The organism is Chitinophagales bacterium, from assembly GCA_041392475.1.
Classification (GTDB): Bacteria; Bacteroidota; Bacteroidia; order Chitinophagales; family UBA2359; genus JAUHXA01.
The window spans coordinates 2479875-2710560 of record JAWKLZ010000001.1 but is presented as its reverse complement, the minus strand read 5'-3'; the positions used below and the strand labels follow the sequence as shown (position 1 = coordinate 2710560).

At 38.9% G+C, this 230686-nt stretch carries 181 protein-coding genes and 3 tRNA genes (2 of these 184 only partly in view); 107 read left to right on the top strand and 77 right to left on the bottom strand.

Going from position 1 to position 230686, the window contains the following annotated elements:
- From R3E32_10060 to R3E32_10050, 3 genes are all read left to right on the top strand, one after another.
- Nucleotides 1-1204 carry the 3' portion of a TlpA disulfide reductase family protein gene (locus R3E32_10060; protein ID MEZ4885057.1) on the top strand. It extends 155 nt beyond the left edge of the window, so only the last 1204 of its 1359 coding nucleotides appear in the window; the start codon falls outside the window, past its left edge; it ends in the stop codon at nucleotides 1202-1204.
- A 46-nt stretch (nucleotides 1205-1250) separates the two neighbouring features.
- Complete coding sequence (gene argE, locus R3E32_10055; protein ID MEZ4885056.1) at nucleotides 1251-2414, top strand: acetylornithine deacetylase; 1164 nt, start codon at nucleotides 1251-1253, stop codon at nucleotides 2412-2414.
- Between the two features lie 189 nt (nucleotides 2415-2603).
- Nucleotides 2604-3695, top strand: coding sequence for an acyltransferase (locus tag R3E32_10050; protein MEZ4885055.1), 1092 nt, complete (start codon nucleotides 2604-2606; stop codon nucleotides 3693-3695).
- Nucleotides 3696-3811: 116 nt separating this feature from the next.
- Here R3E32_10050 and R3E32_10045 read toward each other — a convergent pair whose 3' ends face one another.
- From R3E32_10045 to R3E32_10030, 4 genes are all read right to left on the bottom strand, one after another.
- Nucleotides 3812-4672: a hypothetical protein gene (locus tag R3E32_10045; GenBank protein MEZ4885054.1), complete on the bottom strand. Its 861-nt coding sequence runs from the start codon at nucleotides 4670-4672 to the stop codon at nucleotides 3812-3814.
- A gap of 70 nt (nucleotides 4673-4742) precedes the next feature.
- Nucleotides 4743-6065, bottom strand: a complete 1323-nt coding sequence (locus R3E32_10040) for an ABC transporter permease (protein MEZ4885053.1) — start codon at nucleotides 6063-6065, stop codon at nucleotides 4743-4745.
- A gap of 156 nt (nucleotides 6066-6221) precedes the next feature.
- Nucleotides 6222-7661: an ABC transporter permease gene (locus R3E32_10035; protein MEZ4885052.1), complete on the bottom strand. Its 1440-nt coding sequence runs from the start codon at nucleotides 7659-7661 to the stop codon at nucleotides 6222-6224.
- 164 nt (nucleotides 7662-7825) lie between these two features.
- The gene (locus R3E32_10030) at nucleotides 7826-9637 is read right to left on the bottom strand and encodes an ABC transporter substrate-binding protein (GenBank protein ID MEZ4885051.1); all 1812 of its coding nucleotides are present in this window, start codon (nucleotides 9635-9637) and stop codon (nucleotides 7826-7828) included.
- Nucleotides 9638-9809: 172 nt separating this feature from the next.
- On the opposite strand from R3E32_10030, the gene R3E32_10025 reads away from it, so the two are divergent.
- The gene (locus R3E32_10025) at nucleotides 9810-10721 is read left to right on the top strand and encodes a TIGR01777 family oxidoreductase (protein ID MEZ4885050.1); all 912 of its coding nucleotides are present in this window, start codon (nucleotides 9810-9812) and stop codon (nucleotides 10719-10721) included.
- Between the two features lie 4 nt (nucleotides 10722-10725).
- On the opposite strand, the gene R3E32_10020 is transcribed toward R3E32_10025, so the two are convergent.
- From R3E32_10020 to R3E32_10005, 4 genes are all read right to left on the bottom strand, one after another.
- Nucleotides 10726-11499: a hypothetical protein gene (locus tag R3E32_10020; protein ID MEZ4885049.1), complete on the bottom strand. Its 774-nt coding sequence runs from the start codon at nucleotides 11497-11499 to the stop codon at nucleotides 10726-10728.
- Nucleotides 11500-11512: 13 nt separating this feature from the next.
- Nucleotides 11513-12400 carry a T9SS type A sorting domain-containing protein gene (locus tag R3E32_10015; protein MEZ4885048.1) on the bottom strand — a complete coding sequence of 296 codons (888 nt, stop codon included), beginning with the start codon at nucleotides 12398-12400 and terminating at the stop codon, nucleotides 11513-11515.
- 236 nt (nucleotides 12401-12636) lie between these two features.
- Nucleotides 12637-14244, bottom strand: coding sequence for a PKD domain-containing protein (locus tag R3E32_10010; GenBank protein MEZ4885047.1), 1608 nt, complete (start codon nucleotides 14242-14244; stop codon nucleotides 12637-12639).
- A 254-nt stretch (nucleotides 14245-14498) separates the two neighbouring features.
- Nucleotides 14499-15092, bottom strand: a complete 594-nt coding sequence (locus R3E32_10005) for a hypothetical protein (GenBank protein MEZ4885046.1) — start codon at nucleotides 15090-15092, stop codon at nucleotides 14499-14501.
- A 125-nt stretch (nucleotides 15093-15217) separates the two neighbouring features.
- On the opposite strand from R3E32_10005, the gene R3E32_10000 reads away from it, so the two are divergent.
- The 6 genes from R3E32_10000 to R3E32_09975 all read left to right on the top strand — a co-directional run bounded on the left by R3E32_10000 (nucleotide 15218) and on the right by R3E32_09975 (nucleotide 20058).
- Nucleotides 15218-15478: a hypothetical protein gene (locus R3E32_10000; protein MEZ4885045.1), complete on the top strand. Its 261-nt coding sequence runs from the start codon at nucleotides 15218-15220 to the stop codon at nucleotides 15476-15478.
- Nucleotides 15479-15510: 32 nt separating this feature from the next.
- Nucleotides 15511-16278, top strand: a complete 768-nt coding sequence (locus tag R3E32_09995) for an MBL fold metallo-hydrolase (protein MEZ4885044.1) — start codon at nucleotides 15511-15513, stop codon at nucleotides 16276-16278.
- A 104-nt stretch (nucleotides 16279-16382) separates the two neighbouring features.
- A complete protein-coding gene (rlmB, locus tag R3E32_09990) occupies nucleotides 16383-17129 on the top strand; it encodes a 23S rRNA (guanosine(2251)-2'-O)-methyltransferase RlmB (GenBank protein ID MEZ4885043.1) in 747 nt (248 codons plus the stop codon).
- Between the two features lie 305 nt (nucleotides 17130-17434).
- Nucleotides 17435-18394: a hypothetical protein gene (locus R3E32_09985; protein MEZ4885042.1), complete on the top strand. Its 960-nt coding sequence runs from the start codon at nucleotides 17435-17437 to the stop codon at nucleotides 18392-18394.
- An 18-nt stretch (nucleotides 18395-18412) separates the two neighbouring features.
- Nucleotides 18413-19468 (top strand): ABC transporter permease, encoded by a 1056-nt coding sequence (locus tag R3E32_09980; protein ID MEZ4885041.1) that lies wholly within the window; start codon nucleotides 18413-18415, stop codon nucleotides 19466-19468.
- Between the two features lie 2 nt (nucleotides 19469-19470).
- Nucleotides 19471-20058, top strand: coding sequence for a TetR/AcrR family transcriptional regulator (locus R3E32_09975; GenBank protein MEZ4885040.1), 588 nt, complete (start codon nucleotides 19471-19473; stop codon nucleotides 20056-20058).
- A gap of 4 nt (nucleotides 20059-20062) precedes the next feature.
- Here R3E32_09975 and R3E32_09970 read toward each other — a convergent pair whose 3' ends face one another.
- The 7 genes from R3E32_09970 to R3E32_09940 form a co-directional block, all read right to left on the bottom strand.
- A complete protein-coding gene (locus tag R3E32_09970) occupies nucleotides 20063-20701 on the bottom strand; it encodes a TrmH family RNA methyltransferase (protein ID MEZ4885039.1) in 639 nt (212 codons plus the stop codon).
- Nucleotides 20698-21726, bottom strand: coding sequence for an NAD-dependent epimerase/dehydratase family protein (locus R3E32_09965; GenBank protein MEZ4885038.1), 1029 nt, complete (start codon nucleotides 21724-21726; stop codon nucleotides 20698-20700). The genes R3E32_09970 and R3E32_09965 overlap by 4 nt, the downstream gene beginning before the upstream one ends.
- An 84-nt stretch (nucleotides 21727-21810) precedes the next feature.
- Nucleotides 21811-22995, bottom strand: coding sequence for an ATP-grasp domain-containing protein (locus R3E32_09960; protein ID MEZ4885037.1), 1185 nt, complete (start codon nucleotides 22993-22995; stop codon nucleotides 21811-21813).
- Between the two features lie 102 nt (nucleotides 22996-23097).
- Nucleotides 23098-23823 (bottom strand): UPF0158 family protein, encoded by a 726-nt coding sequence (locus R3E32_09955; GenBank protein MEZ4885036.1) that lies wholly within the window; start codon nucleotides 23821-23823, stop codon nucleotides 23098-23100.
- A gap of 81 nt (nucleotides 23824-23904) precedes the next feature.
- Nucleotides 23905-24714 carry an FKBP-type peptidyl-prolyl cis-trans isomerase gene (locus R3E32_09950; GenBank protein MEZ4885035.1) on the bottom strand — a complete coding sequence of 270 codons (810 nt, stop codon included), beginning with the start codon at nucleotides 24712-24714 and terminating at the stop codon, nucleotides 23905-23907.
- 44 nt (nucleotides 24715-24758) lie between these two features.
- Nucleotides 24759-25283 carry an FKBP-type peptidyl-prolyl cis-trans isomerase gene (locus tag R3E32_09945; GenBank protein MEZ4885034.1) on the bottom strand — a complete coding sequence of 175 codons (525 nt, stop codon included), beginning with the start codon at nucleotides 25281-25283 and terminating at the stop codon, nucleotides 24759-24761.
- Nucleotides 25284-25381: 98 nt separating this feature from the next.
- A complete protein-coding gene (locus R3E32_09940; protein MEZ4885033.1) occupies nucleotides 25382-26389 on the bottom strand; it encodes a bifunctional oligoribonuclease/PAP phosphatase NrnA in 1008 nt (335 codons plus the stop codon).
- 357 nt (nucleotides 26390-26746) lie between these two features.
- On the opposite strand from R3E32_09940, the gene R3E32_09935 reads away from it, so the two are divergent.
- The 3 genes from R3E32_09935 to R3E32_09925 all read left to right on the top strand — a co-directional run bounded on the left by R3E32_09935 (nucleotide 26747) and on the right by R3E32_09925 (nucleotide 30139).
- Nucleotides 26747-27166, top strand: coding sequence for a nucleoside-diphosphate kinase (locus R3E32_09935; GenBank protein ID MEZ4885032.1), 420 nt, complete (start codon nucleotides 26747-26749; stop codon nucleotides 27164-27166).
- A 480-nt stretch (nucleotides 27167-27646) separates the two neighbouring features.
- Nucleotides 27647-29182: an ATP-binding protein gene (locus R3E32_09930; GenBank protein ID MEZ4885031.1), complete on the top strand. Its 1536-nt coding sequence runs from the start codon at nucleotides 27647-27649 to the stop codon at nucleotides 29180-29182.
- Nucleotides 29183-29527: 345 nt separating this feature from the next.
- On the top strand, nucleotides 29528-30139 hold the full coding sequence (locus R3E32_09925) for a hypothetical protein (GenBank protein ID MEZ4885030.1): 612 nt from the start codon (nucleotides 29528-29530) through the stop codon (nucleotides 30137-30139).
- Between the two features lie 46 nt (nucleotides 30140-30185).
- On the opposite strand, the gene R3E32_09920 is transcribed toward R3E32_09925, so the two are convergent.
- Nucleotides 30186-31004, bottom strand: a complete 819-nt coding sequence (locus R3E32_09920) for a site-specific DNA-methyltransferase (GenBank protein MEZ4885029.1) — start codon at nucleotides 31002-31004, stop codon at nucleotides 30186-30188.
- 94 nt (nucleotides 31005-31098) lie between these two features.
- Between R3E32_09920 and R3E32_09915 the strand changes: the two genes are divergently transcribed.
- Nucleotides 31099-31353 carry a T9SS type A sorting domain-containing protein gene (locus tag R3E32_09915; GenBank protein MEZ4885028.1) on the top strand — a complete coding sequence of 85 codons (255 nt, stop codon included), beginning with the start codon at nucleotides 31099-31101 and terminating at the stop codon, nucleotides 31351-31353.
- 174 nt (nucleotides 31354-31527) lie between these two features.
- Here R3E32_09915 and R3E32_09910 read toward each other — a convergent pair whose 3' ends face one another.
- Together R3E32_09910 and R3E32_09905 are read right to left on the bottom strand one after the other, a co-directional pair.
- A complete protein-coding gene (locus R3E32_09910; protein MEZ4885027.1) occupies nucleotides 31528-32955 on the bottom strand; it encodes a DUF839 domain-containing protein in 1428 nt (475 codons plus the stop codon).
- A gap of 298 nt (nucleotides 32956-33253) precedes the next feature.
- Complete coding sequence (locus R3E32_09905; GenBank protein ID MEZ4885026.1) at nucleotides 33254-37012, bottom strand: gliding motility-associated C-terminal domain-containing protein; 3759 nt, start codon at nucleotides 37010-37012, stop codon at nucleotides 33254-33256.
- A gap of 66 nt (nucleotides 37013-37078) precedes the next feature.
- Between R3E32_09905 and R3E32_09900 the strand changes: the two genes are divergently transcribed.
- Nucleotides 37079-37954 carry a hypothetical protein gene (locus tag R3E32_09900; protein MEZ4885025.1) on the top strand — a complete coding sequence of 292 codons (876 nt, stop codon included), beginning with the start codon at nucleotides 37079-37081 and terminating at the stop codon, nucleotides 37952-37954.
- A gap of 139 nt (nucleotides 37955-38093) precedes the next feature.
- On the opposite strand, the gene R3E32_09895 is transcribed toward R3E32_09900, so the two are convergent.
- Nucleotides 38094-38753 (bottom strand): CARDB domain-containing protein, encoded by a 660-nt coding sequence (locus R3E32_09895; protein ID MEZ4885024.1) that lies wholly within the window; start codon nucleotides 38751-38753, stop codon nucleotides 38094-38096.
- Between the two features lie 178 nt (nucleotides 38754-38931).
- Between R3E32_09895 and R3E32_09890 the strand changes: the two genes are divergently transcribed.
- The 3 genes from R3E32_09890 (at nucleotide 38932) to R3E32_09880 (ending at nucleotide 42793) form a co-directional block, all read left to right on the top strand.
- A complete protein-coding gene (locus R3E32_09890) occupies nucleotides 38932-40443 on the top strand; it encodes an aminotransferase class V-fold PLP-dependent enzyme (protein ID MEZ4885023.1) in 1512 nt (503 codons plus the stop codon).
- 140 nt (nucleotides 40444-40583) lie between these two features.
- On the top strand, nucleotides 40584-41570 hold the full coding sequence (locus R3E32_09885; protein MEZ4885022.1) for a cation diffusion facilitator family transporter: 987 nt from the start codon (nucleotides 40584-40586) through the stop codon (nucleotides 41568-41570).
- 8 nt (nucleotides 41571-41578) lie between these two features.
- Entirely contained in the window at nucleotides 41579-42793 is a 1215-nt protein-coding gene (locus R3E32_09880; protein ID MEZ4885021.1) for a pyridoxal-phosphate dependent enzyme, read from the top strand.
- Nucleotides 42794-42872: 79 nt separating this feature from the next.
- Here the strand turns inward: R3E32_09880 and pcaF are convergent, their stop codons facing one another.
- Nucleotides 42873-44087 (bottom strand): 3-oxoadipyl-CoA thiolase, encoded by a 1215-nt coding sequence (gene pcaF / locus R3E32_09875; protein MEZ4885020.1) that lies wholly within the window; start codon nucleotides 44085-44087, stop codon nucleotides 42873-42875.
- 178 nt (nucleotides 44088-44265) lie between these two features.
- On the opposite strand from pcaF, the gene R3E32_09870 reads away from it, so the two are divergent.
- Together R3E32_09870 and R3E32_09865 are read left to right on the top strand one after the other, a co-directional pair.
- On the top strand, nucleotides 44266-45432 hold the full coding sequence (locus tag R3E32_09870; GenBank protein MEZ4885019.1) for a homogentisate 1,2-dioxygenase: 1167 nt from the start codon (nucleotides 44266-44268) through the stop codon (nucleotides 45430-45432).
- A 23-nt stretch (nucleotides 45433-45455) separates the two neighbouring features.
- Nucleotides 45456-45947: a DinB family protein gene (locus R3E32_09865; protein MEZ4885018.1), complete on the top strand. Its 492-nt coding sequence runs from the start codon at nucleotides 45456-45458 to the stop codon at nucleotides 45945-45947.
- 53 nt (nucleotides 45948-46000) lie between these two features.
- On the opposite strand, the gene R3E32_09860 is transcribed toward R3E32_09865, so the two are convergent.
- Nucleotides 46001-46660: an RNA pseudouridine synthase gene (locus R3E32_09860; protein MEZ4885017.1), complete on the bottom strand. Its 660-nt coding sequence runs from the start codon at nucleotides 46658-46660 to the stop codon at nucleotides 46001-46003.
- Between the two features lie 294 nt (nucleotides 46661-46954).
- Nucleotides 46955-49078: a helix-hairpin-helix domain-containing protein gene (locus tag R3E32_09855; protein MEZ4885016.1), complete on the bottom strand. Its 2124-nt coding sequence runs from the start codon at nucleotides 49076-49078 to the stop codon at nucleotides 46955-46957.
- On the opposite strand from R3E32_09855, the gene R3E32_09850 reads away from it, so the two are divergent.
- From R3E32_09850 to R3E32_09785, 14 genes are all read left to right on the top strand, one after another.
- The gene (locus tag R3E32_09850) at nucleotides 49064-50356 is read left to right on the top strand and encodes a DUF4350 domain-containing protein (protein ID MEZ4885015.1); all 1293 of its coding nucleotides are present in this window, start codon (nucleotides 49064-49066) and stop codon (nucleotides 50354-50356) included. The two genes, R3E32_09855 and R3E32_09850, sit on opposite strands and share 15 nt — an antisense overlap.
- Nucleotides 50349-51344 (top strand): MoxR family ATPase, encoded by a 996-nt coding sequence (locus tag R3E32_09845; GenBank protein MEZ4885014.1) that lies wholly within the window; start codon nucleotides 50349-50351, stop codon nucleotides 51342-51344. The genes R3E32_09850 and R3E32_09845 overlap by 8 nt, the downstream gene beginning before the upstream one ends.
- Nucleotides 51345-51468: 124 nt before the next feature.
- On the top strand, nucleotides 51469-52032 hold the full coding sequence (locus R3E32_09840; GenBank protein ID MEZ4885013.1) for an anti-sigma factor: 564 nt from the start codon (nucleotides 51469-51471) through the stop codon (nucleotides 52030-52032).
- A 212-nt stretch (nucleotides 52033-52244) separates the two neighbouring features.
- Nucleotides 52245-53618, top strand: coding sequence for a Na(+)-translocating NADH-quinone reductase subunit A (locus R3E32_09835; protein ID MEZ4885012.1), 1374 nt, complete (start codon nucleotides 52245-52247; stop codon nucleotides 53616-53618).
- Between the two features lie 105 nt (nucleotides 53619-53723).
- Complete coding sequence (locus R3E32_09830) at nucleotides 53724-54944, top strand: NADH:ubiquinone reductase (Na(+)-transporting) subunit B (protein MEZ4885011.1); 1221 nt, start codon at nucleotides 53724-53726, stop codon at nucleotides 54942-54944.
- Nucleotides 54937-55638 (top strand): NADH:ubiquinone reductase (Na(+)-transporting) subunit C, encoded by a 702-nt coding sequence (gene nqrC / locus R3E32_09825; protein MEZ4885010.1) that lies wholly within the window; start codon nucleotides 54937-54939, stop codon nucleotides 55636-55638. The genes R3E32_09830 and nqrC overlap by 8 nt, the downstream gene beginning before the upstream one ends.
- Before the next feature lie 18 nt (nucleotides 55639-55656).
- A complete protein-coding gene (locus R3E32_09820; protein ID MEZ4885009.1) occupies nucleotides 55657-56334 on the top strand; it encodes an NADH:ubiquinone reductase (Na(+)-transporting) subunit D in 678 nt (225 codons plus the stop codon).
- A 45-nt stretch (nucleotides 56335-56379) separates the two neighbouring features.
- Nucleotides 56380-56991 carry an NADH:ubiquinone reductase (Na(+)-transporting) subunit E gene (gene nqrE, locus R3E32_09815; protein ID MEZ4885008.1) on the top strand — a complete coding sequence of 204 codons (612 nt, stop codon included), beginning with the start codon at nucleotides 56380-56382 and terminating at the stop codon, nucleotides 56989-56991.
- 103 nt (nucleotides 56992-57094) lie between these two features.
- Nucleotides 57095-58336 (top strand): NADH:ubiquinone reductase (Na(+)-transporting) subunit F, encoded by a 1242-nt coding sequence (nqrF, locus tag R3E32_09810; GenBank protein MEZ4885007.1) that lies wholly within the window; start codon nucleotides 57095-57097, stop codon nucleotides 58334-58336.
- A gap of 197 nt (nucleotides 58337-58533) precedes the next feature.
- The gene (locus R3E32_09805; GenBank protein ID MEZ4885006.1) at nucleotides 58534-59970 is read left to right on the top strand and encodes a nicotinate phosphoribosyltransferase; all 1437 of its coding nucleotides are present in this window, start codon (nucleotides 58534-58536) and stop codon (nucleotides 59968-59970) included.
- Between the two features lie 325 nt (nucleotides 59971-60295).
- Nucleotides 60296-61396, top strand: a complete 1101-nt coding sequence (locus R3E32_09800) for a PLAT/LH2 domain-containing protein (GenBank protein ID MEZ4885005.1) — start codon at nucleotides 60296-60298, stop codon at nucleotides 61394-61396.
- Between the two features lie 253 nt (nucleotides 61397-61649).
- Nucleotides 61650-62171, top strand: coding sequence for a hypothetical protein (locus R3E32_09795; protein ID MEZ4885004.1), 522 nt, complete (start codon nucleotides 61650-61652; stop codon nucleotides 62169-62171).
- A 192-nt stretch (nucleotides 62172-62363) separates the two neighbouring features.
- Nucleotides 62364-64691 carry an MMPL family transporter gene (locus tag R3E32_09790; GenBank protein ID MEZ4885003.1) on the top strand — a complete coding sequence of 776 codons (2328 nt, stop codon included), beginning with the start codon at nucleotides 62364-62366 and terminating at the stop codon, nucleotides 64689-64691.
- Between the two features lie 87 nt (nucleotides 64692-64778).
- Nucleotides 64779-65759 (top strand): pyridoxal-phosphate dependent enzyme, encoded by a 981-nt coding sequence (locus tag R3E32_09785; protein MEZ4885002.1) that lies wholly within the window; start codon nucleotides 64779-64781, stop codon nucleotides 65757-65759.
- Here the strand turns inward: R3E32_09785 and R3E32_09780 are convergent.
- Entirely contained in the window at nucleotides 65754-66461 is a 708-nt protein-coding gene (locus R3E32_09780; protein MEZ4885001.1) for a transglycosylase SLT domain-containing protein, read from the bottom strand. The genes R3E32_09785 and R3E32_09780 overlap by 6 nt on opposite strands.
- A 346-nt stretch (nucleotides 66462-66807) precedes the next feature.
- On the opposite strand from R3E32_09780, the gene R3E32_09775 reads away from it, so the two are divergent.
- Complete coding sequence (locus R3E32_09775; protein MEZ4885000.1) at nucleotides 66808-69417, top strand: CHAT domain-containing tetratricopeptide repeat protein; 2610 nt, start codon at nucleotides 66808-66810, stop codon at nucleotides 69415-69417.
- A gap of 260 nt (nucleotides 69418-69677) precedes the next feature.
- On the opposite strand, the gene R3E32_09770 is transcribed toward R3E32_09775, so the two are convergent.
- Nucleotides 69678-70748 carry a M42 family metallopeptidase gene (locus R3E32_09770; GenBank protein ID MEZ4884999.1) on the bottom strand — a complete coding sequence of 357 codons (1071 nt, stop codon included), beginning with the start codon at nucleotides 70746-70748 and terminating at the stop codon, nucleotides 69678-69680.
- Between the two features lie 91 nt (nucleotides 70749-70839).
- The gene (locus R3E32_09765) at nucleotides 70840-71736 is read right to left on the bottom strand and encodes a mechanosensitive ion channel family protein (GenBank protein ID MEZ4884998.1); all 897 of its coding nucleotides are present in this window, start codon (nucleotides 71734-71736) and stop codon (nucleotides 70840-70842) included.
- Nucleotides 71737-72197: 461 nt separating this feature from the next.
- Between R3E32_09765 and hisS the strand changes: the two genes are divergently transcribed.
- Together hisS and R3E32_09755 are read left to right on the top strand one after the other, a co-directional pair.
- Entirely contained in the window at nucleotides 72198-73568 is a 1371-nt protein-coding gene (gene hisS, locus R3E32_09760; protein MEZ4884997.1) for a histidine--tRNA ligase, read from the top strand.
- A gap of 4 nt (nucleotides 73569-73572) precedes the next feature.
- Nucleotides 73573-74793 carry a class I SAM-dependent rRNA methyltransferase gene (locus R3E32_09755; GenBank protein MEZ4884996.1) on the top strand — a complete coding sequence of 407 codons (1221 nt, stop codon included), beginning with the start codon at nucleotides 73573-73575 and terminating at the stop codon, nucleotides 74791-74793.
- A 15-nt stretch (nucleotides 74794-74808) separates the two neighbouring features.
- Here the strand turns inward: R3E32_09755 and R3E32_09750 are convergent, their stop codons facing one another.
- The 4 genes from R3E32_09750 to R3E32_09735 form a co-directional block, all read right to left on the bottom strand.
- Nucleotides 74809-75171, bottom strand: a complete 363-nt coding sequence (locus R3E32_09750) for a hypothetical protein (GenBank protein ID MEZ4884995.1) — start codon at nucleotides 75169-75171, stop codon at nucleotides 74809-74811.
- A gap of 414 nt (nucleotides 75172-75585) precedes the next feature.
- Nucleotides 75586-77040 (bottom strand): TlpA disulfide reductase family protein, encoded by a 1455-nt coding sequence (locus R3E32_09745; protein ID MEZ4884994.1) that lies wholly within the window; start codon nucleotides 77038-77040, stop codon nucleotides 75586-75588.
- Nucleotides 77041-77398: 358 nt separating this feature from the next.
- Entirely contained in the window at nucleotides 77399-78616 is a 1218-nt protein-coding gene (locus R3E32_09740; protein ID MEZ4884993.1) for a thioredoxin family protein, read from the bottom strand.
- Between the two features lie 302 nt (nucleotides 78617-78918).
- A complete protein-coding gene (locus R3E32_09735) occupies nucleotides 78919-79863 on the bottom strand; it encodes a dienelactone hydrolase family protein (GenBank protein MEZ4884992.1) in 945 nt (314 codons plus the stop codon).
- Between the two features lie 326 nt (nucleotides 79864-80189).
- On the opposite strand from R3E32_09735, the gene R3E32_09730 reads away from it, so the two are divergent.
- Complete coding sequence (locus R3E32_09730) at nucleotides 80190-81227, top strand: quinone-dependent dihydroorotate dehydrogenase (protein MEZ4884991.1); 1038 nt, start codon at nucleotides 80190-80192, stop codon at nucleotides 81225-81227.
- On the opposite strand, the gene R3E32_09725 is transcribed toward R3E32_09730, so the two are convergent.
- The 13 genes from R3E32_09725 to R3E32_09665 form a co-directional block, all read right to left on the bottom strand.
- Nucleotides 81222-81893, bottom strand: a complete 672-nt coding sequence (locus R3E32_09725; protein ID MEZ4884990.1) for a hypothetical protein — start codon at nucleotides 81891-81893, stop codon at nucleotides 81222-81224. The genes R3E32_09730 and R3E32_09725 overlap by 6 nt on opposite strands.
- Before the next feature lie 131 nt (nucleotides 81894-82024).
- On the bottom strand, nucleotides 82025-84427 hold the full coding sequence (locus tag R3E32_09720; GenBank protein MEZ4884989.1) for a PKD domain-containing protein: 2403 nt from the start codon (nucleotides 84425-84427) through the stop codon (nucleotides 82025-82027).
- A 48-nt stretch (nucleotides 84428-84475) separates the two neighbouring features.
- Nucleotides 84476-88063 (bottom strand): FG-GAP-like repeat-containing protein, encoded by a 3588-nt coding sequence (locus R3E32_09715; GenBank protein ID MEZ4884988.1) that lies wholly within the window; start codon nucleotides 88061-88063, stop codon nucleotides 84476-84478.
- Nucleotides 88064-88136: 73 nt separating this feature from the next.
- The gene (locus R3E32_09710) at nucleotides 88137-90617 is read right to left on the bottom strand and encodes an FG-GAP-like repeat-containing protein (protein MEZ4884987.1); all 2481 of its coding nucleotides are present in this window, start codon (nucleotides 90615-90617) and stop codon (nucleotides 88137-88139) included.
- Nucleotides 90618-90759: 142 nt separating this feature from the next.
- Complete coding sequence (locus R3E32_09705) at nucleotides 90760-94284, bottom strand: FG-GAP-like repeat-containing protein (GenBank protein ID MEZ4884986.1); 3525 nt, start codon at nucleotides 94282-94284, stop codon at nucleotides 90760-90762.
- Between the two features lie 93 nt (nucleotides 94285-94377).
- Nucleotides 94378-96855, bottom strand: coding sequence for an FG-GAP-like repeat-containing protein (locus R3E32_09700; protein ID MEZ4884985.1), 2478 nt, complete (start codon nucleotides 96853-96855; stop codon nucleotides 94378-94380).
- A 206-nt stretch (nucleotides 96856-97061) separates the two neighbouring features.
- Nucleotides 97062-97316 (bottom strand): T9SS type A sorting domain-containing protein, encoded by a 255-nt coding sequence (locus tag R3E32_09695; GenBank protein ID MEZ4884984.1) that lies wholly within the window; start codon nucleotides 97314-97316, stop codon nucleotides 97062-97064.
- Nucleotides 97261-99543: an FG-GAP-like repeat-containing protein gene (locus R3E32_09690; GenBank protein ID MEZ4884983.1), complete on the bottom strand. Its 2283-nt coding sequence runs from the start codon at nucleotides 99541-99543 to the stop codon at nucleotides 97261-97263. The genes R3E32_09695 and R3E32_09690 overlap by 56 nt, the downstream gene beginning before the upstream one ends.
- Nucleotides 99544-99646: 103 nt before the next feature.
- Nucleotides 99647-102139, bottom strand: coding sequence for an FG-GAP-like repeat-containing protein (locus tag R3E32_09685; protein ID MEZ4884982.1), 2493 nt, complete (start codon nucleotides 102137-102139; stop codon nucleotides 99647-99649).
- 234 nt (nucleotides 102140-102373) lie between these two features.
- Complete coding sequence (locus R3E32_09680; GenBank protein ID MEZ4884981.1) at nucleotides 102374-105958, bottom strand: FG-GAP-like repeat-containing protein; 3585 nt, start codon at nucleotides 105956-105958, stop codon at nucleotides 102374-102376.
- A 69-nt stretch (nucleotides 105959-106027) separates the two neighbouring features.
- Nucleotides 106028-109558: an FG-GAP-like repeat-containing protein gene (locus R3E32_09675; protein MEZ4884980.1), complete on the bottom strand. Its 3531-nt coding sequence runs from the start codon at nucleotides 109556-109558 to the stop codon at nucleotides 106028-106030.
- A gap of 134 nt (nucleotides 109559-109692) precedes the next feature.
- On the bottom strand, nucleotides 109693-111837 hold the full coding sequence (locus tag R3E32_09670; GenBank protein ID MEZ4884979.1) for a choice-of-anchor L domain-containing protein: 2145 nt from the start codon (nucleotides 111835-111837) through the stop codon (nucleotides 109693-109695).
- Between the two features lie 238 nt (nucleotides 111838-112075).
- Nucleotides 112076-113416 carry a KilA-N domain-containing protein gene (locus R3E32_09665; protein ID MEZ4884978.1) on the bottom strand — a complete coding sequence of 447 codons (1341 nt, stop codon included), beginning with the start codon at nucleotides 113414-113416 and terminating at the stop codon, nucleotides 112076-112078.
- A 175-nt stretch (nucleotides 113417-113591) separates the two neighbouring features.
- Here R3E32_09665 and R3E32_09660 point away from each other — a divergent pair, with 175 nt between their 5' ends.
- Nucleotides 113592-113753, top strand: coding sequence for a hypothetical protein (locus R3E32_09660; GenBank protein ID MEZ4884977.1), 162 nt, complete (start codon nucleotides 113592-113594; stop codon nucleotides 113751-113753).
- 84 nt (nucleotides 113754-113837) lie between these two features.
- Nucleotides 113838-114221, top strand: a complete 384-nt coding sequence (locus R3E32_09655) for a hypothetical protein (protein MEZ4884976.1) — start codon at nucleotides 113838-113840, stop codon at nucleotides 114219-114221.
- A gap of 323 nt (nucleotides 114222-114544) precedes the next feature.
- Here the strand turns inward: R3E32_09655 and R3E32_09650 are convergent, their stop codons facing one another.
- The gene (locus tag R3E32_09650; GenBank protein ID MEZ4884975.1) at nucleotides 114545-115861 is read right to left on the bottom strand and encodes a KilA-N domain-containing protein; all 1317 of its coding nucleotides are present in this window, start codon (nucleotides 115859-115861) and stop codon (nucleotides 114545-114547) included.
- A 124-nt stretch (nucleotides 115862-115985) separates the two neighbouring features.
- On the opposite strand from R3E32_09650, the gene R3E32_09645 reads away from it, so the two are divergent.
- Entirely contained in the window at nucleotides 115986-116210 is a 225-nt protein-coding gene (locus tag R3E32_09645; protein MEZ4884974.1) for a hypothetical protein, read from the top strand.
- Nucleotides 116211-116360: 150 nt separating this feature from the next.
- On the opposite strand, the gene mnmA is transcribed toward R3E32_09645, so the two are convergent.
- Nucleotides 116361-117470, bottom strand: coding sequence for a tRNA 2-thiouridine(34) synthase MnmA (gene mnmA / locus R3E32_09640; protein ID MEZ4884973.1), 1110 nt, complete (start codon nucleotides 117468-117470; stop codon nucleotides 116361-116363).
- A gap of 271 nt (nucleotides 117471-117741) precedes the next feature.
- On the opposite strand from mnmA, the gene R3E32_09635 reads away from it, so the two are divergent.
- The 6 genes from R3E32_09635 to R3E32_09610 all read left to right on the top strand — a co-directional run bounded on the left by R3E32_09635 (nucleotide 117742) and on the right by R3E32_09610 (nucleotide 123245).
- A complete protein-coding gene (locus tag R3E32_09635; GenBank protein ID MEZ4884972.1) occupies nucleotides 117742-119388 on the top strand; it encodes a hypothetical protein in 1647 nt (548 codons plus the stop codon).
- A gap of 193 nt (nucleotides 119389-119581) precedes the next feature.
- A tRNA-Gly gene (locus R3E32_09630) sits at nucleotides 119582-119654 on the top strand.
- Nucleotides 119655-119686: 32 nt separating this feature from the next.
- Nucleotides 119687-119772, top strand: a tRNA-Leu gene (locus R3E32_09625).
- A 22-nt stretch (nucleotides 119773-119794) separates the two neighbouring features.
- Nucleotides 119795-119867, top strand: a tRNA-Gly gene (locus R3E32_09620).
- Between the two features lie 260 nt (nucleotides 119868-120127).
- A complete protein-coding gene (locus R3E32_09615) occupies nucleotides 120128-121270 on the top strand; it encodes a phosphatase domain-containing protein (GenBank protein MEZ4884971.1) in 1143 nt (380 codons plus the stop codon).
- A gap of 37 nt (nucleotides 121271-121307) precedes the next feature.
- The gene (locus R3E32_09610) at nucleotides 121308-123245 is read left to right on the top strand and encodes a tetratricopeptide repeat protein (protein ID MEZ4884970.1); all 1938 of its coding nucleotides are present in this window, start codon (nucleotides 121308-121310) and stop codon (nucleotides 123243-123245) included.
- 5 nt (nucleotides 123246-123250) lie between these two features.
- On the opposite strand, the gene R3E32_09605 is transcribed toward R3E32_09610, so the two are convergent.
- Nucleotides 123251-123919 carry a hypothetical protein gene (locus R3E32_09605; protein ID MEZ4884969.1) on the bottom strand — a complete coding sequence of 223 codons (669 nt, stop codon included), beginning with the start codon at nucleotides 123917-123919 and terminating at the stop codon, nucleotides 123251-123253.
- Between the two features lie 126 nt (nucleotides 123920-124045).
- Here R3E32_09605 and R3E32_09600 point away from each other — a divergent pair, with 126 nt between their 5' ends.
- Both R3E32_09600 and R3E32_09595 read left to right on the top strand, forming a co-directional pair.
- Complete coding sequence (locus R3E32_09600; protein ID MEZ4884968.1) at nucleotides 124046-125575, top strand: NAD(P)H-hydrate dehydratase; 1530 nt, start codon at nucleotides 124046-124048, stop codon at nucleotides 125573-125575.
- A gap of 3 nt (nucleotides 125576-125578) precedes the next feature.
- Complete coding sequence (locus tag R3E32_09595) at nucleotides 125579-125956, top strand: diacylglycerol kinase family protein (GenBank protein MEZ4884967.1); 378 nt, start codon at nucleotides 125579-125581, stop codon at nucleotides 125954-125956.
- 150 nt (nucleotides 125957-126106) lie between these two features.
- On the opposite strand, the gene R3E32_09590 is transcribed toward R3E32_09595, so the two are convergent.
- Complete coding sequence (locus R3E32_09590) at nucleotides 126107-127498, bottom strand: hypothetical protein (protein ID MEZ4884966.1); 1392 nt, start codon at nucleotides 127496-127498, stop codon at nucleotides 126107-126109.
- A 22-nt stretch (nucleotides 127499-127520) separates the two neighbouring features.
- Nucleotides 127521-129437, bottom strand: a complete 1917-nt coding sequence (gene dnaG, locus R3E32_09585; GenBank protein ID MEZ4884965.1) for a DNA primase — start codon at nucleotides 129435-129437, stop codon at nucleotides 127521-127523.
- 360 nt (nucleotides 129438-129797) lie between these two features.
- Between dnaG and R3E32_09580 the strand changes: the two genes are divergently transcribed.
- Nucleotides 129798-131738: an AAA domain-containing protein gene (locus R3E32_09580; GenBank protein ID MEZ4884964.1), complete on the top strand. Its 1941-nt coding sequence runs from the start codon at nucleotides 129798-129800 to the stop codon at nucleotides 131736-131738.
- A 174-nt stretch (nucleotides 131739-131912) separates the two neighbouring features.
- On the opposite strand, the gene R3E32_09575 is transcribed toward R3E32_09580, so the two are convergent.
- On the bottom strand, nucleotides 131913-132653 hold the full coding sequence (locus R3E32_09575; protein ID MEZ4884963.1) for a hypothetical protein: 741 nt from the start codon (nucleotides 132651-132653) through the stop codon (nucleotides 131913-131915).
- A 281-nt stretch (nucleotides 132654-132934) separates the two neighbouring features.
- Here R3E32_09575 and R3E32_09570 point away from each other — a divergent pair, with 281 nt between their 5' ends.
- Nucleotides 132935-133372, top strand: a complete 438-nt coding sequence (locus R3E32_09570; protein ID MEZ4884962.1) for an Hsp20/alpha crystallin family protein — start codon at nucleotides 132935-132937, stop codon at nucleotides 133370-133372.
- A gap of 98 nt (nucleotides 133373-133470) precedes the next feature.
- On the opposite strand, the gene R3E32_09565 is transcribed toward R3E32_09570, so the two are convergent.
- A complete protein-coding gene (locus R3E32_09565; GenBank protein MEZ4884961.1) occupies nucleotides 133471-135516 on the bottom strand; it encodes a tetratricopeptide repeat protein in 2046 nt (681 codons plus the stop codon).
- Between the two features lie 330 nt (nucleotides 135517-135846).
- Between R3E32_09565 and atpD the strand changes: the two genes are divergently transcribed.
- Both atpD and atpC read left to right on the top strand, forming a co-directional pair.
- Nucleotides 135847-137361 (top strand): F0F1 ATP synthase subunit beta, encoded by a 1515-nt coding sequence (gene atpD / locus R3E32_09560; GenBank protein ID MEZ4884960.1) that lies wholly within the window; start codon nucleotides 135847-135849, stop codon nucleotides 137359-137361.
- A gap of 107 nt (nucleotides 137362-137468) precedes the next feature.
- Nucleotides 137469-137738 (top strand): ATP synthase F1 subunit epsilon, encoded by a 270-nt coding sequence (atpC, locus tag R3E32_09555; GenBank protein MEZ4884959.1) that lies wholly within the window; start codon nucleotides 137469-137471, stop codon nucleotides 137736-137738.
- A 96-nt stretch (nucleotides 137739-137834) separates the two neighbouring features.
- Here atpC and R3E32_09550 read toward each other — a convergent pair whose 3' ends face one another.
- The 5 genes from R3E32_09550 to R3E32_09530 all read right to left on the bottom strand — a co-directional run bounded on the left by R3E32_09550 (nucleotide 137835) and on the right by R3E32_09530 (nucleotide 142674).
- Nucleotides 137835-139007 (bottom strand): choice-of-anchor D domain-containing protein, encoded by a 1173-nt coding sequence (locus R3E32_09550; GenBank protein MEZ4884958.1) that lies wholly within the window; start codon nucleotides 139005-139007, stop codon nucleotides 137835-137837.
- Between the two features lie 347 nt (nucleotides 139008-139354).
- Nucleotides 139355-140500 (bottom strand): ABC transporter substrate-binding protein, encoded by a 1146-nt coding sequence (locus tag R3E32_09545; GenBank protein MEZ4884957.1) that lies wholly within the window; start codon nucleotides 140498-140500, stop codon nucleotides 139355-139357.
- A gap of 393 nt (nucleotides 140501-140893) precedes the next feature.
- A complete protein-coding gene (locus tag R3E32_09540; protein ID MEZ4884956.1) occupies nucleotides 140894-141415 on the bottom strand; it encodes a tail fiber protein in 522 nt (173 codons plus the stop codon).
- A 117-nt stretch (nucleotides 141416-141532) separates the two neighbouring features.
- On the bottom strand, nucleotides 141533-142054 hold the full coding sequence (locus R3E32_09535; protein MEZ4884955.1) for a tail fiber protein: 522 nt from the start codon (nucleotides 142052-142054) through the stop codon (nucleotides 141533-141535).
- Between the two features lie 101 nt (nucleotides 142055-142155).
- Complete coding sequence (locus R3E32_09530) at nucleotides 142156-142674, bottom strand: tail fiber protein (protein MEZ4884954.1); 519 nt, start codon at nucleotides 142672-142674, stop codon at nucleotides 142156-142158.
- 662 nt (nucleotides 142675-143336) lie between these two features.
- Between R3E32_09530 and R3E32_09525 the strand changes: the two genes are divergently transcribed.
- Complete coding sequence (locus R3E32_09525; protein MEZ4884953.1) at nucleotides 143337-143666, top strand: hypothetical protein; 330 nt, start codon at nucleotides 143337-143339, stop codon at nucleotides 143664-143666.
- A 119-nt stretch (nucleotides 143667-143785) separates the two neighbouring features.
- On the opposite strand, the gene R3E32_09520 is transcribed toward R3E32_09525, so the two are convergent.
- Nucleotides 143786-145666: a DUF3421 domain-containing protein gene (locus R3E32_09520; protein MEZ4884952.1), complete on the bottom strand. Its 1881-nt coding sequence runs from the start codon at nucleotides 145664-145666 to the stop codon at nucleotides 143786-143788.
- 355 nt (nucleotides 145667-146021) lie between these two features.
- On the opposite strand from R3E32_09520, the gene R3E32_09515 reads away from it, so the two are divergent.
- Together R3E32_09515 and R3E32_09510 are read left to right on the top strand one after the other, a co-directional pair.
- Entirely contained in the window at nucleotides 146022-146579 is a 558-nt protein-coding gene (locus tag R3E32_09515) for a hypothetical protein (protein MEZ4884951.1), read from the top strand.
- Nucleotides 146580-146610: 31 nt separating this feature from the next.
- The gene (locus R3E32_09510) at nucleotides 146611-147396 is read left to right on the top strand and encodes a class I SAM-dependent methyltransferase (GenBank protein MEZ4884950.1); all 786 of its coding nucleotides are present in this window, start codon (nucleotides 146611-146613) and stop codon (nucleotides 147394-147396) included.
- Here the strand turns inward: R3E32_09510 and R3E32_09505 are convergent.
- From R3E32_09505 to R3E32_09485, 5 genes are all read right to left on the bottom strand, one after another.
- Nucleotides 147393-150326, bottom strand: a complete 2934-nt coding sequence (locus tag R3E32_09505; GenBank protein MEZ4884949.1) for a CHAT domain-containing tetratricopeptide repeat protein — start codon at nucleotides 150324-150326, stop codon at nucleotides 147393-147395. The two genes, R3E32_09510 and R3E32_09505, sit on opposite strands and share 4 nt — an antisense overlap.
- A 68-nt stretch (nucleotides 150327-150394) precedes the next feature.
- The gene (locus R3E32_09500; protein MEZ4884948.1) at nucleotides 150395-150856 is read right to left on the bottom strand and encodes a hypothetical protein; all 462 of its coding nucleotides are present in this window, start codon (nucleotides 150854-150856) and stop codon (nucleotides 150395-150397) included.
- 139 nt (nucleotides 150857-150995) lie between these two features.
- A complete protein-coding gene (locus R3E32_09495; GenBank protein MEZ4884947.1) occupies nucleotides 150996-151217 on the bottom strand; it encodes a hypothetical protein in 222 nt (73 codons plus the stop codon).
- Nucleotides 151218-151294: 77 nt separating this feature from the next.
- Nucleotides 151295-151978: a carboxypeptidase-like regulatory domain-containing protein gene (locus tag R3E32_09490; protein MEZ4884946.1), complete on the bottom strand. Its 684-nt coding sequence runs from the start codon at nucleotides 151976-151978 to the stop codon at nucleotides 151295-151297.
- A 186-nt stretch (nucleotides 151979-152164) separates the two neighbouring features.
- The gene (locus R3E32_09485) at nucleotides 152165-152728 is read right to left on the bottom strand and encodes a thymidine kinase (GenBank protein MEZ4884945.1); all 564 of its coding nucleotides are present in this window, start codon (nucleotides 152726-152728) and stop codon (nucleotides 152165-152167) included.
- Nucleotides 152729-152894: 166 nt separating this feature from the next.
- Here R3E32_09485 and R3E32_09480 point away from each other — a divergent pair, with 166 nt between their 5' ends.
- The 3 genes from R3E32_09480 to R3E32_09470 all read left to right on the top strand — a co-directional run bounded on the left by R3E32_09480 (nucleotide 152895) and on the right by R3E32_09470 (nucleotide 158464).
- Nucleotides 152895-154286 (top strand): hypothetical protein, encoded by a 1392-nt coding sequence (locus R3E32_09480; GenBank protein ID MEZ4884944.1) that lies wholly within the window; start codon nucleotides 152895-152897, stop codon nucleotides 154284-154286.
- A 349-nt stretch (nucleotides 154287-154635) separates the two neighbouring features.
- Nucleotides 154636-156459 (top strand): ABC transporter ATP-binding protein, encoded by a 1824-nt coding sequence (locus R3E32_09475; GenBank protein ID MEZ4884943.1) that lies wholly within the window; start codon nucleotides 154636-154638, stop codon nucleotides 156457-156459.
- 157 nt (nucleotides 156460-156616) lie between these two features.
- Nucleotides 156617-158464, top strand: coding sequence for an ABC transporter ATP-binding protein (locus R3E32_09470; protein MEZ4884942.1), 1848 nt, complete (start codon nucleotides 156617-156619; stop codon nucleotides 158462-158464).
- A 458-nt stretch (nucleotides 158465-158922) separates the two neighbouring features.
- On the opposite strand, the gene R3E32_09465 is transcribed toward R3E32_09470, so the two are convergent.
- Together R3E32_09465 and R3E32_09460 are read right to left on the bottom strand one after the other, a co-directional pair.
- A complete protein-coding gene (locus tag R3E32_09465; GenBank protein MEZ4884941.1) occupies nucleotides 158923-159126 on the bottom strand; it encodes a hypothetical protein in 204 nt (67 codons plus the stop codon).
- 274 nt (nucleotides 159127-159400) lie between these two features.
- On the bottom strand, nucleotides 159401-159922 hold the full coding sequence (locus tag R3E32_09460; protein MEZ4884940.1) for a hypothetical protein: 522 nt from the start codon (nucleotides 159920-159922) through the stop codon (nucleotides 159401-159403).
- Between the two features lie 713 nt (nucleotides 159923-160635).
- Between R3E32_09460 and R3E32_09455 the strand changes: the two genes are divergently transcribed.
- Entirely contained in the window at nucleotides 160636-161172 is a 537-nt protein-coding gene (locus R3E32_09455; GenBank protein MEZ4884939.1) for a GNAT family N-acetyltransferase, read from the top strand.
- On the top strand, nucleotides 161172-161618 hold the full coding sequence (locus R3E32_09450) for a hypothetical protein (GenBank protein MEZ4884938.1): 447 nt from the start codon (nucleotides 161172-161174) through the stop codon (nucleotides 161616-161618). The genes R3E32_09455 and R3E32_09450 overlap by 1 nt, the downstream gene beginning before the upstream one ends.
- A 473-nt stretch (nucleotides 161619-162091) precedes the next feature.
- On the opposite strand, the gene R3E32_09445 is transcribed toward R3E32_09450, so the two are convergent.
- The 4 genes from R3E32_09445 to R3E32_09430 form a co-directional block, all read right to left on the bottom strand.
- The gene (locus R3E32_09445; GenBank protein ID MEZ4884937.1) at nucleotides 162092-162691 is read right to left on the bottom strand and encodes a hypothetical protein; all 600 of its coding nucleotides are present in this window, start codon (nucleotides 162689-162691) and stop codon (nucleotides 162092-162094) included.
- A gap of 149 nt (nucleotides 162692-162840) precedes the next feature.
- The gene (htpG, locus tag R3E32_09440; GenBank protein ID MEZ4884936.1) at nucleotides 162841-164811 is read right to left on the bottom strand and encodes a molecular chaperone HtpG; all 1971 of its coding nucleotides are present in this window, start codon (nucleotides 164809-164811) and stop codon (nucleotides 162841-162843) included.
- A 288-nt stretch (nucleotides 164812-165099) separates the two neighbouring features.
- A complete protein-coding gene (locus tag R3E32_09435) occupies nucleotides 165100-165714 on the bottom strand; it encodes a hypothetical protein (protein MEZ4884935.1) in 615 nt (204 codons plus the stop codon).
- 124 nt (nucleotides 165715-165838) lie between these two features.
- A complete protein-coding gene (locus R3E32_09430; protein MEZ4884934.1) occupies nucleotides 165839-166036 on the bottom strand; it encodes a hypothetical protein in 198 nt (65 codons plus the stop codon).
- Nucleotides 166037-166076: 40 nt separating this feature from the next.
- Here R3E32_09430 and R3E32_09425 point away from each other — a divergent pair, with 40 nt between their 5' ends.
- Nucleotides 166077-166229: a hypothetical protein gene (locus R3E32_09425; GenBank protein ID MEZ4884933.1), complete on the top strand. Its 153-nt coding sequence runs from the start codon at nucleotides 166077-166079 to the stop codon at nucleotides 166227-166229.
- Between the two features lie 28 nt (nucleotides 166230-166257).
- Here the strand turns inward: R3E32_09425 and R3E32_09420 are convergent, their stop codons facing one another.
- The 4 genes from R3E32_09420 to R3E32_09405 all read right to left on the bottom strand — a co-directional run bounded on the left by R3E32_09420 (nucleotide 166258) and on the right by R3E32_09405 (nucleotide 172885).
- Nucleotides 166258-166767: a hypothetical protein gene (locus R3E32_09420; GenBank protein ID MEZ4884932.1), complete on the bottom strand. Its 510-nt coding sequence runs from the start codon at nucleotides 166765-166767 to the stop codon at nucleotides 166258-166260.
- A gap of 106 nt (nucleotides 166768-166873) precedes the next feature.
- Complete coding sequence (locus R3E32_09415; GenBank protein MEZ4884931.1) at nucleotides 166874-167809, bottom strand: prolyl oligopeptidase family serine peptidase; 936 nt, start codon at nucleotides 167807-167809, stop codon at nucleotides 166874-166876.
- 127 nt (nucleotides 167810-167936) lie between these two features.
- The gene (locus R3E32_09410; protein ID MEZ4884930.1) at nucleotides 167937-168803 is read right to left on the bottom strand and encodes a type II CAAX endopeptidase family protein; all 867 of its coding nucleotides are present in this window, start codon (nucleotides 168801-168803) and stop codon (nucleotides 167937-167939) included.
- A 170-nt stretch (nucleotides 168804-168973) separates the two neighbouring features.
- A complete protein-coding gene (locus tag R3E32_09405; GenBank protein ID MEZ4884929.1) occupies nucleotides 168974-172885 on the bottom strand; it encodes a PKD domain-containing protein in 3912 nt (1303 codons plus the stop codon).
- Nucleotides 172886-172951: 66 nt separating this feature from the next.
- Between R3E32_09405 and R3E32_09400 the strand changes: the two genes are divergently transcribed.
- A complete protein-coding gene (locus R3E32_09400) occupies nucleotides 172952-173173 on the top strand; it encodes a hypothetical protein (protein MEZ4884928.1) in 222 nt (73 codons plus the stop codon).
- Nucleotides 173174-173226: 53 nt separating this feature from the next.
- Here the strand turns inward: R3E32_09400 and R3E32_09395 are convergent, their stop codons facing one another.
- Nucleotides 173227-173838 (bottom strand): hypothetical protein, encoded by a 612-nt coding sequence (locus tag R3E32_09395; protein ID MEZ4884927.1) that lies wholly within the window; start codon nucleotides 173836-173838, stop codon nucleotides 173227-173229.
- Between the two features lie 410 nt (nucleotides 173839-174248).
- On the opposite strand from R3E32_09395, the gene R3E32_09390 reads away from it, so the two are divergent.
- Nucleotides 174249-175097 (top strand): hypothetical protein, encoded by an 849-nt coding sequence (locus R3E32_09390; GenBank protein MEZ4884926.1) that lies wholly within the window; start codon nucleotides 174249-174251, stop codon nucleotides 175095-175097.
- A 75-nt stretch (nucleotides 175098-175172) separates the two neighbouring features.
- Here the strand turns inward: R3E32_09390 and R3E32_09385 are convergent, their stop codons facing one another.
- Nucleotides 175173-176375 carry a BamA/TamA family outer membrane protein gene (locus R3E32_09385; GenBank protein ID MEZ4884925.1) on the bottom strand — a complete coding sequence of 401 codons (1203 nt, stop codon included), beginning with the start codon at nucleotides 176373-176375 and terminating at the stop codon, nucleotides 175173-175175.
- Nucleotides 176376-176584: 209 nt separating this feature from the next.
- On the opposite strand from R3E32_09385, the gene R3E32_09380 reads away from it, so the two are divergent.
- From R3E32_09380 to R3E32_09365, 4 genes are all read left to right on the top strand, one after another.
- Nucleotides 176585-177028, top strand: a complete 444-nt coding sequence (locus R3E32_09380; protein MEZ4884924.1) for a hypothetical protein — start codon at nucleotides 176585-176587, stop codon at nucleotides 177026-177028.
- A gap of 72 nt (nucleotides 177029-177100) precedes the next feature.
- A complete protein-coding gene (locus R3E32_09375; GenBank protein MEZ4884923.1) occupies nucleotides 177101-179143 on the top strand; it encodes a S9 family peptidase in 2043 nt (680 codons plus the stop codon).
- A gap of 529 nt (nucleotides 179144-179672) precedes the next feature.
- The gene (locus tag R3E32_09370; GenBank protein ID MEZ4884922.1) at nucleotides 179673-179891 is read left to right on the top strand and encodes a hypothetical protein; all 219 of its coding nucleotides are present in this window, start codon (nucleotides 179673-179675) and stop codon (nucleotides 179889-179891) included.
- Nucleotides 179892-180225: 334 nt separating this feature from the next.
- Nucleotides 180226-182304: a tetratricopeptide repeat protein gene (locus tag R3E32_09365; GenBank protein MEZ4884921.1), complete on the top strand. Its 2079-nt coding sequence runs from the start codon at nucleotides 180226-180228 to the stop codon at nucleotides 182302-182304.
- A 146-nt stretch (nucleotides 182305-182450) separates the two neighbouring features.
- Here R3E32_09365 and R3E32_09360 read toward each other — a convergent pair whose 3' ends face one another.
- Together R3E32_09360 and R3E32_09355 are read right to left on the bottom strand one after the other, a co-directional pair.
- The gene (locus R3E32_09360) at nucleotides 182451-184148 is read right to left on the bottom strand and encodes a hypothetical protein (protein MEZ4884920.1); all 1698 of its coding nucleotides are present in this window, start codon (nucleotides 184146-184148) and stop codon (nucleotides 182451-182453) included.
- 219 nt (nucleotides 184149-184367) lie between these two features.
- Nucleotides 184368-184520, bottom strand: a complete 153-nt coding sequence (locus R3E32_09355; GenBank protein ID MEZ4884919.1) for a hypothetical protein — start codon at nucleotides 184518-184520, stop codon at nucleotides 184368-184370.
- A gap of 245 nt (nucleotides 184521-184765) precedes the next feature.
- On the opposite strand from R3E32_09355, the gene R3E32_09350 reads away from it, so the two are divergent.
- From R3E32_09350 to nrfD, 32 genes are all read left to right on the top strand, one after another.
- Complete coding sequence (locus tag R3E32_09350) at nucleotides 184766-186118, top strand: Mur ligase family protein (protein ID MEZ4884918.1); 1353 nt, start codon at nucleotides 184766-184768, stop codon at nucleotides 186116-186118.
- Nucleotides 186119-186199: 81 nt separating this feature from the next.
- The gene (locus R3E32_09345) at nucleotides 186200-187033 is read left to right on the top strand and encodes an exonuclease domain-containing protein (GenBank protein ID MEZ4884917.1); all 834 of its coding nucleotides are present in this window, start codon (nucleotides 186200-186202) and stop codon (nucleotides 187031-187033) included.
- Between the two features lie 18 nt (nucleotides 187034-187051).
- Nucleotides 187052-187783, top strand: coding sequence for a polyprenol monophosphomannose synthase (locus tag R3E32_09340; GenBank protein ID MEZ4884916.1), 732 nt, complete (start codon nucleotides 187052-187054; stop codon nucleotides 187781-187783).
- Between the two features lie 182 nt (nucleotides 187784-187965).
- Entirely contained in the window at nucleotides 187966-188535 is a 570-nt protein-coding gene (locus R3E32_09335) for a hypothetical protein (protein MEZ4884915.1), read from the top strand.
- Between the two features lie 115 nt (nucleotides 188536-188650).
- Nucleotides 188651-188887 carry an RHS repeat-associated core domain-containing protein gene (locus R3E32_09330; GenBank protein MEZ4884914.1) on the top strand — a complete coding sequence of 79 codons (237 nt, stop codon included), beginning with the start codon at nucleotides 188651-188653 and terminating at the stop codon, nucleotides 188885-188887.
- Nucleotides 188836-189360, top strand: a complete 525-nt coding sequence (locus R3E32_09325) for a hypothetical protein (protein ID MEZ4884913.1) — start codon at nucleotides 188836-188838, stop codon at nucleotides 189358-189360. Before R3E32_09330 ends, R3E32_09325 begins: the two co-directional genes overlap by 52 nt.
- Before the next feature lie 119 nt (nucleotides 189361-189479).
- Complete coding sequence (locus tag R3E32_09320) at nucleotides 189480-189848, top strand: hypothetical protein (protein MEZ4884912.1); 369 nt, start codon at nucleotides 189480-189482, stop codon at nucleotides 189846-189848.
- A gap of 187 nt (nucleotides 189849-190035) precedes the next feature.
- A complete protein-coding gene (locus R3E32_09315; GenBank protein MEZ4884911.1) occupies nucleotides 190036-190350 on the top strand; it encodes a hypothetical protein in 315 nt (104 codons plus the stop codon).
- Between the two features lie 62 nt (nucleotides 190351-190412).
- Entirely contained in the window at nucleotides 190413-191120 is a 708-nt protein-coding gene (locus tag R3E32_09310) for a hypothetical protein (protein MEZ4884910.1), read from the top strand.
- Between the two features lie 91 nt (nucleotides 191121-191211).
- Nucleotides 191212-191481 (top strand): RHS repeat-associated core domain-containing protein, encoded by a 270-nt coding sequence (locus tag R3E32_09305; GenBank protein ID MEZ4884909.1) that lies wholly within the window; start codon nucleotides 191212-191214, stop codon nucleotides 191479-191481.
- Nucleotides 191469-192080, top strand: a complete 612-nt coding sequence (locus R3E32_09300) for a polymorphic toxin-type HINT domain-containing protein (GenBank protein ID MEZ4884908.1) — start codon at nucleotides 191469-191471, stop codon at nucleotides 192078-192080. Before R3E32_09305 ends, R3E32_09300 begins: the two co-directional genes overlap by 13 nt.
- Complete coding sequence (locus R3E32_09295; protein MEZ4884907.1) at nucleotides 192077-192697, top strand: hypothetical protein; 621 nt, start codon at nucleotides 192077-192079, stop codon at nucleotides 192695-192697. Before R3E32_09300 ends, R3E32_09295 begins: the two co-directional genes overlap by 4 nt.
- A 282-nt stretch (nucleotides 192698-192979) precedes the next feature.
- A complete protein-coding gene (locus R3E32_09290; protein ID MEZ4884906.1) occupies nucleotides 192980-194428 on the top strand; it encodes an RHS repeat-associated core domain-containing protein in 1449 nt (482 codons plus the stop codon).
- Between the two features lie 6 nt (nucleotides 194429-194434).
- On the top strand, nucleotides 194435-195274 hold the full coding sequence (locus R3E32_09285; GenBank protein MEZ4884905.1) for a hypothetical protein: 840 nt from the start codon (nucleotides 194435-194437) through the stop codon (nucleotides 195272-195274).
- A 123-nt stretch (nucleotides 195275-195397) separates the two neighbouring features.
- Nucleotides 195398-196282, top strand: coding sequence for an RHS repeat-associated core domain-containing protein (locus R3E32_09280; protein ID MEZ4884904.1), 885 nt, complete (start codon nucleotides 195398-195400; stop codon nucleotides 196280-196282).
- 9 nt (nucleotides 196283-196291) lie between these two features.
- Nucleotides 196292-196744, top strand: coding sequence for a hypothetical protein (locus tag R3E32_09275; GenBank protein MEZ4884903.1), 453 nt, complete (start codon nucleotides 196292-196294; stop codon nucleotides 196742-196744).
- A gap of 55 nt (nucleotides 196745-196799) precedes the next feature.
- A complete protein-coding gene (locus R3E32_09270) occupies nucleotides 196800-196940 on the top strand; it encodes a hypothetical protein (GenBank protein ID MEZ4884902.1) in 141 nt (46 codons plus the stop codon).
- 44 nt (nucleotides 196941-196984) lie between these two features.
- A complete protein-coding gene (locus tag R3E32_09265; protein MEZ4884901.1) occupies nucleotides 196985-197941 on the top strand; it encodes an RHS repeat-associated core domain-containing protein in 957 nt (318 codons plus the stop codon).
- Between the two features lie 6 nt (nucleotides 197942-197947).
- Nucleotides 197948-198355, top strand: coding sequence for a hypothetical protein (locus R3E32_09260; GenBank protein MEZ4884900.1), 408 nt, complete (start codon nucleotides 197948-197950; stop codon nucleotides 198353-198355).
- Nucleotides 198356-198511: 156 nt separating this feature from the next.
- Entirely contained in the window at nucleotides 198512-199654 is a 1143-nt protein-coding gene (locus tag R3E32_09255) for an RHS repeat-associated core domain-containing protein (GenBank protein MEZ4884899.1), read from the top strand.
- Nucleotides 199654-200208 carry a hypothetical protein gene (locus R3E32_09250; GenBank protein ID MEZ4884898.1) on the top strand — a complete coding sequence of 185 codons (555 nt, stop codon included), beginning with the start codon at nucleotides 199654-199656 and terminating at the stop codon, nucleotides 200206-200208. The genes R3E32_09255 and R3E32_09250 overlap by 1 nt, the downstream gene beginning before the upstream one ends.
- Before the next feature lie 318 nt (nucleotides 200209-200526).
- Nucleotides 200527-200919, top strand: a complete 393-nt coding sequence (locus R3E32_09245; protein ID MEZ4884897.1) for a hypothetical protein — start codon at nucleotides 200527-200529, stop codon at nucleotides 200917-200919.
- A 131-nt stretch (nucleotides 200920-201050) separates the two neighbouring features.
- Entirely contained in the window at nucleotides 201051-202007 is a 957-nt protein-coding gene (locus R3E32_09240; GenBank protein MEZ4884896.1) for an RHS repeat-associated core domain-containing protein, read from the top strand.
- An 8-nt stretch (nucleotides 202008-202015) separates the two neighbouring features.
- Entirely contained in the window at nucleotides 202016-202657 is a 642-nt protein-coding gene (locus tag R3E32_09235) for a hypothetical protein (GenBank protein MEZ4884895.1), read from the top strand.
- Complete coding sequence (locus R3E32_09230) at nucleotides 202639-202953, top strand: hypothetical protein (GenBank protein MEZ4884894.1); 315 nt, start codon at nucleotides 202639-202641, stop codon at nucleotides 202951-202953. The genes R3E32_09235 and R3E32_09230 overlap by 19 nt, the downstream gene beginning before the upstream one ends.
- A 40-nt stretch (nucleotides 202954-202993) precedes the next feature.
- Entirely contained in the window at nucleotides 202994-203311 is a 318-nt protein-coding gene (locus tag R3E32_09225; protein ID MEZ4884893.1) for a PD-(D/E)XK nuclease family transposase, read from the top strand.
- Nucleotides 203312-203387: 76 nt separating this feature from the next.
- Complete coding sequence (ribD, locus tag R3E32_09220) at nucleotides 203388-204461, top strand: bifunctional diaminohydroxyphosphoribosylaminopyrimidine deaminase/5-amino-6-(5-phosphoribosylamino)uracil reductase RibD (GenBank protein MEZ4884892.1); 1074 nt, start codon at nucleotides 203388-203390, stop codon at nucleotides 204459-204461.
- A gap of 291 nt (nucleotides 204462-204752) precedes the next feature.
- A complete protein-coding gene (locus R3E32_09215; protein MEZ4884891.1) occupies nucleotides 204753-208955 on the top strand; it encodes a choice-of-anchor L domain-containing protein in 4203 nt (1400 codons plus the stop codon).
- 181 nt (nucleotides 208956-209136) lie between these two features.
- On the top strand, nucleotides 209137-209718 hold the full coding sequence (locus R3E32_09210) for a LemA family protein (protein MEZ4884890.1): 582 nt from the start codon (nucleotides 209137-209139) through the stop codon (nucleotides 209716-209718).
- Between the two features lie 225 nt (nucleotides 209719-209943).
- Nucleotides 209944-210516, top strand: coding sequence for a hypothetical protein (locus R3E32_09205; protein ID MEZ4884889.1), 573 nt, complete (start codon nucleotides 209944-209946; stop codon nucleotides 210514-210516).
- Nucleotides 210517-210768: 252 nt separating this feature from the next.
- The gene (rhuM, locus tag R3E32_09200; GenBank protein MEZ4884888.1) at nucleotides 210769-211755 is read left to right on the top strand and encodes a RhuM family protein; all 987 of its coding nucleotides are present in this window, start codon (nucleotides 210769-210771) and stop codon (nucleotides 211753-211755) included.
- 124 nt (nucleotides 211756-211879) lie between these two features.
- Entirely contained in the window at nucleotides 211880-213517 is a 1638-nt protein-coding gene (gene nrfD / locus R3E32_09195; GenBank protein ID MEZ4884887.1) for an NrfD/PsrC family molybdoenzyme membrane anchor subunit, read from the top strand.
- Between the two features lie 89 nt (nucleotides 213518-213606).
- Here the strand turns inward: nrfD and R3E32_09190 are convergent, their stop codons facing one another.
- Nucleotides 213607-216807 carry a SprB repeat-containing protein gene (locus tag R3E32_09190; protein MEZ4884886.1) on the bottom strand — a complete coding sequence of 1067 codons (3201 nt, stop codon included), beginning with the start codon at nucleotides 216805-216807 and terminating at the stop codon, nucleotides 213607-213609.
- Between the two features lie 482 nt (nucleotides 216808-217289).
- On the opposite strand from R3E32_09190, the gene R3E32_09185 reads away from it, so the two are divergent.
- The 5 genes from R3E32_09185 to R3E32_09165 all read left to right on the top strand — a co-directional run bounded on the left by R3E32_09185 (nucleotide 217290) and on the right by R3E32_09165 (nucleotide 223877).
- A complete protein-coding gene (locus R3E32_09185) occupies nucleotides 217290-220148 on the top strand; it encodes a molybdopterin-dependent oxidoreductase (protein MEZ4884885.1) in 2859 nt (952 codons plus the stop codon).
- 49 nt (nucleotides 220149-220197) lie between these two features.
- On the top strand, nucleotides 220198-220749 hold the full coding sequence (locus R3E32_09180; protein ID MEZ4884884.1) for a hypothetical protein: 552 nt from the start codon (nucleotides 220198-220200) through the stop codon (nucleotides 220747-220749).
- Complete coding sequence (locus R3E32_09175) at nucleotides 220727-221581, top strand: DUF1641 domain-containing protein (GenBank protein MEZ4884883.1); 855 nt, start codon at nucleotides 220727-220729, stop codon at nucleotides 221579-221581. The genes R3E32_09180 and R3E32_09175 overlap by 23 nt, the downstream gene beginning before the upstream one ends.
- Before the next feature lie 219 nt (nucleotides 221582-221800).
- Nucleotides 221801-222994, top strand: a complete 1194-nt coding sequence (locus R3E32_09170) for an FAD/NAD(P)-binding oxidoreductase (protein ID MEZ4884882.1) — start codon at nucleotides 221801-221803, stop codon at nucleotides 222992-222994.
- A 379-nt stretch (nucleotides 222995-223373) separates the two neighbouring features.
- Entirely contained in the window at nucleotides 223374-223877 is a 504-nt protein-coding gene (locus R3E32_09165) for a hypothetical protein (GenBank protein MEZ4884881.1), read from the top strand.
- Between the two features lie 32 nt (nucleotides 223878-223909).
- On the opposite strand, the gene R3E32_09160 is transcribed toward R3E32_09165, so the two are convergent.
- Entirely contained in the window at nucleotides 223910-224614 is a 705-nt protein-coding gene (locus tag R3E32_09160; protein ID MEZ4884880.1) for a hypothetical protein, read from the bottom strand.
- Nucleotides 224615-224994: 380 nt separating this feature from the next.
- Between R3E32_09160 and R3E32_09155 the strand changes: the two genes are divergently transcribed.
- Together R3E32_09155 and R3E32_09150 are read left to right on the top strand one after the other, a co-directional pair.
- Nucleotides 224995-225327, top strand: a complete 333-nt coding sequence (locus R3E32_09155; GenBank protein MEZ4884879.1) for a TraR/DksA C4-type zinc finger protein — start codon at nucleotides 224995-224997, stop codon at nucleotides 225325-225327.
- 147 nt (nucleotides 225328-225474) lie between these two features.
- The gene (locus R3E32_09150) at nucleotides 225475-226269 is read left to right on the top strand and encodes a hypothetical protein (GenBank protein ID MEZ4884878.1); all 795 of its coding nucleotides are present in this window, start codon (nucleotides 225475-225477) and stop codon (nucleotides 226267-226269) included.
- A gap of 99 nt (nucleotides 226270-226368) precedes the next feature.
- On the opposite strand, the gene R3E32_09145 is transcribed toward R3E32_09150, so the two are convergent.
- Nucleotides 226369-230686, bottom strand: the 3' end of a protein-coding gene (locus R3E32_09145) for a T9SS type A sorting domain-containing protein (GenBank protein MEZ4884877.1). The gene runs 5561 nt beyond the window's last position; the window shows 4318 of its 9879 coding nt (coding positions 5562-9879); the start codon falls outside the window, past its right edge; the stop codon is at nucleotides 226369-226371.

Genomic DNA, 230686 nt, shown 5'->3' with positions numbered 1-230686 from the left:
AGATGGGCAAATTATTACCAAAGACAATGCACCCACCAATTTATTGGAAGGACGTTGGAGAGGCTCAATCGGGTTGGGTTCAGAAGAGTTGAACTTCAATTTTGATATCACCGAACAGCAAGATGGTAAACTGAAAATGACCATCCTCAACGCCGATGAACGCATTGATGTAGAAGATATTACCTTCACCGAAGATTCTGTTTTTATCAAACTACCTGTCTTTGACTCTGAACTGAAAGGCAAATGGCATCCCATGCGGATCATGGGCGAATGGCACGACTATGCAAGAGGCGATGATTACCAACTCCCTTTTTATGCCCGCTACAATGACAGTACTCGATTTGATACGAAAACGGTCAATGATCCTGATGTCAACATTGAAGGACGTTGGCAGGGAATGTTCATCGCCAAAGACCGTTCTGGAAAAGACGATGCGATTGGCGAATTCAAGCAAAATGGCCCAATCATATCAGGTACTTTTATGACTCCTACAGGTGACTACCGCTACCTCGAAGGCTTGGCGAATGGCAAAGAGATAAGCCTGTCGGCTTTTGATGGCGCCCACGCTTTTTTGTTCAAAGCAGAAATGGGTGAAGGGGGCGATTTGGTCGGAACGTTTTGGTCAGGAACTCACTATGAGGCGGATATGTATTTTTACCGCAGCGATACCGCAACACTCGCAGACCCCAACAAAATGACCCTACTCAAAAAAGGCTATGATAAGTTGGCCTTCAGTTTTCCCAATTTGAAGGGCAAAAAGGTAACACTTGATGACCCCAAATACAAAGGTAAAGTGGTGTTGGTTCAAATCATGGGTACTTGGTGTCCGAACTGTATGGACGAAACGGTTTTTTATAGCGATGTCTATAAAACCTATAAAGACCAGGGCTTAGAGGTCATCGCACTCGCCTACGAAAAAGCCAACAACCTGCAAAGTGCCAAACCTCAATTGGAGCGATACCAAGAACGATTTGACATTCAGTATGATATGCTCTATGCGGGCAAAGCGACCAAAGAAGGTGCTTCCGAGAGTTTGCCGATGCTGGATGAGGTGAAATCTTTTCCGACCACCATTTTTATTGACCGAAACGGAGAGGTTCGGCGGATTCATACAGGATTCACAGGCCCTGCAACGAGTGAATATGACAATTTTGTGGAGGATTTTAAGGGATTTTTGGAGGGATTGCTGCAAGAGGCGACCTAAAAACTCAAATGCAAGATTCAAATTCAAAAACAAAAAATAACCCCCAATGCCCCCCACACAAACCATCCTCCAAAACCTCATTTCCTACCCCATCTTAGGCGGACAAAGCAACCTCGAAATCATCGAATACATCAAGAGGTATTTGACCGATTTAGGCGTGGAATACCACTTAGCCTACAATGACGAAAAAACGAAAGTTGCCTTGCATTGCAGAATTGGGCCTGCTGTGGACGGCGGAGTGATTTTGTCGGCACATACCGATGTCGTGCCTGTTGAAGGTCAAAAGTGGGATACAAATCCTTTTGAATTGGTTGAAAAAGAGGGGAAATTGTATGCAAGGGGCTCGGCAGATATGAAGGGATTTTTGGCGTGTTGTTTGGCGGTAGTTCCTGAGATGTTGGTGGCAGATCTTCAAAAACCCATTTACCTCGCCTTTTCCTTTGACGAAGAGGTAGGGTGTTTGGGTGGACCAATGTTGGTGGAAGCCATCAAAAATACCTATGCTGAAAAACCCAAATATGCGATTATTGGTGAACCCACTTTGTTGCAGCCTGTGGTGGGGCAAAAGGGGATTGCCGTTTTTCAAACAACTGTCAATGGTTCGGCGGGGCATAGCAGCCGCATCAAACAGGAAGTGAGTGCGATACACGAAGCAGCTCGACTGATTTTGTGGCTCGAAAACAAAATGGAGGAATTGATTGCAGTAGGGCATATAGACAACCGATTTGAACCCAATCATAGTTCGATTCACATTGGAATGGTTGAAGGAGGTGTAGCACACAATATTGTAGCGGATAAATGTAGTTTTTGTTGGGATTTGCGGACGATTCCACAAGACAAGGTGGAGGATATTTTGGCAGATTTTGAAGCCTTTTGCAGTGAAAGAGAGCAAATTCTTCAACAGCGTTTTGCCGATTTTGGCATTACCACTGAAGCCCATCATCCACCTGTTCCACCTTTAGATACGCCTGAGCATCTATCGGTTGTGGGTTTGATTCGAGAGTTGACGGGTGTAGAAGAATTGCAGACGGTTGCTTTTGCAGCGGAGGCGGGGCAATTTTCGGAAGGCGGTTTTGAGGCGGTGATTTGTGGGCCTGGTTCTATCGCTCAAGCGCATCGGGCAAATGAGTTTATCAGTTGTGAGCAATTGGAGAAAGGAACAGAATTTATTAGGCGATTGGTAGGGATGATGGGGTTGGGTAGTGATTAGTAGATTGGTGATAAGTGATTGGATTTTGAGTGTTTTGATTTCTAATGAGTTACAATAAAATAGGTATTCATAGTTTGATAGGCACTCCAATAGTTCTCAAACAATCCGTATTTTTGAGGACAACTATTTCTCACCCCTAATTCCTTATTTACCATCAAAAAACAAATTTACTTCGAGAACCTCGATGGCTTGCGTTTCTTCGCTTTCTTTGGCGTATTTATGCATCATTCTTTTCACACCGAATTGGCGTGGATAAAAGAAAGTAGCATCTATCAAGTCGCCGATTTTCTGTTCAAAAACGGAGATATGGGGGTGAATTTCTTTTTTGTCTTATCGGGTTTCCTCATTACCTACCTTCTCATCAACGAAAAAGAAACTTACCAAAAAATCAACATTCCTTACTTCTATGTCCGTAGAATCTTGCGAATTTGGCCCTTGTACTATGCAGTCTTATTGATTGGTTTTGTGGGATTTCCGATATTGAAGCAGGTAATGGGAACGGCTGCAAACGAAACTGCAAGCCCTTTTTTGTACGCTTTTTTCCTCGGCAATTTCAGTGATTTGTGGAACGGATTACCCGATGCTACGATTCTGGGTGTATTGTGGTCGGTTTCGATTGAAGAGCAGTTCTATTTGTTTTGGCCTTTGCTGCTGAGTATTCTCCCCAAAAAGCACTATCTCAAAGCTTTCGTTATTTTAATATTTGGCTCATTGGTGTTTCGGAGTGTTCACTACTATGATTATATGGTGATGTATTACCACACTTTCAGCGTTATTTCGGATATGTGTGTGGGAGGAGTGATGGCCTATTGCAGTTATTATTTACCTGCGTTTCGGGCTTATTTTGAAGGGTTAAACCGAAAAACAATTATTGGAATTTACCTAATTGGTTTCGTTTTGATTCTGTTTGAGAAAAGTATTTTCCCTTTCCCTTTCCTTCAAATTACTTCAAGACTCATTTACTCCTTCTTTTTTGCCTTTATTCTTTTGGAGCAAAATTACAGTCATCACTCCTTCTTCAAAATGAAAAACTGGCAACGTCTCACCCGTTGGGGACAAATGACTTATGGTTTGTACTGCCTACATTTTGTGGGTATTTTGGCTGCACTCATCCTCTCCAAAAAAATGGGTTGGAATGACAGTATTGCAGGGGTTTTGGTGATCGAAACGGCAATGGCTTTTGGCATCAGTTGGGCGATTGCTTGGATAAGCTATCAGTTTTTTGAAAAGCCTTTTTTAAAGTTGAAGGGAAAGTTTGCGTTTTTTCACAAAGTTGAATGATTTGAAGTGTTTATTTTTTTATCTTGGTTGAATAAAAAAGCCTTTATGGATGTTCATAAAGGCTTTTTGGATAGCAATTTGTTCAGAATAATTTCATGAAATCATTTTTTGCTTTTCTACTTCTTTTTGCCTCTCTTTTCCTTCTTTTCTTGATGATTATCCATTGCTCTCACTGCATCCATTGAAATGACAGTCAAGGTATTGGTTTCGCAATTCCAAATATTCAAGTATTTTTCCGACACAACATTATGCGATTTCCATTGTGCATACTTTGCATAAAGCATGAGTGTACAAATGTCTGTTGCGGTGATAAATTCTCCTGTTTCAGGTAAGTGTGAATGAACAGCTCCTACTACGATTTGTCCATCTTCTCTTTCCTCTCCATATTCTATCGGTATCAGATTTTTATGCAATTGTTTCTTATCTACAATTTCATTTTCCTCATCGAAAGTAATCAGATAATCATTGCCAAAAATTACCACCCCACTTACTGAGGGACCTGTCAATATATATACTTTCTTTTCTTTGTTATGTATGATGGGGATTAAATTAAAATTTGTGTTTTCATATAATTTAAATAATGTATCCGACTGTATTAAATTCAATGCCTTATTGCGAATTTCATACAAACCTTCTTCTATTTTTGAAAATTTTCTCTCCTTGATATCAATTATTGCTGTTTCGGTGTTGAAAGTAGAATCAAAGGCAATAGTTCCGATTATTTTTGGAATATCTTCTTTTGAAAAAAAAACACATTTTGAAGTGTCCTCTTCCGAGTAGGAAAAATATCCTCCAATATTCTCTTGATTTGTATATTGCTCAAGAAATAAATCTGTTCCGTGCCAAGAAGCCATTTCAGATTTGTAGAGTCTTTTCCCTTCTTCAACAATGGGTTGAGCCTGTTCGGTTGGATTTTGCTGTGCAAATGAATTTGCTCCCATTAGTATGGTCAAGAGAATAATGATTAGCTCTTTCATAAGACCTTGTTTGTGTTGTTTTACTAAAGTATGTTGAATTTGTACTTGAATTTTGAATTTGAATTTCCTCTCACTGCTTCAACCTCGGGTCTAGCGCATCCGTCAATCCCTCTCCCAACAAATTAAAAATCGTCACTGTAATAAAAATCGCAAAACCAGGGAAAATCGCCAACCACCAAGCCGCAAACTTTCCACGAGCCAAATTCAGCAGCGAACCCCAAGTCACATCCTCTGCCGCCAAGCCAATACCCAAAAAGGACAAAAAGGCTTCAATCAAAATCGCAGAAGCCACTCCAAAAGCAATCGCAATCAACACAGGAGTCAGCGCATTCGGAATCGCATGTCGCCAAATAATGCGTTTTTCACTAAAACCCAAAGCCTGAGCAGCTTCAATATACTCCAAGTTACGCACTCGCAAAAGTTCCGCCCGAATAAAACGAGCAATTCCTGTCCACGAAATCAAGCCAATAATCACCATCACATTCACGACCGAAGGTTCGGTAATCGCTACAATGGACAAAATTAGCAGCAATCTCGGAATCGAATTGAGGACTTCAATCGCACGCATCACCAAAATATCCACTGCAATCGTCACCTTTTCACCCAACCAACTAATTTGCTTCAAAAAGGACGATAGCAAGTTGGCAATACCCATGACCCCTACAAAAATGAAGAGGCTAATCACAAACTGTTGCAGCAAACCTCCCTCCTCATCGGCATTCGAGAAGTAATAAGAACGAGCAATGAAGGCATAAAAAACCGCAATGATTAAACCAACAATATTTAAAAACAAACGAATACGGGACATTTTCAAGCGGTTATCCCCAAAATAACCCGCCAATGCGCCAATCAGAATACCAATAATCGTAGAAATTGACATCGCTATCACCCCCACTGCAATTGCTACCCTTGCGCCATAAATCATTCCAGCTGCCGTATCTCGACCCAATTCGTCTGTCCCCATCCAATGTTTCCAACGCAGCGACTTTACCTCCTGTTTGTCGAAAGGCCCTACATAATCGGTATTGAAAACATCAATTGTCGTCGGAGAGTAAGGAATCGGAGGAAAAATCACAAAATCGTAGTTGTGTTCATCCCATCGTTTGGTCACAAACTGATCTTCCCAACTACTCAGTCCCAAATTGACCGCATAGCCATTCATGACAGGAAAATACACTTCCCCATCCAATTTGGCGACAATCGGTTTTTCGTTCGCCAAAAAATCGGCAAACACAGCGAGAAAAAATATGATATAAAATATTCGCAAAGACCACACCGCCAAACGGTTCTTGTAGAATTGCCGCTTCACCATAGCCCAATAACTTTGGTCACGATTTTCGTTTTGAAGGATGTGTTCCTCTATCTGTTTTTCTTTCTTGTTACTAAATAACATCTGTAAGAATTGTTAAACTGTTATATTGTTGAATTGTTGAATTGCTGAATGGTTGAATGGTTGAATTGCTGAATGGTTGAATTGCTGAATTTTATAAGTACCAATAAAACAGTTTAGCAATACAACCATAGAACAATGCATCCATCAAACCATTTATCAAGCCTTCTCATTAAATGTCACCCTCGGATCTGCCACTGCATACAGCATATCTGCAATCAGATTTCCCACCATTGTCAAGATTGCAGCCAACATCAAAATGGTATAAACCACAGGCCAATCCCTTGAAATAATCGAATCAAAAAGGAGTTTACCCATCCCAGGAATGCTGAAAATCACTTCAATCACCACTGACCCTGCAATCGCTAATGGAAATACAGAGGCAAACAAGGTGATAATCGGAAAGAGTGAATTTCGGAAAGCGTGTTTCCAGATGATTTGTTTCTCCTCCAATCCTTTCGCCCTTGCAGTACGGATAAAATCTTGGCGAATAACCGTCAACATACCACCCCGCATTTGTCGAGAGATGAACGCCAACGAACCATAAGTGATACAGAACACAGGTAAAATCAAGTGATGCGCCAAGTCCCAAAATCTATCCATAAACGGCGCACTAGGAGGAAGGTCAGTGATGCCCCCCGTCGGAAATAGATTGAAGAAACTGCCGTATTCTGGCGTGGTAAAAAAGACAATCAATAGCGTTCCTGTCCAGAAAACGGGTAGAGAATAGAGCAAAAACAAAATTGTTGTTACCACCCTATCATAAGTCGAATCTTTTCGGATAGCCGTATTCACCCCAATCGGAATTGAAAGAATGTATGCCAATAAGATGGATATAAAGTTGATAATCAGAGTCCAGCGCATAGCATCCCACATCTTGCTCGAAATTGGGCGATTGTCTTGATACGAATAACCGAAATCACCCACAAAAAATCCTGTTATCCACTTATGGTACTGATTGTCAAATCCGTAGAACTTCAAAGAGGGAATGTAATTCTTTGAAGGAGTAGCCTCACTTTTCACCTTTTCATAACTACTGAGCAAGTTTTGAGCGGGTGTTTGAAGCACGAACATGGAACTATCCGTTTTCGTTGCGGCATTGATGTCCTCCAACAAACGGGTAATCTTGTTGTCTTTGTGTTCCATAAACAAGTCGACAACAGCTCTTCTTGCTTTTCGACGGGGATTGTAATTGGCACTATCGGGAGCGACTTTGTAAATCTCCCTTTCCATCGTCCGCAAACTCTTGTAATAATCCGAAATTTGCTGCCAATTGCCATACTGCCCCGTCAAATTCTTCAACATCGTTTGATGTCCTTGTTTTATCACCTTGTAGAGTGTATCAGATTGTGAAATAGGCGACAAGGAAAGGTAGAAAACTGGATTGTGTAAGCCCAAGCGTTCGGCTGTTTGCAGGTAAGTTTGCTCGGTTGCCAACATATCCGCCAATTGTCCGCCATCGCCCGCACTCAATCCCCCTCTATTGATGAGTTCTACAGGGTCACCAGGAGCCATTTTACTCAATCCAAACGCCATCAGAGAGATGATGAACAAGGTTGGAATGAAAATGATGAGACGTTTTATAATGTATTGAAACATGGTTTCTTTGTTTTCTTATGGTTTTGTAGCCCCCAAATTTATTTGAGAGGTTTTTTTGAAGACCTTATTGTAGTGATTGGTTATCGGTAACTGGTGACTCGTTACTGATAAACCCCTGTTCAATTAATCACTATTTACTAATCACCAATTCACCAATCACTACCCTACTGCTTATCCGCCACTTGTGTAGCAGGTCGAAGTACAAAGGCATTTTGGTCATACCCAGGACGGTTCACCGAAGGTTCGGCATTGTCGAAGCGACTGTGAATAATGATGCGTTCTTTGGGCGAAACCAAAAATACATAAGGCTGTTCTTCATAGATAATTTCCTGAATGCGGTAGTACAAATCTTTTTGTTTGGCAGGATCTAAAGTCACACGAATTTCATCAATCACCTTATCAGATTCTGCATTGCCAAAACCCACACGGTTGTCACCATCGGGATGATCCGATTCAGTGTGCCAAATTTGAGTCAAATCGTCTGGAATTGGCGACTGTACCCATCCAGCACAGAAAAGTTCAAAATCTCGTTTTTTGGTATCTTCCAAGAAAACCGTCCATTCACGAGTCACTACATCTATTTCGATACCAGCCCGTTTGGCGTTTTCCTTCAATAAAATCCCCGTATTTTTTCGGCGGTCGTTACCCGAATTGTATTTGTACTCCAATTTCATTTCTACCAACTCCCCGTCAATTTCTTTATCAACGATTCCATTGCCATTTGTATCTGTCCAGCCTGCATCCGCCAAGAGTGCTTTGGCTTTATCTACATTGTATTCGATGTTTTTGAGGTCTTTGTTGTAGTAAGGTTTGGTTGGGTGAATAGGCCCTATAACAGGTTCGCCCAATCCTTTCAACAATACCTTGATGATTTGGTCTTTGTCCACCAAATGAGCAATCGCACGTCGTACTCGTTTGTCCGCCAATTTTGGGTTTTTCATATTGAAGCCAATGTAATCATAAGACAATTGGGTTGGAGTGTGCATGTTGTAGAGTTGTGTAAAGCGTTCATTGCTTTGTAAATCCACAAAGTCACCCGAACGTACACCTCTCGCTACATCCATACCTTCATCTTTCATATCTGTTACGGCAGTCGTCCAGTCGTTTTGAATTTTATAGATTAACTTATCAGGATTTGCAGCCAATTGAGGTGCGTTTTTTACCTTATCACCCCACCAATCTTTTTTGCGGTTCAATGTAATGCGTTGCCCTGTTTCCCAACCTGCAAATTCATAAGGGCCAGAACCTTGCACAAAACCTACTTCACGAGCATATTTAGAAGAGTTGAACATATCTGCAAATTCCTGCAATTCGGGGTAAGCAGTGTCGTCAAATTTAGGGTCACTCATTTGTTTGAGCGTGAATTTACCCATCAAATTGTTCGGGTCATATACCTTTGGAGGATAGATATAATAACCACTGAATACCTCCGCCAAGATATAGCGTTCCTTGGAGTAAATGGTAAATTTTTTGGGGTTTTCTGGGTCGACTACTATGTCATTGATGAACTTCATATAAGGGCGAAGTGAACCTGCATTCACTTTGGGGTTTTTCACCACTTTCACCGAAAAAATATAATCATCTGCAATGATAGGCGTACCATCATCCCAGGTTGCCTCGGGTCGAATCTCATACACCAAAGACATTCCACCAGCATATTCTCCCTCTTCAATTTCTTTGATTTCGGGGCGACCCACTGCCAAAGACCCCACCAATTCAAGGGTTTTGAAGTCTATAGCCAACAATTGTTGGATCATATTCAACTCAATGTAAGTAGAGTTTGCAGAAGTAGATACAAAAGGATTCAAAAAGTCGGGGTCAGATAACTCGTGCAATACCACAGTATTGTCGCCTTCTTTTTTGCTTACTACTTTTCCACCATCTCCACCACTATTGGAGGAACAGCCCGAAAATAAAATAAATATACTCGCCAACACAAAAGCCAACGATTGTCTGCTGAGGAATTTGCTTATCATAAAATGATTATTTTTAATTTGAAAGATATGGTTTCGAGGTTTGTGTTTTACTATATCGGAGGGAAAGGTAGTTTTATTCCGACCGATAGTTAAAGTTCCAAAAATAAGAAATAATTAGCAACCTATTGGACATATTGATGTTATTAACCTTCAAAACACAAATTAACAATAGATGCAAAAGGTATTGATTACAGGCGGTTCGGGATTGATTGGTACACGATTGAGTCAATTATTGCTGCAAAAAGGTTTTGCGGTAGCTCACCTAAGCCGTTCAAATAGAACTCAAAAGGACATTGAAGTGTATCAATGGGACCTCAAAAAAAAGACAATTGATGAGGCTGCAATCGCTACTGCGGATTACATCGTACACTTGGCAGGGGCAGGGGTTGCAGATAAAAGGTGGTCGGACAGCCGCAAAAAAGAAATCATTGACAGCCGTATTCAAAGTGCTAATTTACTGTATGAATCCCTCCAAAAAGTACCGAATCAGGTAAAGGCTTTTATTGGCTCGTCTGGAATCAGTTATTATGGTGACAGCGGCAAAGAAGTGAAAAGAGAAACAGCTGCAAAAGGAACAGGTTTTTTGAGTGATGTGACCGAAGTTTGGGAAGAAGCTACCTTCAAAATGAGCGAGTTGAACTTGCGAACCGTAGCTATCCGCACAGGTTTGGTGCTTTCGACAAAAGGTGGCGCATTGGCTAAAATTGCCTTGCCCGTCAAATTTGGGGTGGGAACGTATTTTGGTGATGGTCAGCATTATTACTCATGGATTCACATTGACGACCTCTGCAACATCTACATCAAAGCCATTGAAGATGAAAGCATGGACGGAATTTACAACGGAGTTGCCCCAAATCCTGTAACCAATAAAGACTTTGTTTTGACCATCGCCAAAGCCTTGCATCGTCCCAAAATCGCAGTACCTGTTCCCGAATTTGGGCTTCGATTGGGTTTGGGTGAAATGGCAGATGCAGTATTGGAGGGCATCAACGTTTCTTCCGAAAAAATTGAAGGTGAGGGATTTGTGTTTGACTCCCCTACTTTGTTGAGGGCATTGAAGGATGTGTATGAGAGGGAGGTGTGAGTATTTAGTTTTTTTCTTTCCCAAACCCGAACATATACCCAACTTCAAAAGACAACATCGAGCCATTGCTGTAAAAATTGACAGTTTCCGCTCGTTCGTCATTCTCAAAATAATAGATTTCCCCTCCAACAGGCGTTACCTTTCCTCCTCCTTTGCGGTAATTCAAACCCAATCGCAAAGTTCTATTGGCGTTTTTGCCAATTGTTTTTTCGTAAAAAGCTCCAAAAGTGAGGAAGTGATTATTGGCTTCTTCAAAGTCAAAGTTTACTATTACACCACCATCTTCACAGTCTTTGGGAAAGACAGAACCCTCAAAATCATTGCAAGTACCCGTACTCGGACGATCAGCGTAATACCATATTCTACTGTACCCAATTAGACCACCTATAAAATGCTTAGAAGATGTTCCAATAGATTTTCGATACAATAGATTGACACCGATATGTGGACTACTTCTGTTCTGTCCAAACCCATATCCAATAGTAGGTGCATTGGCGTTTTGAAAAAACTTATCAGGTGAAACTTGATAGGTTTTATTGTGAAATCCTCCTGTAAGTTGAACAGCAAAAGAGTTATTCAACCGATACCCCAACAAAACTTCAACGGGTAATGGATAATTTATCCCTACAAGTTGAACCTTTCCTACATTTTCGTCTAAGTGTGTAAAAGTTCCTCCTACTCCAAGAGAAATTCCTGCGTAAAAAGGTTGGTTTTGGGCTTCAATGTTTGGGGATTGAAGGAAAAGGGAAACGAGGAAGAAAGTAAGTATTGTTTTCATAGTTGATATGATTTTAAGGTTTTATAAAACGAAATATCTGATTCCATTCTTGGTTTCTTACCTTCAAAAGGTACAGACCTTTTGGCAAATCCGCAACATCAATGTTTTCATTGGAGGTGTTTGAACTTTGAGTTTTCAATAATTCACCTTCAATAGTATAAACTTCAATATTGTATTCTTGAACAATTGGCTTGCTGAAAGTTAAGGTCAAGTTGTTATCTGCAATTGTGGGATAAAGTTTTAACTGTGAAGCAAAATCGTTTTCTTCTTCAATGTCAACAGAAGTAGGCTTGAATTGATAAACCATATTTTTGTTGGGGGCATTGTCAATTGTTTTTATTCCAAGTGCCACAAATTCTTCAGTAGTGACAAACTGATGGTTAGGGTTGTTTTCATCCCCTGTTATTAGAAGCATATCAGGCTCATCTGCGGTTAATTCACAATCGGTATAGTAAATCCAAGCCATAAGAGGACCATCAAAATAAAACCATGTATCTTCATCATTTGTATTGGTAATAAAACTAGCTCCGAAATGAATCTCTATACTATTGTCTGACTCATACAACCATACTTGAAAATTCACAAAATCGTCACCTTCTCCAATAGAATCAAAAAAGCCCACATTTTTCCATTCTATTTTGAAAATTCTATTACCTTCTTCCCCTTCTGTGAGGTAGTGTATGGTAGTCATTGGGGTCTCTCCATCTCCAAACCACCATCCTCTATCATCAAAAGCTGAGAAATAAGCATACAATATAGGAGGAACAACGTCTCCAAATTGATTAGCATTGCAGTTTTGGAAGAAATTCACGAATCCTTGAGGAGAAATAAAAATAGAATCATTTTGAGATTCTTCTATTTCAAATATAAAGCCGATAGGAGCATAATATTGACTGTTCAATGGTGACCAGCTCCAATTTATTGATTTTAATATAATAGTGGATTTATTTGAATCTATAGGTATGTAAGATTCTGAAAAAAAATCAAACTCATAAGATTGAGCATGAATACATATTGAAGCAAAACAAGAGTAAAATATAAAAACGAGTATCTTTTTTTTCATAAGAAAACATTTAAATAAAGGTGGCTCCTTCAATTTTTTATCTAATTGAAAGAACCATCTTTAGATTGTTATATTTAGAAAGGACAACTATTGGGTAAAGGGAAAATTTCTGGGGGGAAAGTAAAACCATCATCCTCTAACTGATGCCCACCTAGAACTATTCCTACTTCTTTTATTCTTATCGGTCCTGTTGGAACACGATGCCATATAGCCCTAGCTTTTGATCTGTTGTATCTAGGGTTGAAAGCCTCAATAGATACTTTAGGACCACAGGTAGGGATAATCTGTACACTTGGAGATGTATAAACCTGTCCTGACAGTTCAGCAGCAATAAAATCAGCTCTTTTTTTCCACCATAGATTTGCAGTTCCTCGTTTTCTGAATCGTGTTTTTGATATAACATGAGAAATTCCAATTGTGGGTAAACTTTCGATTCCTATTGTCTTTTTCATTCTTCTATCACCTATAGTAACATTATCATATTGCCATCGGCTTGGAAAACATACACATAAACCATTATCTAATAATCCCACTTCGATTTCTTGACATTCAGTATCGGAACATTGATTATTAACATCTGTAACAGTTAAGCAAACATTATATGAGCCTTGAGTAGAAAAAGTATGAGACGGATTTTGTTGAGTAGAGGTTGAATTCCCATCGTCAAAATTCCAACTATAAGTAAGTCCTGATGAAGATGTACTATAAGAAGAGTTAAAAAAACTAGCATTAGTGAAAGCAGCATTACTAAATTCAAATGTCCAATTTGCAAAACAAGTAGCAGAAACATTTCCCACAGTTATATTCTGACAATACTGTTCTACACAATCACCTGTCATTCTTAAGCACACTGTATATGTACCTGCTTGTGCATAGGTGTGATCGGGAACAGTCCATGTATTTGGAGAGGTATAGGTATTTCCATCTCCAAAGTCCCATGTAAGTGTTGGGTTAATACCTAAACCATGTATAGAATTATTGTAAAAACTTACATTTAAGCCATTTGTATTGCTAACATAATATGAAAAATAAGGAATACAATGTTCATTTTCAAATTTACCAATTTTAAAACATACGCTATGATTAACAAGGTTAGGCTCAAAAATAGGATTCGTAGTTCCATTATTAAAACGTTGCAATGCCGCTTCATCTTCATTATGAATAAATAATCTTTGGCATTCGTTTAATATTTTGTATATTGTTGTTCCAATTTGTAGTTCTCCGTCTTCATTTAGAACTGTTGCAAGAATATCATCTTCAGTTAATGGTTGAGTATCATATTCGTTTCCTGCATTCATTGTATTTATCTCATCTGTTTCTATTTTTCGATGATAAGAAGTGAAATTAGAAAATGCGTCTTCAAAGTCATCTAAAACAGGATTCTCTCCTAAAATATTATTGCCATTAGCATCAACTAAATCAGGTTCGGGATTTGTAGCAAAAAAGATGGAATCATTTCTTTCCAATGAGTCTAACACAATATGAAAAGCATCTAAATCATCAAAAACCAATCTGCCATTTTGCTCTACGACACCAGTGTAAGTGTAATTCATAGAAGTTGTTTTATTGGCAGAAAAACCTTGTAAGGTAGGAGCAACAGAGCTATTGTCATCTTTTGTGCAACTATAAATCACACACACACACACAGTTACGACAAATAGTAAAATTATTCTTTTTTTCATTTTAAATACATTTAATGGTTAATAAAAATTACTGATTGCAATTTAATTAAAAAAAAGGAATAAACAAATTTATAATCAAAATTCAAGGTTTATTTTCTACATTTCATTTTTTTTACTTACCTACTCCTTCAAAACAAATACTTACTTTATTCATATCCATAGAAACACCAAAACAACAAAGGCCTTGTAAGTTCTATCTTACAAAGCCTTTGTTGCTTAAAATGTAATTGAAGTAGTTATACACCTCACCTCCATTACTTGATTATCGGTATTTCTTCCTGTTTTGAAGTAATGGCAATCATCATATTAGCAGATTTTTCAAAACCATTGATGATGCCTTTGGTGACAGTGGTATCGAAGGTTTTGCTGCCCCACAATTGAAGGCTGACCACACCTGTTGTAGCGTTGATGCTGATTTGTGCTTTGTCCAAACGATTGGGATCGAAGGGGTATTGAGGAAAATAAATTCCGCCCGAATTATTGCAGTTGGGGAAGGCATAAAGACGGTCGCTGAATCTAAAGTCAATTGTTCCAACAAAACTGCAAGTGCTGGCATTGTAAGTGAGCCTTCCTGCGGCTTGACCTGTGAAGTGATTCCACAAAGAAACCAAGGTCACATTGACAGCCATCACATTGTAATTGGGTGATTTTTGGGCGAAGGTTACATAAGGTGCATAAAAACTATTCGGTTTGCAGACCAAAACTTTACTCAAATCAATCTTGTTGGATATTCGTGCATTTGTAGTGGTTGATTTACTGATGGTTCTTTGTGCAAATGCAGCATTTGATTGAAGGAAAAAAGAAAAGAAAGCAAACAATAGGATTCCGAAAAATTTTGAAGTTTTCATGGTATTTAATTTTTAAAAGGTTAAAAGGTTAAAATGATTTGTTTGCCTCTTTATGAACTTCAATGGGAGGATGTTACCGTTGGGTTCATTTTTTTTATTTTACTTTGCATTTTAATTTTCATTTCATGCTCAAATACACCAAACATACTTTGCAGAAAATGGAGGATTTGCTCCAAGAGATTGGCTACGAAGTGCGAACAGGAAAGGGTAGTTTTAGTACAGGCTATTGTATTTTGGAAAGCAAAAAGGTGGTGGTTATCAATAGATACCACTCTACTGAAGCACGGATATTGTCGCTAATAGAGATTTTGAGGCAAATTGAAGTGGACGTTGAAGAATTGGAAGACAAATCAAAAATCTATTACAAACAGTTGGTCGAAGAATAGAATCCATCAAATCAAAACGCATCCCGAAACAGATGAAAATAACTTTTTTAGGAACAGGAACTTCAATGGGAGTGCCAGTCATTGGCTGCCTTTGTGAGGTGTGTTTGTCTATCAACAGCAAGGACAAAAGGCTGCGAACTTCGATTGCAGTGGAAATAGAGGGGCAGAACTGGGTGATTGACACAGGACCTGATTTTCGCCAACAGATGTTGAGGGCAGGTATTGTTCGGTTAGATGCGGTGTTGTTCACCCACGAACACAAAGACCACACAGCGGGCTTAGACGATGTGCGTGCATACAACCATCTCACCGACAAGGACTTGCCGATTTATGCCAACACCGCCACCCAACACGCCTTGAAAATGTCGTTTCCTTATGCTTTTCCTACCGAAAACAGGTATCCTGGCGCACCGAGCATTGTAGCACACACGATTTATGCCGATACACCTTTTGAAGTAAATGGCGTGAAAGTAATTCCCATTGAAGTGATACACGGAAAAATGCCTGTATTGGGGTTTCGATTGGGTGATTTTACCTATATTACCGATGCCAAGTACATTGCCCCACAAGAGTTGGACAAAATAAGAGGCAGTAAAATTGTGGTCTTCAATACCTTGAAGAAAACCGAACATTGGTCACACCTTACCTTAGAAGAGGCAATTGTATTGGTGGAAGAATTGAAGCCCGAAAAAGCGTATTTTACCCACCTAAGCCACCGAATGGGTTTACACGATGTGGTTCAGAGCGAACTATCCGAAAATGTGTTTTTGGCTTATGATGGATTGGTATTGGAGGTATGAAAATAAAAATAGCCTACTCGGAAAAAATGAAAACGTTGTTTGCTGATATTCAAAATTTTAAAATTATTTTTGAACCATTCCTATGGGTTTAAAAAACAAAAAACATGATCAAAAAAGAAAAAAACCTAATATACGGCAGAAATCCCATCTTTGAAGCATTGGAGTCTGCCAAATCTATAGATAAGTTATTCGTTCAGAGGGGCTTGAAAAGTGACAGCATCAAAGAAATCGTGTCATTGGCTGCAAAAGCGGATACGGTTATCCAAAAAGTGCCTATCGAAAAACTCAATAGATTGACCCGCAATGCCGCCCATCAAGGTGTAGCAGGCTATTTATCACTCATTCGGTATTATTCGCTCGAAGACATTCTCAGTCATGTCTATGATAGGGGAGAAGTACCCTTATTTCTGGTATGTGATGGCATTACCGATGTTCGCAACTTTGGCGCAATCGCTCGAACTGCTTTAGGCTCTGGCGTTCATGCTGTGGTCATTCCTTCGCAAGGAGCAGCAAGCATCAACGCAGAAGCCTTAAAAACATCAGCAGGTGCATTGAATAAAATTCCTGTATGTAAGGTCAATGACTTAGAAAATTCGGTCAAATACTTACAAAAAAACGGACTACAGATATTGGCGACTTCCCTGCAAACGGACACCATGCTTTACCAAGCAGACTTGACCATTCCGACTGCAATAGTGGTAGGGGCAGAAGATAGCGGTATCAATGCCAGTTTATTGCGAATGATTGATAAATGGGTAAAAATTCCGATGGCAGGCGATTTTGATTCCTTCAATGTGTCTGTTGCTACTGCAATGAGTTTGTATGAGGTAATGCGACAACGAATTGTATGACATATTGCAACTATTTTACTACTTTTGCTAATACAATTTCTCACTATTATAATATTCTATAGGCTATGTTCAGTCGCATTACAGCCCAATGTATTTTTTTGCTTTTGTTTTTTATTGTCTGGGGGTGTGAAAATAAAAATTCAAGCAGTACCACGAACGACTCCAATGACAAAAGTGCTGATATATCTATAAGCCCAAATTTTTTAAAACAAAATTTTCCAGTTTTGGATAGCATCAGTCATCAAAAAAGTGACTTGCTCCAAGAACTGAATGTATACGCGTACAAGCTTACAAATGCTTCAAAAATGGTCAAAAGCGATGAAGATTTGCAGGATTTGTTTGATATGCGTGACAAAGATGTTATTACCGCTTTGCACAAAGAAGTATTGGATCCTATTGCGATCAATGATGGCGTTTTTTACCATAGTACAGCAGGCGCAAAATTGGATAAGGAATTGAAAACATTGGGAATGCAGGTCATTTATGCCGAGGGCATGTACCTCGATTTAGGACCAAGTGAAATGCTGGAAAAAGAAATGGAGCAATATGCTTCTGAGGTATTCAAATGGTATATGGAGTTTCAAAGTGCCAAAACCATCTCAATGATGGGGGAATATCCTTTTCTGGATTTAGAAGGACAAGGAAAAATGGTGGCATTTGGAGAACAAATGCGTGCCAAATATCCCAATCACGCTTTCACCCAAAAAATTGAGAAAGATTTTAGAACAGCATTGATTCCTTTGACAGATGTGCATGTAGTCAAAAGCGAATTTGACAAGAGCTATATGGTCAATGGATTGGCAACCGAGTTTTATCCCAATGCGACGAATATAGATGCACTCAAAAAATTTGTGGAACAATATCCTGATTTGCATTATAGCAAAGTAGCCAATGACATTATCGAAAGTATGTCGGAAATGGAATCTGTTGAAAGGCAATGGAAAGATTTGTATTTGGTAGTCGTCAGCTGGATACCTTCAACAGAGGAAAAAATCACCGATGAAGAAGGGAATGAGACAGTAGTTAATACCTGTATGAATGCCCGAAAAATAAGCAACGATTTTCTTGATAAAGGTATCGCTATCCCACATGTACTGCAATTGACACACAACGGCATCGAGGAATGTGCAGTAGTGTATCGCTTCTATGCGGACAAAAGCAAAGCAGACGCAGCACTAAAAACCATCAAATCCAAAGTTTCGTCCGTAGTAGGAATTGTTCAATTGAAGTACGACCCACTCAAAAGAATTTGGAGTGTCAAATGATTTTAAATCTGTAAGGTTATGATTGCTTATATTATCAAACGACTTCTATATGGTATCCTTGTCCTTTTTGGAGTGACGGTGATTGTATTTGTCCTCTTCAATGGTTTGGGCGATCCTGCAAGGTTGACGCTCGGACAGCGAGCAGATGTAGCTACTGTTGAAGCAATCAACAAAGAATTGGGTTTGGACAAGTCTCTTCCCGAACAATTTGCGATGTATATACGAGACATATCCCCCGTTTCGATACACGAAGACACCCCCGCCAATCAACAAAAATACGAATATACCAAACGTATGTCTTTCGGTAGCACTGTGTTGGTCACGAAAACTCCCTACTTGCGGCGATCCTATCAAACCAAACGAAAGGTATGGGATATTCTCATGGTCGCACTTCCAAAAACCATCATTTTGGGTTTGGCAGCCATCACTTGGGCCACCATCATAGGCATTTTCCTAGGCATTATTGCAGCCGTTCGACAATTTTCAGGATTGGACAATACCATTTTGGTCGGATCTATTTTGGGTATATCCCAACCGTCCTATTTTTCAGGAATATTGTTGGCGATGATATTTGGTTACTACCTCTCCGATTGGACAGGGCTGAGTCACACAGGACAACTGTATGAAATGAACAACTATGGTGAAGATGTATTGGTACTCAAAAACTTGATACTACCTGCCATTGCTTTGGGAATTCGCCCAATTGCCATTATTGTCCAATTGACACGCTCCGCCATGATCGAAACCTTGTCACAAGACTACATTCGCACTGCCTACGCCAAAGGCTTATCGAGATACACCGTGATAGCAAAACACGCTTTGCGAAATGCCATGAATCCCGTTGTCACCGTTATTTCAGGTTGGTTGGCATCCGTATTGGCAGGTGCTTACTTCATCGAAATCATCTTTGACTACAAGGGTTTGGGCTACGAAACGGTCAATGCACTCAACAATCTCGACTTTCCCGTAGCAATGGGAGCCATTTTGTTTGCAGCCGTATTGTTTGTGTTCATCACCATTTTTGTAGATGTCATTTATGGCATATTAGATCCAAGAGTTTCCTTCAAAAAATAATCATGAATTCCAATACTGCCAATACAGATAGAAAAACCCATATCCGCAATATTGCTCAAAACTTGTTTCGTAAACAAGGTTATGCTGCTACCTCAATGCGTAACATTGCAGATGAGGTAGGCATCAAAGCTGCAAGCCTTTACAATCACTTCAAAAATGGGAAAGAAGAAATACTGGCAGATATATGCTTTGACATTGCCAGTCAATTTTTTGAAGCCATTGAAGAGGTAAAGAAAATGGAAGTTTCGCCAACAGTGATGCTTGGTGAAGCCCTCAAAGCGCATGTGAAGGTGATTATGAAGAACTTAGATGCCTCTGCTGTATTTTTGCACGAATGGCGTTCTTTGGATGCAGAAAACCTCCAAAAATTTAAGGCTCAACGCAAACGATACGAACGAGATTTTCACCAAATTGTAGAAAAAGGCATTGAAGGAAAAGAGTTCAAAAACGTAGATGTTCATTTTTTCTGTCTCGGTCTTTTTTCTGCAATGAATTGGCTCTACGATTGGTACCGCCCTGATGGCAAACTTTCACCCGATGACATTGCAGACCAGCTTTTTCACTTGCTGCTGGATGGGTTGAAGGCATAAAGAATCACCTACCTTTACGTTTCGCATCAAAATCTCTTTGTACCCAAGCCTCCAAAGTTGCCTGTTTTTCGGCAGCATCCAAACTCATTGTATCATACATTTCCGCTTTGTTTCGTTGGCGGTATGCCTCATAAAGAGTCACTGCACAAGCCACTGAAATATTGAGGCTTTTGATCATACCCACTTGTGGAATACAAAAATTGCCATCTGCATGACTCAGGGCTTCATCAGAAAGTCCATCCCGTTCATTACCAAATAGTAAGGCGACCGATTGGGTCAAATCCAATTCGTACAAATCTTTCGCATCATCGGATAAGTGTGTGCTATAAATCAAATCGTATTTCGCTCTAACGGCTGCCATACATTCTTCAATGGATTGAAACAGATGTATGTGTATCCATTTATTGGCACTTGCCGAAATTTTTCTGCCTTTCCAAGATTGAAGGGGAGTTTCTGGACGGATTTTGCAATATTTTAGTTTGTCGCTAGTGATAATATACACTTCACCAATGCCCACTGAGTCGCAGCTTCTCAACACTGCCGAAATATTGTGTTGGTCAATGATATCTTCCAAAATAATGGTGAGGCTTGCCTGCCGTTTGTCCAATATTTCTGCAAAACGTGCTTTTCTTTCAGGGGTCATTTGATTGGATGTTTTTCTTTCCACCAAGATACAAATTCTTCAATAGCTTCCAAATTACTTTGGCGAGGGCGATACCCCAATAGGTTTTTCGCTTTGTGTATGTTGAGTGTCATGGATTTGGAGAGAACCCCTACGCTGTATCGGGTTAGTTTAGGTTCTTGTTGACTTCGAGTAATCGTTGCCACCCATTCTTGCAGTCGGGCAATATTGAAGGCGACAAAATAGGGAACTTTGCGTTGGGAAAGTCTGAGATTGAGTTGGTTAAATATTTCTTCAATCATTTCCCACATCGCAATTGGAGCATCATTGGTGATATTAAACGCATGACCCAACGCTTGTTTAGGCGCAAAAATACTCAAATCAATGGCATCAACCACATTGGATACACTCGTCAAGTCTACCTTATTTTTACCATCCCCAATGATGAACAAACTTCCTGCTTTTTGCGCATCAATGATTCGGGGTAAAATGTTGGTATCGCCTCTTCCAATAATTGCTCGTGGACGCAGAATAACCGTCTCTAGCCCCCTATGAAAAGCATCTTTGAGCAATTCTTCTGCTACCAATTTGGTGGCGGCATAGTGGTTAATCATTTTCTTAGGGAGAATATCTAATTCGCTGATATTTACCTGGTCGACATGGTGGGTTTGGTAAATGCTGGGTGTTGATAGGTAAACTATGCGTTTCACCTTGTTGATTTTGCAGGCATTTATCAGGTTTTGGGTAGTCACCACATTTGCATTGTGAAATTCTTGATAATTTCCCCACGGTGCTGCAAGTGCTGCACAATGCACAATGACATCTCTATTCTTTGTAATAGTGTTGACAAATTTTGGGTCGGTTAAGTCTCCTGGTTGGAAATCAACTTTTTGTGATGCCAATTTTTTGCCGATTTGTTCATTTCTTCCAGTTGCCAATATGCTCAAAAAACGGTTGTCGTCTGCCATTCGTTCTATCAAACGGCTACCTACAAATCCCGTAGCACCCGTTACCAATAAGTGTAGTTTCTTTTTTTCTTCAGACATAAGTAAACGCTACGCTATTTTACATTCAGTATGTAAATAGTTATCAAATAAATATTCTTCAATAAAATTAAAAGGGTGAAAGCATTAAATATTTATTCCATTCCACTCTATATCATAAGTCGATGCTTCGAGTATTGATATATTTTGTTGCTTAGATAAATGATAAAAATAATACAAAGCGGAAAATTGTTTTGTAAACGGCTTCAAATCCGCCCACGAAAATACAACATCTTTTGCGGTTTTTATATCTAAAAACAAATTCTTTATTTCCTTTATGGATTTTACATTTGGAGCAGCATAAAGCAATAGCCCAAAAAATATCATCCAGTTATTATTGGGATTTCCATACAAAGTTTTATGAAATTCAGCTTTATTTTGAGATGGAAATACATTTTTTAATTTATCTATGTTTTCAAATAAATGAATTCCGCTTATCAATCGAGGATTACATTCGATGGGGTAATACAAACCATCAGCCTCAGATTGAATAAAATCAAAAGCGAGATGCCCCGTATAGTTGAGTTCTTTAGAAATTCGGCTTACAGTTGCTTCAATTGTGGGAATATCAACATGCCTAAAATACAAAGCTGCACCCTGTTTGACCCGATAAGAAACAGGATATACCGTATGTGCCAATAATTTACCTTCTTTTACCATGCTATAAGAGCAAAAGTGATTCCCTTCAATGTAAGATTGGACTACCCATTTTTTTGCAACATTTACTTCAATGTTAATCTCTTGCTTCAATAAATCACCTTTGCTATCAATGATTACTTGGTCTGCAAATCGGCTATACTCTGGCTTCAATACATATTGCTTCAGGTGTTGACGGTGCTGTTCCAAAGTGTCTTTATTTGCAGCAAGAAAAGTTTGTGGAAAAGGGAGTTGCCATTTTTTCAACAGTTCGATGAAGTGGTATTTGCTGTGCAGCAACTTCAATGTTTGTATGGAACTGGTGAAAACTGTGGTATGTTGCTGCAATTCTTCCTTCAACATGGCAAAGTAATATACTTCTTCGCAGGTAGGAATAATCAAGTCAATTTGATGACCAATGATTATGGATATAATTTTTGTGCGGAAAGCGGCAAAATTATGTGTAGGGGAGGGGAAGATGAGGTTTTTTACCACTACATTGGAGTGACCTGCTGCATGTTGTAAAAAAGTATCCGCTACAAAAATTTTACACCCCGCTTTGTTGAGCAATCGGGCGAGGTGTAAAGTTGCAGGAGCACGTCCGCCTGTGAGTAAGATATTGAAGTAATTGGACATTTGGTGATTAGTTGTTGGTAATTAGTGACTTGAAACTGGTCATGTTTTGATTCGTATTGTTGTTAATCCACTAATCCACTAATCCACTAATCCACTAATCCACTAGCTTGCTGGTTTCTTCTTGGCATCTGTTGCTTTGTTTTTCTCTTCAAAGCGTTTGATGATTTCTTCTGGGCTAATTCCTAAGTTATCCAAAGAAAATTTGACATCATCTGCCAATTCATGTTCAGGATATTTTTCCAAAAACTGCTCATACAATGCTTTTGCCTTTGCATCATCTTTTAGGTCATTTTCGTAAATAAAGCCTAATAAGAACATACTATGAGGGGTTTTTTCATAGTCAGGATACTTGGTTTGAATGGTTTGGTAGTTCTCAATTGCCTTTTTGTAGTTTTTCAAAGAGCGTTCAATTTCAGCAGCTTTAAACAAGTACTCGGGAGTTTTTGCATCGTCTGCTCTTGTTTTAGCAAAGCTTTCGTAAGCTCTTACGGTACCCATTGCAGCCTTCACATCAAAGTTGCTGTCTTTACCTTTGTCGTAGAGAATTTTTTCGTAGGTTTCAATCGTTTTGTCTAAATCATCTGCTTTTTGGTAGGTTTCAGCGATGCGATATTGATAACTGGTACTTATGGAATCTTCAGGGAACTTGGTCATATATTCTTCATAAGCAGTGACTAAAGGAGTTATCATTGCTTTTTGAAAAGTGCCATTGGAATTGATTTCTTTTTCCAAATCTGCTATTTTTAGCTGCATCTCTTCCTGTGGAGTTTGTGTTTGACAAGCCGCCATGAGAACGATTATGAGAAGTGTAATTATTTTTCTGGTCATTTTTTGAGCAGTTAGTTAATGTTTGAGAAATTGTGTTTTAAAAAATGTAAATTTCTACTTTATTTTTCTAAATGTCAAGAACTATTTGGATTCTTCAAAATCAAGTAACTCGACTTCATATTTAAGCACTGAATTTGCAGGAATTCTACCTCTTTGATGGTTTTGATACGCCAATGAAGAAGGAATAATTGCTTGGGCTTTGCCGCCTTTGCCCAACAACATGATTATTTCTCTCATGCCTTTGGGTAATCGGTTTAAATTAATCTCCTTACCGCCATTTTCTGAAAATTCCAGAGATACATCCTCTCCCAACAGTTTAATGTTGTAGTCAATATGTACCTTATTTTTTAGTGTAGGAGGATTTCCTTCTCCTTGCTCCTTGATGATGTAATAAACCCCAGATCTTGACTTTTTCAATTCCATATTTTTTTGCGCCATGTAATTGGTTATCAAGGAATCATCTGTTACCATCTGTTGATTCCTCTCAGTCATGCGTGTTGCCTTATAAGCTTCCTCCGTTTTTACATCGTACAGCTTGAGAATGAGGTTAATTTGGGCGGCTTTTTTGGTAAGCGGATTGTTTTCTCCTAACAATGTTTTGGCATCAACAAAGAATGTATTACTGTCACCTGGACACATCCTTTGAAGCTCTTCGTTCAACAAGCCTTTGAAGAAACTTTCTTGAAATCTAATCTCCAAACTTTGTTTCTTGAAGGTACTAAATAACACAGAATCATCAGGGGAACGGTATTCCAAATCAAAATTGATGTAATCACCGAATGAAGGATGAACACAAGGTTTTTGAGGAGAAGAGGGGCTGTTGTCTGTTTGACAAGCCCATAGGCAAAAAGCAATAGAAATATTAAAAATAATCAATAAATAGAACTTCATATTGTTGGTATAATTAACGAATGAATGGTAGATATATGTTTTTATCAATTGACTTCAATGAGCTCAATGTTGTAAATCAATACCGCATTTGCAGGAAATTTATTGGATGAACGTTTGCCATAGGCCAATCCCGAGGGAATGATAAATGTGCCTTTACCACCTTCTTTGAGGAGCATGATAGCCTCTTTCCATCCTTTGATAAATTGCTCGTTTATGCCAAAAGTCACAATACCGTCTTTTTGAAAATCTTTAGAGTCCTCAAAAGTAGTGCCATCTAATAAACTGGTTTGAAATGTAATCTTGACCGTACTTTCTTCGGAGGGACTCATTCCATTTCCTTCAATTTCAATTATATAGTGAATGCCAGAAGAGGTGGTTTGTGCCTTATCCAGCAAAAAAAGGTCTTCCAAGTATTTCTCAATTTTTTCCTTATCAATGGCAGCTTGTGTCTTTTGTTCGTTTAGGTTAGTAGGAGGCGTTTGTACGTTTTTTTTGTTGACATTCTGCCAGTTATCACAGTTGGTTAACAAGAATAAAGATAAACTGAGGAGAAATATAAGCTTTTTCATATGCAGATATTTTTTGGTGTAGTACAAAGTTGTTTATTGAAATCTTTCAAACAAATTAGATGGAAATAAATGAAAATCAATTTGTTGTTGATTTATACTTAACTAGTCAATTCTTTTTCATACTTGGGCAATAGGTCAATAAACTTATCTATGGTTGCTTCGAGCGAAAGTCGAGATAAGCCTCCTGAAGCATTTTTATGACCTCCTCCCTCAAAATGATTGCGGGCAAAGTCATTTACAGAAAAGTTACCTTTAGAACGAAAAGATAGCTTTATCATTTCATCGTTTTCTGTAATAAGTGCTGCAAAACGAAAACCTGCCAAACTTAGTGGATAATTGACCAAACCTTCTTTGTCGCCTTCTTGATAGTTGAAGCTTCGAAAATCACGTTCCGTAACATAAATAAAAGCAGTGTTGTATTCTGGGAAGACCATCATTCGTTTGGTCAAACAAAAACCCAAAAATCGAAGACGGTCTTCCGAAAAAGTATCAAATACTTGCGTATGTATTTTATTGATATTGATTCCTTTTCGCAATAAATCGGCAACTATTTCAAATAGTCGTGGAGTGACACTGAATTTGAATCTACCTGTATCAGTACAAATTCCTGTATATAAACAAGTTGCAATTTTTTTATCAATGGATTCTGTACTCCCGATTTGTGAAATAAATTCATAGACCAACTCACAAGTCGAGCTTGCTGCAACACTCCAAAAAGCGTATGCTGCAAAGCCTTCTTCGGGTTCAAGGTGATGGTCAATCATAATCTTGGTTGCTTTAGTTTTTTGGATGGCCCTATCCATAGGTTTTGCTCGTTTGGGAGCATTGTAGTCCAATACAAAAAGCAAATCAGCAGCTTCAACTAGTTTATTGCATCGTTTTTGGTGATTTTCATAAATAATTACTTCGTGATCTCCAGGAAGAAAATGAAGAAATACTGAATAATTAGTAGGAGTAATCACTGAAACATCATGTCCTTGTTGCTTCAAATAATGATACAATGCCAAGGAAGATCCCATTGCATCACCATCCGGTCGAGTATGAGTAGTCAATACAATTCGCTTAGGTTCTTCTAATAATAACTTAACAGATTCAATATCACTCATCATATATTTATTTGGCTTTATGTTAAAACACGAATGTCCTGTTTTTTAAGGACATGACAAAAATAAAAGTAAAAGTTCAAAACAAAAAAAATAGAATTTATTTGTTATAATAAATTGAAAATCAGGTATATTTACGTCTAATCTGCGTCTCACTTTCTAAATAAATATGAAAAAATAAATGAATGATTTTGATTTTTTAGACTTCATATCGCACAAGTTTTACAAATGAAACCTTCAAGATTCTTATTATTTATTTCTCTTCTCCAATCAATTATCCAAGTGCTTGGAGAAGATTGAATTTTTATTGCTAATTTTGCAGCCATTTTTCACAAAATTCATTAAAATTTTTATCATAACATGGCAAGCAATCGAACTTTTACAATGGTTAAGCCAGATGCAATGCGAAACAATCATGGTGGTGCTATTTTGGCACAAATCGAGAAGGCGGGTTTTCGTATTGTAGCAATGAAATTAACCAAACTATCTGCTGAAAAAGCAGGTGGATTTTATGCAGTGCACAAAGAACGTCCTTTTTACGGAGAATTGGTCGAATTTATGTCTTCTGGTCCTATCATTGCCGCAATTTTAGAGAAAAACAATGCCGTAGTAGATTTTCGTACCCTCATTGGTGCAACAAACCCTGCTGAAGCTGCTGAAGGCACTATCAGAAAACTGTATGCCACCAGCATTGGTGAAAATGCAGTACATGGTTCTGATTCCGATGAAAATGCAAAAATTGAAGGTGATTTCTTTTTTAGCAAATTAGAGCAATTTTAATTTCTACTCGTTTTACTTTCTTTGAATGGTTAAATTGTGAATCGTTACCGAATTGTAAATGCATATTTTATTACAATTGTTTAAAGGTAATAAGCAATTTAACCATTCTCTTTTTATTACCAAAGTAATTGTGTAAATTTAGGAACACTTTTTGATTCATATAAAACCAATCACCACCCCTAATTTTTAGATTGCTAATAGGATAAACTCAAACGAATGTAATGCCCGCATGTATCAATGTAAGGTTACAGTGTTTTGATTCCAGCATCCAAACCCATCTCATTGCAAAAGTTGTGTCCACTTTGAGAATATGCAAAAAACATATCAAAAAAGACATAAGTATGACATACTTTTGAATACATTTGTTATTTTAATCGTATAATCAATAAATTCAACTATTCTCAATGTTCTTTATCTCGACACAAACCATGAATCCCAATAGGATGTTGCCATCATCCATCAAACAAAACCATAAGCTGTATGCTTAGTTCGATGAATATAAAAAATAAACTGATAGTTATTCAGTTACTTACAGCCGTTGTAGCAATTATATTATGCGGTGTGTTTTTTGGATTAAGTTATTTCAATGAATTGAAAGACAATGAAATAAAGAATTTATACTTTAGTAGTCGAGTCACAGGCGAGCTGACCAATGTACATTTGGACTTTTTGAATCAAGGACTGAATGTTGAAGACGGAACAACCGAAATCAACAAAGTTTTAGCCAATTTTTCTACACAACCCGAAGTCGTGAGTGCCACAGTATTTGATGCAAAAGGAAATGAAGTAACGAGATATACCAAAAAAGGAGAAAAATACTACAATAACTATGATACCATAGACTCTCACAAAGATCTTTGGCATGAAGTCGATGGTAATTACTACAATGTTTACAACAATATTTTCTTCAATGCAGAATTTGAAGGGCGACTCTGTATTAGATACAAATCAAAAGCCGATCAAATACTTCAAGATATTTTCAAAATTTCTGCAATTGTTCTTTTCATCGGTTTCATTGTAGCCTTTGGCTTATCCTCAATTCTCCAAAAATCTATCTCCGATCCCATTTTGAAACTGGTATCAAGTATGCGTCAAGTATCAGAATCAAAAAACTACGACATACGAGTAGCCCAAAGCGGCTCGGATGAAATTGCAGAATTGTCTAGCGGCTTCAATGAAATGCTCTATCAAATCAAACTCAGGGACGACGAGGTTCAGACGGCAAGAAACAGCTTGGAACAACGAGTAGCAGAAAGAACAAAAGAACTGCACGAAAAAGCTCGAGCCTTGGAAATCTCCAACAAAGAACTCGAACAATTTGCCTACATAGCGTCCCATGACCTGCAAGAACCTCTTAGGATGATTGGTAGTTTTGCACAGTTGATTGCCCGCCGATACAAAGGAAAAATCAATGGAGAAATCAATGACTACATTGACTTTATCGTAGAGGGTGTGTCGAGAATGCAAAACCTCATTGAAGATTTGCTCCTATTTTCAAGAGTCAATACCCGCAAAACCAATTTTGAGCAAGGCGACTTCAAAAATATCATTGAAAAGTGTAAATCCAATCTTCGGTATGCCATCGAAACCAATGAGGCACAAATTACCTACACCGAAATGCCTACCCTCATCATAGATGAATTGAAGATTTTGCAGCTTTTCCAAAACTTGGTTAGCAATGCCATTAAATTTCGGTCGGATATTCCTCCAATTATACACATTGCAGCGGAAGAACAGGAAGACCAATGGCTTTTTGCAGTGAAAGATAACGGTATCGGAATTGAAAAAGAATACGGCAAAAAAGTATTCATGATTTTCCAAAGATTACACAAAAACACCTATCCAGGAACAGGCATCGGTTTATCTATCTGCAAACGTATTGTGGAATTGCATCGAGGAAACATCTGGTTTGAGTCCGAAGTTGGGCATGGAACCACCTTCTTTTTTACCATTTACAAACACATCCAACCTGCTAAATCCGAAGAAGTTGCTGTTGCCAAGACTTCTACCTATTGAGTTTGAGTAGAATCAATGAAAGCATATATTTAAATGAATCTTTCAAAATAATTCTATCTGTGCCTTTAAGTTTTTGACAAGTTCTTGGAGTATGAAAGAGGGATTTGACCCTTCTTGATTGTAGTAAAAAAAGGCAAAAGTACCTACGCCAATACAAGAAATAGTATTTATTTTTTAAAGGCACACCTCGAAATAATTCAGACCAACTTGGATTATTAACCAATTCTAAATCAAGTGATTTTTGAGTATTCAATTGTAATTTCAATTTGAGTTTTCACTAAGTGTAGGCTTTTTACTAAAAAAGTAGTATTTTTAGCGAACAACTAAACTTACTACGTCAATATTTTGCTAAAAGTAATTGTACACTGGTCAAAAGACATTCCTGTAGAAAAATTAAAAACCCATCAAGAACGCACCAATGAACACCTCTACTTGGTGCTACGAAAACGCCCTTATACACTTTTGGGAATCTACAAGCCTTTGTATATTGGGATGGCTTATCGGCAGAGTGTGTACCGCCGCCTCAAATCTCACCATAAACTCAATAAAATCATCTCACAACAGTATGGACTGGGAAAAATAGTCGTTCGTATCGGCAAAATAGAACTCTCTACAAATAATCGCATTTCACAAGATTTGGTAGATGATATTGAGTCCGTTTTGATTATCAATGAACAAACCCGCTACAATGTGATTAGTAAAAAGATTTACAACGGTAGAACTTTAGAAATCACTAATAAAGGTACTTACCGTCCCTTGCACCGCCGAGTAAACTCCGTAAACTTGATTAAAAAGCGTTTGGTGTCGGGTTTTGGCTTGGTTTTCACGCTGTTATTAGCCATTGCTATGTTGTACTTTTCGTTCAGCGAAACAGGCTATCAGATACTTGTGCAATGGGTAGATAGAGCATTGGGGAATGTAGATTATTTCTGGAATGCCTTGATTTCGCAGTGGTAAAACCAAAAACTGATGATTCTATCGAAACAAAAATTTACCCTCCTTTCTAAAAAGTAATTGACCCGGTGGTCTTTTGAATTCGATTTTTAGCCAACTCACAATATTCCGCATCAATTTCTATCCCGACTCCAATGCGGTTGTTGTCTTTCGCTTCAATAAGTGTCGTTGCGCTCCCGCAAAAAGGATCAAACACTACATCCTCCAAATAACTGAACAACTTGATGGCCCGATAAGGCAAAGTCCTCGGAAAAGGCGTAGGATGTCCAATTCGTTTTTTGCTCTCCCCATTGAAGGTCCATAAGCCATTTGTCCAGTCCATAAACTCCTGTTTGGTGATGTCCGATTTTTTCGAGCCAGTAGTTTTTTTCCAGTCTTCTCTGTACAAAACAACGATGAGTTCGACAGGCGCAATCACATAAGGTGCAGAGGCCGAAAGCCATGAGCCCCAAGCTGTTCGGCGTGAAATATTGCCTTCGTTCCACACAATAGTCGAGTGGTATTTCCAGCCCACTTTTTGTGCCAACTGTGTCAAATCCGCTCCTACACTTCGCTGTCCGCCCTTGTTTTTGTCCAACGGAATGTTCAACAGAAACCGTCCTTGAGGTTTTGTCCAATTGTAACAGTTTTGCATCCATTTCTCGGAAAAGTTGAGGTAATCTTGATAGGTAAGTGTGTCGTCATTCGATTTGTAATCAATGCCCACATTGTAGGGAGGAGAGGTGACAATCAGATTGATAAACGGTTCTTTGAACAAATCAGCCTGCAAACTATCTGCTTTCAATAGCAACAACTTTTCTTCTTGGTAATAAACGGATGCTTTTTCTAATGCTTGTTTTTCAATAAGTTGTCCGATTGGATTGTTCATCTGTTGAAGAGAGTCTTGTTTTGGGAAATAGATAAGAAGATGGCAAAAATAGTAAAACTAATGGGGATTTGGGGTCGAATCTGAAAGTGGTGCAATTTTTAGGATAGGACACTCCCCACACATTTTCCCCAATCCCACCCAAGACCAAGTACAATTGGCTTGGAATACTCCCGCCACACAACTTTCGGTTTACAATCTGACAGGACAATTGGTAGCTCAAATTCACTTGAATTTGGGGCAGAAAGCACTGCAATTGGAAGTGGTGGATTGGCGGAGTGCGGTGTATTTGGTGGTGTTGGAGGATGAAAAAGGAAGGGTTTTGGGGAGGGAGAAGATGGTGGTACGGTAGTCACTCCAACTGTTGCCAAAATTGGAAATTGTTGGCAAAGTTTTCGTTTATTGGTAAACCTTGTCAACGGCTGCAAGCCTTGACAACGGTTGAACGAAATCACGAGACAACGAAACAAGTTGTGCATTTGAAAATTTTCAATAATCTGATTTAGAAGCGGTTGTTCGTTACTCACTAAGCCCCTCCTTTCCAATCCCCCGTAATTGCCAAGGTCAAACCCTCATGTTGAATATTCACAAACAAGGTGTTGCCGTCAGGAGAAAACGTCACTCCTGCCAACTCTGAATTATAACCCACATTCATTCCCAACACATAAAACTCCCCCTGAGGAGTAATGCCAATAATACGAGGAGGATCGTCAGTATCTTCACATGTAATAACATCGCCCCATGGCGCAATCGTCAGGTTGTCACAGTTTTGTAGAAGAGAAATATTGTTGGGTTCGGCAAACAATTCAATCGTGCCAGGATGGGCCTTTTCGGTATCCGTACCTTCATCCACGCTCGGTTTGTAGCGAAAAATCTGCCCTTTTTTGATTTGACCACCATTCGTACATGCGATATACGCCTCCCCATTGCCCCAAGTAATCCCTTCCCCACGAGCAAAACGGGTAGCCCCCCGCTTAAAACCCTCATAACGAAGCTCATCATAAGGAGAATCCACATCCTTCATGTCTATCCAAGTCACTTCCATTGGCTGCCCAATCGGAAATTTATCTCCTGTCAATTCGGACCAGTTGCGGGTATCGGTGCTTTTATTGTCTATAATCGCCAATGCTTGTAAACGGCCTCCTTTTTCCAATTCACCAGGCACATTTGGAATAAAGCGGTAAAAGAGTCCATCCCATCGGTCTTCGGTCAGATAAACAATGCTTGTTTTGGGATCTACTGCAATCGCTTCATGGTTGAACCGCCCCATATCTTTCAACGGAACAGCTTTGACCAAACCCACAGTTTCGCTTGCAGGTACTTCAAAACAATAACCGTGATTTTTGCCCACCATGCCACCAACTTCGCCAGCCTTCACCACCGTTTCTTCGCAGGTAATCCAACTGCCCCACGGTGTTGGTCCACCCGCACAGTTGCGGTAGGTGCCACCCAAACTCAGGTATTGGGTTTCCACTTTTTGGGTTTCGGGATTGTAAACCATCGTAGTCGTGCCGCCCAATCCAGGAAAATCATCCTTGCCAATATCGTAGAGTTTGCTGCGGTCAATTTTCGCCATCAACTCATTTTTCTTGCCAAAAGCCGTATTACCCAACTTGATTTCGTCTTTCTCAATGTTGATTTCATGGTTTCGCACGATGATCACCCGCCCATCTTTACCTTCAAAAGTCGCCATTCCATCACACCTACCAGGCACCAGCAATCCATCGTCCATTTTATCCCCTTTTTTCGAGATAATCTTGTAAGAGAAACCTTTAGGCAGGTTGAAAATTCCCAAAGGGTCTTCCCTCAATGCGCCATATTTCATTTTAGAAAGGTTGGTCGTCATGGCATTCGTACACGTAGATTGCAGCAAAAAACTCTGCAAACCCATGAATCCTAAACCTGTCATTCCCAACCGTTTGACGAATTGTCGTCTATTTTGTGTTCTTTTCATGCGATTTATTTCAGTGTCATAAATTGTATTAGACGTGAGACAAAAAACTATTGCCAGTAAATGATTTGGGTCTTTGACAAAATCTGTGATTTGAGACTTCGGAAGTTTGCCGCTTACAAAATCAAAAAACTATTTCGCTAAAAATTAACCTCTTATAAAATGAAACTTCCGAAGTCTTTATTACTTACACAAAAATTGTCACAGAACCAATGATTTAAATAAAATCATATTGAAAATTCAATTTTCTGATAAACAAGCATTCACGTCTTACATCTTGTGTCTTACGTCTTACCTCCTTTTACCGTATCAACACCACCCACCCCTGTTTCCGCAAAGTCTTTTCTCCACAAACCGCTTCAATAATATAGGCATACGCCCCCACATCTTGCAGTTCATTGTCCAACACCCCGTCCCAACCTTCACCTGCAGTCGTAGTAGTATAGACTTCCTTACCCCAACGATTGTAAACAGAGAATTGCAACAATTCGTCAAAACTTTGGGGAGCAGGGAAAAAACGGTCATTCACTCCATCTCCATTTGGACTAAAAGCGTTGGTAATCAAAATTTCCGTACAAAGCTCAGGTTCAGGCGCGTCCAAAGCTTCAATGCTGACCATTGCCGTAGTCGTACAACCCATTTCATTCGATACCGTAACCATAAAAACCACATTTTCTTGGACGGTAAATATAGGGTTTGTCACCGTAAAATCAACCATTCCTTCAACCGAAGACCATTCTACCGTGCTAAAATCACCCACTACCTCCAATTGCAGATTTTCCCCACGAACCGCACTTTGATTTGGGCTAATGAACGTTATTGCAGGGTAATCGCTCACTTCAACAGTCGTTTCCAAAACTGCACTACAACCCGATTCATCCGAAATCAAGACTTGGTAAGTTGTCGTTGTTGTCAGATTTGCTTCTGGTTCAGCACAATCTTTGCAAGACAAACCCGCAGAAGGTGACCATTCATACATACTACCACCTGTTGCAGACAATGAAAATGTATCTCCTTGGCAAATTGTTCCACCTTCAACAATACCCACATTTTCCAGCCCATTCACTTCAATAGCAGTCGTCAATATAGCACTGCAACCCGAATCGTCGCTTACAACAACTTGGTAAACTGTTGAAGTCGCAGGATTTGCAGTAGGGTTGGGGCAGTCCGTACACGTCAAACTTTCGGAAGGCAACCATTCGAAAGTCGCACCACCTTCTACCAACAAATCTGCCGTTTCTCCAACACAAATTGCTTCCTCAGAAGCCGTAAGTGTGGCCGCCAAACTGCCAACTTCAATGTTCACTTCCTGCGTGATTTGGCTATCGCAAGCATCGTTGAGCGAAATAGTAACTTGATAAACAATGCTTTCGGTGACATCTGCAATAGGATTCGCACTATTCGGATTGTCCAAACCCAAGGTCGGCAGCCAAGCAAACGTTGCAGTAGGAGGGAGGGTGCCTTCAATGTATAATGGCACGTTTTGAGGCTCACAAATACTGGTATCTGATCGAATCGAAAAGTCGACAGCACTGGGTACATTGATGGTAATTTGCTCTGAACCCGAACAGCCATTGTCGTTAAAAGTAACGGTATAGGTTGTTGTTTCTGTTGGACTTGCTATGGGATTCGCAATGTTCGGATTGTCGAGGCTTTCGGCAGGTTGCCAAGAAATCGTGGGCAGTGTTTGAGGCGTTGGGGGGCAAACGGTGAATTGAATATCGAGGCGTTTGAAGCCATTGTTGATATTGGGGCCTAAGCCCAAATTGCAGCCGCCTCCCGAAGAACTGAAGGCTCGAAAAACACAAGCATAATCCACAGTCGTATAGGCTATTTGGTCAAATAGCGCACTGCCACTCGCAACCGTAGCATCGTTGTAACAAATTTCAATCAAGAGGTTCGACATGCCATCCCATTTGTAAGACCTAAAAAAGTCGTGCCTGTTCCACCCTGCAATGGTATTGAAGGTATTGGCGAAATACACCTCTTGCAGTCCCAACTGAAAATCGTTGATGAGTTCAACGTCCGTGCAGCCCATTTTGATGCTCATTTCGTGGTAGGTGACATTGCCGCCAGAGAGCAAATTGGTGATATTGAAGGCAATGGCATTGATATAACCGCTTTTCATACCCATTGCAGCTAAGTCGTCACGCTTATACAAAATTTGCAATCTGTTTCCCTTTTTATCGCCATGATAAGGCGTATAGGTCACTTCTGAGCCTTCCATTTCACCCAATTCATAGATTGTCGATTCGCCACCGCATTGTTGAAGATCCGTTTCTATACCACAATTCAAGATTTCATTAAAAATACCTGTGGCGGACAATTGAGTGCTTTCGCCCAAACAAAGTTCGGTGTCCTCCGCGTTCACTGTCACCTCACCCGTAAATGACGAAACGCCAATGTTGAAGTCATGCGTCACGATGCAGCCCGATTCATTGGAGCGCACACTGACGGAGTAGGTCGAGTTTTCGGTGGGAGTCGCTATAACTGCCGCCGCCGTAGGATTGTCGACCTCGTTGGCAGGCGACCACTGATAGGTATAAAAAGAAGGTTCTCCACTGATTGGCAGTGCATACATTGCTGCAAAATTACCCTGACAAACAGTAACATCATCGCTGAAATCCAGCAAAAGATCTTGTACCACAGTCACCTTCAATTCGTCCGAAAGGTTGCAACTGTTGGTAATGGTGTAAACCAATTCTGTGTTTTCGGTTTCGGTTGGGAGAATTTCAACCAAACTGTTGTCGGCGTTTAAAAAGGTAAGATTCGTGGTTGGACTCCATATAAATTGTCCGCCTCCTTCAATCGCTACCTGCAATGCTCCACCTGAATTACAGTAACTTAAATCAGGTCCAGCAAGTGGTTCTCCTACCACTTCAATGGTGTAGGTATAAACCAATCTTGATGAAATGGGGCATCTGTTGTCATTCACTTCGATTTCGAGAACGTGTAGCCCTACATCTGCAACGGAAGGAAACCAATCAAAATTGGCGATTCCAGGGTTATTAGGATCGGGGATCTGACTGAAATTAGCCCCGTTGAAGTCGGCAATGTTTCGAGCCGTCACCGTAATTTCGGCATCGGCATCGGCATCTGCAAATTCAAAGTCTAAATGTACATTTTGACCAGCACAGACCACAAAGCTGCTTTGGTCGGGCGGTATTTGTGGTAATGTAATGGGAGTAACTCCTTGATTTTCACAATCCAACACGACAAACTGCATATCTCTAATTACCGAACCAATCAACTTTCCATTGCGGTATTCTTCTACCAAAACGGCTACAACTGGGAACTGTGCCAAATTGGTTTCAAACTGAATCTCGCCTGTTGCATCGTCAAACGTGAAAGAATTGGTCAGAAAAGGATTGTCGGGTGTACCTCCATTGGTATAGGGAATGGGATTGTTTAGGCCGCTAAGTGGTTGAATAAGTGTAAACTGCAAATCGTCACCATCCGTTTCGATGACTCCGTGTGTAAAAGTGGAAGTTTGGGTGCAGTAATAGCCAACTGGAATACCCGCAAAACTCGGGGCTGAATTGCAGCCCTCTGTATTGTCTAAAGTAGCTTGTACATAAATTTTCTGCAATTCGGGTGACACGAGGTTGGTAATTGTGGCACTCCTAAACTCCAATTCTGTCAGGCGGTAACTGAATATCCAATCGGTGCATTTTTTGGGTAGTTTGACTGTTCCTTCAAAAATGTATTTTTTTACCCCAGGGAAATTTCCATTCTCGCAATTGCTCTGACCATTGTTGAGAATGTCTTCACAAAGTTGCGACACTTCCTCTCCTTCAATGTTAAGGTCTCGGGTCAATTCTATATTTAGGGCTTCCCCACAACTATTCGAAAAAACATTGACCAAAACGCTGGCAGCGGGTTGCTGAATGATAACACTGCCACAATCGAAGTAGAAATCGAGTGTAACCGTATAGGTTTGCTCAGTTTCGTCCAAGCAAGCATAGGTCAAATCTACTGCCATGGCATGGTTGGCAGATAGTTGTTTGGGAAATATAAAGAAGCTAAAAAGAAAGATAAAAAGTGTACGAATTGACTTCATGTATTTTCGGAAACTTTGGTTATTTTTGAAACGCCCAAAGTTAACGTTTTTAAAAACAAAGAGATTATGCGATTGACGACAAAAGAATATGAACAGTTTCTAGAGATTTACCCACGATTGGTGTTTTTTGTAGGTAAACGCAAAGAAATGCTTGGAAAAAAGGTTCAATTTGAGGACTTTACACAACTTCCTGTGGAGGAAAGAATAGCGATTAGAGATGAATTGTTCAAGTACCCTAAATGGATAGATGAATATGTAAGACTTCACAAGGAAGAATTGTCAGAAGAAACGATAGAAATTGTATTGGGGTTCAAGAATTTTGTAGAAGGGGAGTTTGTTTTGTTGAAATTTTTGAAGGACTATACGATTTTTTTGCAGGATAAAGTGGCTTATGGAGTATTGAGTTTGGGAGATGAATTTGAGGATTATTTAGGAAGAGATATTCCCATTTATGTCAAAGCCGTATTGTTGCCTTTCAAAGGAAAAATCATTTTTGATGGTTTTATGCAATCGCATATGGTGCGTTTTGGTCGAGTATACAAAGCCTCCTTTAACGAAAGTTATAAGGTGGCGAAGGCAACTTATGGGATTGTCACTACTTTACCTTTTGACAATCAGCCTGCTTATAAAAAACTGTCGGTGATAGAACAGATGAGGTATTTCTTAAAAAATGCAGACCATAGAGAGCAATTTGAAGAGGATATTGAAGATCTTTTGGAGACTCGTTCCGAGGTAGTGCCTGTTTATCATGAAGAATGGGGTAAAATACATGCGCTTAGGTTTAAAAAACAACTCAAGCCGTTGGGATTGCACAAAGCGTATTATGCTATTTTGGAAGGAGTTTTGATTTGTAGTGCCGTGGATAAGGAAAAATTGGAGGAGGAATTGAGGAATATAGTGCCAACATCAAAGTGGGAGTGGGTGTATATTTTTCGGGCTTAACCAGAATACAATGTATCATTTAGGTTCTAACATCAACTCAAAAGATATTTTCAATAGGGCAGAAACTGTTTTCTCATAGTGAAAATATCTTTTGAGTTGATAGCAACAAATGTAATGTTTTGCGGGATGTTTGAAAAACCTACTTACAATACACCCGAAAAACTTGAAATCCAGTATTGTTTGCCTCATTCATTTCTGCAATTTTCTGCCCCGAATCCGCTACTGCTCCCACATACATATAGCCATTGGCACAAATGCGACGGTCAACAGTTGGCACACGGGTAGTCAGTTTGTAGGTCGCACTTTCACCAGGCAATAAAGTGCTGGTGTTGCTGATGCGTCCACCAATTGCCAACATATCTTCTTGGAAATTATACGGTTGTGGTAAAATGGCATATTGGACGGGGGCAGATTGGTCAGTGGAAAAAATGATGTCAATCATGTAGCCTTCTTGTGGTTCGTCATTGGTGCCGAGTGCTTTGGACGTGCGGCTTCTGTTGCGGATGGTCACTTCAATGTTCAAAGGTTCGGGGTTGGTGGTAGCGTAACAAACAAGAGGATTGATGGTGATTTTTTCGATGACCAAATCGGGTCTGGAGTTTTGAACGGGCGGTTTGATTGTGCCTTTATTGGAGGGGATTTTGAGTTTGTACTTATCTTTTTCAAACACGTTTTTGTAGGGCGGAATTTGCGGTTTGCCTATTTCGTCTTGTGCAAACGTGGATAAACTGGCAAATATCAAACTGAACAATACGATGATTGTGAAAGAATTGCGGATAAAAGCTGCGAATGTTTTCATGATAAAAGGTTTTAAAAAATGATTCAATTTTTTTGTCACCTTTTAATGGGATTTTTTGAAGGGATGTTACCGATGCAATGCAAAATTATTGTCGTTCTGATTAAAAATTCGCAACAATGTGCAAGAAAATGTCCGTAAAAGGATAATTTTGATTTTTAGTAAAAATACACCTAGGTTTATGAAAAATTCCCGTCAAACTGCTGCTGCTTTAGCCCCAAAAAATAATGTTTCTTTAGAAAAATACTTTCAAGTTTTTCGTGAGAACATCATCGGATATGACCAAACTTTTCCAACTCCTTACGGCGAAAAGAAATTAATTTATGCCGATTGGACTGCAAGCGGACGGCTGTATGGACCGATTGAAGCCAAACTTTCGCAGGAGATGGGGGCTTTTGTGGCGAATACACACACCGAAACAACGGTGACTGGAACGGCTATGACCCTGGCTTACAACCGATCTAAAAAAATCATCAAAAAACACGTTGGAGCTGATGAAGACGATGTGATTATTATGGTGGGTTCGGGTATGACAGGGGCGGTCAATAAATTTCAGCGTATTTTGGGCTTGAAGGTTTGTGAAAAACTGCAAAAATATACTAATGTTCCTGATAGTGAGCGACCTGTGGTTTTTGTGACTCACAAAGAACACCACTCGAATCATACCTCTTGGCTCGAAACCATCGCACAAGTAGAGCGCATAGAACCTACGGAGGACGGTTGTGTGGACTTGAATTGTTTGCGGGATTTGTTGGAGCAATACAAAGACCGTAGAGTCAAAATTGCAGCGATTACCTCTTGTTCCAATGTGACAGGATTGCAGACTCCTTATCACCAAATCGCCAAAATAATGCACCAACACAATGGATGGTGTTTTGTAGATTTTGCTTGTTCTGGCCCTTATATTGACATCAACATGCACCCCGAAGACAAGGAGGAAAAACTGGATGCGATTTACTTTTCGCCCCACAAATTTTTGGGAGGTCCAGGTACGTCTGGCGTATTGATTTTTGACAAACAATTGTACTCCAATAAAATACCCGATCATCCAGGTGGCGGAACAGTGGCTTGGACGAATCCTTGGGGCGAGCGTCAATATTTTGAGGACATTGAAGCCCGTGAAGATGGCGGAACGCCTCCTTTTATGCAAACCATCAAAGCGGCTTTGTGTGTGCAGTTGAAGGAGCAGATGGGTGTGGAAAATATTTTGCAGCGAGAGCATGAACTCCTTCAACGAATTTTTACTGCATTGAAGCCCATTGAAAATTTGCACATTCTTGCCGAACAACACGAAGACCGCTTGGGTGTGGTTTCGTTTTATATTGACGGTTTGCACTACAATTTGGGTGTAAAACTGCTCAACGATCATTTTGGGGTACAAACAAGGGGCGGTTGTGCGTGTGCGGGAACGTATGGACATTACCTGCTTCACATTGACCGTCAAACATCTAAGTCTATTACTGATGTGATTGATACGGGAGATTTGTCTGTGAAACCAGGTTGGATTCGTTTATCCATTCACCCTACAATGACCAATGCCGAAGTTGATCATGCGCTGTCTGCCATCCAATACGTTGCCGCCAATCATCTCAAAATGGCGACAGATTACGATTATTGTTCACACCACAATGAGTTTAAGCATCGTTTGGGGAGTGATTTTGAAAAGGACTTGGTGGAAGAATGGTTTAGCTAAGAGGATAGATCTAAAAGTGAGAAATGAGGCTTCAATACTTTGATTGTAAGTATGTTGAAATATATCTTCACTTAGATTAGTTTTGTCAAACTACTTAACTGAAAAAAGCTAACTTTGCGCTTCATCAGTTCGTCAATAACTTGAAAACCAATCTCAATATTCGCATTCAATGGTTGGCAGTCCTTGTTGGTTTACTGCTCTTGGGCGTGAAGTTTGTGGCCTATTTTTGGACGAATTCCAATGCGATTCTGACCGATGCCTTAGAATCCATTGTCAATGTACTGGCGGGTGTGTTTACCTTGGCCAGCCTCTATTTTGCGGCACGTCCCAAAGACCGCAATCATCCTTATGGACACGGAAAAATTGAATTTTTGTCGGCAGCTTTTGAAGGTGGTTTGATTGTCTTGGCAGGTGTTTCGATGATGGTCAAGGCAGCTTACAATCTTTTCAACCCTATTGAAATCAAGGGTTTGGATATTGGAATTGGACTGATTGCTGTGGCAGGTTTGGTAAATTACGGCATGGGTTGGCTGCTGATTCGGCAAGGCGAACAGGGCAATTCGTTGGCATTGAAGGCAGGAGGACAACATCTTCAATCGGATGCATATTCGACGGTGGGGCTGTTGGTGGGTTTGGCTTTGATGTATTTCACGCAGGTTTATTGGTTGGATCACCTGATGGCGATTGTTTTTGGAGGTATTATTGGCGCAACAGGTTTTCAGATTTTGCGGAAAGCTTTGGCGGGTATTATGGATGAATATGACAAGGATTTGCTGCAATCGTTGGTGAAGTTTTTGAATAAAAATCGAAAGGATAACTGGATTGATGTTCACAATCTGAGAATTATACAATATGGTGAAGCGATTCACATAGATTGTCACTTGACTTTGCCGTGGTATTTTGATTTGAGGATGGTGCATGATGAGGTTGAAGCTTTTGAGGATTTAGTGAGGAGTGATACGCCCAGAAGTGTGGAATTGTTTGTGCATACCGACCCTTGTGAGTCACCAGCGGCTTGTGGGATTTGCTCTAAACAGGATTGTAAGGTGCGTCAAATGGAATTTCAACAGAGGGTAGATTGGACACTGGATAATGTGTTGGAGAATCGTCGGCATGGGGTTGATTGAAGCCAAATTTGAAAAAAAAAGTCGCTGTTTACCCCCCAAAACCTACTCTTTACACCAGCGATTTGTTTTTTATTGAGAGAGCAAGTATTTTGCGGAAAGCAAATTTCATTTTTTCGTTTTCTTACAAAATCTACTGTATGTATCTCAACAGCATTTTAGAAACAATTGGCAATACTCCTCTTATTAAACTCAACCGAGTTCCTCAACTACACGGTATCAAAGCAACAGTATTGGCAAAAGTAGAATACTTCAATCCCGGCAATTCGGTGAAAGATCGTATTGCGCTACGAATTGTCGAAAATGCAGAACAAAAAGGATGGCTCAAGCCTGGCGGAGTAATCATTGAAGGTACGTCTGGAAATACAGGTACGGGCTTGGCATTGGTAGCAGCGGTAAAAGGGTATCGTTGTATTTTCACGACAAGTAAACCTGCTTCAAACATCAAAATTAGACTTCTCAAAGCATTGGGCGCACAGGTAGTTCACTGTCCGTCAGTGCCTGCAGATGACCCCCGTTCGTATTATTCGATTGCAGCAGCTTTGAAAAAAGCTATTCCCAATTCTTATCATGTCAATCAATACGAAAACCCGATGAATCCCCAAGTTCATTATGAAACAACGGGCCCTGAGATTTGGGAGCAGTCGGGCGGTAATGTGAGCTATGTGATTACTGGTACTGGTACAGGCGGAACACTTTCGGGAACAGCAAGGTATCTGAAGGAGCAAAATCCAGATTTGAAGGTCATTGGCGTAGATGCTTATGGTTCTACTTTGAAGAAGTTTCACGAAACGAAAGTAGTGCCGAAAAATGAAGACATTTTCGGAACAAAGATTGAAGGAGTGGGAAAAGACATGATTCCTTCAACGATTGCTTTCGATTTGATTGACAAATTTGTATATGTGACAGAAAAAGAAAGCGCATTAAGAACCAGAGAATTGGCAAGTTTGGAAGGCATGATTTTGGGTTATTCTTGTGGTGCTGCTTTTCAAGGAATTGTAGAATTGAAGGACGAACTAACCGAAGATGATGTAGTTGTGGTGATTTTCCACGATCATGGTAGTCGGTATGTCAATAAAATGTACAGTGATGAATGGATGGAAGAAGAGGGATTTAATGAAGTATATGAAGATGAAGTAACTCAACAACTCAGAACATCTATTGAACGGGTTTGTACTGCAGCAGAAGCGATTACAATGGTAGGTATGAGGGTAGCGCAGAGTTGAGTTGTAAGAAGAGTAAAATTTTAAGCTATCTAATAATTTTGGACGAAAGGTTCATATTCCTTTCGTCCAAAATTCACTTTTATATTCTCTCCAAAATCACCGCATACCCTTGCCCCACTCCCACGCACATGGTAGCTAAAGCATAACGCTTGTTTTGTTCCTGCAATTCCAAAGCGGCAGAATGTAAAATCCTTGCGCCTGAAACGCCCAGAGGATGCCCAATCGCAATCGCACCACCATTGGGATTGATGCGAGGATCATTGTCCTGCAATCCCAAGGCACGGGTACACGCCAAACTTTGTGCTGCAAAAGCTTCATTAAGTTCAATCACATCCATGTCATCAAGCGTCAAACCTGCTTTTTGAAGTGCTTTTCGAGAAGCACCCACAGGCCCAATGCCCATGATTCTGGGTTCAACGCCCACGATTGCAGAACTTACAATCCTCGCCAAAGGCTTCAATCCGTATTGTTTTACCGCATCTTCTGAAGCAACCAAAACTGCCGCTGCACCATCATTCAAACCCGAAGCATTTCCCGCCGTTACTGTACCGCCCGCCTCTTTGGCTTTGAAAGCAGGGCGCAATTTGGCCAAAACCTCCAATGAAGTACTGGGTTTGATGAACTCGTCTTGGTCAAAAACGATGGGACTCTTTTTGCGTTGTGGAATCAAAACAGGAGTAATTTCTTTCGCCAATCTGCCCGATGTTTGTGCTTTTGCAGCTTTCATCTGCGACCAATAAGCAAATTGATCTTGGTCTTCTCGGCTGATGTCATACATTTCTGCTAAATTTTCGGCCGTTGTACCCATACCATCAGTGCCATATAAATCCTTCATTTTCTGATTCACAAACCGCCATCCAAAACTGCTGTCGTGCATTTCAGCATCTCGACCAAAAGGCTTTGATACTTTTGAAATGACCCACGGCCCTCGTGTCATGTGTTCGACTCCACCCGAAATGAACAAATTTCCATCACCTGCTTTGATGGCTCTATTGGCATGGATGATAGCCGACATTCCCGACGAACACAAACGATTGACCGTTTCGCCTGGCACTGACCACGGTAAACCTGCCAACAACAGACACATCCTTGCCACATTTCGATTGTCTTCACCCGCTTGATTGGCGCAGCCCAAAATCACCTCATCGTAGGCTTCCTTGGGTATTTCTGGATGTTTTTCGACCAGTGCTTTGATGGGGATTGCTCCCAAATCGTCGGTTCGGATGGTCGACAAAGTACCTGTGAAATTGCCGAATGCGGTTCTGATTCCATCAATGATGTATGATTCTTTCATCTATATTTGTTTTATTTTGAAGTCTGTTATCGCTTTAGTTTTCCCAAAATACAACTCATTGGTATAGTAAGTTTACTTGCCTTTTAGCAGAAAACAAACATACATTTGTTTTTTGAATTATCAAATTGTTTAAATTTGCCAACTTACTTTATTTGAATGATTTTCAATTATTATCTCTATGCCTATTTACCACAAACTTGGAAAGATACCCCAAAAAAGACATACCCAATTTCGAAAAGCCAATGGCGAACTGTATTACGAGCAGTTGTTTGGCACGATTGGTTTTGATGGAATGTCATCGCTACTCTATCAGGTTCACCGTCCTACAATGGTGAAAGAAATTCTGGAAAGCGTGGATGTTTCTCCAAAAATTGCCGTACAAAAAAACATTACTGCCCGAAAACTTGTGGGCTTCAATATTGCTCCAAAAGATGATTTTTTGGAATCGAGAGAACCACTTTTGGTCAATAGTGATGTTCATATTGGTTTGGCTGCTCCCCGAAAATCATTGAAGGAATACTTTTATAAAAATGCAGATGCCGATGAAATGTTGTTTATCCACAAAGGAACAGGAACGTTGCGGACACTTTTGGGAAATATCCCTTTTCAATATGGTGATTATCTGATTATTCCCCGTGGCATGATTTACCAAATTGACTTCGATACAGAGGACAACCGTATTTTGTATGCCGAATCTTTTGATCCCATTTACACCCCCAAACGCTACCGAAATTGGTTTGGTCAGATGCTCGAACATTCTCCGTTTTGTGAGCGAGATTACATCTTGCCCGAAAACTTGGAAACGCATGATGAAACGGGAGATTTTGTGATGAAAATCAAGAAGCAAGGAACGCTCCATACTTTGCTGTATGCAAGTCATCCATTTGATGTAGTAGGTTGGGATGGTTACAATTATCCCTATGGTTTTTCGATTCACAATTTTGAGCCAATTACGGGACGGGTGCATCAGCCGCCACCAGTTCACCAAACATTTGAAACCAAAGCTTTTGTGATTTGCTCTTTTTGTCCTCGCCTCTACGACTACCATCCTCAATCCATTCCTGCACCCTACAATCACTCCAATATTGATTCGGATGAGATGCTGTATTATGTGGACGGTGATTTTATGAGCCGAAACAACATTGGGCCTGGCTACATCACTCTGCATCCTGGTGGCATTCCACATGGTCCACATCCTGGAGCGTATGAGCGCAGCATTGGACAAACCAAAACGGAGGAGTTGGCAGTGATGATTGACACCTTTAAACCCTTGAATGTCACCGAAAATGCTTTGAAGATTGATGATGGGGAATATTACCAATCTTGGTTGGAAGGAGCGCATTGATTTCACCATAAAAAAAATACATGATGAATCCATTGTTTAAAGAATCCTTGTGGCAGCAGTTTGGAGCTTCAATTGATATGCTTGAAAATGCTATAATCGCTTGTCCTGATGAACTTTGGGATACAGACTCCAATTTTTGGTACATTGCTTACCACACCTTATTTTTTTTGGATTATTATTTGACGGACGAACCCGATTCTTTTCATCCACCCAAACCCTATACTTTGTCCGAATTTGACCCAAGCGGTGTTATGCCAGAACGGGTTTACAGCAAAGAGGAACTGTTGCAGTATTTGGCGTTTTGCCGTCAAAAATGTAACGATGTTATTTCAAATTTGACGGCTGAAGGTGCAGAAAAACGTTTTGTGACTGAATACAAAAATTACAGTGTTTTTGAGATACTTCTGTACAATATGCGCCATGTTCAACACCATGCAGCACAGTTGAATTTGTTGTTGCGGCAAGGAATGGACAATGCTCCTAGTTGGGTATCTCGTGCGGAGTTGAATTTTTGAAAAACAATCATGCAAAGCAGCTATTAATGAAAGAGTTATTAAAAATCTAATGCTTACTGCAAAAATGTTGATTGGGCTTCAATCTCCTCCCATTCTCCGCTTACCGTATCTCGAAATTTCAATTTTGAAGCATGTAAAGCAATCGAATTTACGCCAAAATCACTGCTTGCACCATATTTTTGATCCCCTACAATTGGACAACCGATTGCAGCCAATTGTGCTCTAATTTGGTGAAATTTTCCTGTATGTGGTTGTATTTCTAATAGATAGCCCTTTTCAGTTTTTTGCAGTAGTTGATAGTGAAGGCGACATTCCGAAGCATTTTTTATTGGAGTTTTAGAGAGAAGGGCTTTTTTGTTTTTCAGGTCTTTTTGTAGCCAATGTATGAGCGTATCTTGTGGTTTTGAAGGGGGATTTTCTACCAAAGCGAGATAGGTTTTGCGGACTTGACGGCGACTGAACTGCTCATTGAAGGCTTTGAGTGTGCTTTTTTTCTTTGCCAATAACAATACGCCACTTGTCACTCGGTCTAAACGGTGTACAATTCCGAGATAAGCATTAGGTTTGGTGTTTTGTAGGTACTGCAATGCCATTTCTTCAATGGTAGGGCTTTCGTAGGGATTTTTTTCAACGATGAGTCCCGCAGGTTTGTTGATAACAAGGTATTGAGGTGTTTCTTTGAGAATGATGGTTTTGAAGGGGATTTTGGTCATGAGTTTTTTGGTTTTTTTGAACGCTACAAGCAAAACATTCAGCAGTATCACTGTGACTTTATTTGCAGAAGAAGGCTGCAAAATCATAATCTAAGGGGCTTAGCAACGACACCACCGAAACCATTAACGTGCCGAAGCTACACTCCTATTGGATTAAATTCGAGCTATTTTCCTACAAATAGGAACAGGGCTATGCCCTTTTTGATGTTGTCAAAAATTGAAATATATTGTTTTAATCCTAACACCTCAACACAAAATCATAGAATCGCAAGCAAAACATTAACACACCAAAGACTACCATTTTAACCGTACCATTGCTTTGATTTCTGACTGCACATTGCCATTGATTAGATTATTGCCCGAACTAATTGTTTCTTGATTAGCGGTGTAAGTTTGGGCAAAACGGAGCCAGCAATGGACATAGCGGCTAAATTCATATTTGGCCATCATGTAAAAACGACTGCCTCTGTCTGCAAAAAATGGGATGCTAAAATCATATAAAACCGAACTTTCATAGGCATAAATGCGAGTGTCAAAAGATTGGGTATCAAACAAAGCAAAACGGGCGGTCAAATCCAAAGGCATTTTTGCCAAAGTATATTTGACATCTTGACTGAGGAAAAAGCCTCGTTGTTTGGCAGTCACACCGTTGTCGAACCAAGACCATTGCAGGCGGCTTTTGAAGCGGAGGCGGTAACTTGCTCGGTAATCTATGTTGTATCGAAAATCTGATTTTTGGCGGTGACTCAATACGTTGATACTGTTTTCACTGTTTGCAGGAGCATTTTGCAGTTTGTTTTCATTGCGGTAGCGGGCATACATTTCCACATTTCGGTTCAAACTGTAATTGAGTTGTGCAAAGTATTCTACGCCCCGTGAAGGGCCATCTACTCGAAATTTTAGGAAAGGATGCTGGAATACATCTGCATATACTTGTAAACGAAATTGGGGAACAGGCAGGATTTCTGCACCTATATAAAAACCTTCTTCATTTTGAGGGCGAGAGGATTCTCCAAAGGCATTGGCGTTGAGGCTTTGGTATTTTTTGCTATAATTTCGGTACAACATTCCTACCGATATTTGGTCTGCAACCTCCACCAATGCACCGTGTAAGGTAGCCATTGCGCCATTATCGCTTACGGCTGTTTCGCCCCAAAGTGCCAGTCTTGACAAGAGCCAACGGTAATCCACGCTTAGATTGAGGAGTTGGTCGCCATTGAACCGAAAGCGGTTGTAGGCATCGTTTGAAGGTTGAAGTGGTGCATTGAACTTGCTGAAAAAGGCATTTCCACCAAGCGAAAAATCTTTGTTTTTGTAGTGAATACTTGCCCCTGTATCAAATCGTTGGATGGCTTTTCTGTCTGCCAATTCTGCGTCAGTTCGGTGCAATCCTGCTACTTGAATGGAGGTAAACTGCAATACTTCTTCGTCCAATACGTCTAAAGTATCTCTTACACCTAGCAATACATTGCCGTCAATGGCTTTGTAGGAAACAAAAGCAGTGGCTTCCCATTTTTCACCTCCAACGGTCGCTGCTGCTCCTCTAAAAAAGCTGGTTTCATTGACTGATGTGTATTTTTTGAGTGGAAATTCTTGTCGAAAAAGGTTCAATACATCTTCTCCTTTTCGAGTTCCAAAACCCGACCAAACTGCCAAGCCTTGCCCAAATTTTACTTCAAAATCTCCCAAGGCAAGATGCTTGAATGGGCCGACATCCCGCATATATACGTGACCTGAATAGAAATCGAAACCCCGTTTTTGCGAACCTTTGAAGAATTCTTCCCCTGCATCTTTTTCGGCAGTGAAGCCATAACTCAGGCGTGTGCCGTAGTTGTAGCGGTAGCGCAGGGTGAGTTTTGCAGGACTTCCTTTAAATTTGCTGACAGCCGTTCCATCCTCTAAGGTGTCCAACTTCAAATAGCCTTGTTGATTCTCCAAAGTTTGTTGATACTGCAAAAACAGTTGATTTTTCCCTTCTAATAAAAGTTCTTTAATCGGTATTTTTTCTCTCGGTTCGTCCACCACTACAAAATTGGCTAAGAGTTTGGCGGTAATCAAATCAAATCCATTGACGACTTGAAGTTCATAAACCGTTACAAATTTTTCTAAGGTTTCTCGATAGGCTAAAAGCGCAATAATTTGTTGGGAAGACAAAAATTGTAGTTCTGAAAGTTCTTCAAAAGAAGCCGTATTGAGGTTGAGGGGATTCAAACGGTAATCCTCCAAACTCTCCAAAATGGTGTTGAAATCGGTGGATCGGTCATCTTCTGCATCCTCCGCCAAGCGTTCTAACAACTGCTCTATGGTCTCTAAATCGCTGGTAGGAATCTGGGCATAGACCGATTGCCACTGATTGACTATCAGTGCAAGTAAGACTACAAAGAGATGTATGGTAGGCGAAAAATGATATTTGAACATGACTGCAATTTACTAATATTTGGGAATAATTCGGAAATATCGGATATTGCAAGCATGAAAGAAAATCGAAAACTGAATTTTCTGGTTTTTTCGCTGCTTTTGTTGCTGATACTCATGGAGGTAATGCGTCCAAAACCTATTGATTGGAGTACGACTTTCTCCAAAGAAGACAAAATACCTTACGGAAATTTCATCTTATTCGATTTACTTGACAAAATATTGCCCCAACAAATAATTGAAACTACGTATCAGCCTATTTACAACCAACTGCAAGACACTACTTTGCTTGCTTCAAAGCATAATTATTTATTCATCAATTGGAATTTTGGATTGGAGGAATTGGATCAAGAAAAGTTACTGGAGTTTGTCGCCAAAGGGAATCATGTTTTTCTGGCAACTCAAAATTTTCCTCAAAAATTGACTGATACACTCAATTTGGAGATTGACAACACGGGGTATTATGGTTTTTTGGAAGATAAAAATGCTCCTGATACAATGGCTTTCAATTTTGTGCATCCCGATTTGAAGGTAGATAGTGCATATTATTTGAAGAGATACATTGCAGATGATTATTTTGAAAGGTTTGATACCTTGAATACCATTGTTTTGGGAGTAAATGGAGAAGATGAAGCGAATTTTATTCGGACTACTTTTGGTGAAGGCTCGTTTTTTTTACACACCAATCCTATTGTCTTTTCCAACTACAATATGACACACGCCAACAATGCGGAATATGTCGAAAAGGCATTGTCACATTTGCCGCTATTGCCTACTTATTGGGACGAATACTACAATGTGGGGCGGAAAGAATTGCAGACTCCTTTGCGGTATTTGCTGAACAACGAGGCATTGAAGTGGGCTTTGTATATTAGTTTGGTGGGGCTGTTGTTTTTTATTGTTTTTGAAGCCAAACGAAAACAGCGAATCATTCCAATTATTCCACCTGTGAGCAATACAACGCTTGATTTTACGAAAACAGTAGGTTTGCTGTATTACCAACATGGCGACCACAAAAATTTGGCTGATAAAAAAATTACCTATTTTTTTGATTATCTGAGAAATCATTATTTTATTCGCAATATTGAGTATGACCTTGAATTTTATCAAAAGGTAGCCAGTAAATCGGGGGTAGATTTGGTTTTGGTGAAGTTGTTGTTCCAAAAAATCATAGACATTCGTACCAAAGCAGATGTTTTACAAGAAGACTTGTTGGAATTGAACAAGGCGATGGATAATTTTTATGCAAGGGTAAAAACTATAGACAAAACAAATGGATAGTAATTTTGAACATTTAGGAGAGAGTTTTGAGCATCGGACTGATTTGAGTGCTTTGCAAGAGTCTGTGGCTGCAATTAAGGCAGAAATAGGAAAAATCATTGTGGGGCAGCAAAAATTTGTTGACCTGTTGATTGCAGCAGTTTTGGCAGATGGGCATGTGCTGATTGAAGGGGTGCCAGGTATTGCCAAGACATTGACGGCTAAATTGTTGGCTCGAACTATTTCGACAGACTTCAATAGAATTCAGTTTACACCTGATTTGATGCCTTCGGATGTGTTGGGTACTTCGGTTTACAACTTCAAAACATCGGAATTTGAATTCAAAAAAGGTCCTATTTTTTCCAATTTGGTGCTGATTGACGAAATCAACCGTGCGCCAGCAAAGACACAGTCTGCTTTGTTTGAGGTGATGGAAGAACGCCAAATTACCATTGAAGGGCATGAATACGAGATGACACCACCGTTTTTGGTTTTAGCGACTCAAAACCCTATTGAGCAGGAGGGTACGTATCGTTTGCCAGAGGCTCAGTTAGACCGTTTTCTGTTCAAAATAGAAGTGACTTATCCAAGTTTGGAGGAGGAGGTACATATTTTGGAAGGGTTTCATACCCGCAAGAATAGCCATGACATTAGCGTGGTACAAGCGGTATTGAGTGCTGATGCTTTGGCAAGGTATCGGGAGCAGGTTCGTGAGATTCATGTTGAGCAAAAATTGATGGAATACATTGCCAAAATCGTGCATACTACTCGCAATCACCAAGACTTGTATTTAGGGGCTTCTCCTCGCGCATCATTGGCTATCTTGATGACCTCTAAGGCTTTTGCTGCAATGCAAGGACGTGATTTTGTAACGCCAGAAGACATCGCTCAGGTGGTCAAACCTACGATGCGACATAGGATTATGTTGAGTCCAGAGAAAGAGATGGAAGGTAGAGTGGCAGATGATATTTTAGAGTTGATAGTGAGTCAGATTGAAGTGCCTAGATAAAATGCCTACTCATACCTTAATTGTCATAGTTCATGCAAATATATTTGCTTTATTTCTACCTTAATTTTATTTTTGTTGAATAATTTGTTCCATTCTATAATCGAAACAAAATAGCCTATTCAATATGTCCTCAATAACGCTTAAAAACGAGGCAAAAAAATACAAGTTTATTCTTGGTATTGCCATTATACTTATCATTATCAGTAAGTGCTTATTGTTTTATTATTATACTCAATATAAAAATATAACACAAGCACTAATTAGTGAAAAGCAAGCAAATTTAAAGTTGGTTCAACAATTTAATGATTCACAACGACTGAATCAAGATGGAACAGTTGAACAACTGGTTGTATTAAGGGATTCTAACAGTAAAGTAATTCGTATGGTTGCTTTTAATGATGCACAAGAAGGAGTTGCCTCTATTTATTGGGATACAGAAACACAAAAGGTGTTTTTGGATGTATTGAATTTACCCGCTCCCCCAAATGACAAAGATTATCACTTGTGGGCTATCAAAGAAGGTCAATCTATGGATGTGGGAATAGTAAAGATAGACGAAGGTATGCAACAATTGAAAGATGTGGCTGATGCAGACTCCTTTGTTGTTACTCTTGAAGAAGGAGAAAATGTTCAACAGCCTAATAAACAATATTATTTTTTGAAGGCAGTAGTCGATAAGAATTCTTGATTGATTCAATAAAAATAAAAATCAAAGTGTAGATAATTTTCTGTATAAAAAATTGATTTGCTTTTTAATAGATTGATTGTTGTTTTTTATTTCTTAGTAGAAAAAATAAGTCAATCATTCTCTACACACATCTCTCTCGAAAAATTGAATAAATCTTTCTATTTCTAAATCTACTTGCTACCTTTGCAGCCTATTTTAGAAAAACAGTTAAAATGGGCAAAACAATTAAACTAAAAAGAGGCTACGATATAAAAATCGTAGGTGAACCAAAGCAAGAAACTGTAAACAACCTTCAATCTCGGACTTATTCGATTAAGCCACCAAATTTTGAAGGGATGTATCCTATTCCTAAGTTATTGGTTCAAGTAGGGGACGAAGTAAAAGCTGGTGACGGCTTGTTTTTTGATAAATCCAATCCAGATATTATCTATGCTTCTCCTGTGAGTGGTGAGGTAGTTGAAGTGAGGAGAGGTCTAAAGCGTGCTATTGTTGAAGTAATTATTTTAGCAGATAACAGCATTGCTTTCAAGCAGTTTGACAAGATTAATCTTGCCTCCACTACTAAGGAAGCTATCATTCCTTTATTGCTTCAGTCAGGTTGCTGGGCGTTTTTGCGTCAAAGACCTTACAATGTTGTCGCTTCTCCTAATGATACTCCCAAAAATATTTTTATCTCTGGATTTGATACTGCACCTTTGGCTCCAGATTACAACTATGTAATGCAAGGGCAGGGAAAGTATTTTCAAGCAGGAGTGGATGTATTGAAGTATTTGACATCAGGTAAGGTTCATTTGAGTGTTAATGGTGGGGCAACACTAGCAGATGCTTACAAAAATGTGAAAGGAATTGAGATACACCAAGTAAGTGGGCCACATCCATCAGGTACAGTGGGAACTCAAATTCACCACATTGCTCCATTGGCAAAAGGAGAGGTTGTTTGGACTATCAATCCACAAGATGTGTTGGTTCTAGGACGTTTGGCTTTAGAGGGTGTTTTCAATACAGAACGTTTGGTTTCATTGGGCGGACCTGTAGTGAAAGAGCCAAAATACTACAAAACGTATTTGGGGGCAAATGTCGAAAACATGGTGAAAGGTAATCTCACAACTGATCACGTTCGATATATTAGCGGTAATCCATTGACTGGTAGTATTGTTGAGTCTAATGGACATCTTGATTTTTGGCACCACCAATTGACGGTTCTCAAAGAAGGAGATCAATATGAAATGTTTGGTTGGATATTGCCTGGTTTAGGGTGGATTCTTCCTGCAAATCGTCCAAGTGCTTCTAAAACTTTTCCCGCTTTCTTAAAACCGAATAAGAAATATGATGTTACTACGAACACCCATGGCGAACACCGTGCTTTTGTGGTGACAGGTTTGTATGAGAAAGTAACTCCAATGGATATTTATCCGATGCAATTGTTGAAATCCATCATGTATGGAGATTTCGACCAAATGGAAGGTTTGGGTATTTATGAGGTCGTAGAAGAGGATTTGGCTTTATGTGGTTTTGTATGTCCTTCAAAAACAGAAGTACAAGAAATTTTGCGTCAAGGATTGGACATGATGCGAGAGCAGGGGTAATGAAAGCTCAATCTCAAAACACAAATTCAAGTTTAAAATGCTTGACATTGTATGTTTTGAAAAATTAATAAGCAATAAAACAATTTAGCAATCTAATAGATAGATATGAGCAAGTTAGCAAAGAAACTTGAAGAATACGGTAAATCTATAAAGGACAAGAAGGTATTGCATACTGTCTTTGATGGATTTTTTACCTTCCTCTTTGCCCCAAAATCGGTAACATCTGGTCATGGGGTACACATCCGAGATGGGATGGATTTGAAGCGAACAATGGTGCATGTGGTTTTAGCCTTGCAATTTTGTTTGCTTTTTGGCATGTACAATATTGGACATCAGCACTATGTTGCCTTTGGTATGTATCCAGGTATATTTGAGGCATTTTTTACCAAATTTTTCTATGGACTTTTTCAGTTATTGCCTATAATCGTTGTGGCTCATGTAGTGGGCTTGGGAATCGAGTTTTTCTTTGCTGCAAAGAAAGGCCATGCGATTGAAGAGGGGTTTTTGGTAACAGGAATGTTGATTCCATTGATTATGCCTCCAGGTATTCCGTTGTGGATGGTAGCGATTGCTACTGCATTTGCAGTGATTTTAGGTAAGGAAGCTTTTGGAGGTACAGGTATGAATATTCTGAACATCGCCTTATTAACAAGGGTATTTATTTTCTTTGCCTATCCATCGGATATATCTGGTGATACTTGTTGGGTGGCTTATGATTACAATTTTTTACACGATATGTTTGGTTTGAGTTCTGCTACTACAGCGGGTTATGCCAATGTAGTGGATGGATTTTCAGGAGCTACACCTCTGGCACTTGCTGCTAAAGGAGGCTGGGAAGCAGTCGTTGCAAAGTATAGTGTGTCGGAGATGTTCTGGGGATGGATTCCTGGTTCAGTTGGAGAAATGAGTAAACCTGCTGTTTTGTTGGGTGCTGGAATGTTGATTGCAATGGGCGTGGCAAGTTGGAGAATCATGTTGTCTATGGTTTTGGGCGCAGCCTTTATGGGGATTATCCTTAATTTCATAGCTACTGATCCAAACTCATTTATTGCTGTACCTTTTTATTACCACTTTGTAATGGGCAGTTTCTTTTTTGCCATGGCATTTATGGCAACGGACCCTGTTACCGCAGCACAAACGAATACTGGAAAATTGGTATATGGCTTTATGATTGGAGTAATTGGTATCATTGTCAGGGTGTTGAATCCTGCCTATCCTGAGGGATGGATGTTGGCGATACTGTTTATGAATGTATTTGCTCCATTGATTGACCATTATATTTATCAAGCAAACATTAAACGCAGATTAGCAAGAAATCATGGCTGATATTAATAGTAACAATTATACCGTTGGTTATGTGGCTTTGATGACCCTTATCGTAGCTGTTGTATTGGCATTTTTGGCTACGGAACTCAAACCACGACAGGATGCAGAAGAAGCATTGGAGAAAAAGAAACAAATTCTCAATTCTGTATCTGATATTGCAGACAAGTCGATTGTTGAAGGCGAATACTCTAAGCGTATCAAGGAAGTAGTAGTTGATGCTCAAGGGAAACCTGTTGAAGGAGTTAACGCTTTTGATATTGACATCAAAAAAGAGTACCGAAAACCTATGAGTGATCGTCAATTACCTGTGTATATCTATTCAGGAGACAACAATGCTAAAAGCTATATTATACCTTTATATGGTAATGGTCTATGGGATGAAATATGGGGTTTTCTGGCATTAAAAGAAGACTTCAATACCATTGCAGGTACATCTTTTGACCACAAAGGAGAAACGCCTGGCCTTGGTGCAGAAATCACAAAAGACTGGTTTCAAGATCAATTTGTAGGCAAACAGTTGCAAACCAATGGTACTTATGCCTTCGATATTTTGAAGGGAAGAGGCAATGCTATTGAGGGGAAAGCCAACTTAGTAGATGGTATGTCTGGTGCAACTATTACAGGCAATGGTGTGGAAGATATGCTTCAAAAAGGCTACAGTAGTTATCAAGCCTATTTTAAAAATGTAAATTAATTAAACAGAAATAATATAATGAGTGAAGTAGCAGAAAAAAAAGCAGTTGTTGCCGCACCCAGTGAGCCTCTGTTTTCGGCAAAAAACAGAAGACTGCTAACCGATCCTTTTGACGATAATAATCCAATCACGGTTCAGGTATTGGGTATTTGTTCTGCTTTGGCAGTAACAACACAAGTATATCCTGCATTGGTAATGGCTATTAGTGTAACGATGGTTTGTGCTTTTTCTAATTTTGCTATCGCATTGATGCGAAATGGTATACCTCCACGTATTCGGATGATTGTCCAATTGGTAGTAATTGCTACCTTGGTAACGATTGTGGATCAATTGTTAAAGGCATTTGCTTATGATGTGAGCAAAGAGTTATCGGTTTTTGTGGGTTTGATTATCACCAATTGTATCGTAATGGGGCGTTTAGAAGCCTTTGCGATGAATAGTAAGCCATGGCCTGCTTTCTTAGATGGTATTGGCAATGGTTTGGGTTATGGTGCTATTTTGATTATAGTGGCAGTTTTGAGAGAATTTTTTGGTGCAGGCAGCATTTTGGGTTGGAAGTTGATTCCTGAAGGTGTGTATGCTGCTGGTTATGCTGACAATGGTATCATGTTGACTCCTGCTGCTGCCATGTTTGTTATTGGTATTCTTATTTGGATTCAGCGTTCTAAAAATACCAAATTGGTGGATATTTCCTAATCTAATGAAAAGCGAATTTTCATTGTCATTTTAATTATTCAAACAATGGATTTATTAAATATATTTGTCAAATCGGCTTTTGTAGAGAACATGGTGCTTTCTTATTTTTTGGGAATGTGTTCTTTTTTGGCAGTTTCAAAAACGGTCAAAACGGCTTTTGGGCTAGGGCTATCCGTTATTTTTGTATTGGCGATTACCGTTCCTATTAACTTTCTGATTAGAAAATTTTTCTTGGCAGAAGGTTCTTTGGCATGGATTCACCCTTCTTTTGCGTCGGTTGACCTCACTTTTCTGCAACTAATTATCTTCATTGCTGTTATTGCATCAATGGTACAGTTGGTAGAAATGGTGATTGAAAAAGTATCTCCTGCATTGTACAATTCATTGGGTATTTTCTTGCCTTTGATTACTGTAAACTGCTCTATTCTTGGAGGTTCTCTTTTTATGGTTCAAAAAGAGTATGATTTTATTCAATCAAGTGTGTTTGGAGTAGGAGCGGGGTTTGGTTTTTTTCTCGCCATTGTCGCTATTGCTGCTATTCGTGAAAAAATACGCTATTCACATGTTCCTGCACCTTTGCGTGGCTTAGGAATTGCGTTTATTATCACTGGCTTGATGGGGATTGCGTTCATGAGTTTCATGGGTATCAAATTGTAAGAAATCAAACTTAGAATGAAAATGAAAATCAAAAAATGATTGATGATAAATCATTTTAGATTTTCTTAAAATCATTAAATATTTCAATTAAAAAATCAATAATATGCTTCCTGTAATTATTGGTAGTTCTGCTGCTTTTTTATTCATCATTTTATTTCTGACTGGCATATTATTGTATGCCAAAGCCAAATTGATTCCTTCTGGTGATGTCAATATTTTGGTGAATGGCGAAGAAACACTAGTGGTATCTCCTGGTCCAACTTTGCTAACAGCTCTTTCTCAGAAAAATTTGTTTTTGCCTTCTGCTTGTGGTGGAGGTGGTACCTGTGCTATGTGCAAATGTCAGGTAATAGAAGGTGGTGGCGATGTGTTGCCTACCGAAATGAATCACCTTACACGAAAAGAGGCACAAAATCACTGGCGTTTGGCTTGTCAAGTGAAAGTGCGAGGGGATATGACCGTAGAAGTTCCAGAAGAGGTATTTGGTATCAAAAAGTGGGAATGTGAGGTTGTTTCTAATGGGAATGTGGCCACTTTTATCAAAGAGTTTGTGGTAAAACTTCCTCCTGGTGAATTTTTGGAATTTGAATCTGGTGGCTATGTCCAGATAGATGTTCCTAAATGTGAGGTAGAATACAAGGATATTGAAGTGGAAACAGAATACCGTGAAGATTGGGATAAATTTAATATGTGGAATTTAAAAATGAAAAATCCTGAACCTATCTTCCGTGCCTATTCTATGGCGAATCACCCAGCCGAAGGAAACATTGTGATGCTCAACATCCGTATTGCTTCTCCACCTTGGGACAGAGCCAAAAACCAATTCATGGACGTGAATCCAGGTATTTGTTCTTCTTACGTATTTTCTCGCAAACCAGGTGATAAGGTGACTATCTCGGGGCCTTATGGTGAGTTTTTCATCAAACCGACCAAGAAAGAAATGGTTTACATTGGTGGTGGTGCAGGTATGGCACCTCTACGCTCTCACCTTTTCCACTTGTTTCACACAGAAAAGACCCGTGACCGTAAGATTTCTTATTGGTATGGTGGACGTTCTGTAAGAGAGTTATTTTATGTAGATCAATTCGAAGATATTGAAAAGGAGTACGATAATTTCTCTTTTCACATCGCACTTTCTGATCCTCTTCCAGAAGATAATTGGACTGGACTCAAAGGGTTTATACACCAAGTATTGTTGGATAGCTACTTGAAAAACCATGAGGAACCAGAAGAAATCGAATATTATATCTGTGGTCCTCCTGCGATGTTGGCAGCAGTATTGAAAATGTTGGACGATTTAGGTGTTCCAAGTGAAAATATTGCTTTTGACGATTTTGGAGGATAATTTGTAAACTTCAAAATCAATATAAAATTGAAAGCCATCAAAATCAGATTGATTTTGATGGCTTTTTTAGTTAACAGAATAGGACTAAATTATCAATCAAAAAAAGTGAAGGAGGTAAAAAAAAATCCTTCAAATGGAACAAAATCCACCTACACTGCGTTAATACTCCAAAATTAACTTAGTGTAAAAAAAACACCATGAAATTATCCAATATTTACAGCACCTCTTTGAGCCTCCTCACAGATCTCTACCAATTGACAATGGTGTATGGTTATTGGAAAAACGGAATAGCGGAACAAGAAGCCGTTTTTCACCTCTTTTTCAGAAAGTTACCCTTCAATGGCAACTATGCAGTTTGTTGTGGCTTGGAAACTGCAATTTCTTATATAGAGGAGTTTCGATTTGAAGAAGATGATCTTCACTATTTGCAGACTTTGGAAGGAAACGATGGCAAACCATTGTTTGAAAAAGGTTTCATAGATTTTCTACGAACATCTGAATTGACATTGGACATTGACGCAATTGCAGAAGGAACACTGGTTTATCCGCATGAACCTTTAATGCGGGTGAAGGGTCCTTTGTGGCAGTGTCAAATGTTGGAAACAGCATTGTTGAACATTGTAAATTTTCAAACATTGATAGCCACCAAATCTGCACGGGTTTGTCGGGCGGCAAAGGGAGAAGCGGTGTTGGAGTTTGGACTGCGGAGGGCGCAGGGAATGGATGGCGGCATCAGTGCATCGAGAGCGGCATACATTGGCGGTTGTGTGGCGACTTCTAATGTATTGGCTGGCAAGTTGTTTGACATTCCTGTGAAAGGTACTCATGCCCATAGTTGGGTAATGTGTTTTGACGAAGAATTGGAAGCTTTTGAAGCCTATGCTGCTGCTATGCCGAACAATTGTATTTTTTTGGTGGACACTTACGATACGATTGAAGGGGTAAAAAATGCGATTGAAGTGGGAAAAAAATTGCGGAAACGGGGGTATGAAATGGTCGGTATTCGTTTGGATTCTGGCGACATGGCGGCTTTGAGCATTGCTGCAAGAAAACTGCTGGATGAGGGTGGTTTTGAAGGGGCTGCAATTGTGGCAAGCAGTGATTTGGACGAGTACAAAATCGAGGAATTGAAGGCTCAAGGTGCAAAAATCACCGTTTGGGGAGTCGGCACTAAACTGGCGACGGCTTATGATCAAGCGGCTTTGGGCGGAGTGTATAAATTGGCGGCTATCCGAGATAAAGGCTCGAATGAATGGGAATACCGCATCAAACTTTCAAATACGCCTATCAAAACGTCTAATCCTGGGATATTGAAGGTGAAACGGTTTTTTGAAGGGGAAAAACCTGTGGCGGATGTGGTTTACAACGAGTTGTACGGAGAAAGGATTGAAGGTTTTGTTAATTTTGATTCTGAATTGAAGGTGGCTATTTCATCGCATTTGAAGGGGGTTGATTTACTACAAGCTATTTTTAGGAAAGGAAAATTGGTACATCAATTTCCTACTATTCACCAAATTAGGGTGTTTTGTATAAACCAATTGAAGGAGATGGGTGAAATGAAAAATTATGGAGTGGGTTTGGAGAGGTCGCTATATGAATTGAAGAAACGCATGTTGGGGAATGAAAATAAATAAATAGTTCAGGTAATTTCTACTAGATACAGAAGCACAGAGGTACAGGGTTTTGATTATCAAAACACCACGAAATATTGATAAATCAGCCTACAAAAGTTTTAAAAACTTTTGTAGGCTTTCTGTTGATGATTTTAAATTAAAATTCTGATTGTTAATATTTTGCGGTTTTTTTGGGGTCAATAAGCTCATAAAATCACCGTTACAGTAGAAAAGAATTTCCGATTTTTTCCAAATCCATTCCGCCATTTCATCCAATGAAGGTGACAGTTCAAGGGAACACAATTGCAACCTTGAACCTTTTTAACTCCTTTAAAACCTTTTTAAGATGAAACGATTAACTATTCTTTTTGTATGTTTTTTGGCTCTTCAATTTGCTAGTTTCAATCACTTATTTGCTCAGCCAAGAAGAACTACCGTTGATCACCGAAAGTCAACGACTTTACCTACCTTTAAAGCGACTAGAGCGATTAAAACTGCTCCTGTTGCTACTACACCGACTCCAAGTAATTCAGGTGTTAGCTACAAAACAAGCAGTGGGACATCCGATTTTTTACCTTCTCGACCAGCTAATTTTGAAGATGTGGCAGTTTGGCGATTGCAGGTGAAAATCACAACAGATGGACGGGACGATGCTGATACGGACGATACTGCATATATTCAGATTGGAAACAGCACCCAAAATCGTTTTTACCTCGACAAAGGAGGAGATGATAGGGAGCGAAATCATACAGATGTGTATGACCTTGTGAATGTGGGAGTCAACAAAATTGGCGACATTCGCTTTTTGAAGATAGCCAAAATAGGTACGGATGGTTGGTGCATCAAAAATATAGATATCATGGTAAACAATGTTGCGACACCTTTGTACAGAAAATCTTTTGGTTCTTGCCAATGGATTGATGGAAACGATGGGCATCCTTCCTCTATTACTATATCCAGCAGTGAGTTGCGTCAATATGGGGGTTGGAAATATACGAGCCAAAATCAGGGAAGCATCTGGTTGCCACCTTTGGGAATTTTACCTCGTGATATGTTTGAAAATATTGTGGAGAGTTTGTTTGGGCATCTTCGACATGTACAAAGTAACTTGAAAGGTATTTATTGGGGACACTATTATGGTAATGGATGGGTAGAAGCTGCGTATAAAGCGGGCGATAATCCTACGCTTCACTTCGATTTGGACTTGGCAAAGGATGTAAACAATTTCTTTGACCCTGAGATAGATGTGGATTTTGATTTGGTGTTTATTTGTGCAAATGGCAAAATTAGCTTGGAGCTTCAAAACCCAGTTGTAGAGGCATTTTATTGGGGCAGCATTAGCATTTTTACGACCAATTTAGATGACTACAATTTGGGTAACTTCAATACGCCTTTTTGTCCAAGTATCAAAGTAAATGGGGATGGAAGTGTGAGAGTGGGATTGTAAATGTGAGATTTGTAAATTGCACAATATTATAGAACGATGAAAAATAAGCTGCTTTTTTTTACAAAAAATAAGCAGCTTATTTTGTTTTAATGAAACTTTTTGGGAACAATTATTGTAATATTGGATGGTTACTATTCAAATAGTTTTAGTCTAAAGAATACTTTTCAAAAAGTAATCTTCTAAACACACTAAAAAACTTGTTTTTTAGTTTTAGTAGTAGGAAATTATTTAACAATACTTTAATCAATCGTGTATGAAATCTCTTAATTTATTAACCCTCTTATTATTAGGTACTTTGTTGTTTGTCGGCTATAACAACGATGCTGCTGCTCAAACTACCAAAGACAACTCTCTTTTGGACAAAGTGTACAATTATTTTGCAGGGGAGTCAGAAACGGCATCATTTTATAACAACCGCACTCGTAAAAATGTAAGTGTGAGTATTGGAGATTTGAGTTGGACTGACAAATCAAGTCTTTCAAACAGTATTTTTAGTGCATTCAGAGGCAACGAAAGCCTTGAAGTAGATGAATTGACTTTTGCTCCTGACTTTGAAGACGGCTATTTCTATCTTTCTTTTAATAGCGAAGAGGAAGAACCATTGAAGGTGATGATTTTGGATGTTGCAGGACGTGAAGTTCACAACGAGTCTTTGAGTGATTTTTCAGGAACTTATGAAGCGATGGTACATGTACCCGCAGATGAAAAAGGTACTTACTTTTTGAAGGTGATTCAAGGTTTTGAATTGATGAATAAAAAATTGGTAATAGAATAAAAAATATATTTTATAATTCAATATAATATAAGGCGAGTATTCAATACTCGCCTTTTTTATTGCCTCTACCCAACATTTTTTTAACTATATTTGCCGACATTTTTTGATAAATAGTCTATTCAATTTCTACAATCATCTTACTAATAAACTGTTTGTCATTTATTTAAAAATTTCTCTGAGGCATAGACATTTATGTGGCGATATATAGCAAACTTCATTATTCAATACAAGTTTCCTTTGCTGTTTTTAGTATTGGTACTCACTACTTTTATGGCATACAAGGGGCGTAATGTGGAAATAGACTATCAGTTTGCGCCCATTATTCCTAAAGAAGATTCTCGATATATAGAAAACAAAGAGTTTCGAGAGCGATTTGGTGAAGATGCCAACCTTATGATTGTAGGGCTGCAAAGTGATGTCTTTTTTGAGCAGGAAATGTTTGGAGATTGGTATGAAATGGGCAATCGAATGAAGGAAATTGAAGGAGTAGCCGCCATTATTTCTCCTGCTCATACCTCAATTTTGGTGAAAGATACAGTAAACAAACGTTTTGAAGTTAAATCAATTTTGACAAAAAGACCTGATAATCAACAGGTGGTTGATAGCCTTCGAAAGCTAATTTTCAGTATGCCCTTTTATGAAGGTTTGCTTTACACCTCCTCCAAAGATTTCTTTTTGATGGGTATTACCATTGATGATAAATTTCTGAATAACAAAAGTAGGGATGAATTGATAGCGAAGGTCTTAGTCCAAGCGAAAACTTTTGAAGATAAACACCAAGCGAAGTTGCGCTATTCTGGACTACCTTATATGCGAAGTTTTACGACTACGGTTGTGCAAAAGGAATTGAAGGTATTTCTAATTTTTTCTGTTCTCATCGCTGTGTTGATTATCTGGGTATTGTTTCGTTCCTTCAAAATTGTCTGTATTTCGTTGTTCTTGATGTTGAGTGGAATTGTGTGGGTAGTTGGATGGATTGGATTTTTCGGATTGAAAATCAATATTTTAACTGGACTTATTCCACCACTTATTGTGGTTATCAGTGTACCTAATTGTGTGTACATGATGAATCGGTTTTTTTGGGAACTGGAAGAACACGGTGACAAAAATCGTGCACTTAGAAGTACAACTAGACGAATTGGAGAGGTAATATTTTATGCCAATCTGACTACTGCCATTGGTTTTTCGGTATTCTCTTTCATCAAAAGTGCAATGCTTCGAGAATTTGGGTTAATTGCAGGTTTGAGTATTTCTGTTTTATTTATTATGACCATGATTCTGATTCCCACCTTCTTGAGTTTGGTTTCTTTAACCAAAAAGAAATATACTGAAAACAAGGGGAATGAATTGGCTCGTAAGTTTTTGGCGAAACTTAGTGATTGGGTGTATTACCGTCGGAAAGCGATACGCTGGTCTGGTTTTCTCATCTTTTTGTTTTCTTTGGTGATGGTTACACAATTAGAAGAAAAAAGCTACATATTTGATGTTCTTTCAGAGGATAGTCAAGAATTTAAGGATTACAAATTTTTTGAGCAAAATCTGGGAGGTGTTTTGCCTTTAGAATTGGTGGTAGATGCTAAAAAGAAAAATTCGATAACAAAATCTACAACGCTCAAAAAATTGGAGCAGGTTGAAGCTATTTTCACAAAAGACAGCATTTTTTCGAAGCCACTTTCGGTAGTTGATGGCTTCAAAATGGTGACACAGGCGTTTTACAACGGCAACCCTAATTATTACCGTTTGCCTTCCAACCTCGACAAAAATTTTGTGTTTTCTTATTTGGCAAAAACCGAAAGAGGCGAAGGGCGAAACTTGATTGAATCGGTGACGGATTCAACAGGACAATATGCTCGTATCAGTGTGCAAATGGTTGATGTAGGTTCTCATAAAATGCAAGCGGTGATTGACAGCCTAAAAAGTAAGATTGAAAAAATATTGCCGATTGACAAATATAGAGTCAGTTATACAGGAACTAGTGTGGTGGCTTTGGCGGGCTATGACTATCTTATCAAAGGATTGATTAATAGTGTTTTGATTGCCTTTTTATTGATTTCATTGGTAATTGCTTTTTTGTTTCGCTCCACCAAAATGTTGATAATCGCCTTGATTCCCAATATTATTCCTTTGCTGTTTACGGCTGCAATGATGGCCATGTTGGGTATTTCGCTCAATCCTTCTACGGTCTTGATATTCAGCGTAGCGTTTGGTATATCGGTTGACTTCACCATTCATTTTTTGGTAAAATACCGCTTGGAAATGGAGTATTTTGAAGAGGATGTGGTGAAAGCAGTCAGTGCTTCTATTCAAGAAACAGGCTTGAGTATGCTTTATACTGCCTTTATTCTGTTTTTTGGTTTTGTCATTTTCACAGGTTCAGAGTTCAAAGGCACATTTTATTTGGGTTTGCTCACTTCAATGACGATTGTGGTAGCGATTTTTGCCAACTTGGTGTTGTTGCCTACCATTTTGATTTATTTTAGAGATAAGAACACAGATTTACCAGATGGCACTGACAAATGAGTTCTCCTATTTTATGATAGCATAAAATTCTTGAAATTTGAAGAGGATTTTTTTCATCATCATTATTGCTTTTCGTAATTTTGCCAAATGTATTACAACAATATTTTAGAAACAATTGGCAATACTCCGTTAGTTCGTCTGAACAAAGTTCCCCAAAAATATGGGGTGCGAGCAACCGTATTGGGAAAAGTAGAATTTTTCAATCCTGGAAATTCTATCAAAGATCGTATGGCTCTCAAAATGGTGGAAGATGCAGAAGCTTCTGGTGCATTGAAACCTGGCGGGACTATCATTGAAGGTACATCAGGCAATACTGGTATGGGTTTGGCGATTGCAGCGGCGGTGAAAGGCTACAAATGTATTTTTACGACAACAGATAAGCAGTCACAAGAAAAGGTAGATATCCTGAAAGCAATGGGTGCAGAAGTGATTATTTGCCCTACCAACGTAGCACCTGAAGATCCGCGCTCCTACTACTCTGTCGCAAAAAGGCTACATGAAGAAACGCCTAACTCCTTTTATGCCAATCAGTACGATAATCTTTCCAACCGACAAGCCCACTACAATACTACGGGACCAGAGATTTGGAAACAAACCGAGGGAAAAATCACCCATTTGGTTGTTGGTGTAGGAACAGGCGGAACGATTTCGGGTACGGGTAAGTATCTTAAAGAACAAAACCCTGATATTAAAATCATTGGAGTGGATACGTATGGTTCTACATTGAAGGCGTATCACGAAACGGGTGAAATCGACAATGATGAAATTTATTCTTACATCACCGAAGGTATTGGTGAAGATATTATTCCTGAAAATATTGATTTTGGCATCATTGACCAATTTGTGAAAGTAACGGACAAGGACGGCGCAGTGTTGGCAAGGGAATTGGCAACTGGCGAGGGTTTGTTTTTGGGTTATTCCTGTGGATCGGCTGTGCAAGGAATAGTAGAAATCAAAGACCAATTGACAGAAGATGATCTGGTAGTGGTGATTTTTCACGATCACGGAAGTCGTTATGTAGGAAAGGTTTACAACGATGACTGGATGAAATCGCAAAAGTTTTTATAGTTTTCGAGGCAGGCGCAGTTGTATTTCATGTCGAAGTTTTTGGTATGTATGAATCACTTCATACCGTATTCGCTGCAATGGAATTTTTTTGCGGAAAATCAGTAAAACTCCTGCAAAAAGAAAGCAATAAAAAGTAAAACTAAACTGCAAAAAACTATTGACAGTTGATTGATAAGCAATAGGATACAATCGCTGCATACGCAAATCAATATCACTAATACTTATTTCTCCATCCCGATTTTCATCCAAACCACTGTTTGCTTGATACTTTTCGCTGGGTTTTCGGTACAATACAAATTCCACATCTTTGCCAATTGCAGCTGGATATAAAATAGCTAAATATAGATCAGTAATATTGTTGTAATTTACCTTTCTTGTTTCCTTCACACCTTTTAAATAAGTATGTACATAATCAAGTTGTTGAACATGATTGAGGTTTCTCATTTGTTCTACGGTGATGTCCATATCAATGGCAGTAGTGGGTAAAAATTGAATCAAACCTGCTGCACCGCTGCCTTTCAAATTGACGACCGAAGCATCTAATTTGGATTCGGAGTGCATAATTGCCATTAACCAATTGGGATGTATGTCTAATTTATTGCTAATATTTCTCACTTTTTTTTCAAAGTCGTCAATGTCTCTAACATAGACTCTCGCTTTGTCCTTCAAATAAAGTTCTTTGGTTTGAAAAAATTTAGTCAAAGAACTTAGTGAATTCAGATATGGATAAAGTAGTAGCATAACAATTATGATTACCAATCCCTTGATAAATGATTTGTCCTTTAAATAGTTTGTCATCTATTTAATTGTATGTGATTAAAAAAAGGTGAAGATTGACTAAAGGTTGTAAATTGAGAAGGTTCACGCTGATACACAACCTTATTAACCCCAAAAACCTCAAAAAAGTTCCTTATTGTCATAAAATTGTTTGCTTGCAAATATTTAATAGTTAAATACTTGTGAAACTTTTTGACCTTTATACCTATTTTCCCTAATTTTACTTTTTAGGTCATTTATACGGTAATTTATTTTGGATGTGATTTAATACATGGACAATAAAGAAAATATACATATTATAGGCGATGGCTATTGGGAAGCTGTAAAAAACATTCATAATCAAGGAAATGAGTGTTTTGACGAAGGTAATTATGATATTGCTTTGGCTTGTTTTGAACAAGCTTTAGATCTTCGTATACGTGGATTGGGTAAAACACATCTTGATGTTGCAGATTCATACAATAATATTGGCAATACTTATTACTACAAAGGTCTGTACAACAAAGCCTTGCGATACCATTTGGAATCAAAAAATATCAAAACAAATTTATTGGGAGAGGATAATATTGCTTTGGCTGTCACGTACAATGGCATAGGTATTTGTTATGATGCACAAGGATTTTACAACAAAGCATTGGCATATTACAATAAATCATTGGATTTGCGAATCCGTTATTTGGGAAGCGAACATTCTTCGGTGGCACAAAGCCTGAATAATTTAGGACTTTGTTATCATAGCAAAGGAACTTATGATACAGCACTTGTTTACTTACAAAAAGCCTTAAAGATTAGACAACAACATTTTGGGGAAGACCATTGGAGTGTGGCGCAAACACTTCTAAATATGGGGGCTTGTTATTTTAGCAAAGATAAGCACGATGAGGCTTTGCATTTTTACAACAAGTCATTGAAGATAAAACAAGCGATTTATGGCGATCACCATCCAAATATTGCAAGTGTTTTGGATAATATTGGATTTTGTTATCGGCAGAAAGGTATGTTTGATGTAGCTTTAAATCACCACAATATGGTTTTGACTATCCGCCAAAAGACATTGGCGAGCGACCATCCAAGTTTGGCGATTACATACAATAATATAGCAAATTGTTTGCAGGAAAAAGGGTTTTTTGTAGAAGCATTGTCTTATTGTCAAAATGCATTGCAAATTGTTATTCCACAGTTTTCGCCCGAAAATATCCTCGAAAATCCATCCATTCACCAATATATGGATGCTCATATTTTATTGGAGATACTGCAATCCAAGGCGATATGTTTCCAAAGTATGCACCTATCAAAAACGGAAAATAAAAATACAGATTATGGTCGATTGGCATTGAAGACTTATCAGTTGGCGGCAAAATTGATGACACAACTAAGACGAGGCTACAAAGCAGAGAGTACTCATTTGACCTTGGCAGAAAAAGCACATCAAATGTATGAGGCTGCTATAGAGACAGCTATTAAAAATGATGCAACGAATTTGGCTTTTACTTTTGCGGAACAAGGAAAAGGGATGGTCCTGTTGGGGTCATTGAAAGATATTGATGCACGCTTGGCATCTGATATTCCCGAAAAATGGCTCAATGAGGCCTACGATTTGCGAATTTCACTTACGGAGTTGGACAATGCGATTAATCGAGAGCGGTGTAAGGTGGAGATTGAGCGAAATTTGGAGCAGTTGCGGCAATGGCAAAATCAACACTTTGATTATCAGCGTGACTATGAATCACTGATTGAGAAGTTGGAAAAAGAATATCCCAATTATTTTCAACTCAAATATAAAGTACATAACATTGTTGTTCAGGAGCTTCAAAAATCACTGGATAACCAAACGGCAATTGTGGAGTTTTTTGTAGGGAGACATCAAACGTATCTTTTTGTAATAGGCAGAGCATTTGTACTCACTAAGTGTATTGTTATTTCGGAATCTACACTGAATGAACAAATTGCAGATTTCATTGAAGCTATTTATGCTGAAAACGCCAAAGAATATCAGCAATTGGCTTATGCTCTTTACGAAACTTTGCTGAAGCAGAGTTTGCAAAATGAGTTGTTCGATACTATTCAATATTTACACATAATCCCTGACGGTGATTTGGGTTTTTTACCTTTTGAAACACTGCTTACCCAAAAACCATCTTCTCTAAGATATGCAGAAATGCCGTATTTGGTGAATAATTATGCCATTAGTTATCATTATTCGGCTACTTTGTGGCATTATGGAAAGAACAAGCAAAAGAGTGAACTTTCCTCCAGTTTTAGTTTTGTAGGATTTGCACCTGTTTATCAAGACATTGGGCTTAATTATAAAACACTCTATCACTCTGCTGCCGAAATTGAAGGAATAAAAACTGCTTTTGAAGAAAAAGGATATGAAGCAGCTATATTCTTACACTCGGCAGCCTCCAAAGAACATTTTAAACAACATGTCATTGATTACAAATATGTGCATATTGCAGCACATGCCTTTGGTCAGCCTTATTTTGAACAGGAAGAGGCTTATTCTTCGGATGGTATTGTTTTTTCTTTCCAGAAAGATGATTTAGAAGGTATTTTGACTATGGCTGAAATTTACAATCTTTCACTAAATGCCGATTTAGTTGTTGTGAGTTGTTGTGATAGTGGTGTTGGAAAAGTAGCCAAAGGAGAAGGTGTGATGGCGATTAATCGAGGGTTTTTGTATGCTGGCGCAAGGAATGTAATTTATACACTCTTCAAGGTTTATGACCGACATAGCGCAGAATTGATGCAGTATTTGTACCAAGATATTCTTGCCCAAAAAGCCTATGGTTCATCTCTTCAAGCTTCTAAAATAAAAATGATAACACAAGGTTATGCTCCAAAATATTGGTCGGGTTTTGTGCATATTGGTAGTCAGTAAGCAGCTAATCAAATGATAAACAGATGGCTGCAAAACCTCCATTTTTGAAATTGAGGTTCATTGAAGATTTTGGTAAGAAACTTTTGAAGTTTATTCTCAAAGGCGTAAGATATTTAGATTTTGGACAAAGGAGTAAAGAAGTGAGAATTTAATTAATTGATAACAAATTATTTGCACCTAATCACATTAATGGTTTAAGATTTTGATTAGCAATCTTTTATATCTTGCTTCCTACTTCTTTCGTCCAAAGTCTAAAGAAGTCAATACCTTCTTTTGTGCGCCCAATCGTACTGATCCACATTCTTGATGCATACCTTCAACAATTCAATTGTTGCTCTAATATCCTCTTTGTGTGCCATTTCGATAACCTGATGAATGTGTCGAGTAGGGATAGAAACTGCTCCAACAATGGCACCGCCAGCGGTCATGCGTTGCATTCCTGCTGAATCTGTACCTCCAGCTGTCAAAATTTCGGGCTGCCATTTGATGCTATGGTTTTGTGCCAGTTGTTTCATGTAGGCAACCATTCGGTAATCACAAACTACCGAAGAATCCATAATTTTGATACCAACGCCACTACCCAAAGCTGTCACCTGTTCAGATGCACTTGAACCTGGGACATCAAAGGCAATCGTGGTGTCAATACAAAAACCAAAATCGGGTTGAATCGCCAAACTTGAAACATTAGCACCTCTAATGCCAATTTCTTCTTGCACAGTAAAAACTGCATAGACATCATAAGGTGGAATTTCTTTCATTTCTCTAAGCATCTCAATCTGAATGAAAACCGATACCCGATTGTCAATAGATTTGCAGTTTACACAATCCCCCATTTCAATCAGTTCACGTTCACGGGTAATTGGATCACCGATAGTGATGTATTTTTCAACTTCTTCTTTACCCATGCCCATATCAATAAAATAATCATCAATGCGTGGGTTTTTGTTGCGCTCTTCGGGAGTCATCAGGTGAATAGGTTTAGAACCCATCACTCCAATTAAATTCTTCGAACCATGTACTTTCACCCTTTGAGCGGTCAAGGTTTTTGGATCGAAACCACCCAATGTGTGAAACTTAATAAACCCCTTATCATCAATGTATTTGACGATAAATCCAATCTCATCCATGTGAGCAGTCAACATGATTTTTTTATCACTACTACGTCCTTTTTTAATGGCCGTCACATTACCCATATTATCCACCTCCACTTTATCTACAAGTGGCGTCACCTCACGAAGGATTACTTCACGTATGGGCTGCTCAAAACCTGGTGCACCTTCCACCTCACAGATTTCTTTTAGAAGAGCTACATTGATATTCTTGTTCGACATACTACAATTTTTATTAGTGTTGGATGCAAATATAGAAAAATAACAGGATAAGTTATTTGACAATTAATGCTAAAACAAAACATCAAGCCTGTTAAGTTTTTGGCGTTGAATTTGAATCTAATAAAGTATTTTTGTGAATGATTACCTGATGAGGATAAGGAATTTCGATATTGGCTATTCTGAATTGTTCTATCAAAACTTTATTCATGTCGCAGGTCATATCAAAACCATCACCATTATTTGCTGTCCAACACCAAGCACGAAGCCGAATCCCATATTCTTCAAGTTTCAATACTCTGACCTTTACTTTTGGCTCCCCTTCCTGTTTCTGCAATTCGGTTCGAGTATCTATACAAAGAGGATGGTTCTCAATGTGTTCTCGCATAACCTCCATTGCTAAATCCATATCGGAGTCATACGCAATGCTAACTTCAATAAACTTACACACACGAGGATCATTGAGATGGGCATTGAGAATAATTTTTTCACTCATTACTGAGTTGGGAATCACAATTCGGCGATTTTCAGGGCTTTTCAGAATTGTATGTCGTAAGGTAACATCTTCCACAACACCAAAAGTAGTTTGGTCAATAATCAAATGGTCATTTACTCGAAATGGTCTAAAAACGATGATAAACAGACCACTAATTATATTAGAAAACGCACTTTGAGATGCAAAACCTACAATGGCTGCCAAAATCCCTGCACCTGCTAACAAAGAGGTCGAAACACTGCGAAGCGAAGGAATGGCATAAACGGCTACACTAAATCCCAAAATATAGATAAAGGCTCTACCTAAATGTTTGATAAATTGATAACTTGTTGGGTCATTGTTGATTAAAGCTGTAGAACGAAGGATGTAGCGGTCAAAAATACGGGCAAACAATTTGGCAAACAGCCAAGTTACAAATAATATCACCAACACATAGCCGATTAACCACGGCATTTCTAAGAACAACTTATCCTCAAAAAATTTTTTAAAAGTCATAATAAATAAATTAAAAAAATAATGAAAAAAAAACTTATAATCAGTTTGTTTAAAAAATCAACTTGACATTTATATTGGACTTTGGACGAAAGAAATAGGAAGCAAGATGCGAGATATAAAGAATTGATAATCAAAATTTAATCCATTGATTCGATTAGGCGTGAATAATTGATTATCAATCAATTGAATTTTTACTTCTTGCATCTTTGCTCCTTCGTCCAAAGTCTAAATTTAAAGGAGACTTCCATTGCCAAAGTTTTACAATGCAAGGAACTAAAAATAAGTGAACACAGTTGAAGTATTCAATTGCAAAATTACAACCATTAGTAGGAATGAAAATCAAAATTGAAATAAAAATGTAAAAGGATATTTGAAGTGATTTCATTTTAATTTTCACTTTCATTTTTATTGGGTATTTATCTTGTCTATTTTTGCAACGAAAATTTAACAATTAAAAAACTATGAAACCAAGTTTACCTCAAGGAACACGAGATTTTGGAGCAGAAGAACTGCAAAAGCGGTATTTCATAATGGATACAATAAGAGCAGTGTATGAAAAATATGGTTTTCAGCCGCTCGAAACGCCTACCATGGAAAACCTTTCTACACTTACTGGAAAATATGGTGATGAAGGAGATCAGTTGTTGTTTAGAATCATGAATCAAGGTAGAAAAGTAGAAAAGGCGAATGTCAAAGCTTTTGAAGAAAAGGATTATGGAAAATTTGTTGCCTCTTTGTGTGAGAGAGGCTTACGCTATGATTTAACTGTTCCTTTTGCTCGGTATGTGGTTATGAATCAACACAATTTGGCTTTTCCCTACAAACGCTATCAGATTCAACCAGTTTGGAGGGGGGATAGGCCTCAAAAAGGGCGGTATAGAGAATTTTACCAATGTGATGCAGATGTTATCGGCTCAGAATCTTTGCTCAATGAAGTAGAACTTACCCAGATACTGGATGAGGTCTATACCAAACTTGGCGTGAACGTAGAGATTAGACTCAATAATCGGAAGGTGCTGATTGGGATTGCAGAAGTGATTGGGGCAGCAGACAAATTTATGGACATTACGATTGCGATAGACAAGCTCGATAAAATTGGTATTGAAGGTGTAGCTAAAGAATTGTTGAGTAGAGGAATTTCACAGGAAGCTATTGACAAAATCAAAATCTTTTTAGATACCACGGGTTCAAACGCTGATAAGATGGCTGTTTTGGAGCAAGGCTTGGCCGATTCTCCCGTTGGCTGCAAAGGTGTCGAAGAGTTGAAAACGGTACTTGGATATTTAAACAAACTTGATTTTCAACAAGAAGTAGTATTAGATATTACTTTGGCTCGTGGATTAAATTACTACACAGGTACGATTTATGAAGTGAAGGCCAAAGATGCACAAATGGGTAGCATCAGTGGCGGAGGTCGTTACGATGATTTGACGGGTAATTTTGGATTGAAGGGAATGTCGGGAGTAGGTATTTCTTTTGGTTTGGATAGGATTTACGATGTGATGGAAGAGTTGGGTCTGTTTGAAAACCTCGCTACAAACACGACCAAAGTTTTGTTTATCAATTTTGGTGGAACCTCCGAAGAATATGCTTTCCAATTGCTGCAAAAGTTTAGACAGGCAAATATTGCATCTGAGCTTTTTCCAGATGATGTTAAAATGGTGAAACAGATGAAATATGCCAATGCCAAGAATATTCCTTTTGTGGTATTTGTTGGTGAGGAGGAAATGGAAGCGAGTTCGTTGAAATTGAAGAATATGGAAAGTGGAGAACAGAATAGCATGAGCCTAAATGAGGCGATTGCAATCATAAGAGGTCAAAATTTAAAATAAGCAAGTGCAACAAATATACCCAAAAATAAGCCTCAAGGCTTCAAAAGTAGCTGCTGTTCATCGCCGACATCCGTGGATTTTTTCGGGAGCCATCCAAACAATTGAAGGGCAACCAAAAGAAGGGGAGATAGTCAGTGTATTTACTCCGCAAAATCGGCACATTGCCACAGGTTACTACTCCAAACAGGGTAGTATTTCAGTGCGTGTATTGACCTTTGAAGAAGAAGCCATTGATCTTCAATTTTGGAAACGAAAACTGCAACAGGCTTATGACTATCGAAAAGCCATTGGATTGATTGATAGCGAACAGACCAATGTCTTTCGGTTGGTGAATGCAGAGGGGGATGGACTTTCGGGTTTGATTATAGATTATTACAACGGCACTGCCGTATTGCAAGCCCACTCAGTAGGAATTTTTCAGCAAAGGCATGAGATTACTGCTGCATTGAAGGAAGTGATGGGTGCCAAACTAAAAGCTGTGTATGATAAATCACTGACATTTAATAAGAATGAGCAAAAAAATACTATTGACGAAGCATCTATTTCTTCCTTCAATCCTTATCTCCTCGGCAATTTGGAGCAAAAAAATGTTTCTGAAAATGGCCATTTATTCAAAGTAGATTGGGAAAAGGGGCAAAAAACAGGTTTTTTTATTGACCAACGTGACAATCGACAACTGCTCGCCCAATATGTAGCCGACAAATCGGTTTTGAATACATTTTGTTATTCAGGCGGTTTTTCGGTCTATGCACTAAAGGCTGGTGCTTCGTTGGTACATTCAGTCGACAGTTCTCAAAAAGCAATAGATTGGACTGATGAAAATGTACTTATAAATAATCTTCAATCGGAGCAAAATAAACATCAATCATTTACAGCTGATGTGATGACTTTTTTGAGTGAGCCACCTCAACAATATGATGTAATCGTATTAGACCCACCTGCGTTCGCCAAAAGTCTCAAAGCCAGACACAGAGCAATGAAAGCCTATAGACGCTTGAACGCAAAGGCATTGAAGCAAATCAAGTCTGGAGGTATTTTGTTTACTTTTTCTTGTTCGGGAGTTGTCGAAAGACAATTGTTTGAAGATACGGTTCGTTCTGCTGCAATTGAAGTAGGGCGCACAGTCCGAATATTGCACTACCTAAGCCAACCTGCAGATCATCCGATTAATATTTTTCATCCAGAAGGGCATTATTTGAAGGGATTGGTCTTGTATGTCAATTGACTTTAATAGGAGTTCTTATCTTCCTATTATCAACAAACAAGCTGCAATCAATACGATTTTTGAAAGAATGGCTTGAAAACGGTAATTATTGGGGTATAAAGTGAATGGCTCGCCCTGCAAATCAATCATCAGCACTTCAAACATAATAAGTCCGATAGCAAAGGCTGCGGTGTATTGTGCATAAAAATCAATGACAAAAAACAACCCAATCACACTATAAAGCATGACCTGTAGCCATCTTATAGGCAGGTAAGCCTTGTGATTTTCCAAGCGTTTTTTTTGATCCTCTAATCTGAGCAGAAAGGAAGCAAATTGAAGAAAAAAATACAATCCCACCAAAATGCGGCCAATAACCTTTACATAATAATCGTATCCCATAAAAATATATGCTTGTTGCACACTATGAAAATGTACATGAATATAATTTCAATGCATTGCAAAAGATTATTGGGTTGAGTTTAACAAAAAGAGCTACAAATATACAAAAAATGTGGGATGCTAAAGGTTGCCAACAAAATAAACACCATATTTGAGGTGGAGACTTTTGAAGTGTACTCTTTGAAGAATATTGATTTTCATTGCAATAGAGAACCTTTGATGCAAAACCTCAAGAGTCTAAATTGGGTTTTTTTTTTATTGACGTTCCTATATTAAAATAGTCTGCAGTGCTTTTTTAATAAATTGATAGTCAGGTGATTAGAAAACAGAGCGAATTTTTGTAACTATTTGATAATCAAATTTCTGCACCTCTCTGTCTCTGCGTTTAATAAAAATTATTCGAACTATTGTATATTATTCTTTCTCTAATAATCGGTTTATATCGTACTTGAGCGACCCGTTGCTTGGACGTTTGGCATCGCCATCTGCAATCTCTCCTTCTTTATCAATCAATGCATAACGGGGTAATCCTGTGACCAATAGACGGGTATAAGCAGAATCTTTTAGGTCTTCATCCATCAAGTAATGATCCCCTCCAACCTGTAGTTGGGCAATATTTTTTCGCCATTGACCATCCGAATCATCCGAAGATAAATAAACGAATACAACTTCTTTGTTGTGGAAATACTCTTTCAGTTGAGGGCTATACGTCATTTCTTCCATGCAGGGTTTGCACCAACTTGCCCAAAAATCTAAGTACACTACCTTACCTCGATACTGCGATAATAACTGATCGAAAGTAAGCGGAGATTCTTGATTGACAATGAACAAGCGTGCATCAATAGGAGGCTTGACATTGCTCATTTCAGTGCTGTATTTATTGAAGCGTTTGCTCAGGAGTTCTTTCAAAACAGGGTCTTTGCCTGTTCTCTTATATTCTTCGTACAAACTATTGGCATAACTCGACTCTGCATCAATAAGCACTAGTGTCAAATAGGCTTGTACATAGTCTAAAACCTTGCCATTGAAAGCCTTTGGAGCAATCTCGAAAGCTCTAACAAGCCAAGGTTCACCACGTTTTTCGCGCTGTTCCTGCATTTGAAGTGGGTCACGCATACACAAATGCCGAAGATGGTTTTCTAAAAATTTCAGATATTCACTTGCAACCAACGCTTCTGGATTGCTGAGACTAAACTGAAGGGCGAAGTCAATATAACCGTCGTGGAATTTATCTGAGGTTTTATAAAAATAACTTGTTGTTCGATTGGCCGTTCGGTATTCAATGGCAGATTGTGCCCAAGTCTTGAAGGATAGAGAAGTGCCTTCATTTTGCGCTAAATAGTTTCTCAAAAAAGCGCTTTCCTTCAATCTAAGATTTTGACAGTAACTGCTAAAAGTTGGAGCACTCATCACACTGCGCCTCTGGGATAGATCGTAATCAATATTATCATTGTTAAATCTTTTTCTGAATTCAGCGCAATAGGTGTTGTGTATTTCTCCTCCTCCTTCAAACTTCAAAGTGCTGTCGAACAAACTATTAGAAAAACTCATTTGAACAATTTCCCCCGGACTCAAAAACATCTGTGCTTTTTTGCCATTGTATTCAAAGTAAGCAGGAGTGGGTTGGGTAACCGGGATTTGTACTTGAAAATTACCCAATTTGTCGGGAGTTATTTCGTATTTTTCATTTCTCAACAAATCATCTAAATAAAAAACAATGGGTAATTGACGAAATTCGTCATTTTCCTTGATACTGACAGGTTCTTCAATCTTGCCTGATATTTGGACAGTTTGTGCTTGTGTAGGAGTCTGAAAACAAGCATTGCAGACACTCATAATCAACAACAACAGTAGAAAAAATTGCTTCATTGGATAAGGAATTGTAAAGAAGAATATTAATTACAGAAGTGAGGAGTATATTCTTTAGCTATTTATTGTAAAAATACTAATTTTTACGCTATTCTGTGTTTTTTCGAGATTTGTTGGTAAAATTTGGATAAAACGAAAAAAGGTTTCCATATGATTTATGGAAACCTTCAACGTTTTTTTCATGGACTATCCTATAGTGATGTAGTGAAATTTCAAGGGGTCGAGACAATTCAATTTCAAATATATGGGTAACAGACAAATATTTGAGAATCAAGTAACAGTTTGTCTAAATATGAATTTTCGTTTTCTTTTGTAGGAAAGTCAAAATAACAGCCTAATGTCTATTGTGTTGTTCTGATTACATTGCTGATTTCATTTCAATTTTCAGCAACATTTTCTTTGCACCTTTTGCACTCATGCCTTTTGCTTCTGCAATGTTTACCGCATTTTGTGCAGCCTCTTTTGCTTCGTCGTATTTTCCTAATTTGTAGTACAAAGAAGCCAAGGTATCATTGTTGTAGTAAGTGCTTTCTAATTCGATGGATTGTTTTGTCCAAACAACCGCTTTTTCCAACATTGAGTCATTGCTTGCATTTTCATATACATTCCAAGCGATGTTGTTGATATAAGCAGATTCTGATTTGTCCATTTCTGTGATAGACAACATTTGATCCGCTACTACTGTGTATTTGTCCCACTCACCAACTCCTTCATAGAATTTCAAAGAAGCTCTGTAAGTATATGTACTTGTTTTGTCGCTTCCAGATAATTGAATAGTGCTGATGATTTGGTCAAATAAAGTATAGTCTTTGCTGTCAATTGCATGGTCTAAACTGTTGAAAGCTGCAACTACCATTTTATCTGCCACACTTTTCTCGCCATACATCTCTACAAATAAAGGGCTGTTGTTTGCAAATACTTCAAAACCTTTCAAGGTGATGTCATTTGCCAAAGCATAAACCAATTTCAAATTGCTTTCATTGTTCAAATCTGCTGTGCTCAAAGTATTGAAGTAATTCATGGCAACTTGTTCGTATTCTGCTGCATCTGCTATCCATAATTGTTGCATATAAGTAGCTAAAAATGCTTGGTCGCTTCTTCCTTCTAAATATTCAACAGCCATTGCAGCCATTTTTTCTTCATCAATTAAGGCCTCTCTCGCTTCTGCAACAAATTTGTTGGGCTGACTTGCACCAATTGCTCTTCTTTTCTCTTCTCCTTTTGCGTTCAAGTATAAGTAAGTAGGATAAACATTTACATCGTGTTGTTTCGCAAATTCTACTCCTTCGCTGCTTTCCATGTTGAGTTTGTAGCTGATGTAGAAATTATTGTAAAAGTCACTTACTTCTGGCAAAATGAATACTTTCTTTTCCATTACCTTGCAAGGGCCACACCAAGGAGTGTAAGCATCAATAAAAATGGCTTTATCTGTTTGTTTGGCATGAGCTAATAATTCTTCCAAAGAACCTTCAAAAAATTCGATACCTTTCTCAGTTTTCATAGATTGAGCATTTGCTGTCACAACAAAAGTCATCGTGATAATTAAGCTCAATATGTTTAGAATTATATTTTTCATCTTGTTGGGTCTTGCTTTTATTCTGGTGTATTGTATGTTTTTCAATTTCGCAATCAACCCATCTAAGACAAAAAAGATGCCTACTACTGATTGTTTCAAAAAAAGTTTCGTTTCTTGACCACTATTTTTTTCTGAGAAACCATAATTGTGTTGATAATCAGAATAATAACCCTCTATATTCTTTTTGTTTTTTTTTTTGAAGAAAAATACAACGACTTTTCAAGCTGTTTTTTTAGAAAAATTAGAATATGTATTTTACATAGACTTCTACGCAAAATGCGTAGAAGTAGTTTTGATTTTTACTATTTTGAATACTGTTTGAAAAATTCCCAGAATATTCTCGCACCTTTCAAAGGATGGTTTTTCCCATTCGGATAATTGTGTTTCAAGCCTTGTACCATAGAAAAAACAAATAGATTATCGTTTGTAGTATTGGTATTCTCTTCAAATTTGAGAATTATCTGGTGTTTGCGTTCTATAGTAGTATGTTGTTCGCTCAGTTCAAATTTGTTGAGAAAACGACCAATGAAGTCACGAATAAGCGGATCTTGTTCTAAATCTGCGGGTTGGTAGGGGAGAGGCTGCCCGCCATGTGCTGCAATAAAACGGTCGTCTTGATTTCCTACCATCAAACAAATCGGAATAAATGCCTTTGGAGTAGCGGTAATTTGTGTTTGCAATCCTCCTGCTACGGCTGCAACTGCCGCCAATTCATCTGACAATTCTACCGCCAACCGACTCACAAAACCTGCTCCATTGGAGAATCCAGAAGCATAAATACGACTGTCATCAATGTTCAAGTGTGAACGCATTTGCACCAAAATCTTTCTAACAAACAATACATCATCCTTCAAGGTCACGCCTGAACAAACGTAGGTTTCTAACTTCCCATCATTCCATTTTGTGTTGTTTTTTTGCTGTCCTTCATCTATATAGCAGTATTTCAGGGCAGTAGGAAAAACGGTAATGATACCTTCTTCTTCTCCTTTTTCTTTCCATCCCGAAATGTTGTAGAATTTTTCGCCTGTGCCACTTGTGCCGTGAAACATCAATACAACGGGGAAAGCTTGTTTACCAGTGTAGTTTTGTGGAATGGATACAATGAAATGACGGCTCGCATTTTCTACTTCAATGCGAACATCGTTTCGGCCTGCTTTCCATATTGGAGAAGGTGAAACGGTTTGACTTTGAAGTGCTTGTGTGAAGATTGCGAAGCTGAGGATAAGAATAAGATTCAATGTTTTCATTTTGTTGAAGTTTTAAGGTGTTTTGGACTTTGGACGAAAGAAGTGAGAAGTAGGAAGCAAGATGTCAAGATTTGGTAATCAATGATTTACTTGTTTTTGTCGTTTAATCGTAAATCATTTATTATCAACTGATTAATATCTAACTTCTCGCATCTCTGCTCCCTCGTCCAAAGTCTAAAAGGTGTTATTGTTTTGAGGTTATTGACGAGTGAGAAAGTGCTTTATTGAGGGGCTTACAAGCATATTAGACGCACGGAAAAACAGTATTTGAAAATTCCCTCCACAAAAAAATAGTATTTTTGCGATCCTAACATTTCTAAGTAATTATGCTATACAAATCGTTTCTCCGACCTTTGTTATTTCTCCTCTCTCCTGAAAAAGCCCATGCTTTCACCCTTTTTTCCTTTGAAGTACTGCTAAAAATTCCCTTCCTTCAATATTTCCTCAAATCCTATTATACCGTTCAGCATCCCAAATTGCAGCAGAAACTCTTTGGATTGACCTTTCCCAATCCAGTAGGTTTGGCAGCAGGTTTTGACAAGGACGGAAAGCATCTTGAAGCAATGGAATGTTTGGGATTTGGTTTCATTGAAGTAGGCACTACAACGCCTTTACCGCAATCGGGAAACCCAAAACCCCGCTTGTTTCGCTTATCCAAAGACAAGGGCTTGATCAATCGAATGGGCTTCAACAATGAAGGTGTTTTGGCATTGAAGGAACGATTGTCAAAAAGAAAATCGAAGCTTATTATTGGTGGCAACATCGGCAAAAACAAAATCACGCCCAATGAGGAGGCTGTTTCTGATTACGAAAAATGTTTTGAAGCTCTTTTTGAAGTAGTGGATTATTTTGTGGTCAATGTCAGTTCACCCAACACACCCAATCTTCGGGCATTGCAGGACAAAGAACCTCTGACAGCTCTTTTGCAGCACCTTCAAAATTTGAACAGTCAAAAACCAAATCGCAAGCCTATTTTATTGAAGATTGCCCCCGATTTGACCAATGAACAACTGGACGATATCATCGCAATTGTGGCAGGTACCCAAATTGACGGAGTGATTGCGACGAATACAACGATTGATAGGGAAGGATTGAAGGAAAACAAAGATAAAATTGCCGCAATTGGAAGTGGTGGACTGAGTGGGCAGCCTTTGGCGAAGCGTTCTACGGAGGTCATCCGCTATTTGTCCGAAAAATCGAATCGTGCTTTTCCGATTATTGCGGTTGGAGGTATTTATACTCCGCAAGATGCAGCAGAGAAATTGGACGCAGGAGCAAGTTTATTGCAGGTTTACACGGGATTGATATATGAAGGGCCTGGTATGATTCGGGCTATTAACAAGGGAATTATGGATAGGTTATAGAAGATAGGTTTCAACTTTTTCTCTTTTCAACCATTTGACCATCATCTCATCCGATAGAGCCCGCCCCACAATCCGATATTTAGAACGCTTCAAAACCTTCGACTTCAAAGGGTTTTCTGCACGAACACCACCACGCAAGGATTGAGCAGAGTGAACAAACTGAGCTTTCCCATTTTCGACCAACATTATGCCGACATGCGTATCCAAACCAACGATGTACAAACCGTCTCCCATCGCAATGATCGAGTTTACAAAACTTTGAATCGGTTTGTTGCGAAATCGCTGAATATCGGTTTCCTCTGCAAAAGTTTTCACGATTTTCTCCGAAGCCTGTTGTGCCAATTTTACCCGATCTACTTCAAAACCTGCATCTCTTAAAATGGTACTCACAAAATATCCGCAAGCGATTTTCCCCTTTCGAGGCGTTTCGGTTGTGCCACTGTATGCCCAACCTGTGCCTTTCCAGTAGGGATAGAGTTGATGTTGAATCTTTTCAAAAATGTGTTTGCGAGCAGAATTAATCACTTCTTTTTGAATAATTTCATTGTTGGCTCTCCCATAAGCTCGCTGAAAATCTTCTTGCTGTAATTGCAGTTCCCACAATGTTTGTTGGTATTCACTCGCAATAACATTTGTATTGGAAATGTGTAGTAAATAGAAAAGCATAATTGGAAACAGTGCTATAAACAACAAACGCCACAATAATCTGAAAATCATAGATGTAAAAACTAAACTTGAGAATAGGGGAATTATTAATTGAAAGCACAAAAATAGCACAAAAATTTGGTGTGGTAAACTTACTCCACCAATACCTTCTCACTTCCCAAAATTTTCCCATTCTCTTTCTCCAAAACCCGAATCAAATACAATCCACTTTCCAATTTTCCTCGTTCCAATATTGCTTTTCCGTTCTCCAAATCTAATTCCTTCAATTTTCTGCCGAGAATATCCATCACCTCCAATTGGTAATTGTCCTGAGAAAGCCCTTCTATTTCAATCGCAGTAAAATCCGAAAAAGGATTGGGGAAAACTCGAATAGAAGCTTTTTTTTCAAAACTTTCAATAGAAGTAGTCGTGCTATCCACCACTATTTTCTGACAAAGTACGTGGCAATCCGTCACCCAATTATAATGTGCACAAACTTCAACGGTATCAAACACAAAGTCAAAATCATCATGCTCACTGTATTCATTTACCAAAAAAGTACCCTGCATTTGTTTCGTACTTCCTACAAAATGATTGTTGATTCGCCACTCTATTCTATCCTCATCAATGTGGCTTCGGGATTGATACTCAATCAACAATTGGTCGCTCTCTTTTAGATATTCGCCCTCCAATTGCAGCTCGCATCCATAGAAAATATCTTCGCAGTATTGCTGAACACATCCTTGTGGTTTAGAAACCGTTAGGCAAATCTTAAAAGTATCGGAATAAGTAAACAGGTGATGTGGTTCAAATTCGGTAGAAGTTGTGCCATCTCCAAAATCCCAAAACCAAGTTGCATCAGATTGAAGGTAGGAAAGATTGTAAAACTTTATTTCACCATCCATTTCCAAAGTATAGTCTCCTATTTCGGGAATCGCAATAAATTTTGCAGCACAAGTATCTATTTCTCCAATGTTTAACCAATCGCAAAAGGTTTCTGACATCATTTTGTTTTGTAGGGTATCTTCTTTTGAAGCAGTCAAACAAACTTCATAAAAGCCCGATTGTGTATAGCTATGTTCGGGCTGCAAAAGGGTACTTATCGTTTCATCCCCAAAGTCCCAAACATAGGATGCGGCATCGGGTGTGTGGTTATTGAAGTGATAGCTTAGGGAGTTTGAAGTAGGTTCAATGGTAAAACAAGGGGCAGGAACAAAGCGGTTGTTGTCTTTGATTTTTTTGAAGTAGATGTTTTCTTGGTAAGTTGCATAGCAGCCGTCCTCGGCAGTGCTGCGAAGGGTGATTTGCCTATTGCCTTCACTATCTATAGCATAAACAAAGGGAGAACCTTCGCCAATTTCAAAACTATATCCACGAACCCATTCTGAATCTGCCTTGTCTGCTTGGTAAACAGAGTAATCTTCAAATAAAAAATGTGTTCCTTTTCCAATAGGACGCGCTCTGTATTTTGCCTCACAAAAAGTAGGTTGGAGGAAATCCAAAGTTTGGCAGATTGTATCTGCACATTCCGCACCAAGTTCCCAAAAACAAGCCGTAATGAACTGCTGTGTGTTGTCATAGACATGCGAAAAACGACCACTGTTCAGTTCTGTTGTTGTTCCATCTCCAAAATCGAAATAGACTTGATGCTCCATTCCTGTGGAAGGAATATAAAAATTCACCACATTGGAGTAGTCTTCATCTATTTCATAAGAAAAAGAATCTCTACATTTTATCTCAACCATTTGACAAATGGTGTCTTTTTGATTCAGAAGAGGTTCGGTAGAAAACAGACACACTTCGTATTCACCCGTTTGAGGATACCCATAATTGGCATGGATTGTACTATCTCGAATGACACCATTCCCAAAATCCCATGAGTTGATGTGCATGTTTCCCCAAGAGGTATTCCGAAATCGTAGATGACGAAACTGAGGTATTATTTCGAAATTGGCTTTGAAGTCCACCTCAAAATCTAAGTTCAAAGTATCTCGGCAAAAAATATAGTTCTCACTATTGGCAGCAGATAGAAGTAAAGGACAGTCCTCTGGGTAACGTATGTCAAAAAAAGCAGGATTTCCTTGCTGATGCCAATAGCCTTTCCACCAATTTACGCTTCCTTCAAAGGGTTGTTTGAGAGACAATTGAAGTTGATGCAATTCATCATCATTGGGGGAGGAAGCAATCGTATAGTCATACTCTCCTTCACATTTGGGGATAGGGTCATTGTCTTTGGTAAGCCACAAATTATAGTAGCGTTTTTCCGAAGCTCCTTCACATTCTATCTCGAAAGACACGATGTAACGCCCATAATTGGGAAATTGATGCATCATTTCGTGGTAATGAGTAGCCTCCTCGTATTCAATGGAATCTTGAGTGCCATCTCCAAAATCCCAATATGCATAGGTAGAGCCTTGCCAAGAGCTTTGTTGGACATCAAAATAGACATCAAAACTCGTGCTATCTACATACACTTGAAAAGAAATCTCGCATTTGGCAAATCCTAAATGTGTGCCAATCAACCAAAGAGCAAAAAAATAGATTTTTGGATTCATCTTCCATTATTTTTAAAAAAATGACTGTGCCGACTGAGATTTGAGTTTTTACTCCACCAACACTTTCCCTCTCCCCAAAACAGCCTGATTCCCTTCCTCCAATATCCTCCAAAAATACACGCCACTCTCCAATTTCCCTCTTTCAATCTTCCACTTTCCATTTTCAATAGACTTCAACTCTCGAACCTTCCGCCCCAAAATATCCATCACCTCCAATCGGTAATTTCCCTGCGGCAATCCTTCCACTTCAATGGTCGTAAAATCCGAAAAAGGATTCGGAAATACACGAATCGAGTATCTATTATCCAATACTTCAATTCCCGTTTCCACCTGTTGCAGCAAAGTCAAAACAGCCGTATTGGTGATAATAGGTGGATTGAAGTCAAAGAAGATGGAAGCCGTATTTTCGACTTCTGTTTTATCCTCTATTCCTTCCAAAGAGGCAATTCCAAAGGTCACAAAACCATGACTTTCAATTTCGTTGGTCGTGCTGTCGGGTAGTAGGATGTCATTGAAGTAGAAAGTCGCCAAACCCGTTTCTCGGTTCAGTTCTGTTCGGTAGTCGTGGCTTGCAGTGATGGGGTGAAAGGTTGTCCAATCCAGTTTTTTGTCCAAAACGTCTTCAATGCGGATATTGAAGGCGGTGTCGTTTCCTGTGTTTTGAAAGCGGACGGTGTAGAGGATGGTGTCGGAGATGTAGGCAAATTCGGACTGACCGAGGAGATTGGAGCGAGCGAGTTTGTCGTTGGGGTCGTAGGAGCATCGGACTTCACTGAGATGGTTGGTATTATCAGAATAAAGAAGCTCTTCCACTTCATTTAAGATTTGAATGGTAGTTTGAGTTTCAACGAATGCTCCAATAGATTCTTCATTCGGCATTTTAAGTTGAAGGCGAATTTGTTGTACTTGATAGGGATAAAAATTTCCAATATTCCAATACAGGATTCCATCTTCAATGTAGTTAGGTTCAATATTCGCAGATTCATAGGTCATTAACTCATCTATTTTAAGACTTACAACCCCTTTTTCGATGACAGTAGTTCCTGTATTGACATAAGACAACCAATAGTTGCCCACTGAATTACAACGAGTTGGACTACTATTGAGATGGGCTTCAATACGTGGAAGTATTCGAGTGGGCTTAAAACCAAATAGGTATGGACCTTTTTCTTCTCCATTTTCTATTAGAATCTCATAAAACGGATTTTGGGTGCTGATTTCCCACAAAGAGTTGGAAGTGGCTGTTAGTTGATAATCTCCTGTGTTCACCAAAAAGGAAAAATTTCCTTCTTTATTGGAGTAGGTAGAAAAGGGGGATGGTTCTAAGGACAAAATTTGGTTTTGGAAACCCCGTTCATTTTCATTGTATTCCCCATCTTCGTTTTCATCAAAAAATGCAAGTCCATCAATTCTTCCTATTTTTTCAAAATCGGAAAATATGCTAAGTGTTCCCGTAGTTCCATACAATAGCTCAGATGTAAAGTCATTGTCTAAATCTGCAGCTTCAAGTAGAGAAACGTAAGAATAGTCATATTTTGGGCTTAGAATCAAAGGGGGGGAAATTCCTTCTCCATGGTTTTGATAAATGTAAATACTGTCAAGTATTCCAAAGAGATGAGAACCGATTGTTATTAAATCATTGTCACCATCTGCATCTATATCTGCCAGCACCATCTTGGTAGTGTAAGGAACATGCAATGGAGATTCAATGTTGGTTTCCACATTGAAGTTTCCATTGTTGTTGTTTCTACGCCATTCAAGAGAAGAACCGACGGTGACACCATTAGTGACTGCAAAACTTATAATGAGATCTTCATAACCGTCCATATCTAAATCTGCTACCTCTAATGCTTGAATTTTTGTCTCTTTTGAAGCCACAATACGCCGTGAAAAAGCATCACCTCCATTGTTTTCAAATAAGTTTACGACTCCCTGTCCATTAGGAGCATAAAAAATATCCATATCTCCATCTTTGTCGGTATCTACAAGATGTATTTTTCCTGTTCCCTCTAAGTTTTCACCCAAGATTTTGCGAGTTGTGAATGTAGCGTCTTCCTTGTTTTTGTACCAAAGTAATTTTTTGGTAATAGGATAATTGGCTATAATGTCTGGAAACCCATCTGAGTTTAAATCTCCTACTTGCAAGTCATTGCAGGCTTGTCCTAAGTAATCTATTTGCTCTTGTACTTCAAATTCTCCCAAGCCATTGTTTTTCCACCAAACGATAGTACCATCAGTAAAGGCACTTACTATATCTACATCTCCATCCAAATCAAAATCTCCTCCATTTACGTCTGTGATGCCTTCTCCCCCTTTCGATAAGACAAATTCTACTTCAAAACCATTGTTTCCATCATTAGGAAACCACCTCAATCTATTCGCTCTGTTTTCTGCTGCAACCATATCTAAATATCCGTCTCCATTCAAATCTGCTGTAAAAATAGCTGTTAGTCCATTTGCATATTTCCCTACTTTGATTGCCTCACCGAATAAATTATCTGTTTGATATTCGTGCCAATCTACGCTACTATATGCACGATTGGGGTAAACGAGGTCTAACCGTGTATCGTTGTTCAAATCACCTAAAGTGATATTTTCAATTTGTATTCCATTTGTTGATAGTATCTGTTTGGATTGAAAAGTAGTGTTTTTATTGAGGAAGTAATGCAATTCATCGTATGTATCTGATGAACTATTCAATCTGTGAGATGCTACAATATCCAACCAACCATCTTCGTCCACATCTTCAACCAATAATGCTGTTACTTTATTGGGGAAATCGTCAGTAATCGTATGCTTGATAAAATTATTGATTCCTGCATTCTGATGCCATTGAAGAACATAGTGAACTTCTGGGGTTTGCTCTCTCGAAATTGACACTATATCCATATCTCCATCTTGGTCAATATCCGCTAATTTCAAAAGGGAATGATTATCTACGTATGTGATAAATGTTATGGGCCCAAATACATTATCTCCTAAATTGCGAGACCAAACAACAACTTTTCCGTTGGCTGCAACAATCAAGTCTATATTACCGTCTTTGTCCCAATCAGTAGCATAGGCTATGATATTAAAATGGTTCTCATTATTAAGAGTTTGAAAAGCTGAAAAACTCCCTGTTCCATCATTGGTGATATGTGAAATTCTGGGCATATTAGTAGAGACAATAAACAAATCTTTGTCTCCGTCATTGTCCGTATCTTCAATGACCAAAGCATTGGGACTATTCAAAATATCCTCCCCTACAATTGTATAAGGCAAACTAAAAACTCCACTTCCAAAATTTTCAAACCAAACCACCTTGTTTCCTACTCTGGATACAGCCACAATATCCTTGCGTTCGTCATTATTGAGATCTTCTAAGTAAAAAATATCAAATCCATTTTCTTCTGTCGATAGTATATGGTACAAAGGGAAATTTCCAAGTCCATCGTTTTCAAACCAAATCAGGGTATTATTTCCAAAATAAGAGGAGGTTAATAAATCATCATCGTCATCGCCGTCCATATCCATAGCAAGTACATAGACAGGACTTTTTATGTCTGGAAGAATCAGCTTTTCGGAGTATTGAGCAAAAACTGCTGAATGTACTAAACACAACGACAGATAAATGAATGGTAAAAAATGCTTCATAATGACGTGAATTTAAAAGTTTTGAAAAAATCTCTAATACTAAAACGAAAAACCCAAAAAAAGTAAATCGAAATCACTCCACCAACACTTTCCCTCTCCCCAAAACAGCCTGATTCCCTTCCTCCAATATCCTCCAAAAATACACGCCACTCTCCAATTTCCCTCTTTCAATCTTCCACTTTCCATTTTCAATAGACTTCAATTCTCGAACTTTTCGACCGAGAATATCCATCACCTCCAATCGGTAATTTCCCTGCGGCAATCCTTCCACTTCAATGGTCGTAAAATCCGAAAAAGGATTCGGAAAAACTCGTATTGAAGCTCCATTTTCCAATACTTCAATATCCGTTTCGACTTGTTGCAGCAAAGTCAAAACAGCCGTATTGGTGATAATAGGTGGATTGAAGTCAAAGAAAATAGAAGCCGTATTTTCGATCTTTGTTTTGTCTTCTATTCCCTCCAAAGAAGCAATTCCGAACATCACAAAGCCATGACTTTCGGCTTCGTTGGTTGTGCTGTCGGGCAGTAGGATGTCATTGAAGTAGAAAGTCGCCAAACCCGTTTCTCGGTTCAATTCGGTTCGGTAGTCGTGACTTGCAGTGATGGGGTGAAAAGTTGTCCAATCCAGTTTTTTGTCCAAGGTGTCTTCAATTCGGATATTGAAGGCGGTGTCGTTTCCAGTGTTTTGAAAGCGGACGGTGTAGAGGATGGTGTCTGCGATGTAGGCAAATTCGGATTGACCGAGGAGATTGGAGCGGGTGAGTTTGTCGTTGGGGTCGAAGGAGCAAAGGAGTTCGGAATCGTAGGTTTGTGTTTTGGTAGCAACCAATTCTTCGTTTTCATTGAAGAGTTGGACGGTGGCTTGGGTTTCAATCATATCTCCGATGAAATCTGCATTGGGCATTTTGAAGTGTAGCTTTATTTTGTTTTCATAGCTGGGATGCAAGTCAACGAAATTCCAAATAAGGTTTCGCCCTTCTATGGCATCTGGTTCGGGATTGGAGGAAATAAACGCCATCAATTCATCTACTTCGAGGGTGATAGTACCTTTGGTAATGGTTGTGCCTGTATTGGAGTAGTTGAGCCAGTAAGTGGTTTCTCTATTGCATCGTGTAGGAGAACTGCTTAAATGAGGTGTAACCCGTGGTAGGATTCGAGTGGGTTTGAAGCCGAATTGGTATATTGGGAGGGATGCATTTGCATTGTATTGAATGTCATAGACAGTGTTTGGAGTAGTGATTTCCCAAAGGGTATTTTCTTCGTAGGTGAGTTGGTAGTCTCCATAATCGGTGAAAAAATGGGTGTAGCTTTCCAAATTGGTGAAAGTTTCATAGTTGCCAGGGTTGAGTAGCAGTTCAAAATTGTTAAGTGGTTTTTCGCTGGTATCAAATAAGCCATTTTCATTTTGGTCGTGAAAAACAAGTGCGGTTAATTGATTGGGTTGCAATAGATTTTCGTACCAAGCTACGCTTTTGGTATCACTATCAACAGATATCACATCTTGATCTCCATCTCTATCTAAGTCTGCTGCAAAAACAGTCATTGGCGACCATACTTGCTCATAGACGATTTTTCTATCGCTGAATAGTCCATTTCCACCATTTTCAAACCAAGCTATTTGATTGTTGCCACTGGCGGCAAAAAGTATGTCTAAATCTCCATCATTGTCCAAATCAACTGCAGCCATTCCTCTAGCTCGTGAAACATCATCGGCAATGATGGTGTAATTGGTAAAATTTGCATTGCCATCATTTTCAAACAATACAAGGGTTTTATCCCAATAAGAAAACATCAAAACATCTGCATCTTCATCACCATCAAAGTCTGTGGCTAAAACCGACTGTGGAGAATTAAAATCAATAGAAATAAGAACCGCCGCCTCGAAATTTCCACTTCCTAAATTTTCACTCCAAAATATTCTGCCATCATTGTAGGAAGTTCCCAAAACGTCCAAATCACCATCCCCATCCAAATCTGCTGCATACACATCAGAAGTGCTAAAAAGGTCTGTGTGAATGACTTGCTGCGCTTCAAAATTCCCATCACCATCATTGGCATACCAAGCAATTTTGGCATCCCAATGTGAGGCTGACAAGACATCCAAATCACCATCGCCATCCAAATCTGCTGCCTCTACTGCCCTCGGACTATCTGCTTCAGTGCTGATGGTGATAGCCGCACCAAACTGACCATTGCCATCATTGACATACCAAAGCACCAAATCTTCTGATTCCGAAATCGCCAAAATATCTTCATCGCCATCACCGTCCAAGTCGGCCATCTTCAAATCATAGATGTCTTCTATTTCGGCATCTACAACATTTGGTTCTCCAAAAGTACCATCACCTTGATTTTTGTACCATATCAGTTGAAGGGTATTGTATGAATAGGATACTACATCCCAATATTTATCTCCATCTATTCTTCCAGCCGAAACAAAGGACGTTTCAGTGGGGTTATTGGAGATAAGCTGCAGAGGACCAAACAGGTTTTGTCCATTTGAAGTGATAGGTAACAGTAAAAAAAACGTAACAGAAAGTATTATTCTCTTCATTTTGAATAGTTTGGTAAGTTAGGCTCAATATAAGCCATTTGCCCTTATTACACAAAAACGAATCAATTAGTTCACCAATGTTTTTCCCGAGTTGTGTCCATTCAACTGTCGGCGAACCTTACAGGTGTCGGCGAATTTTCACTCACTCCACCAATACTTTCCCACTTCCCAAAATCCTTCCATTTCCTTCTTCCAAAACTCGAATCAAATACAATCCACTTTCCAAACTCCCTCTCTCTAATTGAAGTTCTCCATTCTCAACCTTCAATTCTCGAACTTTCCGCCCCAAAATATCCATCACCTCCAATCGGTAATTTCCTTGTGGAAGTCCATCTACTTCAATGGTGGTGTAGTCCGAAAAAGGATTGGGGAAAACTCTAATCGAATATCTATTATCCAATACTTCAATTCCTGTTTCCACCTGTTGTAGCAAAGTCAAAACAGCCGTATTGGTGATAATCGGAGGATTGAAGTCAAAGAAAATAGAAGCCGTATTTTCGACTTTTGTTTTATCCTCTATTCCCGCCAAAGAAGCAATACCAAAGGTCACAAATCCATGACTTTCGACTTCGTTGGTCGTGCTATCGGGCAACATAATATCATCGAAAAAGAAAGTCGCCAAACCTGTTTCTCGATTCAATTCGGTTCGATAATCATGACTTGCAGTGATGGGATGAAAAGTCGTCCAATCCAGTCTTTTATCCAGTACATCTTCTACTCGAATATTGAAGGCGGTGTCGTTTCCTGTATTTTGAAAGCGGATGGTGTAGTAAATTGTGTCTTCGATGTAGGCAAATTCGGATTGACCGAGAAGGTTGGAGCGAGTGAGTTTGTCGTTGGGGTCGTAGGAGCAGAGTAATTCAGATTCAATTTCATCTATTTTTGTGAAAACTACCTCACCTGTTTCATGCAATATTTCTACAGTTGCACGGTTTTGAATCATTGCTCCAATTTCGGTTTCATCGGGCATTTGGAATTGGAGGTTAATGCTATTTATTTGACTTGGAGTTAATTCTTCAAAGTACCAAGTCCATTTATTCACTTCTATTTCATCAGGAGTAGGGTCAGCACTAATGAACTCTGCTAAACCATTGGTTTCTAAACTCATTTTACCATTTACAGTTGTGGTACCCTTATTTTGATAATTCAACCATACTGTAGATGTCGTATTACATCGAAATGGTGCGTGTGCAATAAATGGAGACACATTGGTCAATGGGCGAAGAGGTATTAAGCCGAAATTGTAGGGGTTTTTAGGTGATTCTGCAAACAAATCAATGGCGTAAAACTCTGGATTATTTGTTATTCGCCAAGTTTCTTTAGGAAAAGTAGCCAATCCATATTGCCCGATTGTAGCAAAGAAGCTAAAAGCTCCCTGATGATTGGTAAAAAACATTCCTCCTTTTGGTCCTAAAATCACCTTTTGATTACTTAGCCCAAATTCGTTGGGGTCTCGGATTCCATTCTCATTCAAATCCATAAACACCACTCCATGAATCAGTTGTTCGATATTATTCATTTGATTTTCATGCCAAATGATTTGGTCATCACAATTCAATAAATCCAAATTGCCATCTTGATCCAAATCTATAGGAAAAATATAACTCGCTCGTTTGCTACTTATTTTCTGATGAGGAGCGAATATCCCTGCGCCAGTCTGCTCTATAATATGTACTCCAAGTCCTACATAATCGAATATGATGTCATCTAATCCATTTCCATTAATATCCACTACCTTTTTCAATGAAATTAAATTTAGACCATCATAAACAATACTTGGAGGAAACCAGTCTCCATTTCCAACATTCTTCATGCCTAGAATATTCCAAGAAGAAGCATCTACAAACAAAATATCTTTGTAACCATCTGAATCAAAATCTCCAGTTTGAACATCATTGATTTGATAACCGCCATCTACAAGAGGAGGATGTTCTATGAATGTGCCATCTTCCCGTCCTTCATACCATTGTATGATGTCAGTTACAGGAGAGAATAGAATGATGTCTTGATTGCCGTCCTTATTGGCATCTACCAGCTCTGCTCCAAAAACATCCCATGCTATATTTATCAATGGAGTTCCTTCTGCAAACTGACCATTGCCATCGTGACGATACCAGATGATTTCATCATGATTGCCATCGAAAGTTACCAAATCTAAGTTGCCATCTTGGTCCAAATCTACTTGTTCCAACATAGTAACCCTCTCAGAAAAATTTTGAATACTGCCACTTTGAATCATATTCCCATTCTCATCTGGTGTGTACCAAATGATTGGACTTCCGCCTTGTAAGGCAATGACTACATCCTCAGAACCATTCTCATCTATATCCATCACGGCTGCACCACGAGGATAATTTGAAACAGAACTTTCATAATGAATCAAGTTGCTACTCCCAAAAGTATAGTCCCCAATATTTTCATACCAAACTAACTCACCAATGGAACTTGCTCCGATGATGTCTAAATCTCCATCTTTGTCAACATCCATTCCACCTGCAAAAAAAGGGTCACGCAGTTCACTGACTATCACATTTTCTTCTAACCAATTGCCTTCACCATTGTTTGCTTTCCAAGCAATATCACTGGTGGTACACCAAAGAAGGTCTTCTGCCCCATCTCCATTCAAATCAGCTGTCAGAAAATCATTAACCAGGAGATGAGGAGTTGAGCTGTGGAGTGTGAAATTGCCTGTGCCATCATTAAGTAAGCAATTAATAGCTGGAACGGAAAAATCTCCCCCTAACAAACAAATGTCCACAATTTCATCTTCATTGAAATCTGCTAAGCAAAATTGATAGATGGAATTTGGTGTGAAACCAGTTTGAATTAACTGTCTTTCGCCAAAGTTACCCTCTCCCTCTCCTTCAAACCATGCGATTTCCCTATCTTTCGTATTGTAATGAACCATGTCTATAACCTCATCTTCATTGAGATGACCCAATGCTACTTCTCCAAGTTCAGAGCTACTCGTTTGGCTAGAAATTTCAATTTCTTTGAAGCTATTTACATTATTGATGAAAACAGATAGCTTTTGATTAGTCGAATTTCCTATCGAATACGGAGCAGCTAAGTCCAAATCCCCATCTCCGTCTATATCAGCGATTGCAATATTCTTTGCAAGAATATTACTTTCAGCAGAAATGCTTTTTCGCTCACCAAATGTGTTGTCTTCCAACTGTTCATACCAATAGATTCCTTTAATGAGAAACCCATTTGCGACAATAATATCTATTCTCCCATCTTGATTGATATCGCCAGTTAAAATACTAACAGGTCCTCCCACATCATCTATGACCATTTTTGATTCTTCAAACTTGCCATTACCTTTATTCGTGAATAATAATATCTTATTTGAATGCTCTGATAATAAATCTATATCTCCGTCTTGATCCATATCTGCTGCGTGTACTACCTCGACATAGTCTAGAGCAGATTGAAGTACAAATTGAGCCTCTATCTGGTTATTCCCATCATTCCGATACCAAGCAATTTTTCCATCACTTCTAGATGCAGATACAATATCCAAATCTCCATCCCCATCTAAGTCTGCAACATCCATGTCTTTAGGGTCTATTGCCCTATTGCTAATGACATGGTTAGCAAATTGTGCATAACTCTCTGAAAATGTATAAATGATTATCGAAATGAGGAATAGAAATTTTCGCATCTTGGTAATTTGTTTAAGTGAAAAGTTTGAAAAAAAACAAGACCTTGCCTTTATTATAGTAAAGACGACATCATCTAGGAAAATAAACATAACTTAGTCAATGAAAACCTTACCTCCTCTAATTATTTCCAAGTTTCCTTTCTCCAATAGTCTAAAGAAGTACATCCCAGCCTCCAGTTTTCCCCGCTCCAATCTCACTTTCCCTTTTCCGAGGTTTTGGGAAAAGTTCTCCAATTTCAACTCTCGAACCTTCCTCCCCAAAATATCCATCACCTGCAATTGGTAATTCCCTTGCGGCAAACCGTTTACTTCAATCGTAGTAAAATCCGAAAAAGGATTCGGATAAACCCGTATTGAAGCACCATTTTCCAATACTTCAATATCCGTTTCGACTTGTTGCAGCAAAGTAAGGACGGCAGTATTCGTGATAATAGGCGGATTGAAGTCAAAGAAAATAGAAGCGGTATTTTCGACCTTTGTTTTGTCTTCTATTCCCTCCAAAGAAGCAATTCCGAACATCACAAAGCCATGACTTTCGGCTTCGTTGGTCGTGCTGTCGGGCAGTAGAATGTCATCGAAGTAGAAAGTCGCCAAACCCGTTTCTCGATTCAGTTCGGTTCGGTAATCGTGGCTTGCAGTGATGGGGTGAAAGGTTGTCCAATCCAGTTTTTTGTCTAAGAAGTCTTCAATGCGGATATTAAAGGCGGTGTCGTTTCCTGTATTTTGGAAGCGGATGGTGTATTGTATGGTGTCGGCAATGTAGGCAAATTCGGATTGTCCCAAGATATTGGATCGAGCGAGTTTGTCGTTGGGGTCGTAGGAGCAGAGGAGTTCGCTGTTGTAGTCGGTGGTTTTGGTGTAAGTGAGTTCTTGATTTTCATTGAAGAGTTGGACGGTGGCTTGGGTTTCGAGGATTTCGCCCATGCTGTTGAAGTCGGGCATTTGAAATTGGAGGGAGATTTTGTTTTCATAACTTGGATGAAGTTCTGAAAAATACCATGTGAGTGTGTTTCCTTCAATGCTGTTGGGTTCGGGATTGGAGGAAATAAAGCCCATGAGTTCATCTGTTTCTAAAGTGATTGTTCCATTAGCGATTGTAGTACCTGTATTGGAGTAATGTAACCAATAGTTTGCTGTGGTATTGCAGCGAGTGGGGGAACTGTTGAGGCGAGGTTCTGTTCGTTGAATGAGTCGGGTGGGTTTGAAGCCGAAGTAGTAGATGGGGAGTTCGGAGGTATCGGTGACGGTGATATTGTAGGATTCGGGAATGGTGGTGAGTTCCCAGAGTGTATTGGGTTGAGAAGAAAGTTGGTATTCATCATTTTCTACAAAAAAAGAGGTGTTTCCTTCAATGTTTGTGAATTGAGCAGCAGCGGTAGGTTGTAGAAGGAGTTGTTGATTGGAGAGTGGGTTTTCGTTGTTGTCGTAAAATCCATTTTCATTTGAATCTTGAAAGGTGAAATTGGTTATGTTTGTAAAGTTCGACAAGTTTTCATACCAAGCTATCTTATTATCATCCACAGAGGCTGAAATTATATCTATATCATTATCTGAATCAAAATCCAAAGCATACACGGAAATAGCAAAATCAGCATTTGATGAAATAATAATTTCTGAACTAAAATTGCCGTTTCCATCATTCTCAAACCAAGCTATTTTGTTATCAAAAGCCGAAATTACATCTATATCAGCATCATTGTCCAAATCTATACCATAAACATCCCACGCACTTGTAATATTTGTGGAAATAATATTCTGCTCAATAAAATTTTCATTTCCATCATTTTTATGCCAATATACGGTAGCACCAAAAGTAGAGGCTGAAATTACATCTATATCGTTATCACCATCTAAGTCAGCAGTATGAATAGACTCTGTACCATATGTAGCTGTTGAAATAATGATTTCTGAGTTAAAATTGCCGTTTCCATCATTTTCATACCAAACTATTTTTTCAATAAAAGCTGAAATTATATCCATATCTCCGTCTCCATCTAAATCCACTGTGTAAACAGAAGTTGATTTATCATCAAATATGGAAATAATGATTTCTGAGTTAAAATTGCCGTTTCCATCATTTTCATACCAAGCTACTTTATTATTAGAAGCCGAAATTACATCCATATCTCCATCTGCATCTAAGTCTGCTGTATGAACGGAAAGTGCATAAGGGGCATTTGTTGAAATAATAGTTTCTGAATTAAAATTCCCACTACCGTCATTTTCATACCAAGCTATATTATTAATAACCAAAGAAGTTACAATGATATCCATATCGCCATCACTGTCTAAGTCTGAAGCATAGATAGACCATATATGATAAAGGTTTGTTGGAATAACGTTCTCTGAACTAAAATTGCCGTTCCCATCATTTTTATACCAAGCTATTTTGTTTTCAGAAGCTGAAAGTGCATCTATATCGCCGTCCCCATCTAAATCTACCGCATAAACACAAGTTGGACGTTCAGAATCAGTAGAAATAACCTGCTCTCCACCAAACAATGTCTGCCCCTTCACTCCAACACTCCCCAATAACAATAAAACACCCCAAAAAAGTAATAATCTTCTCATTGCATCTTGAATTTAAAAGTTTTGAAATAGTACCTACCTTAGAAAACGCAAAACTCAAAAAAGGTAAATCGCAATCACTCTATCAATACCTTCCCATTCCTCAAAATCTCATTGCTATCTTCCTTCAATATCTGAATCAAATACAGTTCAGTTCATCCTCCAAGCCCGTTCAAATGTCGCCGTGTTTTTCAAACGACGGCGAATTCTCACTCCACCAACACTTTCCCTCTCCCCAAAACAGCCTGATTCCCTTCCTCCAATATCCTCCAAAAATACACGCCACTCTCCAATTTCCCTCTTTCAATCTTCCACTTTCCATTTTCAATAGACTTCAATTCCCTCACTTTCCTCCCCAAAATATCCATCACCTCCAATCGGTAATTTCCTTGCGGCAATTCCTCCGCTTCAATGGTCGTAAAATCCGAAAAAGGATTCGGAAAAACACGAATCGAAGGCTCCATTTTCCAATACTTCAATATCCGTTTCGACTTGTTGCAGCAAAGTAAGGACGGCAGTATTCGTGATAATAGGCGGATTGAAGTCAAAGAAGATGGAAGCCGTATTTTCGACCTTTGTTTTGTCGCCCACATTTGCCAAAGAAGCTATTCCAAAGGTCACAAAACCATGACTTTCGACTTCGTTGGTCGTGCTGTCGGGTAGTAGGATGTCATTGAAGTAGAAAGTCGCCAAACCCGTTTCTCGGTTCAGTTCTGTTCGGTAGTCGTGGCTTGCAGTGATGGGGTGAAAGGTTGTCCAATCCAGTTTTTTGTCCAAAACGTCTTCAATGCGGATATTGAAGGCGGTGTCGTTTCCTGTGTTTTGAAAGCGGACGGTGTAGAGGATGGTGTCGGAGATGTAGGCAAATTCGGACTGACCGAGGAGATTGGAGCGAGCGAGTTTGTCGTTGGGGTCGTAGGAGCAGAGGAGTTCCGATTCTACTTCATCTGTTTTTGTAAAAATAGTTTCTCCTTCCTCATTCAATACATCAACCCTTGCAAGATTTTGAATCATTGCTCCAATTTCGGTTTCATCGGGCATTTGAAATTTAAGAGATATTCTATTTTGCTGACTGGGCAGTAGGTTCTCAAAATTCCAAATCCACTTGTTTTCTTCTTCTACATCGGGAGGGGGATTTGCCTCTAAAAACTCAGCCTTTCCATTGGTTTCTAATATGACTTGTCCGCTTGCAGTCCTTGTACCTACATTTCGATAGGTCAGCCATGTTGAGGAAATGGTATTGCATCTCGTAGGAGTGTTGTTGATAAAAGGACAAACCTTTGTGAAGGGACGAAGTGGCAAAAGCCCAAAATTATATGGATTTTCAGGTGCTTCACTGTATAAGTCTATAAGATAAAATTCTGGAGAACTTGTTTGAAACCAATCTTCTTTGGGCAAAACAGACAGCCCATATTGTTCTATTGGAACTAAGTAACCAAATACTCCTTGTTGATTAGTGAAAACTATTCCTTGTTTCGGTCCTAAGGCCACTTTTTGATTATCTAACCCAAATTCGTTCTCATCTCGAATTCCATTCTCATTCAAGTCCATAAATACCATACCATTGATTATTTGATACGTAGAGTTTAATTTGTTTTCATATATAACAAGGGAGCTACTTAGAGAATTATTGTAATTCAAAATATCTACGTCTCCATCTTGGTCTAAATCTTCGATATAAAAATGATCATAAACCTGGTCAATGTCACTTACATAAAGAGGAGTAGAAAAGCTATACAAGCCAATTTGAAAAGATATATACATTTCGGTGTCTATATCCAACATAAAATCATTTAGTCCATCTCCATTTACATCTACTATATCTATAAGGGCAAAACTGAAAGGTTCTGCCTGATAAATACTAATCGGAGGAAGCCAGGTGCCGTCTCCATTACTTTCAATAACCATGATATTACCCAAACCGTCAGCATAAAGTATGTCTTTACTGCCGTCCGAATTAATATCTTCTACTACAATGCTGTATATTTCGACCCCCATATCCATAACGATAGGTAGATGTTCTGTAAAAGTTCCGTCTCCTCTTCCTTCAAACCATTGCACTACATCATCCCAAGTATTAAACATGATCAAATCTTGTTTCCCATCTTGATTCACATCTGTCAGTTCGGTCTTTTGAATTCCCCAAAAGAAATCAAAGGACACTTCTCCTGACGAAAACTCATTATCAGATAAATTGCGATACCATATAACTCGATCACTCCTATCTATGGCGAGCAAATCCATATTTCCATCTTGGTCTAAATCGGCTTGTCTCAATTCATTGATTTCTACTGACAAAGGGGAAACCTCAATAGATCCTTTCTGTACAATATTTCCTTGATTATCTGGTGAATACCAGATGATGGGATCACCTTCCTCCAAAGCTACTACTAAATCTGCCTGTCCATCCTCATCTATGTCCATAATTGCTGCGGCATTGGGCGTATGAGAACCAGATTCATCATTGTAAATCAGTTTACTGCTTCCAAAAATATTCTCTCCAAAATTTTCATACCATACGATTTTACCTGTACTTGACGCTGCAACAATATCTAAATCTCCATCTTTGTCTATGTCCATCCCCTGTGCAAAAAATATGTTCGTTACATCATTACTGATAATATGATTTTCAAACTGAGCATATCCTTCTGTTAAAGTAAGAATTAAAAAGAGTACTACTATATGTTTCATATAAAATTTTAAATTGTATTTTTTAACCTAACTATCAATAACATAATTTTACCTTTCTCTAATTTACCAAATCACCCCAAAAAACAAAGGTCTATAAATTCACTCACTCTACCAACACCTTCCCACTCCCCAAAACAGCCTGATTCCCTTCCTCCAATATCCTCCAAAAATACACACCACTCTTTAAATCACCTCTTTCAATCCTCCACTCTTCATTTCCAATAGATTTCAATTCCATCACTTTCCTCCCCAAAATATCCATCACCTGCAATCGGTAATTTCCTTGCGGCAATTCCTCCGCTTCAATGGTCGTAAAATCCGAAAAAGGATTTGGAAAAACACGAATTGAAGCCCCATTTTCCAGTACTTCAATATCTGTTTCGACTTGTTGCAGCAAAGTAAGGACGGGAGTATTCGTGATAATAGGCGGATTGAAGTCAAAGAAAATAGAAGCCGTATTTTCGACCTTTGTTTTGTCTTCAATTCCCTCCAAAGAAGCGATGCCAAAGGTCACAAAACCATGACTTTCGACTTCATTGGTTGTGCTGTCGGGCAGTAGAATGTCATTGAAGTAGAAAGTTGCCAAACCTGTTTCTCGGTTCAGTTCTGTTCGGTAATCGTGGCTTGCAGTGATGGGGTGAAAGGTTGGCCAATCCAGTTTTTTGTCCAAGGTGTCTTCAATGCGGATATTGAAGGCGGTGTCGTTTCCTGTGTTTTGGAAACGGACGGTGTAGAGGATGGTGTCTGCGATGTAGGCAAATTCGGATTGACCGAGGATATTGGAGCGAGCGAGTTTGTCGTTGGGGTCGTAGGAGCAGCGAACTTCAGAATCGTATTCAGTTGATTTGGAGGAAACGAGTTCTTGGCTTTCATTGAAGAGTTGGACGGTGGCTTTGGTTTCGAGGATTTCGCCTATTGAATTGAAGTCGGGTATTTGGAATTGAAGAGATATGTATTTTTCAAAACTGGGGTGTAAATCTGTGATGTTCCAAGTGAGTTTTCGACCTTCAATCAAATTTGGTTCAGGATTGGAGGAAATGAATTCCATAAGTTCGTCCACTTCGAGGGTAATAGTTCCATTAGCGAGTGTTGTACCCGTATTGATGCAGTTTAGCCAATAAGAGACTTCTGTATTGCAGCGTGTGGAAGAACTGTTGAGGTGGGGGACTACTCTTGGGAGTATTCGAGTGGGTTTGAAGCCGAAGTAGTAGGTCGGAAGTTCGGAATTTTCGGTGACGGTAATATCGTATATTTCGGGATTGGTGGTGAGTTCCCAAAGAGTGTTGGGTTCAGATGAGATTTGGTAATCTCCATTTTCTACAAAAAAACAGGTATTGCCTGAAAGATTGGTAAAAGCTGCATCAGCAGAAGGTTCTAAGAAGATTTTTTGATTATTGAGAGGTTTTTCATTGTTTTCATACAAGCCATTTTCGTTAGAATCTTGAAAAACCAAACTGCTTATTTTAGTATTATTCAATAGATTTTCATACCAAGCTACTTTATCTCCATTATTAGAAGAAGCCGATAATACATCTAAATCCTTATCTCCGTCCAAATCTGCTGCACAAACTGAATTTCCTATTTCTATTTCAGTAGAAATAACATTTTGATTCCCAAAACTACCACTTCCTTGATTTTCATACCAAACCAATACATTATAAGAAATAGAAAGAACATCCATGTCGCCATCATTGTCTAAATCTGCTGCATATACTGTAGATGGATAATTTGTTTCTTTGGAAATAACAATTTGATTTCCAAAATTACCATTCCCATCATTCGGATACCATGCAATTTTATCATCATCTGAAGAAGAAGATAATATATCTATATCTCCATCATTGTCTAAATCTGCTGGATAGGCAGTATTGGGTCCCTCTACATCTGTTGAAACAACATATTCATTATTAAAAACCCCTTTTCCATCGTTTTCATACCAAAAAATCTTGTCGGTATTAACTGAAACCGATAAAACATCTATATCCCCATCACCATCTAAATCTGCTGTATAAACACAATTTGCTTGATAAGTAGTGGTAGCAATTACATTTCGATTGAGGAGAATATGTCCAAAGTCTCCAGTACCATCGTTCTCATACCATGCCACCTGTACATCTGAATCAGAGAAGGCAGAAAGCACATCCATATCACCATCTTTATCTAAATCTGCTGCCGATACTGCTCTTGCAGGACCAGGACAGATAGCAATAGTTTTGATATTGCTAAAATTACCGTCTCCGTCATTTTCAAACCAAGCAATTCTGTTATCCCATGTAGAAGCAGAAAGCACATCCATGTCCCCGTCATTGTCTAAATCTGCTGCATATACTGAACGTGGCCCATCTACATAGGTGGAAATAATTTTTGTTTCACTAAAGTTACCCTTTCCATCATTTGCATACCAGTAAATCTGGTCTCCTGAAAGTGAGACTGATATTACATCCAAATTTCCATCTCCATTCAAATCGGCTGTATGAACAAAAACAGTATTATGTCCATCAGTAGAAATCACTTGTTGAGGTCCGAATACCGTTTGGGCAAAAACTGTAGTAAATGTAAAAAACTGGATGATTGTAAAAAATAAAATTATTTTCATTTTCAGATAAATATTAGAGTTAAGTAATGAGTTTATAATTTCGAAAAAACACTCAATATCCTACTACAAAATGATGCATTTTGTAGATAAAAACAAATATATTATTGAACACTTATTTGGGTATTTAGAGTATATTTTTCATAAGAAAAAAACACAAATATTTGCATATCAGTATTTTGAAAGAAGAAAACAAAACTCGTTTATCAAGCTTTATTAATGCAAAAAACCTCCTTTTTACTCCACCAACACCTTCCCATTCCCCAAAATCCTCCCATTCTCTTCCAATATCTGAATCAAATACAATCCACTTTCCAACCCTCCTCTCTCCAAATACGTTTTTCTATCCTCCACCTTCAATTCCCGAACCTTTCTACCGAGAATATCCATCACCTGCAATTGGTAATTCCCTTGCGGAAGTCCCATTACTTCAATGGTCGAATAGACTGAAAAAGGGTTGGGAGAAACCTCAATAAGGTAGGGATGTTTAGAGTTTGAGCCTTCAAAATTTGTTCCTTTTTGTTCTTCAATCATACTAACGACAATTGTATTGGTGATAATAGGCGGATTGTAGTCAAAGAAAATAGAAGCGGTATTGTCGATTTCTGTTTCTACTGCAAGATTGGACAAAGGAGAAATTCCGAACATCACAAAGCCATGACTTTCTGGTTCGTTTGTCGTGCTGTCGAGCAACATAATATCGTCAAAATAAAAGACCACCAAACCTGTTTCTTTGTCGAAAGTAGTGCGATAATCGTGGCTTGCAGTGATGGGATGAAAAGTGGTCCAATCCAGTTTTTTGTCCAAAACGTCTTCGATTCGGACATGGAAGGCTACATCGTTTCCAGTGTTTTGAAAGCGAATCGTGTAGAGAAGTTCGTCACCAAGAGGAGCAAATTGGGATTGCCCCAGGATACTGGAGCGAACGAGTTTGTCATTGGGGTCATAAGCACATCTGACTTCGCTATTGTAGTGATTGGTCTGGAAGTAAACGAGTTCTTGGTTTTTATTGAAAAGTTGGACAGTGGCTTGGGTTTTGAGGGTTTTGCCAAGGTGGGTTTCATTGGGCATTTGGAATTGGAGCTGTATTTGACCTTTCTGATTGGGGTACAAGTCTGCAATGTTCCAAATCAATTGCGTACCTTCTATCATTGAAGGTGCAGGATCGGCAGATTCATACATCATCAATTCATCCATTTCTAAGGTGATTTTTCCGTTGGCAACTGTTGTTCCTGTATTGGAGTAATTGAGCCAATAAGTAGCTTCGGCATTGCAGCGAGTTGGCGAACTGTTGGTGTGGGTTTCTACTCTGGGAAGGATTCGTGTGGGTTTGAAGCCAAACAGGTAAGGTTCTGTGGTTTCACCATTTGCTATTGAAAACGCATAAGAAGGAGGTGTGGTGAGTTCCCACAAAGTACCCATTTCAGAAGTCAGCTGATAGTCACCTGAAGCAACCGAAAAATAAAAACTGCCATTTTCGTTGGAATAGGTTTGCAGCCCCAAAGGATTCAAAGAGATGGGAATGTTCTGAAACCCTACTTCTCCCTCCTCATACAGACCGTTTTCGTTTTGGTCAAAAAAGGCTTTTCCTCGAATGACTCCAAAATTGTCGAAATCACCATAGACTGTCATAGTTTTGTAGTTAACATGTAGAATTTCAAAAGTAGCATCACCATCTAAGTCGGCTACATCTATAAAGGCACTTATTTTATTATTGAATTGACCATTCAAATCAAACTTTGTGAAATGATTGTCTCCTTGATTGATAAAAACATAGACAGAATCACGAACTCCTAAAAGGCTTTCGTTGTCTATTATCAAATCGTTGTCCGAATCTCCATCCAAATCTGCCAGCTCTATGTGATTGGTTCTCAAATAAAATTGTTCTCCAAAGACATTACCCAAGCCAAACTGACCATAGCCATCGTTTTTGTGCCATTCTACGATGGTTATACTACTTGAAGAGTTTTTTTCATGGCTTACTACAATATCTTTAAACCCATCCATATCAAAATCCTCTACCTCCAAAGCCCGTATTTCTCTGTCTTTTGAAAGAATAGATTGTTTGGTGAAAGTATTGTCGTTATTGTATTGATAGAGATATATGTGATTTTGTTCGTTGGGGGCATAGATAATATCCTCTTGTCCATCCCCATTTATATCTGCAATGTGTAGTTCTCCTGTTCCTTCTAAATTTTCATCAATGACCTTTCGAGGACTGAAAGTGGCATTGCCCATATTCGTGTACCAATATAAATCTCCAGATGTAGGAGTGTTGGCTACCATGTCGAGATAACCATCCTTATTCAAATCAACTGCCTGTAAATCATTGGATATTTCCTCATCCTCAATTTGTGATTCCAAGCTGTCTATTTGCGCCTGTTCTTCAAAATTCCCCATTCCATCATTTTTCCACCAAGTAATGATGCCTTTGTAGGAGCCACTCGCCAAGTCTATGTCTCCATCCAAATCAAAATCTCCCCCTGTGAGGTTTCTAAAACCATCGTTGTTATCAGCGATAATTTTTTGTTCTTCAAAGCTATTATTTTCCTTGTTTACCAACCAACTGAATCTGCCCTCTAGCGTATATTCAGGAAAAGTAAAGGTGATTTCGCAAAATGCCAAGTCTGGGCGGCTGTCTCCATTGAAGTCAGCACTGAATACATCTTTTATTACATCACAATGGTTTCCTATCGTCTGCCAGTCACCGAATGAATTGTCTGGTTGTTGAGAATGCCAATCTATTCTACTTTTCCCTTGATTGACATACACAAGGTCTAAACGATTGTCTCCGTCTATATCTGCCATTGAGATAATAGAAGGGCAATAGCTATCAGGGAGCAATGTTTGTTGATGTTGATAAACTCCACTGACATCATTCACAAAATAGAATATTCTTGGTATCTCATTATCGCTCGAAAATAGAATATCCAACCATCCATCATCATTGATATCACTTATGTTTATTTCCCACAAATTTTTTGTAGATTCACTGACAATGGTATGAGTCTCAAATTCTCCCACTCCATTGTTTTCATACAATACAAGTGTACTATCACTTGAAATAGCGACCAAGTCCATGTCTCCATCTTTGTCCAAATCAGCAGGCTTCACCTTCGATATATTGTCTTCGTTTTCATTGCCTACTACTTGCTTTTCGTTGAAAAGGTGATTACCTAAATTCTCATACCAAAATAAAGGGCCATATCCCTCAGTAATAACTATGTCTATTTTTCCATCTCCATTGAAATCGGCAGTTCCTCCAAAAATAGGTCTGATAAAGTAGTCATCTACAATTTGCAGTTCTCCAAAATGCCCCATTCCATCATTCACCACAAAAGCCACATTTCTATCCAAATTTGAAAAAAGGAAAACATCTTTGTCGCCATCATTGTCCACATCTGCAAAGGAAATATTTTCAGGCTCTTGAATGTCTTTTACAATAGTATTTTGCAAACCAAAATTGCCGTTTTTTCTGTTTTCAAACCAAACGACCTTTCTCCCATCCTTAGAAATAGCCACCAAGTCCTTCAATTCGTCTCCATTCATGTCCTCCATATACAAGGCTGAAAACCCATCCCTATCTGTGGATAAAACATGAAAATCTTCAAAATTTCCGACTCCATCATTTTCAAACCAAATAATCGTATTTTCATTTATGGACGTGCAAACAACAACGTCTATATCACTATCTTCATCAATATCCTCTGTAAGCGTATAATTTGGGGCTTGGATAGTGGGCATAATTAACTGTTCGGTGAATTGGGCAAAAGCTGTTAAGTTCACTAATAATAATACAAGAAGAATTATGTTATTTTTCATATTGATTTTGGTTTTAAAAAATTTAGCAACTACTCTAAAAACGAGTAAACTCAAAAAAGTAAACACCTATCACTCCACCAACACCTTCCCACTCCCCAAAACAGCCTGATTCCCTTCCTCCAATATCCTCCAAAAATACACGCCACTCTCCAATTTCCCTCTTTCAATCCTCCACTCTCCATTTCCAATAGATTTCAATTCACGAACTTTTCGCCCCAAAATATCCATCAACTCCAATCGGTAATTCCCTTGCGGCAACCCCTCCACTTCAATGGTCGTAAAATCCGAAAATGGATTCGGAAATACACGAATTGAAGCTCCATTTTCCAATACTTCAATATCCGTTTCGACTTGTTGCAGCAAAGTCAAAACAGCCGTATTGGTGATAATAGGTGGATTGAAGTCAAAGAAGATGGAAGCTGTATTTTCGACTTCTGTTTTATCCTCTATTCCTTCCAAAGAGGCAATTCCAAAGGTCACAAAACCATGACTTTCAATTTCGTTGGTCGTGCTGTCGGGTAGTAGGATGTCATTGAAGTAGAAAGTCGCCAAACCCGTTTCTCGGTTCAGTTCTGTTCGGTAGTCGTGGCTTGCAGTGATGGGGTGAAAGGTTGTCCAATCCAGTTTTTTGTCCAAAACGTCTTCAATGCGGATATTGAAGGCGGTGTCGTTTCCAGTGTTTTGAAAGCGGACGGTGTAGAGGATGGTGTCTGCGATATAGGCAAATTCGGACTGACCGAGGAGATTGGAGCGGGTGAGTTTGTCGTTGGGGTCATAGGAGCAGAGGAGTTCGCTGTTGTAGTCGGTGGTTTTGGTGTAAGTGAGTTCTTGGTTTTCATTGAAGAGTTGGATGGTGGCTTGGGTTTCGAGGATTTCGCCCATGCTGTTGAAGTCGGGCATTTGAAATTGGAGGGAGATTTTGTTTTCATAACTTGGATGAAGTTCTGAAAAATTCCATGTGAGTGTGTTTCCTTCAATGCTGTTGGGTTCGGGATTGGAGGAAATAAAGCCCATGAGTTCATCTGTTTCTAAAGTGATTGTTCCATTAGCGATTGTAGTACCTGTATTTTTATAGTGAAGCCAATAAGTAGCTGCCCTATTGCATCTGGTGATAGAGGCAGTTAGATGAGGTTCTACCCTGTGTAGAATTCTTGCAGGTTTTAGACCAAAATAAATTGGTTCTAAATGGCTTGTGCCTGTTACTTCAATTTGAAAGGATTCTTCTGTGGTCAATTCCCATAAAGAATTAGATTCCATAGATACCTCATAAGCACCCAATTTAGAATAGTACGTAAACTGCCCTTCTATACCTGTATAAGTTTTGTGTTCGTCCTCTGTACTTGAAATGGTAACTACTTGGTCTATAAGCGATAATTCTCCTTCATCTTTTATCCCATTTTCATTTGTATCCCAAAATACAAGACCACGAATTGAGTTGAAAAATAAATTTTCCTGCCATCTCATGTTGGTTCTATATTGAGAAAAACTAAAGACTTCTGGATAGTCATCATTATCTAAATCTTCAGCCACAATATATTCCACTTTCGGTGCATTGTTCAATACGACTTGACGCTCACCAAATACACCCGTTCCGTAATTGGGAAACCATACGACTTTATTTTCCTCCCTAACAGCAACCATCACGTCTAAATCGCCATCTTGATCAAAATCCTTAACAGCCAGTTCTCTTGGATTATTGAGATTTCCCCCTATCAATTCTTGGTCTTCAAAACCTCCCAAGCCATTGCCTTTATACCAATAGACTGCATCCTTGGCAGTAGAACTCGCAATCACATCCGCAAATCCATCTCCGTCAATATCGCCAGCCTTTACCGAATAGGAAGACTGGAAATTTCCGTCAATTCGCACTCTGTCTTCATACACTCCCCCTGCATTTCTATAAAACAATATATCATTCCAACCATCATTAGAAGTAATGACATCCAAATAGTTATCGTTGTCCACATCTGCCAATGCAACAGATACTACTTGGTAAGCAATATCGGTGACTACGGTAGGAACAATACCAAATACACCTGAGCCATTGTTGTGTTTCCAGCGAATGATCCTATCCACAGAAGAAGCAACCAACAAATCCAAATCGCCATCTCCATTGACATCTCCTGCTTTGACCGCCACGACTCCTTCTGCTTCGACTACTACCTGTTTGAAAGTGAAATTTCCCTGACCATCATTGTTGTACAGCACCACTTCAGGTTCTCCAAAACCACCTATCGCTAAATCCAAATCGCCATCTTTGTCAAAATCCTCCAATGCCAGCGAATTTGCGCCTCTAAAATCGGATAGAAGTACATGGTGCTTATCAAATCTTCCCCCTGCATTTGTGTTTTCTATCCAAGTTACCTGATGATCAAAGTCCGAAGCGATGACCAAATCTTTATCACCATCACCATCTACATCTCCTACTACCATATCTTTAGGTCCAAAAATACCAGATGTCAAAATAGACCGAAGAAATTTAAACCCATTGTTGTAGTGATTTTCGTATAAAGCAACAAATCGGTTTTGTGGAGATCCTACGAGAAAATCAATAACCCCCGTTTGAGTAAAATCAGCAGTCAAAAGTATATTTGTATCTTGCATTACATCGTTAAGAGAATAGTAAGAGTACTTTGGGAAGTGGGCAGTACCATCATTGGGTTTGATGATTATAGTACCTATCTGACTATCAGAAGCGATGATGTCTTTGTAGCCATCTTGATTCATGTCTTCAAATTGAAGCTGGGATACATTGTAGGGAATGTCGTCAATGATGGTAGGTGTGCCAAAATTCCCGTTGCCATCATTTTGAAAGAAAAACAATTCATGTTGGAATAAGGAGGCAATCAATAGGTCTATATCGCCATCTTCGTCCACATCTTCAATGATAACATCTTGGAGTGAGAGCAAACCCTCCATGATAAGAATAGGTTCGCTAAAAGTGCCTTGCCCTTCGTTTTTGAACCAAGCAACTTTTCCGCCCGAATAAGAACCTGCAAATACATCTATCAAACCATCTTGGTCAAAATCCGCTACACGTACCAAATATGCCATGTCGACTTCGGCAGAAACAATATGCTGGTTTGGAAAGTTTTGGAACCCATCATTTTCATGCCAAGCAACGGTGCCATCCCAATAAGCGGTACTCAATACATCCAAATCGCCGTCTGCATCTATGTCGCTTACTTCAATAGATTGAGGCGTTCGGACATCGTCTGAAATGATTTGAGGTGCTGCAAAATTTCCCGCACCATCGTTTTCAAACCAATAAATGGTATTGACATTCCATGAACCACAGAGAATGTCCATGTCGCCATCCATATCTAAATCGGCTGCTTTCAAACCTTTCGGTTCTGTCAATTCGTTACTCAACAAACGTTCTGTGCTGAACTGTCTATTTCCGTAGTTTTCAAACCAATAAATGCGGTTTTTACTTTCTGATGCAATGATTACATCCAATTTACCATCACCATTGAGATCGGCAATTTCACCGGTAGAGGGATAGACTCCACCCAATTCGATAGGATTTGCTTCGCCAAATTGAGCAAAACATACGGTAAAGGATAAGCAAAAACTGAGCATTAGTAGTAGGGTTTTCATACAAATGATATTAATTTATGTAAATGAAAAAAAACGCCTACCAAACCCCTTTTACATTGTTCTTTTTTAGCAAGAATAAAAATAGGCTATTGTTGTTTAAATAACAAACTTTCACTCAAATAATTATACTTTTTTTACTCCACCAACACCTTCCCACTCCCCAAAACCTCATTGCTGTTTTCCTCCAATACCCGAATCAAATACAATCCACTTTCCAAATCACCTCTCTGCAAATTCATTTTTCCATTATCAACCTTCAATTCCCTAACCTTCCTCCCCAAAATATCCATCACCTCCAATCGGTAATTTCCTTGCGGCAATTCCTCCGCTTCAATGGTCGTAAAATCCGAAAAAGGATTCGGAAAAACACGAATCGAGTATCTATTATCCAATACTTCAATTCCCGTTTCCACCTGTTGCAGCAAAGTAAGTGTAGCCGTATTCGTAATAATCGGAGGATTGAAGTCAAAGAAAATAGAAGCCGTATTTTCGATCTTTGTTTTGTCTTCAATTCCCTCCAAAGAAGCGATGCCAAAGGTCACAAAACCATGACTTTCGACTTCATTGGTCGTGCTGTCGGGCAGTAGGATGTCATTGAAGTAGAAAGTCGCCAAACCCGTTTCTCGGTTCAGTTCTGTTCGATAATCATGGCTTGCAGTGATAGGGTGAAAGGTTGTCCAATCCAGTTTTTTGTCCAAGGTGTCTTCAATGCGGATATTGAAGGCGGTGTCGTTTCCTGTGTTTTGGAAACGGACGGTGTATTGGATGGTGTCTGCGATGTAGGCAAATTCGGATTGACCGAGGAGATTGGAGCGAGCGAGTTTGTCGTTGGGGTCGTAGGAGCAGAGGACTTCACTATTGTAAGCAACTTCATTCTCTGAAATAAACTGCCCATCACTCATTTGCATCACTTTTGCAGAGGTTAATGCTATTTCTCCTGTAAAACTCTCATCTGGCATTTCAAAGCTGATTTTAATTCGTTTGTGATATCCAGGATATAAATCTTCAAACGCCCAAGTCAATACACCATTTACTGTTTGTTCAGGCATTGGGTTTGCTTCGATGTATTGTAACAGGTCACTGTAGTTTAAACTCACTGTCCCACTTGCCACGGTAGTACCCATATTTAAACAAGTCAGCCAGTAAGTTATCGTTTCGTTGCAACGAGTTGGATTACTTATCAAATAGGGAACTACTGAATTGACGGTAGTTTTTGGTTGAAGGCCGAACTGATAGGTATTGAGAGATTCAATTCCTGTAACGTTTATGTCGTAGTTAGTTGCCTCAACCATTTCCCAAAGCGAACTTTCCATAAAACTTGCTTGATAATCTCCAAGCGGCAGAACGATATTAGCATTTCCTCCCAAGTGACTTACAATCATTGTATTGATGGGATTGATGACAAAAGACTGATTGGGCAAAGCTACTTCAGTAGTATCTTTTATATTGTTTGAATTTTCATCCCAAAAAGCATGAAGGTTAAGAATTCGATTGGTGGCAGCTTCTCGATTAAACGGAGCAATGAACAAACCCGAATCGAAAATAGCATCCCCTGCATCTGCAATTGCGAATGTAAGCCGATAAGTATTTCCTGGTGTAACATCAGCAACAGCAGGTAAAAGAGTTGTCATACCATCGTATTGAATGTGTTGATTGCCAGTATTATCCATATAAAAGTCACCATAAGAAGCAAAATTCAACAAATTGATGGCTACATGGATTCCTGGGGCAGGCGAATTGGGAATAAGTGCAATATTCTTGTCTGTGGCCAAAAGATGAGCAGGATATTCAGGTTCCCCTTCTATCAAAATAGCCATGGCATCATTGAATTGAGAGCCTACATATTCTGGATATTCTTCAGAACCAAAAATGTATGCTACCGAAATCTGATTGGTATGAGGAACAAAATCAAACTCTAATACACAAGCATTGAAAGTACCTGAATAAGCCCAAGGAAAATCTTCTAAAGCTGCATATCCTGGACCTCCATTGTTACTACCTGCACTACCTACTGTATTGGCACTAAATGCAATAGCAGCGCTGCCACTTGTCAGTATAATACCTTCTGTGAGATTATCATTGAGACCAGATGCTCCTGTGAAAAGTCCACCAGCAATATCTGGACATTGAATATTGGCATTAGAAACAGTTGCTTGATTGCCCATAATCATAGTTGCTGCCTCAAAAGCTGATATTTCATTGAAATTGTAGATAGTTGATTGAGCAAATAAGGACAAATATGTAATAGTCAAAAAAAAGGAAAAATAAATGTTTTTCATTTTTAAATAAATTTTAGTTGATGTTTTTTTTAATTTGTATGATTTTTAGATTTTTCCCTGCAATCACTCCACCAACACCTTCCCACTCCCCAAAATCTTTCCATTCTCACTTTCCAAAATCCGAATCAAATACAATCCGCTCCAAAAAACTGAAAACCCTCTCATGACACCCTGAATTTAAAAGTTTTGAAATCAAGGTAAATATAAAGCACTTTTTTCAAATTTAAAAATAAAACTCTCACATCCCCTTCAAAAACTCCCCAATGTCAATCTTCTTATTTTTAATCCCCAACTTCTCCCGCAATCTCGCTCCCTTCAATGCAGCACTACCAACCCCAAAATCCATCAAAAAAGAAATATCCTCATGTGTCAAACCCATCAATGTATAGCTGCAAAACTTCAAATCGTTTTCGTTGAGGCTCGGGAAGCGGACTTGCAGGCGGTCGAGGAGTTTGGGGTAGCAGGCTTCAAAATATTTGGCGAAAGCTTGCCAACCTTGTTCGCCTTTAAGCTGTTTGTGAATCAACAGGCTCAGGTGCGTGAAATTTTTGCGGTTTTTGGAACTGAGTTCCGATAAAATGCTTTGGTGACTTGCTTCAATGGCTTCCAGGAGGTGGTCTTTTTCGACAATGTGCAGCCAAGCCAATGCCAATTGACGTTGATAACCATGCACCTCTGTCCGTAAATTTCGCATGACTTTGGTGGTACTCAGTGGTTCGTTCATCCATTTGGAGATGTCCAATTGCAGCAAATCCTGTAGGAGTTGGTTGTAGTTTTGGGATTCTTGTAGGCTGTTTTGGTCGAATTGGTGTTGGGTTTTGAGTTGTTGAATTTGTGATACCACCATTTTGCGGAAATCTTGGAGTATGTCGACTTGCTGCTGCAAATCTATGTTTTTGAGGGTCAATTCGGAATTTTCGCTGCGGAGGGTTTGTTCTTCGGGGTCGAGGTGATTGGGCAGGTCTTCGATGAATTGCTGCAATTTGGGGGTGAGTTTAAACCATTCTCCCTTCAATCGGATGTTTTTGAACTGTTTGTGAATCGCTTTTTCGTGAGATTCATCGGGTACTCTGATGGCTTTCAATAGTTTGATAGGATAACCATGACTGTTTTCAATAGTGTTTTGTCGCCTTTGCAGGTTGTGGGTTTGTCCGATTTTGACAATTTTTGAAGCTGTAGATTGAAAGAAATAAACCCACAAGCCGCTGATTTGGGTGTAACCGTGTTTTAGGAGTTCTTGGATTTTAGAATCCACCCATATTGCAAACTTGGGGTCTAACCATTGTGCAAAGCGAATAGCCAATAAGCGATGCATCCAAGTTCCTTGTGAGCGACCATCTTTGTATTTTCCCTTTATGACTTCTACAGCTTTTGGAGGTGATGCACTTTTTAGTGCATCACTTTTCAAATAATTTTCCAATGCTGCAATATAGTCTTTCACGGATTGAGTTTTAAGAAAGGTTTCTGGTTTCCTTCTAAATGGTTTTGCCATTTCAGTAGCATTAACCATTTTACTCACACTGCTAAAATCAAAAGTTACTTGGTGATTGTTGTAGGTAAAAATGTGTAAATTTGACATTGCTTTAAATTTTTTGATTTGAAGAATGAAGGCACTGCAAACTTTGAGCGGAGAGTAGTGCCTTTTATTTTGCAAATATAATCAAAATAGGCTAATAATTAGCCTGAATAAACGTTTTGTATTGAGTAAGTCAAAGAAAATTTATCTGTTACAGAATGTCCAAACCAATGAAATTTTGGCTTGGTCTAACTTGAAGAAATTGTATCAGTATATTTCAGAGAAAGAAAATAAGGCTTTAAGTTATACAGGTATCACACGTCAAATGCGACTAAATAAACATTACAAGTTTATTTTGGAGGATGAGGTTTGGGTGATATGGGTGAAGGAGGTGAATTGAAGGTAAATGATTTTATAAGAGAGAAGTATAGAAAATATATTTTTTATGCTGTATCTTCACCGTTTTTAATTAAAAACTATATTCATGTGGTATTTAAAAAGTAATCTTACATTATTATTAGTTGTAATCCTTACATTTAGTGCTTGTAGCAAGGACGATGAATGTGAAGTGCCCGCACTTTCTGAAAACATTATTGGTACTTGGAATCCACAACTTTCTGGTGGTGAAGTTGAATTTAGAGCAGATGGAACTTATATAGATGAAGATGACTCTTTGTTTGGTTTTGAGGTAAATGGTGTTGTATTTGATGACAAAAGTTATTCATTGGATGGCAATACATTGACTCTTACAGCAAGTCCGTCTGGGGGTGGAGGTTCTTCAAGTGTCGATTTTGAAATAACTGAAAATAACTGCGACGAAATCAAGTTGGAGATTTTAGGTTTTACAGAGACATTGAAGCGAAAATAAAGGCATCGCTTGTCTTCCGTTTTTGAAATGGATTTATAAATAATGTTGTCCTTTTATAATTGGTAAAATGTGATTCTAAAAGGACAACTATTGTATGTTTTGTCCGTTCAAATGTCGCTGAACCTTGCAGGTGTTGGCGAATTTTCACTCACTCCACCAACACCTTTCCACTCCCCAAAATCTTTCCATTCTCACTTTCCAAAACCCGAATCAAATACAATCCACTCCAAAAAACTGAAAACCCTCTCATGACACCTTGAATTTAAAAGTTTTGAAATCAAGGTAAATATAAAGCACTTTTTTCAAATTTAAAAATAAAACTCTCACATCCCCTTCAAAAACTCCCCAATGTCAATCTTCTTATTTTTAATCCCCAACTTCTCCCGCAATCTCGCTCCCTTCAATGCAGCACTACCAACCCCAAAATCCATCAAAAAAGAAATATCCTCATGTGTCAAACCCATCAATGTATAGCTGCAAAACTTCAAATCGTTTTCGTTGAGGCTCGGGAAGCGGACTTGCAGGCGGTCGAGGAGTTTGGGGTAGCAGGCTTCAAAATATTTGGCGAAAGCTTGCCAACCTTGTTCGCCTTTAAGCTGTTTGTGAATCAACAGGCTCAGGTGCGTGAAATTTTTGCGGTTTTTGGAACTGAGTTCCGATAAAATGCTTTGGTGACTTGCTTCAATGGCTTCCAGGAGGTGGTCTTTTTCGACAATGTGCAGCCAAGCCAATGCCAATTGACGTTGATAACCATGCACCTCTGTCCGTAAATTTCGCATGACTTTGGTGGTACTCAGTGGTTCGTTCATCCATTTGGAGATGTCCAATTGAAGCAAATCCTGTAGGAGTTGGTTGTAGTTTTGGGATTCTTGTAGGCTGTTTTGGTCAAATTGATGTTGGGTTTTGAGTTGTTGAATTTGTGATACCACCATTTTGCGGAAATCTTGGAGTATGTCGACTTGCTGCTGCAAATCTATGTTTTTGAGGGTCAATTCGGAGTTTTCGCTGCGGAGGGTTTGTTCTTCGGGGTCGAGGTGATTGGGCAGGTCTTCGATGAATTGCTGCAATTTGGGGGTGAGTTTAAACCATTCTCCCTTCAATCGGATGTGTTTGAACTGTTTGTGAATCGCTTTTTCGTGAGATTCATCGGGTACTCTGATGGCTTTCAATAGTTTGATAGGATAACCATGACTGTTTTCGATGGTGTTTTGTCGCCTTTGCAGGTTATGGGTTTGTCCGATTTTGACAATTTTTGAAGCTGTGGATTGAAAGAAATAAACCCACAAGCCGCTGATTTGAGTGTAACCGTGTTTTAGGAGTTCTTCAATCCTTTCATCTACCCATATCGCAAAACAAACATCCAACCATTGAGCAAACCTTAACGCCAAAATTTTGTGCATCCAAGTTCCTTGTGGTCTCCCATCTTTAAATTTTCCTCTAATAGTGATGACCGCCTGACGGACATCACTTTTTTGTTCCAAATTCTTAATGTACTCTTTTACTTCTGCGATTTCCAAAAACTTAGAAGGACGTTTGCCGAACGGTTTTGCCATTTCCGTAGCATTGACCATTTTCTGCTCTGTTCTAAAATCAAAAGTGATTTGGTGATTGTTGTAGGTAAAAATGTGTAAATTTGACATTGCTTTTAAATTTTAAAAGTAAGAATTGGGAGGATATTGTTAAGTTTTGGCGAACGGCAATATCCTCTGATTATTTATATTGGCAAATTTAGTGTTTTTTATTTATCATGGCAAACATATTATAATGCAACAAAGAAAAAGAATTCAAAAAGTTTATTTGTTGCAGCATGTTCCAACGAATGAAACAAGTGTGTGGTCAAATTTGAAGAAGCTTTACAATGCACTTTCTGATAGAGAACACAATTTGATTGGTTATGTAGGTTTGGCTTCTCGACTTAGAAAAGAAAAACAATACAAATTCATCATGGAGGATGAGGTTTGGGTGATATGGATGAAGGAGGTGAATTGAAGTTGGCAAAGGTCAAATTAGCAAAAATCCCACTATGGTAATTACGATAGTGGGATTTTATATACACTGTATTGATGGATTTGTGATTTGATTCGTCATCGAACAAACTTCAAAACACGTACTTTATTCATAAAACGAGCAGTTCTTGTTCTACCCCACCTCAAAACTCTCCCAAATATGCCCTCCACCAATCACATCATCGCCATCATAAAACACCGCCGATTGACCAGGCGCAATCGCATCTACCCTTGTTTTGAAAGTCACTTTCACCATATCGCTATTTGGATCTTTTTCGATAAAAGCAGGTGCGCCCGCATGTTGTGAGCGAATTTTCACCACCGCATCCATGCCTACGCCCAAATCGGGATATTTCACCATGTTGATATTTCGGACCAACATACCATTCAGTTTCAAGTCATCGAACTCACCCAAAACCACCGTATTGCTTTCAGGCACAATGCGGGTCACATACATCGGTTCGCCTAAAGCAATACCCAAACCACGGCGTTGCCCAATCGTATAAAACGGATAACCACGATGTTTGCCGACCACTGTTCCGTCCGTCAAGACAAAATTGCCGCCATTCACCTCCTTCTCCAAACCTTCCACCCTTCTACTCAAAAATCCACGGTAGTCATTGTCGGGAATAAAGCAGATTTCGTAGCTTTCCGCTTTTTTCGCCAATTCGTGATAGCCCATATCGCGCGCCATTTGTCGGATGTGGGGTTTGTGGAATTGCCCAACAGGAAACATCGTTCGACCCAAGTTTTCTTGCTTCAATCCCCACAAAACGTAGGACTGATCCTTGTTTTCGTCAATGCCTTTCGAAACGATGTGCCGTCCATTCTCAAAGCGTTTTTGGGCATAATGACCTGTCGCAATAAACTCACAATCAAGTGCATCAGCTCTGCGAAGCAAAGCCGCCCATTTGATGTGTGTATTGCACATGATACAGGGGTTTGGCGTTCGCCCTGCCAAATATTCGTCCACAAAATTGTCGATTACCCAATCGCCAAATTCCTCTCTGATGTCGATGATAAAGTGGTGAAAACCCATGTCAACAGCCACCGCCCTCGCATCGTTGATAGAATCCAAACTACAACAACCCGTTTCTTTTTTAGAGCCGCCAGAAGTTGCATAGTCCCATGTTTTCATGGTGATACCAATCACCTCATATCCTTGATTGTGCAACATAATTGCCGTAACTGTACTGTCAATTCCGCCGCTCATTGCTACCAATACTTTTCCGTGCTTGCTCATAATGATTGAAAATAAAGATGAAAATCGAGATGAAAAAAAAGATTTTCATTTTGTTATAAAAATTTAGTTCCCTATTGAAGGTTAACTCTTTACTGCAAAGGTAAAGGTAAATTTTTTAAAATCTCGAAAGATAGAATTGTAGGCAAACACATTTTGCAGAAAGAAAGTTCGGATATAAGATGTTATAAAAAAGCTGTTTCAATTCGCTTTTTTAGAAAAAAGTATTTACTTTAGATTTATTTTTGATACACACTGAAAAAATCCAAAACGTATGTCTGCAATCTTTGACCTACACTGTCATCCCAGCTTCAAACCCTTCAATGCCAAAAATGAAGATGGCATAATCCCCGATCCCAATATCTGGAAAAAACGTCAACCTACTGAAGATCAGAAGGTATGGATTCTCGAAAAATTTGATGTAGGTTCGGTGTTTGAATCCCAAATCAATTTAGACGCAGCCATTGAAGGTAAACTTCGATGTATTACCTTGGCACTATATCCGCTCGAAAGAGGATTTGTAAAACGTGGCAGCCATCAAGATGATTCTGGGCCTTTTGACACAGATTTGCTGAATTTAGACAAATTAATTGCCTTCATTACAGGCTTTGATGTAGAACGCATCAATGAATTGCAGGCTTTCACACGCTCCTATTTTACACAATTGCAGCAGGAATACGAATACCTAAAAAGGCACCAAGGTAAAAACACGCTTTCTAAATGTGGATATGAATATCAATTGGTTAGTAGCTTCAACGAGATAGAAATTGCCCTCAACCGTACAGATAAAAAAGTTTTCCCCATCATTCCCTCCATTGAAGGAGCACACGCTTTTGCCAGTGATATTTTGAAGAAAGGAAAAGTGGTCAACATGGTAAAAGAGGAGAAAAAGAAAGATTCACCACACTTCAAAAAATTCCAAGAGCGGTTGTTGGCCAACATATTGAAGGTAAAAACAGAATGGGAACACCCACCCTTTTTTATCACGTTTTCCCATCATTTCTACAATCATTTATCAGGACACGCTCAAACATTTGAATTTCCAATTACTATAGCCAATTGGCTACTTCACCAAAAAGGAAAAATTCACGGCAAAAAATATTTTGATTTAGGCATCACGGATTTTGGCAAGCAGGCATTGAAGCTGTTGCTAATGCGTTATCAAAAAGAAGGTAAAAAATACCGCAGCATTTTGATTGATGTCAAACACATGAGCGCACAAGCAAGAATAGATTACTACAAACTACTGCAAACCACTTACAAAGACCAACCCATTCCCATTATTTGCAGTCATTCAGCGGTCAATGGTAGAAAAACCATTCTTGAAGCCTATACTTATCCTGCAAAAAAGAAGGCTCAGAAAAAATCCACTTTCAACCTGGGCAACATCAATTTATTTGATGACGAAATTCGTACGATTATCAACAGCGATGGATTGATTGGTGTGATGATTGACGAGCGGAGAATTCTGGGTAAAAAATTGCCTGAGGATGCGCTTGCAACGGATATGGATATGTATGCATTGTGGAAAAAAGAGAGTCAAGAAAAAGCAAAAAGTGTATGTATTTCGGTTATCTTCAATCAGCTGTTACATATTGTAGCTGTTTATGGAAGCGAAAAAGCATGGAATCATATTTGTTTGGGGAGTGATTACGAAGGGTTAATTAATCCAGTTGATTTATACACGAGTGCAGAAGGGTTCAAAAACATGGAAACGGATTTTGTGACACATTGGGAAGAACGTTTGGCAATACCCGATTCAGATAACCCTCAAGTTCAGCGATACAAAGAGCTTGTCTTCGATAAAACCCCCGCCTACTTTATTCGTAAATTTTTGTGGGAGAACTCAATGGACTTCCTTCAAAAATACTTCAATGATGGGTATCTATTGGATGGAGTACCACAAATAACCCTTGTTTGAAAATTTTAGAAAAAGATGGAACTAAATGGTAGCGTATTGTGTTCAATAGTAGGATTTTAGGTTGGTTGCTTATTTTATTAAAAAAAATATCGAATAATTCTTTCCTCTGTTTTGTGAATTGTTTTATATTTGCAGCCCAATTACAAAAATACACACAGATATACTCTGTGGTAAATTTGTTCTTAAAAAAAATGCGAAAGTAGCTCAGCTGGTAGAGCACAACCTTGCCAAGGTTGGGGTCGCGAGTTCGAATCTCGTCTTTCGCTCAGTTCTTTATAATATCAAAGACGCTTTGTTTGCCCTGGTGGTGGAACTGGTAGACACGCAGGACTTAAAATCCTGTGGGCTTTACGGCCCGTGCGGGTTCGATTCCCGCCTGGGGCACAATAATAGCAAGTCTTTTAATGCGAAAGTAGCTCAGCTGGTAGAGCACAACCTTGCCAAGGTTGGGGTCGCGAGTTCGAATCTCGTCTTTCGCTCAGATTTTGATGATTACTCTCTATTTTATTTCTCAACCCTCAAGGATGTTTTTTCCACAAAAGCCTTGAGGGTTTTTCTTTTTATACCTCCCTTTTGCTTATTTTGAACATTTTAGGCGTTCTGTCATTCAGCATATAGCAACTTTTTTGTTTGCCACAGATGTATGCGAAAAATAAGCTTTTACAGGTTATTTCATAAATAACTGACTGTAAAGCGTATTTCTCATTTTTATTTGCACATTAATTTTCATTTCTCCCTTATGACTACTTGGAAAGACCAATTTTGGAAAAAAATCGAGTTGATTGAAGTGCGATTCGACCAATTGAAATTGAACATTGGCAATCGAAACAGAAGTATCGGAGAGCTGCAAGTGATTCCTTATCGAGGTTACTGCAATTGTAAACGCTTGTATTGCAGGGGGAGAGTGCTGGAAAATCCCGAAATCACGCCTACATTGAAGGATGGAAAATGGGAAAATTTTGTAAATGTTTACAAACGCTTTGAAAGCGATGAAATACCCAATGCCCATGTTCGATTAAGTTTTGATGAACATACTTTTGATTTGATGACAGATGCAGAAGGGTATTATATCCTTAACATAGAACTTCCTACGCCTTCTTTTCATAAAACATTGTGGCAGACACTCAAAATTGAATTGTTGGATGCCCCTGTTCCTTTTGACGGCACGATTGTGACTACTGGCGAAATTTTGACCCCAACTCCTGATACACAAATAGGAATTATTAGCGACATGGACGATACGGTCATCAAAACAGATGTGGTATCCAAGACCCGAATGTTGTACCATACTTTTTTCAAAAATGCGTATTCTCGATTGGCTTTCAGGGGGGTAGCTGCATTTTATTGGGCATTGCGTAAAGGAAACGATGGCGAACAAAACAATCCTTTCTTTTATGTGTCAAATAGTCCGTGGAATTTATACGACTTGTTGGAAGAATTTTTAGACCACAATGATATTCCCAAAGGGCCTATTTTCTTGCGTGATTTTGGCATACACAAAAATGAGGATGCGATAAAATACAAAACCCACAAACACAATGAAGTATTGCGTATTTTATTGAGTTATCCTTCTCTTCAATTTATTCTGATTGGTGATAGTGGCGAAAAAGACCTCGATATTTACCTTCAAGTAGTTCAGGCTTTTCCAAATCGAATAGTAGCCATCTATATCCGTCAAGTAGAAGACCGCAAACGCAATGAACGCATTATGGCACTTGCCGAACAGGAAACAGGTGTACCTATTTTCTTGTTTGACAATAGTTTTGAAGCAGCCAAACATGCAGCCAAACACCGTTTTATCACTCCTGAATGGCTATTGAAGGTGAAGCACAGCATGGACGAACCCCGTAGTTTGATGGACGATTGGTTTGACGAAGATTAATTTTTAAACATAGGTGAAGTTTACCTATTTTTACGGCATGGCAACACGAAAAAAAAGCACTGTTCGTACTCTGCAATCCCGCAAGAATTCGAGGTCTTGGTGGCAAAACCTTCAAATTAGTCAATGGTTGATTTTGTCCATTGTGCTGACTTTTATTGCCTTTTTGCCAAGCCTTAGCAATGGAATTACCAGTTGGGACGACAACATCTACATTACCGAAAATCCGATGATTTTTGAGTGGAGTGTTGAAAATTTGAAGGCCATTTTTTCGCAACCTGTGGCAGGTAATTACCACCCTATTACGATGCTTTCTTTGGCGATTAATTATCAGTTTTCAGGTGTAGAACCATTTGGTTATCATTTAATGAACCTTTTGCTGCACTTGCTCAATGTTGTCCTTGTTTTTTACTTTGTGTGGTTGCTGAGCAAAGGCAAAAAATGGGTTGCTTTTACATCGGCTATTTTGTTTGGGATTCACCCCATGCACCTTGAATCAGTAGCATGGATTGCCGAGCGAAAAGATGTTTTGTATGCCTTTTTCTTTTTGTTAGGACTGATTTCCTACCTCCATTTTCGGCTAAAAAAAGAACCTCGTTTGTATGCTTTTACCTTCGTATGGTTTCTGCTTTCGGTATTGTCCAAACCCGCAGCCGTTGTATTTCCTTTGGTATTGATATTGTTGGATTATTGGCGATATGAACAAAGCAGTAGCAAGCGAAAACGTTGGGATTGGCAAAAAATCATCGTTCCCAAAATTCCTTTTTTCATCGTTTCTCTCATTATCGGGATTGTCACCCTCAAAACACAATCAGAAGGAGCTATCTCTGAATTAGATACTTTTACTTTCTTCCAAAAATTTGTATTCGTTTGTTATGGATTTGTGATGTATGTGGTCAAAGCCATTTTTCCTTTCCAATTGTCCGCATTTTATGACTATCCAAACTTAAATGTCGCTCTGCCCGTGGTTTACCAAATTATGCCTATTGCAGCAATAGCCATCATTGCAGCTGTTTGGTATTCTTGGAGATATACAAAAATTATTGGCTTGGGAGTGGCCTTTTTTTTCGTCAATATTGTGTTGGTGATGCAGTTTATTTCAGTCGGTGCGGCAGTGATGGCAGACCGATATACCTACCTACCCTATATTGGAATTTTCATCGTTTTGGGCTATGGATTTGACAAACTCATGCGGCAGCAACAAACAAAAACCATCGTTACCGTCATTGCAGCCGCTTATGTGATTGCTTTGTCTTTCCTCACTTTTCAACGCACAAAGGTTTGGGAAAATGATGAAACCATTTGGACCGATGTACTTAAAAAATACCCCAATTCTGTTGTGGCACTCAACAATAGAGCTGCTTATTACAACAAAGAAGAGCAGTTGGATGCCGCCCTTAAAGACTACAACCGCACCCTTCAATTGAAACCTAAATACTTCGATGCTTTGGTGGGTAGAAGTTCGCTTTATCACAAAATGGGAGAATTTGACAAGTCATTGAAAGATGCACAATTAGCGATTTCCATCAATGCCAAAGATGAACGCCCTTATGTGAACATTGGCGGTGTTTACTTCAAACAACAAAAACACAGCGAAGCCATTGAAGCCATCAACAAAGCACTGGCTATCAATCCTAATAATGCAGAATCGCTAATCAATAGAGGCGTATTGTACAGCATAATCAAAAATTTTAAGCAATCTATACCCGATTTTGATAGGTATATACGATTGCGTCCGAATGATGTGAAAGGTTATCTGTACCAAGGTATTTCCTACAAAAATTTGAAGCAGAACCAAAAAGCTATCAACAACTTCAACAAAGCACTGCAAATCGAGCCTCAAAATGGGCAAGCCTATTTGGCACGTTCTGAAACCTATCTACAAATGGATAATAAAGCGCAAGCATTGAAGGATGCACAGAAAGCAAAGGCTTTGGGTTTTCAAGTTTCACAGCAGTATTTGGAGGGGCTGCAATAGGGAGGTTAAGCAACGATTTTTAGCTCTTCCTCTACATAGTCTTTCACCTTCTTCAATATGCAATAAATATCGAATAAATCGGACTGTGTTGCATCATAGGCAAGGCTTTTGCAGTAGGAATCGCCCTCCAAAATGAGGAAAAACCAAAGTCTGCCTATCACATATACTCCATACAGTGGAAGATGGACGTTTTTGGCTTTGTTCTGTCGCTGAGCAGCCAACATCGCAACAAGTAGCTGTCCTTGCGGGTCGTTGCTTGCAGCAGGTTCGGGTTTGTATTCGTGGAGTGCGAAAAAGGGTATTTTGGGAATTTGCTTACCTGTTGCCAACATAAAATCCACATTTCCAGAGATAGTAATTTGGTCGTTAATTTGGATACTTAGATTTTGTTCCAAAAAGGCATTGTATTGGATGTTGTCGTAATGCAGCATACTAATCATCGGGCCAATGAAGAAAAACTTGATTGCTGCTTCGTTCCAAAATTCTACCTTCGATAGTAGATGTTCTTGAAGTTCCAATAGGCGTTTTTTTTCTTCTTCGGTTACTTCACATTTTGCAGTTAACCAATTGTTTAGACGTGTTTTGTTTTCTGTTGGAGCAATGCCAAAAACATCTTCTACTTCCTGAGTTTTCCAATATTTGAAGGATTTGTTGTATGCTTCCGTAACTTCCATGATTGTTGATGATTTCTTTATTGGGCTAACAATCAGAAAGGTCAAATGGTTGTTCTTTCATTTGCATTAGAATGACAAATGACTTATTTTGAGCCAATAATCAAAAGTCAAATATTGTAAATATATATGAAAATCTTCAATATAGAACAAATTAGGGCAGCTGATGACCATACGATTCAGCATGAACCCATTGCATCGGTTGATTTGATGGAGCGTGCTTCAGAAGCATTTGTGACTTGGTTTGTCCAGCAATATTCTTACGATTACTACCAGACCATTCATATTTTTTGTGGTATGGGCAACAATGGCGGAGATGGTTTGTGCATTGCACGAATGTTGGATCATTTGCTTTTCAAAGTGAAGGTTTACATTGTTCGATTCAGCGAAAATGGGTCGAAAGATTTTTTGGTGAATGAACAACGCTTGCAGCAAATACCTGATGTTTCTATCACGAATCTTTACGATATCTCCAATTTTCCTACTTTTGATAAAGGCGACCTCATTGTTGATGCCATTTTTGGTTCGGGATTGAGTCGTCCGATTAGTGGTTTTACCGCCGAAATCGTCCAAAAAATCAATCAATCTATTTGTCCTGTTTTTGCAGTAGATATTCCTTCGGGTTTGTATGCCGACCGTCAAAGTGAGAATATTGTTGTTGAAGCGAGTGATACGGTTTCTTTTCAGTTTCCCAAACTGGCTTTTTTATTGCCTCAAAATCATGCTTTTGTAGGTCAGTGGCACATTGTGGATATTGGTTTGCATCCTGATTTTATTGACCAAACCCCAACTCCGTATCACTACCTTCAATCATCTGATATTCGAAGTGTTTTGAAGCCCAAAACCAAATTTAGCCACAAGGGAACAAGCGGTCATGCGCTGATTGTGGCGGGTAGTTATGGCAAAATAGGGGCTGCTGTTTTGACGAGTAAGGCAACATTGAAGGCTGGGGCAGGTTTGGTGACGGCTTATGTTCCGAAATGTGGTTATTCAATTCTTCAAATTTCTGTTCCAGAAGTAATGTGTTTGACCGACAACGATGAGTATTGTATAGCTCAACTACCTATTATTGAAGGAGAAAAGCAGAAGGTCGGTGAAAAAACGAAATACCAAGCAATTGCAGTAGGGCCTGGGATTGGACAAAGTTCGGCTACACAAGAAGCTCTACTTCAATTGCTTCAAACTGTAAAACAGCCTTTGGTGATAGATGCAGATGCGCTGAACATCATTGCCCAGAATGATTGGCTGAAACATGTTCCAAAAGGCAGTATTTTGACTCCACATCCCAAAGAGTTTGAACGTTTGGCGGGTAAAACTTCCAACCATTTTGAGCGACTGCAAAAACAAAGAGAAATAGCGCAAATGTATGGCATTGTCTTGCTTGTGAAAGGCGCTCATACTGCCATTGCCTGCCCCGATGGTTCGGTTTACTTCAATTCTACGGGAAATCCTGCAATGGGAACGGCGGGCAGTGGCGATGTTTTGACAGGTATGATTGCAGCGTTTGTGGCACAGGGTTATACTTCAAAAGAGGCTGCCATTTTGGGCGTTTATTTGCATGGACAGGCGGGAGATATTGCAGCGAAAGTGGAGGGGAATATTTTGGCGAGCGATTTGATTGCTCATTTTTCTAATGAAATAGTAACCAGTGGGTTTTGAAATATGGATAAAAATATTTTTTCACCAAAACGGCTTTACAACAGTTTTCGGTATGCCTTCAAAGGCATTTATCAAGTTTTTCGGCATGAGTTGAACATGCAAATTCATTTGTTGGCGGCTATTGTCGTGGTTATTGCTGCTTTATTGCTGCAAATCAATGCAGTGGAGTGGTGTTTGGTTATTTTTGCGATTGTGGGGGTTTGGGTAGCCGAAATGTTCAATACGAGCATTGAACTGCTGACAGATTTGGTCAGTCCCGAGTATAACAAGTTGGCAGGCAAGGTGAAAGACATTGCAGCGGGGGCAGTGGTTTTGGCAACTTTGGGGGCGGTGGTGATTGGGGGAATGGTGTTTTTGCCGAAACTATGGGCGTTTTTTTAGATTCCAATTCTTACAATAGTCCGCAGTGTTTTTCTAATAAGGTGATAGTCATGCAATTAGGAAGTAAAGCAAATTTGTGTAACTATTTGATAATCAAATCTCTGCGCCTCTCTGTCTCTGCGTTTAATAAAACTACCCGAACTATTGTTCTTATTTACCCTTCAACAATTCCTTAAACTTTTTCTCCTCTCGAATCGCATCAAAATCAGCATCTTGCTTCAAATAATCCCAATTTTTGAAACCTTTTTCGATTGCTTCCTCTAATGTTTTGATAGATTTTTTGACATTGTCCAATCTTGCATAGATTTTTGCCAACAGGTATAGGGGAGCGGGGATATTTTCTTGTACATAACTCCAAATCTCCAAGTATTTACCAGCTAATTTGAGGTCAATTGCGCTTGCTGTTGCGTGATTGTATTGCGTATGTTGAATGTAGGCATTGCGCCACACAAAATCCAATACCCGAGCTGCCATCCATTTTTCTTCCACATTCACTGACTCTGCCAATGTTTTGTTCAATTGCCGTATTTCTCTTTTCCACCAAGCCTCGTTTTTGAGTGTTGAGTCGCCTTTGAAGGGAGAAGAGTTGATGGCTAAAAATTCTTTCACAAACTTTTCTTGCAGTGGAGTTTCCTCCTTCAATGCCTGTTTTCGCTGTTCTTGTCGGGTTTTCATTTCTTTCATTGCCGCCAAAGTTTGCAGTTCTTCTTCAAAATCATTGGTTTCCGTCAAATCCTTCAAGGTATTGACCAATATTTTGGTGTATTGGTATCTTTCAAAATCGTTGGAAGCATTGGCGATTTTCTGTTCGTTTTGATGGGTGAAATCTTTGATAATGGTCTCGTTTAGAGCTACCTTTTTGGCCTTCATTTCCTGCAATTCGAGCCATTGAAAAGCCATTTCCACAGTTGAAGTATCTGCCCATTGATGTCCGCCTTCAAAGATGAGGAGTTCTTCTCGAAACTTCAATTCCTCCAGTTTATCCTTCAATTCGTACATTTCCAAAAAATTCATGTCGGTATTGCCAACTAAACCTATCAACAAAAAATCGTAGTGTTTTTTGGGAGGAATGCCATCTGGAAATCCTGCTCCGCAGGCTATTACACCCGCTACTGCCCTCGATTCCATCGCAAAAGTTGTGGCTACTCTTGCGCCTCCTGAAAAACCTGCCATGTATATCCGCTTGGCATCAAGGGTAAATTTGCTGTTAATGTCTTCTGAAATGGCATTGAAGGCGGCAATGATTGGATCCATAGGACCGTTGCGGGAATTGAAGGGACAAGCGAGAATGTAACCATATTTTTCGGCTGCTTTTTGGAAAACTTGCACCCCTAATACTGCTCTTCCCATTGGTTCAAAGATGTATAAAATGGGGGGAGATTGGTTTTTGTCGTAGGCAGTCGGGAGGTAAAGGGCATAGGTTTCGGAAGTGTCTGCACTGCAAACTACTTTTGGAATGACCTCACCTTGTGGATATTGTTGGGCAATTGTAGGGAAAGATTGCAGCAAAAGGGAGGTTAAAAAGAAATATAATATTTTCATCTGACATTGATTTTTTGTGAGTCTAACGCACAATCACCGACTTGCGTTCTATCGCTAATTCCTTTTGCCATTCCATCAGGGTCATAAACGTTTCTTGACACTCCTTGATCTCTTCGGGGTCTTTGGCGTTTTGCAGCCCCTCCAAACATTCGTCCATCAGGCGTTTGACCTGTGACATTTTGAAAGCATTGAGCGAGCTATACACATCGTTTTTGAAGCGCAGGGTTTTAGGAGTGATGAAAATATTGTGCTTTTTTTCCCAATTTTCGCTCAACTCATAGGCGTGAATGAGCATGACCGCCGTTTTGCTGATGGTATCATCTTCATGGGCAATGAAAAAATCGGAATCCAAGAGTTTTCCTTCTTCCAAATGTAGTTTGTATAGATTGATGATTTGTTGGTAAGCGGGAAAATCCAATTGCAGCTCTTCAATTTCGCTGATAATGTACGCTCCCACAGGTACTTCCAACTCCAATTCATTTTTACCGAACTCTAATAAGACCCGCACCAATTCTCGCTCTTGGTGGATAAATCGGTATCTTTTATCCTCCTTCGTAGTAGTATCTTCCTCCAATGTTCGAGGAATCTCACCTATCTCAATTCTCTGTTCATCAGATGTTTGTTCGTGCTGTTTTTTGAGTTGGCTCCATTTGAGTTTATTGGTTTCGTTGATGATGATTTGTTCACTCATGTCCAACAAACTGCTACATTCTTTGACATACAAAGAACGCTTGATTGGGTCGGGAATTTTGGCGAGTGTTTGGATAATGTCTCTGATTAGGGCCGTTTTTTTGACAGGATCACCTTTGGCATCTTCGAGTAAAAGGGTGGTTTTGAAGAAAATAAAATCTTTGGCGTTTTCTGCAATGTATTCCTCAAAACCTGTTCTGCCCTGTTTTTGGACGAAAGAATCGGGATCTTCACCATCTGGCAAAACGACAACCTTGACGTTCAAGCCTTGCTCCAAAACCATGTCAACGCCTCTTATTGCAGCCTTTAATCCTGCTGCATCGCCGTCATAAAGCATGGTGACATTGGGCGTATAGCGTTTGACCAAGCGAATTTGTTCTTCGGTCAGCGATGTTCCCGAAGATGCGACCACATTTTCGATACCTGCTTGATGGAGTGAAATGACATCGGTGTAACCTTCCACCAAAAAACATTCATCTCGTTGGCGTATAGCACGTTTGGCAAAATACATGCCGTAGAGTGTGAAACTTTTGTGGTAAATTTCGGTTTCGGGCGAATTGACGTATTTTGGGATTTTTTTGTCACTCTTCAAAGTTCGACCTGCAAAAGCAATGACCTTGCCCGACAAATTGAAGATGGGAAACTGCACTCTTGCCCGAAAAAAATCGTAGTCTCGTCCGTTTTTGTTCCTTGCCAAACCCAGTTTTTGGAGGTATTCGACTTTGTAGCCCTTTGCAGTTGCTTCTTTGAAAAGGGCATCGTATTGCTCCAAACTGTAGCCCAATTGGAATTTTTTGATGGTTTCGGTTCGGAAGCCTCTTTGTTTGAAGTAGCTCAAGCCAATGCTTTTTCCTTCATCGGATTCAAATAGATTGTTTTGGTAGTATTGACTGGCAAATTCATTGACTATAAACAGACTATCTCGTTCTTCTTTTTCTTCTCTAGCTTCTTGTGTGTCTATTTCTTCTACTTCAATGTTGTAGCGTTTGGCGAGGAATCGCAGGGCTTCGGGATAGGAAATGTTCTCGTGTTCCATCACAAATTTGGCGGAGTTGCCCGCATTGCCGCAGCCGAAACATTTGTAAATGCCCTTTGCAGGAGATACCGAAAAAGAAGGGGTCTTTTCGTTGTGAAAAGGGCAGTTGGCTACATAGTTTGCCCCCCGTTTTTTGAGGCTCACAAAATCGCCTACGACTTCTTCAATCTGAGCAGCATCGAGTATTTTAGCAACTGTTTGTGGAGGAATCATGGCTTTGAATTAATAAAAATAAATTAAAATTACGAAAATTTTGACTTATCCTCATGCTGGGTGATTTTGTCTTCTCAACTTTTGAAACTAATTTTTTAGTAGGAAGGGTGGGAATCACAGATTTTTGGGATTTGAGGGTTTCGCAGGTTGGGTTTGGGATACTTTTTTGACTTTGCAGTCTTTTGATAATTAAAGATTTCCCTATCTCTGTCTCTCTGTTCACTATCACCTAATACAAAATTTGTAACATTCATCCAACAAGATTTTTCTGTATGACAATCAAAAAAGAGTTCTGTGCCTCCGTTTCTCAGTGTTCAATTAGATAAGCTATATTTGCCCCTCAATCGAACAAAAACACAAATGAACAGCAAAACCGAAATCAATCATCTCCTCAAAATGATACGTTTGGAGCGAGCAGAGGAAGTAAGAAGAAGTCAAGAGATATTGGACAATGTATCGTTGGAGGAAAGGCGGGCGAAGGGGATTACTTGGCATCCTGTGGTCATCACCCATGAAGAAATTGGGATTGGTGAGCAGTTGGTTTTGGACATTGAGCGGACGAAAAATACGGAGGTCGCCCACAAATTTAGTCAGGGGCAAAGTGCGGCACTCTTCATCAACAATGCAGAAGGGCGGCGGGAGAAAATGTTGGAGGGGGTGATAAAGCGGGCAAGAAGGAATGATTTGCAGTTGGTGGTCAAAGCCGATTCCTTGCCCGATTGGGTGGACGAGGGTAGTTTGGGTTTGGATTTGCTCTATGATGAAACGACCTACAAGGAAATGGAGTTTGCGCTCAACCGTTTGCTCAATGCAAAAGACGACCGATTGGCGGAATTGCGAGAAATTATATTGGGTTACCAAAAGCCCTATTTTGAAAAATTGACCTATCCAATTAATTTTTCCGAACTCAATGAATCTCAGAATCAAGCTGTTGCCCACATTACATCTGCAAGGGATGTAGCAATTGTGCATGGACCTCCAGGAACAGGCAAAACGACAACTTTGATTCGGGCGATTCGCCACAGTATGCACGAACAAAGTCAAATTTTGGTGGCTGCACCGAGCAATACTGCGGTGGATTTGCTGACCGAAAAACTGGTGGAATACGGTATTCATGTGGTGCGAATGGGCCATCCTGCAAGGGTAGATGAAAGTCTTTGGGAGCATACTTTTGATGCGAAAGTGGAGGCACATCCTGACTATAAACGCATGAAAGACCTACGAAAAGATGCCCACAAATTGAAGCAAAAAGCGGTGAAATACAAGCGAACTTTCAATTCGGAAGATAGGGAAGCTCGAAGGGAGGCTTTGAAGGAATCGAAGGCGATGTTTGAAGAGGCTCGAAGTATTGAAAAATACATTTTGAACAATGTGCTGCAAAAAGCGGAGGTAATCACCGCTACTTTGGTGGGCGCATCGCAAGCGATGATACGGTTTCAGTTGTACGAAACGGTGTTTATTGATGAGGCAGGTCAGGCACTTGAACCTGCTACGTGGATTCCGATTTGCAGGGCGAAAAGGGTAGTTTTTGCAGGCGACCATCTGCAATTGCCGCCTACGGTCAAATCTTTAGAAGCACAAAAAGGAGGTTTTGATGTGTCTTTGTTTGAAAAGTGTGTAAACCGATTGAAGATTGGGGTAATGCTCGAAACGCAGTACCGAATGAATGAGCGCATTATGGATTTTTCGAGTGATGTGTTTTACCAAAATCGATTGAAGGCTGCTGCAATGGTTCAACACCATGTCCTGGCAACTCAAGAGGAGGCTTTTTTGCTGCAAACGCCTTTTGATTTTATTGATACGGCGGGTAGTGGCTATGAGGAAGTGGTGAAATCAGGTAGTTTGAGTAAGTATAATCCAGAGGAAGGGGAATTGTTGCTCAAATACATGCACCAATTGTATGAGCAAATGGAGGCGTTTATGTCTGTTGAAGAAGTGGATAAGATAAGCGTAGGAATTATTTCACCTTATAGCGCACAGGTTGGGTTTTTGACGGATCAATTGAAGGAATATCCTTTGTTGGAGAAGTACCAAAAAAATATTTCGGTCAAAACGGTAGATGGTTTTCAGGGACAAGAACGAGATGTTATCGGGATCAGTTTGGTGCGTAGTAATCCAGATGGAGAAATTGGTTTTTTGAAGGATATTCGGAGAATGAATGTAGCGATGACCCGTGCCAAAAAGAAATTGGTAGTCGTTGGGGATAGTGCTACGATTAGCCAAAATGGATTTTATCAGCGATTTTTGGAGTATGCCGATATGATAGGAGGCTATAAAACGGTATGGGAATTTACTTGGTAAACAACGCGTTAAGATACTGAATTTTGCAAAAAAAAGAGTGAAGAATGAATGGACTATAAAAGTGTAGGTCATCATTAAGTGCTCTCAAAATCTAATTATAGGACAAACTCTCCACTCTCTGTTTTAATCATGACCTCAACTTTATGGGAAAGTAGTTGAAGTTTTTTGCTTTTTTTAAGGTGCAGGATCACCGAAGTTTCCCACATATTCTACACTGCAATCGCCGTAAACTTGGAATTGCCAGTAAGTTCTAAAACGGCAGCCAGATTGACAATCGCCATAACCTACACTGTAGGTCATTTCTAAATAATCGTCAAAGGTGCGGACTTCAATATCATTGCCATCACTCATTGGCTGCTCATATTCGGCTCTCTCAATACCACCGATGCCATTCAGTGTATTGACCAAAGAACTTGTATTGAGTGTTGATTTGGTTTGTAAAACCACACTGTTGATAAAACTGAGGTATTCTACTACCTCAAGATTGTTGTCCTGCAATAGTTGGTCAATGGCTTTATTACCTGTTTTTTGAACACCATGAATCCAGTTGTTCGTCCACGGATAAGCAGTATTGTAACTTACCATAAAACGATTGGGTGTTGGTAAGGCATGAACATCATACACATCAATTATCAAATCACGGGCTGCTATTTCTTTGGCATTGTACACTGCCATTAATGCATCCATTGCTTTTTGATAGTAATCAACAGGTATTTGAATAGCCGCTGTGCTGACTTCATCATGTTTCATCAGTTCCAAAGCTAATTTTGCTGCATCATTTGTGTAGAGATTTTTGATTAAATCTGATTGGTTGCAGTTTTCTTGTAGGAGTAGGTTTTCATCGGGTGAAATCACACTCTTTTGACAAGAATTGAGTAGTAGTAAGGTGCCGAAGATGTATAGTAGCTTTTTCATGGTGTACAATTGTCTAAGTTCTGTAAAGAATATAGAATAAGGGAAAAAACATGGCTTTTTTTGAAACTTTACTGTAAATATATTCGTACAGTCTGAAATTTGCAAATTTCATGCCATTATAAGTTAAATAGCAGTATGTTTTTCAAGGGGCTTGCGGGCATGGATTTTTTTAGTAACTTGAATGTGATAAGATTCTTCACAATTTGGAAACTTTTTTTGAGAATTTTGCCTTAACATATTTGACTACATTTTTTTGTTTAACATTATCAAATACCCGTGAAATGGATTTTTTTAAAAAAGGAACAGATTTTATTACAGACATCGCAGGTAATCTCGGAAAAGAAATTGAAGGCTTAGTAGGGTCTCTTTCTTCTGCTGATATTGGTACGAAAGCACCTGCTATCAACATTGTTGAGAAAGGTGACCGATTCGTTGTGTGGGTTGCAGCTCCTGGTATGGAAAAGAAGGATTTTCAACTAAGTATCAAAGATGGAGCACTCATGGTAGGGGTTGAAAAAGCATTGACTTCTGAGCAGCAATCCTTGAAGTATGTACAGCAAGAATTTAACTATTATTCTTTTAAGCGGGCATTTGGAATTCCCGAAACAGTTGACCCATCTTTGATTAGCGCTGTTTATGAGAATGGTTTGTTGGAGATTACTTTGCTCAAGAAAGAGGAGGCAAGGGAAAGTGAAGGACACAAAATAGATATTTTTTAGTAGAGAAATTGGTGAAGAGTATAAAAGAAAAGGCTGTTACAATTAGTAACAGCCTTTTTTTTGTATAGATGATTTAAGGAGTTTTATTTTTTGGAGATTTAATAGCGTTGAAGTACTTCCTCTACTGGCATATCTAAGCGTACATTGTTGATATATGCTGCTACAAATGCTTTTGTATAACCTTGTCGAAGTAGTCTTATTCTAAATTGTTCTGCATCCGAAAAGTCGTTGAATTTTCCCATCATATATCTAATCAAACCATTACGGGTTTTTTCTGTTTCAACTTCTCCTTTCACTTTGTTCAAAAACTGGGAGTTGACATCTAATTTTTGTCTAAAAGCACCAATTTGAATTTTGAAGACAAGTTGGCTATCAGAGTATGGACCATTGTTATAAGTGCTGCTCATAGCACGTTCAGCTGATTCATTGACATTGAAGGTGTCTCTTTGTGGGCTTGTCTGAGTATGGTAACTTTGTAAAGAAGCATTTTGCTCAGTCTTAACAAGGTTGACGCTAGTACTAGAACTCTCCAATACTGCGTGGAGAATTTGGGTTTCATCTTTATTAATCGTTGAAATATTTTTGAAAGTTTCTATTGTTCCATTGTTGTTGATTTGAAACAATTTATATTGTCTTTCTGCTTCTAATTTAAAATAAAAATTACCATCGTTTTGTGTGATAAATTCTTGTTTATGAGTATTGGCCAAGTCTTCAAGAACAACTCTCGCTCCTTCAACAGGTTCTTTGGTATCTTTGCTCAATACAATCCCTACCAAAACGAGTTTCAAGTCTTTTTGAAGTAAGTATTTTTTGGTAGAAAAGATTTCATTTGATTCGGTTGTTTTTTCAGCAGTATTTTTTGATTTAATATAGTTGGTTTGGAAGGTATGAAGCGAAGATTGGCTCGCAGATTTTGCAATCATTTCGGCAGCTTTGGCTTCGTTGATAGTTATTTGGTAGATATCAATATTCCCTTTTCCGCCTTTCCTATTGGACGCAAAATACCCTATTTTGAAATCATCTGTCAAGATCAATCCAAAATCATTGCTTGAGCTATTGATAGGAGCACCTACGTTTTCTACTTTCCATTTGGTGTTATTGATTTCGGTGGCACCAAATATGTCAAATCCTCCTAAACCACCTAAACCATTTGAAGCGAAATAAAGTGCGCCATTTGAATGCACAAAAGGATACATTTCATTACCTTCTGTATTGACTGTACTTCCCAAATTCATGGGATTTGACCAAGTTCCATTTTCGTAAAAACTAGCATACAAATCACTACCGCCATACCCACCAGGCATATCGGATGAAAAATAGAGGGTAAGTCCGTCAGCAGAAAGAGCAGGATATCCTGCCGAATAGAAATTACTATTGAAAGGAAGTTCCCTAATATTAGACCATTGATTTCCTACTAAATCTGCTTCAAATATTTTCAAGCGGTTTGTATTGCCTTCTGTGCCTACATTGCGAGAGAAGTACATTTTATTACCCGCCTTGTTGAAGGAAATAGCTCCCTCATAAGAATCGTTGTTATTGATTCCAGCGAATAAATTTGGTGTTTCCCATTGGTTATTCTTGGTTTTGGTTTGGTAAATAGAGGTATTGTTTCCTTGAATAGTGGCAAATACAATACTTTCTTTGTAAAAAGAAGGGGAGAGGTCATTAGCCGCAGAATTGAAAGAAGGTTCTTGAAGGTGATACATATAGGTATCTTGTTGCTGAATCGTCATATTGCGACAGGACTCAGCAAACTTTGCTCCTCTTGAGTCGTAAGGCACTTTTTGGGCATACTCGTTAAAATACTTAGCTGCTTCGGTGTATTTACCATTGACCATCAATGCCTGAGCATAATGAAATTTTAACAACGCATTATTGCTGTTAAATATCATGGCTTTTTGATACCATTGCTCTGCTTCGTCAAAACGATTAAGCAAGCGATAGGCATGGGCTATTTGCTCCAATGCAACTTTATCACTTTCATTTTTCTTGAGAACTTTTTTATAAAGTTCTATGGATTGAGTGTACTCAGCTTGTTCAAAGTAGTCATTGGCTTTTTGCAGTGTATTAGATTGAGCAAAAGCTACTTCTGTACCCATTAGTAAGCAAGTAATGACCAATAAGATGTTGATATTTTTTTTCATGTTCTATGCTAGTTTTAACCTTTTTTTGAGAGCAAAAAACGAACCAAGTTTATAGGATAAAATAGTTTAGTGGGATTCGCAAAGTCATTTTTTTGTAAAAATAACAAAAATTTATAAAAAAAGCAAATTTTTTGTAACTTTTTTCTTTTCTATCCGTATGTATCCCTCCTTCAATTACTCTTTATTTGCTCCAACACTCACTATTTCAAGGTAAATGCAAAAATAAACTTTAGGACTAACAAAGAATAAGAATTTTATGTTTGATTTTTACCATTATTCCCGTACTTTTGCGGCAAAATTATAATCATAGATTTAATTTTATTAAACTATATGGCTAACATAGGTAAAATCAAGGCGATTATTGGAGCTGTCATTGATGTGGAGTTTCCAGAAGGAGAACTTCCCGAAATTCTACATGCACTAACTGTGGATAGAGAAGATGGCAGAAGTCTGGTATTAGAATGTCAGAAACACTTAGGAGAAGACAGCGTAAGAACCATTGCAATGGATTCTACGGATGGATTGGTAAGAGGTATGCGCGTTACAGATACAGGTGCGCCTATCTCTATGCCTGTTGGTGAAGACATCAGAGGGCGTTTGTTCAACGTAGTAGGAGAGACCATTGATGGTATTCGTGATGTAAAAACAACCCGTTCTTACCCTATTCACCGAAACCCGCCTCCTTTTGAAGACCTGACAACACAGACAGAACCGTTGTTCACAGGTATAAAAGTAATTGATCTTTTAGAGCCTTATGCAAAAGGTGGAAAAGTAGGTCTTTTTGGTGGTGCGGGTGTTGGAAAAACCGTTATCATCATGGAGTTGATCAACAACATTGCACTTGGATACTCAGGCTTGTCTGTGTTTGCAGGTGTGGGTGAAAGAACCCGTGAAGGAAACGATTTGCTTCGTGAAATGGTAGAGGCAAAGGTGGTAAGATATGGCGACAAATTCTTACACGAATTGGAGGAAACAGGCAACTGGGACTTGTCAAAAATTGATGTAGAACAGTTGAAAGAATCCTTTATTACCATGGTATTTGGTCAGATGAATGAGCCTCCTGGTGCAAGGGCGAGAGTGGCTTTGTCTGGTTTGACTGTTGCAGAGTACTTTAGAGATGGAGATGAAGGTGATAGCGGTGGACGTGACATCCTTTTCTTTATTGACAATATTTTCCGATTTACACAAGCGGGTTCTGAGGTATCGGCATTGTTGGGGCGTATGCCTTCTGCGGTAGGTTATCAGCCAACTTTGGCTACCGAAATGGGACTGATGCAAGAGCGTATCACTTCTACAAAGCGTGGTTCTATCACGTCTGTTCAGGCAGTATATGTACCTGCGGATGACTTGACCGACCCTGCTCCTGCAACGACTTTTGCCCACTTGGACGCAAAAACAGTATTGAGTCGTAAATTATCAGCTTTGGGAATTTATCCTGCGGTAGACCCATTGGATTCTACCTCACGTATTTTGGATCCTGGCATTTTGGGAGAAGATCATTACAAAGCGGCTCAAAGAGTGACTCAGATTCTTCAACGTTACAAAGAATTGCAAGACATTATTGCGATTTTGGGTATGGACGAATTGAGTGAAGATGATAAATTAGTGGTACATAGAGCAAGACGAGTACAAAACTTCCTTTCACAACCTTTTCACGTTGCGGAGCAATTTACAGGTATGAAAGGTGTTTGGGTATCTATTGAAGAAACCATTCGTGGTTTCAACATGATTTTGGACGGCGAAGTGGATGATTATCCTGAAAACGCTTTTCACTTGGTAGGTACGATTGATGATGCGATTGCAAAAGGTAAGAAACTGATTGCAGAAGCTGAGGCGAATTTGTAATTTTAGTGATTAAAAAATAGTGGTTGGTCACTAGTTAAATAAATATACAACGAGTTACCAACCATTAATTTAATGGTCACTATTAACTAAAAAAAATCTCCAATTAGATGAATGTAGAAATATTAACTCCCGACCTATTGGTGTATAAAGGTGAAGCGAGTGGAATTCAACTGCCTGGTGTGAGTGGTTCTTTTGAAATATTGAACAATCACGCTCCTTTGATTGCCGCTTTAAAAACAGGACCTTTGCGGTTGAATGGAGCCGAAAATGGCGCTACTTCAATTACTTGGGATATTAAAGCGGGATTTGTAGAGGTATTGAACAACCACATTATCGTATTAACCGAAGGTGCAAAAAAAGAAGGAGCAGATAAATGATTGAATGAATCTGCTGAATTTCCTTCAACAATCAAAAAGGGCAAGTTTTATAAAAACTTGCCCTTTTTGATTGTTGAACGTTAATAAATTAATGCATCAAGGAGTATCAATCGTCACCACCACCGTTTCATCTGCTTCAATATCAGTATCTCCTACTGGTGTCACTGTCAAATCTACTGTCTGTGAATTGGCAGGGAAAGTGATTGTCCCTGTATTGGTGCCAGCATTGTATGTTACCAATCCTGTTCCTCCTGTGACTACAGTGTAATCTGTATCTGCAGTTGTACCGCTAATGCTGAAATTGACCGCCAATGTTTCTACAGTACAGGTAGTGCGTGTAAAACGATAGACCAGACTGCTGCCACTGTTTTCAGCAATACTAGCTGTGGTTGCAGCTACCGTAACTGTGGGCTGAACGCCTGTTCCTTTGATGACAAAATCGAATGGGTTTTCATTACTGTCGTTGTTGGCAATACTGACGGTTGTGGAGCGTTCTCCCGTAGCTGTTGGATTGAAGGTAATCTCAAAGGTAGTAGTGTTACTTGTAGTATGGGGAACTGTACCTGAACTCGGTTGGGTAGTAACAGAAAAATCTCCCGCATTTCCTCCTGAAAGTGTTACATAATTTGGAGCGGTGCCGTCCAAAGTCAAATCGGCATCTCCGCTGTTGGTGATGGTGTAGGTAATAGTGGCAGTTCCTCCCTCTACACATACATTGGCAAAGTCAGTGCCGTTAGTAGTAGTGGCTGCAGCTAAATTGGAACCATCTGCGATGTTGTTGCTATTGGCAGAGAGGGCGATTTCGGGGGCGGTGGAAGGAGCTCCAATAAAATTTTGTGTACCTGTGCCTGAAAAATCTTGCATCGCATCGGAACAAAACGTAGCATCTCCAACCCAAGTCCCTAAGGTCAAATCTGGTGGATTGGGGAAAGAATCTGTTGTATTATGGTATTCAACACAACCATAGTCAGCAGGCAAACCACCACCACCACAAGGGGAAGAGTCGTTATCTAATTGAAGTTCCCATTGTGTACCTGTGTAGATTACCCGAGCTTCACAAACTCCCGCAGTGCAACCTTCATTAAAGTCCACTGGAGTCAACTCGTATGTATTCCTTACAGTACCTGAGAAAGTAGTCGTTCCAGTTTTAGAGAAGGTATAAGTAAAATTTCCAAAGTCTCCAGTGCAACCTTTAAACGAGATTGTCTGACCATAGCTTGGGCTAGAATAAACAAGACTAATAATAATAAAGTAAAATATTTTTTTCATAGTAATCACTTTTTTTGTAAAGATATTAGTATATATCGTTTTTTTATATGAAAATTCATCTTTTAGCCTCTATAAATTTCATCAATCAACTATATTATTTATAGACGACTCTCTTTATTTTAGTTGCAATTTTTCAGAAACATTAACAGTAGTTTCAAAAAAATGATAGGGAAAAGAATATTTTGACTTTTTTTTGACAAAACACTATCTGAATTCAAATATTTTTAATAAATCAGCATGCAACATGATTTAAAAATACACCAATCATCCTAGCTGATGTACAGCTACAATTTTTTTTCCTAAAATAACAAGTTTAGGGGAGAGAGGACAAGTTGTAAGAACTGCAATTAAACACATAAATACAGGTTATCCCAACCAGAGTTAGGTTTTTCATAAAGCGGCTTCAAAATAGTTAAACTTTCATCAATGTTTAAATCTCGGATTACTTTATTCTGCAATCCACCTTCTGTTTTTTCAACCTTTCTTAGATGATGATTGGCAAAACTACATTGATACTCAGAATTGAAGTGATGACCATCCCGCGGTCCGTCTAATTTTGCGTCTAATAAAAAACTTTTAAAATATTTGCGTTTGCTCCATTTATCCCCCAATGCCTCATAGGCTTTTGCAAGCAATGCCCCCGCTTCATAACCCATCATCACAAATACACTACAAGTTTCTTCTTCCTCTTCTTCAAATTGGCTCACTATAGCTTGATTGATAGGGTTGGGCGATAGACGAGACCATGAATTAGCAGATAGGATACCTATTGTATGTTCATTTGGATTTCTCAAAAGTAAATCATCATCAACCCAATAAGGATTAGCTGTCAAAGAAATATCTTTAGTTTGAGGATTGTTTTTCAACCAATCTAAAAGTACATAATGTCGAGGATTGGAATATAGGGCGTGAATTGCATCTGGCTTCGTTTGCTCAATGTGCATCTTTAATCGCTCAAATTCTTGTTCATTGTATCCATCTTGAATAGCAAAGGGCATTACATAATCCCCCCTTCCCATTGAGACTCCACTGCAAAAAGCATAAGGAGTATGATAGCCCCCATCATAAAAATGGGAAAGATAGAGTACCTTTTTGTGACCTTGTTTTGCAAGGTATTTTCCCATAGCAAAATTTGATTGCCATAAATTGAAAGAATTGAAATATATGTGTTCTCCTAGAGGTTGTGGTAAGGGTAAATTTGCTCCAATATCGCAAAAAAGGGCAGGTATTCTATATTGGTTCAATACTTTTTCATTTCCCACTAGGCTCCTCCATTGAGCCATACCTACAATAATATCTGGTGCATTTTGAAGTGCCATTTTTTCATACTGCTGTTGAATCGCTGTTTTTTGCCCAAAACCAATATTTTCAACAAATATTTTAACAGGAAAATCTGGAACTTTTTTTAAACCTTCTTTAAAGCCCCAAAAAAAATCTTGTGAACTTGAATAAGTATTTGATTGGGCTATCAGTAAGCCAATTTTATACTCCATAAATTATTAATTTCATTTTAGACAGAAGTTACTCCGAAATAATAGGCTTCTCTTAAGCTTATAGGATAATTCAGTTTAATCCTGATAATATAATTTTTATACATTTAAAAGTAAAACAACCTTAAAAACTGTTAGACAATTTTTAAGGTTGTTTTAATACATTTTACCTAATAGACTTGTTCGGCTCGATAATCAGTGAATAATAAATTATTGAAAATATTTAATGATTTATTATTTTATGCTTAAAACACTCATAAACAAATGTTTTGAAAAAGAGTCCTATATTTTGATTATAACAAATGTTTTTCAAGAGGAAAATAATTGCACACAACAAATCACTTTTCACATAACTCTATCATAATCAAATCCGTACAAGTCTAATAAGAAATTTCATTAACTTCTTGATGGATAAAGCCCCTGCAATGCAATACAAAAGTTTAGACCTAAATAGGGTTGCACATTGTTGTGTGCCTGATTCCCCCCTTGTAATTGAATAGCATTATTATTAAAATCGGTATTTGGTGCATCTGCAATATACTCTGTATCTCTTGCACCAGATTCTGCAGGATAACAATTAATTGGAGTAGCTGAACTACCAGAAGTACTTAAGCATCTAAATGTATGTGTATGATTTGGCATTTGAGCGGCTGATAGCGTTACAGTAGCAGTTCCTGTGCGTTCTCCTAATTGACGGCTTGTCAAACCAGGACCTCGACCAGGGTGCATTGCAGCTCTACCCTGAAGGTCAGGAAGTGCCATTGTTGAGCGTCCGTCGCCACCATAGGTAGTGCCTATAATACTAAAAAGGGCTGTATTTTGTGATATTGGGAGTAATTGCCCATTACAAAAAGCCCAAGAACGTGGGGCAAAATTGCAACCGAAAATGCGAATTTCGCCGATAAAAGGTTCTGACATAATATTATTATATTTATAAAAAAACAACACTCAGATAAAGAATTTCTTTTACCCTCTTGAATATCCGAGTATTATTCATTGTTAATTAATTGGTTAAATTTACGACATAGATTTCCTTTAATTTCTAGAAGGAAATAGCCCTTGCAAAGCAATAACATAATTAAGAGTAAGAAAAGGCTGCATGTTTTCATGCGCTTGTCCTCCTCCTGCATTTGTAAGACTGCTTGCCCCCATCTGTCCTATGCTACTACCTGAATGATATTCAGGATCTTGCGCACCAGTATCTGCATAGACATGATTTACAGGAGATGCCTGATTTCCTGGGCTAGTACTTCCTTTTAGGGTATGATTATGACTTGGCATTTCTGCTGTCGTCAAGGTATGGGTTTCTTCACCTGACTTTTGCCCTAATTGAATATTGTGACCACTTGTGCCACTACCAGGATGTACTGGCGTTCTTCCACGTAAATCTGGAAGGGCAAAAGAAGTACGACCATCACCGCCATAGGTAGTTCCCAATAAAGAATACAATGCCTGGTTTTGGTTGATGGGTAATATTTGTCCATCACAAAAAGCCCATCCTCGTGGGGCAAAGTTGAAACCAACGATGCTTATTTGGCTCAAAAAAGGTTCTGACATATCTTTAATTATTTTTTTAAATGATAAAATTCGTCTTTATGCTATTTTTAATGCAAAAGACTTGAATTGTTTTAAAATTTTCCGCAATAGATGTAGATTCCTTAGTTTCTAGAAGGGTATATCCCAACCAATGCTACAATATAATTAACGCAAAGAGCAGGCATCAAATTAGTATGGGATTGAGAGCCTCCAGTTGAAGCTACCGCTGCAGCACTCATACCTGCATCTTGTGAGGAATCATATTCTGTATCTCTTGCTCCGCTTCCAGCCAAATAGTTACCAGTAGGAATGTTTTTGTCTCCGTCCACACCTGCTGCTGCTACTCCATGATTATGCGAAGGCAATTGATTTACAGTTAAAGTCACATTTTCTGAGCCGCCCTTACTTCCAAGTCTTCGCTCACTTAGCCCTGGTCCATGACCAGCGTGAAGAGGAATTCGACCACGTAAATCAGGTAAGGCAAAGGTGGTTCGTCCATCACCACCATAAATAGTACCATATAAGCTGAATAAAGCATCATTTTGAGAGACAGCTAATAACTGTCCGTCTGCAAATGCCCAGCCCCGTGGTGCAAAATTTCCAGCAAACATTCTGATTTCGCCTACAAAAGGTTCTGACATAATAAATGTGTTTTAAAAGATTAAGAAAAATATAACTATAGCAATACCATTGCAATTATACATTGCAGCAGGCATTTATTTTTGAATAAGAAAGGGTGTATTGTTTTATCAAACAGATGATTCTCTAAGTAGAGAACAAGAAAAACAGGAAAAGGTAACAGATTTGAAGATGAGTATTGCAGAAGCAAACTCGTTTTAGATTTGGAGTTTTGTAGCGTATGGTCTTCATAAAAATTGAGTGTTTAATTTATGAGATTTTTTGTTTCTTCAATAGACGAATTTGGGTTGTTGTTTTGAAGGTTTTTTGCTATTTTTTTTGAAAAAAAATATTGTGACAAACAATTTTCTAAATGCCAAATGTACCATTTTTCTGCTATTTTTCAACAATGGCTTAGAAATATTATTTGAAAAAGAAAGAGTAGTGGCATTCAACACTTGTAACTCTTTCACTTACAACCTTTTTATTGTTTTAACGATTGTAACTTTTCGTTAAAAAAAATGAAGTACAGTAAAGTTGTAAAAACCGTGGATTCAGAAACAAGCATAGGTCAATTAAAATAATTTAATCTTTGTGGTGAATAAAATTTTAGGTTTCCATAAAATTCGATTACATTTGGATAACCATCACTCAAAATCATTATTTCACTACTAAATTCCATCTTATGATGAAAAGACGTACTTTTATTAATGCTACTACTATTTTAGGTGCTTGCTTTAGCACAGGCATTTCTGCTTCTGCTCAAATCATTCAACCTACTCTGCCTTCATTTATTTCTTTACATATTCAAGATTTGAAGGGTCAAATTCTTCAAACTTCTTCTGAGTTGAACATCAACAATCGCTATGCGCTAGCAGAAGAAATGCTTTCCATTCATAGAGTGGTGAAGGAAGAATACAAAGGTGAGAACTATGTTTTTGCTTTCAAAAATCGAAGTGGCAATTTGATTGAGTTTTCGAAACAAAATGGAATGGCAAAGGTGATGGTGTCTTAGCATTTTTCTCCCAATTGCGTTTTCTTACTCAATAAACAAAAGGTCTGTTTTTTAATTAGAAAAACAGACCTTTTGTTTTTAAGATTCATCCGATGAATAGGAAACAATAAATGGTTTCATTATTTGGCAGTGTTAATATTTGCAGAATCTATTACCAACACATTGAAGTAAGCGTTTTGAGGCAATGCTGTTTTGTCACGATTGTAGATTGTCCATTTACCAGCATGATAATAGGCTGCAATATTGTGTTTGTTGTAAACTCCTGTATTCCAACTTGAAGTAGCAAATATCATCACATTCGGCTTGCTATTGGTAGAAGCATTGTCTATAGATGAAACGTGTGCCATGCCTTTCAAGAGATTGTCAGTAGTGGCTTTGTGGTTGAAAACACTTGCCGACTTCACACCACTATCACTGCCATTCTTCAATACCAATACATTGAATTGGGCGTTTTCGGGCATGGGTTCCATATCTTGGTTGTAAATCGTCCAGTATCCACCTTCGTAATAGACTCCAATGGGATGATTGTTGTAAACTCCTTTGCCGTTTTCTCCATAATTTTGAGCGACAATGAGTTTTGCGCTATTATCACCATCGGCATAAGGGTTTTTGATGCGGGTGATGTGTTTTTTCGAGCCAAAAATGTTGCTTTTATCTGCTTTGTGAACGAATACATTTTTTGCAGCTTTGTCGTAAGCCAATACATTAAAGCGATAGTTGCTAGGAAGAGCAGTTTTGAAATCTTGGTTGAATACTCTCCATTTGTCACCATGCCAATAAACACCTATTTCAGTTGGCACATAAGGGCCTTTCCAGTTGGGAGTCACGAAAATAATTGCATCTCGGTTGCTGTTGGTTTTGGGGTTGTCAAGAACTGTTGAATTGCCAAACGTATTGCTGCTTGAAGTGGTATGACTGAATACTTGCGGGCCATTGTAGGCTGATTCTTTGGGTGTCTTATTTATGGGCGTTTTATCTATTGGTTTTGAAACTTCAATAGGCTTGTTGGGTTTGGTAGGTTCGGTTTTGATGGGGCCAATTTTGGTTAGTTTCCAGTATTGTCCAGAATAGTTGCCTGTTTTGGCGAGTATTGGCTGGTTGTTTTTGCCGTCATTCACAATGTCCAATGATTTGACATCTCCTTGCCAGCCTGTAGTGAGGCGATAGAATCCATTTTTTTCAGTTAGTTTCCAATATTGACCTGAATAGTTTCCCGTTTTGGCGAGTATGGGCTTGTTGTTGTTTTTACCGTCATTTACAATGTCCAAAGATTTATCATCTCCTTGCCAGCTAGTAGTCATTCGATAAAATCCTTTCCCCAATGGTGTGAATTTCCAATATTGCCCTGTGTAATTGCCCGTTTTGGCGAGTATAGGCTGGTTATTGTTTTTGCCGTCATTCACGATGTCCAAAGATCTGTCGTCTCCTTGCCACTGTGTAGTCAGGCGGTACCAAAAGTTGGGGTCAATTTCGCTTGGCTGAAATGCCTTTTCGGTCAAGACATAAAAGTTTGCTTTTTCGACAATCTCTTTACCTCCATAGCCAAAGTTGCAAATAAGTGTATTGTTGGAAGTGAATATTTTGCCAGGATGTGTACCCATATTTCTACCAGAAAGACTGTACATTGCTTTTCCTACATATAGTGGTTTTCCGTTTTCGCTACCACCTACAAAGGCATTGTCAGGTAGTTTGTTGTTGCTTACTTTTTCCCAACTGATGTCGGTTGCTCCATTGTGGACCAATAGGTCAAAGATTTTGAGATATACTTCTTTACCGCCCCAACCAATGTGACACATATTTTTGACTACTTTGCCAGGATGTGTTCCTCCTTGGTATTCACATCGGCATACAGGTAAATTTTGACCATTTTCTTCGCCGCCCATGACGACATCTACTGGAATTTTTCCTTCATATTTTGCCCAAGAAAGTTGTGCGAAAGAATGGATGCTGAAAGTTAGCATCAAAACTAACACAATGGATAACTGCATGAATTTTGTCATGTTGAAAAAGATTTTGAGGTTTTTGTATAATAAAAAATGCTTGTTCGACCATCTGAAAAATGGACTTACTTGCTAAACATGCACTATTAGACGACTTTCGAATATTTGTTCCGACAAAAAAAAATCATGAATTGAAAAAAGGCTCAAAAAAACATAAAAATCATTCAGGCGTTTAGCAAATATTAGACTTTAAACTAAAGACACAAGACTAAAGATTCCAAAGAGTTTACAAGAGGTGTTTTATATTTCATTTACTGTCAGTATATTAGATTTTCTATCTTTATGCTTATGTCTTTCATTCAAAATAAATAATTGCAGCAGAATATGCTGTACTAAATATCAAAACCAACATTTCATGAAAAAAATCAACCTTTTTGCTTTTGTAATAGCTACTATGTCAATATTATCTGCTGGCTGTTCTACCACTAAAAATGTACTTCCGGAAGATTATTCGGTCAATGCAGTAAGCCTTCCTTTCGATGTACTAAAAATCGAAATTGTGGATAAAAGAGAAATGCCCTTATTGCTCATGGATTGGGGATTGCTCAATAACTCGAATAAAAGTGTTTGGAAAGGGAATCCTGAATTGAGCCAAACCAATAAGAGTGATATTGAAAACATTATCCGACAGTCTTCAAAATCGGATGAAGGTATTGCAGCAAATTTTAGATTGAGTGTAGTTGAAGGAAGATGTGAGTTCTATGGTGCTGCAATAGAGGATGTAGTGTTCAAGGCGACTTTGTTTATTCAGGTTCCAAATGACAATGTATCCTTTGATGCAAACATAGAAATCCGCTACGAAAACCCTGCAAAAAAAGCGACCAAAGAATACACAATCGAACTGTATAATTTGGCGGTCAGAAATGCAATCAATGCGCTTTTGAAGGAGGTGAAAAAAGGATTGCCGCATTAATAACTAACACTCTAACTCCTTACAGTGAATCATGGAAAAATACAACAAAATCGGAATCAACTACAATAAGACTCGAAAAGCAGATTCCCATCTTATGGAGCGATTGTATGGGTATTTGCAGCCCCAAAAAGAAGGTATCTATCTAGACATCGGTTGTGGTACTGGGAATTACACGATTGCTTTGCATGAGAAAAAAGGAATGCAATTTATTGGAATTGAACCGGCTACCAAGATGCTGGAAATTGCCCAATCAAAGTGCGATAGCATTGAATGGCGGTATGGTACTGCTGAACAAACAGGATTGGAGGATGCTTCGGTAGATGGTATATTGGCGACTTTGACACTACACCATTGGCAAGATTTAGAGGCTGCTTTTGCAGAGATGTATCGAGTATTGAAGCCAAATGGTAGAATGGTGATTTTTACTTCAACACCTCAACAGATGCGGGGCTACTGGCTGAATCGTTATTTTCCGAAAATGTTGGAAAAATCGATGCAGCAAATGCCTGATTTTGAAGTAGTGGAAAAATATTTGAAGCAAAGTAGCTTCCAAAACATTGAAAGTGAACCTTATTTTGTCCACACAGAGTTAAAGGATTTATTTTTGTATGCAGGCAAACATGAGCCTCATCTTTATCTGCACCCCAACGTTCGAAAGGGCATTTCTTCTTTTGCAGAATTGGCGAATCAAGCAGAAGTTGAAAAAGGTTTATTGGATTTGGAAGAGGATGTGCATAGTGGGGATTGGTTTGCGGTGAAAGCTGGGTATGAAAATGAGGAGGGAGATTATTTGTTTGTAATTGCAGAGAAAATCTAAACACCAATCAACAGGTAGCCTGCCCAATCTTGTACGCTGCTGGATTTTTCCTGCAATAAATGTAGTTTGGCTTTTCGCAAGGCGGTGGTGTAGGCATCACCTTCTAAGATGTATTCAAACAATTTTTTGACCAATCGACTACTGCTTTGATCGGGTATGTCAAATTGGGTGAAAATGATGTTGCTGGCTCCTGCATACAAAAATCCACGGTTGATAGCCATCATTCCTTCCCCTTTCTGCAATTTACCAACTCCACTGCTACAACTGCTCAAGACTACTAAATCTGCATGAAGATCAAGATGATAGGTGTCGGTAGTATAGAGCAGATAATTTTTATTGTCTTGAGGTGCAGCCATGTAAATCCCCGACAAACCTGCTTCTTCATCTTCTACAAATCCGTGTGTCGAAATCAACAAATATTTGTGGTTTGCTGCTTCTTTGATGAGGTTTTCTTTTGAAGCCGAGGCGTACAAAAAAGCTTTGGCATCCAGTTCTTTGTCCTGAAAAAGCTGATAGACATCTTTGACTTCTGTTTCTGTATTGGGTAAGTTTTGTAGAGCCGTTTCGCCTGCTCGGTTGCTTCTCAAAACCTTGCTGGTGCCACGGTGACTTTCCATAGCTAATTCTACTTCTTCTTTGCCATTGAAGCTGACGGGCGCAAAACCCAAAAAGGAGTTTTGGCGGATAGAAGTGTTTTTACTTTGGCGGATTTTGCGGAGCAGCAATGCAGTGGAATAGTGGTAGCTAATCTCATAGTAATGAATCAAATAGGGTAAATCAATAAAGCCATTTGTTTCCATCTCGTCCATCGGTATCAAAAGTGCTTCAAAAGGTATATAATCCAGTAAATCGTGGCGCAGCACAATCATTTTTTGGGGAATGGAAGTTGGGATTCCCCATTTATCCAAAACGGGAGCGAGCAGTAACTCATACAATTCGGAAGCGGTTTCGATATAGTCTTCCACATCCATGAGGTTGACAGCATCTTGAAAATCCAAAATCTTGTCCTCCAAATCTGTTGGTTTTGGAAGTTGGTGAACTTGGTAGCTGTCAGCAGTTACTTCAAAGATATACACCAGAGATTCACCTACATAATAGGACAAAAGTAGGGTAGTTGGATGCAAAGAATCACCTGTTTGTTTGCTCTTCAAAGCCACTTGTAGTTCACTAATATTGGTAGTTTTGACTTTGTACTTCAATTGGTAATACTCAGGATAATCCGCTTCTAATTGATTGGTCAAGGTTTCATATTGGCGAGTAACCCCGAAGAGTTCGTTTTGAAGTCTTTGGTACTCTACGGCATCTGAAGTAATTTTAAGTTGTTTTTCTAAATCTGAAAGTTTGATTTCCAGTGTTTTAGATTTTTGAAGCAAAGCAGGAGGAATGTTACTTTGCAGTTTTGCCTCGCTTCTTTGTAGTGCGGATAATAACACGGCTGCTTTTCCTTTCTCTGCAAACAAAAATACTTTTTCCAACACGCTTTGATTGTTCGTATGTTCGTAGTAGGTCAGTGCTATTTTCATCGCATCTTCGTAAAAGTTGGCTACTTCTCCCGAAAAAAACAATTGTTCGGTTTCGGCACCTTGTAGTTTTTTGAGTTCATCTACTAACCAAATCAATTGTTCATAGTGTTCATAAGCTGCTCGAATGTCCTTGAGGTTTTGATTTTGTTGGTAGAGTTGATAAAAGATTTTTGCCTTTGAGACGATGGGCTTAGTTAGTCTTTCAGCAGATAAATAGTGATCAATCTGAGGTGTTTGATAAAGCGTTTGTTCATCAAAATCTATGGATTGTGTTTCCTTTTCACATAGACTGTGAATCGTTTTTTGAAAATATTGCAATGCTTGCGGATAATCCTGATGGTAGTTGTAAAAACGCCCAATATAATCCAATGCCATTGCAGTTTTTTTGTGGTACTGACCGTGGACTTGCTGGTAAATTTTCAATGCTTTTTGGAGGTAATCCAGACCTTTCTCAGGATTTTCGACTGTCAGACATTTCCCCATTTGGGCATAATTGTCGGCCAAATCGGGATGATTTTCAACCAACAATCCCAATTGAATTTCCACTGCTAACTCGTACTGTTTCAATGCACTGGATAAGTCACCTTCTTGTAGATAGGAGTCTCCTATTTTGGAGTAACAATTGGCTATGCTTGGATGGGGTTTTTTGTATATTTTTTGTCTGATTTCCAATGCTTTTCGATTGCATTCTCGTGACTTTGCAAATTCATGCAAGCTCTTGAAGCAACTTGAAAGGTCGGTGTAAGAATAAGACACCATCAAGTGTTCTTCGCCATGTTGATGTATCCGAATGGCAAGGGCTTGTTGAAAATACAACAATGCTTTTTTGAAGTTGCGATCTATGTGGTAGCATCGTGCCAAAGCACTGTAAGAGAAGGCAAAATCAGGATGATTGGAGGGCAAAACGAGTTGCCTTATATCCAAGCTTTTTTGATAGTAAGACAGTGCATCGTCCAGTAAATTTTGAGCATAACAGCAGTTGCCGAGGTTGCTGTAAGTCCGTGCTGTATTTCTGTGGTTTTCACCATAATTGGCTTGGTAAACAAGGAGTGCTTGTTCAAAAAAATGTTGTGCAATCGGGTAGTTTGCTTGGTAATAAGCACAAGTTGCCAGTTGATTGAAGGTGTCACCTACTTCAATCGTATTCTTATTCAAATGCGCTGCAGTTTTCAACAGTGCCTCATTGAGTAAGGTTTCGGCAGTGCTAAATTTGGAGGTTTTGATGTAAAAAATTGCCGTTTGAATTTGGGCCTGCAAATATATATCCCATGTTTTTTGTGCTTCAAATTTGTCGGCTGCTTCCTTCAACAACTGCACAACTTGTTCGGTTAACTCATTTTGCTCCAACATACTTTTAGCCTGTTGGAGCAATTCGAGAGCATTTATCGAGGGTGTTTGATATTTCATTTGGTAGCCGAAAAGGATAAATTTTTTGAGAAAAATTTCAAAAGGTTGAACCTAAATATAAGCAGAATTTAGCTAATCGGAATCATTTCTTTTACTTCAAAAACAAGCGTAGTTTCGATAGGTACTTCAAATCTAATAACGGTATTGATAAATATCAGTGGTGGATTGTTGGGGTCAGAAAATTGACCCAAATTAATGGTATTTGTTTCGATAGAAATGGTTTGATTTTCAAACGTTACAGACAATGCTTTGATCATCAACAAATTAATATCTCCCATTCGTTGCCTCGAAAAAGGACCTACGTACTCAAAATTTGTATTGACTTTAGCTCCTTTAGGGATGAATTGTTGGTTGATAACAGTGTCTTCTGCAACTGTTAAGTCAAAGTTGGCAGTTCCCATTCCCAAATTGTAGAACTCATAAGCTGGCAAAGTAATGGATAATAATTGGGCAGTGCTTGAAGATATGGCGGGTTGTTGAGCTATTTGAGGTGAATTTGCAGTAGGAAAAAATGATTTTGAAGTGTTCATGAGGTTGAGGTTTTGATAGTTTTTTAAAAAAAAATGTTCAATTGAAATCCGCAATTGAATTTCACCTCATAGGACGAATTGTATTAGTTGTTTCCGACAAAATTTGGAATTAATGTAGCAAAAAGTTGAAAAATTCTTTTCACCACCAATATTCAATATGTGAGTTCTTCTTCAAATTAAAGGGTTTACCTTGCTTCAAATTCCGCTTTTGTTGGGTCCTAAACTTTTGGTTGTACTGTTTTTTGTACTCCTTTGGAGGGGAGATTTTGGAAGAAATGCCGTCTCTGTCTAAGATTTCCTCTTTCGTCTCGTAAGCAAAAACAGGGAGTTTGAAGGGGTGATTTCTATGGGTTCGGCTCATTGTAATGAACATTAGTAACGGTCAAAAAATAAGTTGTACATTTGAAATTTTCAACAATCTGATTTAGATGCCGTTATTTAGTTATTTTTTTTCTTAAAATCTCCTCGCTTCAATGCCTTGATAAACTCTACCCACGCCAGGGGTTCAAAAATGCGTTGCCTTTGCATTTGACCTGCTGTATAGAGGTTCTGGGAGTAGGTGCGAGCACGGTAGTTGTAGTTTTCACCGCCGTCCATTGCCATTACTTCACCAATTTCAGCCAAAGTTTCTCTCGCCAAGTTGCGTTTGGCGCGTTGATAGTCATCATCGGGTACTTCGAGGGTTAGAAAAGCCTCTTTGAATTCTTCGGGTTTGGGCCAAGGGTAAACGACTGCTTCATTGAGCAAAATCGTATCACGTTCCATCATTTGAATGATGGAATAGCTATCGTGTTTGAAGCCATCGGGAATCCTGACTTTTTGTTTTTGGTAGCCTACTGCAGAAAAAACGACTTCATCTCCTGCTGCCACAACAAAGGAAAAATAACCATTTAAATCGCTGATTGTTCCCCGATTGGTGCCAGGCACACGGATAGTGGCATAAAAAACAGGTTGAATACTGTCGCTCGACATGACCACACCTGTCAATTGAACAGGTAGCCGTTGAGCAGCTATATCTTGGTAAGATAGCAAGGTGAGGAGGGCAAAAAGCAGAAATATTCGCATGTTTTGGAAATGTTTTTTAATTAAACGGCTGTTGTCAATAAATAGTTGTTTGGACATAGTACAACCAATTAGAGCGTAATTAGTTGATTGGCTTTGGTCTTTGGACGAAATACATAAGCATAAAGACAAAAGAAGTAAGTATTTGGTTGTGGGTAAATTGCATTGAAAATGAAATTTTGCTTAATTTGTTTGCTGTTAATGATTTATAGCCTTTTGTCTTTAATCTTTCGTCCAAAGTCTAAACTACTTATCGCCTTTGTGGTAACAACTTCGACACCGAGGCTCATACAAATCCTTCTCTCCTAAGACCACTTGTTCGTCTATATTTTTTTTGCGGTAAGAATAGTTGGCAAGATTACCGCACTGCATACAAATAGCATGGAGTTTGGTGATGTATTCCGCCATAGACAATACTTGTGGCAATGGGCCAAAAGGCTTGCCGCTGTAATCCATATCCAAACCTGCAACTATGACTCGAATACCTCTATTTGCCAATTGATTACAGACATTGGGTAACTCCATGTCCAAAAACTGAGCTTCATCAATGCCTACAACTTCCACATTTTGTGCCAAAAGCAAAATGTTCTGGGAACTGCTGATGGGGGTAGAATGGATACTATTGGCATCATGAGACACAATATCACTCTTGTGATAACGGTTATCTATTAATGGTTTGAAGATTTCGACGGTTTGATTGGCAAATTTAGCACGTTTCAAACGGCGAATTAGTTCTTCTGTTTTCCCCGAAAACATGGAGCCGCAAACTACTTCAATCCAGCCTTTTTTCACTTTGGGTTCTAAAAACATTTGCTGTTGATTTAGCTTCTTTTATCAGAAAAATTTATAACTTTAAGGTTCAGCAAGCAAAATTAGCATTATCTTTTGATTTAGACTAGTCTTGCTTCAATACGGTATAGATTTTGCTAAATCAAACAAACACCTATTTAATTTACAATAACTCCTAAAAAAGTTTATGAAAAATACGCAATTAATCAATCAACTGGCGGTTTCTGTTGGCAAGATTAGTTATTTATTCAAGAGCATTCGAAAGAGTAATGCTCAAACGAATCAACTCGAAATTGCGCTATTGAAGCAATATGCGGTAGAACTATATGATCAAGTGCTTGCATTGGAGCGAGAAACAAACCCTAAGGCAGATTCTTCAAAGTCATCCATCAACCATATAAAAGCCAAAATTGAAGACCAAGTTGCATCTATTAAAGAAGAAGCAAAAGAACTGGTCTTGCCTATCGAAACATCTTCTGTGGAAGAAAACGAAGCCTTTATCTTAGACTTAGAGAAATCTACAACTGTAAAGGAAGAAACGATAGAGGACTCTGTGCATTTTGAAGAAAAGGAAGAAACTCCAGCTATTGTTTCAGAGAAAGAGGAGGAAATATTGCCTATAGAGAGTGTATCGAAGGAGGAAATCATTAATGAAATGATTTTGGAAGTAGAGAAAGACACTGAAGCACACGAGGTAGAAGAAGATACATCGGATGATGCTACAAGTTTGATGGACATAGATACCCATTTTTTTGAAGGAGATTTGGAAGTGAATGGGCAGGAAAAGATGGATGAATACAATGAGGACAACAACGCAGCTACGGTGATTTTTGAAAAAACATCAGCGAATGTATCTGAGAATATTCCCATTGCAGAAAAATTGCAGCGTACTCTGGCAAAACTGAAGGAAACGGAAGAGAATGCTGGTGTAAAGATGCATGAGGCCAAAGAGGATGATATAACTCCTCTTGTTCACTCCAAAGCGGAAGAGGAGGAAAATGCAACGATTATTATTCATTCCTCAACGGAAGAAGACGATGCGACCACTATTATCCAGCCAAATAAAAGAGAAGAAGGGGCGACATCCATTATCAACCCTAGAGAGGTGGCACGAAATTTCATGGACGAAGAGCCTGAAGAAATAGAAAAGCCTGTGCATCAACCTGTTTTGACAGATGATAACTCTGTGAGAACACAAATCTTGGAAGATATTGTCAAAAGTTCAACACCTAGAGAAGATGATTTTGATTTTGAGGATGATTACTACAGTGGAGAGGACGAAACTGTTGCTTTGGAGTTGAATGATGTATTGGCCAGAAATGCAGGAAAAGAGAAGAAAAATGGTGCAAGTAGAAAAATGGATGTTAGCTTCAATCAGCGATTTGCGTTTATCAATCAGCTGTTTAAAGGAGACAACAATGCCTACAACAAAGCAGTGGATGATATTGCCACTAGTGAAGGGTATATACAAGCACTAACCTATGTTAATCTGAATTTGGTTCACGATTATGGTTGGGACAGCGATGATCCCGTAGTCAAAGATTTTAAGGAGGTTATCAGAAAATGTTTTTTGGACTGAGTAATTTTTTAGAAAAAAATGGAAGGTGATGGAACTTTTTGAAAAATCCTTTCGTTTGCCAAACATAAGCTGAAAACAACCATTTCAATCAACATATATCATTCTTCAAATTATCAATCACAATTATCTAACAAAATAGAAATTTGATGAACATCACTAAAAACACATATAGCGTAATCTTCAATCAACCTTCAATGGTTGAAACCACATTCACCAAAGATGTGGAAGGAGAAGGCTTGCGGCATATAAGGTATTTTATGTGATTTTTTCATATAAGTTATATTTTCATGTAAACCGCAAGCATTATCAAAACGATGCTTGCGGTTTTTTTTTACCTAATTCTTCAACTATGCACAATTTTTACAAACTCTTTTCCATCCTTGACAAATGGAAACACTATTATTTTGGTGCAGCATTACTGCTCATATTTTCCACCTTTATTAGAATGTTGGAACCCAAAGTATTGCAAGTCACCATTGACGGAGTAATCGTGTATTTTCAGTCTAATGGCACACAACAAGCTACCACAAACGACACATTTGCACAGTGGATTTACAACATCATTCCCGACCTCACTATGGGAAATTTGGTTTGGGTATTACTCTGTTTAGGTCTTGTATATCTGGGTATTGCCTTTTTTCGAGGGGCATCCATGTTTGCCTCCAGTGCCATTTCGTCCTACTGTACCGAAAAAGCCATCAAGCAATTTCGAGACAAGCTATTTGCCCACCTTCAAAAAGTTCCCCTGACCTTTCACGCCACTACTTCAACGGGTGAAATTATTCAAAAAAGCACGGGAGATGTCGAAACGGTACGCCGATTTATGCTCAATCAAGTGGTAGATGTCATCTTGTTGAGTTCCATTTTTGTTTTTTCCTTTTGGATGATGGCATCGGTTCACCTCACTTATTCCTTGATAGCCATTGCTTCTGTTCCAATAGTGGTTGGAACTTCTTACATCTTTTTCAGAAAAGAGCAAAAGGTATGGGAGAAACATGAAGCAGAACAAGATAAACTCACTGGTATTGCAGAAGAAAATCTGTCAGGAATTCGAGTCGTGCAAGCCTTTGCACAAGAGGATTCGGAGATAGAAAAATTTGAAAGTCAGAACCAAAGAAAATTGACGATTGGCAAAAAACACGCCATGCTACACGCTTTCTTTTGGCCTTTTTCGGATACCATGATTCACTTCCAAATCGCTGCCTCTATTATGGCAGGAGGGTATTATGCTTTGACCAATCAAATAACAGTTGGTGAACTGACCAGTTTTTATACCTATGCCATCATGGTGACTTTTCCTATGCGCCGACTCGGTAGGGTTGTGTCGCAAATGGGTATGGCAATGGTGGCTATGGAACGAATCTCCAAAATTATGGATGAACCCGAAGAAGATTATTCAGGCATTGAAGGTGGAGGATTGAAGGGAGAAATTGTCTTTAAAAACGTGTGGTTTCAATATCCTGATGCCAAAGAAAATGAATATGTATTGCAGGATGTGAGTTTCAAAATTGCAGCAGGACAGCAAGTTGCACTGATGGGACCAACAGGCGCAGGAAAAACCACGATTATTGCCTTGCTTACCCGATTTTTTGAACCCACCAAAGGCGAAATTTTCTTGGATGGCAAATCCCTGCAATTGTATAGCAAAACCTATCTCCGAAAACAGATTGGGCTAGTGCTGCAAAAGGCGTTTTTGTTTTCGACCACCATCAAGGGCAACATCGCTTATACACAAACGAGAGTGGACGAAGATGAAATCATTGATGCTGCAAAAGCGGCAAGTATTCACGACATTATGCACGTTTTCCCTGAGGGATATGATACTTTGGTGGGAGAGAAGGGAGTCACGCTTTCGGGAGGGCAAAAACAGCGGGTTACGCTTGCTCGAACGCTTTTGGAATCTACGGATATTTTGGTTTTGGACGATGCGACTTCGGCTGTTGATACAGAAACAGAATACAATATTCAAATGTCTTTGAAAGAGAAAGTGAAAGACAAAACGACTATTATTATTGCTCATCGAATTACTTCTGTTCAACGTGCGGACAAGATTATTGTCATCGAGAAAGGGAAGGTGACTGCCGAAGGGAATCACCTTGAATTGTCCAAGAAGCCTGGGTTTTATCGAAATGTTTATGAAGTGCAAGCAGAAATGGAGGCGGAACTTCTTTAGCGATGAACACAGAGGCACGGAGTTTTTTTTTTTGAATGAACACGGAGGCACAGAGTTTTTTTTGTAGGGTTTGAAGGATATCGAAATGCGTAGAGACGTTTTGGTAAAACGTCTCTACAAAATCATAAACCCCAACACATTAACACAACAATAAAAAATGCAACAATACAAACAATCAGAAGACGAACAATTCAAAGATATAGGAGCACTGACTCCCTTTTTGAAGCGTATTTTTAGCTATGCGATGAGCTACAAATCCATGTTTTGGGGATTCATTGTATCGGTCGTATTGGTAGCGATTAGCGATGCCATATTTCCAGCGATATGGATGTTTTTTTTAGACGATGTGATTACACCACTTGTTGAAGTCTATCAAAAAAGCTGGGACAAAGGAATTACCCCCGACCCCGATTGGAGTGGGCTTTGGTGGTATGGATGCTTGTTTTTAGCCAATGGTATTTTTCAAGTGATATGCGTATTTTTCTTTATCAGATCTGCGGGTTACATACAAGAAACGGTCATGTATGACCTTCGTAAAGAAATGTTTCACAAACTGCAAAAATTATCCTTTTCCTATTACGATAAATCAGCTTCTGGTTGGTTGTTGTCGAGGATTACCTCCGATACCGAGCGAGTGGTAGAGTTGATTTCGTGGGGATTTTTGGAGTGTATTTGGGGAATGACCATGATTACAATCTGCTTGTCGATCATGTTGTTCTTCAATTGGCAATTGACACTAATCGTATTAGCTGCCATACCGATATTGGTTTTGGTTTCGGTCAAAATCCGAATGCTGATTTTGAAGTATTCTCGTGAATCTCGAAAAATCAACAGCGAACTGACCGCAAGTTTTACAGAACACAACAACGGTGTGCAGGTTAACAAAATCACCGCTCAAGAAGAAAGAGTAAGCAGAGAATTTAGGGGATTGAGCGACAACATGAGAAAATCATCTTTCATGGCGCAATATTATACAGCAATGTATATGCCTTTGGTGATTTTTATTGGTTCGGCGGCTGGTGGATTGGTCTTGTTTTTAGGTGGGCAAATGGCGTTGGCGATACCTACGGGCATTACTATCGGAACACTTGCAGCTTTCTTTAGTTATGCTACTCAGATATTTATGCCGATTTTGGACATTGCTCGATTCTATGCGATGGCGCAAGGTAGTTTGTCGGCAGGCGAACGCATTTTTTCGCTGATTGACGAAGAAGTAACGATAAAAGACGAAGAAGGGGCAACGGATTTTGGAGAAATACAAGGCGAAATTCAGTTTGAAAATACCCGTTTTGAGTATGTGGAGGAAAAGGTGGTTTTGCCAAACTTCAATTTGCATATTGAAGCAGGTCAGTCGGTTGCATTGGTTGGTGCAACGGGTGCGGGTAAAACGACGGTGACGAACCTTGTGTGTCGTTTTTATGAACCTACAAGCGGTACCATTAAAATTGATGGTGAGGATTACATGACTAAATCTTTGCAGAGTCTTCGTTCTCAACTCGGTGTAGTGCTTCAAACGCCGCATTTGTTTTCGGGAACGGTTCGAGACAATGTGAAATTTGGGCGGCAAGATTCAACGGATGAAGACATCATTGCAGCTTTGAGGTTGTTGGGTGCTGAGGATTTTGTAAGCCGATTGGAGGAGGAAGTAGGAGAGGGGGGCGAAAAACTTTCGATGGGTGAGCGTCAACTGATTTCTTTTGCCCGAGCAGTATTGACCGACCCTCGCATCTTGATTATGGACGAAGCGACTTCTTCTATTGACACCTTGACTGAAGCCCGTATTCAGGCGAGCATCGAACAGATGATTCAAGGACGTACTGCCTTGATTATTGCTCACCGACTGTCGACCATCAAAAACTGCGACCGCATTTTGGTGATGAGTCATGGGGAGATTGTGGAAGATGGTAATCACAAAGAGTTGATGAGATTGAAGGGTGCGTATTATGAGCTTTATACGAAGCAGTTGGAGAAAGAGAGTTTGGTGAAGGAGGAGGTAGAGATGTAAAATTCAAATACAAAAATTCAAAAAGATGTTTTTTGTATTTTTCCATTATGAAATCATTAGTCTTAGATACTTCCGATTTTAAGGACTTGCGAACAACGGACCAATGTCATTAAGTTAAGGATTTCGAGAGTTAGTTATAGGTCTTCACATTAAAAAGGAATAAATCGCAACCCACCCCTGCCCCTCCAAGGAGGGGAATACTTTTACCAAGTGGGAAATTCCCCTCTTGGGAGGGGTAAGGGGTGGGTTTAAGTAATATAAACAATCAATGCGGAAACCAATAATGTTTTTTTATCATTTATATTTATGGGTCAAATAGCTCTTCGATAATTTTTCAGTGTCTTGTATTTTCCGTTCAAATGCTGTATTGTTTTGATTCTGGGAAAACTCCTATGAGGGCGAATTGGCTCAAGATGTTTAATAAATAAGCTTTTGAGTTGGTCAAGTATTTGTTCAGGTTATTCTGCTAAAAATAATTGTACTACTCGATATTTCAGACATCCAATGGCTACATTTTGATTCACTGCATAATCTAATTCCCTACGCTCATTGACTTGTGCTACTTCTTCACTACATTCGTGTTCTACAATACTTTGTAAATTAGATAAGATTAAGGCTGCATGAAAATCTTGTAAATAAAACAGCTTCTGGGGAATGTCCACTAACCACCTCTATTTGTAATTTATTTTTCAAGGTGTCATAGCAAGTTTCACTACCCCAACGCTGTTGATACAAAGGTTTAAAATCGGTATGAGCGTACTTTTGTCGGTCTAATAAAGAGGTAATGAGTACTTCTATTTCTCCATTGTCTAACTCAATTCGGATTAAGCGTACCTTTAACTGACCTTCCGCACCCACTATTGATAAACAAACATTTAAATTCTATTTTTTTGTTAATTTAATGATTTTTAGGTTTGCTATAATCGGATAGTTACTTTAATACAAAAAATAGAATTTTAGGGTGCGAAAGGTCAGCTTTAAACGAGTGTCTATGTTTACTGGATGTCCCAACTGCTGCATTTCTTTGAATTCTTGCGTATTTGATTGCATATCAATGATTTGTTGTTTTTTGCCTGATCCCACAAAACGTTTAATTTGTATGCTAAATTCAGGACTACAACGCATCACAAATTCTAACTTGCGCTCCAAATGTTCATAAATCATACGAAAACCTACAAATTTCGCATCGTATAAGAGGAAAGCATCTCCTTGCTGAGAATTTTGGGATTTCAGGGTATCTAACCAATTATACACAACCTCATTTTCAGAAGTCTTTATTTTATCCATTTTGCCCAAAACCACTAATTCATTCAAGATATCATAGCAAACCATTAAGCGTGCCATCACTTTACCTTTATGTAAACCAAAGTGTTCCTCCATTTTTTTATCCTTATCATTGAATAAATATGCCGTAGAACCATCCGTAGCTTTCAAGATAAAATCCTTCCGCTTATGCATATTTGCGCCTGCTTTTTGATAATAAGAATGGAATAACACCTCATTCCAATCTTCGAAGAAAGTCGGTTTCAACTTCTTGCGAGCTATGCTAAAAGCACTTTTGGTAGTGCATTGTTCTAATTGACCTAATTGCTCAAAAAATCTACTAATTCTATCGACAAACTACGTTTCAACATATTGATAATCAATAAAAAAAATGATTAAAAGGCAACTTGCGGGTACGTAGTGCCTGAACGGAAAGAGATAATTATCTGTCTATCAAAACATAACTAATGGTTAAAACAAACGAACTTTTTCCTTCAATTTTTATATTCTTATAGCAACTTGATGTTAATTTATTAGGAATTTATTGAAGGTATTGATATATGGGGAAACTTTAAAAAATTCATCTGTTTAAGTATTTAGTTACGTTTTGACATTCAATTAGTTAAGAGTTTTCGTTCAAGCACTACGTATAAAATCAGTAGGGTTTTGGCAATATTTCGCTTTTTCACTATATGCTGTTGTTAAAAAACTTTTTAACTCAGAGATAATTTGTAAATTCACATCTCGCATAAGAGGGGATTCTTAGTGATTTTCAAGTAATTGTATGAATCTGTAAAATTACTATATTATCTCCTCTTTTGCTATTTTTACCTTAATTGAATGACATTGGAATTTGCATTGTATTGATGAATTATTTGTAATATATTTAAAATTAAAATAACTAAGCGATGACACTTGAGCAAATTCAATTCCTTCAATTAACACTTGAAGATGTTGGCGAACTAACAAAAATTAGCCGAAGCACTTTTTTCAATACATTTTCGGAGCAAAATACTCCTGCAAATATGCAGGAGTATTTGGATTTGGCCTTCAATGAGAAGCGTTTAGCATCAGAATTGAACAACCAAAATTCTACATATTATTTTGCAAAAGTTGGGCGGGAAACGGTTGGATATGCAAAAATTAATTGGGGAATGGCTCAGACTGATTTGAAGGAAAACGATGGAATGGAGCTTGAAAGGATTTATGTGTTGAAAAAATATCAAGGTAAAAAAGTTGGAAAAAAATTATTGACGCACATCATAGAGATAGCTGAAAACAAGGGAATGACCTATTTGTGGTTAGGCGTTTGGGAAAAAAATGAGAAGGCAATCCAATTTTACAAACACTTCGGGTTTACTATTTGCGGTTCTCACCCTTTTCAAGTGGGAAATGAACTGCAAGTAGATTATATTATGAAACGTACTTTGGTTAATAGAAAATGATGAACACTTCAATCTCAGAAAAAGTAAGTTCAAATCCAGAAAATGACGTTTTATTCTCTTTTTTCAAAATCAAAAAAGCAGAAGTAAAACTATATGAATGGGAATACAATGGATTTGATGAAGGAGGAAATTATCTATTGGGGAAAATGGGGGAAAAACTGCCACAGGAAACCAAGTATAGATTAAGCACCTTAAACGTTTTGGTCAATGCTAATACGGGCGAAATTTTTTCACTTCATTATGGACGCTATACCTTTCTTCTCAAACCAGATTACCAAAAATTGGGTTATTCTAATTCTGATGCGCTAAGAAAAGGTTGTACGCTTGATGATTGGATAGATATAAGTCAATTAGGAGAAGAATGGATGTTGATGCAAAAGATTGATGAGGAGGATGAAGAACAAGCACTCTTAGATGCCTATGAATTGACTAAAGGGAATGAATGAATTGTATAATGAAATTTATGTGAATATTTAATACCTTCGTTAAGCCCATAAAATCGAAAGAAGGGTAACAACAGTATATTCAACTGGTCAGTAGATGTGATTTCTTGGTATTGCCTAATCAAATGTATAACCACACTTCCCAAAAATATCAACGGAATAATAATTGGCAGTGCCATTAACACGTATATAATTCGGTTCATCGAAGATTTTAGTGGAATGAGACTTTTGTAGTTTACCCTTAAAGATATGGAATGTTTGAAAATCAGTATGTTCTCAAAAGAAAACTACAAAAGTCTTTAACTGCTCCACTAAAAGTATCCATGAGTCTATAATTCCTTCCATCATGCTGGTCAGTAATAAAATGACAAACAAAACAAGTGCAGCTATTCTAAGCCCTTGTAATTGTCAAATAACTTTTGTTACAGTGTATTTAATGAGAAAATCAGCAACAATGTTTTGGTATTTTATCCATTTTATTGCTTGAATCTTAGTGGTTTTAGTTTCTTTCTACCTAAAAAAGTTTTTGGTAATATTTTATACAATTGATGGTCTAATTTAGGATTTAAAATTGTTCCTTCGGGTTCACTTATTCGCCAAGGAAATAGATAAGTGAATGGCTTAGTTTTTCTGCAATGTATTGTGTCTTTATTTTGAATTACATCAATATAAATATTGAAATAGTGATGAGAAGTATGAAGAAAGGATATGTCTTTTTGAAGTATATCCGAATCCGTTTTTAATTGAAGTAATAACCTCTTCGATTTGGTAGGTGAAATTTCATTTTTCCATTTTGTGTATTTCGGTACTATTTTTTCCTCTATGGTCGTATCTCCATCCCAAACACTATAATAGGTTTCAATAAGATATTTGTCTGTCTTTAGTTTTTGGTCTATAGTGTCAAGAATGAAAATAACTTCATGCCTAGTTGCTCTGTTTTCCAAGAAGAGTTCATCGTTTTTCTCAAAGGTTCGGTCAGTTTGTTCTACTGAGTTGATCTTTATCATTACTTGTCCTTGAGCCCATTCAATCTGAAACAACATCAATAGAATAAATATAGATAGTATCTTTTTCAATTTTTCTTTGAATATAAGTAAATTATTAATTTCTCAAATATCCAAAAAAAATACTTAAATAACAAAACCTAAAAAAACAAAAAACCCCTCAGTATCAAAAGACACCAAGGGGTTTCCTAACTAAACTATTTCAATCAATTATTTCGGAATTATCCCATCAAGCCCACACTACGGTTCACAAAATCCGTCAAAGCTGCACCTTTCAACATACCCTGTTGAAGCAAAGCCAAGTCGTACAATTGTTTAGCCGCCTCTGCTTGTTTGTCACCCTCGTCCGCCAAAATTTTAGCCACTACAGGGTGATTTGCATTCACAATCACATTGAAGAATTCAGGCAAGTCTCCATACATATTCGCACCACCCAAATTGCTCATATCCTTCATACGACGCATGAATTCGGGGCGGGTAATCACCACTGGACTTTCGCTGCTCGACAAAGGCTCAACCTGCACCATTACCTTGTCATCACCAATTTGTGTTTTAAATAAGTCGGTCAAGGATTTCTCTTGGTCTTCGGTCAAAACCGATACATTTTCACCTTCCTTTTCCACCAATTTGTGAAGCGGATCAGCGTCCACACGTTTGAACTGTACATCTGTCAGTTTACTCTCCAAATTGCCGATAAAGTGAGGATCCAACAATTTGTCAAACTCCAATACATCGTAGCCTTCTCCCTTTGCAGCCTCAATGTAGCTGTGTTGGTTCTCTTTGTCATTGGTGTATAAGACAATGATTTTATTGTTCTTATCCGTTTGCAGGGGCTTCACTTGTTCTTGGTATTCATCAAAAGTCGTCAATTTGCCTTCTGTGTTGGTCAACAAACAGAAATTCTTTGCTTTATCGTAGAATTTTTCATCCGTCACCATGCCGTATTTCACCAAGACACCAATGCTTTCCCACTTTTCTTCAAAATTTGCACGTTCATTGCGGAACATTTCGTCCAACTTGTCACCCACTTTTCGGGTGATGTATTTGTTGATTTTTTTAACTTCTGGGTCACTTTGAAGGTAAGAACGAGAGACGTTCAGCGGAATGTCTGGTGAGTCAATTACTCCATGTAGCAACATCAAAAAGTCGGGAACGATTTCTTCAACATGATCTGTTACAAACACCTGATTGCTATACAAATGGATACGGTCTTTGCGTACTTCAAAGTTTGCCTTGATTTTCGGGAAAAACAATACACCCGTCAAATTGAAGGGATAGTCCACATTGAGGTGAATCCAAAACAAAGGTTCTTCGCCCATCGGATACAATGCACGGTAGAAATTTTTGTAGTCTTCATCCGTTAAATCTGCTGGTTTTTTCTTCCAAATTGGATGCGTATCGTTGATGATTTTGGGAACTTGAATCTCTTTGGTTTCAGGTTCTTCAGCTTCAACTTCTGCATTATCCGTATCTGTTGTTGCGTCCTCATTTGCAGTAGCTTCTACATCTTCTTCTACGACTTCTGCATCTTCAATTGCAGCAGCTTCGTCTTTTTCAACGGGTACATACTCAGTACGTGTACCAAATTGAATATCAACAGGCAAAAAGCGGCAATATTTGTTCAGCAATTCTTCAATACGTGCCTCTCTCAGGTATTCAGCAGCTTCTTCTTCAATGTGCAAAATAATGTCCGTTCCACGATTCGCTTTGTCACTCGTGTCAATTGTGTATTCGGTCGTCCCGTCACTTGTCCAATGTACTCCTTCCGAACCATCTTTGTAAGAAAGAGTGTGGATTTCCACTTTGTTGGCCACCATAAAAGCAGAGAAAAAGCCCAATCCAAAATGCCCAATAATGGCATCTGCATCTTTACCTTGAAATTTTTCTGCAAATTCTTTGGCACTCGAAAACGCAATTTGGGTAATGTATTTTTCGACTTCTTCTTGGGTCATACCTATTCCCTTATCGCTAATAGTCAGAGTTTTGGCATCTGCATCTACTTTCACTTCAATGGTCAAGTCTCCCAATTCACCTGCTGCTTCACCCAACCTCGAAAGGGTTTTCAATTTTTGGGTCGCATCTACGGCATTTGAAACCAACTCTCTCAAAAATATCTCTTGGTCAGAGTATAAGTATTTCTTGATAATCGGAAATATGTTTTCCGTCTGAACGCTAATGGTACCTGTTTGCATATTGTCTATATTTTGATTTGTTGTTAGTTTATTTCAACTCACGAAACATCAGAAGTCTCAAAGTCTTCCGCTGTTTAATCACTTGACTGTCTTTTCAAATGTTATGCCATTGCAGATATTATCCCTTTTTACTGACATTTTGGCGCAAATGTCATTGGATTCAGTGTCAGAATGGTCAAGTTGGTAGGGAAATTTTTTCATGAAGGGTTAACTAAAAATGGCGAAATCCAGCTATAAAAACCAGATTCCGCCATTTATTTTGAAGCAAAAAGCTTCCCTGTCCTTCGTTTAATTCGCCTTGAAGGTAAGAGTAAGTACGATATCTTGTGTGATGAAGTTATCGTAGCCTACCAATCCTTCCAATTCGCCCAAATCTTGGGCATCAAATTCTTCTGCAATTGACATACGAAGTTCTATGCTGAGCCTTGATTCATTCAAGGTCTTGATTGTAAATGTTTGCGTTTCACCATCTTGTTTGTCGGTGATGAGCAATTGGGTTTCATTGGCACCAAAAGCCCATGTATTGTCCACTGTTGTTGATGCGCCTTCACAGATTATAATTCCTTGGTCGTCAATTACATCACCATTTGTTTTAAAAATTGTGATATTGTCCTTATCACATTCGTCCAATTCGATAAGTGACTCCAAATCAAACTCGGAACGCAGTTCGGCTTCTATTTCAGGTGTTTGCATTTCAGGAGGTAATATTTGGAAATACAAGGCAATCAAGGCATCGGTAATTACATCCACATTACCGTCTGTGCTTTCAAGAGTCCAACCTTCTTGAATGGTTAAATAATCTGTTTTTGTGAGTTGAATTTCTCCATCTTTTTTGCATGATTGAAAACCAAAAATGAATCCAATCGTCAAAACTAACATAAACATTCTCTTAATCTGTTGCATGATAAATGTTTTATTGGGGTTAAATGATTGTTGTAACTTATACATCAATGTGGTTACAACTTTATTAATTGTTTGATGCTACAAATTTAAGGTACATTTAAGCCTTACCCAATTACATTTTAGTTCATTTATTTTCACTCTGTTTTACAAAAGAGGAAGGAACTCGGGGAATAAAAAAAAGAAGATTTGTTATTAATGACAAAGGTAAGATGTTTACTATCAATAAAGTAGCAAATGGATTTTCATCCTCTTTTTTACTGTACAAATTTTGATGCTTATCCCAAAACTCAAAATTCACGTCTCCAAAAAATATTTTTTTCATGTAAATACTTTTGAAGTTTGTTCTGAAAAATATGGAATGTTTGAAAACCAACACTTTCTCAAAAATTGAACAATGCCGTCTTTGCTTTTTACCAAGATTTGAAGGCAGTTTGCTGCAAAATATAACAGGGGTGATTTTTTCCTATTGCAGAAAAAACGGGATTTTGACTACCGCCAAATTGGGATTGAAGTAGATTTTTTGAGAGGACTTTTTTGAATAAGCTATTTTTCAGGCGTATTTCGTCCAAAATCGTCCTGCAATCGGACAATATCATTTTCATTTGAAGGATTGTTTGGGTCGGTATGCTGCCAAATTTCGGCTATTTTTCCCCAATCGTCTAAGCCGACCAATCGGTGTCTTTCACCTTGCGAAAGCGTAATGACATCACCTACTTCAAAATATTCTACTGCCTGTTCTTCATCGGTTTGACTACGCACAATGCCGACCCGCCCTTCAACGACCCGCCAGACTTCTGAACGGCGGTGATGGTACTGCCAAGACAAACGTTTGTTGGGTGCAACCAATAAAATTTTCGGACTGACCATTCGACCATCTACCAAATCGTTGGTAGATTGTTCGGGAAAATAGGTCTCTACGAACTTTGCAGCTTGTTGTTCTTCAATGACAAAGAAACCACCCCACGGACGATTGCTGTCTTTTCGTTCGATAGTGAATCCTTGCGATAATAATGTTTGTTCGGTTGCTTCAAAAATGGATATTAGGGTATTCATGTTGGATAATTTGATTGAAATCTCACTTCTCTGCTCTCTCGTCCAAAAACTAAAAGTAGGTAATCGGAGCATCAAAATTCATGCTACTTTCGAATATTGTAGAAACTTAGGGCTTGCTAAACTGCAAAAACCAATTGTAAATGTCTTCTCCTGCAAATACACGTTTCCAAGTATCGTGATCCATATCTTCATGAATCGTAAAGCGAACATAGTCGTGTCCTAGTTCCTCTAATTTGTTGAGTCCTTCAAAAAAATATTGGGTTTGAACCACATAATCACGCCCACCTGCAAACGCCCAAACAGGCAGTTTTTCCTCAGCAATAGGAGGCATCAAATCGGGGTGTCCCCAACCCACGACAGGACTAATAGCTGCAAATATTTTGGCATGTTTGCTCGCCATATACCAAGTGCCATATCCCCCATAACTAATTCCGCTTAAATACAGACGTTTCGAATCTCCATTGTAGTTTTTGAGTACGAGGTCAATCATGGTGAGTAAGTCTTGTTCGCACTTTTCCCATCCATCAGGAGGCAATGCTTCCAACGTTTCGGCAGGAACTGCGCCTTTCATTTTTCCTTCCGTTTCAAAATTGGCTTCCCGTTCAGGCACGCCTTCCTCTAAACGTTTGGGAATGGCATTTTTGTTGCGGTCGGAGAGGTAAGAAATCCCGATGGTATCTCTGCCAAACATGGGCAATTGTGGTCCAATGATAATGAATGGTAAATCTCTTTTTTGCACCCAAGCTTCATAAAGTGGACCGTGGGTAATCACAAAATCCAATTCGTCTTTGCCATTGCCACGCTCACCATCGCCATGTAAAAACAGCAAAACAGGCAATTTTTCTCCTTGACTAACTGCTTGTTTATAGCCTTTGGGTAAATACAAGAAGAAATCTCGTTCCTTTTGGTCAACACTGCTTTCGATGGGTACTCGAAGTAATTGGGCTGAACTGATTGAAGGAGATGAAGGTGTTTGCTGACAAGACATTGCAGTAAAAATAAGTATCAAAAATGTACTTTGAAGTAGGTATTTTTTTTTCATAAGCGAGTGAGAAATTTTATCGTATAAACTGAATTTTGAGGCATTGGATTTGTAGAACTTTGTACAAAAAAAGTGAAAATAAAGTATTTATGTGTGAATAATTCATTTTTATTTGATTTAAAGGGTTTTAAGTTTTGGGAGAATACAGTTTGTGGGTAGTCAAAATTGCCAATCCCAATAAAATACTCAACAGTAGCGAGCCTTCAAAGCCAAATTCTCCACCAGTCAGCCAGTCCGTATCGCTGATGTTTTGCTGCAAAAGACTCTGAAAATCAATGCCACTGACTTCATAGCCAAACACTGCGCCCTCCGAAAAATTCCAGCTTGTATGCAGCGCAATCGGAAACCACAAGTTTTGCTGATGAATGTAATAGATGCCGAGTAACATCCCTGCCAACTGCAAATTGACTACTGCCAAAAAACTGATGTTGGGATTGAGGGCGTGGAAGAGTGTGAAAATCATGGCCGAAACAACCAAAGCCCAATATTTATTCATGGATTGCATAAGGTTGTTCAGCACATAACCCCGCACCAAAATTTCTTCGTTGAGAGCAATGATGATGCACAAGATGAAATAGGAGAGCAGAAGGTCAAAGTTAAATTGAATTGCACTTATCTCCAATTCTCCCAATAACATCAACAGCAGTGTACCAACTGCAATAAGCGCAAACCCCAATCCAAAACCTATTACAGAGTCCTTTACTCGATTAGTCCATTCAAAACCCAAGGATAAAATGGACGATTTGTCAAAATAGGTTCTGAACAGCCAAACAGTTATACAGGTAACAAAAAGACTGATTATTTGAATGAGGTACAACTCTTCCAAATCTGTTTGAAATTCACTCTCATCCATTCCCCAAAATAACAGTGCCACTAAAACAGATAGCAGTGTCAAATTGGCTGCCAGAAATAACACTACTCTGAGCCACGGTTGAATGATGCGAGGCAATGAGGGTGGTAAAGGTTGTTGGTCTGTTGAAGAATCGGGATTCATATTTTCAACTTGTTGGTTTTATGATAATAAGTCACTGATTTTAAACTGTATAGATTTTTGATAAATTAGTGACTGGTGATTAGTTTTCAAAACTATCAATCGTCAGTTGTTTATGCGAAAAATAAGTGAAAGCTTTTAGCCATCATAAAACGTTATTAATTAACCAATCACTAATACTTCACCAACCGCTGTGCCAACACTTTATCACCACTATTGATTTGCAGCAAATACACGCCAGCCACCAATTTGTTGATATCCAATTGCACCTTTTTATTGCAATTTTCACTTTCCAAACTTTGCTGCAATACAACTTGTCCTTTGGTATCGAACAAGGTCAAGTTAGCCGTATTTGCACTACTATAGAAAGTCACTTCAATGAAATCTTGGCTCGGTACAGGTGAAACAACAACGGATGCATTGCCGCTTGCTTCTCCTCTCGTCACTGCAATCGTTGGAGAAACACTCGACAAACCATTGTTGTCGTATTGTACAAAACGGTAGTAGTGAACACCACATCCAACTGTTCGGTCAAGGTATTTGTAGGTGATAGCAAATTGGCTGTTGCCCACCCCTTTTACTTCACCGATAATGACGAAGTTTTTGCCGTCATCAGAACGTTCAACCACAAATCGGTCATTATTGGATTCGGTTAGCGTCACCCATTGCAGTGAATTTCCATTTACAGTGGCTTCTCCTTCAAAGTTTAACAACTCAATAGGGTTTTTCTCACATGCAAATTGTTCGCTGGTAAAATTGACTCCATTGCAGCCAAAACCATCACTTATTACATTGATTTCATAGATATTCTGTCCATTTTCTGCAAAAACAAGGGTGAAAGTTTCCATAAATTCCAATTCGTCTGCAAAGTCACCTGTGATGGTATAAACCGCATTGTTGTCATATTGAGGATAGCCACCTGTCACCTGTGCAGTTACATAAAAATCGCCTGTTTGTAAATCACAAAACTCATCTACCAACAATTCTACAGGAGCTAAAAACAATACAGGACTACCTGCTGCAACAACTGTACAGTCATCTTCAAAATCAAGATTTCCTTCAATGTCTGCAAAACCCACTACTGCTGAAATGTAGTAAGTCGTATAATATGAGCCATTTGCAGGAAAACCAAAAGTGCCAGTGGTGTTCATTGCCAAAACGATTCCTGCGGTAGTATCGGCATTGGTATGTAGAATATAAGTCAATACTTGTCCTTCTTCAAGGATTTCGCCAGTTGTGGTAGAAGAAACTGTGCCGTCAGAACAAACTATTTGCAAATCAGATGCTTGCATTGTCCCTGCATCTGGTTCACAATCAGGACAAACAGGACCAGTGAAGGTTAATTCTCCAGCACAGCCTGTGGTGTTGTCCACTGCGGTAATGGTATAATCGTCACCGCCTAACAGTGTCAAACCAATCGTAGTTCCTGTCGCAATTGTTCCAGAAGCTGCACCTCCTAAGGTATAAGTCGTATTACTACCGCCCGAAAAGTTGATGTCAATCGAGAAATTGTCCGTTCCATCATTGAGGCAAGTTCCTTCTCCTACCAATTCAATAACAGGTAAATCAAATACATTGGTGATTTGAGCAGATGTATCGGTGACAGTACAGCCATCGTCGCCAATCGCAATCAAAGTAACTTCATATACCCCTGGTTCTGCGTAAATATGCGTAGGACTGGTTTCCATTGAAGTGGTGTTATCTCCAAAATCCCAAATGTAACTGCTGGCATTCACACTGTTATTGACGAAAGAAATATTGAGGGGATTTTCACAATCAATATTTGGATCGACATCAAAAAGCACTTCTGGGCCTGTGAGTGCAAATTTGAAAGAACCCAAATTGCAGTTGTCGGAGTTGTTGGTATTGGACCATACGCCTGGAGTTGTAGGGAAATTGTTGCTCGATCCACAACTGGCACAAACGGCTTCATAAACGACTCCATTTTTGTCAAACCTTGAAGTTCCGCCGTCCACATGTTCGTTGTCACCTGCACCTCCAAAGAAAGTAGCATAGTTCAAAGCACTTGCATTTTCGGCAAGAACCATGAGGTAGAAATCGCTACCATCAGTGGTAGATTGAAAGGCATCGGGAGAAACGGTCAAGCCATTGGTAGTAGAATTGGCGGGAGATGCTCCATTTGTATTTCCGCCCCAACCTGCCACATAGATTTGTCCACACGTATCTACTAAAAAAGCAGTAGGTGAAATATCTGGATCACCGTCACCTCGTCCAAATCGAGTGGAAAAGATGGTGGTGCTTAGGTCGCTGGTCAATTTGTGAATGTAGTGTCCGCCACCTACATTCACAAATCCTGCATTTTCAATAGGGTAATTACCAGAGGTTTGTCCGACTGTATAGACGTTCTGTGCTTCGTCCAGTTCTACAAAATAAGATTGATCATAGGCAGAAGTTCCCAAGAAAGTAGAAGCCAAAAAGCTTTGCCCATCATTCCCAATTTGGGTGATGAATCCATCGTGTGTACCGCCACTGTAATTGCTTTGAAGTGAGCCAATAGTTGCGGGATAGTCGACGCTTCGGGTTCCTCCACAGATATAAAGTGTATTGTCAGGAGCAAGTTTTAGAGAGTAGGCAGCATCTGAATTCGTACCGCCTAAGAAAGTACTCCACTCCAATACGGATAAATCTTGGTTGAGTTTGAATATACAAGCATCTTGTGCGCCACCGTTGTAATTTGGAAACAGTGAATTGGAGGATGTAGGGAAATCACCAGATTGCGTACAACTTGCTACATATACATTGCTTTGGGCATCTAATATGACCTCGCCTCTTCCTTGATCCGCATAGTTGTAGTTCAATGCTGTATTGAGTCCATCTTGTTGACTGCCTCCTACAAAAGTAGAACCGACTAGGGCAGTTCCATCGCTATTGAAGCGAGTGACAATGATATCCGAGCCGTTTGGAAAAGCAATGCTATTGATAACGACACTGAATCCGCCACCAAAAGTTTTGTCATAAGCATTGGAGGTTGTGGGATAATCCGAAGAACCTGTTGTTCCGTATAATACCAATTCACCACTTTCGCTGACGATCAAACTATGCGGCATTTCATTGGCAATGGAGCCGCCGATATAGGTTGAAAAAATGAGATTGCTGCCATCGGGAGAATATTTGGTAATACCAATATCGGATGCTCGGTAACTGCTGGCATTTCCTCCTGCAAAATTCATTTGGAAGGCACCCATTGTTGTAGGATAACCTGCTCCGAATGCTACACCTGCCGAATACATCGCTCCTGTTGGGTCGAAAGTAGCGGTAAAACCCCAGTTGTCAGCCGTTGAACCTGTGTAGGTTGCAAACACTACTACGGGGTCAATAATGAGTTCTTGTGAAGGGTCGTAACCTTCTGGAAAGTCGAAAATAACAAAACGTCCGTCCAATAATTTGAAGTGACAGTCCACCGCTACTTCTTGTCCGTCAATGTATTGATAGGCATAAGGAGCTTGTTCAATCAGTGTATTGACCGAGGTGACGATGTGTAGGTTGTCATCTTTAATAAACAAATTGTCTGTACCTTCATAAAACAAGCGTATTTGAGAAGCATCGGCATGAGGAGCAACCATAAAATCATATTTCACATTTCCTTCTGCGCCATAGAGTCGAAAATCAATGTCTTCGTATAAGTTGTCGTAATCAATTTGACGGTATAACCCGACATTGGAGGCCCATTTTTCGGAGTCGCTACCGATGTAGTAATTGCGGTAAGTGGGTAAATCACAGCTTGCCCTTTTGGTTGCATTGGGATTGGCTCCTACAAATTGTACATTGAAGGCATGGGCATCTATTAAGAGTTCTTCGCTCCAATTTTCTTCTGGATGGTGGTGGCGGTGGTGCAAATCGTGGAGATCATTGTCATCCATCAATAAGTAGGTGAGTCGGTCTGCTTCCAAAAATATGCTTGCAGAGAACATTTCGGCTTGGAAGAGGATTTTATCTTCCCATTGTCCTTTGTTTTCGATGAAATTGGGGAAATCCTCCCTTTCGGTTTCACCAGAGGCTTGAAGTGGAATAGAAAAAATAGAGCTACTTATTATAAGAGCAAGAAGGGTACATAGTGCTTTCATATAGTGATGATGAATTGGTTAGGATAATTGAATTTCATTATTGACTTTTAAAAATACAATATAAGTTTGGAAAAAGAAGATACTGATAGAAAAAACCTTTACAATGTTTGGTTTGTGCAAACTATTAGGCAGGAATATAGGGGAATTGAAGGTAAAAAACGGGTTCTTAAAAACCAAAAAAGCTCACTCGACTGTATGTCGAGTGAGCTTTTATTAGCTGATACAAATAGTATCACAGATTTCGCAGATAATTCAGATTACACTGATAAACAAGATTTTGCTTACTAAGAATATTTCATCTTTTACATAGCGAAATGTAGGAATAGTATGGTGGCTATTTATTATTCAATATTGGTGAAAATATCCGTCGTTTGCAATTGCATTTGAAGTGGAAGTAAATCTATTTCATCCATCGTTTTACCGTCTTTCATTACTTCAATGCGGTTCAACATATACTGTTCACCATCACTGTTGTAGCGATACAAGATGCCAAATTTATTGGATACCAAAACATAGTTTCCATAAGGGTTATTCTTGTTGTCTAAGTCGGTGATGAATAACCTGTAAACTGTTCGGTCATAGCCTCTAAAGGAAACATTGGCACGGTTGAGGCGGCGGACAAAATTTTCTCCCATGATGTAAGTACGGTCAGATCCTCCCAATTTGGGCAATAATACATATACTAAAGAATCGGATTCACGACAATGGTAGGAAACACAATTGGAACTTGAATATTCAAAAACGGCTCTATCATTGCCAAAAAATGTCAAGGTATCTATATCTACCTTACCGTCAATAGTGGCCATATTTGTCCAATAGCGAATTTCGTAGATAGCACCTGGTACAAATTCATCTTTTGGAAGGTTGATACTTCCACCTCTTGGCTGCGCCCAAGCTTGTGTAAAACTGATTAAACAAAGTAGAAACGCTAATAAGCATTTTGCATCCCTCATAATAAACAATACTTTTTGAATTAAAATTAATATTTTATCTGAATTTTTACGGAGTAGCTGCTATGTCTTTACAATAGATTGAAGTAGGGTAGTAGTGTTTAATGGTGTTAAAAGAAATTAGACAAATAAATATGGTCATACAACGATAAAAATACGCAATAAATTATGATGGTATAGGCTTGCAAAGGTACAGAAATTTTATAAGAGATGGGTAACAGCAAATAAAAATGAAAATGAAAATGAAAAAGAAAAATAATTGAAAAACAGTATTTTATGAAGTGAGAGGTGATTTGGTAGTATTTAAAATTCTTATTCAAAGTGCGGAAATAAGAATTGGAAGGAACTTATTTTGCTTCAATTGGCTTTGTTGTGTTTGAATGTAAAAAATAGTGTAGTCAAATTGAATACCCATGAACCTAAAAAAATTACTGCAAAAAGTAGCTGAGGAGGAACAATCGTTTCGCAAGAAAAAATTCATTGCACCAGCAACAAAAAACGGTAAAGTATGTACTCGTATGTCGGGTATGGTCTATACGTTTGATGTGGAAGACGAAAGTTTTGAAGGATGGGGCTTGTTTAAACCTGTTAGTGAGCGTAAGGCTAAAATGGTGAAAGAAGCGAGTATAGTGATGGTTGATCAATATTTAAAACTTCTAAAGTCATTCAGAATGAGGTTGGTGTATCAACTTTCGGGCAGTACTTGGTTGGCATATCCTATCAATGAATCTGATGTACTTCAAAGGCTGGGAAAGGTCGAACCTGTATTGGTACGGTTGGTGACAGAAGGCAATGCTTTTGAACAAATTGTGGCTCGATTTGATGGCAGTGCATTTTGGTTTCACCAACTGGATCGTAAGGCAGATCCTTTTTTGGCAGAAGACTTGCGTACTGCTTTGAAGGAGGAAAAAATGCTTTCGGATTTGTCTATCAAAGGTCTGACTCCCGAAACCAAAACGGCTTATGATATGGCGGTTGACCAACGGATTTTGCAGTATAAAAAAATGAGAGAGGCAACGGAGGAAGGTCGCTTGGAAATGGCTTTGAAAACGGGTGGAGGCTCATTGAATGATTTTGAAGATAGAGGTGAATATTGGTTGGTGAATTGGACGACTTCAAATGGCGAAAAACACCATTCTGCTATCCGAAAGGAGAATCTGACGGTGATGAGTGCAGGTATTTGTTTATCAGGTGAAGACGACCGTTTTGATTTGCAGTCTTTGGTGGCAGTAGTGGAGGATCGACCTGATTGGATGGGGTGAAAATGCAAATTTAAGGTGCAAGCCCAAAGGCAAAATCATTATTGAATTTGCCTTTGAGTTTTGCATTTGAATTTATTAAAACGCCTCTCCTACAAACAAATAAAACCCACTTTGCGCTTTACCTACATCGGAATTTTGGTCTAAGCCCAAAGCATAATCTATTCGGAAATTGATGCGTTGTCGTTTGGAAATCATGAAACGTACACCCCCTCCAACGCCTGTTTTGAAGCGGTCTAACTGCCAGTCGCTGGGTTTTTCATATACCTGTCCAATCCCTGCAAAACCTACTATACCAATGAATTTCCATATAGGCATTCGGTATTCAATCTGTGCTGCAGACAGGCTGTTGTCTTGGAAAGTTCCCTTGCGATATCCCCTTATCAGGTCAGTACCACCCAATTGAGCCAAGCCACGAAGTGGTATTTTACTGCCATTTTGTGGATAATTATGGTTGATAAATAATTGAAGTGCAAGGGTGTGGTCGTTGATTGTATTGATGTATTTTCTGGCATCTAGGCTGATAGAATTGTATTGGTAGTCGCTGCCCAACCATTTGCCAAACAATACTGTTCGCAATTCTACAAAGCTGCCATCCAATGGATTGAGTGTGTTGGTTCGGCTATCATAGCTGACATTGAAGCCTGCGCCTATGCGAAAACCTGCAATGGGGAGTTGTTCTATTTCGTTTTGTGCCGATAAATATTGCAGTGAATCGGCTAAGGGTTTATAATTATAGACGTTCTCCAATTCTACTTGCAGTCCTGCATAAAAATGTGGTGCAATTTTTTTCAGAAAAGAACTTTGAAGGCTGTATCGGTCAACGGTGTATCGAAGGTAGTTGAGGGTTTCACTTGCACCATCTTCAAAATCTATTAGAAGTACATCTGCTTCATTACCAATGCCGTAATTTTTGTCAGGAAAGCGGGCGATGGATATTTTACCCCTGAAAATATAGTTTTCGTTTTTGGTGATTAACTCCCATCCTGGACGAAAATTGAGTTGCCCATTGGTGGAATAAGCCGTAATCAATTGAATTTGAGACATACGAGCAGCAGTATCACCTTGAGCCAAATCAAAATAATAGCCTCCTAATGCGCCAAAAACAAAGTTGGTTTCTGGGGAATAACTGATGATGGGGACTGCCAAAAGCTGGTCTTTCCGTTTACTGGGTGATTCTTCTGTTGTTTGGTCTTGCGCTGATACATATACAGTTGTACTGCACAGGGAGCATATTAGTAAGGGAATATATAATGAAAATAGTAATCTGAAAAACTGCATAAGTTTCGATATTTAGGAAATAACTTTATATTGTTGTTCGATAACAACGTGGCAAGATATGAATAGCAATTGGGGAAAAAATGCTTCTGAAAAACATCGAGTTAAAAAAATCAGTATTAGGGGTGCAAAAGCTTATATTGGATGGATTTTCCTTGCTGCAATTGTTACGTTTATCGTCTGCATACCCGATTGAACAATGATTTCTTGAATTGGAACGACCCTCTTTATGTCACCCTGAATTCATGGGTAAAAGGGAGTGGTCTTTTCAAAAATTGCTGGGGATTTTCACCGAAGCGATTGCGGGAAATTACCATCCGATTATTGTACTTTCTTTAGCCTTGGATTATTCTTTTTTTGAAGCCAATGTCAATGTGTATATATTTCATACCATAAATGTTGTTTTACATCTAATAAATGTTGTATTGTTGTTTTTGTTTACTCGGGGTAATCCTATCATAGCATTTATTGTAGTCACATTATTTTTGGACTTTGGACGATGCACGTTGAATCGGTTGCATGGATTTCTAAACCAAAGATGTGTTGTAGGGAATGTTCTTTTTGCAGACTTAAATGTACTCGAAACAAATCCTTCCTTTCATCTTTCTAATCAGCCCTTCAATTTCACCATTTTGCAATTTAATCTTCCTCTTTAGCAGTTTCTGATAATTTCTACTATCAAAATTTTTGCGAACTTTGCGGAAGACTCCAAATAAAAAAAATATACAATGCAAAAGACAATAATTGCCCCTCCAATTGCTGAGAAAATACGAAAAGAACTGGAAATTCATGGGCATACCCGTATAGATAACTATTATTGGCTGAATGATCGAGAAAATCCTAAAGTGATTGATTATTTGAATGCCGAAAATGACTATAAAAAATCCATGTTGGCGCATACTAAGCCATTACAGAAAACGCTTTTTGAAGAGATGGTTGGACGCATCAAACAAACGGATATGACGGTTCCGTACTTCCTCAATGGCTACCATTATTATGTGCGCTATGAGCAAGAGAAAGAATATCCTATTTATTGCCGAAAAGAAGGGAGTTTGGATGCTTCGGAGCAAATTATGTTGAATGTGAATGATTTGGCGGAAGGACATAATTATTTCAATGTGACGGGTTTGAGTGTAAGCCCTGATAATCGGTATTTGGCTTTTGGAGTAGATAAGGTGAGCAGAAGGATTTATACGATTCACTTCAAGGATTTGATGACAGGGGAGGTGCTGACCGAAACGATTGCTAATACAACGGGAAGTGCGGTATGGGCGAATGATAACAAAACTATTTTTTATACGGTCAAGGATGAATCTTTGCGTGCTTACAAGGTGTTTAAACACCAATTTGGTGTGACGACTTTGGAGGATGAGGAGGTCTATCACGAAACCGACGAAACCTTTGTGACCTTTGCCTACAAAACAAAATCGAAGCAGTTTATTCTAATTGGTTCGCATAGTACACTTTCTACCGAATACCGTTATTTGGATGCCAATAAACCTGATGGGAATTTTCAATTGATACAGGCACGTGAAAGGGATCATGAATACCAAGTGTATCATTATAAAGATAAGTTCTACTTCAAAACCAACTGGAACGCCAAAAATTTTCGCTTGATGGAAACATCTATTCTTCAAACGACTAAAGAAAATTGGAAGGAGGTCATACCGCATCGTGAAGATACCATGCTGGAGGATGTTGGATTTTTTGACAATTATTTGGTGTTGGACGAAAGGCGACGGGCGGTTAACTATTTGAGAGTTATTAATTGGAGTGATAAAAGCGAATACTATATTGACTTTGGGGAAGATGTGTATTCGGTTTATCTTGGTACTAATCCCGACTTTCATACCGATGTTTTGCGCTATGGATATACTTCACTGACTACACCGAATTCGGTGGTGGATATCAACATGAAAACCCAAGAAAAAACACTCCAAAAACAACAAGAAGTATTGGGAGGTTTTGATGCCAACAATTACCAGTCGGAGCGTTTGTTTGCCAATGCATTGGATGGAACAGAGATTCCTATTTCGGTGGTGTATCGCAAGGGTTTGGTCAAAAATGGTGACAATCCCTTGTTGCTGTATGGATATGGTTCGTATGGGGTAAACATAGACCCTTATTTTAGTGCTGCTCGATTGAGTTTGATAGATAGGGGTTTTGTGTACGTGATTGCCCACATTAGAGGTGGAGAGGAAATGGGGCGGTATTGGTATGAGGATGGGAAATTGCTGAAAAAGAAAAATACTTTTAGCGATTTCATTACCTGTGCCGAATATTTGATTGACCTTCAATTTACGAACTCCAGCAAAATGTTTGCGATGGGTGGTAGCGCAGGCGGACTGTTGATGGGAACAGTATTGAACATGCGGTCTGATTTATTTAAAGGAGTCATTGCAGCAGTGCCTTTTGTCGATGTAGTAACAACGATGTTGGATGAGAGTATTCCCTTGACAACTGGTGAATTTGATGAGTGGGGCAATCCTAAAAATAAGGAATACTATGAGTATATGCTTTCTTATTCCCCTTATGACAACATTGAAGCCAAAGACTATCCTGCTTTGTTGATTACTACGGGTTTGCACGATTCACAAGTACAGTATTGGGAGCCTGCCAAATGGGTAGCAAAATTGCGAGAATTGAAAACGGATGACAACCCTGTGTTGCTACATACCAATATGGAAACGGGGCATGGAGGTGCTTCTGGGCGTTTTAAACGCTTCAAAGAAGTAGCCATGGAATATGCTTTTTTGTTGGATTTGCTTTGATTGTAAGCACCTTAACAATGAATTGACTCTAAAAAACTGTTTCTTAATCGAGCAGTTTTTTTTGTTTACATAACATTGAACAAATAATTTCCTGATTTCATTTTTAATTGCTTGATGAAGGATATTTTTTTTGAATACCAATTGCAGAAAAAAATAGGATGGATGCAGATTACAAAAAAAATACTTTTTTTTGGCTTAAAAATCAAGCGAATTTTGTTTTCACAAAAACTTTATTTCAAGAAAATGGAAAAAGCTCATTAGAGTCTTTTTACTATGTTTTTCTATTGGACAAACACCTGATTAGGGCAAGTAGAAAGTAGATTGGGGTGTGTGAAAAAGTCACAATAATGTCAGCGAAAATGGTCAAGATTGAATTGGTAAGTGATAAAATAGGGTAGGCAAGTTGGGTAAGAAGTTATTGTTTGGTATGTTATTTGCCTTTTAACAAACTGAAATTAGGTGGTTAATCTTTTATACGGTAACACTTACATTTTGTTTCTTAATTTCCCTAACTTAAAAAGATGCTGTCATGAAACAAACTAAATGCACCCTAACCGAAATGAGCAGCGAAGAAGCTGTAAGAGTAATAAATCAAGAAAATCAAACAATCTTCAAAGGTGGAGATTGGGGCAACACAGGTGGCTGCTGTCAATATCCTCCAACTGGATCATCTGGCGGAAGCTGGAATAACTTGTGGAATTGGCTTTTGGGATTATTTGGCAATTACAATGGTAACAACAATCATTAATTGTAGATTCAAATCCTCGAATTTATTGCTGTGTTGAGATGTGTTAGTAAATTAGAAAAATTAGACAAAATGCCATTCCATAAAATAGTTTGGAGTGGCATTTTTTATACCAAAGCAAAAGTATTAGGCAATAAATTAGCTAATTTTAAAATGCAATGTGCTTGTTTTCAAAGTATTGTTTGAATCCCGATTAAAATACGGAACAAGTTTTGTAGTTGAGTTTTTAATTTGAATTTTCCTTAAACAACATCTCCCAAACCCAAGAGTGAAGTTTTTATATGCTTATTTCAAACGAACTTGTCTTTTTCCATATTTAGTTTAGCCCTATCATCTTATGAATTATCGAAATTATATCGCTTATTTGTTCCTATTTTTGGTAGTACATTCGTTTTCGAGTGTCAATGCCAATGTTGACAGTTTGTTGCAGGTGATTGAAGTGCAGCAAAAAAACGTGGACGATTTAGGATTGATAGATAGTTATCAACAGCTTGGTCTTGTTTACTTAGCAGATAATCGTTTGCAAGAAGCCTTAGAAAGCTACGATATGGCAATGGCGAAGGCTGAAACCTTGGGTTTAAAACACCAAATGGCCAATATTTACTCCAATATTGCAGATGTCTATAAAACCTTGAAGCAGCCAGAAACGGCTATGAATGAACTGAAAAAGGCATTGGACGTTGGTGAAACAACTATTTCAACAATTCAGAAAGTCGAAATTTTTGGTAAGTTGTCGGATTTATATTTGTCTATGGGAAATACGGATGAAGCCTACGATTACCAACTTCGTTCATTGAGGTATTGGGAAGAAGAAAACAATAAATCAAGAATCGCCAATTCATATTATCAAATAGCTTCTATTTATTTTGCTCAGCAAAATTTTGAAGAAGCTTTGGTGCATTATGAAAAGAGTCTGACAATAGAAAAGGAATTGAAAAGTGAGCAGCAAATCGTTAAAAGTTTGGCTGCCATTGCCAGTGTATATGGACGTATGCAACAGTATGACAAATCACTGCAAAAAAACTTTGAAGCGCTCAAACTGGCGGAAGAAAAAAACTATGTAAAAGGTATTGCGTATGCGTCACACAATATTTCGGCTGATTTTTTGAGTATTGGTAAAACAAAAGAGGCTCGACCTTATCTATACAAAGCTCTTCAACTGAGGCGGGAGATGGGCGATAAGTTTGGTGAAAATACCAGTTTGCAGGCTCAAGGATATATGAATATGTTGTTGGGTAACTATGATGAGGGAATTTCCAGTTTGGAGCAAGCATTGGCGATTGCTCAGGAAATCAATGAAAAACCTTTGATTAGAGATTCTTACCTCATGTTGTCTCGCGTGTATAGCAAAGCAGAAAAATGGGAGAAGTCTTTTGAGATGTATAGAACCTATACTGCCTACAAAGATTCGATGATGAACGATGCGACCAATCAAAAAATGACGCATTTGCAGATTAACTATGAAATTCAGAAAAAGGAGAAGGAAAAAGAAATTGAACTGCTCAAAAAAGACAAAGAAATAGCAGCGCTTTACCGATATGGCATTATTGGATGTTTGGTATTGATGCTGTCTATGGTCACATTGTTGTTGTTGTTTGTTTTTTACCGTTACAAAAATCAGGCGGCAGTTAACAGCATATTGACCGACAAAAATCTAAAGATTCAAACACAAAATGCACAGTTGGCACGTTCCAACCGTGACCTCGAACAGTTTGCTTACATAGCCTCTCATGACCTCAAAGAGCCTCTACGAAATATTGGTGGATTCATCACCCTACTCAACCGAAAATGTGGAGACTACCATGATGAAGAGGCAAAGGATTACATGCAGTTTATCACCAATTCGGTAGACCACATGCACCACTTACTGACCGATTTGTTAGCCTATTCTCGTATTGGAATTGTCTCAAGAGAATACGAAAAAATTGATTTAGAAAGGGTAATGAGTACGGTAAAAAATTCCTTCAAGTCTTTTATTGAAGAACAAAATGCGGAGATTGTCACCAGTCATCTGCCGACTCTTTATGCAAATCGCACACAAATGGTACAACTACTGCAAAATTTGATTGGCAATGCCTTAAAATTTAGAAAAGAAGATTCGCCACTTATTAACATTGATTGTGTAGAGTTGCCAGACAGATATGTATTTTCCGTGCAAGACAATGGCATAGGAATGCAACAAGAATATACCGAAAAAATCTTTGTGATTTTTCAGCGTCTTCACAACCGAACCGAATACGAAGGAACTGGTATCGGCTTGTCTATCTGCAAAAAAATCGTGGAACAACACCATGGCGAAATCTGGGTTGAATCGCAGTCAGGAAAAGGAAGCACTTTCTATTTTTCTATCTCCAAAAATTTAGGAATAGAAACTGAGTCGCTTTTGAGTGAGCAATTGGCAGTAGGAGCGTATTGATTTTTAGACTCATGGATATTTTTAGTGGAGCAGTTAAAGACTTTTGTAGTTTTCTTTTGAGAGCATACTGATTTTCAAACATTCCATATCTTTAAGAATAAACTACAAAAGTCTCATTCCACTAAAATCTTCGATGAACCGATTTTTTACTGCAAAAAAATCCCCTCCAATATTTTCAAGGTAATCAAATAAGTCGGTTTCACTCCCGTCAAACCCAAGCTTCCAGAAGCCAAAGTATGACCAGTCAATAGCGGGTTATCCGAAGCATAATAAGCATATCGAATCGCCACATCTTTTTTGATGCTATTCCGAATTTTTGAAGCCGCTTGAATTGCTTTTTGGTAATGCGCCCCTTCCATTTCCAGTCCAATCATTTTCCAAGAAGAAGTTTGAAAAAATTGCAGCATACTTTTGTTTTGCAGCGAAGTACCCAAAACAGTAATCATCGAACCTTCAAACACTTCAAGATCATGTCCTTCAAAATCTTCTTTTCGTAGCTCATTTTCAAAAGGATAATTATCTGCTGTGCCTTCAAAAACGTGTGCATTTGGAATCAAAATCGCTCCTCTATTGCCGATCAATGTGCCAGCTTTACCCATGATAGAAATGGACTGTACATTGAGACAAATATCTTCCTTATCTAATTGTTCAAAAGGTTTTAGCAGTTCGTCCATCGTTTCAAAAGCCTGCTCACCAAAAGCATAATCCATCACCAAAATAACTGGTTTGTCCTTGTCCTTTAGTTTCTTATGTGGCTGCAAATTGGTAGGTAAATTAGGGAAATGAATCTTTGCCGTATCAAAAATATGTACGCCAATATTTGCCCCACTTGCATCCTTGATTTCAAACATGCCATTCTCTAAAGCAAAATGTTTTACCTCTCTTCTCAATGATTTATTGGTATCTTGGCTCAATTCATTGGCGATTTCTTCAATAAGACTGTTCTTAAACCTTTCTTTCAAGGCTTCCGAAGCATAAAATACATTCATCACACTGTGCAAATTGGCACTTATAATGTGTATCGGACGCTCAATCAGTTTTTCATCAAATAACAATTGTTTGATATTGTGCGCCCAAGATGCGCCATACACATGGTGTCCAATTTTTTGTCGGAGTGTAGAAGAAAAAGTAATCTCTCGGTCATTACCCAAATCCAAGTCTTCCATCGCCAATTTACCCAACCAATAAGTGATGTGAAAAAGACTATTGACCGCTTTGCTTGCTGCAAAACGCTGACAGGCAGTAGCTACTTCATCAAAGGTTCGCCCCAACAAGGCACTCAAATAAGTATAAGCTACTTCTTCATTGAAAGAATTCTCTTCCTTATCAGTTAGGACAATCTCTTCAAGCATTTTCCACTCTCTCCGAATTTGTCCTTTCGCATCCATGCTATTGCGGCGAATCTTATTGGATTCTATGAACAAAAAAGTCAAGTGGGTGAGGATGTCATATACATCACTTTTGCCACGCGTCATTTCAATAAACATCTGCTCCTTATCTATTCGGTAGCTATTTCGCCTTCTTTTAGGTGCGCTGATAGGTGGGAAATTGGAATGTTCAAATCCTTCTTTTGTAATCAAATTGATGTAGCGACATTCTTCAATGCCCTTTGGCAATCGCTCAAAAATATACAATAAGCCGTCCAACTCTACCCTTTCGGCATCTGCAATACTGCCATAGATTTCGGGCTTTAGTGTCAGTAAAGCTTCAATAATGGCTTCACCCGAAACACCCAAAGGTTTGTAACTTCCTCGGATAAATAAATGACGCATAGCTATATAGATGCGTTCAATTGCAGCTCTTGCTTCTTGTGCGCTGCTTCTATCGGTAATAGTTGTAGGCATGTTTATTATAAATAATGTTTCAGCACAGGACTTTAAACCTACAAGGTTTTTATGATAGAAATATACTTTTGGCCTGTACTTAGGAATAATGGATAATATAAAAAAGCCTCCAATTCTCAATGAAAATTGGAGGTCTCTTAAATAGATTGTATGATATAAAATACGTATATGGCTATTTGCCTCCGTATAAAACGACTGCAAAACGGCATTGCAGATGTATTAACAATCTTGCTCTACCTGTTGTGTTTCGGTATCGTAAGTGATTTTGCCAGGACAACCATAACCTCTATGGCAAGAACTGAAAATAACGGCTACTAGCCCAAATGTTACGATAGCAAGACTGATTTTTTTTACAATTAACTGCTTGTTCATGATATTGAAACCTTTTTGAAGTGTTGAATAAAAAATGTTATTATTAGAAGTAAAGGTTTTTTGCTATAAAAAATAATGTTTAAAATAATACAAGAATGATTTGAGCGAACAAGTAGCAACATATGTGCCGCAAAAATACAAAATTATAACGATACTCCTAATCATTTATTGAAGGAAGACACATTAAAACATTACTATTTTTTCAAAAAATAGTTTTTCTTAGCTTTGACGCTTAATTTTACACCATGAAAGTACATTTTATTGCAATGGGAGGGAGCATCATGCATCAATTGGCGATTGCACTACACCAAAAAGGCTATCAGGTGACAGGCTCCGACGACGAGATTTACAATCCTGCTCGCACCAATTTGGAAAAACATGGCTTGCTACCTGCAAAAGAAGGCTGGCAATCAGAAAATATCACCGAAGATTTGGATGCGGTGATTTTGGGAATGCACGCTCGGCAAGACAATCCAGAATTGCTTCAAGCACAGGCATTGGAGATTCCGATTTATTCCTATCCTGCTTATATTTACGAACAGTCAAAAGACAAAAAACGGGTCGTCATTGCAGGGAGTCATGGCAAAACGACCATTACGGCAATGGTCATGCACACCCTTCGGTATTGGCAGCAAGACTTTGATTATTTGGTCGGTGCAAGTTTGGAAGGTTTTGATAGCAGCGTCAAAATCACAGAAAATGCACCGATTATGGTTATTGAAGGAGATGAATACCTATCTTCACCTTTGCACCGACATCCCAAAATCCACTACTATTTCCCCAATATTGCCTTACTTTCTGGCATTGCTTGGGACCATATCAACGTTTTTCCTACGTTTGAAAACTATGTGGAGCAGTTCCATATTTTTGCAGAAAAAATGCCCGATAAGGGTATTTTGATTTACAATACAGAGGATAAATTAGTAGAAAAAGTGGCAGAAAAAGCCCAACACCTGCAAACAAAGGCTTATCAAACGCCTGCGTTTTATGTGAAAGATGCACAGTTTGTGGTTCAGCATGAAGACAAAGACCATCCGCTTCAAATATTTGGCCGTCACAACCTGCAAAACATGGAAGGCGCACGATTGATTTGCAGCGAATTGGGTATATCTACGGATGCTTTTTTTGAAGCCATTCAATCCTTCAAAGGGGCTGCAAGGCGTTTGGAATTGGTGGCAGAGGGCGATACTTCTTCGATGTACCGAGATTTTGCCCATGCTCCTTCAAAAGTAGAAGCAACGACCCATGCGATGAACCAACTACACGAAAACCGTGAATTGATAGCCTGTTTTGAACTACATACATTTAGCAGCCTGAACCGTGATTTTTTGCCGCAATACAAACGCACGCTCAATGCTGCAAGTCAGGCAGTTGTCTTTTTTGAAGACCATACATTTGCCATCAAGAAACTGCCGAAATTGACGAAAGAAGAAGTCGCAGCAGCTTTCCAGCATCCCAATCTTCAAATTTTTACTACAAAAAATGAACTAATTGCTTATCTTAAAAGTATAAACTACCAACACAAAGATTTGCTTTTGATGAGTTCGGGTACTTTTGATAAGCTGAATCTTCAAGAGATTGCTAACTTTGTAGTCTGATTCTTTGACTAAACCCTTGTGAGAAGACTTCGGAAGTTTATACAACTTCCGAAGTCTGTTTACACAATTTTAATGCACAACATGAATATGGAACAATTGGATATTTTTGGTGGAACACCTGAAAATGAAAAAAATGGAGACACCTCTACCTTCAAAATGAATCTGAAACGCCCAGTTGTCGTTTTTGATATTGAGTCGACAGGTATCAATATTGCAACAGACAGAATAGTGGAAATCTGTGTCATGAAGGTCATGCCCAGCGGTGAAACCATCACCAAAACCTATCGGGTCAATCCCACTATACCAATTCCCAAAGAAGTGTCCGAGATTCATGGCATTTACGATGAGGACGTGAAAGACAAACCCACTTTTGCCCAAATTGCCAAAGAGTTGGCTTCGTTTTTTGCAGGTTGCGACATTGCAGGCTACAATTCCAATCGCTTTGACATTCCGCTATTGGTAGAAGAACTATTGAGGGTAAATATTGACTTCAAGGCAGATAGTCGCAAATTGATAGACGTATTGCGGATTTTTCAGAAAATGGAAAGACGGGATTTGACCTCCGCCTACAAATTTTACTGCAACAAAGACCTAACGAATGCCCACAGTGCGGAGGCTGATGTAATCGCAACTTACGAAGTGCTGTTGGCGCAACTCGAAAAGTACGATGAAATAGAAAATGATGTTGATTTTTTACATGATTTTTCCAAAGACGGCAACTTTGTAGATTCGGGTCGGCGATTGATATTGGATGAGGGAGTGGTGAAATTCAATTTTGGCAAGCACAAAGACAAATCCGTAGAAGAAGTGTTGCGAAAAGAACCTCAATATTACGACTGGATCATGCGAAGTGATTTTTTGTTGGATACCAAGCAGAAATTAACTGCTATCAAGTTGAAAATGCGATTTAAATAATTGAAAAAACATCCAGATTTGTCAGATAGTATCGTTATCATTCCTACCTACAATGAGAAGGAAAACATCACCAACATCATTGAAGCAGTGTTTGCCCTTCCAAAAGATTTTCACATTCTTATTGTAGATGATGGTTCCCCCGATGGAACGGCTGCAATTGTGCGCTCGTTGATGGTCGAGAAATATGCGGATTCCTTGTTTTTGGAGGAAAGAAAAGGAAAATTGGGCTTGGGAACGGCCTATATACATGGTTTTAGATGGGGCTTGAAGCGTGACTATCAATATATTTTTGAGATGGATGCCGATTTTTCGCACAAACCCAAAGACTTGGTGCGGCTCTACGATGCCTGCGCCAATGAAGGGGCGGATATGTCGGTCGGTTCTCGCTACATCAAGGGCGGAGGCGTGGAAAATTGGCCCCTCGACCGCATCTTGCTCTCCAAATATGCCTCGGTTTATGTAAGAATCGTGACTTGGCTTCCTGTCAAGGATACTACGGCTGGTTTTGTGTGTTATACCCGCAAAGTGTTGGAAACCATTGACCTCTCCAAAATCGAATTTGTGGGTTATGCTTTCCAAATCGAAATGAAATTTGCCGCTTGGCAACTGGGCTTCAAGATTCAAGAAGTACCCATCATTTTCACCGACCGAATTGTAGGGGTTTCCAAAATGAGTACTTCTATCTTCAAAGAGGCTTTTTTGGGGGTTGTGGCGATGCGGTGGAAAGGGTTTTTTAAGAGTTATAAATGAGGGGTGGGGATTTTTCCTATTATGATTTAGTAACTCCAACAAAATGACTTCTTCGATGTCATAAAGATTTTTGAAGTTTTTTTTGATAACATAATAATTTTCAGGTATTTCATCTATTTCAGTATAAACTTCAAAAGCCTAAATCGGGATATTATTTTATTGACAATCCTTAGTAGTTTTAGATGAAATTAAAAGGCAGAGATAAGGTTGGCATCTTCTTCATATTCATTTTATTGGCTGGTTGTAATAAAGAATATCCTAACTGGAAAGTTGAAAAGATAGAAGAGTTAGGTATGGTATTTTTTTATCCACCTGATTTTGAAATAGGAGATATCGATGAAATACCTATAGAACATGTACCTATTAGTGAAGGAGAAAAACGAATAATTTTTTGCAATTTACAAAAATGTAAATTTATTTATTTAACTTATGAAAATAAAGCAAATTGGGTAGAAGGCTATCATTATGAAACTGCAGCTGCAACTCGAAAGTTTTTTTATGAAAATACTTCAGATTCAATAAAAATAATTAAAGAAAATACTATTTATATAAATAAAAATAAATTCAATAGAATTCAAATACTTTCATATAGTATTATAAATAATAAATCATATTGTGCTATGGATATAGCTGGAAGAACTCAAAACGGGTATGATGTAAGTATTAGATATAAAGTTCCTGTAGATGGGAAAAATATTGATGAAATTATTACAGAATCAGAAAACATAATAAAAAAAATGTATTTCTATTGAGATAGTCCTTCAATGTCGCCACAAATACGCCATCAAAGACCATTCATAGGTTTCGGGACAAGACCACTTAGGAAACATCCGCTTATGGGTCAGTGATTTGGACAATGATGGCATCTTGGAAACACCCTCCGAAATCCTACAAGAGAAACATTTTTATCCTTTTGGAATGGAAATGGAAGGACCTTGGATGCAGAGTGGCGCAAACAATCCCTATCAATACAATGGGAAGGAATTGGTTTCGGATTTTGGGCTGAATTTGATGGATTATGGGGCGAGGTGGTATGATTCTGCGGCGGGGAGATGGTGGAGTGTGGATCCTTTGGGGGAAATGATGAGCAATTGGAGTGGGTAAGTCGTCCGATAACGGGTAAATTTGAACATATTAGTTCGGATGTTTCCAACTATTATTTTGAAGGTTTGGAGCAGCTGATTGGAGCAACATCTGTACATCCATTTTGGTCTGTAGATAGGCAAGATTGGATTGCTGTTGGTGATTTGGAAATAGGTGAGAGGGTGAAAACCAAAGTGGGGATTTCTACGCTTTTATCTAAGGAAAGATTGGAGGGACAGCATAGCGTTTTCAATTTGGAGGTGTATCGAGAGCATAATTTTTTGGTGTCGGATGGGAGTTTATTAGTACATAATAATTGCCTGCCGAAAATTAGATCTATAAAACATAGTGTATTTAATAAATTAAAAGACTTAGGGATAGCGGATGCAATGGATGCTGCTATGAAAAAGGGATTAGTAGCACCAAAAGATAATGCTGGAATTGTTAGGTTAACTGCAACAGAAATGAAAAAAATATCCTGGTTATACATATAAAATAAAAATAAAAATAAAAATAAAAAAGACGGGGGCAAGTCATTATAGAGTGCTAGGTAAAATTAAAGAAACAGGAGATGTTGAAAAAATAAAGAACATGCTTTTTGATAAAATTATAAATGAATAGAAATTTTATGTTGAATGAATTAGAAGAAAGGTTTATTGAATACTATAATTTAAATGCTCTCAAAATTGAGGCTATTGAAGCATTAAAAAAGTACCATTTTGAAGACGAGGAGTCTATGAGGGAATTTATTCCCTTTCTACCAAAAGGTGTTATTCTTAATGAATTGGATATAGAACATAAAAACACTACTATTATACTAAGTGGCAAAATGCGAGGAGTGGGTTTTTTTCGGGTTCGATTAATTGCTAAAGATAGGGTTGAAGGAAGACATATTTTTTGGTATGAATTAGAATTTGATGGCAATGGAGAGGTTACTGATAGCTATTTTGGAATATATGATGTTTTTATTTCTTATGATTAAGATGGCAGTCGAAAATGCAATCCTTTCATAGTGGCATTCTAAATACTTAGACTGTTTTTATTGTGTTGATAATTAGTTTCTTAAAGTCAAGAAAAATAGTTTGAAAACCTATTTTTTCTTGGCTTTTTTAGTAAACGACCTTTTCAATTATGACTAGACTACATCAGTATAAGACAAGTTATCTATTATGCCGAAGGGTGAGTATATTTCACTTCGACTATCAAATACTACCACTATAGATTACCTCGGCAACATCCGCCTATGGGTCAGCGACTTGGACAATGATGGCATCTTGGAAACTCCGAGTGAGATTCTTCAAGAGAAACATTTTTATCCTTTTGGAATGGAAATGGAAGGACCTTGGATGCAGAGTGGGGCAAACAATCCCTATCAATACAATGGGAAGGAATTGGTTTCGGATTTTGGGCTGAATTTGATGGATTATGGGGCGAGGTGGTATGATGTGGCGGCGGCGAGATGGTGGAGTGTGGATTCTAATTAAATGGAACTAATATCAAAACTCATGTAATTGAACGCCAAACAACCAACTACGATAATAGAAATATGAAATACTTTTGTTTATTATTAATCTTTTTAGAGGTTCAACTTTGTTTAGGGCAACAAGATAGCATAGAAACGATTGCTAAACTTATGGTAGCAGCGGACTATTTTGAGTTTTCTCAAAAAAACGGAACTTGTATTGATATTTCTCAATTAGAAAGTGAAATGCTAACCTCCTCTAACCTTATTGATATACAATTTGTTAATGTAAAATTTAGAGATTTAAATAAATTGCATTTTTTTTTCCAAAAGGAGTTTCTTCAAAAAGAAAACGGTAATTACATTGATTTTTCTTTCAATATCTATAAGGGATTTTATAGCAAAAAATTTAATATTGATTCTATAAACAATATTCATTATTATGAAAATTTAATAGGACTTCACAAGTTCAAAGCAAATGAAATACCCTATCAGTGCGATTTTATTATAGCTTTTGTAGAAGGTAGAGTATTTAAATTAAAAGGATTTAAATACAATGAGTTTGCAGAATTTTTCTATCGTTATTTACATCATAATAACGCTCATATAACTCCAAGTTTGTATCAAAAAATAGTACATTTGAAGGGAAGAAAAAAGGATTCTGCACTTTTAGAAAACATAAAGATAGATGGGCTTAATATGAAAAATATGTATGATAATTATGTAAAAAAAAGAGCGATTTTTGAAGTTCAATCTTGTTATAGAAGGGATTGGATTATAAATGAGTATTAGTATCCGATGACACCAAAGGACGCATATTTTTCACCTCCTCCACTCAATACCGCCACGAATACGCCATCAAAGACCACTTAGGCAACTCCGCTTGTGGGTCAGTGATTTGGATGGTGACGGAATATTGGAAACACCAAGTGAGATTCTTCAAGAAAAACATTTCTATCCTTTTGGGATGGAAATGGAAGGACCTTGGATGCAGAGTGGGGCAAACAATCCTTATCAATACAATGGGAAGGAGTTGGTTTCGGATTTTGGGTTGAACCTAATCGACTATGGGGCGAGGTGGTATGATGCGGCTGCTGCGAGGTGGTGGAGTGTGGATCCTTTGGGGGAAATGATGAGCAATTGGAGTGGGTAAGTCGTCCGATAACGGGTAAATTTGAACATATTAGTTCGGATGTTTCCAACTATTATTTTGAAGGTTTGGAGCAGCTGATTGGAGCAACATCTGTACATCCATTTTGGTCTGTAGATAGGCAAGATTGGATTGCTGTTGGTGATTTGGAAATAGGTGAGAGGGTGAAAACCAAAGCTGGAATTTCAGCACTTTTGTCTAAAGAAAAACTGGAGGGGCAGCATAGCGTTTTCAATTTGGAGGTGTATCGAGAGCATAATTTTTTGGTGTCGGAGAGTGGGGTGTTGGTGCATAATACATACTGGCAACAGAGATTAAAGAAATTTATGGAATATGCAGATAATATAGATGCCAGTAAACTTACATCTCAAGATGAAACTATACAGCATTTGGAGAATGTTTTCAGATTTCTTGATAAAACAAAAACGGATGACAGAATTTTGAGATTAGTTGGCGAAAATAATGTAATCTTTAGGGATGGGATTAAAACAATATATCAGGCAGGAAGTGCAACAGGGGGTAATTATACCAAGGTTTTCCCAAATGGAGGATTTCAAATATTTAGAGACCATAAAGTTATTATCAACAAACTGAAAGAATGATTTTAGAAGACCTAAAATACGCTTTGCTTAACCTATATTGTAGCGATGGTATTAACCCATTTCTTGAGCATTTTTATATGAGTGAAAATAAGTTACTCGCAACTTGTAGAAATGTTATATTAGAAGGGCGTGAAAATGGAATAGATGTTTTTTTTGATAACAGTTTATACTTACCTCCAAACCGATTGGAGTACTTGAACAAAGAAAATACGCTAAAGACTTTTCAATCGCCCTGTTCTGCAATAGAATACTTACACTACCTCATTAGAGCAACTAAAGATGTGAGATTTGAAATGTATCACTATTTTATATATAAACTACAAGAAATAGGGATTGAATATGAATCTTGGAGCTTTTATTATACAAATAATGAAAGTTTAGAACAATTAATTGTCAATAGTGGAATATCCAATATTAAAAAAAATAAGAAAAAATTAAATTTTAACATTCATATCATGTTTTTCAAGAACAATACTTGTCAAATGACTTTTCTTCCAGAAGAACCTCTTTGGAATGAGGGGAAGGCATGCCCTGATACATATATAAATAATATCATATATTATATGAAAAAACTTAATGTTCATCATTATGATGATATTCCATTGAATGAAACGTAGAATTTACTGAGTGAGAATTGAAATAAGAATAGCCACTAATCGAGTAGGGAAATTGAACAATGACGGTATATATAGAAACACCCCACAAAATACCACAAGAATCGGCAACAAAAGGACACAACCTTCCTTTTCGTTGCCGATTTCCTTCCTTCCTTCATTGCAACAAACCCCAATTGAAGCATCCAAAACAGCAACAATACCTATTCTGCCACTGGCAAATTTGATGTCGACATCACCTATGCCGACGAACGAGGCAACATCCAAAGCCTAAGCCGCAACGGATTGTACCTCAATGGAGGCACTTGTTGGAGCAATGCCACCATAGACGACCTAACTTATACCTACAAACCCAACAGCAACCAAATCAAACAAATCACCGACAATGGCACATCAGGTCACAAAGTCCGTGGTTTCAACGACACCAACAATACCATTGACTACTACTACGATGCCAATGGCAACATGACCTACGACCCCGACAAAGCCCTCAACATCACCTACAACCATCTCAACCTCCCCTCAAAATTCCAATTCCCCAACAACGACCGCATCGAAGTTCTCTACGATGCCGCAGGTAGCAAACTCCAACAAAAAGTCTATGACAACAATGTGTTGGTAAGCACTAAAGACTATGTCGGCGGCGTTGAATACCAAGATGGAACAATAGAAGCGACTTATCACGCAGAAGGACGAGTGTTTTTCTTCACAAACGATGCACAAGTATTTACCCACCGCCACGAATACGCCATCAAAGACCACTTGGGCAACATCCGCCTATGGGTCAGTGACTTGGACAATGATGGCATCTTGGAAACACCCTCCGAAATCCTACAAGAGAAACATTTTTATCCTTTTGGAATGGAAATGGAAGGACCTTGGATGCAGAGTGGGGCAAACAATCCCTATCAATACAATGGGAAGGAATTGGTTTCGGATTTTGGGCTGAATTTGATGGATTATGGGGCGAGGTGGTATGATGCGGCGGTGGTGAGGTGGTGGAGTGTGGATCCTTTGGGGGAAATGATGAGCAATTGGAGTGGGTATAATTATGGTTTTAATAATCCTATCAAAATGATAGATCCAACAGGAATGGCACCAGTAGCACCACAGGGTACAGCAAATATGATTAATACACTTTGGAATGATACTAAAGACGGAGAGAGTAAAACTGTTATCTATCAAGATAATGAAGAAGAAAGTAATGAAAAGTCTGGACAGTCACAATCTGACGGAAATCCACACAATGTAGAGCCTATTACAAGCGAAAATGCAGATTGTATAAGTAAAATTTCTTGGGGTGAAACACAAGGGTTATACCCAACTAAAAGTATGAACCCTAAAGCTAAGGAAATGTATAATCCCTCAGAATGGGACAAAGAAAAGACACAAGAGCTTCTTGAAGCAAGAGCTGGAATTGATTTTATAGGAGAAGAAAGAAATTCAGATGTTCAAAAGGATAAAGCTGACCTTACTCACCCTCTTGAAAAAAAGCTTGCTGCATATCATATGACAGATAATTTTCCAAATGTTGCTTCTGAAATAAAAAATAATTCTAATGTTAAATACTTTGCCCTTCGTCCTTCTCCTACTGCATCACATGGAGGCCTTGATACTAAAAATAATATTGAAAAAGTGGTGAAATCTTATGGACCATTTTATAATACAGGTGGAGGTGATGCTGCCGTAGGACCAATCTACATTAATTTTTATAGTGCTACTCCTAAAAAATAATATCTCATGAAAAATAAAATGTATTTTTTTATAGTCAGTATTTTGATTATTTCGTGTACGTATAAAACGAACAAAAACAATGATTTATATAATGTTGTTATTCGCAGTGATAGTACTTTTGTGACATATAATGATACTTTGAGTAAAAGAGAAGAAGTACATATGAGGGTATTTCAAAAAATCAACGATATCATAGAGCTAAATTTTTACGAAACAAAATATGAAAAAGATAAAATTGATGGCATATTTATGGTAAAATACAGTGATGAGATAAATATATATGTTGTAAAGTTAAAGAGTTTTGCTATATTGTATTACACTGTTTTTGCTGAAAATATAAAAACTGGAAAGTTAAGTTCTAACCCTTTTTATATTAATGGAAAATGGATGGAAAATAATGAAGCAGGATTTAGATTTGAGTCTCGACTTTTGGAAGAACCCTTACTTTATTTTAAAGATATTAATGAGGATAGTAAAAAAGAAATTGTGATAAAAGAGCGAGTTCACAACGGAACAGTTTATAACGGTGTTATAGAAAATTACTATTCTGTTGATAATGATATGAATATGAATTTAAGTGCTGCTATTGAGACCAAGTATATAGATTTGCACTACGATGATTGCTTGATCATCCGTGATTTAGAAAAAGGGGTTATAAAAGTAAGGTTAAAATGTAAGGATAGTGAAATTATAGATATTGGAGAAGTTTACTTAAGTTATGAGGAAAGCAAAGTTCAAATAGATAGTAGTAAACTTTTCATTGAAGAATATGAAGAGTTGCTCATAACAGGTAGTGGGATTGAAGATAGTGTTTTCTTGAATGAAGGGTACAAGTTTGCCTATTGAGAAAGCATATTGCCATAAAGACCAACTAATGAAAATACGCCATCAAAGACCATTCATAGGTTTCGGGACAAGACTATCGGCAACATCCGCCTATGGGTCAGCGATTTGGACAATGATGGCATCTTGGAAACTCCGAGTGAGATTCTTCAAGAAAAACATTTTTATCCTTTCGGGATGGAAATGGAAGGACCTTGGATGCAGAGTGGGGCGAACAATCCTTATCAATACAATGGGAAGGAATTGGTTTCGGATTTTGGGCTGAACCTAATCGACTATGGGGCGAGGTGGTATGATGCGGCTGTTGGAAGATGGTGGAGTGTGGATCCTTTGGCGGAGGATTATGCAAGTTTAAGTGGGTATAATTATGTGATGAATAATCCTTTGAGGTTGGTTGATCCTGATGGGAAAGCACCTTGCTGTGGTGGGCAAGGAGATAGTACACCTAATAGAGACTTTGCTGACGGAGGAGGCTATCTTGGAGGTGGAGGTAGTGGTATAATTCCAGGTGCATCTTCTTATTCTACTGGTACAGGAACACAATCTGGAGGAGTTTTGAGCTGGCTGAAAGCTGGAGCAATTGGTTTTGGTGTAAGCATAGGTCTTATTGATTCTGATACAAAAAGTGAACCCGCACAGGCTGTGGATACAGATTCGGATAGCCAACCTGATACGATTGGAGATACACAGGAAGATGACGAACAAGACAAAGGAGGTTTCCTTGTTAGACTTGGGCCAGGACCAGAAACTAAAGAGGGCTTATCTATGCAGGCGGCTAATGCTGAAAAAAATCCAAAATACGGTCATGGAGTCTCAACAATGTGGAAAAAAAGAATAAGTGGTTCAGATAGAAAAAACAGGTCTGCTACTTATTTAGAAGTAAGCCAACAATTTAAAGTTAAGCAGACAGGTTCAAACTCTAATCATTATACTGTTTTTTTACCTAAACCTGTCACAGAAGAAACAACAGCTACCTTCAACAAAGTATTTTCACCTGTTAACTCACAATAAAATGTAAAGATGACTTCCAATAAAAAGATTATTTTAGATTGGTACGATGGAATCGTAGAGGGCTTTATTGAAGCACTGGATAAAGAAGATTGGGTATATGTAAAATTAGTTGCTTGGGATATGGCGAATAATCTAAAAGTATATTGCGTTTTAGATGTAGATAAATTTAATATGAATGTTTTTTTCAATTTTTTTGAACATCAAAAACCAGAATTCCCAACTTGGGTACCATCTAAGCTTACTGATAAAGAACAATACCTCATTAATATTTTTCTTAAAAACCTATTCGATTTATCGACTAAAAAAAAATTAGTTATAAGCAATGATATTGAACAAGGGGTTATAAAAACACACAATGTAAACTCAAATAATTTATATTATAAGGATATAAACTATGACATAGAGGCTATAGCAAACATGAGTAATGAAAATTTGCAAGAGTGGCTTAATCTTTTCACATAAAAAGTAGCATTAATTGAGTGGCGCAGGGTAGAAGCTGCAAATGGAGGCAATCAAAATGCTTGGAAACCGACCTATCAATATACGATTGCTGACCATGTCGGCAACGGCAGAGCCTATTTCACAGACGACTACAACCTCGACGGTCTGCCCGACAGCCTACAAGAAAGCCACGAATACGCCATCAAAGACCACTTAGGCAACATCCGCCTATGGGTCAGCGATTTGGACAATGACGGAATTTTGGAAACTCCGAGTGAGATTCTTCAAGAAAAACATTTCTATCCTTTCGGGATGGAAATGGAAAGACCTTGGATGCAGAGTGGGGCAAACAATCCTTATCAATACAATGGGAAGGAATTGGTTTCGGATTTTGGGCTGAACCTAATCGACTATGGGGCGAGGTGGTATGATGCGGCGGCGGCGAGGTGGTGGAGTGTGGATCCTTTGGGGGAGAAATACTCTCCTTTTAGTACGTATGCTTATGTAGTAAATAACCCAATGCTTCTTACTGACCCTAACGGTATGAACATTAGAGTTTCAGGAGATATGAAGTCTTTACACCAGTTAATAAAGCATGTTTTCAATGGTCAAATAGAAGGTCGAGTTAATAATGGAAACCTAACACTTCATAAAAAAGGGGCAGGGAAAGACGATAAAGGGTTAGATGCAGAAAAGGATTACGAGTTTATTAGTGGTTTAGATCAAGGAGGGCAGGTGCTATTTGGTGTTATGGATAAAGCAATTCAATCAGACGATGATACTAATCTTGAATTTCATAAAAGTAGTGCAGATATTGTTGGAGGGGCATATGGAAAAGACATTCAAAAAGTTGATGTTGGTGACCAAATCACGCTTGATAAATTGTCAGGAGGGCTTATTTCTGCTGCTGGAGGTTTTGCACATGAAGTCGAAGAAGCTTATCAACAACAAGTGAAAGGAAATGCTTTTGATGATGATTATCATGATTATGGAAAAGAAGGAACATTAAGTAATGGACATCGCTTAGGTTTGGATGTTGAAGGCAAAGCTAACGGTTATACGATTACCAATTCATGGTTTAAAAGAGGTGAAAAATATTCACCTACAAACGTAAGTGGTAAAGGCTATACCAATATAAAACGAGGTAATAGCCCCACAATATTTCTATCATTCACAGTAGAAAAGGGAAAAATTAAATCATTTGAAAAATTAAAATAGAATAATATGAAGTATTTATTTATCATAAAAATATTGTTATTGTTTTTTTGCCTAAATATTTTCGGGCAAAATGAATCAATTAACATTAAAAATTATAGGGTTTCCCTAAGTGATACATCGCATTGTGATTTCCAGCCTATTTGTTGTGATTATATAGACGAGTATGAAGGTTTGAATGATTGTGAAAAAGTGGATTATTTGGAGAAATTATATCCCAAAAAAAAATATAAGAATAAAGAGTTTAAAACAAAGCTAAAAAATTGTTTCTCACTTCAAGCCTATGTCCTTAAAGATGTTGTTCATATAACAGGTCATTTTAGTGGCAGTGCGGGAAAGATAGGACGGTACTATACAAATCTTGAATTATTTTACAATGATTTAAGGAAGTGGAGATGTATTTTAGGATGTGAGTGAATTAAAATTACATTAATATATTGATTAATAATCGACTGAAATAAGTTTAAAATCTAATTTCAGTCGATTTTTTATAAGACCTACAACCATCACCGCATCGAAGTCCTATACGATGCGGGAGGCAGCAAACTCCAACAAAAAGTCTATGACAACAATGTGTTGGTAAGCACTAAAGACTACATTGGAGGCGTTGAATACCAAGACGGAACAATAGAATCGACTTATCACGCAGAAGGACGAGTGTTTTTCTTCACAAACGATGCACAAGTATTTACCCACCGCCACGAATACGCCATCAAAGACCACTTAGGCAACATCCGATTATGGGTCAGTGATTTGGACAATGATGGCATCTTGGAAACACCGAGTGAGATTCTTCAAGAAAAACATTTTTATCCTTTCGGGATGGAAATGGAAGGACCTTGGATGCAGGGTGGGGCAAACAATCCCTATCAATACAATGGGAAGGAGTTGGTTTCGGATTTTGGGCTGAATTTGATGGATTATGGGGCGAGGTGGTATGATGCGGCTGTTGGAAGATGGTGGAGTGTAGATTTGATGGCGGAGAAATACTCAGTTACTAATCCTTTTGCTTATGTTACCAATAATCCTATGAAATTTATTGACCCTAATGGGATGGAATTAACTATTAGCTTTAAAGGATTTAATAAAGCAGAAAAGGAACAGGCTATTAAAACAGTAAAAAGTTGGTTGCAGCGTGGCTTAGGAGATGCCTATTCTGTTGGTATTAGCAAGAAAGGAAAGGTGACTGTTTCACAAAATGACAATTATAAGGGAGAAGTATCAGAAGGATCCTCTCAATTATATGGAATGTTGCAAGAAGCTCAAAATAATGGAGATACAAAATTTACAATGAGTGCTGAAACAGATGAAGTTAATGTTGATAATGATGAAGCGGCTACAATGGACTATGGGGATTTGCAAAAGATTGAAAACATGCAGAATAATACTGATGAGCCTAATGTTATTACACCTCAAGGCAAAATTGCTAAAATGATTTATGAACAGTATGGTATTCAAACACAAGGAAAAAGTCATGATGAAGTACATAATGAAGGAGTTGATTTAGAAGATTTGGTCAATGGCTCTAAAAGGGGAGATGAGAGTGAATTTGATATGGTGACATTACCAGGTCCAGAATACTATATTCGTGCACAATGGAAAATAAATGGTAAAGATATAGTGATTAATCAGGAAATGCGGCTTACGAAAGATGGTAAAGCACATATTACTCAATTTAGACAATTTTATGACTCAAATGTTAAAAGGAAAGAGTAATGAAATACATAGGAATCTTTCTCGTATTATTCACCTATAATTTGCAAAATGGAGGTCAAAAGCTATATGATGCCAGTATTGAAAATTATTGTTCAAATAGTGGCAAATTAGTTATAAATTCACCTTTTCCGTTGCAATTTACACGTTTTACTAAAATAGCGAATACCCCTATTTCAAATTGTTTTTATGACAATCGTTCTCAAAAAGATGATTTTTCATGTGCAATTAATATTAAAGATACGGATGATACTTTTTACATTAATGCTTATATGGAAGATGCTGGATTTTTTATAACTAACCAATTTAATTTTGACATTTGTAAAAATGAAAAAGTAATGAAGGTTGCCTATTTAGAATATGGAAATAACTACTCAAACGAAAATTTTGTATCTTTAGAAATTCATAAAGAAATAGTGATAAATGGCAATAATATATTGACTTTATTTAGTTTTTCTTTTTTGTATAAAACAAATGAAAGAAGGAAAAAAAAGAATCTGCAATCTAAATTATTTGATTTTATAAAGATAGTGAGTGATGCTCATTATATTGAGTAATTCAATTACATTTTCTGAATTTATGTATAAAAAAACAGCTTTTAAGATATTAGCTGTTTTTTTTTAGTGAAGGCGTTGAATACCAAAACGGTACGATAGAAGCGACTTATCACGCCGAAGGTCGAGTGTTTTTCTTCACAAACGACGCACAAGTCTTTACCCATCGCCACGAATACGCCATCAAAGACCCTCCCGAGGTTTCGGAACAGGACTATCGGCAATATCCGCTATGCGGTCAGCGACTTGGATAGAGACGGACTTATAGAGAGAAATCCACATTTTTCAGCACATGACAAAACTCATCAATAATTATATAATATGATTAATGCTAAAAGAAAGATAGTCAATCTTTTTCCTATACAACAAGTTAGATTAGACTTTGAGAATTGGTTTAAATCCGAAGGATTAAAATACAATATCCCTTTCATTATATATGAAAGAGACAATAATAAACCTTTAGAAATTACCATTAGTAAAAATGAAAAAATGACTGCTCTAAACATAAATATGCATATAGATTTATTTGTAAATATTGAGTATTATATTTCTATCGCTTTAGGAAGTTTTATACCCTATGATGAATGCGGGATTGCAGGTATAGAAAAAGGTGTCATTCAAATTAATTATAATGAAGATATGAGTTTACGTAGTGCAGATTTATTTTATTATGAAACTTATCATTTAATGTTTTTAAGAAAAATGATTAGTTGAGTTTTTTTAAAAAATATGAATTTGTTGAGGATATTTGGATTTATGGAATTCACAAGTAGAATTCACTTGTCAAGTGTTTTTCTTGTCAAGTATTTTTCACTTCCTCCACTCAATACCGTCACGAATACGCCATCAAAGACCACTTAGGCAATATCCGCCTATGGGTCAGTGACTTAGGCAATGACGGAATTATAGAAACCTCCTCCGAAATACTGCAAGAAAAACATTATTATCCTTTCGGGATGGAAATGGAAGGACCTTGGATGCAGAGTGGGGCGAACAATCCTTATCAATACAATGGGAAGGAATTGGTTTCGGATTTTGGGCTGAACCTACTCGACTATGGGGCGAGGTGGTATGATGCGGGTGCGGCGAGGTGGTGGAGTGTGGATCCTTTGGGGGAGGAAATGAGTGCTTGGTCTCCTTACAATTATGTGTTTGATAATCCAATTAAACTAACTGACCCTGATGGTAAAAGCCCAGATAATTTATATAGAAATGAGGCAGGCGATTTAGTCGCTGTTGAAAGGAATAACAATCAAAATGATAATTTTTACACTATTGATAATAATGGAGATGTAACACTTGATGTTTCTCGAAATAATCAAGTTGACGGTTTTAATCGACTAACTGATGTAGAAAAAAATCAAGTTGTTAATTATGTTGATGAAGTTAATTCTTCTACTATAAGAATTGAAGATAAGGTTAATCAAAATGGATTAACAGAAGAACAATCTAATAATATTATTACAACACCTGTAACTGGTGCTGTTGTAACACGCTCTGCAACATTGGGAACACCTCTTGCAAGGGGAACAATAACTCCTAGGACAGCTATTGGAGCTTTTCAAACAAGGGAAGGTAATGATAATGTAAAAATAGTTACAGCTGGTGACCCTATAAATCCTGGTGGTTTTTCAGGTGTAGTTCCTACAGGAACCTTACCTACTCCAGTTAGAGGAACAAGTGTTGCTATTGCTCCAAATAGTTTACCACGAAATCAGACAATAACTAAAGAAGGTTTTAATGGCAACATGAGAGTTATTTCTCTTACTGACAATAATGGAAATATAGTTCCCACAAATTAAATAATGATATGAAAAAAAATATTTTATTAATTGCATTATTTTTATCCTATTGTGTCTGCAATGCTCAAGAATCAAATACAATAATTAGTATGGAAGATTTGAATATTCCATATATACTAACTTCTGAAGCGATTACAATAGGTAAAAATTTGTCTGATAGTATCTTATTGAAAGATTCGATAGAACAGAATTTAATCTGGCGAAAACGCATTGTAAGAGAAGTAGAAAAAGATGAGTTGTATTTTTCTCCCTTTGATGTGAGAGACTATGTGTCGATAAATTATTGGGATACAACATTAATAGAGAAAAAACAAGCTCATTTATTAACGGAATTGTATGATTTAGCCTTAAAGGGTAATCTTAAATGCCTTTCTTTTGATGGGAAAAAGGAATATAAAAAAAGAGAAATAAAAGCCTTGTCAAGATCAAGAGATAGAGTAGTAATGGAGGGAACTGTTAAAGAATATAGACAACAAAGTTATGTAAGGTGGAAAGGTTTAAAACGAATGATAGTTATTGAGGAATGGCAACAGACTGATAATGGAATACCAATAAAAAAAGTTTTGGCTATTGCTCCTATATATCAGGAATACGATGATAACACTGGAGGTTTTTTAGGCAACATCCTTATGTGCTGGTTTATCTTGTAATTAACACAACTGTTTCCCTCGAAGCCTTCTACCACGCAGAAGGACGAGTATTTTTCACCTCAAGTACTCAATACCGCCACGAATACGCCATCAAAGACCACTTAGGAAACATCCGCTTATGGGTCAGTGATTTGAATGGGGATAGTATTTTAGAAACACCCCAAAAAATACCACAAGAATCGGCAACAAAAAGACACAATCTTCCTTTTTGCTGCCGATTTTCTTTCTTGATTCATTGCAGCAAACCCCAATTGAAGCATCCAACACAGCAACCAAACTTTAGAAGATGTTGTTAAAAAGGTGTAATTTTATACCTCACCTTTACTGCCAATAAAGATGACAATCAACATACCTGATAAATACATCAACCCTTTGACCGAACTGCAAAAACGCCCGCAAGCCTTGCAGGAGCGGATTTTCGAAAAACTATTTGAAGCCGCCGAAATTGCCAAGTTCACCCCTGCCGAGCGAGAAGCCTATCAGAGCAGTTTGAAGTACTACCGAGATTTGAAGAATGTGGTAGATACCTCTTTGGAGGAAGGTGTTGAGTTAGGCTTAAAGAAAGCCGCACTCTGTATGAAAAAGGTAGGAATGTCTTTTGGTATAATTTCAGAACATACAGGTTTAAGTGAACAGGAAATTGAGGGTTTATAAAACAAATTCCAATTCCCCAACAGCGACAAAAATGCAATTTTTTGTTTTGTAAATTGCCCCAAAAACATTTTCAAGAATGCAAGCAAAAAATCCCAATACCTCTGACCATTCTTCACACCAAAAATTCATGCACCGAGCCATTCAACTTGCCCAAAAAGGATTGGGCAGCGTAGCCCCCAACCCGATGGTTGGCGCAGTGATTGTGCATCAAAACCGCATCATTGGCGAAGGCTGGCACGAGCGATATGGTGAAGGACACGCAGAAGTCAATGCCATTGCTTCGGTCAAAAAAGAGGATTTACCCTTACTCCCCGAATCCACCATCTATGTCACCTTAGAGCCATGCGCCCACTATGGCAAAACGCCGCCTTGCGCCAATCTGCTGGTAAAATATCGCATCAAGAAGGCTGTCATTGGTTGTTTAGATCCCAATCCAAAAGTCAAAGGTCGAGGAATAGAAATATTGAAGGAGGCAGGTATTGAAGTGATCACAGGCATTGCAGCCGAAAAATGCCGACACCTTACCCGCCGTTTTTTGACCTTTCACCAACAGCATCGCCCCTATATTATCCTGAAGTGGGCGCAAACGGCAGACGGTTTTTTTGCTCCCAAAACAGCGGGCAAACAAGAATGGATCAGCAATAGCATTGCCAAACGTTTGTCACACCGTTGGCGGACAGAAGAAGCCGCTATTTTGGTGGGGCGAAAAACGGCTGAAATAGACAATCCACAATTGACTGCAAGACTTTGGACGGGAAAAAATCCGATGCGCTTGGTCATAGACAAAGACCTTCAATTGAAGCCCACACTCCATCTATTTGACCAAACTGTTCCTACTATCGTTTTTACTGCAAAAAAAGCCGACTCCCTTCAAAACCTCACCTTCCGAACCTTAGATTTCTCCCAAAATATCGTACCCCAAATCCTTGAATATCTGCACGAACAGCAAATCAATTCCCTCATTGTAGAAGGTGGTCGACAAGTGTTGCAATCTTTTATTGATTTAGAGCTTTGGGACGAAGCAAGAGTTTTTGGAGGGAATCAGTATTGGGGTGAAGGCATTTCTGCTCCGATATTGAAGTCGGTAGAAAAGGCAGATTATGAATGGATTGGAGACAATGAACTAAGCGCAATTTATCGGAAAACCTAAAAAAATGTCTTTTTTTCCCGCCCACCTTTTTATTAACTTTAGGCTTTCAAAATTCATTTAACATAGCCACAAATATGTCAGCAAAACGGCTTAATTGTTAAAAGAAGAAACAAAGTTTTTTACTGCAAAATCCCTTGCAATTCAATATATTAGCGGCTATTCTTACAAGCGCACTTTTTGAAGAATAGATGGAGTGTATATACTATCAAGGCAGCAAAACACCTTTTCAATAGTGTCTATATATCACTCAAACAACCCAATTGCTTTATTATCATTCTAAACTGGTCTGTTATGCTTCAAAAAAATTCTATACAATTTCTGTTGCTTTCGCTACTAATTCTTTTTTACTCCAATCCACTATCTGCCATTGATAACTGTTATGAAGTTTGTGACAGCAATGGCGTGAATTCTACGATTGTTTGTATAGAATCGGTACAAACAAATATTTTGACTTCAAACCACCCAATTGCTTCAAAAGTATCGGAATATCAGTCGGGCAAACTCTATGTCAAAGTCAAAGAAAACATAAGAATCTCATTGGAGTACAACGGGGGAGAGGTAAGCAGCCGAGAACACCGATTGGCCACACTCATTGAAGAATGCAGTATTTACCGCATCGAAAAAGCCTTCAAACGCCTGCCTGAAATGCAACAGTATTACCGCATTTATTTTCGGCAAAATCAAGAGCCAACCGTTCTCATTGAAGCTCTTCAAAAACTCTCTTTTGTAGAATTTGCAGAACAAGTGCCACTGTATCAAAAGTTTTTAACACCCAACGACCTACATCCCGACCAGTGGAATTTGAAGAAAGTAGAGGCTGAAGGTGCATGGGATTTGGCAACAGGCAACAAAGACGTTTGGGTCGCAATGGTCGATGATGCCGTTTTGACCACACACGAAGACTTGGCGGCAAACATCTGGCGCAACGACAACGAAATAGCCAACAATGGCATAGACGATGATGGCAATGGTTATGTGGACGATGTAATGGGCTGGGATGCAGGGGATAACGATAATGACCCCAACCCTCCCAATACAGGTGACGATAGTTTTTCGCATGGAACACACTGTGCAGGAATCGTATCAGCCGCTACCGACAACGGCTTGGCAATCGCTGCAATGGGCTACAATGTGACCATCATTCCCGTCAAAACTGCCGATGATGCCACCGCTTCATTGGTTGGCGCAATGGAAGGCGTAGAATATGCGATTGCAGCAGGGGCGCACGTTATCAGCATGTCTTGGGGAGGAGGTGCGCCTTCCCAAACCGATCAAGATGTTTTCAACCTTGCCCACAATAAACGCATTACCCTCGTAGCCGCAGCAGGAAACAGCGATACCGACAGCCCAATGTATCCCGCCTCTTACGATCACATCATCAGCGTAGGGGCAAGCGACTCCAATGACCGAAAAGCAAGTTTTTCCAACTTTGGGCCAACGATTGATGTCATGGCTCCTGGTGTGCAAATTTACAGCAGCATTGCCGTCACTGAAAGTTCCTATGATTCGTGGGACGGTACTTCAATGGCTTGTCCTTTGGTGTCTGGCTTGGCGGCTTTGATGCTGTCTTTAGACCCCGAATTGCATCCCGATACCATTGAAGCCTGCCTCAAACGAACTGCGGATAATATTGATAATCAGAACCCTGACTATATCGGACAATTGGGCGCAGGACGCATCAACGCTCGAAACGCCATGATTTGTGTGCCGAGCGAACCGATTGCCAATTTCACCACCGATTTTATCGAAACCGCTTGTGCAGGGCAGGCGATTACTTTTCACAACATCAGCGGAGGCTTAGAACCCAAAACGTATGAATGGCAGTTTCCTGGAGGAAATCCCGCTACTTCAATGGATAAAAACCCCATTGTGACCTATCCTTCAAATGGCACGTATCAGGTAACATTGAAGGTAAGCAATGATTTGGGCAGCGATGATGTTACCAAATCCATTGTCATAGCCCAACCTACTGCCAAAATGGTTTCCAACGATACCACCATTTTTGCTGGTTTCCCTGCTTATTTGGAAGTAGCATTTACAGGAACACCGCCTTGGAGATTTACTTACACAGAAAATGGCACGATTGCAGGAACAGTTTCGGATATTTACGCCAATCCTTATGTATTAGAAGTATATCCAGATCAAGAAACAACTTACGGTTTGGCAATGATGCGTGATGCTGCCTGCAATGGCAATGTGTCGGGCAACATGAAGGTCGGCTTGGAGGATGATACAGATTGTTATAGTTGCCCTTATTTTTTGGTGGAAGAAGTATTGACAGGTGGAGGTTGTTTGATTGTCGAAAATGTGATTTACAGAGGAGATGCAAGGGCTTTGGGTTACTTCAAACGCAAGAACAACATGGACATTGGTTTTACAGAAGGAATCATGTTGTTGACAGGCGATTCTACCAACATCTACGGCCCCAACAACGATGACGGTATTAACAAAGGTGAAGACTTAGGAGAAGGAGGAGATAGTGATTTGGCAAACTTGTTGCCAGGTGCTTCAACAAACGATATCAATGATGCTGCCGTATTGGAATTTGACTTTGTACCGACCTCCGAAACACTGACCTTCAACTATGTGTTTGCATCAGAGGAATACCCCGAATATGTTTGCAGTAACTTCAATGATGTGTTTGCATTTTTTATTAGTGGGCCAGATATTGCAGGTCAAAAGAATATTGCCTTGATTCCCAACTCCAATATTCCAGTGGCCATCAATTCGGTAAATAGGGGTCAAGCCGGGCAAAACTACTTTCCACAAAATTGTACCAGTCTTGCAAATTCGCAATACTATGTAAACAATCCCTTCAATAGTCCCCGTTCTCAAATGGATGGCTACACGGTTCCACTTACTGCAACAGCGACCAACTTGATTCCTTGTCAAACCTATCACATCAAATTGGCGATTGCAGATGTGGGAGATGGCATTTTTGATTCGGCCGTATTTTTGGAGGCAAATAGTTTTAGTGCAGGTAGTGAAATTGATGTGGCTTCAATAGGGTCTGTCAATGGTACTCGCAATGTATTGGAGGGGTGTCAAACGGGACAATTTGTGTTTAAACGGGTCAATTTTACCACCTTAGACGAGCCTTATCCAATTGAATATACAGTCGGTGGAACGGCGATTTCGGGTGTGGATTATACGGGTTTGAATGGGCAAATCATCATCCCTCCTGGCGATACGAGTGTAACAGTCACCATTGAAGCCATCAACGACAATTTGGAAGAACCTGTTGAATCTATTACCCTGACCATCGAAAATGTGCAATGTGATTGTACGTTTGTGCCGCTTTCTGCTTCGCTTTTGTTGTTTGACAATACCAATGTAGATGCTGGCGAAAACCAAGTAATTTGTGAAGGTGAATCGGTACAATTATCTGCAAGTGGGGGCAAAAATCATCTGTGGAGTCCAGCCGAAGGTTTGAGCAGTGTGAATACGGCTTCACCTGTGGCAAGTCCGACTTCCAGCACTTGGTACACAGTGATTGCAGAAGACGATTTGGGCTGTACGGTAGTGGATTCGGTGAGGGTGTTTGTTGAAGCATTGCCCTATTTACCTGATACAATGGTGAATGTGGTCTTGTGTTTTGACGAAGTGCGGGAGATTCAATTGACGGATTACAACAAGATTTCGGACTATACTTATACATGGTCTCCTGCAATGGGACTCAACAATCCCAAAATTCCCAACCCTGTTGCGACCATTTCCGAAAGTGTTACCTACACTTTGACGGTTAGGAATCAACAAGGATGTGAAACCGAACAAATATTTGAGTTTTTGGTGGACAATGTAGGCAATCAAATTGAACTACAAGATATACGCCTGTGTCCCGACAAGACAACCTTGTTGGATGCGGGAGAAGGTTTTTCCTCCTATGAATGGTCGAATGGTGAAACGACGCAAATCATTGAAGTGAGTGAAGCGGGAGTCTATTCTGTTTTGGCAATGGATACAACGGGTTGTCAGTCTTCGGGCATGGCAGAAGTGCTGTTTGAAGAAGCTGCTGAACCTTCTATTGTAGGCGAATTGCAGTTTGTAGGTGGTGGAGGCAGCACTTCAATTGGCACAGGCTTTTTTGATGACTATTTGTGGTCGAATGGTCAAACGACTGCAAATGTGTTGGTGACAGAAGCGGGAGTGTATGCGGTGACTGTTACCAATTCGGTAGGTTGCACAGGCATTGCAGAAGTTATGGTGGAAGAAGTGTTGGTAGATGGATATTTGATTCCCAATGCTTTTTCGCCCAACCGAGATGGAGTAAACGATACTTGGGGAGTATTTGGACCAAATATTGTTTCGCTGGATTTATATGTCTTCAATCGTTGGGGAAAGGAAATTTTTCATGCCCAAAGCACGGGCAGTGACTGGGATGGAACTTACAATTTTGAAGACCAACCCATTGGTACCTATGTTTATTATGGACAATTGACGCTGCTAAACGGAGAAATTAAGACCTTTCAAGGGAATGTTACTTTGATTCGGTAAGCACAGGCAATTTCTAAGTTTTGTAAAAAAACTATCGAACACCCCTGATAGATGGAATTATTCAGCTATCAGGGGTGTTTATTTTTTTGGATAGACCAAACTAAGGCCTGATGCATTAATTTTAATGAAATATTGTTATTTTTACTCTAAGTTAACATCAAAAACTCAAAAAATAAAAGACATGAAGAAACAAATTAAATTATTCAGTTTGTTGATTGTTACCCTATTAACACTTAATTCCTGTGGCTACAATTCGATGGTCAGCTTGGATGAAGAAGTAGAAGGGCAATGGGGAAATGTACAAAATGCCTATCAAGCACGTGCAGATTTGATTCCCAACTTGGTTTCAACAGTGAAAGGTGCTGCAAATTTTGAGAAAGAAACCTTAGAAGCAGTGGTGAATGCTCGTGCAAGGGCAACAGGTGTAACCGTTGACCCAACGAACCTCACACCCGATGCTATCAAAAAGTTTGAAGAAGCACAATCAGGGCTTAACTCTGCACTTTCTCGCCTATTGGCAACCGTAGAAAGTTACCCCGAACTAAAGGCTACGGATGCTTTTAGAGATTTACAGTCCCAGTTGGAGGGCATTGAAAACAGGATTCGTGTGGAGCGAAATCGCTTCAATGATCAAGTAAAAAACTACAACAAATATGTCCGTTCTTTTCCGAACAACATTACCGCAGGTATCTTTGGCTTTAGCAAAAAAGGCTATTTTGAGTCGGACGCTGGGGCAGAAAATGCGCCAGAGGTGAAGTTTTGATTAGTCGGAAGACTCAATAAAATAAATTTTTATTTATTCAATTGGAACTCCAAATCATTGATTATAAAATGGTTTGGAGTTTTTTTATGCCCGTTCTTTACCGTTCCTCCAATTCCCCACAGCTACTTTTTTCAATTATTTTTCAAAACCCCAATCTCCATGCGTCTAATATGAGCGAACACAATCAAGTACATTTTTTTAATAAACCAATAAAACCTTATTCAGATGAAAACTTTAGTAAAATGTTCGTTCTCTTTGGTGATTTGTTTCTTACTTTGTAATGCAACCGTTTCAGCTCAAACACCGAGTTGCAGTTCTTCGGCAGGCGTTGTTTCAAAAATGTGGAAAGCGTGGAAAGATTTGGGAGTAGGTGATGCAAGTGGACTCAATACAGTCACTTACCTCAATCAAGCCGACCGTGCAATCAGTAGTTGGAATGGCTTGGTCGGCAATAGTTGGGCGACCATCGGGCCAAGAGACCTCAAAATCAACAACCGCAGTGAAAACGGTACTATCATGGGACAAACCAACCGCACATTCATCACTCCACCTGCAAGAAACAACACCGTCACCATCACACTCCGCAAAACAGATGGAAAAGCCAAAACAGGTGTAACCATTTGTACCACAGATAAAAATAACAATACCCGAACCATTCATTCCTATACCTTCAACAATGGTAACTACACCAAAACCAAAGCCTTTACCATCTCCAATGCGAGAGACAAGGTAATCAGCATCAATATGCGAAATTACTCGGTAGGCAATAAATTTGAATATACGATTTCTGCAAATTAGACTAATTGAGTTCTAATCACTTCACAAACTAAAACACCCTTGCTGACCGTATGTGCAGTAAGGGTGTTTTTTGTTTCTTAGATCTATAAAAATATATTTTTTAAAAATAAAAAGTATATTTTTATTGCTGCTTAAAGCCCAAATGCAATGTATTTGAGGTGATTTAAAAATATGATGAATAGGCAGAATTAGAGGTACTTTGTTATATTTGTAATTGATTTATAGCGAACTATTATATAAAAAAATGAAATTATGACTATACAAGAACAAATAGTAATTTATCAATCAGAAGACGGAGGAATGGAATTACAGGTGACTTTACAAGAAGACACAGTTTGGTTGACTCAAGCACAAATGGCAGATTTGTTTGAAACAACTCCGCAAAATGTGACCATGCACTTAAAAGGTGTATTTGAAGAAGGTGAGTTAATAGAAGATGCAACTTGTAAGGATTTCTTACAAGTTCGAAAAGAAGGAAAAAGAACGGTTAAGCGGAATCAGAGGAATTATAATTTGGATGCTATCATTGCAATAGGTTATAGGGTAAAGTCTAAAAGAGCTACTCAATTCCGCATCTGGGCGAATCAAATATTGAAAGACTATCTCGTGAAAGGATATGCTATCAACGAAAAGCGTTTGGCACAAAAAACCGAGCAACTCAGTGAATTGCAGCAAATAGTTGCCCTCCAAAACGACATCATCAAGCGCAGGGAACTCAACAATACGGAAGCGATTGGATTGTTGAAAGTCATTGGAGGTTATTCTCGTGCCTTGGATTTGTTGGACGATTACGACCATCAACGGTTAGAAATGACGAGAGAATCTACTCAAACCGCTTACCAAATCACCTATTCTGAAGCACGGGCAGCGATTGACGAATTGGGCAGACAAACGAACTTTGAAGGTTTGTTTGGGAGAGAAAAAGACGATTCTTTCAAAGGTTCATTGCAGAACATTTTTCAGACATTTGGAGGAATAGACCTTTATCCAAGCATTGAAGAAAAAGCGGCAAATCTACTGTATTTTGTGGTCAAAAATCATTCATTTTCGGATGGCAACAAGCGCATTGCAGCCTTTTTGTTTGTTTGGTTTTTGGATGTAAATCACCTACTTTTCGACAAAAACGGCTACAAAAAAATAGCCGATGAAACCCTTGTAGCCTTGACGCTGATGATTGCAGAAAGCCATTCAGAAGACAAAGACATGATGGTGAAAGTAGTGGTCAATTTGATTCAATAAACTTGTAGTTTTTTCCTTTCCTACCATTCAACTTTCACAAAACTGCAAAATGTGATAATAGTCACCCACATTTTACCTATCTTCCCTTATATTTCGACTTTCAAAGCCAACAACAAACAACCACATGAAATACGGATTCGTAATAGACAATCGCAAATGTATAGGCTGTCACGCATGTACAGTAGCCTGCAAATCAGAACACGATGTGCCAATAGGTGTAAACCGAACTTGGGTCAAACAAGTCGAAAAAGGAACTTTTCCCGATTCTCGACGACTTTTTTCGGTCATGCGCTGCAACCATTGCACCGATGCGCCCTGTGTAGAAATCTGCCCTGTTGAGGCGCTCTATATTCGACCTGACGGAATTGTGGATTTTGACAATGACCGTTGCATTGGCTGCAAATCTTGTATGCAAGCCTGTCCCTATGATGTTCTCTACATTGACCCCAACACCCATACGGCTGCAAAATGTAATTACTGCGCCCATAGAGTTGATGTGGGTTTGGAGCCAGCATGTGTGAATGTCTGCCCGGAACATGCCATCATTTCAGGTGATATGGAAGACCCAACAACCGAAATCGCTCAATTGCTTTCGAGAGAAGCTGTCACTGTCCGCAAACCAGAAAAAGGTACAAAACCCAATGTATTTTACATTGATGGAGACTTGAGTTCTCTCAATGCTTCAGCTACCCAAAAGTCGGACGACTATATGTGGAATTCCCAAACGGGAGGTGTCGGACACTATGCCCGCTATGCTGCCGAAAAAATCATGGACGGCAAAAGTTTGGTCGAAATGGCAGCGGAACTATCAGGTGAAACCATTACTCCCAAACCTGCAATAGATGTTGCAGCAACACAACCTAAGAAAAGAACCATTGAAGCGGTGATGGAAAATGCCAAACGTGTGTATGATGCACCCAAAAAAGGCATCCTTTGGGGATGGGAAGTGTCGACTTATGTGTGGACGAAAGCCATTGCAGCAGGTACATTTTTGGTGACCTTTTTAGCCGTAGCTTTTGGTATTGCGCCTGTTGAAGCCATGACCGAATGGGCGGCTGTTGGTATTAGTCTTTTGTTTTTGGCTGCAACGACCGTTTTGTTGGTAATGGATTTGGACCAACCCAAACGATTTTTGTATGTCATGCTTCGACCTCAATGGCGTTCATGGTTGGTCAAAGGTGGTTATGCCTTGGCGATTTACGGTGGTCTTTTGACGTTTTGGTTGGGCGCAAAATTTTTACAAATGGATGCTTTGGTGACGGCTTTTTGGTGGATAGGTGCTGTGTTTGGAGTGATTACTGCCATTTACACGGCCTTCTTGTTTGCCCAATCCAAAGGACGTGATTTTTGGCAAAGTCCAGTTTTACCGATGCACATGTTGATACATAGTTTTATGGCTGGTGCCGCCATCTTGTTGGTATTAGCGGCTGCAATGGGCGGAAATACAGAATGGATAGCTTATTTGAAAATGGTTTTGATTGCTTCAACTATCACCAATTTGGTGATTTTATGGGCAGAAATTACCGTTCCCCATCCAACGGATGATGCAAAGACAGTTGTAAAAATGATTACTTCTGGAATGTATAAAAATCAATTTTGGGGTGGCACATTGATCCTCGGCAATGTAATTCCTTTGGTGCTTGCTTTTGTGGGAGGTACTTCCATTCCTATTCTTGCGGTTGCAGGATTGACGGCTTTGGTAGGTATTTACATTACCGAAAAAATATGGGTAGAAGCACCGCAGCAGATTGAGTTGAATTGATAGAATTAAAACAATAGGCTTTTGCAGAAAAGCGAAAAGGCATGAATTTGGAAGAGTTCATGCCTTTTCTTGTTTGATAGATTCACTGCTTAATTCCTCGCCACACTCACCCTCCCACATTCAATATTAGGCGGACAATTAGGTTGTGTAATGGTCACTTCGGCAGTTTGTGTACAATCATTGAAATCGGTGACTGTCACCGTATAAGTACCTGCTGATAAAGCACTGAGATTGGCAGTTGTTTCGCCATTGCTCCATTCGTAGGCATAGTTAGGAGTTCCACCCGTAACAGATGTAGTAATACTTCCATCGTAGCCATGTTTGACAGTTACATTACTTGGATTCAATACGACTCCAAGCGTACTGGGTTCTGTCACTGTGGCTGTGGCCGTTGTCACACAATTGCTGGCATCTGTGACTGTTACCGTATAAGTTCCTGCGCTCAAATTGGTTATACTTGCTGCATTGCCGCCTGTGGACCAAGCATAATTGAAGGTTGGACTGCCTCCCGAAACACCCACACTCACCGTGCCATTGCTATCGCCATTGCACAAAAGCGCATCGTTGTTTGGAGTCAAGATAGGAGGGTTCGTAACTGTTGCAGTCGTTGTACAAGTGCTGCTACAACCATTTCCGTCTGTTACCGTTACACTAAAAATTTCGCCATTGCTTACATTCGTTGCAGTCGGGTTCTGGGCAGTCATACTGCTTAATACCGCACTTCCATTGCTGCTCCAAGACCAAGACATGCCACCTGTTGAAGTAAGTTGCAAGGTATTTCCGATACAGATGGGGCTGTCATTGGAGGCAGAGCAAGTGGGTATAGAAATATCTGGGGTTGTGATTGTAAAATCTGTGTAACAAGCTCCTCCTCCATTGAAGACTCGGATGATGTAATCTGCATTGTGCTGCAAATTGGAGAGCGTAGCACTACTACCCGAAATATTGGTCGCATCAAAAAAGACATCGCCATCATAACTCGCTGCATTTGCACTACTGATACTTATTCGAGTACCATTAGATATTCCTGACAAAGTGATACTTGCGTCATTATTAGGAGTAGTGCCTGTAGAACAGGTGCCATCATCAGCGGAAGCACTAGCAGTGGGTTCAGTACAATCACATGAACTAAAAACTTCAACATCTCCTCCCATTCCTTTGGGGTCGCCAGAGTCCACAAAACCATAAGAGAGTGCTCCCAAGGGAGAAATGGGGGAATTGGTAGTGGTAGATTTGAAGACCGCAATACCGTGAGGCCCTGCTTCATCCAAAATATCCGAAGAAGAGAGGACATAGTGGATTTCTCCTGAGCCATCTTGCAGTTCATAGACTCCTACTCCTCCATAACTGTCTTCAACTGCCGCATCTCCTTGTACCGAAACATTCAGTTCGGTAATGCTGTTGTTGTAAATACCTGATCCATTTTTTGTGATGATATTTGTTTCTCCCCAGTGATTGTAAGAACTAAAAAATGTGTTTTTGCAACTCACTCTGACTGCTGCTAACAAATCACCATTGGGTGAAAATGCCAAATCGGAGATGAGATAAACAGTATTGGTTGTGTAGGTAGAACCAGTAGAACTACCCGTAGAGATATTGGTATGAAATACATCCGCACCTACATAGTTATTGTAAGTTGCTCCGCTTGGCATATTGGTATTGTTCACAGTTCCTGAAAAACCACCGCTCCCCGTCAATGCAACTGAGTAAATGGGAACAGTACCAACTCCTGCAATAGAACCTCCATTGGGGGCATCCACCATTCCAAAAAATAAACGTCCGCCATCAGGCTCAACAGCCAAACCATAGGCCAAGTCCTCTAAATTGGTAATTCCTGCTGCACCATTGTCGTAAATCAGTGGATCGTAAGAATCTAAGATAGTGCCTGAAGCATTCAAACGATAGATTCTTCCATCTTCAATATTTGATACAAAATACTGGTTGTGGGTTTCATCGTAAGCAATGTTTCCCAACCCTGGGCCTGTTGTTCTGGAAGCAGATTCTGTAGTTTCACAGTCTTCGTTGTTAATAGTGGTAGATTGTTGGGGCAATTGTGCAAATACGCTTGCTTGTCCCGAATAACCATCTATTCGATAAACTGTTCCTGCAGCAGCCAAACTACTGGCTCCTCCTCCAATGCTGCCATACTTGATGATGCCAGGTTGACCCAAAAAACCCGCTCCATAATTCGCCGAAGCGGTCAAAAATATATCTCCTGTGGTTTGGTTCATTGCAATCCCATAGACATTTCCAATCTGATCAATGTGCCAAGAAGAATGATGATACATGGCTTGATTGCCTGATTGGTCCACCCTACCTGAAGCGGGAATAGAATTTTTGATGTCCATCAATCCAAAACTCCAACGCATAGATTCAGGAACAGAAGTAGTGACTCCACAGGTGGCTGCTGCAACTCCTCCTAATAAAATGCCACAATCTCCAGCTGTCCACGGCAAATCAGAAGGGGGTTGACAAGGGGCAGAAATAACAGAAACCGTTGCATCTGTAAAGTTGGTATTGTTTCCATTGAAGGCTCGAATGATGTAGGTGGTATTGTGCATCAAATTGGAGAAGGTGAAAGTTCCACCACTGATTGTACTGGCACTTGCATAAGCATTTCCATTGTAGCTGCTTGCATTTGCCGAGCTGATGCCTATCCTATTGGCATTGATGATGCTATAAGAAATAATGGCTGCATCATTGTTAACGGTACTTCCTGTGCAAGTTCCATCATCCACTCTATTGGTAAAATTTGGTGTATTGTCACAAGATACCGATGTAAAAGTGATGGCATCTATCAACAAATCGCTGTCATTGGTATTCGTAATCCTCAAATAGCGTGTTTGGGTGTTGGTAGTGACCACTTTATTTGCCCATGAATTTGAGGTATTTACGGTAAAAGGACTGCCTGTTGCGGTGGTAAAATTCACTCCATCCAAAGATTGTTCTATGCGGATTATAGGATCGGTACTAGACACATCTGCCCAGCGAATTGTGAAATTTTGACCTGAGTTTAGAATGTTTCCCAGATCCAATACCAGTTGTGCATTTATGTTGTACAGGCCAGCACCAGAGTTGTTTGCCACACCCAATGCTCGGGTAGAATTGTAGGTATAATGGGAGGAAACAACTGTCGTAGCATTGCCACTACAAGTTTGGGCAATTGAAGATGTGTGAAAACTAAAAAGCAGGAGAAAAACAGACAGGAACTTATATAGTGAATGTTTGCTTAATTTGAAAAAACGATTGTTTCTGTACAAGAGTGAGTGTAAGGGCTTGATAAGTCTCATTGTATTCTACTATTTATTTCGTGGATTAATATTAGGCATAATTATGACCTCAATTCAATAAATTGTCATAATAATGTCTGTTAAACTATTGAAAAATTTGATATGTGTGTTTTATTAATAGTGTGTTGAAGAACTTAACAGCAAATTTTTTGCCAAAAATAAATTTGTATTTAATTTATGGAGATTATGGATGCTATTATTAAGAATAGTAATAGTTCTTTGAAAACTGAGGGTTTTAGGTTTAGAGAGAAAATTATTTTAGATAAAGCATTTGCAGGAAAATAATTACTACCCAAAAATATATACATCTCCTCAAACAACAGTAAAATGACCTCATAGCCCATTTGGTGATAAAAGTCACTATTTGTGAAACGGATTATCCGTAACTATGCCTACAATTAAATCCAAAACAATCAATAAGTAGAAATATTTAAACGATATTGACACTTCAATAGGATTCATTACTTAGTAAATAGAAAAGAATGAGCTACAAACACAAACCCTCCATCATAGAAAAAATAGCGGAAAAACTCCGCATCATTCCTAACCTACACGAAAAACAACAAGAAATTGCCTTACCTCGCCTCACTGAGCCTGGTGACCTCACTAAATATCCTCCCCCCGAGCAGTGGGATGATTGGGTAGAATACGAAGCCAAAAGCTGGCCCAAAAAGGACAAAAAACACTATTCCATTGTGCCGACCACCTGCTTCAATTGTGAATCTGCTTGTGGTTTGTTGTCTTATGTCGACAAAGAAACCAATCAAATACGAAAATTTGAAGGCAATCCCTACCACCCCGGAAGCCGAGGACGCAACTGCGCCAAAGGTCCCGCTACCATCAACCAAATCACCGATCCAGATCGCATCCTCTACCCCATGAAACGAAAAGGCGAACGAGGAGCAGGAGAATGGGAACGCATCACTTGGGACCAAGCCCTCAATGAAATTTCTGCCGAAATTCGCAAGGCACTACAAGAAGGTAGAAACAATGAAGTCGCCTACCATGTTGGTCGCCCCGGACATGAAGGTTACATGGATAGGGTGTTACAGGCATGGGGTGTTGACGGGCACAACAGCCACACCAACATCTGCTCATCAGGCGCACGATTTGGCTACAATATATGGTATGGCTACGACCGCCCTTCCCCCGACCATGCCAATGCTAAGTTTATTCTGCTGATTAGCGCACACTTAGAATCTGGACACTACTTCAATCCACATGCACAGCGCATCATTGAAGGTATGATGGCAGGTGCAAAATTGGCGGTCATGGACCCCCGTTTGTCCAACACCGCAAGCATGGCAAACTATTGGATGCCAACCTATCCAGGAAGTGAAGCTGCTTTGTTGTTGGCAATGGCTCGCATCATTTTGCAGAAAAAACTCTACAATGAAAAGTTTGTCCGCAATTGGGTCAACTGGGAAGAATACCTAGAAAAAGAACATCCCGCAGTAGAGCGCACTTTCGACAACTTCATTGAAGTATTGATAGACGTTTACGCCGAATATACACCCGAATTTGCAGAACAAGAAAGTGGCGTAAAAGCTGCAACAGTAATAGAAGTCGCTACAGAAATAGGCAAAGCAGGAGAACGATTTGCGACCCACAATTGGAGAAGTGCAGCAAGCGGCAACCTTGGCGGCTGGTGCGTTTCTCGTTGTTTGCATTTTCTCAATGTTTTGACAGGTAGTGTGGGAACCGTTGGAGGAACTTCACCCAATAGTTGGAACAAATTCAAGCCCAAGTTTTTTGACAATCCACCTGCCCACAAATTCTGGAACGAACTGCATTTTCCGAATGAATATCCACTGGCATTCTTCGAAATGAGCTTTTTGTTGCCGCATTTTTTGAAGGAAAATCGGGGTAAAATGTCGGTCTATTTCACCCGTGTCTTCAATCCCGTTTGGACCTATCCCGATGGATTCAGTTGGATGGAAATGCTGCAAGATGCCGAAAAAGTAGGGATGCACATTGCACTCACGCCTACTTGGAACGAAACAGCATTTTTTGCAGACTATGTGCTGCCAATGGGACATTCAGCCGAGCGACACGACATCAACAGCTATGCGACCCATAGCGGAATGTGGATTGCTTTTCGCCAGCCCGTTTTGCGAGAGGCGGCAAGGCGAGCGGGAAAAATTACCGAATTTACCTACGAAACCAACCCAGGCGAAGTGTGGGAAGAAGACGAGTTTTGGATTGAACTCTCTTGGCGCATAGATCCCGACGGTAGTCTCGGCATCCGCAAACACTTTTTGTCTCCTTATCGAGAAGGCGAAAAAATCAACATTGATGAATACTACCAATACATTTTTGAGAACGTTGCAGGATTGCCCGAAGCGGCTGCAAAAGAAGGATTGAATCCATTGGACTATATGAAAAAATATGGGGCGTTTGAAATCGAAAAAACCTCTTACAACAAATACCTCAAAACGTTGCAAGACACAGAACTGCAAAATGCTGCTATTGACCAAAAAACAGGCGTAATCACGAAAGGCGGCAATGAAATAGGTGTGATGGTGGACGGCAAAGCACATGTAGGTTTTCCCACACCAACCCGAAAACAAGAATTTTTCTCGCAAACTATGGTAGATTGGAAATGGGGCGAACACGCCATTCCGACATACATCAAAAGTCACATTCACCCCGACAACATTGACTCCTCCAAAGGAGAGTTTCCGCTTGTGCCGACTTTCCGTTTGCCTGTCTTGATTCACTCACGTTCGGGCAATGCCAAGTGGCTCACCGAAATAGCGAATCGAAACCCAATATGGATGCACACTTCGGATGCCGAAAAAATGGGCGTTCAAACAGGATCTTTGGTCAGAATCAATACCGACATCGGTTATTTTGTCGACAAAGTCTGGGTTACAGAAGGTATGAAGCCAGGAGTTATTGCCTGTTCGCATCACCTCGGACGTTGGCGCAGACCACAAGACAAAGTGGGCAATCGCTGGGCAACCAACACGGTTTCCATTAAAAAAGAGGGTACTGCATGGAAAATGCAAACCCTGCAAGGTATTCGCCCCTACAAAAGTACCGATGCCGATTCATCCCGCATTTTTTGGAGCGATGGCGGTGTACATCAAAACATTACCTTTCCAGTTCACCCCGACCCCATCAGCGGAATGCACTGTTGGCATCAGAAGGTTCGAGTGGAATTGGCACATCCAGAGGATAAGTACGGTGACATCATGGTGGATACCGAAAAGTCTTTTGAAGTCTATCGCAAATGGTTGGATATGACCCGACCTGCGCCAGGTCCAGGTGGTTTGCGGCGACCGCTTTGGTTTAAGCGTCCTGTTCGACCACAGGAAGACTTATTTTATTTGAAGTAGGGCTTCCATATATCTTTTAATCAATTAATAAAACAAAATATATTTCGCAATGACCAAGAACGGAAACAGAGGATGGTTGGATACAGCAGAAGGACAGCAACTTCAAGAACGCTTGACCAGTGAAAAAACATTGCACGCCATCAACCATTTGCTTGACAGAATAGACACTTTGGAGCAAACAGTGGATAGGCTGGCCACAATCATCGAACGAGGGCCAGGGCTGATGAGTATGGCGGCGGATATTGTAGATGAAACTTACAATAAGGCATCCGTAAAAGGTATCAACATTGAGGAACGTTTGGGAGGAGCCTTAGAAATAGCCGAAAAACTCACCTCCCCTGCAATGGTATCGCAGTTGAACAGCGTGTTGGAATTGGCGAATAAAGCACCTGGTTTGGTAAGTATGGTAGCAGATATGGCAGACGATGCGGTAAAACAAGCCTCTAACAAAGGCATCAACTTAGAAGAACGTTTGGGAGGAGCCTTAGAAATAGCCGAAAAACTCACCTCCCCTGCAATGGTATCGCAGTTGAACAGCGTGTTGGAATTGGCGAATAAAGCACCTTGGTTTGGTAAGCATGGTAGCAGATATGGCGGATGATGCAGTAAGGCAAGCTTCGTACAAAGGCATTAACATTGAAGAACGTTTGGGAGGAGCCTTAGAAATAGCCGAAAAACTCACCTCCCCTGCAATGGTATCGCAGTTGAACAGCGTGTTGGAATTGGCGAATAAAGCACCTGGTTTGGTAAGCATGGTAGCAGATATGGCGGATGATGCAGTAAGGCAAGCTTCGAACAAAGGCATTAACATTGAAGAACGTTTGGGAGCGGCTTTAGAAATAGCCGAAAAACTCACCTCCCCTGCAATGGTATCGCAGTTGAACAGCGTATTGGAATTGGCAAATCAAGGACCTGGATTGGTAAGCATGGTAGCAGATATGGCGGATGATGCAGTAAGGCAAGCTTCGAACAAAGGCATTGACATTGAAGAACGTTTGGGAGCGGCTTTAGAAATAGCCGAAAAACTCACCTCCCCTGCAATGGTATCGCAGTTGAACAGCGTATTGGAATTGGCAAATCAAGGACCTGGATTGGTAGCGATGACCATAGATATGTTAGACGAAGGATATCAAACCGCAGCAGCCAATGGTTTCGACTTGGATTTGTTGCTAAAAGAAGGCGCAAATTTGACTTCCAAAATGACCGTTTTGATGCGTTCCGAAGAATTTAAGGCTTTGTTGGACAGCGGTGCTCTGGCTCCTAAAACTTTGAAAATTGTCAATTGTGCAGCACAGGCATTGGCAGAAAGCCAAAATCAACCACCCCAAAAAGTAGGATTTTTTGGCATGTTGCGGGTCATGGGCAATCCCGATATGCAGCGTACGCTTGGCTTTTTGACCGCCTTCGCCAAACAGTTTGGTAAGAAACTGTAATAAATTTGGACTTTGGATGAAAGACATAAGTAGAAAGACAAAATAAGTAAATGTTTGGTTATGATTAAATTGAATTAAAAATTCAATTTTACTTTATTTAATTGCTGTCGATGATTTAAAACTTTTTGTCTTATGTCTTTAATCTTTCGTCTAAAGTCTAAAACGGATATACCATTTAATCAATAATAATAATAACTTAAACATATTAAAATAATTATTATGGCACATTATCAAGTACTTATAGTTGGAGCGGGGAGTGCAGGCTTGTCCGTAGCATCCTTATTATGTAATAAACCCAACGCTCCAGAAGTGGCAATCATAGACCCAAGCACCAAACACTACTATCAACCGATTTGGACCTTGGTAGGTGCAGGTGTTTTTGACAAAAGCGTTTCGGAAAGAAACCAAGCCGATTTTATTCCACACAATGCGACATGGATACAAGACGCTGTAGAAAGTTTCGACCCAGACAACAACAGTGTTACGCTGAAGAGTGGTAAAAAAGTGACTTACGACTATTTGGTCGTTGCAGCAGGAATTCAGATAGATTGGGGACTCATTCCTGGATTGAAGGAAAGCGTGGGCAAACCTGGTACAGGTGTAGTCAGCAATTATTCTTTTGAAACAGTGGATTCTACTTGGGCTGCTATTCAAAACACCAAAAGCGGCAATGCGATTTTTACCGAACCCGCTACACCCATCAAGTGCGGTGGCGCACCCATCAAAATTTGTTTCTTGGCTTCTGACTATTTCCGCAAAAACGGCTTGTCAAAGAAAGTAGATGTTCATTTCTGCAAAGCGGGCGGAGGCATTTTTGCAGTGCCTAAGTATGCCGCTTCTTTGACCAAAGTAGCCGACCGTTATGGCATCAACCGCCATTGGTTGACCAATTTGACTGCACTTCGACCCGACAAAAAAGAGGCAGATTTTGTACACATGGAAACAGGTGAAAAAACCACAATGGAATACTCCATGATTCACGTCACGCCTCCAATGGCACCACCTGATTTCATCAAGAACAGTCCTTTGGCGGCAAGTTCGGGATGGGTAGAAGTGGACAAATACACCACACAACATACCCGCTACGAGAATGTGTTTTCACTGGGAGATTGCAGCAATTTGCCGACTTCCAAAACGGGTGCTGCTATCCGCAAACAAGCCCCTACAACGGTCGCAAATTTAATGTCACTGATGGATGGACAGCCACTGGCGAAACACTACGATGGTTATACTTCTTGTCCTTTGGTGACGGGCTATGGCAAGTTGATTTTGGCAGAATTTGACTACGATAAACAACCTGCAGAGTCTTTCCCATTCGACCAAAGTGAGGAGCGTTACAGTATGTATGCTTTGAAGGCTTATGGTTTGCCGAAAATGTACTGGCATGGAATGTTGAAGGGAAGGGAGTTTTAGGATTACTATAGACTGACTGCCTATCGCAAAATATGTGAAGTGAAATAGACTTCTGAAATTTAGACTTTAGAGGTGATTGACTTCAGTGACAACCACTTTTTTTAAAAACAAAAATTTCAGAAGTTTTTGCTTCAAGTTAGGTCTTTATCTTTTTCTGTTCAAAAAACTACTCCCTACAGAAAACGGAAGTTCCTAAGACTTCCATTTTCTAAAAGATTAACATTCTGTAAGTTAGGAAACTTGCGGCAAGGGCTTCGTTCAAGTGTTCACACTTGAACGGGCTATTTATCATAAATAACGATTCTTATATGCAGCGTTTATGGAAGGGCAGAGGTTATACAGATGACAATCATAACTTTCATAATTAAAGCAATCAATAATGAACACAAGAATCCTTTTTAGCCTATTTTTTGCCCTCTTATTGGCGTTGACGAGTTGTAGTAAAGATGCAGAAATTGTAACGGAGTTGGATAACGAAATACTCAATCATGCCAAAACAAGTGTTTGTGATTTAGAAGATGCGGATGTTGAAATCGTTCCTGTATGTTCTTTTGATCCAATTAATTTTCCTGAAATTCCTTTCCCAGTATATGTTTACATCAATGGAGATAGGATTCCTTTTCAAGGTTATAGTTATGAATGGGGTACAGGTTCTCATGGCTCTGCTATTTCTGTCACTTACAATCAATTACCTGTGTCATTGCTGCTAACAGAAGATGCTACTGATTGCCAAATAGCATTGACTTTAAATCAAAGTTTTTGGGGGAAAGAGTCGGATATTACGGTTGTACCTGTTAATAACAATCATCTTCCCACTTCAATAGCCTTGCCTGAAGATTCTAATGAAGGTGGAACAGACACGGCTTTGAATCAGGAATTTTAAGCTACAAATGATAATAAAGAGGAGAACTTTACTCAATGCCTCAAAGTCACCATCCAATTACCAGGAGATCCGAGGATGTATTCTACGACAACATCTATGTCTGTTCCAGATAATTTAGAGGAAGTTCGGTAGTTGATTTTTACGTGGAGAGGGAATTGCGGATCACGGATGGTGATGCGGTTGTTGCCGTCTTGTTCGAGGATGCCGCTATCATTGATAATCATCAAATCTCGGACTTCTGAGGCGTTGGTGATGTTGGTTTGGACTCTATTGATGGCATCATCCATTTTTTTGGCAGAAGCACTGACCACATTTTGTTTTCGGAGGAATTTGTGGTTGGCTTCAAAGATGGCTCTTACAAATTTGCCATTTTTCCATATACCCTCTCTGTCTTTGGGTTTTTCAGTAGTGGCTTCTCCTGCAATCCGCATCATGCCTACACCGTTTCGCTCACCATTTTTCCAGTTGCCGATGTAGTAATCACCATTCGACCATGTGTAAGTGCCTTTGCCGTGTGGTAATCCTTTTTTGAAGTCACCCTCATATTGATCCAATCCAACAGCTTTACCTGTTCCTTCTGCAAAACCTTTTTTGCAGTCACCTTCGTAAGTGCCTTCAAGCGTGGGCATCATGACTTTGCAGGCGTTTTCTTTTGAGGTTTCGGTTTGTTGGGCTGATAGTTGAAGGGAGAAAGTGAGGAAACATAAGGCAGCGATGGTGTAGAAGAATTTTTTCATTTGATGGTTTGTTTTATGTTCTAGACATAAGACGAAAGACTTTAATAAGGGCTTTCAAACCTTATAGGTGTTTAATTATATCCTACATTTCGATAACTTTTTTATAATAAAATAAAAATCAAATTACTAAGAAATTATTTTTATCTCAATTGATAGATTTTTAATTATTATTAAATTTGATTTTCAATGCTCTGTGAAATATGACCGAAACGTAGGTTATATGATTTCTTGAAGTTACTAAACTTGTATGTATTTTCGTAAGTTAAACCTATAAGGTTTTAGTCTTTCGTTTAAAGTCCAAATGTACGAAAACAGTTGCACAGCTATTTTGTTATTAGAGAGTATTTTATTGTAAACACAAATCAACTATTTGGTAGCGTATGGACTTGGCTGAAAGAGAAGAATTGAAGCAAAAAATGGAGGAGGCAATTGCAGTGGTGGAAGACCAGATTTTTGAGTTGGAAGTGCTGACCCAACCTATTTCCCCAGACAATGCTTTGGGAAGAATTACCCGAATGGATGCCATCAATAATAAGGGGGTGAATGAGGAGAATTTAAGGCGAGCGAGGCAAAAGTTGTCGAATTTACAAACTTCTTTGTCGAAAATTGACGAAGCCGAATTTGGGAAATGTGTAAAGTGTGGTCAGTCTATTCAAATGGCTCGGTTGATGTATATGCCTGAAAGTGCTACTTGTGTGCGCTGTGCTCATTGAGATGTATTGCCCTTTTCGGTCGGTCATGCTACATTTTTGCAGTAAGAATTGATAGAAATAGGGGTATCATAAACAAAAAGAATCTATTTTTTGTAATATTCTTTGTAAATTTAGAGTTAAGATTGCTCATTTTTTAAAATCACCCCTATGTCCTATTTACGTTACCTAGTAGTTTTCCTTGTATTGGCTCCCAACTTTTTGGCCGCCCAAAACAGCACCCTGACCTACGATGATGTGGTGTTTAAGCGGGAATTTAGCATGGGTATTCAAGCCCATACCAATGGCTTTGGTATCAATGCACACTTTGTAAAAATCAACAATATTTTCAAAAAAACCGTTTATGAAATTGAGTTGATGGACATTAAACATCCAAAAGAATACCGTAATCAAAGCATTTTTGCTTCTTCTCGCAATTCTGCTCGTGGGTATGTGTATGCCAAACAAAACAATTTTTACAACCTCAACTTTACAGTGGGCAAAATAAAAATGTTGGCGGAAAAGGGGCGTAAAAGTGGGGTGGACATAGGTTTGTATTATGCGGGTGGATTGTCTTTGGGACTTGCCAAACCTTATTACCTCGAATTGATTTATGGAAATGGCAGCAATATCAACTTCACGACTCGTGACGAAAAATACGAAGATGGCTTAGAACCTGAAGGAAATGCCAATATTTTTCTGAGTCAAAACCGCATTTACGGAGCTTCCGGATTTTCTTTTGGCCTCAACGAAATGAAAATTTATCCCGGTGCAAAGGCAAAAGTTGCCCTTATGTTTGATTGGGCCAACTACAATGAGTATGTAAAGGCTTTGGAAGTAGGTGCAATGGTGAATGTGTATGCTTCTCGTGTACCAATTTTGGTGGCATTGGACGAGGAGATAGATTACAATAAGTTTTTGTTTTTGAATTTGTATGTGAAGTTCATGTTTGGTAAACGTTGGTAGCGGATAAGCTTCTAATTCAATCAATAATGATATAAAAAAAGGCTCAATGACGGTTTTGAAACTGTTGTTGAGCCTTTTTTTGTTTAATTCGATATTGATTTACTGTACCACCAACTTCTCTATCACCATTTCCCCACTTTCGGTTGTTAATCGCAGCAAGTACATACCTGGGCTGATATTTTCAGCCTCAAAGTAAATCTGATGAACTGCATCGTTTTCGGCAAGTGTGTGGTAAATTTCCTTCACTTTTCTACCATCCAAAGTGTAGAGTGTGATGTCTGCAATAGCCGTTTGTGCAATGCCAAATTCAATAGTCGTATAATAGCTAAATGGATTTGGACGAACTTGTAAGAAAGTCTCACCTGAATTGACAATGTCTGTTTTGCTGCCACTTGTTGCACAGCCAACACTTCCTCGACCTCTGCCTCTACCCGAAGGCTGTCTGCCCACATAAAAATCGTCGGTCAAACTTCCGCCATTGCAGTCGTTGATGGTGACGTAGTAAGTGCCTGATACCAAGTTAGAGATGTCTTCTGTACTGGCAACAAAACCGTTTGGTCCTGTCCAACTATAGGTGTAAGCAGGAGGAGGAACACAAGCAAATCCACCACTCACTGCAATGTTGATTGCTCCATCTTCATCACCTATGCACGTTTCCTTTGTAATGACCACACTGTTGATGGTTACATTTGGATTGTCCGATGAACCAATTATCCATGCGGCACTCTCACAGCCATTGTCGTCCGTAACTATCAAGTTCCAAGTAGCTTCATCGGAATAATTAACCGTATAAACCCCTACTGCAAAACTGTTTAAGAAAGCAGCCCCTGTAGATGTAAAGTCTGTGTAGTAAGAAGGCGTTCCACCTGTGATGGTGATGGTTGCCATGTTGGTGAGGCTACTTGCTCCATTTGTAGTACTATAGGTAACTTCTGCACTTGGTATTTCTGGCATGGTGACCGCTTGAAGTGTGGAAAGGTCATAACATCCAACATCTGATGTACCAATACTGCTTATCAACAAATTAGAACTACCCACAGGAGAGGGAACAGGTGGCAACACACTTAATTCCACATAACTATATAGTTCGTAATCCCCTTCTGCCACACCTGCAAATATACCTGTGGTATTGACTGCTTCAATAATACCCGTTGTTTCATTCACCAACAAATAGTATAAAACATAGCCATCATCGGTTTGATGTGTGCCATTTGTACTTACAACGAGGTCATCGCCTACACACACATCTGGTTCTACCAGCATAAGTGTACCTGCAACGGCATTACAGCAGCTTAGAAGAGTGGCATCTGCGGTTGTTGTGCAGCCGTTTTCGTTCGTAACAGTTACTGTATAAATACCAGAAGAGGTGACAGTAATACTTTGTGTTGTGGCAGTATTGGACCACTGATAGGTATAGTTTTCAGGATAATTTCCTGCGCCTAAAACGATGTTGTCCTCTTCACAAAGTACGAAATCACTGCTGGAAGTGATTTCTTGTGTTTCTGGCAAATCGTAAACGGTTAGTGTGACTGCTGTTCTGCCGTCACTCATACAGCTTTGCGAATTTGCAGCTTCTACCCAGTACGTAGTTGTCGTTGTTGGCAGCGGATTTGGAGTATATTCCGTTCCAGTAGTCAGAACATTGCCGCCCGTTTCTTGGTCGTACCAAGTATAATCATATCCATTGTCTTCTACTCCCAAAGGTGTAGTCAATGGTTGGTTGAGGCAAATAGCTTGGTCAATTGGAGTAATTTCGGGAAGGTCATAAATGGTCAATTTCACCAATACTACATTTGTTGCTCCACAATCTGCAAAGGTATCGCTGTCCACGCTCACATAGATTGTATGCGTGCCAGGACCTAAGACATTGAAGTTGGGTACAAAGCGGTTGATATTTAGTATTTCGGAAAAGATATAAATCCCGGCAACTTCAGTGAGTGAAATATCTGTGTACCACATATTGACGGTGAATACACCATTGACATCAAGGGGTTTATTGGTGGCATTTTCCACATTTTCACCAAAGCAAGTGAACATTGGAGTGAAAAGTGTATAGTTAGAAATATTGCCGTCATCCACTTCAATGATTGGATTTCCAATGATATTCACAAAAGCATTGTTAGGGTCTTCAATAATTCCTTCGTTTACGAACATTCCATCATTTTCGTGTTGCTCGCCATTTTCGCCATAACTGGACGAAATCAAGCCTTGATTCAAAAAGTCGGCATCTTCTGTATTGTTGACTTTGCTATCTGTGATGAACACCGAACAGTCGTTGTTGTTGAACTCTTCGTTGTTTTCCAAGGCATTGCCGCCAATGTTATTGAAGTCAACGGTTCCGTCGTTGTTCACTGTACCATCATTTCTCATGCCCATACCTTCGCCAATGATGTTTTTGATTTGCAAAATTGCTTCACTGTCAGTGTGTAGTAATCCGCCCGAATCAATGCTTACACCTACATCATTGTTCAGTTTTCCCGATTTTGAAGGGCCACCTCCTCCGTCCACGATTACTTCTCCACCAGATGCAATTTCAAAAGTTCCACCGTTTTGAATCTCCAAGAAATTGACTACACTCACAGCACCTTTCTTCAACATGGATTTTGAAGGAGATTCGAGAACTGTAATTGTGAGTGTACCACTTACTTCAACGCTATCGGATTGTACCATCATTCCGATATTTTCGGTGGTTATGGTGAAATCACCAGCGTCCGAAAGTTGCCCGTTGTTGACTACTCCTGTACTTGCGCCAATCATGTTGATGACATTGACGGTAGAACTATCTTGCGCTTCAAAAGTACCTCCTGCATTGACATCAATACCTGTGTCATTTGATAAAACGCCTGATTTAGCAACAAGGGTAGATTGTCCGTCAATCGTAAGAGAAGCTCCCGATAAAACCGAAAATGTACCCCCGTTTTGAATTTCTAAGAAATTGACCACACTCGCACCGCCAGATGCTTTTGCAGCAAGAGATAGTCCTTCAATTTTAGAAATGTCTAAATCTCCACCATTGCTGAAGCTACCTGCTTCAACATCTATTCCCCTGCCCTCTGTTGTCATGTCAAAATCACCATCGTTGGTGACTGTTCCGCTTGTACTCATGCCAATGCTTGCGCCAATCATGTTGATGACATCCACTTCAGAATTGGTTTCGGCAATGAAAGTACCGCCGCTGTTGACTGCAATGCCCGTATCGTTGAATTGTGCTTTGCTTGCACCCGATTTTTGAGCACCAGTATCTTGTCCATTGATGAGTAGAGAGCCACCTGATAAAACCGAAAAAGTGCCTCCGTTTTGAATCTCCAAGAAATTGACCACGCTCGCCCCGCCTGTTGTTTTTGCAGCAAAGGATAAACCGTCAATTTTAGAAATGTCCAAATCTCCGCCATTGTTAAATTCACCTGCTTGTACTTCAACGCCTCTGCTTTCTGTAGTAATGTCAAAATCGCCATCGTTTTCGACTGTTCCACTTGTACTCATGCCAATACTTGCGCCAATCATGTTGATGACATCTACATCAGAGTTGGTTTCTGCAATGAAAGTACCTCCACTGTTTACTGCAATGCCCGTATCGTTTAGCAGTGCGTTGGTTGCGCCCGATTTTTGGGCACCAGTAACTTGACCATTAATGAGTAGAGAAGCCCCTGATAAGACCGAAAAAGTACCACCATTTTGAATCTCTAAAAAATTGACTACACTTGCACCTCCTGATGTTTTTGCAGCAAAGGATAAACCTTCAATTTTAGAAATAGTGATTTGACCACTGTTTTCGGTTGTGTCTGATTGTATTTGCATCCCTGTATTTTCAACCGTAATCTCCATGCTGCCGCCATTGTCTATCGTTCCATTCGTGACGACTCCTGTACTCAAACCACTCATATTGATGACATGAATGTTGGTATTGGTTTCGGAAGTGAAAGTGCCTCCAGCATTGACATCAATTCCCGTATCGTTGTTGACGAAACCTGCCTTTAAGGTAGGTCCAACATCTTCTCCATCAATGGTCAAATCGCCATCATCCACCACTTCAAATGTTCCTCCATTTTGGATTTCCAAGAAATTGACTACGCTTGCGCCACCTGTTTTTTTGAAACCTGCGGTGGCTTCTGGTTTGGAGATTATCACGCTTCCATCGTCTGTAAAAGTGCTGGAAGTTCTAATGCCAGTATCCTCTGCTGTGATGGTCATTTCGCCACTATTGTTCACATCTCCCTCATTGTCAATTCCCATTCCCGAAATATTGATGACCTGTGTTACACCTGTGTCCTCAGAGGTAAAAGTTCCGCCGCCAAAAATTTTGATACCTGTATCCCCATCAGAAAAACCTGCTTTTTCAGGGCCAAGACCACTTGCTGTACCATCAATCACTAAAGTATCGCCTGCGGTCACTTCAAATGTTCCTCCATTTTGAATT

Excerpts from the sequence above, each read along its gene's own strand:
- R3E32_09415 (MEZ4884931.1), bottom strand. The coding sequence starts at position 167,809 with ATGAAAAAAAAATACCTACTTCAAAGTACATTTTTGATACTTATTTTT.
- R3E32_09750 (MEZ4884995.1), bottom strand. The coding sequence starts at position 75,171 with ATGGGATACGATTATTATGTAAAGGTTATTGGCCGCATTTTGGTGGGA.
- R3E32_09475 (MEZ4884943.1), top strand. The coding sequence starts at position 154,636 with ATGCACAATTTTTACAAACTCTTTTCCATCCTTGACAAATGGAAACAC.
- R3E32_09185 (MEZ4884885.1), top strand. The coding sequence starts at position 217,290 with ATGAGCTACAAACACAAACCCTCCATCATAGAAAAAATAGCGGAAAAA.
- R3E32_09175 (MEZ4884883.1), top strand. The coding sequence starts at position 220,727 with ATGGTAGCAGATATGGCGGATGATGCAGTAAGGCAAGCTTCGTACAAA.
- R3E32_09460 (MEZ4884940.1), bottom strand. The coding sequence starts at position 159,922 with ATGCATAAGCGGAAGGATTTTATCTTGAAAGCTACGGATGGTTCTACG.
- R3E32_09250 (MEZ4884898.1), top strand. The coding sequence starts at position 199,654 with ATGAAATACATAGGAATCTTTCTCGTATTATTCACCTATAATTTGCAA.
- R3E32_09225 (MEZ4884893.1), top strand. The coding sequence starts at position 202,994 with ATGACAATCAACATACCTGATAAATACATCAACCCTTTGACCGAACTG.
- R3E32_09595 (MEZ4884967.1), top strand. The coding sequence starts at position 125,579 with ATGGATAAAAATATTTTTTCACCAAAACGGCTTTACAACAGTTTTCGG.
- R3E32_09365 (MEZ4884921.1), top strand. The coding sequence starts at position 180,226 with ATGAATTATCGAAATTATATCGCTTATTTGTTCCTATTTTTGGTAGTA.
- R3E32_09575 (MEZ4884963.1), bottom strand. The coding sequence starts at position 132,653 with ATGAAAAAGCTACTATACATCTTCGGCACCTTACTACTACTCAATTCT.
- nrfD (MEZ4884887.1), top strand. The coding sequence starts at position 211,880 with ATGAAATACGGATTCGTAATAGACAATCGCAAATGTATAGGCTGTCAC.
- R3E32_09570 (MEZ4884962.1), top strand. The coding sequence starts at position 132,935 with ATGGATTTTTTTAAAAAAGGAACAGATTTTATTACAGACATCGCAGGT.
- R3E32_09370 (MEZ4884922.1), top strand. The coding sequence starts at position 179,673 with ATGAAACAAACTAAATGCACCCTAACCGAAATGAGCAGCGAAGAAGCT.
- R3E32_09320 (MEZ4884912.1), top strand. The coding sequence starts at position 189,480 with ATGAATAGAAATTTTATGTTGAATGAATTAGAAGAAAGGTTTATTGAA.
- R3E32_09395 (MEZ4884927.1), bottom strand. The coding sequence starts at position 173,838 with ATGAGGGATGCAAAATGCTTATTAGCGTTTCTACTTTGTTTAATCAGT.
- R3E32_09510 (MEZ4884950.1), top strand. The coding sequence starts at position 146,611 with ATGGAAAAATACAACAAAATCGGAATCAACTACAATAAGACTCGAAAA.
- R3E32_09950 (MEZ4885035.1), bottom strand. The coding sequence starts at position 24,714 with ATGAAGTTCTATTTATTGATTATTTTTAATATTTCTATTGCTTTTTGC.
- R3E32_09275 (MEZ4884903.1), top strand. The coding sequence starts at position 196,292 with ATGACTTCCAATAAAAAGATTATTTTAGATTGGTACGATGGAATCGTA.
- atpC (MEZ4884959.1), top strand. The coding sequence starts at position 137,469 with ATGAATGTAGAAATATTAACTCCCGACCTATTGGTGTATAAAGGTGAA.
- R3E32_09730 (MEZ4884991.1), top strand. The coding sequence starts at position 80,190 with ATGCTATACAAATCGTTTCTCCGACCTTTGTTATTTCTCCTCTCTCCT.
- nqrF (MEZ4885007.1), top strand. The coding sequence starts at position 57,095 with ATGCTTCCTGTAATTATTGGTAGTTCTGCTGCTTTTTTATTCATCATT.
- R3E32_09850 (MEZ4885015.1), top strand. The coding sequence starts at position 49,064 with ATGATATTTGAACATGACTGCAATTTACTAATATTTGGGAATAATTCG.
- R3E32_09690 (MEZ4884983.1), bottom strand. The coding sequence starts at position 99,543 with ATGAAACATATAGTAGTACTCTTTTTAATTCTTACTTTAACAGAAGGA.
- R3E32_09770 (MEZ4884999.1), bottom strand. The coding sequence starts at position 70,748 with ATGTCGAACAAGAATATCAATGTAGCTCTTCTAAAAGAAATCTGTGAG.
- R3E32_09350 (MEZ4884918.1), top strand. The coding sequence starts at position 184,766 with ATGAAAGTACATTTTATTGCAATGGGAGGGAGCATCATGCATCAATTG.
- R3E32_09635 (MEZ4884972.1), top strand. The coding sequence starts at position 117,742 with ATGTCTGCAATCTTTGACCTACACTGTCATCCCAGCTTCAAACCCTTC.
- R3E32_09735 (MEZ4884992.1), bottom strand. The coding sequence starts at position 79,863 with ATGAAAACATTGAATCTTATTCTTATCCTCAGCTTCGCAATCTTCACA.
- R3E32_09430 (MEZ4884934.1), bottom strand. The coding sequence starts at position 166,036 with ATGAAAAAAATATTTTTTGGAGACGTGAATTTTGAGTTTTGGGATAAG.
- R3E32_10000 (MEZ4885045.1), top strand. The coding sequence starts at position 15,218 with ATGCTCAAATACACCAAACATACTTTGCAGAAAATGGAGGATTTGCTC.
- R3E32_09210 (MEZ4884890.1), top strand. The coding sequence starts at position 209,137 with ATGAAGAAACAAATTAAATTATTCAGTTTGTTGATTGTTACCCTATTA.
- R3E32_09455 (MEZ4884939.1), top strand. The coding sequence starts at position 160,636 with ATGACACTTGAGCAAATTCAATTCCTTCAATTAACACTTGAAGATGTT.
- R3E32_09500 (MEZ4884948.1), bottom strand. The coding sequence starts at position 150,856 with ATGAACACTTCAAAATCATTTTTTCCTACTGCAAATTCACCTCAAATA.
- rhuM (MEZ4884888.1), top strand. The coding sequence starts at position 210,769 with ATGACTATACAAGAACAAATAGTAATTTATCAATCAGAAGACGGAGGA.
- R3E32_09160 (MEZ4884880.1), bottom strand. The coding sequence starts at position 224,614 with ATGAAAAAATTCTTCTACACCATCGCTGCCTTATGTTTCCTCACTTTC.
- R3E32_09470 (MEZ4884942.1), top strand. The coding sequence starts at position 156,617 with ATGCAACAATACAAACAATCAGAAGACGAACAATTCAAAGATATAGGA.
- R3E32_09260 (MEZ4884900.1), top strand. The coding sequence starts at position 197,948 with ATGAAGTATTTATTTATCATAAAAATATTGTTATTGTTTTTTTGCCTA.
- R3E32_09645 (MEZ4884974.1), top strand. The coding sequence starts at position 115,986 with ATGCAACAAAGAAAAAGAATTCAAAAAGTTTATTTGTTGCAGCATGTT.
- R3E32_09970 (MEZ4885039.1), bottom strand. The coding sequence starts at position 20,701 with ATGACCCCTGAAAGAAAAGCACGTTTTGCAGAAATATTGGACAAACGG.
- R3E32_09685 (MEZ4884982.1), bottom strand. The coding sequence starts at position 102,139 with ATGAAAATAATTTTATTTTTTACAATCATCCAGTTTTTTACATTTACT.
- R3E32_10025 (MEZ4885050.1), top strand. The coding sequence starts at position 9,810 with ATGCAAAAGGTATTGATTACAGGCGGTTCGGGATTGATTGGTACACGA.
- R3E32_09715 (MEZ4884988.1), bottom strand. The coding sequence starts at position 88,063 with ATGAAGCATTTTTTACCATTCATTTATCTGTCGTTGTGTTTAGTACAT.
- R3E32_09955 (MEZ4885036.1), bottom strand. The coding sequence starts at position 23,823 with ATGACCAGAAAAATAATTACACTTCTCATAATCGTTCTCATGGCGGCT.
- R3E32_09975 (MEZ4885040.1), top strand. The coding sequence starts at position 19,471 with ATGAATTCCAATACTGCCAATACAGATAGAAAAACCCATATCCGCAAT.
- R3E32_09545 (MEZ4884957.1), bottom strand. The coding sequence starts at position 140,500 with ATGGAGTATAAAATTGGCTTACTGATAGCCCAATCAAATACTTATTCA.
- R3E32_09805 (MEZ4885006.1), top strand. The coding sequence starts at position 58,534 with ATGAAATTATCCAATATTTACAGCACCTCTTTGAGCCTCCTCACAGAT.
- R3E32_09960 (MEZ4885037.1), bottom strand. The coding sequence starts at position 22,995 with ATGTCCAATTACTTCAATATCTTACTCACAGGCGGACGTGCTCCTGCA.
- R3E32_09830 (MEZ4885011.1), top strand. The coding sequence starts at position 53,724 with ATGAGCAAGTTAGCAAAGAAACTTGAAGAATACGGTAAATCTATAAAG.
- R3E32_09355 (MEZ4884919.1), bottom strand. The coding sequence starts at position 184,520 with ATGAACAAGCAGTTAATTGTAAAAAAAATCAGTCTTGCTATCGTAACA.
- R3E32_09375 (MEZ4884923.1), top strand. The coding sequence starts at position 177,101 with ATGCAAAAGACAATAATTGCCCCTCCAATTGCTGAGAAAATACGAAAA.
- R3E32_09235 (MEZ4884895.1), top strand. The coding sequence starts at position 202,016 with ATGAAAAAAAATATTTTATTAATTGCATTATTTTTATCCTATTGTGTC.
- R3E32_09795 (MEZ4885004.1), top strand. The coding sequence starts at position 61,650 with ATGAAATCTCTTAATTTATTAACCCTCTTATTATTAGGTACTTTGTTG.
- R3E32_09515 (MEZ4884951.1), top strand. The coding sequence starts at position 146,022 with ATGAAAAAAATCAACCTTTTTGCTTTTGTAATAGCTACTATGTCAATA.
- R3E32_09700 (MEZ4884985.1), bottom strand. The coding sequence starts at position 96,855 with ATGAGAAGATTATTACTTTTTTGGGGTGTTTTATTGTTATTGGGGAGT.
- R3E32_09550 (MEZ4884958.1), bottom strand. The coding sequence starts at position 139,007 with ATGAAAAAAATATTTTACTTTATTATTATTAGTCTTGTTTATTCTAGC.
- R3E32_09435 (MEZ4884935.1), bottom strand. The coding sequence starts at position 165,714 with ATGCAACAGATTAAGAGAATGTTTATGTTAGTTTTGACGATTGGATTC.
- R3E32_09490 (MEZ4884946.1), bottom strand. The coding sequence starts at position 151,978 with ATGTCCAAACAACTATTTATTGACAACAGCCGTTTAATTAAAAAACAT.
- R3E32_09665 (MEZ4884978.1), bottom strand. The coding sequence starts at position 113,416 with ATGTCAAATTTACACATTTTTACCTACAACAATCACCAAGTAACTTTT.
- R3E32_09820 (MEZ4885009.1), top strand. The coding sequence starts at position 55,657 with ATGAGTGAAGTAGCAGAAAAAAAAGCAGTTGTTGCCGCACCCAGTGAG.
- R3E32_09980 (MEZ4885041.1), top strand. The coding sequence starts at position 18,413 with ATGATTGCTTATATTATCAAACGACTTCTATATGGTATCCTTGTCCTT.
- argE (MEZ4885056.1), top strand. The coding sequence starts at position 1,251 with ATGCCCCCCACACAAACCATCCTCCAAAACCTCATTTCCTACCCCATC.
- R3E32_09935 (MEZ4885032.1), top strand. The coding sequence starts at position 26,747 with ATGGCAAGCAATCGAACTTTTACAATGGTTAAGCCAGATGCAATGCGA.
- R3E32_09540 (MEZ4884956.1), bottom strand. The coding sequence starts at position 141,415 with ATGTCAGAACCTTTTATCGGCGAAATTCGCATTTTCGGTTGCAATTTT.
- R3E32_09360 (MEZ4884920.1), bottom strand. The coding sequence starts at position 184,148 with ATGCCTACAACTATTACCGATAGAAGCAGCGCACAAGAAGCAAGAGCT.
- R3E32_09270 (MEZ4884902.1), top strand. The coding sequence starts at position 196,800 with ATGCTTGGAAACCGACCTATCAATATACGATTGCTGACCATGTCGGCA.
- R3E32_09165 (MEZ4884881.1), top strand. The coding sequence starts at position 223,374 with ATGAACACAAGAATCCTTTTTAGCCTATTTTTTGCCCTCTTATTGGCG.
- R3E32_09705 (MEZ4884986.1), bottom strand. The coding sequence starts at position 94,284 with ATGCGAAAATTTCTATTCCTCATTTCGATAATCATTTATACATTTTCA.
- R3E32_09285 (MEZ4884905.1), top strand. The coding sequence starts at position 194,435 with ATGAAAAATAAAATGTATTTTTTTATAGTCAGTATTTTGATTATTTCG.
- nqrE (MEZ4885008.1), top strand. The coding sequence starts at position 56,380 with ATGGATTTATTAAATATATTTGTCAAATCGGCTTTTGTAGAGAACATG.
- R3E32_09860 (MEZ4885017.1), bottom strand. The coding sequence starts at position 46,660 with ATGACCAAAATCCCCTTCAAAACCATCATTCTCAAAGAAACACCTCAA.
- R3E32_09740 (MEZ4884993.1), bottom strand. The coding sequence starts at position 78,616 with ATGAAAAATATAATTCTAAACATATTGAGCTTAATTATCACGATGACT.
- R3E32_09310 (MEZ4884910.1), top strand. The coding sequence starts at position 190,413 with ATGAAATACTTTTGTTTATTATTAATCTTTTTAGAGGTTCAACTTTGT.
- R3E32_09695 (MEZ4884984.1), bottom strand. The coding sequence starts at position 97,316 with ATGGAGCCTTCGATTCGTGTTTTTCCGAATCCTTTTTCGGATTTTACG.
- R3E32_09895 (MEZ4885024.1), bottom strand. The coding sequence starts at position 38,753 with ATGAAAACATTCGCAGCTTTTATCCGCAATTCTTTCACAATCATCGTA.
- R3E32_10045 (MEZ4885054.1), bottom strand. The coding sequence starts at position 4,672 with ATGAAAGAGCTAATCATTATTCTCTTGACCATACTAATGGGAGCAAAT.
- R3E32_09845 (MEZ4885014.1), top strand. The coding sequence starts at position 50,349 with ATGGATAGTAATTTTGAACATTTAGGAGAGAGTTTTGAGCATCGGACT.
- R3E32_09525 (MEZ4884953.1), top strand. The coding sequence starts at position 143,337 with ATGATGAAAAGACGTACTTTTATTAATGCTACTACTATTTTAGGTGCT.
- R3E32_09790 (MEZ4885003.1), top strand. The coding sequence starts at position 62,364 with ATGTGGCGATATATAGCAAACTTCATTATTCAATACAAGTTTCCTTTG.
- R3E32_09205 (MEZ4884889.1), top strand. The coding sequence starts at position 209,944 with ATGAAAACTTTAGTAAAATGTTCGTTCTCTTTGGTGATTTGTTTCTTA.
- R3E32_09840 (MEZ4885013.1), top strand. The coding sequence starts at position 51,469 with ATGTCCTCAATAACGCTTAAAAACGAGGCAAAAAAATACAAGTTTATT.
- R3E32_09295 (MEZ4884907.1), top strand. The coding sequence starts at position 192,077 with ATGATTTTAGAAGACCTAAAATACGCTTTGCTTAACCTATATTGTAGC.
- hisS (MEZ4884997.1), top strand. The coding sequence starts at position 72,198 with ATGAAACCAAGTTTACCTCAAGGAACACGAGATTTTGGAGCAGAAGAA.
- R3E32_09800 (MEZ4885005.1), top strand. The coding sequence starts at position 60,296 with ATGAAACGATTAACTATTCTTTTTGTATGTTTTTTGGCTCTTCAATTT.
- R3E32_09680 (MEZ4884981.1), bottom strand. The coding sequence starts at position 105,958 with ATGAAAAATAACATAATTCTTCTTGTATTATTATTAGTGAACTTAACA.
- R3E32_09615 (MEZ4884971.1), top strand. The coding sequence starts at position 120,128 with ATGACTACTTGGAAAGACCAATTTTGGAAAAAAATCGAGTTGATTGAA.
- R3E32_09785 (MEZ4885002.1), top strand. The coding sequence starts at position 64,779 with ATGTATTACAACAATATTTTAGAAACAATTGGCAATACTCCGTTAGTT.
- R3E32_09655 (MEZ4884976.1), top strand. The coding sequence starts at position 113,838 with ATGTGGTATTTAAAAAGTAATCTTACATTATTATTAGTTGTAATCCTT.
- R3E32_09930 (MEZ4885031.1), top strand. The coding sequence starts at position 27,647 with ATGCTTAGTTCGATGAATATAAAAAATAAACTGATAGTTATTCAGTTA.
- R3E32_09590 (MEZ4884966.1), bottom strand. The coding sequence starts at position 127,498 with ATGAAAATATTATATTTCTTTTTAACCTCCCTTTTGCTGCAATCTTTC.
- R3E32_09325 (MEZ4884913.1), top strand. The coding sequence starts at position 188,836 with ATGGTGGAGTGTGGATCCTTTGGGGGAAATGATGAGCAATTGGAGTGG.
- R3E32_09725 (MEZ4884990.1), bottom strand. The coding sequence starts at position 81,893 with ATGCTTTTCTATTTACTACACATTTCCAATACAAATGTTATTGCGAGT.
- atpD (MEZ4884960.1), top strand. The coding sequence starts at position 135,847 with ATGGCTAACATAGGTAAAATCAAGGCGATTATTGGAGCTGTCATTGAT.
- R3E32_09155 (MEZ4884879.1), top strand. The coding sequence starts at position 224,995 with ATGGACTTGGCTGAAAGAGAAGAATTGAAGCAAAAAATGGAGGAGGCA.
- R3E32_09580 (MEZ4884964.1), top strand. The coding sequence starts at position 129,798 with ATGAACAGCAAAACCGAAATCAATCATCTCCTCAAAATGATACGTTTG.
- R3E32_09610 (MEZ4884970.1), top strand. The coding sequence starts at position 121,308 with ATGGCAACACGAAAAAAAAGCACTGTTCGTACTCTGCAATCCCGCAAG.
- R3E32_09890 (MEZ4885023.1), top strand. The coding sequence starts at position 38,932 with ATGAAAAATTCCCGTCAAACTGCTGCTGCTTTAGCCCCAAAAAATAAT.
- R3E32_09720 (MEZ4884989.1), bottom strand. The coding sequence starts at position 84,427 with ATGAATCCAAAAATCTATTTTTTTGCTCTTTGGTTGATTGGCACACAT.
- R3E32_09710 (MEZ4884987.1), bottom strand. The coding sequence starts at position 90,617 with ATGAAGAGAATAATACTTTCTGTTACGTTTTTTTTACTGTTACCTATC.
- R3E32_09985 (MEZ4885042.1), top strand. The coding sequence starts at position 17,435 with ATGGTCAAAAGCGATGAAGATTTGCAGGATTTGTTTGATATGCGTGAC.
- R3E32_09520 (MEZ4884952.1), bottom strand. The coding sequence starts at position 145,666 with ATGACAAAATTCATGCAGTTATCCATTGTGTTAGTTTTGATGCTAACT.
- R3E32_09180 (MEZ4884884.1), top strand. The coding sequence starts at position 220,198 with ATGACCAAGAACGGAAACAGAGGATGGTTGGATACAGCAGAAGGACAG.
- R3E32_09865 (MEZ4885018.1), top strand. The coding sequence starts at position 45,456 with ATGAATCCATTGTTTAAAGAATCCTTGTGGCAGCAGTTTGGAGCTTCA.
- R3E32_09345 (MEZ4884917.1), top strand. The coding sequence starts at position 186,200 with ATGAATATGGAACAATTGGATATTTTTGGTGGAACACCTGAAAATGAA.
- R3E32_09605 (MEZ4884969.1), bottom strand. The coding sequence starts at position 123,919 with ATGGAAGTTACGGAAGCATACAACAAATCCTTCAAATATTGGAAAACT.
- R3E32_10020 (MEZ4885049.1), bottom strand. The coding sequence starts at position 11,499 with ATGAAAACAATACTTACTTTCTTCCTCGTTTCCCTTTTCCTTCAATCC.
- R3E32_10005 (MEZ4885046.1), bottom strand. The coding sequence starts at position 15,092 with ATGAAAACTTCAAAATTTTTCGGAATCCTATTGTTTGCTTTCTTTTCT.
- R3E32_09485 (MEZ4884945.1), bottom strand. The coding sequence starts at position 152,728 with ATGTTTTTAGAACCCAAAGTGAAAAAAGGCTGGATTGAAGTAGTTTGC.
- R3E32_09995 (MEZ4885044.1), top strand. The coding sequence starts at position 15,511 with ATGAAAATAACTTTTTTAGGAACAGGAACTTCAATGGGAGTGCCAGTC.
- dnaG (MEZ4884965.1), bottom strand. The coding sequence starts at position 129,437 with ATGATTCCTCCACAAACAGTTGCTAAAATACTCGATGCTGCTCAGATT.
- R3E32_09965 (MEZ4885038.1), bottom strand. The coding sequence starts at position 21,726 with ATGTCTGAAGAAAAAAAGAAACTACACTTATTGGTAACGGGTGCTACG.
- R3E32_09190 (MEZ4884886.1), bottom strand. The coding sequence starts at position 216,807 with ATGAGACTTATCAAGCCCTTACACTCACTCTTGTACAGAAACAATCGT.
- R3E32_09650 (MEZ4884975.1), bottom strand. The coding sequence starts at position 115,861 with ATGTCAAATTTACACATTTTTACCTACAACAATCACCAAATCACTTTT.
- htpG (MEZ4884936.1), bottom strand. The coding sequence starts at position 164,811 with ATGCAAACAGGTACCATTAGCGTTCAGACGGAAAACATATTTCCGATT.
- R3E32_09835 (MEZ4885012.1), top strand. The coding sequence starts at position 52,245 with ATGGGCAAAACAATTAAACTAAAAAGAGGCTACGATATAAAAATCGTA.
- R3E32_09215 (MEZ4884891.1), top strand. The coding sequence starts at position 204,753 with ATGCTTCAAAAAAATTCTATACAATTTCTGTTGCTTTCGCTACTAATT.
- R3E32_09745 (MEZ4884994.1), bottom strand. The coding sequence starts at position 77,040 with ATGAAGCAATTTTTTCTACTGTTGTTGTTGATTATGAGTGTCTGCAAT.
- rlmB (MEZ4885043.1), top strand. The coding sequence starts at position 16,383 with ATGATCAAAAAAGAAAAAAACCTAATATACGGCAGAAATCCCATCTTT.
- R3E32_09335 (MEZ4884915.1), top strand. The coding sequence starts at position 187,966 with ATGAAATTAAAAGGCAGAGATAAGGTTGGCATCTTCTTCATATTCATT.
- R3E32_09385 (MEZ4884925.1), bottom strand. The coding sequence starts at position 176,375 with ATGCAGTTTTTCAGATTACTATTTTCATTATATATTCCCTTACTAATA.
- R3E32_10040 (MEZ4885053.1), bottom strand. The coding sequence starts at position 6,065 with ATGTTATTTAGTAACAAGAAAGAAAAACAGATAGAGGAACACATCCTT.
- R3E32_09480 (MEZ4884944.1), top strand. The coding sequence starts at position 152,895 with ATGAAAAATACGCAATTAATCAATCAACTGGCGGTTTCTGTTGGCAAG.
- R3E32_09675 (MEZ4884980.1), bottom strand. The coding sequence starts at position 109,558 with ATGAAAACCCTACTACTAATGCTCAGTTTTTGCTTATCCTTTACCGTA.
- R3E32_09535 (MEZ4884955.1), bottom strand. The coding sequence starts at position 142,054 with ATGTCAGAACCTTTTTTGAGCCAAATAAGCATCGTTGGTTTCAACTTT.
- R3E32_09410 (MEZ4884930.1), bottom strand. The coding sequence starts at position 168,803 with ATGAATCCCGATTCTTCAACAGACCAACAACCTTTACCACCCTCATTG.
- R3E32_09505 (MEZ4884949.1), bottom strand. The coding sequence starts at position 150,326 with ATGAAATATCAAACACCCTCGATAAATGCTCTCGAATTGCTCCAACAG.
- R3E32_09870 (MEZ4885019.1), top strand. The coding sequence starts at position 44,266 with ATGCCTATTTACCACAAACTTGGAAAGATACCCCAAAAAAGACATACC.
- R3E32_09390 (MEZ4884926.1), top strand. The coding sequence starts at position 174,249 with ATGAACCTAAAAAAATTACTGCAAAAAGTAGCTGAGGAGGAACAATCG.
- R3E32_09945 (MEZ4885034.1), bottom strand. The coding sequence starts at position 25,283 with ATGAAAAAGCTTATATTTCTCCTCAGTTTATCTTTATTCTTGTTAACC.
- R3E32_09245 (MEZ4884897.1), top strand. The coding sequence starts at position 200,527 with ATGATTAATGCTAAAAGAAAGATAGTCAATCTTTTTCCTATACAACAA.
- R3E32_10030 (MEZ4885051.1), bottom strand. The coding sequence starts at position 9,637 with ATGATAAGCAAATTCCTCAGCAGACAATCGTTGGCTTTTGTGTTGGCG.
- R3E32_09170 (MEZ4884882.1), top strand. The coding sequence starts at position 221,801 with ATGGCACATTATCAAGTACTTATAGTTGGAGCGGGGAGTGCAGGCTTG.
- R3E32_09405 (MEZ4884929.1), bottom strand. The coding sequence starts at position 172,885 with ATGAAAGCACTATGTACCCTTCTTGCTCTTATAATAAGTAGCTCTATT.
- R3E32_09565 (MEZ4884961.1), bottom strand. The coding sequence starts at position 135,516 with ATGAAAAAAAATATCAACATCTTATTGGTCATTACTTGCTTACTAATG.
- R3E32_09920 (MEZ4885029.1), bottom strand. The coding sequence starts at position 31,004 with ATGAACAATCCAATCGGACAACTTATTGAAAAACAAGCATTAGAAAAA.
- R3E32_09910 (MEZ4885027.1), bottom strand. The coding sequence starts at position 32,955 with ATGAAAAGAACACAAAATAGACGACAATTCGTCAAACGGTTGGGAATG.
- R3E32_10010 (MEZ4885047.1), bottom strand. The coding sequence starts at position 14,244 with ATGAAAAAAAGAATAATTTTACTATTTGTCGTAACTGTGTGTGTGTGT.
- R3E32_09940 (MEZ4885033.1), bottom strand. The coding sequence starts at position 26,389 with ATGAGTGATATTGAATCTGTTAAGTTATTATTAGAAGAACCTAAGCGA.
- R3E32_09150 (MEZ4884878.1), top strand. The coding sequence starts at position 225,475 with ATGTCCTATTTACGTTACCTAGTAGTTTTCCTTGTATTGGCTCCCAAC.
- R3E32_09450 (MEZ4884938.1), top strand. The coding sequence starts at position 161,172 with ATGAACACTTCAATCTCAGAAAAAGTAAGTTCAAATCCAGAAAATGAC.
- R3E32_09600 (MEZ4884968.1), top strand. The coding sequence starts at position 124,046 with ATGAAAATCTTCAATATAGAACAAATTAGGGCAGCTGATGACCATACG.
- nqrC (MEZ4885010.1), top strand. The coding sequence starts at position 54,937 with ATGGCTGATATTAATAGTAACAATTATACCGTTGGTTATGTGGCTTTG.
- R3E32_09900 (MEZ4885025.1), top strand. The coding sequence starts at position 37,079 with ATGCGATTGACGACAAAAGAATATGAACAGTTTCTAGAGATTTACCCA.
- R3E32_09670 (MEZ4884979.1), bottom strand. The coding sequence starts at position 111,837 with ATGAAAAACATTTATTTTTCCTTTTTTTTGACTATTACATATTTGTCC.
- R3E32_09905 (MEZ4885026.1), bottom strand. The coding sequence starts at position 37,012 with ATGAAGTCAATTCGTACACTTTTTATCTTTCTTTTTAGCTTCTTTATA.
- R3E32_10035 (MEZ4885052.1), bottom strand. The coding sequence starts at position 7,661 with ATGTTTCAATACATTATAAAACGTCTCATCATTTTCATTCCAACCTTG.
- R3E32_09420 (MEZ4884932.1), bottom strand. The coding sequence starts at position 166,767 with ATGAATACCCTAATATCCATTTTTGAAGCAACCGAACAAACATTATTA.
- R3E32_09775 (MEZ4885000.1), top strand. The coding sequence starts at position 66,808 with ATGGACAATAAAGAAAATATACATATTATAGGCGATGGCTATTGGGAA.
- R3E32_09495 (MEZ4884947.1), bottom strand. The coding sequence starts at position 151,217 with ATGAGCCGAACCCATAGAAATCACCCCTTCAAACTCCCTGTTTTTGCT.
- R3E32_09530 (MEZ4884954.1), bottom strand. The coding sequence starts at position 142,674 with ATGTCAGAACCTTTTGTAGGCGAAATCAGAATGTTTGCTGGAAATTTT.
- pcaF (MEZ4885020.1), bottom strand. The coding sequence starts at position 44,087 with ATGAAAGAATCATACATCATTGATGGAATCAGAACCGCATTCGGCAAT.
- R3E32_09855 (MEZ4885016.1), bottom strand. The coding sequence starts at position 49,078 with ATGTTCAAATATCATTTTTCGCCTACCATACATCTCTTTGTAGTCTTA.
- R3E32_09315 (MEZ4884911.1), top strand. The coding sequence starts at position 190,036 with ATGCCGAAGGGTGAGTATATTTCACTTCGACTATCAAATACTACCACT.
- mnmA (MEZ4884973.1), bottom strand. The coding sequence starts at position 117,470 with ATGAGCAAGCACGGAAAAGTATTGGTAGCAATGAGCGGCGGAATTGAC.
- ribD (MEZ4884892.1), top strand. The coding sequence starts at position 203,388 with ATGCAAGCAAAAAATCCCAATACCTCTGACCATTCTTCACACCAAAAA.
- R3E32_09765 (MEZ4884998.1), bottom strand. The coding sequence starts at position 71,736 with ATGACTTTTAAAAAATTTTTTGAGGATAAGTTGTTCTTAGAAATGCCG.